Genomic DNA, 227,882 nt, shown 5'->3' with positions numbered 1-227,882 from the left:
TCCGGCTCTTGCGGTGGTTGCGGAGAGGGGCTCAGTGCCCCATGCCCAGGCCGCCGTCGACGGGGATCACGGCCCCGGTGATGTAGGCGGCGTCCTCGCCCGCCAGGAAGGCGACGACCTTGGCGATCTCCTCGGGCCGGGCCTGCCGTCCCAGCGGGATGTTCTTGCGGATCTGCTCCTGGTAGGACTCGTCCAGCGCGGCCGTCATGTCGGTCTCCACGAAACCCGGGGCGACGACGTTCACGGTGATGCCGCGCGAGCCCAGCTCGCGGGCGGCCGACCGGGCGAAGCCGATCATGCCGGCCTTGGAGGCGGCGTAGTTGGTCTGCCCGGCCGAGCCGAGCATCGCCACGACCGAGGAGATGAGCACGATCCGGCCGCGCTTGAGCCGCAGCATCCCGCGGGTGGCCCGCTTGGCCACGCGGTAGGCGCCGGTCAGATTGGCGTCGATGACGTCGGTGAAGGTCTCCTCCTTCATCATCGGCAGGAGCGTGTCCCTGGTGATGCCCGCGTTGGCGACGAGCACCTCGACCGGGCCCTGCTCGGCCTCGACCTTCCCGAACGCCGCTTCGACATCGGCCATGCTGGTCACATCGCACTGCACGCCGAACAGCCCCTCGGGGGGCTCTCCGGAGCGGTAGGTGACGGCGACGGCGTCGCCGGCCCTGGCGAGTTCGCGGGCGATCGCGAGGCCGATGCCGCGATTGCCGCCGGTTACGAGAACAGATCGAGCCATGAAGCCGACGGTATCCGTTACTTGCCAGTAGACCGGTTATCCGTGAGGGACAAGATCACAGGTCTAGGATCGTGGACATGCGCCAGATCGATTCCGACTTCCTCGCCCTGCCCATGAGGCGGATGGCGGACGCGGCCCTGCAACGCGCCCGTGACCTCGGTGCCGAGCATGCCGACTTCCGGCTCGAACGCGTCCGCGCGGAGACCCTGCGCCTGTCGGACGCCCGGCTGGAGGGCTCCATCGACGCCGACGACCTCGGCTACGCCGTACGGGTCGTCAAGAACGGCACCTGGGGCTTCGCCTCCGGCATCGAGCTCACGCCCGAGGCCGCGGCCGCCGTGGCCGAGCAGGCCGTCGAGGTGGCCGTCGTCTCCGCCGCGGTCAACCGCGAGCCCATCGAGCTGGCCCCCGAGCCGGTCCACGCGGACGTCACCTGGGTGTCGGCCTACGACGTCGACCCGTTCGACGTCCCGCTGCGCGACAAGGTGGAGCTGCTGGCCGACTGGTCGGGCGGCCTGCTGAAGGACCCGCGCGTGGACCACGTCCAGGCCTCGCTGATGCAGGTCAAGGAGCAGAAGTTCTACGCCGACACGGCGGGCACCCGCACCACCCAGCAGCGGGTGCGCGTGCACCCGGTGCTGGACGCCATGAAGGTCGGCGAGGGCCGCTTCGAGGAGATGCGCACCCTGGCCCCGCCCGTCGGCCGCGGCTACGAGTACCTCACCGGCACCGGCTGGGACTTCCCCGCCGAGCTCGCCGCCCTCCCCGAGCTGCTGGAGGAGAAGCTCAGGGCCCCCTCCGTCGAGGCCGGCGTCTACGACCTGGTCATCGACCCGTCCAACCTGTGGCTGACCATCCACGAGTCGATCGGGCACGCCACCGAGCTGGACCGCGCACTCGGCTACGAGGCGGCCTACGCCGGGACCAGCTTCGCCACCTTCGACCAGCTCGGCAGCCTGGTGTACGGCTCGCCGGCGATGAACGTGACCGGTGACCGCACGGCCGTGCACGGCCTGTCCACCATCGGCTACGACGACGAGGGCGTGGCCACCAGGGAGTTCGACATCGTCTCCGGCGGCGTCCTGGTGGGCTACCAGCTCGACCGGCGGATGGCGCGGATGAAGGACCTGGGCGTCTCCAACGGCTGCGCCTTCGCCGACTCCCCCGGGCACATGCCGATCCAGCGCATGGCCAACGTCTCGCTGCGGCCCGCGCCCGGCGGCCCCTCCACCGACGAGCTCATCGCGGGCGTCGAGCGGGGCGTCTACGTCGTCGGCGACAAGAGCTGGTCGATCGACATGCAGCGCTACAACTTCCAGTTCACCGGGCAGCGGTTCTACCGCATCGAGAACGGCCGGCTGGCCGGTCAGCTCCGCGACGTCGCCTACCAGGCCACGACGACCGACTTCTGGCGCTCGATGGAGGCCGTCGGCGGCGAGCAGACCTACGTGCTGGGCGGCGCGTTCAACTGCGGCAAGGGCCAGCCCGGCCAGGTCGCGCCGGTCAGCCACGGCTGCCCCTCGGCGCTCTTCCGGGGCGTGCGCGTCCTCAACACCGTGCAGGAAGGCGGCAAGTGATGACCTCTCAGCCGAGCCCCCGGATGAGCCCGCAGGAGATGGTCGAGCGGGCCCTGGAGCTGTCGACGGCCGACGACACCGTCGTCATCGCCGACTCCGGCTCCAGCGCCAACCTGCGGTTCGCGGGCAACACCCTCACCACCAACGGCGTCTCCCGCTCCGCCCAGCTGACCGTGATCTCGATCGCCGGGCAGGGTGTGGGCGTGGTGTCCCGGGCGGCGGTCCGGCCCGAGGAGCTGGCCGACGTCGTCGCCGCGGCCGACCGCGCCGCGGAGGACGCGCGCCCCTCCGAGGACGCCCGGCCGCTGGTCGGGGGCGCCGTCTCCGCCGACTGGGACGCCCCCGCCGAACCCACCGCGATCGGCGTGTTCGGCGCCTTCGCCCCCGCGCTGGGCGAGGCCTTCGCCGCCGCCGAGGCGGGCGGGCGCAGGTTGTACGGCTTCGCCGAGCACAGCGTCACCACGACGTTCGTGGGCACCTCCACCGGCGCCCGCCTCCGGCACGTCCAGCCCACCGGGCGCCTGGAGCTCAACGCCAAGTCCCCGGACATGAAGCGCTCGGCCTGGACCGGCGTGGCCACCCGCGACTTCTCCGACGTGGACGTGGCGGCGCTGGACGCGTCGCTGGCCCGGCGGCTGGAGTGGGCCAAGAACCGGATCGACCTGCCCGCGGGCCGGTACGAGACGCTGCTCCCGCCGGGAGCCGTCGCCGACCTGATGATCTACCTGTACTGGACGGCCGGAGCCCGCGACGCCTTCGAGGGCCGCACGGTCTTCTCCAGGCCCGGCGGCGGCACCCGCGTCGGAGAGACCCTCGCCTCCCTCCCGGTACGGCTGCGCAGCGACCCGGCCGCGGCGGGCCTGGAGTCCGCCCCGTTCGTGGTCGCGCACGCATCCAGCCGGCAGAGCTCGGTGTTCGACAACGGCCTGCCGCTGGCGCCGACCGACTGGATCGCCGACGGCGCGCTGGCGAACCTGATCCAGACGCAGCACTCGGCCGAGCTGACGAACCTGCCCGCCACCCCCGCGATCGACAACCTGATCATGGAGGGACCGGCGGGAGGCAGGTCGCTGGAGGAGATGATCGCCTCGACCGAGCGGGGCCTGCTGCTCACCTGCCTGTGGTACATCCGCGAGGTGGACCCGCAGACCCTGCTGCTCACCGGGCTGACCCGCGACGGCGTCTACCTCGTGGAGAACGGCGAGGTGGTGGGCGAGGTCAACAACTTCCGCTTCAACGAGAGCCCGGTGGACCTCCTCGGCCGCGTCACCGAGATCGGGGCGAGCGAGCAGACGCTGCCGCGCGAGTGGAACGACTACTTCACCCGCACGGTGATGCCCCCGGTCCGGGTGCCGGACTTCAACATGTCGACGGTCAGCCAGGCGAGCTGATCCGGCACGGCGGACCGGCGCCGGGCGAGCGCGCAGGCCCGCCCGGCGCCGGTCCGCCGCGGTGCGGGCCGGGGGCGGGTCTCCTGTCGGTCAGCCGTCCTCCAGGCGGAAGCCCACTTTCATGCCGACCTGGAAGTGGGCGATCTCCCCGTCGACGATGTGCCCGCGGACCTCGGTCACCTCGAACCAGTCGAGGTGCCGCAGGGTCTGTGCGGCGCGGCGGACGCCGTTGCGGACCGCCGCCTCGATGCTCTCCCCCGACGTGCCGACTATCTCGGTCACCCGGTACGTTCGATCCGTCATGCCCCCGTCCTACCCGGAAGTCATGATCACATGACCGTTCGCATCCGATCGATCCGAGGTCTACGTTGGAAGACGTGAGGGGATGGCGCAGGCGCGAGACGGTTCATCAGGTGACCGACGCCCGGCCCTCGCTGAGCGAGGACATCGGGCGGCGTGAGCGAAACTACCTGATCAAGATGGGGATCCGGCTGGTCTGCCTGGTCCTCGCCTTCACCGTGCCCGCGCCCATGGCGATCAAGATCCTGCTCTTCGCCGGAGCGATCTTCCTGCCGTACATCGCCGTGGTGGGGGCCAACGCCCCCCGGGGCGGGGCGCCCGCCGACCCGGGCTTTACCGACCCGGGACAGAACGAGATCCCGAGGCACCGACGCGAGATCGGGTCGTGACGAAGTCTTGACGCATCCTCCGGGTTGGAGGTGTACGCTTTAACCAAGTGCCCTGGTCCCCCGTCGGGGCACTGGTGCCGGCGTTCCGGGCCCCCGTCGGAACGCCGATGAAGCGACGCCGGGTGGTTTGCCCCCGTAACCACCCGGCGTCGCCCTTTTCCCGGATCCCTTGCGTCGCGCCGGGTTCCCTACGCGTCGCCCAGCGTCTCCGTGGTCGCCCGCTCCCAGTTGCGGGCCAGTTCCGTCACCCGCTCCACCGCGTCGGCCGGCGCCGTTCCCGCTCCCTGGGCCAGGCCCAGCACGTAGGCCGTCAGCGGTGCGGCCGGGCGGGCCACGCCGTGGGCCACGTCCTTGGTGAGGTCGAGCAGCGCGTCCCGGTCCACCTGCGCGGGGTCGACGCCGAGTTCCCTGCAGACCAGGGCGGTCCACTCCTCCAGCACGTTCACGTCCTGCTCCTCACATGCGTCAGATCGTCCAGCGTGTCGCAATCGAACCACGGTTCCCCGGGCAGGTGGAGCCTGACCGGGTCCAGCGGGGCCAGCAGCCCCCGGAGGGACCGTCCCCCGTAGGCGGAGAGCGCCCCGGCGAGCACCGCCGTACGCCAGGCCCCCACCAGCCACTGCTCACGGCCGTCGTCGTCGACGAGCAGGGCGCCCGCGCCCGGCGTGCCCTTCTCGTACCCCTCCTCTCCGCCGCCCACTGCGTCGAGGAGCGCCTCGACGTGCCGGGCGCGCAGGAACGGCAGGTCGGCGGCGAGCAGGACCGTGCGGGGGGCGGTCACCTCCGCCAGCCCGGCCCGCAGCGCCGGGACCGGTCCGCCGCCCGGCGGGTCCTCGGTACGGAAGACCGCCCGGCCGAGTCCCGGCCGGGCGGGCCCCACCACGACGAGGCGGCCCGCGCCGGGCACGGCGGCGGCCACGCGCTCGATGAGCGGCACACCGCCCACCTCCAGGCCGGGTTTGTCCCGCCCGCCGAGCCGGGAGGCCCGTCCTCCGGCGAGGATCAGCGCGTCGTAACCGCTCATGGAAATGAGGCTAGCTCACGTCGGCGTGGTGCCCGGATCCGGACGCCGTCTCCAGCGGCCAGCCCGGGGGCGTGACCCACCCGCCTGATCGGCCGACTCCGCAGGGCTGCCCGGTCGAAGCGACCGTCGTGACGCCGCCTGTCCGATCGGGGGCGTCACGACGGTCGCTTCACCAGGGTCGGCTCCTGAGCCGGTGATCACACGGTCCCTCAGTAGCGGAAGCCGGAGACCAGCTGGTGCAGCCGGGTCGACAGCTCGGCCAGGTCGGCCGCGGCGCGCCGGCTCTCGCCCACCCCCTCCGCGGTCACGTGGGCGGCGTCGGCCAGCACCGAGATGTTGGCCGCGATGTCCGCGCTGCCCTGGGCGGCCTCGGCCACGCTGCGGTTCATCTCGTTGGTGGTCGCGCTCTGCTCCTCCACCGCGCCGGCGATGGTCAGCTGGTAGTCGTTGATCTTCCCGATGATCGTGGAGATCTCCGCGATGGCCGCCACCGCGCTCTCCGTGTCGGCCTGGATCGCCTCGACCCGCTTGGAGATGTCCTCGGTCGCCTTGGCCGTCTCCTGCGCCAGGTCCTTGACCTCACCGGCCACCACCGCGAAGCCCTTGCCCGCGTCCCCCGCGCGCGCCGCCTCGATCGTGGCGTTCAGCGCCAGCAGGTTCGTCTGCTCCGCGATGCTCGTGATGGTCTTGATGACCGAGCCGATCTCCGCCGACGAGGCGCCGAGCTTGGCGACGGTCTCGTTGGTGGAGGTGGCCATGGTCACCGCCTGGGAGGCGACGGTGGCGCCCTCGTTGGCGTTGTGCGCGATCTCCCGGATGGAGGCGCCCATCTCCTCCGAGCCCGCGGCCACGGTCTGCACGCTCTGCGAGACCTCGCCCGCGGCCGAGGCGACGTTGTGGGCCTGGGTGGAGGCCTCGTCGGCCGAGGCGGCGATCCGGTCGCTGACGCCCGACAGCTCACCGGAGCTGGCCGCCAGCCTGTCGGCGCTGCTCGCCAGTTCCGCGATGGCCTGCCGGGTGGAGGCGTTGGCCCGGTTGACCGCTGCCGCCATCTCACCGATCTCGTCTCGGGAGGTCACCTCGGCACTCTGCGTCAGGTCACCCCGGGCCGAGGCCTCCAATGCCCGGGAGAGCGCGTCCACCGACCGCGCCATCTGGCGGGAGAAGACCCGCGCCAGCACAACGGCGAACAGCAGGCCCGCGCCGAGCAGCACGAAGATCAGGGTACGGGCGCTGTCGTATCGGCCGGACGCCGCGGCGGTGACCGTCTCGGTGGCCGTCTGCTCGTAGTCGACCAGCCGCTTGAGCGTCTCCTTGAACGCGGTGGTCACCTCGCCGAACTCGGCGAGCATCTTCTCGAGGTCGGCGGGGGCGGCGGCCGCCATCGCCGTGTTCGACTCGGTCATGGAGGCATCCCGCAGAGACCGATACCGCTTCCATGCCTCGTCGAAGTCCGCCACGGCCTTCTCCCAGGCGGGATCCGGTACCGCGGCGGCCCGGTAGGCCTCGAACTCGCGGGTCACCGCCGCGGTGTAGTCCTGGATGTTCTTCTTGGCACCGGCCTTGATCTGCGGATCGGGGATGGTGCTGTAGCCCAGGGTGGCGTCCATCATGTCCGTCATGTGGCCGCGCATGTTGCCGAGATGGACGAGACGCTCGACGTTGCCGTCCTTGACGGTGTTCAGGTCGTCGTTCAGCCCGCTCATGCGGGTGAGCGCCACCGTGCCGACGCCTGCGCCCATCCCGGCCATGAGCAGCACGACGATGAGGATCTTGGTACTGATGCGGCGGTCGGCGAACCAGCCGAGCACCCGGCTGCGGCGCACGGTCACCGCAGGACGCGCGATACCGGCAGATGACTCGGTCACGATCAGATCCTTTCCAGAGCGACCGGTGGCCGCGAGAGCTAGGCAGCCCGTGAGACTGCGTCTGTCCATCGGCACCCGAGGCCGGTACATGAGCCGATGGACGGCTCGCTCCGCCTGGATCGGCTGAGCCGTGGACGGGCGCCCGCGACGATCCCGGGCGGGACGGCACATCGCCGCCATCGGGAATCCGGTCGTCTTCAGCCCGGGACCACCGGTTTTCCCGATCGCGTCTGGAGCACCTCGGCCGGGTGAGGACGTGCGCTCAGTGCCCGTTCACGACCGGGTGCACTCGGCGGCGGCCTGTTCCAACACCGCCAGCCGGGCACGGGACCGGTCCCCGCGGGGCCACAGGACCGCCAGCGTCGTGACGCCGAGTTGCGCGTATCGACCCAGGCAGTCGCGGAACGCCTCGATCGAGTCCAGCGGGCGCTCACCGCCGTATCCCAGCACCGCCAGACGGGGCAGCGTGCCGGGGTCACGTCCCTGCTCCGCGCAGATCTCGTCCAGCAGGGTGATCTGCCGCCGCACCTCGGCATGGGGCGTGCCGGCGTAGACGGCCGGATTCTGGCCGACGTCCTGGGTGATCCACAAATCGGCGAAGCGCACGGCCAGTTCCATGCCGCGTTCGGCGGTGGCGGCGATCGCCAGCGGCGGCGTGCGGGGCTCGCCGCCGCCGAGGGCGACCTGGCGAGCGGTGAAGTAACGGCCGCTGAAGTCGGTGTCGGCCCGGGTCAGCAGCAGGTCGACGAGCTGGACCCATTCGGCGAACCTCGCCGTGCGGTCGGCGCGGCTGAGCGGACCGCCCCCCAGGGCGTCGGAGTCTCCTCCTGGCCCTCCGGCGCCGATGCCCATCACGAACCGGCCCTCGCAGAGGGCGTGGAGGCTCAGCGCGGTCTTGGCGGAGGTGACGGGATGACGGAAGTTCGGGGCGGTCACCATGGTGCCCACGCCGATGCGCGAGGTGGCCGCCGCGACGGCGGCGAGCGTGGTGTAGGCCTCATGCCATACCGGGCGGCCGTTCAGATTCAGGTGGTCGTACAACCAGCCCCGGCCGAGGCCGAACTCCTCCGCTCTGAGCCATTCCTGCCGCATCGCCGGCCATGGCGAGTCCGGCCACATGATCACATCAAGGTTCACGACGATCACCGTTCTCATCTGGCGTCACGGACCCGGCCGCACTCCGGTCCGGCCGCGACACGTGGTCTGGGGAGGCTGCCGGACACGGTACTGCGCGCTGTGCGCGGCCGGCTGGAGGGGCCGGGTGCGAGGTGGGCTCAGCGGCCGCCTGCGGCTCGAGTGCCCCCGCGGCCCAGGCCTGCTCCCGAGTCAGCCGGCGGGCGGCCATGGATGAGGTCGGCGCGAAGCCGGACGCGCCCGCTTCCAGCACCGACCCCTTTTTGAACGCGTTCAACTCTCTGCGCTAGGCTCTTCTCAGACACCTGGGGGAAGCCCGATGAAGATAGTGATACCCGGGGGAACCGGGCAGGTAGGCACGATCCTGAATCACGCACTGACCGCCGCAGGCCATGAAGTCGTGGTCCTGACCAGAGGGCCGGTACGCGGTCGTGAAGTCCGCTGGGACGGCGAGACCCTGGGTCCGTGGGCGGAGGAGATCGACGGCAGCGACATCGTGATCAACCTGGCCGGACGCAGCGTCAGCTGTCGCTACACTCCGGCCAATCTGCAGGCCATGATGGATTCGCGGGTGCGCTCCACCCGGATCGTGGGTGAGGCGATCGCAGCCGCCGCGCGGCCTCCCCGGGTCTGGTTGCAGATGAGCACCGCCACCGTCTACTCTCACCGCTTCGACGCGCCCAACGACGAGGCGACCGGTGTGCTCGGCGGCACCGAACCCGGCGTCCCGGGCTACTGGGCCTACAGCGTCGAGATCGCAAAAGCGTGGGAGCAGGCGCAGGAGCGAGCCGAAACCCCGCACACGCGCAAGGTCGCCATGCGCTCCGCCATGGTGATGAGTCCCGATCGCGGCGGCGTCTTCGACGTCTTGCTGCGGCTGGCGCGGCTCGGCCTCGGCGGCCCGGTCGCGGGCGGTGCGCAATACGTTTCCTGGATCCACGACCGCGATTTCGTCCGCGCCGTTGAGTTCCTGATCGACCGGGACGACCTCGCCGGGCCGGTGAACCTCGCCGCTCCCGTTCCTCTACCGCAGCGCATGTTCATGCACGTGCTGCGCGCCGCGTGGGGTGTCCCGGTGGGCCTGCCGGCGACGAAGTGGATGGCCGAACTCGGCGCGTTCGCGCTGCGCTCCGACACCGAACTCCTGTTGAAAAGCCGCCGAGTCGTCCCCGGCCGCCTGCTCGAAGCGGGTTTCTCCTTCGGCTGTGCCCAGTGGCCGGAGGCCGCCAGGGACCTCGTGCGGCGTGTGCGCGGCGGACCCGGCTTCACCGGGTGAGCCTTCGGCTCCGGCCGGATCGGCGCGGGGAACCGGACGTCACCCTATGCCGGTGGCTATCCCTGGCCGCCCGTAACAGGGCGACGGAGGAGGGCATGCGCCCCGCCGCCGCTCACCGTTTCAGCTTGAGCCTTCTCCTCGACTCGCCTGGGAACACGACGACCAGGTGCTCCTCCCCCGCGTCGCCGACCCGCACGTAGACCCGGATCCGGTAGCGGCCCTTGCCCGCGATCGCCAGGTTCGGCATCGGGGCGCCCGCGCCCACGTCTCCGCCGTCCATCTCCGGCACGGTGAGCAGGCCGCTGCGGCTGACGACCGGCACCTCGGTGACCTGGTCCCACCCGGCCGTCCGCGGCGGCGGCGCGGTGCGGAAGGCCTTCACGGTGAGGCACAGATCGGTGACGTCCTCGACGTGTCCGACGAGCACCGCGCTGCCGGCCGCCCCGATGAGGGCGCTGTCGTCGTAGAGCTCGCCGATCGCCCGCTCCGCCGCCTCCTCGACCGCTTCGTCCCGAGGGTCGTGGACCAGATAGCCGTGGTCGCCGTCGGCGAACAGGAAGTAGTTGGCCGTGGCCTGGGCGACGCCTTTCGTCCGGGGCCACGGGTCGCGGCACCTCGCGTTCGCCTCGGTGATGTAGGCGGTGTTCGCCGCCTCCCGTTCCTCGGCCGACCGCAGCAGCTCGGGATGGGTCGCGCCGACGACCTCCGGACAGACGTAGACGAGGTCCCACGGGTCCACGCTCCAGCCTGACCGCGCGCTCCCCGCCCGTTTCAGGAGCGTCTCCTGCTCGGCGCGGTCCTTCGCCCGGCACAGCATCCGCCCGTACGCGAGGATCTGCTGGTCCGACAGGCTGTCGGGGAACATCGGCGGGACTCCGCCGTCCGTGCCCCGCGCCCGGCACAGGAACGCGGCGTCGCGTTCGGCGGGTTTCAGGTCGCCGAAATCGGGCCGGTCATAGCAGCCCATCGACCAGCCGGTGTAGGTGAGGTGCGGGGTCTGCTCCGGGTGGATCAGTGCGATGACCGGCAGCACGGCCGCGGTCGCCACCGCGACGCGGATCGCGCGCCGCCGCGCGGGCGGAGGGTCCGCCCGGTGCCCCTCGGCAGGCAGTTCGCGGGCGGTCGCCGCGATCCACACGGTGCTGACGAGCCCTACCGCGTCCATCACGACCGATATCGCCAGACCGCCGCTGGGGATCCTTCCGAAGAGAAGGTTGAGCGGGATCGCCAGCGCGTAGACGCCCACCGACGACCACCCGGCGATCTGCGTGCCGCGGCTCCACCGGCCGTCGCGCCGCTGCCCGACGACCGTGAGGACGGTCGCCGCCACTCCGGCCAGCATCAGGACCGGTCCGACGACGCCGCCCGGACCGAGCTCGGGGAGGTCGAGTTCGTCGAGCAGTTCGTTGGACATCCCGGCCAGTTCGACCGCGAACACCGCTCCGGCCGCCGTGCGCAGCACGCGGGACCGCCAGCGGATGACGAGCAGGTACAGGACGTCGATCGCGGTCCACAGCGCGAGCCAGATCGCCGCGTCGACCGCGTCGGGGAGCAGCGCGATCGGGTACCACAGCACGAGGGTGTACGCCGCCGCCAGATACAGCAGCCGGCGCAGCGCCCTGGCCCGGCGGTCCAGCGGTCCCGGCGCGGGGGTGCGCAGGATCAGCCACAGGAACGCGGCCTTCACCAGGGCGGCCACGAGCAGCGCCACGGTCGTCGGGATGTCGAACCCGTCGCGTGCGTAGAACCCCGCGTAGGCCGGCGGCGACCATTCGACGGCCGCCCAGAGCCAGGCGTCGCCGAGCACCAGGCCCGCGACCGCCGCCGCAAGGACCAGGCCTACCGATCCGATCCTGATGACCCGCCAGAAACCATCCGAAAGCACGGGACGCGATCTTAGTGCGATGCCGCCGTACAGGCGGACACAGCGGAATGAGCGGTCCCGTCCGGCCGTCTTCCGCGCTGAGCGCTTGCGGGACGCCCCCAGGGCTCATCTTTCTGGTACGGGCAGGACGAATCAGCGAGCCCCGGTCGCGGCGTCCCTGAAAGCGGCGTGCCTAGGATGGCTTCCGTGGCGATCATTCCCGCGTACACACTGCCCGGTGAGAAAGTCATGCCGGAAGGCATCGCATACAGCTCCGGCCACGGTTTCTACGCCGGGAGCACCACCGACGGCACGATCTTCCGCGGCCGTCTCGACGACGAACTGGCCCAGGTGTGGCAGCCTCCTGGGAAAGACGCCCGCACCTGCGTTCTGGGCCTGGCCGTACACCGGAATCAATGGCTGGTCGCCTGCGGCGGTGCGACAGGTCATCTGTTCGTCTACGACCTGGCCGACTCCGCCCTGCTCGCCCGGCGCACCGTCCCCGCGACGAGCACCCTCCTGAACGACGTGTGGACCGTGGGCGAGGCCGCCTTCGTCACCGACTCGCTCCGCCCCGTGCTCTGGCGACTCCCCTTGGGCACCACGCCGCAGGCCATCGGCGAACCGGAGATCTTCGCTGATCTGTCCGGTGCCGGAGCCGACGCCTTCCTCAACGGGATCACCGCCACAGCCGACGGAACCGCGCTGCTGGTCGCCGCGCAGGGCACAGGAACGTTGTGGCGAGTGGAGACGGCCTCCGGTGCGGTCGAGCAGGTGCGGTTACCGGATGGCTACGGCTTTTGCGCGGATGGGCTTCTACTGCTTGGTGATCGCCTGCTTTTCGGCCTGGTCAACGAGACCCGCGAGAGCAGGATCGTCTTCTCCCTCGCGGTCGTGGCATTGGACGCCGACGCCCGGAAGGCCGTTCCGGTGGGCAGGTGGGACGATCCCCGGTTCGACACCCCGACGACGATCGCGCTCGCGCAACGACGACTGCTCGTGGTCAACTCCCAGCTCACCCGCGCTGAGCCGGCTGCTCCGTTCCACGTGATCTCCATGGACCTTCCGTCGGCGCCGCCAGGAGTGATCACGGACGATGGCGTCACCTTGTAGATTCGTCAGATGCCGGTGCCGGCCGTCGTTCCGGGCGGCACCGCTTCAGGGGGCGCCCGCCGGTCCGTCTCGTGCGCTGCAGGGACGAGACAGCGCTGCTCGGACACCTGCGGGAGCAGGGCCGGGCCGAGGAGCTCGACGACGGCGAGGAGTTCGGGGACGTCTACGTCTTCTTCATCACCGGCGCCGCTGAAGAGACCCTGCCGGCCGTACGGAATCCCGCGGGTCGGTGCGCGAGAGCGCGTACGGCGGTGGCGACCGCCGCGCTGCCCCGGGGGGACAGGGTGATCGTGTAGTGGTTGACGCCCTCCACGGTGGATTCCGCGACGCCGGGCAGCCACTCGGTGGCCCGGCCGGGTGAGTACAGCGGCAGGTCCGGCTCGTCCAGCATGCCGCGGGCCGCCCGAAGGAACACGGCGGGCACCGGCAGCGGCTCGGGGACCGCGCCGGGCAGGGCGTACACCTCGGGCGCGTCGGCGAGCGCGGCCTCCATCCGGCACGCGGCCTCGAACCGGTCGCCCAGGTCCACCAGGTCGTAGTCGGCGTAGGCGGCGCACGCCCCGGTCCACTCGGCGAAGGCCGGATGCGCCCGCCACAGGTCCCGGCCCTCCTCCCGGGTCGCGAACGTCCGCTCCAGCCGCGCCACGATCGGTCCCACCGTACGTTCGATCGCCTCCCGTACGGTGCCCGCGCCCACGGGCAGGGGGAGCGGCGCTCCCCCGTCCACCAGGACGAGCCGGCCCACCAGGTCCCGGTGGCGGCGGGCGGTCTCGGCCACGACGAACCCGCCCATCGAGTGCCCGGCCAGCAGGGCCGGCCCGCCGCCGTAGTGCTCGATCACGGCGGCGAGGTCGTCGGCGTGCGCGGCCATGCCGTACGGCTCCGGCAGGTCCCGGCTGCCGCCCCGGCCGCGCAGGTCCACCGCGACGAAGCGGTGGTCGCGCCCCAGGTCCGGGCCGAGCAGCGTCCACGCCAGGTGGGAGGAGGTGATGCCGTGGGCTGCGACGACCAGCGGCCCCCGCTCGCCCCACACCCCCGCCCGCAACGCGCCGCCCCGGACGGGTATCCGCTCCCGGCGGTAGGCCGGCCCGCTCACCGGCCCGGCGCGTCGGCCGCGGTGCCCGTCGCCCTGCCCGCCGTCACTTTGCCCGGCGTCACTTTGCCCGGCGTCACTTTGCCCGGCGTCACTTTGCCCGCCGCCGTATCCGCCACGACGCGGGTCACGATCGCGGCGAAGTCGGCGGTGCGCTCGATGTGCGGGCTGTGCCCCACCCCTTCGTAGACGATCTCCTCGTAGGATCCCCCGGCCTCGGTGTAGCGGTCGAGGACCGCCCTGGTCTCGGTGACCATCGGCTGGGGCGGGCAGAGCTCCTCACCCGGCCAGCCGGGAACCGCGCCGAGCTTGCCGAGGTAGGCCAGGTCGAACAGGGACGTGTCCGAGACGATCTGGTCGGCGGCACCCCGCACCCAGGTCACGTGCGGCTTGCCGGGAACCGCGACCAGGTCGTCGGCGACGTCGAACCACTGCGGCGCCATGGCGTTGAGCACGCCGCGCCGGCCGGCTCCCATGCCCGGCCAGTCGTCGCAGGCGACCGCGTCGCCCGGGTAGTTGCCCTCGCCGGTCGCGGTGGACAGGACCGTGTCGAGCAGCAGTTCCTCGTCCGCGCCCAGGCTCGCCGGATCGGCCACGTAGTACGTGCGCAGGATCGTCCGGGGGCCGGCGGGCGAATCGTCGCCGCGGTCACCGGCCTCCAGGCGGGCCACGAAGTCGGGGTTGGCCGCGCCCGCCCCGCCCCGGCCGAAGCCGTACGGCGACAGCGGCGCCTCGAGCAGCAGCGCGGCGACCCGCTCGGGAGCGTCGATCAGAAGCTGCATCGCCACGCCGCCGCCCATGGAGTGAGCCACCACGACCGGACGGGTGCCGGCCGGGAAGACCTCCTGCTCGTCCAGGAGCGCGGCCAGGTCGTCGGCGAAGTCACGCAGCCCGCGGGTGGCGTCGACCGGAGCGGCGTCGGTGCTTCCGTAACCGCGCAGGTCGGGCGCGACGATCCGCCAGTGCTCGGGCAGCAGCCGCACCAGCGGCTCCCAGAACGCCGCGGAGGAGCAGTTGCCGTGGATCAGCAGCACGGGCGGGCCGTCGACGGGTCCGCGGACCAGGAGGTTGTGCCGCAGACCACGAACAGTGAGTTCCATGCATGAATCCTGCCAAGGAGGGCTCCGGCCGGCAGTGTGGTCCGGCGACATACCTTTCTCCACCGCATGTCGGCCGGCGACGCCGTCTTCGGCAGCGCCGTCTCCGGGCCTCATGGAACCGCGGGTGGGGCATCTTGCGTCGGTGGGCCCGATCCGGTTCGGCGGACATCCCGCCCGGGACCAGCCCCTGACCTCGGATGCCCGTCAGACCGGACCAAGCCCACTGCTCCACCTGCACCGGTGGCAGGGCTACCGGGTCGACCTCACCGACGGCTCCACCGGGACGGTGCGGATCGAGGGCGGTGAGCCCCCGGGCGAGGGTGAGCCGTACGCCGCCTGGTGACCACCCGGCCGCCGTCCCCGCCTGCATGACCGGATCGTCCACCGCACGGCCTCAGATCACGACCCGTCGTTGCCGCGCTAACCGCCGATGGCCGACATCGGGCGGGACGGCTGCAGGAAGGCGGGGTCGTCGATGCCGTGCCCGGCCTTCTTGATCCGGACCGCCGCCAGCCAGCGCTCGGCCAGTTCGTCGTCGGAGACCCCGGAGCGCATCGCCGCCCGCAGATCGGACTCGTCCGTCGCGAACAGGCAGTTGCGGATCTGGCCGTCGGCGGTGAGCCGTACCCGGTCGCAGGCGCCGCAGAACGGGCGGGTGACCGAACCGATCACGCCCACCCTCGCCGGCCCGCCGCCGACGAGGAACAGCTCGGCGGGGGCGCTGCCCCGCTCCGCCGGGTCGGCGTCGGTCAGGTCGAAGGAGGCCTGCAGCGTAGCGAGGATCTCGTCGGCCGTGATCATGTTCTCCCGGCGCCAGCCGTGCTGGGCGTCCAGCGGCATCTGCTCGATGAAGCGGAGCTCGTAGCCCTTGTCGAGGCAGTAGCGCAGGAGCGGGACCGCCTCGTGGTCGTTGACGCCGCGCATCAGCACCGCGTTGATCTTCACCGGGCGCAGTCCGGCGGCCTCGGCCGCGGCCAGGCCCGCCAGCACGTCGGCCAGCCGGTCGCGGTGGGCGAGCTTGACGAACGTCTCGCGGTCCAGGGTGTCCAGGGAGACGTTGACCCGGTCGAGGCCGGCCGCGGCGAGCGGCCCGGCCAGCCGGGCCAGCCCGATGCCGTTGGTGGTCAGCGAGACCTGCGGCCGGGGGGCGAGCGCGGTGGTGCGGGCCACGATGTCGACCAGCTCGCGGCGGAGCAGCGGCTCGCCGCCGGTGTAGCGGACCTCGGTGATGCCGAGCCGCTCCACCCCGATGGCGACCAGCCGGACGATCTCCTCGGCGGTCAGCAGCTCGGGCTTGGGAAGCCAGTCCAGGCCCTCGGGCGGCATACAGTACGAGCAGCGCAGGTTGCAGCGGTCCGTCAGGGACACCCGAAGATCGGTCGCCACTCGGCCGAACGAGTCGCGCAACACGGGCGTCACCCCTCATCCGTCGTCATTCGAGCAGGGGGCCAGCCTAAGGCCGCCCCCTCCTCCGCCCAAAAACGGGCTCCATCGCCTGACAACAGCCGCGCCGTACGGATGATTCCCCTCTCGGGGACGTCCCGGCGCCGCCCCGCGTGCGGCGGTCGGCGGGCAGTGGAGCGTCTTGGCCTCGCACCCCGGCGCCGCCCCGCGCGGGTGGCGGTCCGCCCCGCCGGGTCCGTCACCGCCCGCGGGCGCGACCGCGACCGGCCGTCACCGCTCCCGCAGTGCCTGCCGTACCTCCATCAGGGCGAACCCGAGCAGGTTCAGCCCCCGCCACGACCCGGGCAGCCCGGCCCGCTCGTCGTCGGCCGCGAGCCCGATCCCCCAGACCCGGTCCAGCGGGCTCGCCTCGACCAGCACCCGCTCCCCCGTCCCCAGCAGGAACTCCGCAAGCTCCGGGTGCTGGTCGAACTTGGCCAGGTTGCCGCGGACGACCAGGTCGAAGCGGGCCGCCTCCCATGCCCGCTCGTCGAAGCCGCGCACCCTGCGCCCCAGGTCCTTGGCCTGCTTCGGGTGCCCGGCCGCCACGATCTCCGCCGCGGTCTCCCCGTCGCCGAACAGCCGCGCCTTGCCCGCCATCATGAAGTGCTCCGCGGTGCGGTAGACCACCCCGTCCACGGTGAAGTCCGCCGGCCACCACTGCGACAGGCACCCGGCCCCGACCCCGCCGGAGCGCGGCGGCCGGTGCCCCCAGAACATCAGGTACCTGACCTGTTCGCCCCGCTCCACCGCCGCCGCCAGCGCCGCCACGTCGCGCGCGTCCCTCGCCTCAGCCATGCCGTGCACCCTTCCAGATCCCCGCGGCGGGCCGCCAGCCGGTTTCCGCGCCCCGGCAGGCCCGTCCGGGTTCTACGAACGGATCCCCGGCAGCGAGGTCGTCATGCTCCTGCCCGGCGGGCGGGTGCGGTCCCGTCGCCCGCCCGCCACAGGTCGTACGCCAGCCAGAGCCCGCCTGCGGCCAGCAGCGCGCCGTGGGCGACGCGCATCGCGGGGGTGCCGTAGAACTGCGGAACGAACAGGACGAACCCGGCCGCCAGCGGGACACCGCTCCACCGCCGTCCGGCACCGGAGCGCCGGACGCGGACCGCGACCGCGACGGCGCCCGCCGCGAGCAGCACGAGACCGGCCAGGAACATCGCCGCGGGCACGGGCGCGAAGCGGAACTGGTCGACCAGCTCCAGCAGGGTGGCGTCCCGATCGTGTACGGCACGCGCACCGATCACCTGGAGGCCGAACGTCTCGGCGCCGTAGTAGGGCAGGACCAGGCCGGTGCCGATCCAGAACGTCACGACTGGAGGGAGGCCGAGGCGCACGCCGGGCGCGAGGTGCAGGCCGAGCAGGCCTGATGCGATGAGGACGAACCCGGCGACGGCGGACAGGTGGGCGGCGACCCAGGCGGGAGAGGCCATCGCCGCCGCCCCCTCCAGGGCGGTCTCGTCGGCGTAGGGCCTGACGGCCTGGTAGAGGAGGAACAGGACGCCGCCGGCGGCGAGGGACAGGGCGGTCAGCCGGGCACGGTTCACGGAGGGCTCCAGAGAGAGGATGAATCTACGCTCCATTTCGAGAGCGATGATCTCACATGAGATCATTGATTCCAAGAGCAGTGCTCTCGGACTTCCCTCTGCACTCCCGGGAACGTCGCCCTTCGCGGGCTTCGCCGTACTGCGCGCTCCCCTGCCGGGCCGCGAGGAGCGGCGGCGCGGACGGAACGAGGCACGGCTCCGTTCAGACGCCCTCCGCCGAGGAGGGCTGGAGCAGGCCCCAGCGGTTGCCGTACAGGTCGTGGAAGACCGCTACCGCACCGTACGGCTCCCGCCTCGGGGTCTCCTCGAAGACGACGCCCGCCGATCTCATCCGCTCGTAGTCGCGGGGGAAGTCGTCGGTGTACAGGAACAGGCCGGGCCCGCCGCCGGTCCGGTCCCCGACACGGGCCTCCTGCTCGGGGGTGGCGGCGCGCTCGAGCAGCAGCGCCGCCTCCTCGGCGCCGGGAGGACGGACGACCACCCGGCGCCTTCCGTCCTCCGGTTCCGTGTCCTCCAGCAACTCGAACCCGAGGACGCCGGTGTAGAACCCGACGGCCTCGTCGTAGTCGCGCACGACGAGGGAGACGAGCCCGAGGTACGACGTCCGGTGCCGGGAGGGCGCGGGACCACCGGCGGCGCGGACGGCCTCCTGGAGCCGGGTGATCACCAGGACGATCCGGATGGCGAGCAGGCCCGCGGCGATCGCGAGCAGGACGCCCGCCACCGCGGCCGCGGCTCCCAGCCCTGACGCCACCTCGGCCGCCCTCTCCTCTTCCTCCGCGTCCATCTCCGTGCCCAAGGCCGTCAGAACCGCGGCGAGCGTGTCGGCGCACCCCGCCCCGATCCAGGTCAGCCACCATGCCCAGACCAGGCCCGGACGGCGCACCTGGAGGAGGTTCGTCCCCGGGCGGAGGCCACCGGGCCGCGAGGTGGCCCAGACGTCGTCGACGATCCCCTTCGGGACGAACAGGTTGACGATGGGGACGAACCATCCGAGCACCAGGAACGGCGCGGCGTACGAGTGCGCCACTCCGGGAGAGATCGCGTACGCGTTGGACCGGGCACGGAACAGCCAGCACACGAAGGCGATCCCCGCCAGGAGGTGAACGGCCGCGTACAGGAGCAGGAGGCGCGCGGCCGAGTTCAGAGCGTCCCGCCCGTCGGTCTCCGGCCACGACCAGCCGCCGAGGTGGAGGATCGAGCCGACGGCGGACGCGACGGTGACCGCGGCGATCAACACGACGGCGACCATCGCGAACGGACGGATCGGGCGCAGGGAGCGGACGGGCGTGGGGGACGTGCTCGAAGTCATAAGGGTCTTTCGCCGGGGGACGACACCTGCCAGTATCGCGGATCACGACGTGACGGTGATCACGGCGCGATGGTGCGGAACGCCGCGTGGTCCGCCGCCGCATACGACACACCGGCTCTCCGGCATGCCCGACTCCGGTGACGGTGCCGCTCCGGTACCGGCCATCACCCACGCGCACTCGAGGTGAGGGGACCCCTCGAGAGCCCGCACCGCAGGCCGGCGAGGGTCCCACCGTCGCGCGGTGCGGGCTCCCGGACCGGGTCAGCCCTTGATGCAGATCAACTGGCGCAGGTGGGCGACGACCTCCACCAGGTCGGACTGGGCGGCCATGACCGACTCGATGTCCTTGTAGGCGGCCGGGATCTCGTCGATCACCCCGGTGTCCTTGCGGCACTCCACGCCCTCGGTCTGGGCCTTGAAGTCCGCCAGCGTGAACGTCCGCTTGGCCTTGTTCCGGCTCATCCGGCGACCGGCACCGTGCGAGGCCGAGTTGAACGCCGAGGCGTTCCCCAGGCCCTTCACGATGTAGGTGCCGGTCGCCATCGAGCCGGGGATGATGCCGAACTCGCCGGATCCCGCGCGGATCGCGCCCTTGCGGGTGACGAGCACATCCACGCCGTCGTACCGCTCCTCCGCCACGTAGTTGTGGTGGCAGGAGATCGGCTGTTCGAAGGTGATGTTCGGAAGGTGGCGCCGGAGCACGTCGCAGGCCAGGGCCATCATGACCGCCCGGTTGCGGCGCGCGTAGTCCTGCGCCCAGAACAGGTCCCGCCGGTAGGCGTCCATCTGCGGCGTGCCCCCGACGAACACCGCGAGGTCCCGGTCCGGCAGGTCCTGGTTGTGCGGCAGGCTCCGCGCCTCGCCGATGTGGTGCTCGGCCAGTTCCTTGCCGATGTTGCGCGACCCGGAGTGCAGCACGATCCAGACCGCGCCCTCGTCGTCGGCGCAGACCTCCAGGAAGTGGTTCCCTCCCCCGAGGGTTCCCATCTGGACCTCGGCGCGCTCCCGCTTGCCCCGCACGGACGGGGCGAGGCGGTCGAAGTCCTTCCAGAAGTCCGCCCAGTCGGCGGTCTTGAAGCCGTGCAGCTTCGTCGGGTCGACCGGACGCTTGTGGTGCCCGAACCCCACGGGCACCGCCTGCTCCAGCTTCGAGCGCAGGTAGGCCAGGTTGTCGGGCAGGCCACTCGCCGTGTAGGAGGTCTTCACCGCGGTCATCCCGCACCCGATGTCGACGCCCACCGCCGCCGGCGAGACCGCGTCCCGCATGGCGATGACCGAACCCACGGTGGCCCCCTTGCCGTGGTGCACGTCCGGCATCACCGCGACCCCCTGCACCCACGGCAGGTTCGCCACGTTGCGCAGCTGCTGCATGACGTTCGTCTCGACCTCGTCGGGGTCGGCCCACATGCGGATCGGCGCACGGCCTCCGGGCACCTCTCTGTACGTCATCCCCACGTCGCCTCCCTCCGGCGAGTCGCTTGCGAACTCCATTGCGAACAAGGTCAATGACGCCAGAACCGGATCATCCGCCGCAACCCAATTAACGGCTCCCACTCGGATGAACGGCCGGAACGACGCGCAATCTTCCCGTACGGCCCGCCGGGCGGACGGCCCGGAGCGGGCCCGGGACGGACCCGGCGACCTCCGTGGTCCATGCAGCGCGGCGCCGCACCGCCGTACGGCGCCCGCGCCGGGACGCTCCGGACGACCTCCGCGGTCCCCGCGCCCCGTGCGAGCTACGTGATCGCGGTGCCCTGGGACAGCAGGAGCAGGACGTCGACCGCCGCGACGGCGACGGCCGCGGCGAACGGCGCGCGCGGCGAACGGCGGCCCAGCAGCAGGCCGGCGCCCGCGAGCACGACGGCCCCGGTGAGGGCGGCCCAGCCTCCGGGGCCGGGCGGCTCCGGCGGGGCCAGGACGAGCAGGCAGGTGGCCGCCAGGAGCGGCACCGGGACCAGCGCGCGGACGCGGTCCGGACCCAGCCGCTGCGGCCAGCCGCGGACCCCGGTGGCCAGATCGCCGGGGATGTCCGGCAGCACGTTGGCCAGGTGCGCCCCGCAGCCGAGCAGCGCCGCCGCGAGCACCGCCCACCAGGCGGGCCACGGCTGCCCGGGCAGGCCGAGCGCGACGAAGGCGGGCAGCGAGCCGAACCCCACGGCGTAGGGGACCCAGGACAGCACCGTGGCCTTCAGCCCGAGGTCGTACCCCCAGGCGGCGGCGACGCCGGCGAGGTGGACGGCGCCGGCCGCCGTACCGGAGGCCAGGGAGAGCGGCACGCACGCCGCCAGCGCGGTGAACGCGGCGGTCCACACCGTCCGGGCGCCCACGGCGCCGTCGGCGACCGGCTTGCCGGTACGCCCGGCGGCGCGGTCTCTCCCGGCGTCCACCGCGTCGTTGCACCAGCCGATCGAGAGCTGTCCGGCCAGCACGGCCGCGGCCACCAGGGCGCAGCCGGCCGCGTCGCGCCCGCTCGCCGCGGCCAGCGCGGTCGTCAGCGCGGTGACCGCGACGGTCGGCCCGGGGTGGCAGGCCCGCACCAGCCCGGTCAGGAGCGCCGCAAGGCGGGGGCGGCTCTCCCTGTGCGGTGTCCCGCTCGTCGTCACGGACGCGATCCTAGACGCCGGTGATCGGCTCGGCGAAGCATGGCGTCCGCCCCCGCGGGCAGAGATCGGGTAGTCCCCCTCCGCGAGCCGGGAGTGTCCAGATTGAGCCGTATCACCGCCGTCCATGGCGTGCTGCCCCCGAACCGCCACTCCCAGGACGAGATCACGGACGCGTTCGCGCGGCTGTGCCTGCCGGAGGGGACCGACCGCCTGCTCCTGAACCGGTTCCACGCGAGCGCGGGGGTCGGCCACCGCCACCTGAGCCTGCCGCTCGACCGGTACGACAAGCTCGACGGTTTCGGGGCGGCCAACGACGTCTTCATCGACACCGCCCTCGAGCTGGGCGCCCAGGCGGTGGGCGGCGCGCTGGAGGAGGCGGGGCTCGCTCCGGAGGACGTCGACATGATCATGTGCACGTCCGTGACGGGTGTCGCCGCGCCCTCGATCGAGGCCCGTCTGGCGGGCCGGCTGGGGTTGCGCCCCGACGTCAAGCGGGTGCCGGTCTTCGGCCTCGGGTGCGTCGCCGGGGCGGCCGGGATCGCTCGCGTCCACGACTACCTGCGCGGCTGGCCCGACCACGTGGCCGTGCTGCTCTCGGTCGAGCTGTGCTCCCTGACCCTGCAGCGCGGGGACGCCTCGGTCGCCAACCTGGTGGCCTCGGCGCTGTTCGGCGACGGCGCGGCGGCGGTGGTGCTCTGCGGCGACGGGCACGAACCTCCGGCGCGGGGGTCCGGACGGGGATCCCCGTCCGGATCGGAGCCCGGATCGGCGCGGGGGCCCGGACGGAGGCCTGCGGAGGGACCGGCGCGGGGACCCGAGGTGGTCGCCACCCGCAGCCGCCTGTACCCCGGCTCCGAGCGGGTGATGGGCTGGGAGGTCGGCGACACCGGCTTCCGGGTGGTGCTCGACGCGAGCGTCCCCGACGTGGTCAGGACCCATCTGGCCGACGACGTGCACGGCTTCCTGGCCGACCACGGCCTGACCGCCGGCGACGTCACGGCGTGGGTGTGCCATCCCGGAGGACCCAAGGTCCTGGAGGCGGTCTCCGAGGCGCTCCGGCTCCCGCCCGGCGCGCTCGACGTCACCCGGCGCTCCCTGGCCGACGTCGGGAACCTCTCCTCCTCCTCGGTGCTGCACGTCCTGCGCGACACGATCGCGCTGCGGCCGCCGCCGGGCACGCCGGGCCTGGTCATCGCGATGGGCCCCGGTTTCTGCTCCGAACTCGTCCTGCTGCGCTGGTAGGGGGTGGCCTTGATGTCGTGGCAGCTGTCGTCGTGGTACCTGCTGCTGGTGCTGCTGGTCGCCGTCGAGCGGCTCGCGGAGCTGGTCGTCGCCCGCCGCAACCTGCGGTGGAGCCTGGCCCGCGGCGGAGTGGTCTCCGGGCGCGGCCACTACCCGTGGATGGTGCTCCTGCACACAGGTCTGCTGGCCGCCTGCCTGGCGGAGGCGGGCCTGTCCGGCCGGCCCTTCGTCCCGGCGCTCGGCTGGCCGATGCTGGCCCTGGTGCTCGCCGCGCAGGCGCTGCGCTGGTGGTGCATCACCACCCTGGGGCCGCAGTGGAACACCCAGGTGGTCGTGGTGCCGGGCCTGACGGCGGTCACCGGCGGCCCCTACCGGTTCCTGCGCCACCCCAACTACGTCGCGGTGGCGGTGGAGGGGGCTGCGCTCCCCCTGGTGCACGGGGCGTGGGTCACCGCCGCGGTCTTCACGGCCTGCAACGCCGTGCTGATGGCGGTCCGGATCCGGTGCGAGGACGCCGCCCTGGCGGCGCTCGCCCCGGCGCCGGGACGGGCGCCGGCATGATCGACGTGCTGGTCGCGGGCGGCGGGCCGGCCGGTCTGGCGACCGCCATCCACGCGGCGCGGGCCGGGATGGAGGCGGTGGTGGTCGAGCCCCGGCCCGGACCGGTGGACAAGGCGTGCGGCGAGGGCCTGATGCCCACCGGCGCCGCCGTCCTGCGGTCCATGGGCGTCGAGCCGGCCGGCCGGCCGCTGCGCGGGATCCGCTACCTGGACGGGCGCCACCAGGCGCAGGCCGCCTTCCGCGGCGGGACCGGGCTGGGGGTGCGGCGCACCGCGCTGCACGCGGCGCTCTCACGGCGCGCGGCCGAGCTGGGCGTGCGGGTCGTCCCCGGGCGGGTGTCGCAGCTGCGCCAGCACGACGACGGCGTCGAGGCGGCCGGGTTCCGGGCCCGCTGGCTGGTGGCCGCCGACGGCCTGCACTCGCCGCTGCGGGCCGCGCTCGGGCTGGAGCTGCCCGGTGCGGGACCGCGCCGGTACGGCCTGCGGCGGCACTACGCGACCGCGCCCTGGTCGGACTTCGTCGAGGTGCACTGGGCGGCGGGCGGCGAGGCGTACGTGACCCCGGTGGGCGACGGGCTGGTGGGCGTGGCGGTGCTGACCTCCCGGCGCGGCGGCTACGCCGAGCGGCTGAGCGAGTTCCCCGCGCTGCTGGAGCGGCTGGACTGCCCGGCCGCGACGCCGGTGCGCGGCGCCGGGCCGCTGCGCCAGCGGGTCCGCGCCCGGGTCGCCGGGCGGGTGCTGCTGGTCGGCGACGCGGCCGGCTACACCGACGCGCTGACCGGCGAGGGCGTGTCGCTCGCGCTGCTGTCGGCGCAGGCGCTGGTGCGCTGCCTGCGCGCGGGAACGCCGCAGGCCTACGAGTCCGCCTGGCTGCGGCTGTCGCGGCGGCACCGGCTGCTCACCGGCGCCCTCCTGGCGGCCCGGCGGCACCGGGCGTCGGCCCGGCTGATCGTTCCGGCGGCGCGGCGCCTGCCCGCCGTGTTCGGCGCGGCGGTGCAGGCGCTGGCCTGAGCGGCGTCCGGCGCGGCGCCTGCCCGCCGTGTCCGGCGCGGCGGTGCAGGCGACGACCTGAGCGGCGTCCGCCGGCCGAGCGCGCCCGGCCGGGAGGGCCGCCCGGGAGGCCGTCCGTCCTCCGGGAGGCCCGGCGGAAGCCGTACGCGGGGTCAGGCGGCCCGGCGGACGGTCTCCGCCTCCGGGGCGTGCCGGTTCGTTCCGGGGAAGCGGACCCGCCACTCCCCGCCGCGGTACCCCCGAACCTTGCGGATGAAGCGCCCGCCGCGGTCCGTCGTGGCCGTGGCCACCCTCGTCCACTCCTCCCCCTGCTCCGGCCGGTGCAGGATCTCCACCCGCTGGCGGGGGAAGGGGGCGTAGTCCAGGTAGCCCTCCGGGTCGATCCGGTTCAGCACGCCTCTGACCTGCACGCCCCTGTCCGCCCGGCGGAGCTGGAGCGCGCTGAAGTCGGTGGCGTGCCGGAGCCGGAACCCGGCGTGCCGGACGACCCGGTGGCCGTCCTCGCCCTTCGCGGTGGCGGTGACGGTCCAGAGCCCGGTGGGGTACCAGCGGTTCAGCCGCCGCTCCGGCAGGAACCGCCAGGTCCGCCACCCCGGCTCCGGCAGCCGCTGCGCACCCTCCTGCCCTGGCCGGCGGTCCTGCGGGGAACCGGCCGACGGCGAGGAGACCGGCGGCGCGCCGGGCTCGACCTTGATCGTCACGCCGTCCCGGCCGGAGACCCCGCGCGCGACCACCTCGATGATCAGGCGCACCGGCCGGTCCGGGTGGACCACCGGGGAGGCGGGGCGCAGGGTGATCGAGCGGATCGCCACGTGGTCGTCCGCGGCGACGGGCGCGGCCGTGGCCACCAGCATCGGCAGGGCGCACGCCCCGGCCGTCAGGGAGATGAGAAAAGCTCTGAAGGTCATGACCAGGAACGCTAGATATCGCCTGGCAATGGACGTGGCGGCGACAGGCCCGCGAACGGGCAAGAGGCGGGAAAGCGCCCGCCCCCCTCCCGAGGACGGACGCCTTCCGGTTCCGGTGCCGTCAGCCGGCGTACATCTCGTCGATGATCGCGGCGTACTTGGCGTGCACGACGCGGCGCTTCAGCTTCAGGCTCGGGGTGAGCTCCTCGGTCTCCGGCGTCCACTCCACCGGCAGCAGGCGCCAGCGCTTGACCTGCTGGACCCGGGCCAGCTTCTCGTTGGCCGCGGCGACGGCGGCCTCGACGGCCTTGAGGACGTCGGGGTGCTCGGCGAGCTCGGCGAGGGTCGCGGGCCCGATCCCGTGCGCCTGCGCCCAGCCGGGGGCGGCCTCCCCGTCGAGGGTGAGGATCGCCACCGGGTACGGCCTGCCGTCGCCGTAGGCGAGGGCCTGCCCGATGAGGGGGTGCTCCTTGAGGTGGTTCTCGATGTTGGCCGGGGAGATGTTCTCCCCGCCGGCGGTGATGATGAGCTCCTTCTTCCGGTCGACGATCCTGACGAAGCCGTCCTCGTCGACGGAGCCCACGTCCCCGGTGTGCAGCCAGCCGTCGGGGTCGAGCAGTTCGGCGGTGGCCTCGGGGCGGTTCAGGTAGCCGCGGGTGTTGAGCGGGCTGCGGGTGAGGATCTCGCCGTCCTCGGCGATGCGGACCTCGACGCCGGGCTCGGCGCGGCCGACGGTGCCGAGCTTGTAGCTCTCGGGGCTGTTGGCGGTGAACGCCCCCGTCGTCTCGGTCATGCCGTACACGTCGAGGATCTTCAGGCCGAGGCCGGCGAAGAACCGCTGGACCTCGATCGGCATCGGGGCCGCGGCGGTGGCCAGCCAGCCGGCGTTGTCGAAGCCGATCATGGAGCGGATGATCGAGAGCAGCGCGGCGTCGGCGGCGTCGTAGGCCTGCCGGACCTCCGGCGTGACCGTCCGCCCGTGCTGGCCCGCCTCGACGAAGGCCAGTCCGGCGGCCATGGCCTTGCGCACGTTCTCCTGCTGCTCCTCCGGCTGGGTCGCCAGCAGCGACTGCAGGCGGGCCATCATCTTCTCCCACACGCGGGGGACGCCGAAGAACATCACCGGCTTGACCTGCCCGAGCGTCGCGCCCAGGTTCGCCAGGTCGGTGCAGAAGTGCACGTGCGAGACCTTGAACAGCGGCAGGTACAGGCTGAGCACCCGCTCGGCGATGTGCGCGTAGGTCAGGTAGGAGATCTGCGTGCCGTGGGTGGGCAGCGAGGTCATCCGGTCGGTGGCGCCGACCTCGTAGAGCACGTTGGCGTGGGTGAGCGGCACGCCCTTGGGGTTGCCGGTGGTCCCGGAGGTGTAGAGGACCGTCAGGACGTCGTCGGGCCGGACCGCCTGCCAGCGGGCGTCGACCGCGGCCGGGTCGGCGGCCAGGCGCTCGCGGCCCAGCTGCAGGAAGGCGTCCCAGCCGAGGAAGCGGTCGTCGCCGGCGGGGACGTCGCCCAGCATCACGATCCGGCCCAGGCGCGGCAGCTCGCCGAGGATCGGCTCCCAGCGGGCCAGCTCGGCCGCGCCGCCCAGCACGGCGACCTTCGCGCCGACGTTGTCCGCGACGAAGGCGACCTGGTCGGGGGCGAAGGTGGAGTAGACCGAGCACGACGCCGCCCCGGCGTGCACGGCGCCCAGGTCGGCCAGCACGTGCTCGCTGCGGTTGATCATCATCAGCGCGACGGTGTCGCCGGGCTCCACTCCGAGGGCGGCGAACCCGGCCGCGATCTCCAGGACCCGCTGCCGGGCCTCGGCGTAGGTGAGGGTGGACCAGCCGCCCTCGACCGGGTCGGAATAGGCGGGCGCGTCGGGGTTCTGCTCCGCCGTCTCCTTCAGCTGTGCGCAAACGGTACGGCCCGCGATCTCCCGCTCGATCGCGGCGCGCACCTCAAGGACCTCACCCATGACGCGCCTCCAGAAAGTGCTCACTTGCACGATTGGGATGCATCGCACCACACCGGGTCGGCGCAGACAAGACCTTGCCGGAATAAGGAACCGGACCGTTCCCCGCAGGCGCGCCGCCCGCCCGCGCGGCCTCCCGCCGCCCCTGCGACGCGGACCCGGGCGGGCCCCGGCCCAGGGGGGCATAGGGCCGGTCATGGGATCATTTCCCGGTGACCCAGGTGCTCGACCTCGTCGGAATCTTCGTCTTCGCGCTCTCCGGAGCGCTCGTCGGCGTGCGCAGACGGCTGGACGTGGTCGGCATGGCCGTCCTCGCCTCGGTGACCGCGCTGGGCGGCGGGATCCTGCGGGACCTGATCCTCAACGTACGGCCCGCCGCCTTCTTCAGCGTCGGTTATGTGGTGGTGCCCCTGGCCGCCACGGTGATCGTGTTCTTCTGGCACCCGCACGTCCAGCGGGTGATGCCGGTGGTGAACGTGTTCGACGCGGCGGGCCTCGGGCTGTTCTGCGCGGTCGGCACGGAGAAGGCGCTGGTGGCCGGTCTCAGCCCGCTGCACTCCGTCCTGCTCGGGGTGACCACGGCGGTCGGCGGCGGCGTGCTGCGCGACATGCTCTCCGGCCAGATCCCCGTGCTGCTCTACGACCGCCAGTTCTACGCGGTGCCGGCCATGCTCGGCTCGGCGGTGATGGCCGTGCTCTACGTCCTCGACCTGCACGGCTGGACCGCCACCCTCGCCGCGGCCGTCCTGGCCTTCGGGCTGCGGATCGCCGCCGTGCGCTTCCGGCTCCGTGCCCCGCTCGCCCGGGGCGTCACGGCGCCGGACTGACCCCCGCCGGCTTCTCCGGAACGGTCCCGGCGACGGACCGCCACCCCGGGCCCGTGCCTCGGAGCCGTGCCTCGGGGCCGTGCTTCCGGACCGGCGGGGCGCCGGTCTCAGACCCGGGTGAGCGGCCCGGCCGGGCGGCGGACGCCGTACGGGCCCCTGACGCGGGCCTCTGCGATGCGCTCCACCGCCTCGGTGACGACCTGGGGCGGCTGGGTGAAGGGCAGGCGGAGGCGGCCCTCCAGGGTGCCGTCCAGGCCGAACCAGGCGCCGGGGGCGAGCCGTACGCCGTGGCAGGCGGCGGCGTCGGCCAGCGCGGTGGCCGACGCGCCCTCCAGCCGGATCCAGAGCGACCCGCCGCCCTTGGGGACGGCGAAGGACCAGTCGGGCATGCGCCGCTCCAGCGCGGCCGCCAGGGCGTCCCGGGAGGCTCCGAAGGTACGGCGGCGCTCGGCCCTCGTCTCCTCGATGTCCTCGAACAACCGGGCCACGACCAGCTGCTCGAAGAGCGGGCTGGCGATGTCCACCGCCGAGCGGAACGCGGCCAGGCGGCGGACCATGGCCGCGGTGGTGCGGATCCAGCCGATGCGCAGGCCGCCCCACCAGAGCTTGGAGGCCGACCCGACGGAGATCACCCGGCTGTCGGTGTCGAACGCGGCCAGGGGCGCGATCGGCGGCACCTCGTCGATCGCCAGTTCGCTCCAGGTCTCGTCCACGACCAGCGTGGTGCCGCAGTCCCGGGCCGCGCCGACCAGCCCGGCCCTGGTGGCGTCGTCCATCAGGTGGCCGGTCGGGTTCTGGAAGTCCGGGATCACGTAGGCCAGGCGGGCGGCCGACTGGCGCATCGCGGAGGTGAGCAGGTCCAGGTGCCAGCCGCCGGAGGGGACGCCGACCGGGACGATCCTGGCGCCGCGCAGCCTGGCCGCGTCGAGGATGTGCGGGTAGGTGGGCGACTCGACCATCATCGGGTCGCCCGGCGACAGCAGCGTCATGACCAGCAGGTGGAGCGCGTGCTGGGCGCCGGTGGTGACGAGGATCTGCTCGGGCCGGGTGGCCAGCCCCCGGGCGGTGTAGCGGGCGGCGACGGCTTCGCGGAGCGGGGTGATCCCGGTCGGGTCGTAGCCCATGCCGAGCGCGTAGCGCGGGTAGTGCTCGCCCGCGTGGGCGATCGCCGCGGGCAACGCCGAGGTGGCGTGCGGCGCGGCGCAGTGCATCGGCAGCAGGCCGTCGTCGCCCGAGGCGATCCACGGGTTCTCCGCGCCGAGCGCGCCGACGTCGGGCAGCGCGGTCCAGCTCCCGGCGCCCTGCCTGCTGTCCAGGTAGCCCTGCTCGCGGAGGCGGTCGTAGGCGGCGGTCACGGTGGTGCGGCTGACGCCCAGGGCCTCGGCGAGGTGCCGCTCGGCCGGGACGCGCACGCGCACCGGGAGGCGCCCGTCGAGGATCAGTGCGCGCATCCGGCCGGCCAGGGCCCGGTAGTAGGGCCTGGTGCCGGGGTCGATCACCACGAGGCGGGCGAGCTGGGGTCCGCTCAGATACCGGTCCATGCGGGCCACTATAAGACCACTTTCAATGATTGGCCCTTTGCCGGGGTGGTTACGGCCAGGATGATTCAGGACATCATGAGCGAACTCTCCCTGACCGCCCTCGGCTCCCTCCCCAACCGCCTGGTCCGCCTCTACGCGGGCCTGGCGCTCTACGGCGTCGGCGTCGCCCTGCAGATCGAGTCCCGCCTCGGCGGCAGCCCGTGGGACGTCTTCCACCAGGGGCTCTCCATCCACCTGGGCCTGTCCGTCGGGACCTGGATCATCCTGGTGGGCGCACTGGTGATGCTGCTGTGGATCCCGCTGCGGCAGCGGCCCGGCGTCGGCACGATCAGCAACGTCGTCTTCCTCGGCCTGTTCGCCGACGCCGCGATGTGGCTGGCGCCCGCGCCCGACCCCCTCGCCGCCCGGTGGGCCTTCCTGCTGTCCGGCGTGGTGGCCACCGCCGCCGCGACGGCCCTGTACATCGGCGCCGGCCTGGGCCCCGGCCCGCGGGACGGGCTGATGACCGGCCTGGTCCGCCTGGGGCTCTCGGTCCGCGCCGCCCGCACGCTCATCGAGCTGACCGTGCTGGCGGCCGGCTGGCTGCTCGGCGGCACCGTGGGCGTCGGCACGGTGGTCTTCGCCCTGGCCGTGGGGTTCCTCACCCAGTTCTTCATGCCGCGGATGAGCTTCACCCGCCCGGCCGCCCGAAGCTGACCGGATTCCCCGGGGCGGACGCCCGGAGACCCGCTCCCGCGCTGCCCGGAGACCCCGCCCCGCACCGTCCGGGACCGCGGAGCGGACCGCCGCGCGGAACCGGACCGGTCCCGGGTGCCGCCCGGACGCGGCCGAGGTATTAGCGTCGGATCCATGCGCATCGAGGACTACGCCCTCATCGGCGACATGCAGTCGGCCGCCCTCGTCGGCCGGGACGGCTCCATCGACTGGCTCTGCCTGCCCCGCTTCGACTCGCCGTCGTGCTTCGGCGCGCTGCTCGGCGACACCGACCACGGCCAGTGGTGGATCGGCCCGGCCGGCGGCGAGCGGCGCTCCGCCACCCGGCGCCGCTACCGGGGCGACACCCTGGTGCTGGAGAGCGAGTGGGACCTGCCGGGCGGCACGGTCCGCGTGATCGACTTCATGCCGCCCCGGCAGGCCAACCCGGACCTGGTCCGGATCGTCGAAGGCGTCTCGGGCTCGGTGGAGATGTCCACCGAGATCCGCATCCGCTTCGACTACGGGCGGATCGTGCCGTGGGTGCGCCGCACCGACGAAGGCCTCCTCCACGCCGTCGGCGGCCCCGACTCGATCTGGCTGCACTCCCCGGTGCCGCTGCGCAGCCGCGGCTACACGCACCACGGGGCCTTCCGCGTCTCGGCGGGCGACCGCCTGCCGTTCGTCTTCACCTGGCATCCCTCCCACGAGCCGCGCCCGACCGAGATCGACCCCTTCGAGCAGCTGACCGAGACCGAGGCGCTGTGGACCGAATGGGCGAACAGGTGCACCCACACCGGCCCGTGGCGGGACGCCGTGGTCCGCTCGCTCATCACGCTCAAGGCCCTGACCTACTCCCCCACCGGGGGCATCGTCGCCGCCCCCACCACCTCGCTCCCCGAGGACCTGGGCGGCGTGCGCAACTGGGACTACCGCTACTGCTGGCTGCGCGACGCCACCATGATCCTGGACGCCCTCATCGGTTCGGGTTACCTGGAGGAGGCCGCCGACTGGCGCGCGTGGCTGCTGCGCGCCATCGCGGGCCGCGCCGAGGACCTGCAGATCATGTACGGCGTCGCGGGAGAGCGCCGCCTGCCGGAGATGGAACTGGACTGGCTGCCCGGCTACGAGGACTCCCGGCCGGTCCGCATCGGCAACGGCGCGGTCAACCAGCTCCAGCTCGACGTCTACGGCGAGGTCTCGAACTCCCTCTACCTGGCCCGCGCCTCCGGTCTGTCGCCGGACAACCGCGCCTGGACCATCCAGCGGCAGCTGATCGACTACCTCGAGGCGCACTGGGACGAGCCCGACGAGGGGCTGTGGGAGGTCCGCGGCCCCCGGCGCCACTTCACCCACTCCAAGGTGATGTGCTGGGTGGCGCTGGACCGGGTGATCAGGGCCGTGGAGGAGTTCGGCCGCACCGGCCCGGTGGAGCGGTGGAGGGCGCTGCGCGACCGCATCCACGCCGAGATCTGCGTCAAGGCCTTCGACAGCACGCGCAACACCTTCACGCAGTCGTACGGCTCGCACGAGCTGGACGCCGCCCTGCTGCTCATCCCGATCGTCGGCTTCCTGCCCGCGACCGACCCGCGCGTGATCGGCACCATCGAGGCCATCGAGCGCGAGCTGCTGGTGGACGGGTTCGTGCTGCGCTACCCGGTGGCAAAGGACAACGACGTGGACGGCCTGCCCGGCGGCGAGGGCGCCTTCCTGGCGTGCAGCTTCTGGCTGGCCGAGGCCCTCGCGATGGTGGGGCGCAGGGACGAGGCGGTCGAGCTGTTCGAGCGGTTGCTGGCCCTCCGCAACGACGTCGGGCTGCTCGCCGAAGAGTACGACCCCCGGTACGGCCGCCTGGTCGGCAACTTCCCGCAGGCGTTCAGCCACGTCCCGCTGATCCACGTGGCCAGCGCGCTCAGCTGACCCACGCGGCCGGACCGGGAGGGGCCGGGGCCGCCCTTTCCGGCCCCTCCCGGAGACCCCGCGGAAAAACTTCCGGTCCCGCTGTAACAAAACGCCTCGGACCCGACTCTCATCTGGCGAACGGCACAACGAGAGGATCGGGAAAATGAGCGACTTCGTCACCACCGAGTTCGTCGACAGCAACGGCGACGGCTACACCGACGCCGAGCTGATCGACACCACCGGCGACGGCTACGCCGACGAGGCGCGTTACGACGTCGACGGCGACGGCGTCACCGACGTCGTCGACTACGACCACAACGGCGACGGCGTCATCGACGAGACCCGCGTCGACCTCGACGGTGACGGCGTGTCCGACTACACCGAGACCTCGGGCCCCTTCTCGGCCTGACCCCAGGGTCCGGCACGCGCCCGGACGACCTCGGGCCCGGGAGCACACCCGTGAGCCCGTGCCCGCCTCCCGGCGGGCCCGGGCCCGCGCGGGCTCCGGACCGCCCGGGCCGCCGACGAAAGGTGATCATGAAAGACGCACGGGCTCTCCCCGCCCTGCTGCTCGCGGCCTTCCTCGCGCTGACCGGCTGCGCCCCGGTGACGGCCGGCTCCGCCGGGGAGTCGCCGGGCCTCGGCAGGGTGGCCGCGGGTTCGGACGGGGCGGTCATTGCCTCCCCGCTGCCGGCCTCCGGAGGCGGCCAGGACGGCGACGCTCCGCTGAAGCCCCCGGGCCGCGAGGGCGAGCCCGGCCGGGAGGGAGGCGGCGGCGACGGCCCCGCGGAGGTGGGGGAGACGGGACCGGTGAGCGGTCTCGGCCTGCCCCTCCCCCTGCCGCTGCTGCTCGTGCTGGCAGCCGGCGCCCTCCTCGCGGTGGCCGCCGCGCTCTACCTGCGGCAGCGCGGCCGGACCGCCCCCTCCGCCTGGCAGGGCGGCCCTGGACCGGCGGAGTTCCCGGCCGCGGCGGGCCCTCCGCCCGCCGCGCCGCCGTCCCCGGCTCCGGGCGGGTCCCCCTCGCCTGCCGTACCGGCCGGAGCACCGCCCATGCCGCCCGTCGCACCGACCGGAGCACCGACCGGAGCACCGACCGGAGCACCGACCATGACCTCCCCCATGCCATCCGCCACACCGCCCGGGTCACCGCCCGCGGCCTCTCCGGCGCCGCCCGCCGTACCCGCCGGAGCGTCACCCGTACCGCCCGCGCCGCCCGGAGGACCGGAAGGTCCGCCGCCGCAGCCGGGCTTCGCCGCGTCCGGCCCCGGTCCCCTCCCCGGGCCTGCGGAGTCCGATCCGCTGGCGGACGCGCTGACCGAGGTCGCGCGGAGCGGGATCAGCCCGGCTCTCGCCCAGCGGGTGGAGCGCCTGTTCGCCGACGGCCATCCGGGGCGGCAGGCGCTGCTCGACGCCTGCATCGACTGCCGGGACCAGATCGACGAACGGCATCCCCGGCTGTCCGGCATGCTGCTGGACGGGCTGAACCGGGCCGGCGTCCGGGAGATCCTCGCGGACGGGCAGCGCTTCGACCCGCGCCTGCACGAGGCGTTCGGCACCGAGCCGACCGATCGGCCGGAGCTGCACGACGTCGTCGCCGAGACCGTCAAGCAGGGCTACGCCGAGGGCGAGCACGTCATCCGCGTGCCGCAGGTCGCCGTCTACCGCCACGAGCGGCCCGGGGACGGGGCGCCGCGGTGAGCATCCGTGCGTTCCCGGCGGTGCCCTCAATCCCCGGCGAGCTCGGTCTGCAGGCGCTTCCTGGCCCGGTGGATCCAGACCCGCACGGTGTTGAGCGGCACCGCGAGCGCGGCCGCCGTCTGCTCGTAGGTGAGCCCGCCCGCCCACAGCAGCAGCGCCTCCCGGTGGGACTCCGGCAGCGCGGTCAGCGCCTGGCGCAGGTCGGCCAGCTCGGCCACGGTGTCCTCGAACGGCCCGGTGACCACCGTCTCCTCCTCCACCTCGGAGAAGAGCGCCCCGCCGGGAGCGCGGCGCCGGACCACCGTGTGGGCGGCGTTGCGCGCGATCGCGAGGACCCAGGCGCGGAAGGGCGCCCGGCCCGCGAAGGAGTCCAGCCCCTTCCACGCGGCCAGCTGCGTCTCCTGCAGCGCGTCCAGCGCGTCGGCGCGGTTGCCGGTCAGGTGGTAGCAGACCCCGAAGGCCTGGCGCTGGGCGGTCGCCCACAGCGCGGCGAAGGCGTGCTCGTCACCCGCCCGCGCCGCGGCCAGGAGAAGACCTTCGTCCTCGACGACCCTGCTCAGGGACCCGCTCGTCATCGGTCACGCTTTCTCCCGAGATGGAAACCACCCCATGACAGCACGCCGCACGATCGTCCGGGTATGAGGTAGCAAGCCATGATATTGGACCGTAACAATACGGAAGCCGGATCATCCGGAAACGAGTCAGAGGACTTGGCTGAGCTGCGTCAACTCCTCTTCGGGACGGTCCCGGGGCCCACGGAGGAGGAGTCCCTGGACATGTTCACGCAGACCTTCTCCTCGGCGGAGGCCGACCTGTCCCTGCTGCCGGAGCCGGACGTCTTCGGGCCGGGCGGCGCAGACGGCGATCCGGCTCCGGACGACGCCGGCTCCGGGCCGTTCGGAGCGACCGGGCCGGAGGACGACCCCTGGGACCTCTCCGGCGCCGACGATCCCGGCGGCCACCACCCGGACGACGGCCACGACCCCCACGACGACTCCCACGACGGCTGGGACCCGCTCTTCGGCGGTGACGTGTGACGGCCTCCTCCGCTCCCCCCGCCTCCCCCGCCGCTCCCGCCTCCCCCGCGGACCTGCTGCGCCGCCTGTGCGACACCACCGCGGCCAGGCTCGCCGGGGCGGAGCTGCGCGAGCGGGTGGCGCAGGTGCGCGCCGGCCTCGACGCGCCGCTGCGGGTCGCGGTGGCGGGCGCGGTGAGCAGCGGGAAGTCCACGCTGGTCAACGCGCTGCTGGGACTTCCGGTCGCCCCGGTGGACGCGGGCGAGTGCACCTTCGTCGTCACCCAGTACGAGTACGGCCCCGACGACGGGCTCATCACCATCGAGCTGACCGACGGCACCACGGCCCGTTCCCGGCTGCTGCCCGGTCACCGGCTCCCCGCCGACCTCGGGGTGGACACGGCCCGGATCCGCCGCCTGCGCGTCTCGCTGGACCTGCCGTCGCTGCGCACGGTCACCATCGTCGACACCCCCGGCATGAACACGGTGACGGCGGTCAACGAGCGGGCCGCCCGCAGCATGCTGTTCGGCTCCGGCGAGGAGGACGACCGCGCGCAGGCGATGATCTACGTGCTGCGCTACGTGCAGAAATTCGACGACACCACCCTCGCCGAGTTCCGCGGCCTGACCGGCGCGTGCGGCCTGAGCTGCGTCAACACCCTCGCCGTGCTCGGTCAGATCGACCGGCGCGGCGACGAGGAGGACCCCTGGCCGACCGCCCGCCGGCTGGCCGCCGGCGGTTACGCCGACCTGCGGACCTCCGTCTTCGACGTGGTCCCGGTGATCGGCCTGCTGGCCGAGACCGCGCGGGCCCGCCCGCTGGACGCCGAGGAGTTCGCGGCCCTGTCGGCCCTGGCCGGTCTGGACCCCGACGACCTGGAGGACTACCTCCTCGACCTGGAGGACTTCCGCACCGCGCCCGACCTGCCCGTCCCCGCCGGGGTACGGCACCGCCTGGTGGAGCGGCTGCACCGGTACGGCATCCGCACGGCGGTGGACGCGCTGCGCCGGGGCGAGGCGGCCGATCCCTCGACGCTCACGGCCTGGCTGCTCCAGCGCTCGGGGTACGCCTCCGCGGGCCGCGCCGCGACGGGTTCGGTGGCCGCCGGCATCGCCCACTTCGCCCGCCGCGCCGACCAGCTGAAGGCGCTCGACGCGCTGACCCGGCTCCGCCGGATCGCCCGGACGCCCGCGCTGGGCTCGGACCGCGCAACCCTGGACGCGCTGGCCGCGCAGCTCGACGAGAACCGGCCGATCGCCGCCGCCCTGGCGGGCCTGCGCATCTTCGCCGCGGCCGAGGCGCTCGGCCGCGGCACCCTGGTGCTGGGCGAGGAGATGGCCGGCGAGCTGCTCCGCCTGGCCCGCCACGACGACCCCGCCGAGCAGCTCGGCCTGCCCGCCGGGGCGCCGCCGGAGGAGATCGCCGCCGCCGCCACCGCCGCGTCGACGCGCTGGCGCGCCCTGGCCATGATGAACGAGGGGCGCACCGCCGGGCACCGGGCCCGGGACGTGCTGACCGTCCTGGAGGACCTGGTCATCGCGGCTCTGGACGCCCAGGCCGGATCCGGTGCCGGAGCCGGGGGCCGGTCCGGGGGCGGGACCCCCCTCCCCCCGGTCCGGGTGGACGCCGCCGCGGTCGAGACCCTGCGCGCCTGCCCGGTGGTGCCGGCCGACGACCGGCGGGCGCTGGAGCTGCTGCTCACCGGGACCGAACTCGCGGTCCAGCTGGGCGCGCCGCCCGGCAGCCCGCACGCCGAGCTCGCCGGTTACGCCGCCGCCCTCGGCGCCCGGTTCCGCGTCCTGACCCACCGGCCGCTCACCCTGCGGCAGCGCCGGGCCGCGGAGCGGATCTGCGACGCCTACGAGGACATCTGGGCGCGCCACCAGGGCGCGTGAGATCCGGCGGCGAACCGGCCGCCCCCGACCTGCTCCGCAGGAGCCTCGTTTCCTCCCCGGCTTGAAGGCCGGGGTATCCGCGAAGGAGAGACCCGATGACGACCCCCGACCCGAACGGCCCCGTGGCGCGGCTGCTGCGCTACGCCAACGAGGTCCACGCGCTGGCGGGCCGGTGCGGCAGGAAGGACCTGGCGGAGGTGCTGGCCGCCTGCGCCGCCCGCTGGAAGGACGAGTGCACCGACATCGTGGTCGCCGGAGCGCAGAAGCGGGGCAAGAGCCGTCTGCTCAACACGCTCGCCGGCCACCCCGACCTGGTCCCGGTCGACGCCGACGTCGCCACCAACTGCTTCCTGTCCCTGCGGCGCGGCCCCAAGCTCACCGCCGTCGTGCACCGCAGCACCGACGCCGGGCCCGTCCAGCTCCCTATCACCGTCGAGTCGATCCCCGACTACGCCTCGATGCGCGGTGACGCCGGCAAGCGGCGCGACGTCGTCAGCGTGGACATCACCCTGGACAACCCGCTCCTGGACGGCCTGCGGCTGCTCGACACGCCCGGCGTGGACAGCCTCACCGTGGGGCACCGGCAGGTGACGGTGGCCATGCTCCAGCGGGCCGACGCGCTGCTGTTCACGCTCAGCGCCCAGGACCAGCCCGTGCTCCGGCACGAACTGGAGTTCCTCGCCGAGGCGGCCGAGCGGGTGCAGGCGATCGCGTTCGTGCTGACCAAGGTGGAGGACTCCGCCAACTGGCGGACCCTGATGGAGGAGAACCAGGCCCGGCTGAGGACCTTCGTCACCGAGGCCGTCGCGGAGAACCCGGCCCGGGCGGTGAACCTCACCCCGCTGCTGTCGGCCCCCTGGATCCCGGTGAGCTCCAAGCTCGCCGAGGCCGCCGAGGCCAAGCGGCGGGAGGGCCGCCTGGAGCGGGCGGACGCGCTGCGGGCGCGCAGCGGCATGGACGCGCTGGAGCGGCACCTGCGCGCCTTCGCCGAGGGCAGGGAGTCCGCGCGGGGCGCCACCGTGGTGGCCGCCGCGCTGTCGGTGCTGAGTTCACTGTCGACCACCGCGCAGGACGACGTGGCCGCGGGCTCGGACGACGAGGGCGACGTGGCCGCCCGGCTCGCCCAGGTCGAGGCCGACCTGGAGGGCCTCACCGAGCTGGCCGCCCGCCGCCGGGCGGGCGCGGTGGCCAACACCTTCCTCGGGCGCGAGGTTGCGGGGATCGTGGCGGCCCGGGTGGCCGAGATCCGCCAGCCGTACGAGAACGCGATCGCCACGCTGAAGAAGCAGGAGCAGGTCGACCGGTACATGGCGGAGCTGCCGATGAGCGTGCAGCGCTCGCTGGAGGCGGCCTGGTCGCAGATCGTCTACGACGTGGAGAGCCTGGCCCGCCGGACGCTCGACGCCTTCGCCCGCGACCTCGGCCTCGACCCCGTCGAGTTCGCCGCCGACCCGGGCGCCATGCCCAACCTCTCGCAGGTCCAGGTAAGGAAGGACGCCTCCGCGGACGTCCCCGGCGAGGTGGACATGGTCCGGGACGTGCTGCCGTCGGCCTCGATCGGGCTCTCCCTGGGCGGCTTCGCCGCGTCCCTGCTCGGGCCGGTCGGCTTCCTGCTGGTCGCTCCGGCCATCGGGGCGGCCATCTTCATGGGACGGCGCTCGATGGAGAAGGTGCAGCGCAACCAGGCGGCGATCCGGGGGGCGCTCCGCGACCAGTTCGCGGCGGTCTCCCGGGAGATGACGCTCGACCTGGAGCGCATGGTGGCGACCTGGCGGGTCGGCGTCGAGCAGGCCGCCGACGAGAGTCTGATGAAGCGGCGCAAGGAACTGGAGGGCAGGCGCGCCGAGCTGAAGGCCGCCTCCGCCCGTTCGGCCGCCGACCGCCGCAAGGCGCGGGAGTCCGGTCAGGACCGGATCGCCGCGATCGAGACCCTCACCAGGCGCGGCCAGGAGCTGCGCCGGGAGCTCGCGACCGCGGTCGCCGCCCTGGGCGCCGGGCAGGAGGCGTCCCCGGCCGCACCGTGAGATGACCCGCCGCTCCGGAAGGCCCGGCTCCCGCGGGAGGCGGCGTCCCGGAGCACCGTCCTCCCGAGAGCCGGTGCCTCAGAAAGCCGTCGTCCCGAGAGCAGGCATCCCGAGAGCAGGCATCCCGAGAGCCGGTGCCCCGGAAAGTCGACGTCCCGGAAAGTCGACGTCCCGCCGCCCCGGGCGTGAACCCGGAGACGGCGGGACGCGGGACGGGCGCGGCGGACGCGGCGGACGCGGCGACGGGCGGTCAGAAGGCGCGGCGGGAGTCGTCCATGTCGCCGTCGGTGCCCCCGTCGATGCCCCCGTCGACGTCGATGCGCTCCTTGCGGACCTGCCCGGAGACGGTCTCCTGCTCGGTGACCCGCTCCTTGCCCAGGCGCACCCGCTCGACCGGTACGGCCTGCTTGTCCACCACCGGCCACTCCTCGTGCAGGACGACCTCGTGCTCGGCCTCGCTGATCTCCGGACCGGCCAGGGCCGCGTCCCGGTTGGCGTCCGTGATGGGCTCGCGTTCGACGCGCACCTCCTCACGGGTCACCGGCACGCTGATCTGCTGCTCCTCGGTGACCACGTACTTGCGCAGCCGGGCCCGGCCCGCCTCGTGCGCCTCGGTGCCGACGGTCAGCTGCTCCTCGGACCGGGTCATCGCCTCGTCGTCGCGGCCCAGCCGCTCGCGCTCGCGCGCACCGCCGCTGTGCGCCCAGCCGCTCTCCCCGGGCTGGTTGGCCTGCCGCCAGGAGTCCGCCCAGTCGATGCCGTAGTAGCGGTACAGCTCGCGCTCCTCGTCGGCCGACAGGTGGCCGCCGGCGTCCACGTCCACGTTGGGGGCCGCCTTGACCCGGTCCTTGTCGTAGGCGACCTCGACGTGGTCGGCGACCACGTCGGCCGCCTGGACGGGGACGAAGGTCTCCCGCATGCCGAACAGGCCGGTCTTGACGCACAGCCACTCGGGCCGGCCGGTGGCGTCGTCCAGGTAGACGTGCTTCACCTCGCCGATCTTCTCGCCGTTGGCGTCGTAGACGTCCTGGTCGAGCACCGTACGGATCTGCTCCTGAGTGATCATCCGGTTTATCCCCCTTTAATCCGTTCGTTCTTCTTGTTCCTTTCGTGACCGATGAATAACCGCCTTGCTGCGATGGAAACCTGCAGACCGAAATCCGTCCCGGCTGCGGAGATCACGGTAGGTCACCCGGGGATCACGCGAACGGCCCCTCTCCCCCAGGTCGGACGCGGAAAAGCCGTCTTCGGGCGGCACGGCCCCACCGTGCCGGGAAATGCCCTTCGACCTGGGGATTCTCGCCTGACCCTAACGTTTGGGTGACAAGGACCTAACCGGGTGACCGTACCGGAGGGGGAGGCCGGAGCGGAGGCGTGGAGGGTCAGAGGGGCAGGTGCACCAGGGTGGCGGGATGGTCGCGGGTGGCCCCGACCGGGTCGGCGGGGCGGTGCAGGCAGAGCAGGCCCGTGGGGACCCGGACGACCGGCTCGAACGTGCCCGCCGCGCGGTGGACCTCCCGCGCCCCCTCGGGGGTGACGTGCACGAGCCTGCTCCGGCCTGCGTCGAGCATGGTCAGCCAGAGCGAGTCGCCGTCGGCCACCAGGCGCGGGCGCTCCCAGCGGTACCGGGAGGTGAGGTGGCCCGCCAGGGCCGCCGACTTCTTGCCCATCAGGAACCGCAGCGCGCCGGACCGCTCGTCGAGGATGCTGACCGACCAGCCCCTGGCGGGGCTCACCTGGTCCGCGCCGACCGCGTAGAGGCTGCCGCCCGCCGGGACCCAGCGCAGCGCCCCGGCCGGGGGGCGCGGCGCGACCAGCGCGGGCCGGCCGGCGGCGGTGTCCGCCTCCAGCCCCGCCGAGCTGGCCGTGAACCACCTGCCGTTGTGCAGGACGACCTGGTGGAGCCAGCTCCGGCCCGGCTCGCGCATCGTCGGCCGGACCACGCCGCCGGGATCGACCAGGCACAGCACCTGCCACGGCCGGAAGTCCTGGTGCCGACTGGCGAACAGCGGCTTGTTGCTGCTGAACTGCCCGAGGACCACCGTGCAGCCGGGCGCCCCGACCGAGAGCGCCGGATCGGTGCCGCTGGGCGAGTCCTGGTCGACCAGCCGGCGCACCCTGTTGTCCTCGTTCACGAACCACTGGGCGTAGGGTCCCAGGTCGCGCGGCTGGGGCTCCTGGAAGAAGAAGCCGCCCCCCAGATCGATCTCGATCATCGCCAGCTGCCCGGTCTCCCCCCACGGCAGACCCACCGCGGCGTCGACCGCGACGGTCTGCCGGGACTGGTAGAACACCCACCCGGTACGGCCGTGCGCCAGCACGGTCGGGTTGCCCCAGGTCTGCAGCGGATGGGTGGAGCGGATGCCCAGCTCGGGGGTGAGCGCGCGCACCAGGAGCTGCGCCGGTCCGACCTGCTCCGTCGTGACGACGCCCTCGCCCGAGGCGGCCCACTCCACCAGCCGGCCGAAGTGGAGCTCGCGGTCGTGGCGGCCCTCCACGCCGTCGAGCCTGCGCAGGAAGTGGCCGCCCTCGAACGCCTGGTGGACGAGGACGCGGCCGCCCGCGGCCCGCGCCTCCAGCACGTGGTCCATCACCTTCTCGACGCCCTTGACCGTGGGGCCGTCCACGGCCGGAGCGCCGCCGGAGGCCGCCCGGTGCCCGGCGGGCACGTGCATCGGCCCGGTGGAGGACCGGTGCCCTGCGGCCGGGTCCCCGGCCGCCCCGGGAGCGGCGGCGGGAGCCGGGGCAGGGGCGGGGGCGGGCGCGGGCGCGACGGGGAGGACGGGGACGGGGTGCCCGCCGGTCGTGCCGGCGGGCCGCAGGGAGGGCCCGCCGGCCGGGTGGGGGCCGGTCGTCCGGCCGGGCTCGCGGTGCTCGACCTTGAGCTTCCAGGCGAGCTGCGCGGCGCCGTACGCGACGACGATCTTCGGGTCGTCGTAGGTGCGCACCTTGTCCCCGAAGCGGTCGCGCACGGCCTGCTGGACCGAGGGCATCCGGCTGCCGCCGCCGGTCATGAACACCGCGGCCAGCTCGTCCGGGCCGATCCCCGCGCCGCGGATCGTCTCCTCCAGGATGTCGGCCGTCCGGATGATCTCCTCACCGATGAGGCCGCCCAGCTCGGCCCGGTCGATCTGCACGTCCTCGTTGACGCCGACCACGTAGTGGGAGGAGGTCTCGAACTTCGACAGGGTCTCCTTCGCCTCCCTGGCGGTCTTCAGCAGGTCGGCGGCGTAGCTGACGTAGCGGCGCTCCGGGTTGGTGGTCACCTGCGTCCACCACTCGGGGTCGATGCGCTCCAGCTGCGTGCCGAAGAAGGCGAAGACCTGCTCGTCGAAGCCCTCGCCGCCGATCTCGTCGCTGCCGCCCGGCTCCCCCACGACCTTGAAGTCGCTCCCGTCGGCGGTGAGCACGGCCGCGTCGAACGTGCCGCCGCCGAGGTCGTAGACGGCCAGGTGGGACCCGCTCGGCACGCGGCCGGAGGAGGCGAAGTAGCGGGCCGAGGCGACCGGCTCGTCGACGAAGGCGATCCGCACGCCGCGCACCACCTTCTTCGCCGCCGCCAGCAGCACCGCCTTGCGCTCGGCGCTCCAGGCCACCGGGTGGGTCAGCGCGATGCAGTCGGGGTCGGCCCCGTCGAACCGGCGCCGCCCCTCGCTGACGAACAGCTCCAGCAGCGCCGCCATGGCGTCGGTGACGTCCACCGGGACCCCGCCGAGCAGCATCCGGCCCCGGCCGACGTAGCGCTTGGGGTTGCGCTCGACGCGCTCGGGGCTGACGCCGATGCCCCGCTGGGCGATCCGGCCGGCCACCAGCGTCCCGCGCTCGTCCAGCATGACGGCGGAGGGGATGCGCCGCTCCCCCTCGACCTCCAGGACGTCGAAGCGGCCTTCGGCGGCTATCACCCCGGCGGAGAAACTCGTCCCGAGATCGACACCGAGGCACCACTGCGCCATTTCTCACTCCTCGTCAGCACAAACCCGATCAGCCCGCCTCCGCCGGCCGCGGCCCGGTCGCGACGGACACGCGGGGAACGGTCCAGGACGCACCTGAGGACCATCGGGCCGAGCGCGGGACAGAAATCATCTTCCTATGGTTTGTCGTGGCCGCATGACGTTTGGTTTGCCGAAGGAGCGTACTGTTCGCACCGGTTTCACCGTCCGCCCCCGGCGCGGCCCTCAATTTCCCGCCACGACCGGCCCCGGGCCGTCCTCAGGCTCCGCCGGTCCCGCCGCCGGACCGCCCGGCCAGGGAGGCCAGGACGCGGGCGAACTCCTGCGGCGGAGCCACCACGAGCCGGGTCTGCCCGTCCTGGTTGACCAGGTCGGCCCTGATCAGGCTGAGACGGCCCCGGTGCCACCAGTGGACCTGCGGGCTCAGCGGATCGGCCGCGCGCTCGAACTCCCGCTGGGCGAACGTGCGCAGCCGCTCGATCGCACGCACCACGTCCAGGCCCTCCACCAGGTGGACGACCAGCGTCGCCGGGTCCGGCAGGACGACCAGCGCCCCGTCCGCGGGCACCGGGAAGTAGTCCTCCAGGTGGCGCAGGTGGGTGGCGGCGCAGGCGGTCGAGCCGGTCAGCCGCCGGACGGCCACGCCGCCGAGGTCCTCCCGGGTCGTCGAGAGGCGCTCGTCCTTGCGGGTGTTGTCGGCGGCCAGCTCCAGCGCCTGGGCGGGGGTGATCGGCCAGCAGCCGACCTCCTCCGGGCGGACCGGCCGGCCTTCGCGCCCGTATCCGATCGTGAGCACCTCGACCAGATCCGCGGTGAGGTGGCGGCCGACCACGCGGGCTGGACCCAGGTCGTCGTCGAGCCGGATCCGGGTGCGCAGCAGGGGCCGGATCTGGGCGAGGTCGCAGGCGTCCAGCGGCTCGTCCAGCGTGGCCAGGGTGTGGGCCAGGTGCTCGGAGACCAGCGTCGGCCAGTCCTCACGCGAGTGGCGCCCCGCCTCGGCGCGCAGCCCCGCCAGCCGGACCGTGACGGTGCCCGGGCCGGGCGGCGCTTCGGGTGGCGCCCCGGACGGCGCCCCGGACAGCGTCAGCGTGCCGCCGTCGGGGGCGAAGGAGCAGGTGTAGCCGAGGGAACCGGCGACCAGGCCGAGCAGGGAGTCGAGGTCGACGTCCTCCACCGGGCGCGGCGGCGGCCCCGCCCGCCGGTCTGCCCGCCGGTCACGATGCCGCCGGAGCCGGAAGAGCCTCAGCCTCACGCGTGCGTCCCCTCTGCCGGGTTTCCTCTCTCTGGTCTCCTTAGAGTGCCCCGTCGGGATAGCGGATCGACCAGGTCAGGGAGCACGATTCAGCATCAATACCACCAAGTGCCCCCATAGGCACACTGAACTGCGGCGTTCCGTGGCCGACCGGGAACCCGGCGACCACCGGCACGCCGAGCGCCCCGAGCCGCTCCTCCAGCACCGGCCAGGGGTCGCCGCAGTCCGTCCACGAACCCAGCGCGAACCCCGCCGCCCCGTCCAGCGCCCCGGCTCCCAGCAACTGCGTGAGCATCCGGTCGATCCGGTAGGGAGCCTCCCCGACGTCCTCCAGCAGGACGATCCGCCCCTCCGCCCGCAGCCGGTACGGCGTGCCGCACAGCGCCGCCAGCAGTGACAGGTTCCCCCCGGTGATCGGACCCGCGGCGCTCCCGGCGGCGATCGCCCGGTCCCCGGCGACGGATCCGATGACGGGCCCGGCGCCACCGAACAGCGCGGCCGAGAGCCGCTCCAGGCTCCGGGGCTCGGGCCCGCCCGGCTCGGCGAGCAGCGGGCAGGCGGGCATGGGGCCGAACCAGGAGACCAGGCCGAGCCGGACCTCCAGCGCCCGGTGCAGGGCGGTGACGTCGCTGGAGCCGACCAGGGTCTTCGGCCCGGCCGCGCGCATGGCCTCCCAGTCGAGCAGGCCTAGGATCCGCGTCGCGCCGTAGCCGCCCCGCGCGCACAGCACCGCGGCGACCGCCGGGTCGCACCAGGCCCGCTGGAGGTCGGCCGCCCGCGCCGCGTCGGACCCGGCCAGGTAGCCGTCGCGGTCGAGCACGTGGGCGCCCGTGACGACCTTCAGCCCCAGCCCGGCGAGCACGGCGGTGCCGCGGGCCAGCCGTACCGGGTCGACCGGCCCGGACGGGGCCACGACGGCCACCGTGTCGCCCGGACGCAGCGGGCGCGGGACGGCGGAACCCGTCCCGGCGTGCCTGGGCGTGGCCGGTTCGTTCACTCCGCAAACGGTGCCACACTGGGGTCAGACATGCGACCTCCGCCCCACATCCTCGTGGTCAACGGCATCAAGGTCCGTCGGCCGGTGTTCGTGCTCGCCGCCCCGCACTCCGGCGCGGACCTGCTGGGCCGCGCCCTCAAACGCTCGCCCGGCTTCCACGTCACGATGGGCCGGGCCGCCGTGACCCACGTGGTGCACGCCTTCGCCCGGCGGCCCTCCATCGCCCGCCGGGGCCTGGGCGCCATCCGCGTGCTCCGGGACGCCATGGCCGAGTCCTGGCAGATCCTCCCGGGGGCGTGCCGCGAGTGCCCGGACGTCTGCCGGGAGGCGGGCGGCGTGACCGGTACGGGCCCGTGCGCGACCGCCGGGGCGGTCGCCCGGTTCGGCGACGCCAGCCCCGACCTGCTCTACAGCGCCCCGGTGCTGCTCCAGGCCTTCCCCGACGCCAGGTTCGTCCAGCTGATCCGCGACGGCCGGGACGTGGCCGCCGACATGATGGCCGACCCGGCGGCGCTGTCGTGGTTCAAGCCGGTCCGGGTGAGCGACGACACCGAGTTCCCCAACCCCTTCCTCGGCGTCAAGTCCGCCGAGCACATCGACCGGTGGAAGGCGATGTCCACGGCGGGCAAGTGCGCGCTGCGCTGGCGCGGGGCCGTGCGCCTGGCCGCGGAGCTGCACCGCGAGCTCCCGCGCGAGCAGCTGCTGACGCTGCGCTACGAGGAGCTCGCGGCCTCGCCCACCGAGACGGTGGAGATCCTCTCCCGTTTCCTGGAGACCCGCGTCTCCAAGGTCGCCCTGTACGGCAGGAACGCCCCGAAGGTCGGCGCCTGGCGCACCCGCCTGCGCCGCGAGGACGCCGAGCTCGTGGAGAAGGTCGCCCGCGAGGAGCTCGCCCGCCTGGGCTACCGGTGACCGCCCGCCCCGCCGGCCGCCACCGCGCGCTGAACCATGCGCATCGCAACCGGGCCCGCCACCGTGACCGCGCGCTGAACCGCGTGCATCGCGACCGGGCCCGTCACCGCGACTGCGCGCTGAACTGCGTGCGGTAGAGCTCGGCGTAGACGCCCCCGGCGGCCAGCAGGTCCTCGTGCCGGCCCCGCTCGGCGACGCGGCCGTCGGCGATCACCAGGATCTGGTCGGCCTCCCGGATCGTGGACAGGCGGTGCGCGATGACCAGGGAGGTCCGCCCGGCCAGCGCGCTCTTCAGCGCCCGCTGCACGGCGGCCTCCGACTCGGAGTCCAGGTGCGCGGTGGCCTCGTCCAGGACGACCACCCGGGGCGCCTTGAGCAGCAGCCTGGCCAGCGCCAGGCGCTGCTTCTCCCCGCCGGACAGCCGGTAGCCCCGGTCGCCCACCACGGTCTCCAGCCCCTCGGGCAGGGACTCGACCAGCTCGGCGATCTGCGCGGCGCGCAGGGCCTCCCAGATCTCCTCGTCGGTCGCGCCGGGCCGGGCGTAGCGCAGGTTGGCCCCGATGGTGTCGTGGAACAGGTGGGCGTCCTGCATGACGACGCCCACGGTGTCGCGCAGGGACTCCAGGGTGGCCTCGCGCACGTCGAGCCCGTTGACGCGGACCGCGCCCTCGGTCACGTCGTACAGCCGGGAGACCAGCGAGGTGATCGTCGTCTTGCCCGCGCCCGAGGGCCCGACCAGCGCGACCAGCTCGCCCGGGCGGGCGGTGAAGCCGATCCCGCGCAGCACCTCGCCGCTCTGCCCGGTGTCGGGGCGGGCCACCGACTCCAGCGACGCCAGCGACACCTCCGAGGCCGCCGGGTAGTGGAAGCGCACGTCGTCGAACTCGACCGTCACCGGCCCGGCCGGGACGGGCCGCGCGCCGGGCCGCTCGGCCACCATCGGCTCCAGGTCGAGCACCTCGAAGACCCGGTCGAAGCTGACCAGCGCGGTCATCACGTCCACATGCACGTTGGACAGGCTGGTCAGCGGGCCGTACAGGCGCATCAGCAGGGCGGTGAGCGCGACCAGGGTGCCGACCTGGAAGGCGCCGTCGACGGCCAGCACGCCGCCCACGCCGTACACCAGCGCGGTGGCCAGCGAGGCGACCAGGCCCAGGGCGACCCGGAAGACCGTCCCGTACATGCCGACGGTGACGCCCACGTCGCGCACCCGCCCGGCGCGGGCGGCGAAGGCGTCCGCCTCCTCGCCCGGCCGGCCGTACAGCTTGGCGACCATGGCGCCCGCCACGTTGAAGCGCTCGGTCATCATGGAGCTCATCTCGGCGTCGAGCTCCATCTGCTCGCGGGTGAGCCCCGACATCTTCCGCCCGACCCACTTGGCCGGGAGGATGAAGACCGGCAGCAGCACCAGTGCCACCAGGGTGATCTGCCAGGACAGCACGACCATGGTGCCGAGCACCAGCACCAGCATGACCACGTTGGAAACGACCGACGACAGCGTGCTGGTCAGCGCCCGCTGCGCGCCGATCACGTCGGTGTTCAGCCGGGAGACCAGGGCACCCGTCTGCGTCCGCATGAAGAACGCGACCGGCATGCGCTGCACGTGGTCGAAGACCTCGGTGCGCAGGTTGTAGATCAGGCCCTCGCCGACGCGGGCGGAGAACCAGCGCTGGGCCAGCCCGAGCCCGGCGTCCAGCACCGCCAGCCCGGCGATGGCCAGCGCGAGCCCGACGACGAGCCCGGCGTCGCGCCCCTCGATGCCGTCGTCGATGATCGCCCGCATCAGCAGCGGGTTGACCACCACGATGACCGAACCGAGGACGACCAGGGCGAGGAAGGCGGCGATCTGCCGGGAGAACGGCCTGGAGTAGCGCACGATCCGCTTGACCGTTCCCGGCGCGAGCCGCTCCTTGGTCACCGAGCTGTCGCGCCGCAGCGAGCGCATCGCCTGGGGGCCGAAGCCCCCGCCCATCATCGCCATCTGGCCTCCTCTCCCGATCCGAGCGCCGGGAGAGGCGGGGTGATTCCCGGATCAGCTCCGGGCGAACACCGCATCCGACCTGCTCTCTCAGCCGAACAGGGCCTTGATGCGCGCCATCTGCTCCTGCCGCTCGGCCGCGCACTGCTCCTCCAGCGTGCGCCCCGAGGCGCCCTGGAGCAGCCGCTTGGTCGCCGTGGCGGCGTCGCGGTTCGTGGCCAGCAGCGCGGCCGCCAGGTCCCGTACGGCCTGCGTCAGGTCACCGGGGGCGACGACCAGCTCGGCCAGGCCGATCCTGGCCGCCTCCTCGGCGCCCACGGTCCGGGCCGTGAGGCAGATCTCCACGGCCCGCGACAGGCCGACGAGGTCGACCAGCGGCTTGGTCCCGGTCAGGTCGGGGACCAGGCCGAGCGCGGGCTCCTTCATGCACAGCTTGGCGTCGTCGGCCAAGATCCGCAGGTCGCAGGCGAGCGCCAGCTGGAAGCCGGCGCCGACGGCGTGGCCCTGGACCGCCGCGATCGAGACGATGTCCGGCCGCCGCAGCCACATGAAGCCCTGCTGGGCCTGCGCGATCCGCTCGTCGAAGGCCTCGCCCCGGAGCGTGGCGGTGCTCGCGAACGATCCCTGCCCCGGAACCCCCTCCGGAGTGAACATCCGCAGGTCGATGCCCGCCGAGAAGGACGGCCCCTCACCTCGGACCACGACGACCCTCACCTGCTGCGGCAGGTCGTCACCGATTCGAGCCAGCGCCGACCAGGTGGCGAACGTCTGAGCGTTCCGCTTTTCCGGCCGCGCCAGCGTGATCGTCGCGATCTCGCCGTCCACCTCGAAGCGCAGTCCGACCTCCGCAAGAGAGATCTCCTCCGCACTCCCCCCGTGCACCACTTCCGCCATCGCTCGCTCTCCCCTGCGTTCGCCGTCTGTCACGCCCGAGCCTACCGACTCTTCTAGAATGAGGTTCGGCAGACCCGGGCGGACGGACGAGCTGAGGACGAGCGGCTGCGGTCGCGCGTTCCGAGGCGGCTCAGCGCTTGGTCTTGCCCCGGGTGGCGCCGCCGCGCCCGCGCAGAGTCACACCGGACTCGCTCAGGATGCGGTGGATGAACCCGTACGACCGGCCGGTCGAAGCGGCGAGCGCACGGATGCTCTCACCCGAGCTGTAGCGCTTCTTGAGATCGGCGGCCAGTTTTTCACGGTCGGCCCCGGTCACCCGGGTGCCCTTCTTGAGAGTCTCGGCCACGAGCTACCTCCTGTAGTGCCAGACTTCCGCAGCGTTACTCCGCCATGATCAGTCATTTCTGCGGGATCGGCTACCTACTCCCAGGGAAAAGATCCGTACCCGCTCAAATTGAGATCAGGCAAGTGCCACAAGATCGGAAAATTCGTCGCTCCACGCGTCTTCAACTCCGTCCGGCAGCAAGATCACCCTATCCGGTTGCAGAGCGTCCACAGCACCCTCATCGTGCGTTACGAGGACAATCGCCCCAGAATAGGACCTCAGGGCCGTGAGCACCTGCTCCCGGCTGGCCGGGTCGAGGTTGTTCGTGGGCTCGTCCAGGAGCAGGACGTTGGCCGCCGACAGCACCAGGGTGGCCAGGGCCAGCCGGGTCTTCTCACCGCCGGAGAGCACCCCGGCGGGCTTGTCCACGTCGTCGCCGGTGAACAGGAACGAGCCCAGGACCTTGCGCAGCTCGACGTCGGCCAGGTCGCCCGCGGCCGAGCGCATGTTCTCCAGTACCGTGCGCTCCGGGTCGATCGTCTCGTGCTCCTGGGCGTAGTAGCCCAGCTTGAGCCCGTGCCCCGGCCGGACCTCGCCGGTGTCGGGCTTCTCGATGCCGCCCAGGATGCGCAGCAGCGTGGTCTTGCCCGCGCCGTTCAGGCCCAGGATGACGACCCGGGAACCCCGGTCCACGGCCGCGTTGACGTCGGTGAAGACCTCCAGCGAGCCGTAGGACTTGGACAGCTCCGTCGCCGTGATCGGGGTGCGCCCGCAGGGGGCCGGCTGGGGGAAGCGCAGCTTGGCGACCTTGTCGCTGCGCCGCTCCACCTCCAGGCCGGACAGCAGCCGCTCGGCGCGGCGCTGCATGTCCTGGGCCGCCTTGGCCTTGGTGGCCTTGGCGCGCATCTTGTCGGCCTGCGACATCAGCGCCGAGGCCTGCTTCTCGGCGTTGGCGCGCTCGCGCCTGCGGCGCTTCTCGTCGGTCTCCCGCTGGGTCAGGTAGGCCTTCCAGCCGACGTTGTAGGTGTCGATCACCGCGCGGTTGGCGTCCAGGTGGAGGACCCGGTTTACCGTCGCTTCAAGGAGCGTCACATCGTGGCTGATAATGATCAAACCACCTTGATGGGATCGCAAAAAGTCACGGAGCCACGCGATCGAATCCGCGTCGAGGTGGTTTGTGGGCTCGTCGAGCAGGAGAGTCTCCGCCCCGCTGAACAGGATCCGCGCCAGTTCCACGCGCCGGCGCTGACCGCCGGAGAGGGTCTCCAGCGGCTGGCCGAGCACCCGGTCGGGCAGTCCCAGGCTGGAGGCGATCGAGGCCGCCTCCGACTCCGCGGCGTACCCGCCCAGGACGTGCAGCCGGTCCTCCAGCCGTCCGTAGGCGCGCACCGCGCGGTCGCGGGTGCGCTCGTCGGCCGAGGACATGCCCAGCTCGGCCTCGCGCAGCTCGCGCAGGACCTCGTCCAGCCCGCGCGCCGACAGGATGCGGTCGCGGGCGATCACCTGCAGGTCGCCGGTGCGGGGGTCCTGCGGCAGGTAGCCCACCGCGCCCGTGGTGGCGACCGTGCCCGACGCCGGCAGCGCCTCGCCCGCGAGCACCTTGGTCAGCGTCGTCTTCCCGGCGCCGTTGCGCCCGACGAGACCGATCTTGTCACCGGGGTTCACCCGGAACGACGCGCCCTCGATGAGCAGCCGGGCTCCGGCGCGGAGTTCGATGTCAGAAGCGATGATCATGTTTGGGGGAACACTCCCAGGCTGGGGGATACACGGGCTCACCATGGCGCTGTGGCCGAGCCCGCCGCGCCCTGTGTCTCCCGGCTCTCGGCTCGGCCGTCCCGCCCCGTCGCGGGCGGCGTCAGTCGGGAGTGCGCATACGGATCAGTGTACGGCTCGCGTGCACCTGCGCCCGCCCTGTTCCCGGCACCGCACCCGGTCCGCACCCGTCGCGGACGCCGTCCGGCTCCCGTCCCGGGGCCGCACCGAGACCATCCTGGCCCGCACTGAGAGCGCCCGAGGCCGGGCGGGGTCACAGGGCCGGCGGGGCCGGGCGGTCTCAGGCCGGCCAGATCGGTCAGGCGGGTCAGGCGGGGTCGACGACCCTGATCCTGACCGCGCGGAACTGGGCCGGGGTCGCGGTGAGCACCGCCAGGCGGGGGTCGGGGACCGTCAGGAAGGGTTCGGTCTCCAGCGCGAAGACCGGAGCGAGCCTGCGGTCGGCCCGCAGCGCGTCCACCGCCCGCCGGTCGCCGCCCAGGACGACCGCCTCCAGCCCGTCCGTGTGCGGGCCCAGGATCCGCAGCGCCACCTCGGCCGCCGCCTCGTGCGCCTGGTCCACCTGCTTCTCCCTGCGCCGGGCGAAGCGCCGCTGCGACCAACCGCCCGCCGCGCTGCGGCCGTGCACCTGCCGCGAGCCGACCTTGGAGGAGACCAGCTCGTCCCCCTGGAAGATCCCGGCCGCGTGGCCGCCGAGCCGTACCAGCAGCACGCCCACCCTGCGCTCCCGGCGCACGTGGGTGGTCAGCCGGGCCAGCGGGCCGCCGCCGCCTGCCGTCAGCGGGGGGAAGGGCACCCGGCACTCGGCCACCGCCCCGTCGGCGGCCTCGATCCGGACGACCTCGTCGGAGGCGACGGCCTCCAGGGGGCCGTGCCGGTCGGCGAAGCCGTCGATCCAGCGGCCGAGCCGCTCCGGCCCCACCGAGACCCAGCGGCCCCCGCCGGCGGCCGGTCGTGACGTCATGCCCGGGACCCTACCCGGACCGGGCCCGCGTCGGCCCGGGAGGGCGTGCGATCCCTTCCCGGCCCGGTCCGGGAGCACCGGCGGCGCCCACCCGGACCGGTGCCCGCCCCGGCGGCAGGACCGCCCGCCCCGGTCGCCGGCTCAGGGCAACCGTGTCCCGTGCGTCACCGGGGCGGTCCGAGGCCCTTGGGCCCCGTGGGTCTCCTGAGCCCCGGGCGTCCCCTGCATGCCCGCGACCTGGCGGATCAGGTCCGAGACCCGCACGATGCCCATGCACCGGCCCACCTCGTCGGTGACCACCAGGTCGTCGTAAACCCGTTCGGCGTCGCGGCCCGCGACCTGCATGGCGGCGATCGCGGGGGTGGTCTTCGGAACCGCGCGGACGGGGTCGGCCAGCCGGGCGGCGGGCTTCCTGCCGTGCAGCGCGTGGCCGTACCGGCTGGCGATGGCGAGCAGGAAGCGGCTGCGGTCCAGGCTGCCCTTGGGGCGCTGGTACTCGTCGACCAGGACCACGCCGGTGATCGAGGGTTCGCCGCTGAAGGTCTCCACGGCCTCCTCCGCGGTCGCCTCGTAGGGGAGCGTCACCGCGGGCAGCAGGAACTCCTGGACCCTCGGGCCGAGCAGGAGCCAGGCCGGCTCCGGTTCGGCGACCGGCAGCGGCACGCGGACCCGGCCGGAGGGACCGGGCACCAGCAGCGGGCCCTGCGCCAGCCGCACCCCCCACCTGCGGACCGCGGCGAGCTGGGCCTCCTCCGCCACGCCCGGGGCCAGCACGTGGGCGCCCGCGTTCCGGGCCAGCTCCGCCAGCGACTCGGCCAGCGCCGCCCGGCGGGGGTCGCGCCCCACCCGCGCCATCAGCCCGGCCGAGAGCACCACCAGGTACGGCGAGGCGTCGGCCAGCAGGTCCGGCGGGACGTGCGCGGTGCCCAGGTCCCCCACCGCGATCAGGTAGCCGATGGCGCGCAGCCCCTCCAGGCCGGCGAGCAGGGCCCGGCGGTCCCCCTCGGCGAAACCGCCCCGGAGCACGAGGATGATCTCCCGGGGCCGCCGCCCGGAGACCCGCAGGGCCTCGTGGAGCGGCGCCAGGGCGGCCGAACCGCTGACCACCGCCCGGGCGGGCAGGGCGAGGACCAGGGGCAGCAGCGCCTCGCTCCGCGACACCTCCAGGACGGTCCTGGCCAGGACGACGACGTCCCCGTGGCCCGAGCCGCCCTCCCCCAGGTCACCGGCGGCGGCCTGGAGCGCGATGACGCCCCCGGTGTCGAGGTCGACGATCGGGGCGACACCCGGGACGGTCCCCGGAGCGGGACCCGACACGGGCCCCGGCATGGGACCCGGCATGGGACCCGGCGCGGCCCCCGGAACCGCCCCTGGGAAGGAGGCGGCGGCCGGTACGGTGAACGGCGCGGCCGGTGCGCCCGCGGGCGCCGCGGCGGCCGGCGGCAGGAGGTGCGTGTTGGTCGGCACGTATCGAGGATGACTCCCCCTGACCGCAACATGAGCGATGCGCAGTGATGTTCACCGACATTTCGCCGTTCGTTGAGCAGCCGGTACGGCACGGCGCCCACCGGGCCGATCTTCCGATCATTCCTCTGCACGAAACATGATTTCACCTCAGGATACGGAGGGGAACGGCCGCATCACCGGAGGACCGGCACGACGAGGGGCGCGGGGACCGGCCGGTCCCCGCGCCCCACCCTCCCGCACGGCCGGCTACACGGCCAGCGCCCAGGACAGCAGGGCCAGCGCGGCCGTGCAGACCAGCGCGCGGATCACGTTCCAGCGCACCCACGCCGTCTCGAAACGCCCGCGCACCGCCGCGAGGTCGGGGATGCGGCCGGACTCCCCGGCCGCGTCGAGCGCGTCGTTGAGCGGGATGTTCATCCGGAACGTCACGACCAGCGCCGCGCCGTACGCCACGAAGGCCGCCGCGATCCACGGCAGCTCGGGGCGCCCCAGGTGGAGCAGGCCCGCCGCGGCGGTCAGCAGCGCGGCCCCGGCGAAGGCGGCGGCGAACCAGCCGTTGAGGATCGCCACGTTGATCCGCTGCATCGCCTCCACGAACGTCCGGTCGCCGGCGCGGCCCAGCCCCGGCATGACCGCCACCGCGAAGGCGTAGAACAGGCCCGCCATCAGCCCCGTCGACACCGTGGCCCCGATCAGGACCGCGACCCGCAACAACTGTGTGCTCTCCGTCATGTCTCCAGTCAACCGGCGTCCGGTGCACCGGGCCATGCGCGACGATCTCCGTTCCATGCGCGGCTGTCTAGAATCGGCGGCGCCGAGGATCCCGGCCGGGAGGCCGGAGTCCCACACCGGAGGTGATCGATGAGCGCGTTCGCGGATCTGCTGGACGGGCCGAGGGCCCGGGGGGCGTTCCTCCTCCGCAGCATCCTGAAGCCGCCCTGGTCGCTGCGGATCGAGGACCGGGCACCGCTCACCCTGATCGCCGCGGTCCGCGGCGAGGCATGGATCATGCCCGGTGACGCCGGGGAGGCACGGCTCCGCACCGGGGACGTCGCGGTGGTGCGCGGCCCCGAGTCCTACACCGTCGCCGACGACCCGGCCACCCCGCCCCAGGCCGTAGTCCGTTCCGGAGGCTGCGCCACGACGCCGGAGGGCGAGGACCTGTGCGACGCGCTGGACCTGGGCGTGCGCACCTGGGGCGGCGCGGCGGACGGCTCCACGACGCTGCTCACCGGGACGTACCGGATGCGCAGCGAGGTCGACCGGCGGCTGCTGGCGACGCTGCCCCGGCTGCTCGTCCTCCCCGCGGACTCCTGGGACTCCCCGCTCGTCCCCCTGCTCCACGAGGAGATCGCCAGGGACGCGCCCGGCCAGGAGGCCGTGCTGGACCGCCTGCTGGACCTGCTGCTGGTCGCCGTCCTGCGCGCCTGGTTCTCCCGTCCCGGGGGCGAGGCCCCCGGCTGGTACCGGGCGCACGGCGACCCCGTCGTGGGCCCGGCGCTGCGCCTGCTCCACGAGCACCCGGCCCATCCCTGGACGGTGGCCGGGCTGGCCGCCAGGACGGGCGCCTCCCGCGCGGCGCTGGCCCGCCGCTTCACCGAGCTGGTGGGCGAGCCGCCCATGACGTACCTCACGAACCGGCGGCTGGCCCTCGCCGCCGACCTGCTGCGCGACCCGGGCGCGACGGTCGAGGCGGTGGCCGGGCAGGTCGGCTACGGCAGCCCCTTCGCACTCAGCGCCGCCTTCAAGCGCGTGTACGGCGTCAGCCCCCGTGACCACCGCTCCGCGCTCTCCGCCCCCAGCCGGGACTGATCCGCGTCCTCGGCCTACCGCTTTACAACGTAGATTCACTGATCGCCCGACTGGCCCCGGAACGGCGGCTCCCGGCCTGCGCGTATGCTATTACTTAGGCATACCTAAGTTGATCACATCGGGAGCGGCTCATGGCAGAAGGCAGGCCCGTGCGCAGGGCACGACGCGGCGAGGTGGTGCGCACCGAGCGGCTCACCCCGCACATGATCCGGGTGGTGCTCGGCGGCGAGGGCCTGCGCGACCTGCCCGTGGGCGAGTTCACCGACCACTACGTGAAGCTGCTGTTCGCTCCCCCCGGGGTGACGTACCCGCAGCCGCTCGATCTGGAGGCGATCCGCCGCGACCTGCCCCGCGAGCAGCAGCCCACCACCCGGACCTACACGGTCCGGGCCTGGGACGCCGAGGCGGGCGAGCTCACCCTCGACTTCGTGCACCACGGCGACAGCGGCCTGGCCGGCCCGTGGGCGGCTCGGGCGCAACCGGGCGAGGAGATCTGGTTCCTCGGTCCCGGCGGGGCCTACGCGCCCTCCGCCGAGGCGGACTGGCATCTGCTGGCGGGCGACGAGAGCGCGCTGCCGGCCATCGCGGCCTCCCTGGAGCGCCTGCCCGCCGGGGCCCCGGCCCACGTCCTCGTCGAGGTGGCCGGTCCCGAGGAGGAGCAGCCGCTCGACTCCCCCGGCGACGTGAAGATCGTCTGGCTGCACCGGGGCGGGGCGCCGATCGGCGAGCGCCTGGTCGCCGCCGTCCGCGAGCTGGACTTCCCCGAGGGCGCCCTGCACGCCTTCGTCCACGGCGAGGCCGGGTTCGTCAGGGAGCTCCGCCGCCACCTGCGCACCGAGCGCGGCGTCCCACTCTCGGCGCTGTCCATCTCCGGCTACTGGCGGATCGGCCGCGACGAGGACGGCTGGCAGTCCTCCAAGCGCGAGTGGAACCGGCAGATCGAGGAGGAGGAGGAGGCCGCCTCCCTCCCCTCGTGACCCGCGGCGCCCCGGCCGCCCGTCGCGACCGGGGCGTCCGGGCGGTGACGCGGCGCTCATCCCGGGAGGGGCGCCGCCGGCGGACGGGAGGCGTCAGAGGCGGCAGGCGTAGATGGCGGTGACCAGGATGGCCTTCGCGCCGAGCTCCCAGAGCTGGTCCATCACCTGCTGGTGCCCCTTGCGCGGCACCATCGCGCGGACCGCGACCCAGCCCTCCCGGTGCAGCGGCGAGACGGTGGGCCCCTCCATGCCGGGGGTGAGCGCGATGGCCTCCTCGATCCGCTCGGCGCGGATGTCGTAGTCCATCATCACGTAGTCGCGGGCCACCAGCACGCCCTGCAGCCGGCGCACCAGCTGGTCGAGCCCCTGGCTCTCCACCGCGTCCGGGCGCTGGATCAGCACGGCCTCGGAGCGGGCGATCGGCTCGCCGAACACCTCCAGCCCGATGTTGCGCAGCGTGGTGCCGGTCTCCACGACGTCGGCGACGGCGTCGGCCACGCCCAGCCGGATCGCGGTCTCCACCGCGCCGTCCAGCTTGATCACCCTCGCCTCGACGCCCTGCTCGGTGAGGTAGCCCTCCAGCAGCCCGGCGTACGCGGTGGCGATCCGCCGGCCCTTCAGGTCGGCGACGGAGGCGAACTCGCCCGGGTTGGCCGCGAAGCGGAAGGTGGAGCGGCCGAAGCCGAGCGGCAGGATCTCCTCCACCCGCGCGCCCGAGTCGTGGAGCATGTCGCGGCCGGTGATCCCGGCGTCCAGGGTGCCCTCGCCGACGTAGACGGCGATGTCCTTGGGCCGCAGGAAGAACAGCTCGCAGGAGTTGTCGGGGTCGATGACCACGAGTTCCTTGCTGTCCTTGCGGACGCGGTATCCGGCCTCTTTGAGGATCGTCTGGGCGCCCTCGGCGAGGGCGCCCTTGTTGGGTACGGCGAGACGGAGCATGGCGGGAGGAATCCTTCTTCTCGGGCGGGGAGGGTCTTCGCACGGGAGCCGGGCACGCCGGCTCAGAGATGCTTGTAGACCTCGTCCAGCCCGATCCCCTTGGCGATCATGAGGACCTGCACGTGGTAGAGGAGCTGGGAGATCTCCTCCGCGGCCCGCTCGTTCGACTCGTGCTCGGCCGCCATCCAGCTCTCGGCGGCCTCCTCCACGACCTTCTTGCCGATGGCATGGACTCCGGCGTCCAGCGCGGCCACGGTCCCCGACCCCTCGGGCCGGGTGCGCGCCTTGTCGGACAGCTCGGCGTACAGCTCTTCGAAGGTCTTCATCGTCTCTCTCGGCGTCGTCCGGATATGCGCACCCAGCCTAACGGCCCGGCCGACGTGGCCGCGCGCCCGTCCACCCACCGGAACCGGCCGAGGTCCCTGCCGGGGCCCCGGCCCTGCCTCATCCGCGTCCCGGCCGGGCCTCGTTCACGCAGCGCAGCACCGGGAAGGCGAGCAGTGCCGCCGGATCGAGCTCCCGTCCGGTCGCGACGTGGAAGACCGCGCTCTCCCCCGGCAGCAGCGTCACCAGCATGTCGTCGACCGAGGCGTCCGGGTCCAGCCGGTCCGGGAACAGCGCCAGCTCGCGCAGGAGCGTGCGCGCGGTCACCGTCACCCGGTAGCCGCCCTCGACGGGCTCGGCGCAGGCGTCGTAGGCCGCCTCGGGCAGGGCCACCGCCGTGTCCTCGGCGAAGAAGGAGACCGTACGGCTCCCGTCCAGGCCGGCGACCAGCACCTCCGAGGCGGGATCGCCGGGCACCGCGACCGCCTCCGGCAGCGGCACCCGGACCACCGAGCGCGGTCCCGCCTCGACCCGGGCGACCTCCTTGGCCAGCGGCTCGCCGTCCAGGCCGCACCGGACCAGCGACAGCTCGCCGCGCCACGGCTCGGGGGCGTCGTTGACCACCGCGACCTCCCCGTCCTGCACGGTCAGCAGCCGGTCGGCGTAGACGCGGCGCAGCGCGTACCAGAGCGGTTTGCGCCGGCCGTCGCCGTCGACGGCGGCCCAGGAGGTGACCGGCCAGCAGTCGTTGAGCTGCCAGACGACCGTGCCCATGCAGTGCGGCGCGAGCGACCGGAACCGCTCGATGCCGAAGGCCATCGCACGGGCCTGGTTGAGCTGGGTCAGGTAGTGCCAGTCGTCGAAGGTCTCCGGCCGCGGCAGGTGGCCGCCCAGACCGGCCAGGAGCTTGGCGTTGCCGTCGATCGCCTTCTGGTGGTGCAGCACCAGGGGTGCGTCGGCGGCCAGCTCGCCGCTGATCGCGCGGCGCATGGTGGCGTACGCCGGCGGGCCCTGGAAGCCGAACTCGGCCACGAACCGGGGGGTGTAGGCGCCGTAGCGGGTGTAGTCCTCGCGGTTCCACACGTCCCAGATGTGGACGGTGCCGCGCGCGGGGTCGTTGGGCGGCAGGTCCGGCGCGCCGGAGTACGGGCTGCCCGGCCAGTAGGGGCGGGTCGGGTCGAGCTCGGCGAGCACCGAGGGCAGCAGGTCGTAGTAGAAGCCCGCACCCCAGCTCCGCCCGGCCAGCTCCTCCTGCCAGCCCCAGTCGGCGTGACCCTCCAGGTTCTCGTTGTTGCCGCACCACAGCACCAGGCTCGCGTGGCCGGCCAGCCGGGTGACGTTCTGGCGCGCCTCGGCCTCCACCTCCGACCGGAACGGCTCCTCCTCCGGGTAGGCCGCGCACGCGAACGGGAAGTCCTGCCAGACCAGCAGGCCCATCTCGTCGGCCAGGCCGTAGAAGTCGTCGCTCTCGTACAGCCCGCCGCCCCAGACCCGCAGCAGGTTGACGCCGGCCTCGGCCGCCTGGGCGAACCGGGCGGTCAGCCGGTCGGGGGTGACCCGGTTGGGGAAGCAGTCGTCGGGGATCCAGTTGACGCCGCGCACGAACACCGGAACGCCGTTGACGACCAGGGTGAAGGCTCCGCCGTCGCGCTCCAGCTCGACCGTGCGGAAGCCGACCCTCCCGTTCCAGCGCCGCCCGCGGGACCCGTCGTCCCCGCCGTGCCGCCCGTCGTCTCCGCCCGCGCCGTGCCGCGCACCGCCGCCCGCGCCGTCTCCCGCACCGTGCCCGGGTCCTCCGTCGTCCAGGGTGACGGTCAGCTCGTGCAGCGGCTGCGCGCCGTACCCGCGCGGCCACCAGCGCTCCGGTTCCGGCACGGTCAGTTCCAGCACGGCCTCGCGCTCGCCCGGCGCCAGCTCCGCCCGCGTGGAGACGCCCGTGACGGCGCCCTCGACGGTGCCCTCGACGGTGGCGCGCACCGACAGCGGCGCCTCGGTGGCGCGCTCGACGCGGACGTGCACCCGCACCCTGCCGTCGGCGCCGTCCATCGTCACCAGCGGGCGCACCTCGGCCAGCCGGGCGCCGCTCCAGGACTCCAGCCCGATCGGCCGCCAGATCCCGGCGGTGACCACGGTCGGCCCCCAGTCCCAGCCGAAGTTGCAGGCCGTCTTCCGGATGAACTGGTACGGCTCGTCGTACGGGCTCGGCCGCTCGCCGAGGGCCGCCCGCTGGGCCTCGGCGTAGGCGTAGGCCGAGTCGAAGCGCACGGTCAGGGTGTTGGCGCCCGGCCGCAGCAGGTGCCGCACGGCGAAGCGGTAGGAGCGGTGCTGGTTGGCCGTGGTCGCGACCTGGACGCCGTTGAGGATCACCGTGGCGACCGTGTCCAGGCCCTCGCAGACCAGGTCGGTCCGCTCGTGGTCGTCGCCGGCCCAGTCGAAGGTGGTCTGGTAGACCCAGTCGGTCCGGCCGATCCAGGCCAGCCGGGTCTCGTTGTCGTCCAGGTAGGGGTCGTCGATGATCCCGGCGGCGAGCAGGTCGGTGTGCACGCAGCCGGGGACGGTCGCGGTCACGCCCGCCACCCCGGTGTCCTGCGAGACGGCCGTCAGGGTCCAGCCGTCGTGCAGCGGGCGGTACGAACTCAAGTAGATCTCTCCTTAGCGGCCGCGCGAGGCGTCAGGGGGACGCCCCGCACGGTGTCTCGTGGAACGCCGGGCGGGGCGTCCCGTAACCGTCGCCCGGACCGTCACATCACCCGGATCGTCCGTCGCCCGGACCGTCGCGGGGACCGTCACGTCACCCGGACCGTCGCGGGGACCGTCATCGGGGGCAGCCGTCGAGCCGGGCGCACGCCACGAAGTGGTCCGCGTCCGCCTCGAACAGCGCGCCGGACGCCCCGCCGGCGTGGTAGCGGCAGGTGTCCGTCGGCTCGGCGTCCTCCCAGGGGGCGTTCAGCCGGGGCACGGCGGCCAGCAGCTTGCGGGTGTAGGGGTGCAGCGGGTCGCCGAAGACCTTGTCGGTCAGCCCCATCTCGACCACCGTGCCGTTGCGCAGCACGACGGTGCGCTCGGCCAGGTAGTTGCCGAGCGACAGGTCGTGGGTCACGTACAGCACGCCGAGGCCGCGCTCCTTGAGTTCGGCCAGCAGGTTGAGCACGTCGATGCGGGTCGAGGCGTCGAGCATGCTGGTGATCTCGTCGGCGACCAGCAGCTTGATGTCCAGCAGCAGCGCCCGCGCGATGAGCAGGCGCTGCAGCTGGCCGCCGCTGAGCTGGTGGGGGTACCGGCCGAGGACCTGGCCGGGGTCGAGCCGGACGTCCTGGATGGCGGAGCGCACGCGCCCGTCCCACTCGGCGGCGGAGACCTGCGGGTAGTAGGACTCCTTGATCAGCTGGAAGACGCGGTCGGCCTTGAACACCGGGTTGTAGCAGCTGAAGGGGTCCTGGAAGACGCCCTGCACGTGCCGGTAGTACTCCTTGGCGGCCTTGACCGGTACGCCGTCGACGGTGATCGAGCCGGCGGTGACCGAGGTGAGGCCGAGGATCATCTTGCCGATCGTGCTCTTGCCGCTGCCGCTCTCCCCGATGAGGGAGACGACCTCGCCGGAGCGCACGTCGAAGCTCACGCCGTCCACGGCCGCGAAGGTCTTCCCGCCGAACGCGCCGACCTTGTAGACCTTCGTGACGTTGTCGAGTTGCAGCATCATGCCTTCCAGCACGCGACGAAGTGATCGGGCTCGACCTCGACCACGGGTGGTTCCTGCCCGCACTCGTCGCCGGCCACCGGGCAGCGGGCCCGGAAGCGGCAGCCGGCCGGCGGGTCGAGCAGCGAGGGCGGACTGCCGGCGATGCCGGACAGCTTCTTGTCGGCGTGGCGCACGCCGACCTCGGGCAGCGAGTTGATCAGGAGCTTGGTGTACGGGTGGCGCGGCGCCGTGACCATGACCTTGGCGGGCGCCTTCTCGGCGAGTTTCCCCGCGTACATGACCATGATCGTGTCCGCGATGTGGGACGTGAGCGCGAGGTCGTGGGTGACGAAGATCATGCTCTTGACGAACCCGGCGTCGCGGAAGCCGATCAGGGCCTTGGCGACCGCCTTCTGCGTGGACACGTCGAGTGCGGAGGTGACCTCGTCGGCGATGAGCAGCGACGGGTTGAGCAGCGTGGAGATGACCATGACCATCCGCTGCTTCATGCCGCCGGACAGCTCGATGGGGTAGTTGTCCAGCACCTTGCGCGGCAGCTCGACCAGGTCGAGACGGGACTCCAGCTCGGCCCGGTCCAGGGCCACGCCCCGGGACCCGAGCAGCTCGCCCACCATCTTCCCGATCTTGCGGGTCGGGTTCATCGCGCTCATCGAGTACTGCGGGATGAGGGAGACCTCGTGGAAGCGGAACTCGTTCATCCGCCGGTCGTCGCCGATGGGCAGCTCGCGGCCGTCGAGCTCCACCGTGCCGCCCATGTGCCGCATCCGGCCGTCCATCCGGATGAGGCTCTTGCCCAGGGTCGTCTTGCCGCAGCCCGACTCCCCCGCCAGGCCGAGGATCTCCCCGTCCCGCATCGTGAAGGAGACGTCGTCGAGCGCCTTCACGTCGCCCTTGAGGGTCCGGTAGTACACCCTCAGCTCGCTGACCCGCAGACTCATGTCTCCCTCAGTTTCGGGTTGAAGACCTCGTCGAGCCCGACGTTGGCCACGTACAGGGCGCCGACGATCGCGGTGATCCCGGCGCCCGGGGGCAGGAACCACCACCACATGCCCAGCTGCATCGCGCTCCACTGGTTGGCGTTCTGCAGCATCAGCCCGAGCGAGATGCCCTCGGTGGGGCCGAGGCCGATGAAGTCGAGCGAGGACGCGATCAGGATCGAACCGCCGAACAGCAGGATGAACATCATGAACAGGTAGGAGCTCATGTTCGGCGCGATCTCGCGCATGATGATCTTCCGCGTGCTCGAGCCGCTGAGCCTGGCCAGCGCCACGAAGTCCCGGGTGCGCAGCGAGAACGTCTGCGCCCGGATCGCCCGCGCCGCCCACGGCCACGAGGTGAGGCCGATGAACAGGGCCTGGGCGGGGACGCTGCGCACGCCCAGGTAGGCGTTGATGATCAGCAGTACGGCCAGCGTCGGGATGACCAGGACGATGTTGGTGAACATGTTGAGGATCTCGTCGACCAGCCCGCCCCGGTAGCCGGCGGTGAAGCCGACCGCCATCGCGATGACCGCCGCGATGCCGCCGCCGAGCGCGCCCACGATGAAGGTGGTCTGCAGGCCGTACACGAACTGCGAGAACACGTCCTGGCCGAATGTCGTCGTGCCGAACCAGTGCTCGCCCGAGGGCGGCGACATGGGCTTGGTGCCGTACGCGTTGGGGTCGACGGCGTCCAGCACCAGCGGGCCGGCGAAGCCGAGCAGGAAGAGCAGGAACGCGATGCCGAAGCCGACCAGCAGCTTGCCGTTGCGCACCGCGAAGTACAGCGCCTCGCGGCGCACCCCGGCGCCGGCGGCGACGTCCTGGGCGGGGGTCTCCTGGATCGCCGTCATGCCTGCGCACCCGCCATTCCGGCCCGCGTCCGCGGATCGACCACGACGTAGACGATGTCGATGATGAAGTTGGCGATCAGCACGCCGAGGACGATGAACATGAAGGTGCCCTGGAGCAGGAAGAAGTCCTGGTTCTGGATGGCCTTGAGGATGAGGCTGCCCAGCCCCGGATAGGAGAAGACGATCTCGGTGACCAGGGCTCCGGCCACCAGCACGCCCAGTTGCAGGGCCAGGCCGGTGATCTGGGGCAGCACCGCGTTGCGGAAGGCGTAGCGGCGGATCAGCCGCTGCGGGGCCCCCAGAGCGGACAGGTAGTTGGAGTAGTCCGACTCCAGCTCATAGATGATCATGTTGCGCATGCCGATCGCCCACCCGCCCAGCGCGACGAGGAAGAGCGAGAGGAACGGCAGCACCCAGTGGTGCAGCAGGTCGGCGACGAACTCCACCGACAGGCTGGGCTGCAGCGAGAAGCTGTAGCCGCCGGCGACCGGGAAGACCCCCGCCACGACCCCCAGGCCCCAGGCCAGCAGCACCGCCAGCCACATGTACGGCATGGCGGTCAGGACGTAGCCGACCGGCAGCACCGTGTTGTCCAGCAGCCTGCGCCGCGCGGCGAAGGCGCCGGCCCAGTTGCCCACCACCCAGCTCAGCAGCACCGAGGGGATCATCAGCCCCAGCGTGTACGGCACCGCGCCCATGATGACCTCGCTCACCGGGGTGGGGAACACCCAGATGCTGATGCCGAAGTCGCCCTGGAACAGGGCCGCCCAGAAGTTCGCGTACTGCTTCCACAGCGGCTGGTCGAAGCCGAAGAGGTTGGTGTAGTAGGTGCGCATGGTCTCCACGGCGCCGGGGTTGCTCACCCCTGCCCGGGCCACCATGCTCGAGACCGGGTCGCCGGGCATGAAGCGCGGGACCATCCAGTTGATCGTGACGGCGACGAAGAACGTCAGGCCGTAGACCAGCAGTTTCCGACCGAAGTATTGACGCAAGGGGAACCCTCCCAGAGGGCCCCCTTCCCCTCGCCGCCCGGCGGGGGAAGGGGGCCGGTGCTCATCCGGTCAGGAGGCCGGCTTGATCTGCGTGAGCGTCTCGAAGCCGCCCAGCTCCAGCCAGTTGCGCCACATCGTCGGCGGGGTCTTGGGCGTGTCGCCGACCGAGGAGGGCCAGTTGGTCCAGGAGGCGTTGCTCACCTGCGACCACAGGCCGTTGTACCAGAGCGGGATGATCGGCATCTCGTCCAGGTGGATCGCCTGGATCTTGGACATGACCTGCTTCATGCCCTCGACATCGTCGGTCTTGACCTGGTCGAGCTCCTGGATGAGCTTCCAGACGTCCTTGTTCTCGTACCGGCCGAAGTTGACGGTGTTCTGCGTCTTCCGCACCGGGAGCTGGAACATGTAGTCGTAGTACGTCCAGGGGGTGTTCGACAGCTGCCGCTCGTTGTTGATCAGCATGTCGAAGTCGCCCTTGCTGCGCTTGTCCACCAGGGCGTTGAAGTCCGGGAAGTCGGGGGTGATGTTGATCCCCGACTCCTTGGCGCTGGCGGCGATGACCCGGATCGACTCCATCCAGTCGGTCCAGCCCGACGGGACGATGATGTCCAGCTCGATCTTCGAGCCGTCCTTGTTCTCCACGAACCCGTCGCCGTCGGAGTCCTTGTAGCCCGCGTCGGCCAGCAGCTTCTTGGCCTTGGCGGTGTCGAAGGAGAAGCCCTTGTCGGCGACGACCTGCTGGTCGATGTACTGCTCCCACTGGGGCAGCAGGCCGGTGGGGCTGGCCGCCTTGACCAGGTTGCCGTAGACGCCCTCGACGATCTTCTTGGTGTCGATCGAGCTGGCGAGCGCCTTGCGGAACGCCGGGTCGTCCATCGGCTTCTTGGTGGTGTTCAGCACCAGGAAGGCGGTGTTGGCCGAGAGCATGTACGGCGGCTCGGGGTAGTAGGTGGTGATGCCGAAGTTGCCCTTGACCAGATTGGCCGCGCCGGGCAGGAAGTTGTTGCTGAGGTCCATGCCCTTCTGCAGCAGCAGGCCCATCGCCACCTCGTTGCTGGAGTTGACGATGTCGACGATGTACTTCGGCTTGGGCTCCATGTTCAGCCCGGTCTTGCCCCACCAGTCGTCGCGACGCTGCCAGACGACGCGGTCCTGGTCGTGGCTCTTGTAGGTGTAGGCGCCGGTGCCGACGGGGTTCTCGTTCTTGCCGTCCAGCACCTCCTGCTCGGAGCGGCCCTGCCAGACGTGCTGCGGGACGATCGCCCGGCTGTACATCTGGAAGTCCCACTCCTGGTAGTTGGCCTTGGAGAAGGTGAACTTCACGGTCTGGTCGTCGACCGCCTCGGCCTTCTCCAGCCACTCCCAGATGTTGTGGTAGGGGACCGTCTCCATCTTGCCGAGCTCGAAGGTGAAGACGACGTCCTTGGCCGTGAACGGCTTGCCGTCCGACCAGGTGACGCCCTGGCGGAGCTTCAGCTCGTAGGTCTTGTCATCGACCCAGGTGCCGCTCTGGGCCAGCCACGGGACCAGCTTCCCGGCGTTGCCGTCGAAGTGGAACAGCGACTCGTAGACGAGGCCCTCGGTTCCGGTCGCGTAGTCCCACTCGCGCAGGGGGTTGAAGTTCGCCGGCGGGCCCCACTGCGTGCCGCTGGTGTACAGCGTCTCGTTGCGGGGCAGCGCGCCGCCGTCGCCCGGGGCGGCCGCGGGGGCGCTCCCCGCCTGGGAGCCCTGCGGGGCCGGCGTGGACCCACCGCTCGAACACGCGGCGGCCAGGCCGACCGCCAGGAGCGGAACAACGATCCGCATCCGGTTTCGCATTGCGTTTCTCCTTCCCCCGCCGGTGCGGCGGAGGTCCGAACGTCGTCACAGACCCCGATAGAGAGGTCCGGAGGGACGTGTCCCTCCGGACCTGGGAGCGCTCCCATTGGTTGCGGGGCAGGCACACCCCGCTCTCGAGCCGGCCGCCGCCGGCGTGCCGCGACGCGCCGTGCCGACCGGCCGCCCGCGCCCCGCTCCGCCAGACTTAACTGAACCGGATAAGTACGGCGAACGTAAATTCCACGTAACCCCGGCGTCAATAGCCGTGACGTGTTCGATACGTACGGCTCTGCGGCTTTCCCACCGACATGGCCTCCTCCTCCGAGGGGCGACCGAAGCCGCAGGTACCGGCAGGGTGACCTGGGGAACCCGCCGCTGTCACGGACCGACGGCGTCCGGGGTTGCGCCCAGGCGGTAAGGTCGGCTCGACACAGTGGCTAACCGGTTCAATCAGGGGGCTCGGTGAAGCGACCGACGATCGCCGACATCGCCCGTCAGGCGGGCGTCTCCAAGGTGGCGGTCTCCTACGCGCTCAACGGCCGCCCGGGGGTCTCCGACGCCAAGCGCGCCCTCATCAAGGCCATCGCCGAGGAGATCGGCTGGCGGCCCAACAGCGCGGCGCGGGCGCTAAACGGCGCGCGGGCCAACAGCGTCGGCCTGACCGTCTGCCGCCCGGCCCGCATCCTGGGCGTGGAACCGTTCTACATGGAGCTGATCAGCGGGATCGAGGGCGAGCTCTCCGCCCGGTCGTACGCGCTGATGCTCCAGGTGGTGGCCGACCCCGGGCAGGAGATGGAGGTCTACCGCCGCTGGTGGGGCGAGCGCCGGGTGGACGGGGCGATCCTGGTCGACCTGCGCTTCTCCGACCCGCGCATCACCGAGCTGGAGGACCTCGGCCTGCCCGCCGTGGTGGTCGGCCACCCATCGGAGGCCGGCTCGCTGGTGCCCGTCTGGTCCGACGACACCGCCGCCGTCCGCGAGGCCGTCGAGTACCTCGTGGCGCTCGGGCACCGCAGGATCGCCCGGGTCGCCGGGCTGCCCGAGCTGGTCCACACCGTCCTGCGCGACCAGGCGTTCATCACCGCCTGCGAGGATCTCGGCTTGACCGCGTACACCATCACGCACACCGACTACACCGGGGAGGAGGGCGCGCGCGCCACCCGGCGCCTGGTCAGCTCCCCCTCCCGGCCGACCGCGATCGTCTACGACAACGACATCATGGCCGTGGCCGGCCTGTCGGTGGCCCAGGAGATGCGGCTCGACGTGCCGGGGGACCTGTCCGTCGTGGCATGGGACGACTCGCCGCTCTCCCAGGTCGTACGGCCCGCCCTGACCGCGCTGACCCGCGACATCCCCTCCTACGGCGCCCAGGCCGCGCGGACCCTGCTGGCGCTGATCGCCGGTGAGGAGGCCGAGGCCTTCGAGGACGAGGCGGCCCGGCTCGTCCCCCGGGGCAGCACCGCCCCGCCCCCGGCCGGCTGAGCCCCGCCCTTGAACGACTTCCCCCGTCCTCGGGTCGAGGCCCGGAAGGATCCCCTGGCGGGAACCCCGGCACCGGGCAGGCCGGCCGCCGCGCGATGACCGTGCGGCGGCCGGGACTCCGGACATGCGGAAGGGCCGGTACGGCGATGCCGTACCGGCCCTTCACGAGGTCATGCGGTGATCACTGGATCATGCGGTGATCAGCGGCCGTAGCGTGAGCCGCCGGAGTGGTCGCCGCGCCCGCCGCGGAAGCCGCCGCCGGAGCGCTCCGAGCGGCGCTCGCCGCCGCGGAACTCGCCCTGGCCTGCGGGGCGGTCCGAACGGAACGGCTCACTGCGGTAACCGCCGCCGGAGGGACGGTCGCCGCGGAACGGCTCGCTGCGGTAGCCGCCCTCGGCCGGGCGGTCGGAGCGGAACGGCTCACGCCGCTCGCCGCCCCGGTAGCCGCCCGAAGGGCGGTCGCCGCGGAAGGAGTCGCGCTCGCCCGCCGGACGCTCGGAACGGTAGCCGCCGCCGGAGGGACGGTCGCCGCCCCGGTAGCCGCCGGAAGGACGGTCGCCGCCTCGGTAGCCGCCGGAAGGACGGTCGCCGCCGCGCTCGCCGCCGCGGTTGTCGTCGCCGAAGGAGCGCTCGCGGGCCGGACGGCCCTCGCCCTCGGACCCGCGGAACCGGCGCGGGCCGCGGCCACCGCCGCCGCCGAAGCCCTCACGGCGCTGACGCTGCTTGGTCACGGGGGCCGCGGGCTCCCAGACCGGGATCGGCTCGCCGCTGGGCCGCCGGGCTCCGGCGATCTCCTCCAGGCGCGGGTGGCCGGGGGTGGCCTTGAGGCGGAACGGCTTGATGCCCGCGCGGCGGGTCATCGCGTCGGTGGAGCGGCGCTCGTTGGGGAGCACCAGCGTCATGACGGTGCCCTTCTCCCCGGCGCGGGCCGTACGGCCGCCGCGGTGCAGGTAGCTCTTGTGGTCCTGCGGCGGGTCGACGTGCAGCACGAGGCTGATGTTGTCGACGTGGATGCCGCGGGCCGCGACGTCGGTGCAGACCAGGACGTTGATCGCACCTTCCTTGAACTCCGCCAGGATGCGGGTGCGCTGGTTCTGGCGCTTGCCGCCGTGCAGGCCGCCGGCCTTGATGCCCACCTGGGCGAACTGCTTGCACAGGCGGTCCACCCCGTGCTGGGTGCGGACGAAGATGATCGTCCTGCCCTCGCGGTTGGCGATCTCGGCGGTCACCGGGAACTTGTCGTCGCGGTGCACCTCCAGGACGTGGTGCTCCATGGTGTCCACCGAGGAGGCCGCCGGGGCCATCGAGTGGGTGACCGGGTCGGTCAGGAAGCGCCGGACGAGCTTGTCCACGTCGCCGTCGAGGGTGGCGGAGAACAGCAGCCGCTGGCTGTCGGCCGGGGTCTGCTGCAGGATCGCGCTGACCACCGGGAAGAAGCCGAGGTCGCACATGTGGTCGGCCTCGTCCAGGATGCTCACCTGGACCTCGTCCAGCGTGCACTCGCCCTGCTGGATCAGGTCGGTCAGCCGGCCGGGCGTCGCCACGACGACCTCGACGCCGCGGCGCAGCGCCTCGATCTGGCGGCCCATGGACATGCCGCCGACGACGGTCTTCATCCGCAGGGACAGGCCGCGGCCGAGGGGCTCGAGCGCGTCGGTGACCTGCATGGCCAGCTCGCGGGTCGGCACCAGGACGACGGCGAGCGGGTGGCCCGGGCGGGCCTTGCGCCCGGCGATGCGGGCCATCATGGGCAGGCCGAAGGCCAGCGTCTTGCCGGACCCGGTCTGGCCGCGTCCGAGCACGTCCTTGCCCGACAGGATGTCGGGGATGGTGGCGCGCTGGATCGGGAAGGGGCTGTCGATGCCCTGCCGGGACAGGCCGGTCACCAGGGGCTTCGGCAGGCCGAGGAGAATGAACTCGGAGACGCCGTCGGGGATCTCGGGGATCTCGATGACATCGATGTTCTCGGGCAGGGCAGCGTCAAGCATGGTCACGAAGACTCGTGCCTTTCGGTAGAAGAACGGGGCACGTCACTTCTGCGAAAGGACGAGCCTGGAGCGCGCGGCCGTGAGGCCGCGCTCGATCGACGCCCACTTCGGAGGGGCGGTGGTGCGGTGCAAGTCGAGGCGCACCGCACGGGGCGGGTGTAGCTTACCCGCACGCAGTCAAACCACGATCAAGCATTCCCGGCGTTCGCAGTGCCGGGGCGGTCGGGGCGCTCGCCATTGAGGGCGAACGCTTGTCCGTCGGTGGAGACAACGCTCCGCACCGGGCGTTTCTTCCCGGCGCATGGCATTCTCTCACACATTTCGGTACGGCCCGCAACCCGGAAGCCGCGAGCCGTACCGGAGACGAGGTCGCTCAGACGTTGAAACCGAGCATCCGGAGCTGGTCACGGCCCTCGTCGGTGATCTTGTCGGGTCCCCACGGCGGGAGCCAGACCCAGTTGATCTTCACGTCGGAGACCATGCCGTCCAGCGCCGAGTGCGCCTGCTCCTCGATGACGTCGGTCAGCGGGCAGGCCGCGCTGGTCAGCGTCATGTCGATGGTCGCGACCGGCGGCGCCCCGGCCTCCGCGGGGTCGAGGTTGACCCCGTAGATCAGGCCGAGGTCCACCACGTTGATCCCGAGCTCGGGGTCCACGACGTCCTTGAGGGCCTCCATGACCTCGTCAAGGGTCGTCTCCCCGTCGTACGACGCCCCGGTGGGCGTCTCCACGGGCCTGCTCATCGGGCCTCCTTCTCCGGTGTCCGAAAGAGACGGACTCCCCTGTTCGTGACTGGCTCGCTCATGGTCACGCGCTCCTCGCGACCGCGTCCTTGTAGGCCATCCAGGCCAGCAGCGCGCACTTCACCCGGGCCGGGAACTTGGCGACCCCGGCGAACGCCACCGCGTCGCCCAGCACGTCCTCGTCGGCCTCCACCTTGCCCCTGCCCTGCATCAGCCGGGTGAACTCGTCCACCACCGCCAGCGTCTCCTCCACGGTCGACCCGGTGGCCAGCTCGTGCAGGACCGAGGCGGCGGCCTGGCTGATCGAGCAGCCCTGGCCGTCGTAGGAGACGTCCTCGACCTTGCCCCCGTCGCCCAGCTTGACCCGCATGGTGATCTCGTCGCCGCAGGTCGGGTTCACGTGGTGGACCTCGGCGTCGAAGGGGTCGCGCAGACCGCGCCCCTGCGGGTGCTTGTAGTGCTCCAGGATCAGCTCCTGGTACATGGACTCGGCGATCATGGAGTCGCGCTCACCTTCTCGTTCGCTGCGCACGACAGGCCGCCGGCCCACCGGTTCGGCTGCACCGGCATGACTAGGCGAACACCTTCTGCACGTGGTGGAGGCCGCGGACCAGGGCGTCGATCTCGGCCGTTGTGTTGTACAGGTAGAAGGACGCCCGCGTGGTGGCGGGGATCCCGAACCTCAGGTGGAGGGGGCGGGCGCAGTGGTGCCCCACCCGCACGGCCACGCCGAACTCGTCGTCCAGGATCTGGCCGACGTCGTGCGGGTGGACGCCCTGCAGGGTGAAGGAGACCGTGCCGCCCCGGTCCTCCAGGTCCTCCGGCCCGATCACCTTCAGGCCGGGCAGCTCGCGCAGCGCCTGGAGGGCGTAGGCGGTCAGCTCGCGCTCGTGGCGGGCCACCGCGTCCAGACCGACCGCGGACAGGTAGTCCACCGCGGCGCCGAGACCGACGGCCTCGACGATCGGCGGGGTGCCCGCCTCGAACTTGTGCGGCGCAGGCGCGTAGGTCGAGCGGTCCATCCAGACCGCCTCGATCATCTCGCCGCCGCCCAGGAACGGGGGCATGGCCTCCAGCAGTTCCGCGCGGGCCCACAGCACGCCGATCCCGGAGGGGCCGACGGCCTTGTGCCCGGTGAACGCCAGGAAGTCGACGCCCAGCGCGGCCACGTCGACCGGCTTGTGCGGGACCGACTGGGAGGCGTCCAGCATGAGCAGGGCGCCGACCTGCCGGACCCGGGCGAGGATCCGGTCGACGGGGTTGACCGTGCCGAGCACGTTCGACTGGTGCGCGACCGAAACGATCTTCGTGCGCTCGGTGACCAGCTCCTCGATGCCCGACAGGTCCAGGCGGCCCTCGTCGGTGACGGGGAACCACTTCAGGGTCGCACCGGTGCGCGCCGCCAGCATCTGCCAGGGCACGATGTTGGAGTGGTGCTCCATCTCCGAGATGACGATCTCGTCACCGGGCCCCAGGGTGAACCTGGGGTCGGAGTTGGTGGGGTTGCCGAAGGCGTGGGCCACCAGGTTGAGCGCCTCGGAGGCGTTCTTGGTGAAGACGATCTCGTCGCGGTCCGGCGCGCCGACGAAGGCGGCGACCTTGTCCCGGGCGTCCTCGTAGGCCTCGGTGGACTCGGCTCCCAGCGCGTGCATGGCACGGCCGACGTTGCCGTAGTGCATCGACAGGTGCTCGCGCATGGCCTCGATCACCTGGACGGGCTTCTGCGAGGAGTTGCCCGAGTCGAGGTAGACCAGCGGCCTGCCGCCGGGCAGCTCGCGGGAGAGGATCGGGAAGTCCTTCCTGATCCTGTCCACGTCGAACGCAGGAGTGCCCACCGGCCGCTCACCGCTCCCTGTCCCCGTCGTCCCCGTCGTCGTCGCCGTCGTCACGTCGGTCACCGCCGCGTCCTCGCCCGTCCTGTCGATCCGCTCACGCAGAGGCCTTGGTGTACGCCTCGTAGCCCTCCGCCTCGAGCTTGTCGGCGAGCTCGGGACCGCCCTCCTCGACGACCCGGCCGGCGGCGAAGACGTGGACGAAGTCCGGCTTCACGTAGCGCAGGATGCGGGTGTAGTGGGTGATCAGCAGCACGCCGGTCTCGCCGGAGGCGCGGAAGCGGTTGATGCCCTCGGAGACGACGCGCAGGGCGTCGACGTCCAGGCCGGAGTCGGTCTCGTCGAGGACGGCGATCTTCGGCTTGAGCAGCTCGAGCTGGAGGATCTCGTGGCGCTTCTTCTCACCGCCGGAGAAGCCCTCGTTCAGGTTGCGCTGGGCGAAGGCGGCGTCGATGGACAGGGCGTCCATGCCGGCCTTCAGGTCCTTGGCGAACTGGCGGAGCTTGGGGGCCTCGCCGTTCACGGCGGTGACCGCCGAGCGCAGGAAGTTGGAGACGGAGACGCCGGGGACCTCGACGGGGTACTGCATGGCGAGGAACAGGCCGGCGCGGGCGCGCTCGTCCACCGAGAGCTCGAGCAGGTCGACGCCGTCCAGCAGGACCTGGCCGCCGGTGATGGTGTACTTCGGGTGGCCGGCGATCGCGTAGGCGAGCGTGGACTTGCCGGAGCCGTTGGGGCCCATGATGGCGTGGGTCTCGCCGGCCTTCACGGTCAGGTTGACGCCGCGCAGGATCTGCTTGTCCTCGACGGCGACCTGGAGGTCACGGATCTCAAGGGTGGACCCCGAGCGGACTCGGCTCGAATCAGACACTATGACTCCTTCGAGAGCGAGACGAGGACGTCGTCGCCGTCGATCTTGACTCGGTAAACGGGAACGGGCTTGTTGGCGGGCGGGCCGGTGGGCTTGCCCGAGCGCAGGTCGAAGCACGAGCCGTGCAGCCAGCACTCCAGGGTGCCGTCGTAGACCTCTCCCTCGCTGAGCTTGACCTCGGCGTGGGAGCACACGTCGTGCAGCGCGTGGACCTCGCCGCCCTGGCGGACCAGGGCGACGGGGGTGTCGCCGACCTCGACGCCGAGCACTCCCCCGTCGGGGATGTCGGCGAGCTTGCAGACGGTCTCGAACGTCACCGCTCGAGCTCCGCCTCGACCCTGGCGAACACGCGCTCGCGGAGCTCGGGGAGCTCGATCTTCTCCAGCAGCTGCGCGAAGAAGCCCCGGATGACCAGGCGCCGGGCCTCGTCGAACGGGATGCCGCGGGCCTGCAGGTAGAAGATGTGCTCGTCGTCCAGCCGGCCGGAGGCGCTGGCGTGGCCCGCTCCGGCGACCTCACCGGTGAGGATCTCCAGGTTCGGCACCGAGTCGGCGCGGGCGCCGTCGGTGAGCAGCAGGTTGCGGTTGAGCTCGTAGGTGTCGGTGCCCTCGGCCTCGACCCGGATGATCACGTCGCCGATCCAGACCGCGTGGGCGCCCTCGCCCTGCAGCGCGCCCTTGTAGACCACGTTGCTCTTGCAGTTGGGCTGAGAGTGGTCCACCAGCAGGCGGTGCTCCAGGTGCTGGCCGGCGTCCGCGAAGTACAGGCCGGTCAGGTCGGCGTCGCCGCCGGGGGCGGTGTAGGCGACCGACGGCGAGAGCCGCACCAGGTCGCCGCCGAGCGTGACCGCGAAGCTGCGGAAGGTCGCGTCCCTGCCCAGCCGGGCGTGGTGGTGGGAGACGTGCACCGCGTCGTCGGCCCAGTCCTGCAGGCTGACGACCTTCAGCGTGGCGCCGTCGCCGACGACGAACTCGACGTTGTCGGCGTAGACCGCGCTGCCGGTGTGCTCCAGCACGACGACGGCCTCGGCCATCGGCTCCAGCACGACGACGGTGTGGCCGAAGGCCGCGCCCTCGCCCGAGCCGGTGAAGGTGATCACGGTCGGCTCGGAGGCCACCGCCTCGCGCGGGAAGGTGACCACGGTCGCCTTCTCGAAGGAGGCGTAGGCCTGCGCGCTGACCCGGTCGGCCGGCACGTAGGCCGCGCCGATGCGGGCGTCGCCGCGGCCCGCGGTCTCCACCACGGCCTCGGGGGCCGCGTCCACGGTCACCAGCACGTTGCCGGAGGCGGCGGCGGTGCCGTCGTGCAGGCCCTTCAGCCGCGAGAGCGGGGTGAAGCGCCACTCCTCCTCGCGGCCGGTCGGAACCTCGAAGTCGGCCGGGTCGTAGGACGACTTCGCGTGCAGGCTCGACAGGGGTTTGGTTTCCAGGCCCATCAGCCGACGGCCCCTTCCATCTGCAGCTCGATCAGGCGGTTCAGTTCCAGCGCGTACTCCATCGGCAGCTCGCGCGCGATCGGCTCGACGAAGCCGCGCACGATCATCGCCATCGCCTCGTCCTCGCCCAGGCCGCGGCTCATCAGGTAGAAGAGCTGGTCGTCGGAGACCTTGGAGACGGTGGCCTCGTGCCCCATCGACACATCGTCCTCGCGGACGTCGACGTAGGGGTAGGTGTCGGAGCGGCTGATCTGGTCGACCAGGAGCGCGTCGCACTTGACCGTGCTGGCGCTGCCGTGCGCGCCCTCCTCGATCTGGACCAGGCCCCGGTAGGAGGTGCGGCCGCCGCCACGGGCGACGGACTTGGAGATGACCGTGGAGGAGGTGTGCGGAGCCAGGTGCACCATCTTGGCTCCGGCGTCCTGGTGCTGGCCCTCACCGGAGAAGGCGACGCTCAGCGTCTCGCCCTTGGCGTGCTCGCCCATCAGGTAGACGGCCGGGTACTTCATGGTGACCTTGGAACCGATGTTGCCGTCGATCCACTCCATGGTCGCGCCCTCGTACGCCACGGCGCGCTTGGTGACCAGGTTGTAGACGTTGTTCGACCAGTTCTGGATGGTCGTGTAGCGGCAGCGGGCGCCCTTCTTCACGATGATCTCCACGACCGCGCTGTGCAGCGAGTCGGAGGAGTAGATCGGCGCGGTGCAGCCCTCGACGTAGTGGACGTAGGAGTTCTCGTCCACGATGATCAGGGTCCGCTCGAACTGGCCCATGTTCTCGGTGTTGATCCGGAAGTAGGCCTGGAGCGGGATCTCGACGTTGACGTTCGGCGGCACGTAGATGAAGGAGCCGCCGGACCAGGTGGCGGTGTTCAGCGCGGCGAACTTGTTGTCGCCGACCGGGATGACCGAGCCGAAGTACTCCTTGAAGAGCTCCTCGTGCTCGCGCAGGCCCGTGTCGGTGTCGACGAAGATGACGCCCTTCTCCTCGAGGTCCTCACGGATCTTGTGGTAGACGACCTCGGATTCGTACTGGGCGGCGACGCCGGCGATGAGGCGCTGCTTCTCCGCCTCCGGGATGCCGAGCTTGTCGTAGGTGTTCTTGATGTCCTCGGGCAGCTCGTCCCAGGAGGTCGCCTGCTTCTCGGTGGAGCGCACGAAGTACTTGATGTTGTCGAAGTCGATGCCGGAGAGGTCGGCACCCCAGTTGGGCATGGGCTTCTTGCCGAAGAGGCGCAGCCCCTTCAGACGGAGGTCCAGCATCCACTCCGGCTCGTTCTTGAGCGCGGAGATGTTGCGGACGACCTCCTCCGACAGGCCTCGCTTCGCGGCGGCGCCGGCCACATCAGAGTCGGCCCAGCCGAACTTGTAATTCCCGAGGCCTTCCAGCTCCGGGCGGTCGGTGACAGTCACCTTCCGGTCTCCTTGCTCGATTCGTCGATCGTTCTATGACGGGGCGGACTCACGTGGGTGGTGCACACTCCGTCGCCGTGGGCGATGGTCGCGAGCCGCTGCACGGGAGTGCCGAGGATCTGCGCGAACGCCTCCGTCTCGGCCTCGCACAGCTGCGGGAACTCCGCCGCCACGTGCGCCACCGGGCAGTGGTGCTGGCACAGCTGCTCGCCGCCGACCTCGGCCTTGCTCGCCGAGGCGGCGTAGCCGTCGGCCGAGAGCGCCTCGGCCAGGACGCGGACCCGCTGGTCGGCGGGGACCTCGTCCATCCCGGGGCGCAGGCGGCCGACCAGGCCGGACACCTGCGACCGGGCGAAGTCGGCCACGGCCTCCTCGCCCAGGCGGTCGGCGAGGAAGCGCAGCGCGCTCCCCGCCAGGCCGTCGTAGGCGTGCTCGAAGGCGCTGCGCCCGGCGTCGGTGATGGCGAACAGTTTCGCCGGCCGTCCCCGGCCACGCTGTCCGCGGGGCCGCGCCGTACGGGGTTCGATCATCCCGTCGGCGAGCAGCGCGTCCAGGTGGCGGCGGACGGCGGCGGGGGTGAGCCCGAGCCGTTCGCCGAGGGCGGCGGCGGTGATGGGTCCGTGTTCCAGGATGAGCCGGGCGACGCGCGCCCGCGTGCCGCTCTCGGCGGGCACGCCGGAATGCCGCGCTTCGGCGGTCTCCCGAGTGTCCGGCATCCGGTTCACGTATTTCACAACATCAGTGTGGCGTAATTACTTCCCCCCTGCCAAACCGGAGGGACATTCCTTGCCAATGGCATGCATCACGCAGGCAAGGCTTACCTAACCTGCGGAAACACTCCGGCCGGGTCTCCGCAGACCGGTGAAGGAGGCCAGCGCAGCGACGGCGAACACCGCCAGCACGAGGGCCATCGGCAGCGCCGATCCGCCGCCGCCGATGCCCACCAGCGGGGCCGCGAGGCCGCCGAGCGCGAACTGCAGGACGCCCAGCAGCGCCGAGGCGCTCCCGGCGACCTGCTGGGGCTGGTCGGCCAGCGCCAGCGCACCGGTGCCCGGCAGCACCAGGCCGGCGCCGCACATCATCGTGAACAGGCCCGCCACCAGCGCGCCGAGCGGCAGTCCGGCGACGGCCACGACGACCAGCACCGCGCCTCCGGCCACGTAGAGGAACAGCCCCGCCAGGATCAGCCGGACGGGGGTCGCCCGGCGTCCGGCGAGCCGCCCGCCGGCCTGCGCCGCGGCGGTCAGGGCCAGCGCGTTGAGCGCGAACACCAGCGAGTAGGTCTGCGGCGAGGCCCCGTACACCTCCTGGATCACGAACGGGGAGCCGGAGATGTAGGCGAACAGTGCGCCGAACCCCAGGCCGCCGGCGAGCGCGCAGGCCATGAAGGAGCGGTCGCGCAGCAGGTGGCCGAAGGTGATCAGGGTCTGCCGCAGCCCGCCGCGCTCTCGGCTGCCGGCCGGGAGCGTCTCGCGCACGCCGAGGAGCGCCGCGGCCAGCAGCGCGAGCCCCGCGACGCTCAGCACGGCGAAGATGCCCCGCCAGGAGGTGTGCGCGATCAGCTGCGCGCCGAGGATCGGGGCCAGGATCGGGGCGAGCCCGCTGACCAGCAGGAGGGTGGCGAAGATGCGCGCGATGGCGGCGCCCTCGTACAGGTCGCGGACGACGGCGCGCACGATCACCAGTGCGGCGCCGCCCGCGATTCCCTGGAGCAGGCGGGAGCCGATCAGCCCCTCGACCGACGGGGCGAAGGCGCACAGCAGCGAGGCCGCGGCGTAGGCGGCGACGCCGATCGCCAGCGGCCTGCGTCGCCCGAACATGTCGCTGAGCGGACCGGCCACGATCTGACCGGCGGAGACGCCGATGAGGCAGGCGGTAAGGGTGAGCTGCACCTGCGCCTGGCCGGTGCCGAGCTCGGCGGTGATGGCGGGCAGCGCGGGCAGGTACATGTCGATGGAGAGCGGCCCGATCGCCGAGAGGGCGCCCAGGACCAGCAACAGGAGCAGCCCGCCGCGCCGCGCCGCCGCCGGGCGCGCGGCCTCCCGTCCCGCCTCCGGGCGTGCGGACTCCTCCGGTGCGACGTCGGCCGCGGTCATCCTGTTCTCCGTTCCCTCACAGGCCACATTGGGCCCATAGGGGCCGGAAGTCCCCAACGAGATCAGGTCATCCGATATTCCACATATCGGATTTTCTTAAGGGAAGTGCGCTGCGTCACCCGGGCGTCGCGCAGGCGTCGTCCGGGCAGGTCAGGCGGCCGGGCAGGTCAGGCGGCCGGGCAGGTCAGGCGGCCGGGAGCGGTCGGGGCGATCAGCGTCGGTCGGGAGCGATCAGCGCGAAGGGGGCGAACTCCGGGTCCGCCACCACCGCGACCGGCCCCCGGGGGGTGCTCACGTGCTCGGTGAGGACCGAACCGCCCAGCTCGCGGACCTTCGCCACGGTGGCGCCGAGGTCGGCGACCATGAAGTAGGTCAGCCAGTGCGGCGGCACGTCCGGCGGCGCCTGCGGGTCCATCGGCGCCATCCCGGCCACGGACCGGCCGCCCGCCCGCCACTCGGTGTACTCCACGGCGCCCGGGCCGCCGTCCCGGACCTCCCAGCCGAAAACCGCCGGGTAGAAGGCCTTGGCCGCCGCGGTGTCGCGGGTGGCCAGCTCGCTCCAGGCGAACGCGCCCGGTTCGCCGGCGAGCTCGGCGCCCTGCATCTCCAGCGCCTGCCAGGCCATGAAGAAGGCGCCCGAGGGATCCCGGAAGGCGGCGGTCCAGCCGTGCTCGAAGACCTGGGCGGGCTCCAGCACGACCCCACCGCCCGCGGCGCGCACCTTCGCGGCCGTGGCGGCGACGTCGTCGACGGCCACGTGGACGTTCCACATCGAGGGCGCGCCCTCGCCGAAGCTCGGTCCCACCCCCGCCACCGCCCTGCCGCCGAGCGTGAACCGCCCGTAGCCGCCGGAGTCCGGGCGCGGGTCGAAGACCACCTCCCAGCCGAAGACCTCCCGGTAGAACCGCGCCGACAGGGCGACGTCGGTGCTCGACAGGTCGACCCAGCACGGGACGCCGGACCGGTAGCCGCTCCGCTCGGACACTCCGACCCCCCGTCGGTCATGACTCGGACGCGCCCAGCCTGACATGCGCGCGAGGACGGCCCGGCGGGCCGCCGGGGGACTTGGCGGGATCCGCCCGAAGCCTTTTACCGGGCGTGGCGGCCCGCCGCCCGCCGGGCGCGCACCGCCCGGGGCGGACAGGGCGCGAACAGGACCGCCCGGGGGAGTCCCTAAACTCGTGGCCATGGACTCCCCAGCCGTCGAGATCATCGATCTGGTCAAACGGTACGGCCGAACGACCGCGATCGACGGCCTGAGCCTGCGCGCCGGCCGCGGCGCGGTCACCGCCGTCCTCGGCCCCAACGGCGCGGGCAAGACCTCCACCGTCGAGATCTGCGAGGGGTTCCGGCGCCCGGACGGCGGCACGGTCAGCGTGCTCGGCCTCGACCCGGCCCGGCCCGAGCTGCGGGCCCGGGTCGGCGTGATGCTCCAGTCCGGGGGCGTGCCCCCGGCCATGCGCTGCGGCGAGTGGCTGCGGCTGACGGCCCGCTTCTACGCGAACCCGCTCGACCCCGCGGCGCTGCTGGACCGGCTCGGGCTGACCGAGCACGCCCGCACACCGTACCGGAGGCTGTCGGGGGGGCAGCAGCAGCGCGTCTCGCTGGCCGCGGCCGTGATCGGCCGCCCCGAGCTGGTCTTCCTCGACGAGCCGACCGCCGGGCTGGACCCCCAGGCCCGCCACGCCTGCTGGGAGCTGGTCGGCGACCTGCGGGCCGCGGGGGTGTCGGTGGTGCTCACCACCCACCACATGGACGAGGCCGAGAAGCTCTCCGACCACGTGGTGATCATCGACCACGGCCGCGTGGTGGCCGAGGGCACGCCCGCCTCGCTCACCGGCGCCGAGCGGCAGCTGCGCTTCCGCGCCCGCCCCGGGCTCGCCCTCGACGAGCTGCTCACCGCGCTGCCCGCGGGCAGCGCGGCCAAGGAGTCCCCGGCGGGGCACTACATCATCGAAGGGCAGGTCGGCCCCGAGCTGCTGGCGACCGTGACGGCCTGGTGCGCCGCCGAGGGCGTCACCGCCGACGACCTCAGCATCGAGCGCCGCACCCTGGAGGACGTCTTCCTCGAACTGACCGGCCGGGAGCTGCGATGACCACGAACACCCCCGTGCCGGGGCTGGACCTGACGCCCGCCGGCGCCGCCGCGCCGCTGCCCGCCATGGTGCTGGCCCAGGCGGGCGCGGAGATCCGGGCCATGCTGCGCAACGGCGAGCAGCTGCTGCTCACGATGATCATTCCGGTGCTGCTGCTCGTCGGCTTCTCCAGCGCGCCGCTGGTGGACGTCGGCGGCGGCTCCCGGGTGGACTTCACCACCCCCGGCGTGCTCGCGCTGGCGGTGATGTCCACCGCCTTCACCGGCCAGGCCATCGCCACCGGTTTCGAGCGCCGGTACGGCGTGCTCAAGCGGCTGGGCGCGACCCCGCTGTCCCGGACCGGTCTGCTGCTGGCCAAGACGCTCGCGGTGGTGGCGGTCGAAGCCGTGCAGGTCGCGGTCATCGCCGGGGTGGCGTTCGCGCTGGGCTGGCGGCCCGGCGGCTCCCCCCTGGCGGCGCTGGCGCTGATCGCGCTGGGCACCGCCGCGTTCAGCGGCCTCGGCCTGCTGATGGCCGGCACGCTGCGTGCGGAGGCGACCCTCGCCGGGGCGAACCTGGTCTACCTGCTCCTGCTCGGCTGCGGCGGGGTGATCTTCCCGCTCTCGGCCTTCCCCGACGCGGTCGAGCCGGCGCTGGAGCTGCTGCCCATCTCCGCGCTGGCCGGCGGGCTCCGCGCGGCGCTGTCCGACGGCTCGGGCCCGCCCGTCGCCGCGGCGGCCGTCCTGGCGGTCTGGGCGGCCCTCACCCTGGGTCTCGCCTCGCGGACGTTCCGCTGGGAATAGCGTGATCACTCCGCGGGGGCAGGAAAGATCTTTTATCATCCCTCAGTGGTAATCACCGGAACGCGGCGCGCGGCCGCTCCGGCGGCACGACACACGGGGCGAGTTCTCCGGCCGTACGCGGCCGTGGGGATCATTGCAACGGTTGTCGCCGTCGTCGGCTCATCGACGGCCTCCCTGTCATCGGACGAACTGGCCACCCACAGTGCCGCCCGCCGGGGCGCGGCCGGTCTGTGGGAGCTGGCCCAGCACATCGACGGGCACTTCCTGCCCTACTACGCGTTCATGCACCTGTGGCTGGAGTTCGGGCAGGCCGGGTGGTGGATGCGCCTGCCGTCGGCCCTCGCCACCGGCGCGGCCGCGGTGCTCGTGGCCGACCTGGGACGCCGGCTGCACTCCCTGCCCGCGGGACTGCTGGCCGCCGCGGTCTACACGGCCCTGCCCTCCGTCTCCTATCAGGGGCAGAACGCCCGCTCCTACGCGTTCGCCGCGGCCGCGGCCGTCCTGGCCGCCTGGGCGCTGCACCGGGCGGCCGAGGAGCCGGGGCGCCGCCGCCGGTGGGCGGGATACGCCGCGGCCGTCGCGCTGCTCGGCTCCACCCAGGTGTTCGCGCTGCTCACGCTCGCGGCCCACCTGATCGTCGCGGTGCCGTACGGCAGGAGCGTCCTGGTCCGGGCACTGCCCGCGATGGGCGCCGGCTGCCTCCCCGGTGCCGTGTGGCTGGCCGTCGGGTACGCCGAGCGGCACGCCATCAGCTGGATCAGGCTGCCGGAGCCCTCCGTCTTCCTGGCCCTGCCGAAGATGGTCGGCGGCACCCCGGTCGCCGGCTGGATCCTGGTGGGGATCGCCGCGCTCGTGCTGCTCCCCCGCGGACGGCGCGTCCCGGGGAACTGGACGGCGGGCCTGGCGGGCTGGGCGCTGCTCCCGCCCGTCCTGCTGTTCGCCGTCTCCCACCTGGTCGCCCCGGTCTACGTCGACCGCTACCTGTTCGCGACCGTGCCCGCGTACGCGCTGCTGGCCGGTCTCGCGCTCGCCTCGCTCCCCCGGGCCGCCGCGCTGCTCGCCCTGGCGGGCCTCGTCGCGGGCGCCGTCCCCGGACACCTGGGACACCTGGACCTCCGCAGGCCGGACGGGCGCCACGAGAACTTCCCCCGGGCGGTGCGGATCGTCGAGCAGGGGGCGCGGCCCGGCGACGCGATCGTCTACGGGCGCTCCCGGCTGCGGGAGGGGTTCCTCTACTACGGCGGGGAGCGCCTCCCCGACGACGTGCTGCTCAGCGGTACCGCGCCCCTGCCGGACTCCTTCGGCTACCCGGAGCGGGACGACGTCGCCGCGGCGGTCGGGGAACGGCGGCGCGTATGGGTCGTCTGGCCCGGAGGCCCCGAGGCCGCCGCGCGGGCCGGGAGGGTCGGCGCGCTGGTCGGGGCCGGATTCACCCGGGTCAAGGCCTGGCGCACCGGCCGGGTGCCCGGGATGACCGTGGCGCTGTACGCCAGGCGGCCGCCCTCCGGCGGCTGAGCGCGGCCGTCCGCCGGCGGGCTCCCGGCCGGGCCGCGGAAACCGGCGGGACGGCGCACCCCCCGGCCCAGTAAGGTGCATACAGCCATATAGCCCCTGAGGAGTGCGATGACCGCCGAAGCCCTGCCAGGAGCCGCCGAGCCGGGCCGACGCGGCCCGGGAGCCCTGCTGCGGGCCGCCTCCGACGCCGTCCCGCCCTCCGGCCTGGTGCTGCTGGCCATCCTGTCGGTCCAGACCGGCGCGGGCTTCGCCAAGGAGCTCTTCGCGCACCTGCCGCCCAGCGCCGTGGTGCTGCTGCGGATCGGGATGGGCGCGCTGGTCCTGTGCGTGGTGGCCCGGCCCCGGCTGCGCGGGCTCACCCGGGCCGACCTGGGGGTCGGGGTCGCGTTCGGCGCGGCGCTGGGCCTGATGAACATGACGTTCTACGAGGCGCTGGCCCGGCTGCCGATGGGGATCGCGGTGGCCGTCGAGTTCCTCGGCCCGCTCGGTGTGGCGGTGGCCGCCTCGCGGCGCCGCCTGGACCTGCTCTGGGTGGCGCTGGCCGCCTCGGGCATCGCGCTGCTGGCCCCGTGGGGCCAGGCGTCCGGGCTGGACTGGGTCGGGATCGGTTTCGCCCTGGCCGCCGGGGCCTGCTGGGCCGCCTACATCCTGCTCTCGGCCGCGGTGGGGCAGCGCTTCCCGGGCACCGGCGGGGTGTCCTTCGCCATGCTCGTCGCCTTCCTGCTGTCCGCCCCCTTCGGCGTCGCCGCCGGCGGCGCCGACCTGCTCCAGCCGGAGCTGCTGCTGATCGGCCTGGGCGTCGGACTGCTGTCGTCGGTCATCCCCTACTCGATCGAGCTGGAGGCGCTGCGCCGGATGCCCAAGCGGGTGTTCGGCATCCTGATGAGCCTGGAGCCGGCCATGGCCGCCCTGGTCGGCCTGCTCGTCCTGGGCGAGATCCTCGACGTGCGCGAGTGGGCCGCCATCGGCTGCGTGGTCATCGCCAGCATGGGCGCCACCCGCGCCGCACGCTGACCCCGGGCCGCCCCCTCCCCGGGCCAGAGGCGGGACCACCGCACCCGCCGCCTACCATGTGACCCGTGAAAGAGCTCCCCGACCGGCCCGCCCGGCGTGCCGTGCACCCCTTCCTGAGCCTGTGGTCGCCCACGGCCGCCACCATGCGTCTGTGGGCCCTGGCCGCGGTGGCCGTCAACGCGGGCATCACGGTGACGGGCGCGGTGGTGCGGGTGACCGGGTCGGGGCTGGGCTGCCCCACCTGGCCCCGCTGCACCCCGGACAGCTTCGTCCCGGCCGCCCACGACGGGATCTCGCCGCTCAACACGGCGATCGAGTTCGGCAACCGGCTGCTGACCTTCCTGGTGCTGGTCGTGGCGGTGGCCTGCGTGATCGCCGCGCGCCGCCTGCCGGAGCACCGGAGCGGCCTGGTCCGGCTGGCCTGGATCCAGCCGTTCGGCGTGGCCGTCCAGGCCTTCTGGGGCGGCGTGGTGGTGCACAGCGCGCTCAACCCGGTCACCGTGAACGTGCACTTCCTGTTCTCCGTCGGGATGATGGCCGCGGCCTGCCTGCTGTACGCCCGCGCCGGGGAGGGCGACGCCCCGCCGGAGCCGCTGGTCCACCCCCGCATCCGCACGCTCGGCTCCGTCCTGGTCGGCGCCGTGCTCACGCTGATCGTCGCGGGCATGGTGGTGACCGGCACCGGCCCCCACTCCGGGGACGAGCTGGCCTCCCGGTTCCCCTTCGACATCGAGACCGTGGCCAGGATCCACGCCGACGCCGCCTACCTCGTGGTGGGCCTGACCTTCGCGCTGACCTTCGCGCTGCACGTGACCGGCGCGTCCGGCCCCGCGCGGCGGGCGGCGCTGACGCTGCTGGCCGTGGAACTGGCCCAGGGGGTCGTCGGCTACGTCCAGTACTTCCTGGCGGTGCCCGCGTTCCTGGTCGGCCTGCACGTGCTCGGCTCGACCCTGGTGTGGATCTGCACCCTGCGGGTGGTCTTCGCGCTCCGCTCCCGGGGCCCGGCGGACGCGCCCGCCGCCGCGCCCGCCGGAGCGTCCGCGCCGGACGCCGTACGTGCGTGACCCCGGAGACGGACCCGTGCCCCGGCCCGCGCCCCCTTCTGCGCCCCCTTCTGCGCCTCGGCTCGGTGGCCCGGTCCGGTGGCTGCGCCGTACGGCCGCGCGCGTCGCATCCCTGCCGGCGTCCGTCCGGGCGTCCCGCACGGCGCTGCGCCGCTGCTACCAGGCGGCGGTGGCGCTGAGCGTGCTGGCGGTCGCCCCGCTCACCTGGGCCTGGCTGACCAGTTCCGGCCACCGGGTGGTGGCCGGCTCCTCCCCCGGCTGGACCGCCGAGGTGCCGCGGGCGCCCGTCGCGCTGGTGCTGGGCGCGGCCGTGCACGGCGGCCACCCCTCCCCCATGCTGGCCAGGCGGCTGGACATCGCCGCCGAGCTGTACCGGGCCGGCCGGGTGCGGGCGCTGCTGCTCTCCGGTGACAACGGCCGCCGCGGCTACGACGAGCCGACCGCGATGCGCGACTACCTGCTCGCCCGCGGGGTGCCCGGCCGGGCCCTGGTGCTCGACTACGCGGGCTTCGACACCTGGGACTCCTGCGTGCGCGCCCGCGACGTGTTCGGCGCCACCCGGCTGACCGTGGTCACACAGCGCTTCCATCTGCCCCGGGCCGTGGCGCTGTGCCGCGCGGCGGGTCTGGAGGCCTCCGGCGCCGGGGACGACTCCGCCCGGCGGTGGGCCTCGACCACCTACGCCTACGCGGTCCGCGAGTTCGGGGCGGCGGCGAAGGGCTTCCTGGACGCGGTGGTCCTGCGCTCCGAGCCGGTCTTCCCCGGTCCCCGGGAGACCACCCTGGAAGCCGCGCTCCGCGCGGGGAGCTGACCTGCGGAGCCCTGCGAAGCCTTACGGGGAGGGAGCCTGCCCGCCGGGCGGGCGGCTCCAGGGGGTCGCCTCGGGCGCCTGCCCCCGGGCCGGGACCGGCGCCGCCGCCACCGGGAAGTTGCGGCGGGCCTCGGCCATGCACTGCAGCAGTGCGTACTGCTCCTCGTTGAAGGTCTGCTCGCCGATCGTCCGGTGCGCGGCCCGCTCGTGCAGCAGGCCGAGCTCGGTGGCGGCGAGCTGGTAGTCGGTCATCGCCCGCAGCCCCGCGCGCCCGCCGTTCGTCCTGGCCCAGTGCCGGGCCTGGCGGCGGCCGGGCAGCGAGGAGAGCATGTAGACGTCCTGCGGGGCGACCAGCCCGGTCGCCTGGTAGGCGGGCAGGTAGTTCTGGATCAGGCCGACGATGCGCCTGCGGTCGCGGACCACCACGCCGATGAGCACCAGCAGCACGACCATCAGCAGCAGGTAGGCGCCGGCCAGCCCGGTGAGCCCGGCATAGAGCGTGAAACCGTTCCAGATGCCGTGCAGCAGCATCGCGCCGACCCAGCCCGCCGCGATGACGCTCACCTGCCCCGGACGGTTGCGCTGGGCGGCGTAGGCCACCGCGATGCCGATCATCGAGGTGAACAGCGGGTGCGCGAACGGCGAGAGCACGCCGCGCAGCACGGCGGTCACCGCCAGGCCGCGCGCGCCGGTTTCGCCGAGGGCGCTCACGTAGTAGCTGACGTTCTCGCTCATCGCGAAGCCGAGGCCGACCATGCTGGCGTAGATGACGCCGTCGGTGGGCCCGTCCAGCTCCGCCCGCCTGAACCTGAGCAGGCCCAGCAGGACCAGGCCCTTCATGGTCTCCTCGACCACCGGGGCGCCGAACGTCGCGGCGAGGTTGCGCGCCTCGGTCTGCTCGAGCATCGCCGACTGCCACAGGTAGAGCAGGTTCAGGGAGTTGACCACGCCCGCCACCAGGACGGCCACGCCCGCGCCCCAGGCGAAGGCGAAGACCAGGTTGCCGCGCGGCTCGGGCTCCATCCGGTCCAGCGCGAGCACCGCCGCCAGCAGCACCGGGACCGGGGCCAGCGCCAGGGCCAGGGCGATGAGGAAGTGCACCGGGTCGCCGTCGCGCAGGTCGAAGGAGAACGAGACCAGCGCGCACAGCCCGGTCGCGACGAGCCCGGCGATCAGCCCGACGGACGGGCGGTCCTTGAACACCCATCGGGGATCGCGGCTCGCCATGGGGCAACGGTAACCGATCAGCCGGAGGCTGTCCCCCCGCCCGCCCGTCCACCTGCGGCCCTGCCGCCGGCGGGGGCCCTCGGCGGGGCGCGGCCGGCTCAGACGAGCATCGAGTCGATCGCGACGGCGAGGAAGAGCAGCGCCAGGTAGGCGTTGGACCAGTGGAAGAAGCGCATCGGGCGCAGGTCCACCCCGGTCTTGCCGGCGTTGACCCGGCCCAGCAGGCTGTGGACCTCCCACAGGCAGGCGGCGCCGAGCACCGCGGCCACCGCGGGGTAGAGCGGGGTGGTGCCCGCGAGCGGCCACAGCAGCAGCGAGCAGAGCACGGTCGCCCAGGTGTAGACGATGCTCTCCAGCACCACGCGGCGCTCGGTGGCGACCACCGGGAGCATCGGGACCTTCGCCGCGGCGTAGTCCTCCTTGTAGCGCATGGCCAGGGTCCAGGTGTGCGGGGGCGTCCAGAAGAACACCACGCCGAACAGCACCACGGGCGCCCAGTCCAGGCGGCCGGTGACCCCGGCCCAGCCGATCAGCACCGGCATGCAGCCGGCGATGCCGCCCCACACCACGTTCTGGGCGGTGCGCCGCTTGAGGATCATCGAGTAGACGAGGACGTAGAAGAGGTTCGCGGCGAGCGAGAGCCCGGCCGCCAGCCAGTTCACCGTCAGGCCGAGGCCGAGGGTCGACACGACGCCGAGGACGACGCCGAAGACCAGCGCGTTGCCGGGCGGCACCTGGTCGCGGGCCAGGGGGCGACGGCGGGTGCGGCGCATCGCGGCGTCGATGTCGCGGTCGATGTAGCAGTTCAGCGCGTTCGCGCTGCCCGCCGAGAGGGTGCCGAACACCAGCGTGTTGACGGCGGTCCACAGCGGCGGCAGGCCCTTGGCCGCCAGGAACATCACCGGCAGCGTCGTGATCAGCAGCAGCTCGATGATCCGCGGCTTGGTCAGCGCGACGTAGGCCTTGACCACGTCGCCGAGCGAGCGCGGCGCGGCGCCCGGTGCCGCGCTCTCCTGGAGCGGGGCCGTCGGTTGCTTGTCGGTCAGCACCATCTAGGGCGCTTCCAGCACGTGCGGGGTCAACTGCTCAACCTCGTGATCGACGACGCGGGTCCGTGAATGCGGGCACCAGCCAGCTTGTGGACTCACTGTAGTTGCAGCAGGGGGCGGTCCCGGCACGGGGGTGCGAAGCCCGCCGGGGCGCCGCGATGGGATCCCTTCCGCTGGGTAGGTCACCGGTGCCGCTCACGACTCCCGCGACCGCGCTCCGGCTGGGCCTACGCCACGGTAGCAAGGTCGAACCGTTAGGGTCCGTTGTGGGCGGGAAATGCCAACCGGCGCCACCAACACGACTAGATCCGGAGATCGAGCACTTGAGCAGCGAACTCGTGCCAGCCCTCGAATGGAGCGACCTGGACCGCCGTGCGGTCGACGTCGTCCGGGCCCTGGCGATGGACGCGGTAGAGAAGGCGGGGTCGGGCCACCCCGGCACCGCGATGAGCCTGGCCCCCGCCGCATACCTGCTTTTCCAGCACGTGATGCGACACGACCCCTCCGACCCGGCGTGGGTCGGCCGGGACCGCTTCGTGCTGTCCTGCGGCCACTCCAGCCTGACCCTGTACATCCAGCTCTACCTGTCGGGTTACGGGCTCACCCTGCACGACCTGGAGATGCTGCGCCAGTGGGAGAGCCTGACCCCGGGCCACCCCGAGCACGGCCACACCGCCGGTGTGGAGACCACCACCGGCCCGCTCGGCCAAGGCATCGGCAACGCGGTCGGCATGGCCATGGCCGCCCGCCGCGAGCGCGGCCTGTTCGACCCGGACACCGCGCCGGGCGCCTCGCCGTTCGACCACATGGTCTGGTGCTTCGCCTCCGAGGGCGACATCGAGGAGGGCATCAGCCACGAGGTCAGCGCGCTGGCCGGCCACCAGAAGCTGGGCAACCTGGTCGTCGTCTTCGACAGCAACCACATCTCCATCGAGGACGACACCCAGATCGCGCTGAGCGAGGACGTCCTGGCGCGCTACGAGGCGTACGGCTGGCACGTGCAGACCGTCGACTGGACCCGGACGGGCGACTACGTCGAGGACGTCCAGGAGCTGTACGACGCGCTGGAGGCGGCCCGCGCCGTCACCGACAAGCCGTCCTTCATCCGGCTGCGGACCATCATCGGCTGGCCCTCGCCCGGCAAGCAGAACACCGGCAAGATCCACGGCGCGGCGCTCGGCGACGAGGAGATCGCCGCGACCAAGAAGATCATGGGCATGGACCCGGAGAAGTCCTTCGACGTCCCGGCCGAGGTGCTGGAGCACGCCCGGCGGGTCGTCCAGCGCGGCCGCGCCGCCCGCGCCGAGTGGGACAAGGCCTACGCCTCCTGGCGGGAGTCCGCCCCCGAGCGCGCCGAGCTGTTCGACCGGATCTCCCGGAAGGAGCTCCCGGACGGCTGGTACAAGGCGCTGCCGACCTTCGAGACCGGCTCCTCGGTGGCCACCCGCAAGGCCTCCGGCGAGGTGCTCAGCGCCCTCGCGCCGGTCCTGCCCGAGCTGTGGGGCGGCTCGGCCGACCTGGCCGAGTCCAACAACACCACGATGAAGGGCGAGCCGTCCTTCATCCCCGAGGAGCACCAGACCAAGGCCTTCCCGGGCGGCCCGTACGGCCGGACGCTGCACTTCGGCATCCGCGAGCACGGCATGGGCGCGATCCTCAACGGCATCGCGCTGCACGGCGGCACCCGCCCCTACGGCGGCACGTTCCTGGTCTTCAGCGACTACATGCGCCCCGCCGTACGGCTCGCGGCGCTGATGAAGCTGCCGGTCACCTACGTGTGGACGCACGACTCCATCGGCCTGGGCGAGGACGGCCCGACCCACCAGCCGGTCGAGCACCTGTGGGCGCTGCGCGCGATCCCGGGCCTGGACGTGGTCCGCCCGGCGGACGCCAACGAGACCGCCGCCGCCTGGCGGGTCGTGCTGGAGCACACCGACCGCCCCGCCGCACTGGCGCTCACCCGGCAGAACCTGCCGGTCTACGAGGGCACCGCGGACTCCTGCAAGGTCGCCAAGGGCGGCTACGTCCTGCAGGACGCCTCCGACGGCCAGCCGCGGGTGATCCTGATCGCCACCGGCTCGGAGGTCGAGCTGGCCGTCGAGGCGCGCAAGGTCCTGGAGGCCGAGGGCGTGCCGACGCGGGTCGTGTCGATGCCGTGCGTCGAGTGGTTCCACGCCCAGGACGCCGCCTACCGGCAGACCGTGCTGCCGCCGGCGGTGCGCGCGCGCGTCGCCGTGGAGGCGGGCATCGCGCTGGGCTGGCGGGAGTTCGTCGGGGACGACGGGGTAGTGGTGAGCCTGGAGCACTTCGGCGCGTCGGCCCCCTACCGCACCCTCTTCCAGCAGTTCGGCCTCACCGCCGAGCGCGTGGTGGCCGCAGCGAAGGGAAGCCTCGCGAAGACCGGGGCCGACAAGGGCGAGACGACGGGAAACTGATCATGAGCGAGATCCTGAAGAGCCTCTCCGGCCACGGCGTTTCCATCTGGCTGGACGACATCAGCCGCGAGCGCCTGCGCACCGGCAACCTGGAGTCCCTCATCCGGGACAAGGGCGTGGTCGGCGTCACCTCCAACCCGACGATCTTCGCCTCGGCGCTGAGCAAGGGCGACGCCTACGACACGCAGCTGCACGACCTGGCCGTGCGCGGCGTGGACGTGGAGGAGGCGGTGCGCGCCATCACCACCTACGACATCCGCTGGGCCGCCGACGTGCTGCGCCCGGTCTACGACGTCACCGGCGGCGTGGACGGCCGGGTCTCCATCGAGGTGGACCCGCGCCTGGCCAGGAGCACCGACAAGACGATCGCCGAGGCGCGCGCGCTGTGGTGGATGGTCGACCGGCCCAACCTGTTCATCAAGATCCCGGCGACGCTCGAGGGCCTGCCCGCGATCACCCAGGCCATCGCGGAGGGCATCAGCGTCAACGTCACGCTGATCTTCTCCCTGGAGCGCTACCGCGCCGTGATGGACGCCTGGCTGACCGGTCTGGAGCAGGCCAAGGCCGCCGGGCTGAACCTGGCCGGCATCGAGTCCGTGGCCTCCTTCTTCGTCAGCCGCGTCGACACCGAGATCGACAAGCGCCTGGAGGCGGCCGGCACCCCCGAGGCGAAGGCGCTCAAGGGCAAGGCGGCGGTCGCCAACGCCCGCCTGGCCTTCGCCGCCTTCGAGGAGGTCGTGAACTCGCCGCGCTGGCAGGCGCTGCAGGCCGCCGGGGCGCGTCCCCAGCGCCCGCTGTGGGCCTCCACCGGCACCAAGGACCCGAGCTACCCCGACACCCTCTACGTCGACGAGCTGGTCACCGCCGGGACGGTCAACACCCTGCCGGAGAAGACCCTCGACGCCGCCGCCGACCACGGCCGGATCACCGGCGACACGATCCGCCCCTTCTACGAGGAGGCCTGGAACACCATGGCCGCGCTCAAGGAGGCCGGCATCGACTACGACGACGTCGTGCGGGTGCTGGAGGAGGAGGGCGTGGAGAAGTTCGAGGCCTCCTGGAACGAGCTCCTGGCCACCGTCACCGCCGAGCTGCGGAAGGCGTGAGCCGCATGGCAGTCTCCGTGACGTTCAACGAGGACCGCCTGGCCGAGCAGGCCGCCGAGACGGTCCGGGCACTCGTCGCCGACGGGGTGCACGAGCGCCTGGCCGCGGGCGACGCCGCGCTGTGGGGCGAGGAGGCCCGGGCCGAGGCGGCCGTCCGGCTGGGCTGGCTCACCCTCCCCCTCACCAGCCGGGAGCTGCTCCCCGAGATCGGCATCCTGGTCGAGCGGGCCCGGGCGCAGGGCCTGGACCACGTGGTCCTGGCCGGCATGGGCGGCTCCTCGCTCGCCCCCGAGGTCATCTGCACCACCGCCGACGTGCCGCTGACGGTGCTCGACACCACCGACCCGGCCCAGGTCCGCCGCGCCCTGGCCGACCGGCTGGAGCGCACCATCGTCGTGGTGGCCAGCAAGAGCGGCGGCACGGTCGAGACCGACAGCCACCGCCGGATCTACGAGCAGGCCTTCCGCGACGCCGGGATCGACCCGGCCGAGCGGATCGTCGTGGTCACCGACCCGGGTTCGCCGCTGGAGCAGGCCGCCATCGAGGCGGGCTACCCAGTCATCCTCGCCGACCCCAACGTGGGCGGGCGCTACAGCGCCCTGTCGGCGTTCGGCCTGGTGCCCAGCGCGCTGGCCGGGGCCGACGTGCTGAAGCTGCTCGACGACGCCGCCGCGGTGCAGCCGCTGCTCGCGCAGGCCGAGGGCAACCCCGGCCTGGAGCTCGGCGCCGCCCTGGGCGCCGCCGCGCTGGCCGGGCGCGACAAGCTGGTCCTCGAGGACAGCATGTCGGAGATCAACGGCCTGCCCGACTGGATCGAGCAGCTGGTCGCCGAGTCCACCGGCAAGTCCGGCAAGGGCATCCTGCCGGTCGTCGGCGCCGACCCGAACGACTCCGACGACGAGCTGGTCGCCGGGATCGACTCCGACGGCTCGGTGACCGTCGCCGGCCCGCTGGGCGCGCAGTTCCTCGTCTGGGAGTACGCCACCGCGGTCGCCGGCCGGGTCCTCGGCATCGACCCGTTCAACCAGCCGAACGTGACCGAGTCCAAGGAGAACACCAACCGGCTGCTGGCGGCCGGCGAGCTGCCGGTCGGCGCGCCGGCGCTGGTCGACGGCCCCGTCGAGGTGTACGGCGAGGGCCTGGAGGACGCCAAGGACCTGTCCGAGGTGTTCACCCGGCTGCTGCAGGACATCCCGGACGACGACGGCTACCTGGCGGTCATGGCCTACCTCGACCGGGAGGCGGCCTTCGACGTCCCCGTGGCCGAGGACGCCTCGTTCGAGGCCATGACCGACGCGTGGAGCGCGGCCGACCCGGCCACGCTGCGCGGCCTGCTCGCCGTGCGGACCGACCGGCCCGTCACCTTCGGGTGGGGCCCCCGGTTCCTGCACTCCACCGGCCAGTACCACAAGGGCGGCCCGCAGAACGGCGTGTTCCTGCAGATCACCGGGGCGGTCGAGGCCGATCTGGAGGTGCCGGGCAAGCCGTACACCCTGGGCCGGCTCCAGATGGCGCAGGCGCTGGGCGACCAGGGCGCGCTGACCGGCCGGGCCCGCCCGACCGTGCGGCTGCACCTGACCGACCGCGCGGCCGGGGTCGCGCGCCTGCTCGCGGCAGCGCGGGAGGTCTGAATGGCCGAGCAGGAGCAGCCGACCCGTCCCGAGGAGACCGTGGCCGCCGCCTCGGCGGCCGCGGTCACCGGCACCACCGAGGAGGTCGTGGCGGCCAACCCGCTGCGCGACCCCCGCGACAAGCGCCTGCCGCGTGTGGCGGGACCGTGCGTGCTGGTCCTGTTCGGCGTGACGGGTGACCTGGCGCGCAAGAAACTGCTCCCGGCGATCTACGACCTGGCGAACCGGGGGCTGCTCCCCCCGGGCTTCTCCCTGGTCGGTTTCGCCCGCCGCGACTGGGCCGACCAGGACTTCGCGAAGCTGACGTACGACGCGGTCAAGCAGCACGCGCGCACGCCGTTCCGCGAGGAGGTCTGGAGGCAGCTGTCGGAGGGCATCTTCTTCTGCCCCGGCGAGTTCACCGACGACGGCGCGTTCGACGCGCTGGCGATGATGCTCAAGGAGATCGACGAGACCCGGGGCACCGGCGGCAACTACGGGTTCTACCTGTCGGTGCCGCCGAGGTTCTTCCCGGTCGTGGTCGAGCAGCTCAAGCGGACCGACCTGGCGCACGGCCCCGCGGGGGCCTGGCGCCGGGTGGTCATCGAGAAGCCGTTCGGGCACGACCTGAAGAGCGCCCACGAGCTCAACGCGATCACCAGCGCGGTCTTCCCGGAGAGCTCGGTGTTCCGCATCGACCACTACCTGGGCAAGGAGACCGTCCAGAACGTCATGGCGCTGCGCTTCGCCAACAACCTGTTCGAGCCGATCTGGAACCGCGGTTACGTCGACCACGTCCAGATCACGATGGCCGAGGACATCGGCATCGGCGGCCGGGCGGGTTACTACGACGGCATCGGCGCGGCCCGCGACGTGATCCAGAACCACCTGCTCCAGCTGCTGGCGCTGGTCGCGATGGAGGATCCGACCTCCTTCGACGCCGACTCGCTGCGCCGGGAGAAGGAGAAGGTGCTCAAGGCGGTGCAGCTCCCGCAGGACCTGTCGCTGTCCACCGCCCGCGGGCGGTACGCCGCGGGCTGGCAGGGCGGTGAGCCGGTCGTCGGCTACACCGAGGAGGAGGGCATCCCCGCCGACTCGATCACCGAGACCTACGCCGCGATCAAGCTGGAGATCGCCAACCGCCGCTGGGCGGGGGTCCCGTTCTACCTGCGCACCGGCAAGCGGCTGGGCCGCCGGACGACCGAGGTCGCCGTGGTGTTCCAGAAGGCGCCGCACCTGCCGTTCAGCAAGGACGACACCGAGATCCTGGGGCACAACGCCCTGGTCATCCGGGTCCAGCCGGACGAGGGCATCACGGTGCGGTTCGGCTCCAAGGTGCCGGGCACCGCGATGGAGGTCCGGGACGTCTCGATGGACTTCGCCTACGGCGAGTCGTTCATGGAGTCCTCCCCCGAGGCCTACGAGCGGCTGCTGCTGGACGTGCTGATCGGTGACCCGCCGCTCTTTCCGCACCAGCGCGAGGTGGAGCTGTCGTGGAAGATCCTCGACCCGATCGAGGAGTTCTGGGCCTCGCAGGGGCCTCCGGAGGACTACCCGGCGGGCAGCTGGGGCCCGGCCTCGGCCGACGAGATGATGGCCCGCGACGGGCGCGTCTGGAGGAGACTCTGAGATGACGAGCTTCATGCTCACCGACACGACCGCGTCGAAGATCTCCTCCCAGCTCACCCACCTCCGCCACCAGCTGGGCAGCCCGGCGGTCGGCATGGTGCTGACCCTGGTGGTGGTCTGCGACGAGGGCAGTCAGTACGACGCGGTGCGCGCCGCGACCGAGGCCGCCCGCGAGCACCCCTCGCGGATCCTGGTCGTCATCACCCGCGACGAGACCGAGCCGAACCGGCTGGACGCGGAGCTGCGGGTCGGGGAGAGCACGCCGGGCGAGGTGATACTGCTCCGGCTGTACGGCGAGCTGACCCGGCACGCCGACTCGGTGGTCAGCCCTCTGCTGCTCACCGACACGCCGGTGGTCGCCTGGTGGCCGAAGGAGTCCCCGGAGGTCCCGGCCGAGGACCCGGTGGGGGCGCTCGCCCAGCGCCGGATCGTCGACGCCCGTGCGGCGACGCCGTCGGTGCGGGCGATCGCGAGCCGGGCCCGGAGCTACGTGCCGGGCGACACCGACCTGGCGTGGACCCGGCTGACGCCCTGGCGGAGCCTGCTGGCCGCCGCGTTCGACCAGCCGGTGGGCAAGGTCAGGAAGGGCGTGGTGGAGGCCTCGCCCGACCACTCCAGCGCCCCGCTGCTGGCCGCCTGGCTCGGTGAGCGGCTGGGCGTCCCGGTGAAGGTGGCGGAGTCCGGCGGCCCCGGCCTGACCACGGTCAAGCTGACCACCGCCGAGGGCGACATCGTCATCACCCGCTCCGACGCGCGGCTGGCCACGCTGTCCCGCCCGGGGCAGCCGGACCGCCAGGTGGCCCTGACCCGGCGTCCGACGGCGGAGCTGCTCGCCGAGGAGCTGCGCCGCCTGGACCCGGACGAGGTCTACGAGGCCGCGGTCCGGCGGGTCGCCCGCACGAGCAAGTCGTGACGGAGGGCGTCCCGCGGCAGGTCCGCGGGGCGCCCTCCCGCCGGGGCGTTCCGGCCCCGGACCCTCCGAGTCCTTCGAGTCCTTCGAGGCTCCCGTGGGTCTTCCGGGCCCTCCGGTCCCGCCGAGACCCCGCGGGTCTTCCGATTCCACGAGTCAGAGAGAGCGCGCTGTGAGTGTTCCCAACGTCGTCGTCCACCGCGACGCCGACATGCTGGCCAAGGCCGTCGCCGCCCGGGTGATCACCCGCCTGGTCGACGCGCAGTCGGCCAAGGGCTCGGCCTCCCTGGTCCTGACCGGCGGCACCGTGGGCATCGCCACCCTGGCCGAGATCGCCGCCAGCCCGGCCCGCGACGCCGTCGACTGGCGCAACCTGGACATCTGGTGGGGCGACGAGCGCTTCCTGCCCTCCGGTGACCCCGACCGCAACGAGACCGGTGCCCGCAAGGCGCTGCTGGACCACGTCGACGTCGACCCGGCGCGCGTGCACGTGATGCGCGGCCCCGACTCCGGCATGACCGCCGAGGAGTCGGCGGACGCCTACGCCGAGGAGCTGAGCCGCGCCGCCCGGCACGAGGACCACGGCCCGGCGCCCTCCTTCGACGTGCTGCTGCTGGGCATGGGCCCGGACTCGCACGTGGCGTCGCTGTTCCCCGGGATGCCCGCGCTGTACGACACCCGGCCGGCGGTCGCCGTGCACGGCTCCCCCAAGCCGCCGCCCACCCGGATCTCGCTGACGATGCCGGTCATCCAGGGCGCGCGCGAGGTGTGGGTGGTCGCGGCGGGCGCGGACAAGGCGGGGGCCGTACGGCTGGCGCTGTCGGACGACTCGGGACCGGTGCAGGTCCCGGCGGCCGGGGCCCGGGGGCGGCGGCGCACCCTGTTCCTGCTGGACCGCGCCTCCGCGTCGAAGATCCCCGCCTCCCTGAGCCGGCTCTCCTCTCCCTGAGGGACCCGGGGGCGGACCTGGGGGAGCCGGCGGGCCTCGCTCCACCGGGGAGGTGCGGGATGATCGCGGTATGCGGTTCGCCATTCTCGGCCCCCTCGAGGTGCGCTCTCCCGACGGTGCGGCGGTCTCCGTGGGCGGGCCCCGGTCGCGGGCGCTGCTCGTGATGCTGCTGCTCGACGCGGGCCGGGCGGTCGGGCTGGACGAGCTGATCGACGGCCAGTACGGCGAGGCCCCTCCGGCCGACGCGGTGGGCGCGGTGCAGGCCCAGGTCTCCCGGCTGCGCCGCGCCCTGCCCGCCGGGCTGCTGGAGTTCCACGGCAGCGGCGGCTACCGGCTCGCGGTCGATCCCGGCGACGTCGACGCCCACCGGTTCCAGGACCTCGCCCGCGCGGGGCGGCGAGCGCTGACGGCCGGCCGGCCCGAGGCCGTGACCGGCCCGCTGCGGGAGGCGCTCCGCCTGTGGCGCGGACCGGCCCTGGCCGACCTGCCCTCCGGGCGGGCGCGGGCGGCCCTGCTGGAGGAGCTCCGGCTGGCGGCGACCGAGGACCTCGTCGAAGCGGAGCTCGCCCTCCCCGGGGGCACGTCCGTGGCGGAGCTGCGCCGGCTGGTGGCCGGGCACCCGCTGCGGGAGCGGTTCGCCGGGCAGCTGGTGCGGGCCCTGCACGCGGAGGGACGGCGGGGCGAGGCGCTGGCGGCGTTCGCCGAGACCCGGCGGGTGCTCGCCGAGGAGCTCGGCGCCGACCCCTCCCCCGAGTTGGCCGCGGCGCATCTGGCCGTGCTGCGCGCCGAGGAACCCGCACCGGCGGCGCGGCGGGGACCTCCCGCCCCGCTCACCGGTCTCGTGGGCCGGGAGCGGGAACTGGAGCGGATCGCCGCGCTCCGCGGCTCCCGGCTGGTCACGATCACCGGTCCCGGTGGCATCGGCAAGACCCGGCTGGCCGTCGAGGCGGCCGGGCGCGAGCGGCGCCGGGTGTGCTTCGCCGACCTGTCCTCGCTCGACGGCGGCGACCAGGTGCCGCAGGCGGTGCTCGGCGCCCTCGGCCTCCGGGAGGTCGGCCTGCGGCCGCTCGACGCGTCCGACCCCGCCGAGCGCCTGGTCACGGCGCTCACCGGGCAGGAGCTCCTGCTCGTCCTGGACAACTGCGAGCACGTGGTCGCCTCCGCCGCCGGGCTGGTCCGCAGACTGCTGGACGCCTGCCCCGGGGTGAGCGTCCTGGCCACCGGCCGCGAGCCTCTCGGCCTCACCGGTGAGGTGCTGGTGCCGCTGGCGCCGCTGGCCGTACCGCCGCCCGGGTCCTCGCCGGCCGTCGCGGCGGCCCATCCCGCGGTGCGGCTCTTCGCCGACCGGGCGGCGGCCGTGCGGCCCGGCTTCGAGATCGGCCCGGACACCGTGGAGGCGGTCGTGCGGATCTGCGCTGCGCTGGACGGGTTGCCCCTGGCCCTGGAGCTGGCGGCGGCGCGGCTGCGGTCGTTCACCGCCGAGCAGGTCGCCGCCCGCCTGGCCGAGCACGGGAGGTTCCGGTTGCTGTCGCGGGGCGACCGTACGGCGGCGGCCCGGCACCGCACGCTGCGCGCGGCGGTGGAGTGGAGCTGGGGCCTGCTCACCCCGGAGGAGCAGGTCGTGGCCAGGCGGTTCGCCGTGTTCGCGGGAGGCGTGTCCCTGGAGGCGGTCGAGGCGGTGTGCGGGGTGGCCGACGCCGCCGGGACGCTGGCCGACCTGGTGGACAGGTCGCTGGTCGAGCGGGACGGCGACCGCTACCGAATGCTGAGCACGATCCGGTTGTTCTGCGCCGAGCGGCTGGACGAGGCCGGGGAACCGGAGCGGCTGCACGCCGCCCACGCCCGGTTCTTCCTCGGTCTGGCGCAGCGCGCCGACCCGCACCTGCGCGGGGCCGGGCAGCTGCGGTGGCTGGCCCGGCTCTCCGCGGACCACGCCGACCTGGCGGCCGCGCTCCGCTGGGCCGTGCGCGGCGAACCGGAGACGGCGCTGCGGCTGATCTCCGCGCTGGCGGCGTACTCCTGGCTGAGCGGACGGCGCGGCCACGTGGTGGAGGCGGCGACCGGGCTCCTCGCCGGGATCGACGGCCCCCCGGCCGGACTGGAGGAGGAGTACGTCATGTGCGTGGCGCACGCCCTGCCCCGGGTGCAGCCGGAGCACCGGGAGCGAGCCGCCGCCGTCATGAGGGCGCGGGACCGGCCGCTGCGCAATCCGTTCACCGCCGCCCTGTGGGGCATGACCGCCGGGCCGACCGGGCCGATGGGGCCCGAGGCCGACCGGGTGCTCGGCGCCGATCCGTGGGGGCTCGCCCTGGGACGGCTGGGCCGGGCCCTGCTGGCGCTGCTGGGCGGTGATCCGGACCGGGGCGAGCGGGAACTGGAGGAGACGGCGGCGGTCTTCCGCTCCCTGGGAGAACGCTGGGGGACGGCCCAGTGCCTGGACTCGCTCGCCCTGTGCGCGGGCCGGCGCGGCGAGTGGGCCCGCGCCGGCGACCTGTGGCGGGAGTCCCTGGAGCTGCTGGAGCAGCTCGGCGCCGGCGAGGAGAGCGCCGACGTGCTGAGGCACCGGGCCGAGGCCCTGGTCCGTTCGGGCGATCCGGCCGGTGCCGTCGGCGACTACCGGCGGGCCGCGGAGCTCGCCCGCGCGGCGGGCCGACCGGACGTGCCCGCCGCGATCCTGCTGGGACTGGGGGAGATCGCACGGTTCGAGGGTGACCTGGCGGAGGCCCGCCGCCTGCTCGAAGCGGCGCTGCGGAGCGCGGAGACCGGGCTGTTCGGCGCCGAGGGGACGCGGGCGCGGGTGCTCACCGCGCTGGGGCGGCTGGCCTCGGCCGAAGGCAAGCCCGCCGAGGCCCGGCTCCGCCACCGGTGGGCGGTGACCTGCGCACTGGACTCGTCGCTGCCGGTGGACCTCGCCGACGCCGCCGAAGGGCTGGCCGGGGCCGCGCTGCTGGAGGATACGGGCGGGCGGGCGGCGCTGCTGGAGGACGCGGGCGGGCGGGCGGCGCTGCTGCTGGGCGTGGCGGTGGCGTTGCGCGGGACGGTCCTCGCCGGTGACCGCGACGCCGCCAGGACCGCCGAGGCCGCGCGCCGCCTCACCGGCGCGGAGGCGTTCGCGGCGGAATTCTCCCGCGGGGCCGCACTGAGCCACGAGGCGGCGCTGAGCGTGCTGAAGGAGGAAGCGCTGACCGCGGCGGAGGAGGCTCTGCCGTACCAGAAGGCCGGCGGCCCGGCCGGCTGACAGCGCCCGGCGGTGCGGGCCGGCGGGTGTCAGCGGGCCGTCGACGGGTTGTCGATGGTCCCGGCGATGCTTCGGGGCATGAAGAACAGCAACGTCCTCATCTCCGGCGCGAGCATCGCCGGCCCCGCGCTCGCCCACTGGCTGAGCCGTCACGGCTGCGCCGTCACCGTCGTCGAGAAGGCGCCCGCGCTCCGGGCGGGCGGCCAGGCCGTCGACTTCAAGGGGTCGGCCCACCTGACCGTGCTGGAGCGCATGGGCATCCTGGCGGAGGTGCGGCGGCGCGAGACCGGCGGCACCGACCAGACCGTCGTCGACGCGGACGGCCGTACGCTGGCGGTCATCCCGGGCGAGTTCACCGGCGGCGACCTCGAGATCCTCCGCGGCGACCTCGCCGCCCTGCTGTACGAGCGGACCGCGGCGGACTGCGAGTACGTCTTCGGTGACTCCATCACGTCGCTGACCGAGGCGGCCGGCGGCGTGCACGTGACCTTCGAGCGGGGCGCGCCGCGCACCTTCGACCTCGTCGTCGGCGCGGACGGCATCCACTCCAACGTGCGGCGGCTGGCCTTCGGCCCCGAATCGGACTACGTGCGCTTCCTCGGTCACTATTACGCGCTGGCCGACCTCGGCGCCGGCCTCGATCCCGGCACCGGTTCCGGCGGCGCGATGTACAACGAGCCGGGCCGGATGGCCGCTCTCGGCGGCTCCAAGTCTCCCGCGTTCTTCGTCTTCGCCTCCGGGCCGCTCGACTACGACCGCTACGACACCGAGGCGCAGAAGCGGATCCTGGCCGAGGTCTACCGGGGCGCGGGCTGGCGGGTCCCGGAACTGCTCGCCGCGCTGCCGGGCGCCCGCGACCTCTACCTCGACTCGATCAGCAAGGTCGAGATCGACCGCTACGCCGAGGGGCGGGTGGTGCTGCTCGGCGACGCCGCCTACGGCAACACCCTGGGCGGCTTCGGCACCGGACTGGCCGTCGTGGGGGCGTACGTGCTGGCCGGCGAGCTGATCGCGGCGGGCGGCGACCACCGCACGGCGTTCCGGCGGTACGAGGAGGTGCTCCACCGCTACGCCAAGGTGGCCCGGAGCGCCAGCGCCGGGTCCTTCCTCGCGCCGGCGACGCGCCGGGGGATCGGCATGCGCAACCGCATGTTCCGGCACCGCTTCCTGCTGCGCATGATGCTGAAGGCGACCGACTGGTTCGCCACGGACGTCGAGCTGCCCGACTACACCGCGGCGCCCGGATCCTCCGTCACGGCCTGAACCCGGCCGGAGCCCGCACGTCCGGGGCGTAGGCGGTCTCGGCGCTGTAGCCGCCGCTGGATCGGCGGCGGGGCGCGGGCCCGACCTCGGGACGGAAATTCGGATGCACAATATCTCGTGATTTAGGCATCATTTCGGTCATGGATGTGAGAATCACGGAGCCGGAGCGGCTGGGACGGAGCAGGCTTCCCGGCGGCCGGTCACTGGGCTGGGCCGAGTGGGGGCCGACGGGCGGGGCACCGGTGCTGCTCTGCCCGGGAGCGGCCACGAGCCGGTGGCTGGGGTTCGGCGCGGACGTGCTGGACGACCTCGGGGTCCGCCTCGTCTCGGTGGACCGCCCCGGCCTCGGCGCCTCCGATCCCGCCCCCGGCCGGACGCTGCAGGACTGGGCGGACGACGTGCGCCACCTCTCCGTGGACCGCAGGCTGGACGGTCTGGCGGTCGTCGGCTACTCGCAGGGCGCGCCCTTCGCCCTGGCGTGCGCGGCGGCGGGGCTCGCCACGTCCGCGGCGATCGTCTCCGGCACCGACGAGCTGGCCGCGCCCGGGTTCGCCGACGCGCTGATCCCCCAGGTCCGGGGCATGGTGGACGCCGTGGCGAGTGATCCCGCCGCCGCGGAGGCGTCCTTCGCCGGTTTCGGCGACCCCGAGACGATGTGGCAGATCGCCATCGCGGGCGCTTCCACCGTCGACCGCGAGGTCTACCTGCAGCCGCCGTTCGAGCGGGCCTACCGCCGGGCCATGGCCGAGGCGTTCTCCCAGGGACCCGCCGGGTACGCCCGCGACACCGTCCTGGCCTCGGGCCGCTGGCCGTTCGACCCCGCGGACGTCGCCGTCCCGGTCGACCTCTGGTACGGCCCGCACGACACCAGCCCGGTCCACTCCCCCGACCTCGGCGCCACCCTGGCCCGCCGCATCCCCACCGCCCGCCGCCACGTCGTCCCCGAGGCGGGCGGCTCGCTGCTGTGGACCCACTCGGCGGAGATCCTCCGCTCACTGCTCCGAGGCGCCGCCGGCGCTTGAGCGAGCCCGGTCACGGTCGCGGCCCTCCCGCCGGGCCCGTCACCGCCCGCACGGACCGGTCGCGACCGTCTCCGGTCCGTCCTCGATCACCTCGGGCCCGTCACCGCCCGCACGGACCGGTCGCGACCGTCTCCGGTCCGTCCTCGATCACCTCGGGCCCGTCACCGCCCGCACGGACCGGTCGCCGTGGTGCGGGAGGCCGCCCTGCCGGGCCGGCGGCTTCTCCTGATCCCGGCGTCCGCCGATCCGCGGAGCGGGACCTATGATGCCGGTCGGCGGCGGACGCGGGGAGGCGCGGGTGGGCGTGGACGACACGGGAGCCGTACGGCGGACGGCCCCGGACGGCGCGGGACCGGCGGAGGAGGGGGCGCTGTTCGTCTACGGGACGCTGATGTTCCCCGAGGTGCTGCGGGCGCTGCTCGGCCGGGTTCCGGAAAGTGCCCCGGCCGTCGTCGCCGGGTGGCGGGCCGCCCGCCTGCCCGGTCACGTCTACCCGGTGCTCGTGCCCGCCGAGACGGGTACGGCGCGCGGGCTGCTGCTCACCGGCCTGACCGCCGGCGAGTGGCGCGTCCTGGACGAGTACGAGGGCCCGCTGTACGACCTGCGGCCGGTCGTGCTGACGGACGGACGCCGGGGCCGGGCCTACATCAGCGCCGACCCGTCGGCGGCGTCCGCCGAGGACTGGGACGCCGGCCGCTTCGCGGCCGAGCACCTGAGCGCCTACCTGGGCGAGTGCGCCGGCTGGGCGACCGAGGACGGACGGACCGGGTAGCGCCGGGTGCTGCCGGGCCGGGTACGGCGCTCGGGCCTGGGCGGCACTCAGACATGGATGGCCCCCCGGACACGGGCGACCTCCAGGCACCGGTGGCGCTCAGGCACGGGTGGCACTCACGCGCGGGCGGGCTCCGGCGGCGGGTCGCCGGTGAGGGCGGCGATCACGGCGCCGGCCAGGTGCTCCTCGACTTCGTCGGCGCTCCTGCCCCGGTCGGTCGTCAGCTGCTCCCAGACGGGGACCGAGGTCATCGCCCACGCCAGGTCGGCGGCGACGTCCGGAACCAGGCCGGGCCTCAGCCGCCCGGTGGTTCCCAGCCGGCGCGCGGCGAGGAGGAACCCCTCGTGGAGCTCGCCCATCCGGTCGTTCCAGGCCGCGGCGGCGTCGGGGTCGTCACGGCGGGAGGCCAGCAGCACCGAGGCCACCGGATGGATCACCGCCGCGTAGCGCAGCCAGACGCGCAGGAAGGCGCGGAACGCCTCGACGGGCTCCTCTCCGGTCAGCGCCTTCTCGCAGTGCGCGCGGATCCCGTCGCGCTCGTCCATGTCCCGCACGACGGCCACGAGCAGGCTCGCCCGGGAAGCGAAGTGGAGGTAGACCGCCTGCCGGGAGATCCCGGCCGCGCGGGCCACGTCGGCCATCGAGGCCCGGGGGCCCTGCTCGGTGATGAGCCGCCGGGCGGTCTCCAGGATGCGCGATCGCGTGCTTGACATGTGTCAAGCATAGCTCTAGCTTGACACGCGTCAAGCAGAAGAGCCCCGAGGAGGCACCCGATGGACACCACCCGCCCGGCGGTCGCCGCCGCGCTCACCGCGATGGGCGCGGTCGGCGCCGGCGACCGGGACGCCTGGCTCGCCTGCTACGCGCCCGAGGCCGTGCTCCACGACCCGGTCGGCGGCTCTCCCCTGGACCCCGACGGCACCGGACTGCGGGGGACGGCCGCCCTCGAACGCTTCTGGGAGCTCACCGTCGCCGCCAACGAGGTGCGCTTCGAGATCGCCGCGGTGCACCCGGCGGGCGACGAGGCGGCGGTCGTCGCCTCGGTCTCCGTCCGCTTCCCCACCGGCGGCTCCGCCGCCTACGACGGCGTCTTCGTCTACCGGACCGGAGGCGACGGGCGGATCGTCTCGCTGCGCGCCTACTGGGACCTGCAGGCCGTCCTGTCCGCGCTCGGCGCTTGAGGGGCTCGGCGACCCCGCGGAGCCGGCCGGGTCCGCAGCGCCCCGGCAGGCCCCGGGTCCGCCGGCGAGGCCGGAGACCGGTCCGGACGCGCGGCGGAGACCGTCCCGCCGGGCGCCCTCAGAGCAGGGCGTCGATCTCGGCGGTCAGGGAGCGCTTGGCCGCGGGGTCGAGGCAGGAGGCGGTGACGGCGTTGCGGGCCAGGGCCGCCAGGGCCGGGCGGTCGAGGCCGAAGACGTCGGCGGCGACGCGGTACTCGTTCGTCAGTGTGGTGGCGAACATCGGCGGGTCGTCGCTGCCCAGCGTGACGGACAGGCCCTCGGCCAGCAGACGCGGGAGCGGGTGGTCCTCGATCCGGGCGACCTGGCCGGTGCGGACGTTGGAGGTGGGGCAGACGTCCAGCCAGATCCGCTCATCGCGCAGCCGGTCGACGAGGCGGGGGTCGTCCAGGCAGGAGATGCCATGCCCGATCCGCTCGGCGCCGAGGTGGTCGACGACCTCCCAGATCGTCTCGGGGCCGGTCATCTCCCCCGCGTGCGGCACGCTGCGCAGACCGGCGGCCGTGGCCGCGCGGAAGGCGTCCCGGAAGGCGTCGCGGTGGTGGATCCTCTCCTGCTCGATCCCGGCCAGGCCGAAAGCTACCAATGCCTGGGGAGGTTCCTGCAGAGCGTGGTCCAGGGTGACCCGGGCGGCCTCGGCGCCGTACTCGCCGGGGATGTCGAAGATGTAGCCGACCCGGACGCCGTGCTCGTCCAGGGACCGCCGGGCGGCGAGGTCCAGCGCCTCGGTGACCTCCCCGGGCGGCATCCCGACGACGTGGTGGGCGTACGGCGTTACGGTCACCTCCACGTAGCGCCCGTTCTGCGCGGCCAGGTCCCGCGCCAGGCCCGTGACCAGGGTGGCCACGTCCTCGGGCTCGCGGACCAGGGCGTTGACCGCGCCGTAGGCGACGGCGAACTCGGCGAAGTCCCGGAACCGGTAGAACGCCCGCAGCTCCTCCTCGGTGGTCGGCACCCCGCCGCCGGGGTGGCGGCGGGACAGTTCGAGGACCGTGGACACCGAGGCCGAGCCGACGAGGTGGACGTGGAGCTCGGCCTTGGGCAGCGCGTCGATGAAGTCGTGGATCGTCATGCGGCCGACCTTAGGCAGCCGGGACGACGCCGGGTAGAGATCGGACCTCAATCTCACATGAGAATGTCAAATTTCATTGCTCGTCAGTGGCGGCCGTCTGCTGCACACAGGTCGCCGGGACGGCGTCGAGCGCTCGTCACTGGAGGGCCTGCGCCGGGACCTCCAGCGACGGCGTCGGACCAGCCCTCGGTTCGGAGCGTCACCCCTACCGGCCCACTCGGTCCGTCCTCCGTTCACCCATCCGAAGAGTGGAATAAAGCATTCCATTCCGATATGCTGGAGGAGACGAAAGGACATGAGATGAACTCCGGTTGGATTCTGCTCGACGCCTCGCACGACGCCCTCCGCACGGTCGTGGCCGGCCTTCCCGCCGACGCCATGGAGCTGCCCACCCCCTGCACCGACTGGAACGTCACCCAGGTGATCCAGCACGCCGCGGGCGACCAGGTCGCCTACGCCGCCTTCCTTACCGGAGAGCCCGGCCCGGAGGAGAACCCCTTCGCGCCGTCCGGCTCACTGAGCGGCGAGCCGCTGGCCCACGTGGAGGCCGCCATGGAGCGCTCGGCCAAGGCGTGGGCGGCGGTCGACAGGGACGCCGCCGAGGTGCCCGTGCCGATGCCGCCGAACAAGATGGCGCCCTGGCTGGGCGCGGGCGCGTGCGCGCTCGACGCGGCCGTGCACGCCTGGGACATCGCGGTCGCCACCGGTCGGCCGTCCCCGCTCACCCCGCAGCTGGCGCTGGAGCTGCTGGTGGTGGCACGGGAGACCGCCGAGCCGGTGCGCGGTTTCGCCTACGCCGCCGCGCTGGCCCCCGAGCCCGGCGACGACGAGGTCGCCGCCCTGCTGCGCCACCTGGGCCGCGACCCGCACTGGACCCCCTGAGGACGGCCGGCGCGGCTTCGTGGGCCCTGGGCCGGTGCGCGGAGTCCGCCGGAGATCTGTGGAGATATGTCCTCCCGCTGACCGGAGGGCCTGGCGCATAGTGGGGTCAAGAGCAACTCGACGCCCCATCGGAGGCCCTTCGTGTTCGAGCGCTTCACCGACCGTGCCCGCCGCGTCGTGGTCCTGGCCCAGGAGGAGGCCCGGCGGCTCAGCCACGACCACATCGGCACCGAGCACGTCCTGCTCGGCCTGCTCGGGGAGGAGGACGGCGTCGCGGCCCGCGCGCTGCAGTCCTTCGGCATCGGCCTGGAGCAGGTCCGCAGCGACATCGAGAAGATCATCGGCCAGGGTTCGGCCCCGCCGCCCGGGCACGTCCCGTTCACTCCTCGCGCCAAGAAGGTGCTGGAGCTGTCGCTGCGGGAGGCGCTCGACCTGCGCCACGCCTACATCGGCACCGAGCACATCCTGCTGGGCCTGATCCGCGAGGGCGAGGGGCTCGCGGCGCAGGTGCTGACCAAGCGGGGGGCGCGGCTGGAGGCCGTGCGCGCCCATGTGGTCGCGGTGCTCGACGGCCGGGGCGGGGACCGGGGCCGGCTGGTCACCGCAGAGGAGATGCTCACCGGGCTGGGGCCGTCACTGGGCGGGAAGCTGGACCGGATCCAGGAGAGCCTGGACCGGATCGAACGCCGGCTGGACGCCCTGGGCGCCCCGCAGGCACCCGATGTCCCGGGCGCCCCGCAGGCGCCGGACGGCCCGGCGGCGGCACGGCCCGCGGCGGAGCCGACGCAGGCCGGAGCGGAGGAGCCGGAGGCCGGGGCCGCCGGGCGGGAGGGGTGATCCCCCCGGTTCGAAAGGCCCTGAGCTCCCTTCGAACCAGGGGGACCGGGTGATGGGTTCAGCTCGGGGACGCCGTCGCCATCACGCCTAGGGCCAGCCTGGCCTCCACCACGCCGGGGTCGTCGGTGTAGCCGAGCGTCGCGCCGAGCGAGACCAGGAGCCTGCGCATCCGCACGTTGTCGGAGAGCAGCGTCGCCTTCACCTCGGCGAAGCCCAGGTCGCGGGCCTCCGCGACGAGCATCCGGGCCAGGGCGGCGCCCAGTCCCCTGCCCTGCCAGCGGTCCTCGACCAGGAAGGCCAGCTCGGCGATCCCCGGGTCGGGGGTGAACACCAGGCTGGCCAGCGCGACCACCTGCCCGTCGCGCCCGGCGACGATCGAGTGGCCGCGCTCCCGGTCGCAGAGCCGGTCGAAGACGCGCTCGGGCAGCGTGGGCATCGCGGTGAAGTAGCGGAAGCGGCGGCTCTCCGGCGAGCAGCGGTCGTGCAGGTCGCGCACGGCCTCGCGGTAGACGCGGGTGAGCGGCCGCACCTCGGTCTCGGTGCCGTCGGCCAGCTTGACGGACCGCTCGGCCGGGTCGATCTCCTCGGCCGGGGGCTGGGCCAGCCGGACGAACGAGGCGGCGCGGGCGGCCTCGGTCAGCGTGAACGGCAGGTCGCCGCGGCGCACCCGGATCGCCCGGCGGTCGGCCACGGGCAGGGTGAGGAGGGTCGGATCGGGCAGGTCACTCATATCGGAACCGTAGACCCAGCGGGCGTCGTCCGCGCGCAGCAGCTCCTTGAGCAGCTCCGGCAGGCGCCAGGGCGTGGTCCGCAGCCGGGAGGCGAGCAGCAGGGCCCGGGTGGGCTCGTCGGTCAGCTCGTGGGCGCCGGCGGGCACGACCTGGACCCGCCGCCCGCCGGCCGCCTCCAGCGCCTCCCGCACCGCCTCGGGAGCCGCCGGGATCTCGGCGACGAACTCGTCCACCGTGCCGTCGGCATCGGGGTGGACGCTCAGGCCGAGGATGTTGCCGCCCTTCTCCGCGAGCGCGGCGGCCAGCGACGCCAGCCGTCCCGGCCGCTCGTCCACCGTCGTACGAATCCGCAAGAACCCCATCGGAACGCTCCCTCCGTCTGGCACAGAGCCTGACGGAGTCCCGTTACAGCGCTGCTACGCGCGGGTGAGGTGCCCGTTACATCGACAAAGATCACTCATGACGCGGTTGCGCAACGGTTTCCGTCGGAACGCACGGCTCGACTGACGGATATAGCAGGATATTGGGCCATGAGTACGCGTGTCCCTCTTTCGGATGACTTCGTCAACGGTGACGTCTCTTTCTGGTTCCGCTCCCTCGGCGCCCCGGAGGCGGGAAAGCCCCTCGACGGCGACCGCGACGCCGACGTGGTGATCGTCGGCGCCGGCTACACCGGGCTGTGGACCGCGTACTACCTGAAGAAGGCCGACCCGGCCCTGCGCGTCGTCGTGCTGGAGAAGGAGTTCGCCGGGTACGGCGCGTCCGGGCGCAACGGCGGCTGGCTGGTCGGCGAGCTGGCCGGGACCCCCGAGCGCTACGCGCGCACGCACGGGGACGACGCGGCCCGGCGCTTCCAGCGGGTGATGTTCGAGACGGTCGACGAGGTCGTCGCCGTGGCCCGGGACGAGCGGATCGACGCCGACGTCGTCAAGGGCGGCGTCACCACCGTCGCCACCAACGCCGCCCAGGAGCGGCGCCTGCACGAGCTGGTCGCCCACGCGCGCCACTGGGGCTGGACCGAGGACGACCTGCGGCTGCTGGAGCCGGAGGAGCGGGAGCGCCGCCTGCGGGTCGGCGGGGCGGTCGGCGCGGTCTGGAGCCCGCACTGCGCCAGGGTCCAGCCGGCCAGGCTGGTCCGCGGCCTGGCGGAGACCGTCCGGGGGCTCGGGGTGGAGGTCTTCGAACGCACCCCGGTGAGCGGGATCGCGCCGCGCACGGCGCGCACGCCGTACGGGACGGTCCGCGCCGACTACGTCATCCGGGCCACCGAGGGGTTCACCGCGGAGATGCGGCAGTACCACCGGGCCTGGCTGCCGATGAACAGCTCGATGATCGTCACCGAGCCGCTGGGCGAGCTGTGGGACGAGATCGGCTGGGAGGGCTGCGAGCTCCTCGGCGACCTGGCCCACTACTACATGTACGCGCAGCGGACCGCCGACGGGCGGATCGCGTTCGGCGGTCGCGGCAAGCCGTACCTGTACGGCTCGCGGGTGGACGACCGGGGGCGCACGCACGCCTGGACGGTCGAGGCCCTGTGGGAGCTGCTGACGCAGATGTTCCCCGCGGTGCGGGCCTCGCGCGTGGCCCACGCCTGGTCGGGGGTGCTGGGGGTGCCGCGCGACTGGTGCGCGACCGTGCACGTGGACCACGCCACCGGGATCGGCTGGGCGGGCGGTTACACCGGCCACGGGGTGTCCGCGGCCAACCTCGCCGGCCGTACCCTGCGGGATCTGGTCCTGCGCGAGGAGACCGAACTGGTCTCCCTGCCCTGGGTGGACCGCAGGGTGCGAAGCTGGGAGATCGAACCGCTGCGCTGGATCGGGGTGCACGCCATGTACGACCTGTACCGCCGGGCCGACGCCCGGGAGCGGGCCGGGCTCGGCCGCACCTCCGTGCTGGCCCGGCTGGCCGACTCCATCACCGGCCGCTGACACGACGGCCCCAGACACGACGACCGCAGACACGACGACCGCAGATCCAGAGAGGATCAACGCATGACGGACCTGCTCTTCCGGGGCGGGCGCGCCTTCCTGGCCGCCGGCTCCTTCGCCGAGGCCGTGCTGGTCCGCGACGGGCGGATCGCCGCCGTCGGCGCCGAGGCCGAGCTGGCGCGGCTGGCCGCCCCCCGCTGCGAGACCGTCGACCTGGGCGGCGGCCTGCTGGTCCCGGGGATCACCGACGCCCACATGCACCCGGTCCAGGCCGGGCTGGAGCGGGCCAGGTGCGACCTGTCGGCGGTCTACGGACTGCCGGAGTACCTGGAGAAGGTCGCCGGCTACGCCGCCGCCCATCCCGACCGGGAGTGGATCGACGGCGGCGGCTGGGACATGTCGGCCTTCCCCGGCGGCCTGCCGCACCGCTCGCAGCTCGACTTCCTCGACCGGCCCGTCTACCTGATCCAGCGCGACCACCACGCCGCCTGGGTGAACGGCCGGGCCCTGGAGATCGCCGGGATCACCCGCGACACCCCCGACCCGGCCGACGGCCGGATCGAGCGCGACGCCGACGGCGCGCCGAGCGGCGTGCTGCACGAGGGCGCGATGGACCTGGTGGGCCTGCTCGCCCCGCGGCCGACCGAGCAGGACCTGCTGGAGGCGCTGCTGGACGCCCAGTCCCACCTGTTCTCCCTGGGGATCACCGGCTGGCAGGACGCCATCGTCGGCTCCTACGCCGGTTCGGACGACCAGCTGCCCACCTACGTCTCCGCCGCTTCCTCCGGGAGGCTCAAGGCCCGCGTGACCGGCGCGCTCTGGTGGGACCGGGCGCGCGGTGCCGAGCAGATCGGGGAGCTGCTGGAGCGCCGCAAGGCCGCCGAGGGCCTGGAGACGTTCCGGGCCGGCTCGGTGAAGATCATGCAGGACGGCATCACCGAGAACTTCACCGCCGCGGTGATCGAGCCCTACTGCCGCTGCGGCGGGACGGGCCTGTCCTACGTCGACCCCGAGGCGCTGAAGGGGTACGTCGCCGAGCTGGACCGGCACGGCTTCCAGGTGCACTTCCACGCGATCGGCGAGCGGGCCGTGCGCGAGGCGCTGGACGCGCTGGAGGGCACCGACCCGGTCAACCGCCACCACATCGCGCACCTGCAGATCGTCACCCCGGCCGACGTGCCGCGCTTCGCCCGGCTCGGCGTCACGGCCAACCTGCAGCCGCTGTGGGCCACCCACCACGCGCAGATGGACGAGCTGACCATCCCGTTCCTGGGCGAGGAGCGCTCGTCCTGGCAGTACCCCTTCGCCGACCTGCTGCGCGCGGGCACCCGCTTCTGCGCGGGCAGCGACTGGCCGGTCTCCAACGCCGACCCGCTCCAGGGCATGCACGTGGCGGTCAACCGCACCGAGCCGGGCGGCTCGGTGCACGCGGACTACCCGACGGCGCAGACGCCGTTCCTGCCGGGGCAGGCGATCGACCTGGCCACCGTGCTGACCGCCTACACGGCCGGGTCGGCGTGGATCAACCACGACGACGACGCGGGCGCGATCGCGGCCGGCAACCGCGCCGACCTCGTGGTGCTGGACCGCGACCCGTTCGCCGGGCCGCAGGAGGACATCTGGCGCACGAGGGCCGCCATGACCTTCGTGGGCGGCGAGCAGGTCCACTGACCCGACCGCCCCGGGCCTCCCGTGCGGAGGCCCGGGGCGGCAGGCTCAGGCCGCGGCCGTGCCGGAACCCGGCTTCCGCTCCTCCCGCCGGACCGGAGCCCGCAGCACCCGGTTGCGGCCCTGCCGCTTGGCCGCGTACAGGGCCTCGTCGGCCGCGTGCAGCAGTTCCTGCGGCTCCTGCCGCCCGGTGAACGCCGCCACCCCGGCGCTGAAGGTCACCGCGGGCCTGTGCCCGCCGGTCGGCGGGCGCCCGGCCGCCACCTGCTCCCGGATCCCTTCCATGCGCTCCACCGCCTGCTCACCGGTGGCGCCCGCCAGCAGCACCACGAACTCCTCACCGCCGTAGCGGGCCACCACGTCGTCGACGCCGATGCGCGAGCCCACCAGGTCGGCGAACCAGGTCAGCACCTGGTCGCCGACGCCGTGGCCGCACCGGTCGTTGATCTGCTTGAAGTGGTCGATGTCCAGCAGGGCCACGCTCAGCGGGGTGCCGCCGGCCGCGGCCAGGCGCATCCGGTGGGACAGGGTCTCCATCAGGTGGCGCCGGTTGTACAGCCCGGTGAGGGGGTCGCGTACGGCCTGCTCGGCCAGATCGGCCCGCAGCGCCTCGATGGTGGTGACCTGCTCGCGCAACCGGTCGTTGGCCTCGTACAGGGCCCGGCGCTGCGCCTCGATGGTGGTGACCTGCTCGCGCAGCCGGTCGTTGGCCTCGTACAGGGCCCGGCGCTGCGCCTCGATGGTGGTGACCTGCTCGCGCAGCCGGTCGTTGGCCTCGTACAGGGCCCGGCGCTGGGTGTTGAGGGCGGTCACGTCACGGCCCACGAGCACCCAGCCCACCGGTTCGTCCCGGCCGCCGCGCAGGGCGCTGACGCGGACGTCCAAGTCCACCGTACGACCCTGCGCGTCGGTCATCGTGTAGTTCGCCTCCGTCCGGCCGGCCGGGAAGAGGGCGGCTGCGGTCTGCCCTCTGCGGGGCGTCCCCGTCGCCGCGGGCGGGCGGTCCGCTCCCGCCGTCCCCCGCCGGTCGGCCGTACCGGAGGCGTCCCGTGCCCGGTCGACGAGCGGCACGTCGTGGAGGAGGTCGAGGACCGGCAGCCCGGCCAGCTGAGCGGGCAGGTCCGGGGCGAGACGGCGGACCAGCCGCTCGGCCGCCGGGTTGAGGTCCAGGGCGCGGCCGGAGGAGTCCAGCGTCATGACCACGTCACTGATCATCTCGTAGACGTAGGTGCGCTCCACCGTCACCAGCTCGTGCAGCGAGCGGCGAGCCAGGGCCCAGTAGACCAGGACGGTGGTGAGGCAGAACCCGACCGGGGTCACGTCCATCGGATCCGTGAGCCCCAGCAGGCTGATGATGTTGGCGACCGCCGGGGGGACCGTGCTGAGCAGGGTGACGCCGTACAGCGGGCGCTGGGCACGCGGCCCCCGCCGCCACGCCCGCGCCAGGCGCGCCGCCGCGGCGTTGCACAGGACGTAGCTGTAGGCGGTGTGCGCCCAGAACAGCGGCCCCAGCCAGAGCTCGTCGTACGGCCGGGCCGGATCCGGGACCACCAGGAACAGCCGGTGCCAGGGGTCGCTGAGGACGGCGGCCAGGACGAGGGCGGGCTCGATCGCCAGCCACAGGGCCAGGCGGCGGGGCAACCGCCAGGTGCGGTCCACCGCGGCCAGCGACAGGCAGTAGAAGCCCGCCGTGACGACGCACACCGCGAGGAAGCCGACGGCCGCCCGCAGCACGGGAGCAGCGGAGCCGCCGGTCACGTACCCGAAGCAGCTCATCACCGACCAGACCGCGATGCCCGCCGCCACGACCGCCAGCGTGCCGACCGCGGGGGTCACGTGCCGCCGCCGCCACCCGACCACCGCGATCGCACAGGCCACCACCGCCGACAGCGCGAAGAGCAACGTCAGCAACGACTCCCCCTCACCCTCACCGCTTTCCCGTGCGCCGCGTCCGGCCGCGGCCCCGCGGAGGCGACCGCGCGGGCTCCCGCCTGCGGTCTCCGCACCTCGCGACGGAGTTCCTCACCCAGGTTCGGCACGCGAGCCGGGATGCTGACCTTTTAGGCGGAGATCATCGGCAGGCGCCGGCGATCTCCGCGGCCGTCGAAACGAGTTCCCCGATCGCGTCGCCGACTCGCTCGTCACGAACGTGCGGCCGGTGGCGGTGCGCGACTGCTGGGACTCCTCGCCCGTCAGGAGCTTCGTCGCGCGGCGTGTGCTCGACGTCGTCTTCGCCGAACGGCAGGGGCGGGAACGGCCGGAGTGCTCACCGTGGCGACGGCGGTGGGAGCGATCCTGGCGCGTCGCGCCGGCCCGGACGATCCGACGGTGCTGAACCTCAACCATTCGCCCCCTGGCAGGCCGCGCCGATCAGGGGACGCCGGGGGCTCAGCGGGCGGGTACGGTCGCCCGGACCAGCCGGCACAGGTCGGCCGGACGCAGGGCGTCGGAGCGGCGCCAGAGCGCGGGGTCGACGCTGTCGGCCTGCCGTACGTGCCCGGCCGTCGCGAGACCGTGCCGGTCCAGTGCGGCCGACAGGTCGCCGGGGGCGAAGAAGGACAGCCAGGGCTCGCCGCGCTCGGCGGCGGCGGGGAGGGCGAAGTCCGCGTAGGCGCCGCCCCGCTCGTCGCGCAGGGCCGGGGGCAGGGCGTACTCCATGACCAGCTCCGTGCCGGGGGCGAAGCGGCCGACGGCGGCCAGGGTGGCCTCGATCGCGTCCCGGGTGAGGTACATGGACACCCCCAGCCAGCTCACCAGAGCCGGCCTGGACGGATCGAAGCCCGCGGAGACCAGACCGGTCACCGGATCACCGGTCTCGAAGTCCACCGGCACGAACGTTCCCTCCGCGCGGTCGATCCCCGCGGCCGAGAACAGCCCCCGCTTCCACTGCTGCGTGGCGGGGTGGTCCACCTCGAAGACCGCCACCCGGCCCGCCGGTCCGGAGCGCTGGGCGAAGGTGTCGAGGCCGGCGCCGAGCACCACGTACTGCTCCAGGCCGCCGCGGGCCAGCTCGGCCAGGCGGCGTTCGGTGTAGTGGCTGCGCGCCGTCACCTGGGCGCGGGTGCCCGCCAGGATGAGGTGGTCGCCGTACGCCCGGTGGTAGCCGATGATCTCCTCGGCGAGCGGGCCGAGCAGGGACGCGGCCTCGGTGTCGCGGAAGATGAAGGGCTCCTGGTCCACCACGAGGTGGGCCGCGCGGGCCGCCGCCGCCATCATCGCGGTCTGGCTCGGCTGTGCTTCGTACATGAACCGTCGTTCCTCTCTCGGTGCTGGGAACGACGATGCTAGACAAAAAGAACATATAAATTCAAAATCTTACCATATATGAATAAATTTTCCATATCTTAGCTATAAAGAATTAAATACATTATTTTCCTGGGTTCCATCCGGATTCGGAACGCACCCGCTGCCGACGCCGACGGCCGTCACGACCTCGCCCGCCTCGTACCGCCGACCGTGCCACCGGAGCCCATCGATTGGGATGAAAGTTATAAATAGGATGAATCGCCATCTACGCATAACATGCATCGATAACCACCGATCCCTGAACAGAAGTGCATGCGCGAACACCGCTCCCCGCATCCCGCCGCCTGCCGCGAGCAGGCCCCGGAAGCCTCCCGCGTGCCCCGGCACCGCCGCCGAGCGGGCGCAGGCGCGCGGCGGTCCCGGCCGCGCCCGCTCCTGCTCGCCCTGCTCGCCCTGCTCCTTCTCGCGGGGGTGGTCGTGTTCACCCGCGCCGGTGACGAAGCCGTCGTCCTGAAGTTCTACGACGCGGCAGGCAAGGGCACCGAGCTGACCGGCGAGGCCGTCAAGAAGGTGATGCACGGCAGCGGCGGCTCCGACAGCGACGCACTGCTCGACCCGGCGACCCTCGAGGTCGTGCGGGAGTGGCCGCTGTACGCCGAGGGCTCGCCCGGCCGCTGGCGGTTCGACGTCCCGGACCGGGCGGTGGCCTTCGCCGTCAACTGGCCGACCTCGCGCGGTTACTCCACCGTGGTCGTGGACAATGGCGGGACCGGTTTCACCGGCCGCAGGACCGTCGTCTTCAACCTCCAGGCGGCGCTCGACGCCCGGCGCAGGCTCGACGCGGCGCTGGCCGTACGGGGCGGCTACCGGCGCTCGGCGGAGTTCGAGCGCGCCTACGCCGCGGCCGCCGCCGAGCTGGACCGGGCCCGCGCCGCCGCCTCCGACGCCGAGCGGGGCCGGTACGGCCAGCGCGCACTGGACGCCCTGCACACCGCGAACGACCTGATGCTCAGCGAGTACGGCCCCGCCTCCGCGGCGGCGCGCGGCGCCGAGACCTGGACGGGCCTGACCGTGACCGAGGTCGCCGGGCACCGCGGGCGGCCGGAGCTGGCGCGCTGGCTGACCGGGCCGGACGGCTGGGTGCGGATCGTCTTCGAGCCGGACGAGGACCGGGGCGACCCCGAGCACTACCGGGCCGCGGTGCGGGCCGCCCGCGCCGCCGGGCTGAGGGTGCTCGGCCAGCCGCTGGACTCGGCCTTCGCCCGGGAGAACACCCGCGCCGCCTACCTGGCCCGGATGAAGGCCTACGTCGACGCCTACCCGGAGATCGAGGCGTGGGAGGTGGGGAACGAGGTCAACGGCTGCTGGGTGGACGGCGGCTGCCGGGGCCAGCGGCCGGTGGCGGACGACGACCGGATCACGAACAAGGTCGCCGACGCGGCCGCCTACGTGCGCGCGGCCCGGCCGCAGGCGAAGGTCGTCGTGACGCTCTACTGGCAGCTGGGCACCGACGCCGCCCGGTGGTCCGTCTTCACCTGGGCCCGCGAGAACCTGCCCGCCTCGGTGCGGAAGGACGTCGACGTGGTGGCGCTCTCGGTCTACGCCGAGGACGCGCCGCTGGGGCTGGCCTTCGACCAGGTGATGAACGCCCTGCACGCCGAGTTCCCGGAGCAGCGGATCGCGCTCGGGGAGCTCGGCTACTGGAGCGCGGACACCACCAAGGCGTACTGGGCGTTCGACGCCGCCGACACCGCGGCGGCCCGGCGGGCGCTGGCCGGGCACTACTATGCGGCCGCGCTCGGCTACGAGTGGAGCCTGGGCGGCGGCTTCTGGTGGTACTTCGTCCAGGAGGTGCCGGGCGACGCCGGGCTGCAGAACGCGATCCGCGGCGTGTCCGGGCGGCTGACCGGTCGGTAGCCCGCGGTCCGCGGCATGCCCGCGCGACCGACCGGTCCGCCCCACGATCCGCGGCATGCCCGGACGGCCGACCGGCCCGTAACCCGCGATCCGCGATCCGCGATCCGCGATCCGCGATCCGCGACATGGCCGTATCACCGGCCGGCCGGCCCGTGGCCCGCGCGCCCGCCTGGGATCATGGCCAGGCGACCGTCGTGCATCCGGCCGGGGAGGCGCCGTGAACGATCTGCCCATCTGCGTGACCTGCGGGGTCCAGTACGGCGCCCCGCGCGAGAACTGCCCGATCTGCGAGGACGAGCGGCAGTACGTCGGCTGGGAGGGCCAGCGCTGGACCTCCCTGAACGGACTGCGCGCCGCCGGGCACCGGCTGAAGGCCGCCGAGGAGGGCCCCGGGGTGGTCGGCATCGGCACCGACCCCGCCACCGCCATCGGCCAGCGGGCCCTGCTGGTCCGCACGCCCGCCGGGAACGTGCTGTGGGACATGGTCAGCCACCTCGACGACGACGTGATCCGGGAGGTCCGCGAGCTCGGCGGGATCGACGCGATCGCGATCAGCCACCCGCACTTCTACGGCTCGATGGTCGAGTGGGCGCACGCCTTCGACGCGCCGGTCCACATCCATGCCGCCGACCGGGAGTGGGTGGCCCGGCCGGACGACTCGGTGGTGTTCTGGGAGGGCGACACCTGCGAGATCCTCGACGGGCTGACGCTGGTCAACGCGGGCGTGCACTTCGCCGGCGGCCAGGTGCTGCACTGGCGCGACGGCGGGGACGGCGGGGGCGCGCTGCTGTCCGGCGACATCCTCCAGGTGGTCGCCGACCGCCGCTGGGTGAGCTTCATGTACAGCTATCCGAACCTCATCCCCGAGCGCCCCCGGACGGTCCGCCGCGCCCTGTCGCTGCTGGAGCCGTACCCGTTCGAGCGCGTCTACGGGGGCTGGTGGAAGCGGGTCGTGCGCACCGACGGCACCGAGGCCGTCCGCCGCTCCGCCGACCGCTACCTCTCCTTCGCCCTGGACGACTCCTCCCCCGGCGACTCCTCCCCGGACGACGGCGGGACCGGGGGGCCGCAGGTCAGGGCTCAGGGGTCGCCGCGGCCAGCAGCCGGGCGAGCCCGGCCGGCTGAGTGATCATGGGCCAGTGGCCCGAGTCGATGTCCGCGAAGTCGACGTGCCCGGCCTTGGCCAGCTCGGGCACGTCACCGGCGGCGATCCACTCCCGAGCCTGGGCGGGGGTGAACTCGGGGCACACGACGAGGACGGGGACGTCGAACCGCCGCTCGTCCGTCAGGCGCACCACGCCCTCGGCCACCCCCGCGGGGACGGGGATCGCCGCGGCCGCGAAGTCCCGGCGGGCCTCCTCGCCGAGGTCGGCGGAGTCCGGCCCTTCGAACGGAGCCCAGCCGGGGAAGGGCATGGCGCCGTCCTCCAGTTCGAAGAAGTCGGCGTAGGGCCGGCCGTCGGCGGCCGGGAAGCCGCCGACGAGCGCGACCTTGGCGACCCGCTCCGGACGCGCGTCGGCAGCCAGCCAGGCCAGGGTGCAGGCGGCGGAATGCCCCACCACCATGGGCCTTCCGGACGCCGCGTCCACGGCGGAGAGAACGGCCGCCACCTGGTCGTCCAGCGTGGCCGAGGCGGACCCGTCGCCCTGCCCGGGCAGGGTGACGGGTACGGGGCGGTGGCCGAGCGCCTCGAGTTCGGGCACGACGCCGTTCCACGCGGACCCGTCGAGCCACAGTCCGGCGATGAGCAGGATGTCCATGATCGGTTCTCTTTCCTCAGCGTGTCACGGCGGCGTCCTGCCCGCGAGACTCGGGCAGGACGCCAGGCTAGGACCGATTCCGGACGTTCTACTTCCTGTTCGTCCCGCAACCTCCTAATGTGCTCGTGTGCCGGCCGAACCCAGCCCCACCGCGCGGGCCCTGCGCGCGATGGAGATCCTGCGGGCCCGCCCCGGCGTGACGGCCGGCGAGCTCGCCGCCTGCCTGGGTGTCACGGAGCGGGCCGCGCGCCGGTACGTCGGGATCCTCCGCGAGGCGGGCATCCCCGTCGAGTCGGCCCGCGGCCCCTACGGGGGATACCGCCTCGGGCGCGGGACTCGGCTGCCTCCGGTCGCCTTCACCGAGCCTGAGGCTCTCGGCCTGGTCATGGCGGTGCTCAACGGCCACCCTGCGTCCGCCGACGTCGGCGACCTCGTCGGAACCGCCCTGGAGAAGGTCATCCGGGCCCTGCCCGAGAACGTCGGCCGGCAGGCCGCCGCGCTGCGCGAGCATGCGTCGGCGGCGCCCGACCGGTTCTCGGCCCGTCCGGATCCCGCCACCACCGGCGCGCTCGTGGCGGCCATCGCGGACCGGCGGCGCGTGGTGGTCGCCTACCGCAGCGAGTCCGGCAACGAGTGGGAGGCCGAGGTGGACCCCTGGGCGGTCGTCGTCCGCCACGGGCGCTGGTACCTGCTGTGCCACTCCCACCGCGCGGATGCCGTCCGCACCTACCGGGTCGACCGCGTCCGCCGGGTCCGGCGGAGCACGCACGCGTTCGAACCGCCCGCCGGCCTCGACCCGGTGGCCGCGCTGGAGGAGAACCTGGGCACCGGGTGGGAGTTCGCCACGCGCGTCGTGTTCGGTGCCCCCTTCTCCGAGGTGGCGCCCTGGATCCGGCCGCCCATGGGACGGCTCGAACCGTCGGAGGACGGGTGCGTGCTCATCGGCAGCACGAGCAACCCGGCGATGTACGCGCAGGAGTGGCTGCCGAACGTGCCGTTCCCCTTCCGCGTCGAGGGCGGGCCGGAACTGCGCGCCGCGGTCGCGGCACTCGCTTCACGTCTCGCCGCCGCCCTGGCGGTCCGGCCCGTGGACGACGTCACCCGGTGTCCGCAGAGCGATACAGATGGATCATCCGACGTCTTCTGAGCCCGGCGCGGCGGCGACCCCTCCCGATCCGGTGACGGCCTCGCCCGACTCAGTGGCGACCCAGCGCTGCCGGGCGGCCCACTCCCGCACGCCGGTGGGGGCGGGCCGCAGGATCCCGGCGGGCGGAGGAGGCGGGGGCGCCGCGGCGGCGGCCTGCTCGTAGACGGCGGCGACGCCCGCCGCGGCGGCGTCTCCGATCACCGGTGCGATCAACCGCCCGTACTCCGCGGGATCCAGGTGGATCCAGCGCACGTCGCGGCCCGCGGCGGCGGCGACCTCCGCGGCGACCTGGTCACCGGTGAGCGGCGGGCCGGACAGCAGGCCCACGGCCGCGGGGGCGTCCTCGCGCAGCAGGGCGGCGACGGCGTCGCCGAGGTCGTCGAGGGCCGTCCACGACGCGGGGGCCGCCGCGGGCAGCGGGTAGGCCAGTTCGCCCTCCTGCGCGACCCTCCGTACCGACCAGGGCATCAGGAGGTTCTCCAGGTACATCCCGGCCGGGCCGATCACCGACGCCGTCTCGACCGCTCCGGGCAGCCGGCGGGCCAGCAGGACGCGCGCGTCGACGTACGGCACGCCGACCGGCTCCGGCGGCAGCGCCATGCCGGGATTGAACACCACCCGGGACGGGCCCGCCTTGGCCAGCGCGGTCAGCAGGGTCTCGGCGTGGGTGAGGGCTGCCGGGCCGAACACCAGCGGCAGCTGCACCACCGCCGCGTCCGCCGAGCCGTACGCCCGGACGATCGAGTCGGCGTCGGCCAGGTCGAGGGAGCGGGAGTCCAGCGGCCGGACGTCGTGCCCGGCCGCGCGGAGGCGGCGGGCGATGTGCGAGCCCTGGGTGCCCGTGGCGCCGTGGACCGCGACGGAGAGCGGCGTGGAGGGTGATCCAGAGGACGGCGCGGGAGCCGATCCGGTGGCTGATGCGGGCACTGATGCGGGCACTGATGCGGGCACTGATGCGGAGAGTGATGTCATGCCGATGACGTTAGGGAAGCTACTTCATATTGTGAAGTACGCACTTTTCCTGTAGGAACTTCAAGTATGGGAAGCACACAGGTCGACTCCCCCGTGACGCCGGAGACGTGCTCGGTGACCCGGACGCTCTCGTTCGTCGGCAGCAAGTGGACACCGCTGGTGATCTTCCATCTGCTGCCCGGCGCGAAGCGGTACGGCGAGCTGCAGCACCTGCTACCCGGCATCAGCCCCAAGACGCTCGCCGACCGGCTCCAGACCCTCGAAGGCGAAGGACTGCTCACCCGGACCGTCCATCCCGACAAACCGCCGCGAGTGGAGTACGCGCTGACCCGGCGCGGCCGCGAGCTGGGCGAGATCCTCAACTCGATCGCCGCCTGGGCCGAGTCCTGACGTCCCGCCGCGCGCCCGGCACAGGTCCTCCGCGTCACGCCCCCTCGGTCCGCACCTCGAAGGCGGCGGCGTCCGGCTCCAGGAAGCGCAGGAGTGCCTCGCCCTCCGCGGTCAGCTCGGCGAACGCCTCCCCCGGCAGCGGCTCGAAGGGGGTCAGCCGCAGGACGGCCGCCTTCCGTTTGACCTCCGCCTGCCAGGTGCCGCGGACAGTGCCGTCCCACAGGAACACGGCCCGCACCCGGAGATTCTTGGTGGTGACGCGCCCGCGGTACTCCTCGGCCATCAGCCGGGTGCGGTCGGCGTGGGCGAGCACCAGGCTGTCGAAGTCGGGCAGGAACCGCGCCGGGGCGGGCGTGTCCTCGTCCGGCCGCAGGGCGCCGGGCAGGTCGAACAGCTCCTTGCCCTTCTCGTCGCGGAACACGGCCAGCCGGGGACGGAGCCCGTCCAGTACGGCGCGCAGCCCCTTCAGCCCGGTCCAGGCCTGCGCGTCTGCGGCGGTGGCCGGGCCGAAGGCCGCCAGGTAGCGCAGCACCAGCTCTCCCTCCGGGTCCTCCGGCCCTCCCGATTCCCCCGACTCCTCCGCCTGCCCGGCCCCCGCGCCGGACAGGGCGCCCGCCGAGGTCTCGGACGGGGCGCCCGCCGAGGCCTCGGGCAGGGCGCCCGGCGAGGCCTCGGGCAGGGCGAACTTCGCTGCGGGCGGGAAGGCCCAGCGGTCCTCGGTGGGGACCATGACCAGCGGGAGGCTCATCCGTACGGCGTAGCCCAGCGCGCGCTCGTTGACGTCGGGGAAGTGCGGCTGGAGCAGGGCGCGCAACTCGGTGAAGTCCCGCGGCCCCTCGGCGAGGACGGCACGGGCGACGGAGAGCAGCGCGTCGAGGTCCAGCCCGGCCGTGAGCTCGCCGCGCCCGCGCAGGGCGGCGGCGAGCGACGGTGCGAGGACCGGCCGGAACCTCGCGTGGTCGGCCGCGCTCACCAGGTGGAGCGTGGCCCGCATCATCGTCGCGCGGACCACGGAGCGCTCGTGCAGCGCCCGGTGCAGATCCTCGCGGCGGAAGTCCTCCAGCCGCGTCCACAGCCCGGTGAAGGGGTGCCGGGGCTCCTGCGCCTGCATGCCGCAGAGCCGCTCCACCGCCGCGACGACGTCGCTCTTCTCCCGGGCGAGCAGCATCTGCCGGGCCAGCGTCGCGCGGCCGAGCCGCCGCGTCGTCAGGGTTTCCATGCCCCCATCGTGCCGCCCGTACCTGACAGCCCGCGGCAGGTACGGGCGGATACCCCGATACGGCCGACCCGCGCGCCGGCCGGGGCGTAAAGTCTCCGCATGCCCGCGAAGAACGACCTCGTATCACTCGGTGACATCGAGTTCGCCCTGCCCGACGCCCTCAAGGCAGGCTCCCCGGACCCGGTGGTCGCCCGCCTGCTCGCGGCCGTGGACGATCCCTCCCTCCGCGACGACGACTTCGAACCCGCCTTCGCCATGGTCGCGGTGAGCGGGGTCCTGGAGGATTTCGGCCGCCTGGAGGAGGCGCTGGCCATCCTGAGACGGGCCGACGCCGAGGGCGTTCGCGACGACACGACCGAGCCGAAGGTCTGGATCGCGGCGCTGCTGGTCAAGCTCGGCCGGACCGAAGAGGCCGCCGAGGTCTTCCATGAGGTGCGGCAGGCCGGCCGGGACGACTGGAGCGCCTACGAGATCTACGGCGAGGCCGTCGAGGAGACCGGCGACCTCGCGGGCGCGCTGAAGCTCTTCGCCTCCGGCGAGGCCCGGTCCCGCGACGCCGGGGACGGCTTCGGCACCGAGCAGCTGGGCACGGCGATCAACCGGGTACGGCGGGCAATGGGCTTCCCCGACACCACTCTCCCGCCGGGACCGCCGGCGAGCTGATCCCCTGGCCGCCCGAGCGCAACGACCCCTGCTGGTGCGGCTCCGGCCGCAAGTACAAGCAGTGCTGCCGCCCCCGCGGCTTCGCCCCCCCTCCTGAGCTCCAGGCAGGAGGGGACGCATTCCCTCGCGGATCTCACAGACCGCGGTAGACCTCACGACGGTTGCCGACGGCCAGGACCCATACGAGCAGCCGACCGTCCTCGATCGTGTACACGACGCGATACTCCCCGACCCGGAGCCGCCGGCGGGAGCTGTGCCCCCGCAGGGTCTTGATGTCGAAGGCGGTGGTGTCCACCGCCTTCTGGAGTTCGGTGAGGCGATGGAGGATGCGCAGCGCATCGGGGCGAGGAATCTTGAGCATGTCCCGCTGAGCGTGCGGGGTGAACCGCGTGGCGTACCCCACCGGGTCAGCCGTGCTGATCGCGGAGCAGGGCGGCCATCTCTTCGAGGGAGACGGACCCTTCGGCGCCCTCGGACTCCGCCTCGTCGGCCAGACGGTTGAGCCACGCCTCCTCGACCTGCTCCGCGAGATCACGCAGGCGCTGGTACTCCTGGATGTCGATCACCACGGCCTCCTGCCTGCCGCGCCGAGTGATGATCGTCGGAGTCTCGTCCCGGCGGGCCCGGTCGATGACGTCCGCAAGGTGGCTGCGGACCTCCGCCATGGATTCGATCACCGGTTCACTCATGTCATGAATGTAGCAGATGTACATAACGATGTTGCGGTGAAACCAATCCGTTCCGCAAGCTCCCCCGCCTCCCGGTCGAGCCGGTCGGGCGGCAGCCCGAGGTCGAGGACGTGCGCGGTGACGGTGATACCTGAGCCGGTGATGCGGTAGGGCGTGGCTGGCGCCCTCCCCGCGGCGTAGACCAGGTGCCCGTGGTCCAGGCCGAGGGCGGTGCAGTAGGAGATCAGCTGGAACAGGTGCCCGGCGGGCGGGTCCCCTTCCAGCACCTGGTACTTGGCGTCGACCACGGTCACCGGCCGGCCGCGGCGGTGGACGGTGACGTCGGGCCGGAACCGCACCCGGCCGCCCCGGTCCAGGCGGTGGCTCCCCCGCTGTGCCTCGCAGCGCACGCCGTACGGCGTCAGCAGGTCGCGCAGCCGGGCGGTGAGGAAGCGTTCGAAGACCTGCGCCAGGTCGAGGACGAACCCGTCGATCCGTACGGCGGGCGTCCCGGCCTGCTGGAGCGACGATCCGGCGAGGACCAGCTCGGCGAGGCGCAGGGCGGGCACGTACCGCTCGTTGAGCCGGGTGGCCCGCCAGCTCGGCAGCGGGGCGCCGGGCCGGACCGGGACCACGCCGACCAGACGCGCCGACAGGTGGCGCAGCAGCCCGGCCGTGGCGGCGGTGACACCGGGGACGCTCCGCAGCCGCTCCAGGGCGCCGAGCAGGATGCGGTTCTCCGCGATGTCGGCGGTGTGGTCGTCGAAGGCCACCTCGAGCGGCACGGGCATGCCGAGCCTGCGGCCGAGCTGGGCGCCGGTGCGGACGCGGCCGCGCACCACGGTGAGCGCCTCCTCCCGGTGGACGTAGCCGTGCAGCACCCCGCCGTTCAGGGCCTGCTCCGCCAGGCGCGCGAAGGCGTCCGCGACGGCGGCCACCAGCGTCTCGGTCTCGGCGACCTCGACCAGACCCCGCCGCCAGACCGGGGCGCCGCCCGCGTGGCCGACCAGCCCCAGCAGGTGGCCGACCGGGATCTTGGGGTGGAGGCGCAGTTCCAGCGCGCCGTCGCCGACGCCGAGCCGTACCGTCCCGACTCGCTGCCGCCCGGCCACCCGCCACCGTCCGGAGCGGTCCGGGGTGACGGCGACGAGCTCGGGGACCGCGGCCAGCGTCGCCACCTGAGCCGGGGTCAGCGGGAGCACCGCCGACGACGTCTCGGTCAGCTCGACCACGGGGACGGTCTCGACGGGTGTCCCGGCGGCGTTCACGGCAGGTCGATCCCCAGCGCCTCCAGGAGCGCGGCCAGGCCGTAGTCCTGCTCGACGTCGGTGCCGCTCCCGTAGAGCTGGTCCTCCAGGAGCGGGAGGATCTCGGTCGCCCAGATCCGCTCCAGCCCGCGCCGGTGCGCCGCCTGTCGGGTCATCAGGTAGGACGGGCCGACCGCCCGGTCGGGGTCGGCGAGGCGGCGGTTGACCTCGTCGAGCAGGCGGGCGGGGGTGTCGGGGAGGTTCTTCTCGGTCAGCCAGCGGCGGAGCAGGCCGTCGACGGGTGGCCGGTCGGGGGCGAGCGCGCGGAACGCGAAGCGGCGGCGCATGGCCGCGTCGACGAGCGCCACCGAGCGGTCGACGGTGTTCATCGTGCCGATGACGAACACGTTCTCTGGCAGCTTGAACTTCTCGTGCGGGGAGTACTGCAGGCTGATCTCCCGGTTGCGGTACTCCAGCAGGAAGTACAGCTCGCCGAAGACCTTCGCCAGGTCGGCCCGGTTGATCTCGTCGATGACCAGCACGAACGGCCTGCCCGGCTCGGCCTCGGCCGCCTCGACGGCCCGCTTGAACGGGCCCGGGACCAGCTCGAAGCCGATCGTGCCGTTCTCCGCCGGACGGGGCCGGAAGCCCTCGACGAAGTCCTCGTAGCCGTAGGAGGGGTGGAACTGGATCAGGTCGGCGCGTTCGGGACCGGCCAGCTCCTCGGCGAGGCGGGTGGCGAGGAAGGTCTTGCCGGTGCCGGGCGGGCCGTACAGGATGAGCTGGCGTTTGGCCACCAGCAGATCGGCGGTCTCCCTCAGCCAGTCGTGCGGCATCAACAGCTTGGCCGCGAACGCGGTCGTGATCTCCGGGACCACCAGCGGCTGCGTCTCGTCGACGATCTTGACGTCGTCGGTGACCTCGTCGTCCAGGCCGGCCTCGGACGCCAGCTCGGCCATCACCCGGGTGAGGTCGCCGACGGTGCGGCGGTCGCGGAGGCGTTCCTGCGCCGCATCGGATAGCAGACGACGGTTCAGCGGGGTGCGGGCGTTCCACTCGACCGGCCTTCGCCGTGCCAGGTCGCGTCCATCGACGTCGTCGTAGAGAGCGGTACCTACGATCTTCCCGACGTAGACGGTGTCCCCGTCCACGGTGGCGACGAGGTCACCGGGCTGCATCTCGGTGAGGACCCGTGAGAGCTGGAGCACGTGGGCGTACCTGCTCTCGTTCACGGCGTCCGGGTACGCCGTGGCGACCACGGCTCCGATCTCCTCCCGGGAGGCCCGGCGGGGATCCGGAGCGAAGGCCGACCGGCCGGTGAGAATGTCGACCTTGAATACCTTCTGCGCGGCGGCGCAGACGATCGCCTGCCGTTCGGCGCCCATCAGGTCTTCATCTCGTCGGTCACTCAGCGTTCGATCATGAGTACCCTACGAGAGTGCAAGCGACACGCCAAGGCGCGGTTCGAACCGGGCGTCGGTCAGCGGGGGCGGCTGCGCCGATCGGGTGCCCGGTCAGCAAAGGCTGCCGTGCCGCGGAGGAGATCCCCTGCCGGGCCGCGTCCGCTCACTCCGGTTCCTGTGCCGACGGCACCCGGCCGTGGCGGTGGAAGGCGAGAGCGGCCAAGCCGAGGAGTGCGGCCCACACGACGCAGTAGGCACCGAAGAGCGCACCTCCGCGGTCCGAGAGCAGGGCGCCGCCCGTCATACCGGCCGCCCCCGCGGCGGCCATCGCCGTGCACACCCACAGCAGCACCAGCAGCGTCCGCCGCCACGGACGCCGCCGGATCGGTGCCAGGGAGACGACCAGCAGGGAGATGATGATCAGGCCTGACGCGGCGTTGCCCCACTGGGCCAGTGCGACCTGTCCGGGCCCATAGCCGAGATACTCCTCCGGGGCCACCCGGGGACCACCGGTGACGCCGAGGCGCCCTTCGAGAGCGAAGTGGACCTTGGACACGACGTAGAGCGACGTCCAGCCGATCGCCGCCCAGGCGATCCAACGCCCGGTCCGAAGAGTCATGCGGTGATCTTCTCATTCGCGTGATCTCCCGGAAGGTCCGGGGTGCAGGAGCCGGCCACCCCGCGAACGGCAGCGGGAGCAGATCCGGGAACGTCACGGCAGGCCCTTCAGCGCCCCCCGATCGTCATCCGTCGCGCCGTGTACTCCTTGAAACCAAGAACCACACCTCAGCGGAGTTCGGCCGTCCCCTGACCGGCTCGGGCATCCGCCGTTCGGTCGGCCGCACCAGGTCCTCCTCGGCAACGCGACGGCCGAGTCCTTCTTCACCGCGATCAAGGACGAATGGCTCGACCGGTTCGTCCCCACCACCAGGGGCGAGGCGAAACGAGAGGTCATCCGCTGTATCGAAGGTTCTGCAACCGGCGGCGCCCGCACTCGGCGCTCGGCTACCGGTCGCCTCTCGAAGCGCTCAACGAGCTCCGTTCATCCCGAGAAACCGCACAGGCTCCGCCACAAGCGACCGTCCGGGGTCACCGTGGCCCCTCACGGAGCACGGTCGTTCCGCCGCTGCCGCGAAAGGCCATGGTTCGGCCGGGTGCTGGACTCCGGGATACTCCACGTATGTCGATCATCGACTTCTCTTGAGAGGAATCCCCAGCACCATGGCCTCCATCCGCCACGAAATCGTGATCGACGCGTCCCCCGAGCACATCTGGGACGCGCTGCGCGACGTCGGCGCCGTACACCAACGCCTGCTGCCCGGCCGCGTCACCGGCACCCGACTCGAGGGCGACCAGCGCTTCCTGACCTTTCCCGACGGGCACGTGATCCGTGAGCTGATCGTCGCGATCGACGACGACGTCCGCCGCCTGGCCTACTCCGTCGTCGAAGGCGCGCGGCCGGCGATCGAGCACCACCACGCCTCCTTCGAAGTCCGCCCTGAAGGCGACCGGGCGGGCCGGCTGATCTGGACCACCGACGTCCTGCCGCACGCGCTCGCTGCCGAGATCCGGATTCGCGTCGAGCGCGGCGCGATGGAGATGAAGCAGGCGATCGAGGCTGCGGCATGCGGGTGAACCCGGGTCGGCTTACTGATCCATCCGCACGTTCGTCTGCATCCGGCTCTGCCTGGGAGGCCGTGCACCGGCGATGAGCGTCTTTCGACGACACGTGAAACCTAGATCAGGTCAGATCTCCGTGCCGTCACAGGCGCCCTTTCGAACCATAGGTCATCAAAGCACGCGGCGCTCGTTGAACCACTTCGCCAGCTGTCCTGCTTGATCTCATCCATCAACCGGTTGAGTTCCACCTCCCAGCCTGGGGGACGGGACGGGTCTGGACCACGGTGGGCGGCGTGGTCTGGGCGCACGGACGGGGATCGTGTACGGGAAGGGCCGAAGGAGCCGTCTTCGCAGCTCGTGCGGTCCTCGGCGTCATAGCGGGCTGCGTACCTTTCACCGCCCTCGCCGCTTTCGCAGGCTGTGCGCCCTTTGCAGACGAAACGGCTTTCGTGACCTCCGCAGCTTGCGGAGGTCGTGCGCCCTTCGCGGCCTTCGCGGGCTTGACCTGTTGGCCAGCCGATGGTGACTTCACCTTGCGGGAGGCGCGCGAGCGGGTCTCCCGCGGACGGTTTCCCGTAGAGCCGCTCCTTGAGCTTCTTACGGAAGCCTCGATAGTCATCGCGGGTGCCCGGATCGCCTCCGAACCCGGAGTGTCCGAAGATCGCCACATCCTCGAGCGCGGCTTCCTCCAGCCGTCGATCGGCAGCGGATGCCGCCATCATCACCTGACGGTTGAACCGGTCCCAGTTCAAACCCGCCATGGATGTCTCCCCAGCATTGCGCGTACGGTGCAGGGGCGCATCGGCCATGGGTGAGCCCAGCCGCACCGGCCCACCAGCCTCGAAGCCACCCTCTCGACCACCAAAAACGATAATTGGCAGCTCATATTCAGTGATCTCTATTCACAAGAATCTACTTGCAACCGGTCACGCGTCATGGAGCCGCTCGACAGGTCTCAGAGACTTATCCCAAGCTGGAAATCACTGTCGAGTACATGTGAACGGGGTCAGTGGACAGGTCCTGGGCGACCCAGCCGGGGAGCGGGGGGAGATCGCGAATCCATGGCAGGAGGCTCCGGTAGACCTCAGCTGCGTCGCCGGGGCGGCGCGCCGGATCCTTGGCGAGCAGCCGACGCGTCAGCTCCTCCAGCTCGCCGGGCACACCCGCCATCGACGGCGGCTCTTCCTCCCTGCTGCGGGCGATCTCCCGCAGCAGGTCGCGGGACTCGAACGGCCGTGCACCGGTGAGCAGCTCGTACAGCACACAGCCGACCGTGTAGAGGTCGCTGGCCCGGCTGGCCTCTTCCCCATCGACGAGCTCGGGTGCCATGTAGCATGCCGAGCCCGGGACCTGCCCCATCTGGGTGATCCGGGAGAACTCACTCGCGCCGAGCGAGGTCGCCACGCCGAAGTCGATGACCTTCACCGCTCCGTCCCTGCAGAGCACCAGGTTCTCCGGCTTGACGTCGCGATGGAGGAGCCCGGCCTCGTGTGCGGCAGCGAGTACGGCGCACACCTGGGCACAGACGAAGGCCGCCCACGGCACAGGTAGCGTGCCCTCCTCGTCCTTGAGCTTGCCGACCGAGTCACCGAGCAGCGCCTCCATGACCATGAACAGGTCACCGTCCTCGCCGAAGTCGTAGACGACGGGGACCCCCGGGTGACGGAGCCGGGCGGTGATCCGGGCCTCGCGGTTGAAGCGCCGCCGCGCGTCCTTCTCGGAGGCCAGGTCGGCGGAGTGGATCAGTTTGATCGCGACCGGCCGGTTGAGCCGCGTGTCGACGCCCTCCCAGACCTCGCCCATCCCGCCCCGGCCGATGGGCGAGGTGATCCGGTAGCGGCCGGCGACAGTCCTCATCGACTGCCTCCGGTGTGACGGTTACGTCCCTGTCTGCAAGGGGACGGGTGCCGACCGGTCACGGCAGGAACCTGCTCTTGGTCCCGTGCCAGCTGATCACGATGCCGTCCCGCGCGCGGGTGGCGGCCACGAAGAGCAGCGACCGGGCGTGCTGGAGCTCCCGGCGGAAGCGCATCGGATCGTCCTTGGCGAAGGTGAGGACCCGCTGGGCGGGCAGCAGGCCCTCCGCGACACCCGCGAGGATCATCCGCTGGTACTCCAGTCCCTTGAACCGGTGCATCGTCCCGACGTGGACCGGCGCCTCGACGAGTTTCGGCCCGTCGGGGCCAATGGCCGTCGACAGGATGCCGGCCTTGCCCAGCCGGTTCTCGACCTCGGCCACCATCCGCCGCTCGGGCACGCAGACCGCGATCGAGCTCCCGCCCCACTCCTTGACCCGCTCGACGATCCCGTCGAGCTCGGCGGCCCAGGTCGGGTACGGCACCAGCACCGGCTCGGGCCCGCGCAGCACCGACCGATAACCGTCCAGGTCGTCGTGACCGTCGTCGAGGTCGTCCCACTCCTCCTCGCCGAGCAGGCGGCAGGCCGCGGTCAGGATCTCGTGGGTGGTGCGGTAGCTGAGGGTCAGCTTCGATGACCGGCCGCGGATATTGATGCCGAGGCTGCCCAGGGAGACGCGGTTGGCGTAGATCCGCTGGTGGGTGTCGCCGGCGACGAACAGGTCGTCGGGACCCTCGGGGACCATCGCGCGGAGCATCCGCCAGTGCGCCGCGCTGAGGTCCTGCGCCTCGTCGACGACGATGTGCCGGTAGCGGGGCCGGTACCAGATGCCGGACTCGTGCTGCACCTTCACCGAGCTGACCTGGGCGGCCTGGTAGGAGGCCACCGCCTTGGCCCGTTCGATCTCCAGGCGGGCCGCCCGCTCGGCGACCTGCCGGAAGGTCCACAGGCCCTTCTCGTCCAGGCGCATCACGTAGCGCTCGACGAGCTTCCAGATCTCCGCGCGGTCCTGCCTGCTGATGGCGCGGCCCCGCCCGGCCCGGCGGGCGCGGAAGTAGTCGGCGCGGGTCGCGACGCCCTGCCCGAGAATTACGTGCGACCACTCGGCGTGCAGGAAGTCGGCGTCCCACCGGGTCTCACCCAGCTCGTCGAGGAGCTGCTGCCATTCGATGACGGCCTTGGTGTCGTCGATCCACTGCCGTCCGGGACCAGAGTGCGCGGCCGAGACGATGTCGCTGGCGAGCTTGTCGATGTTGACGATGTCGACGCGCCTGGCGACCTCCGGCTCGGCGAGGTCGAGCAGCCGCCGCCGCAGGTCGGCGGCGAGGTTCTTGTTGAACGTGGTCAGCAGCACGTCCTTGTCCTGGCCCGGGCCGAGCTTCTCCACCAGGTGTTTGACCCGGTGCAGCGCCACGATCGTCTTGCCGGTCCCGGGACCACCGCTGACGCGCGCCGGACCGCTGTAGGCACGCTCCACGATCTTCTTCTGGGCGGGATGCAGGAACACCCGCCAGCGCCCGAAGTCGCCTTCCTCCAGTACCTCCTGCAGGGCGGTGTCCTCGGTGGTGACGACCGTGGCGGGGCGGGCGAGCGCCGCCTGGTAGTCGTCGGTGTCGACCTTCTCCTCGACCGCGACCGGCGCGGTGACCTGGTCCATGACCTCGTCGACCGTCTTGCCGTCGTGCAGCGCGAGCAGCACCTCGCCGGTGAGCTGCGGCGCGTACTCGGCCAGGCCGAGCAGCTCCTCCTCCGTGGTGATCTTCATGATCAGGCCGAGCAGCGGCTCCGCGACGCCCAGGTCGAGCAGCGTCTCGGCGGGGAACTCCGCGAACAACGGCTCCGGCTGCGCCGGGACCTCCTCGGCGGGGACCGGGGACACCGGAGGAGCCGGGGGCTCCAGGGCGACCTTCTCCCCGATCGTCAGCAGGTCGAGGAACTCGATGCCGCCCGTCACCGGGTTGACCTGGTAGGCGAACTTGTCGAGGTTGTCGTAGACCTCCTGACGCGGTTTGACCGCGACCAGGATGTAGTCACCGCCACCGGCGTGCAGCAGCAGCGCCCGGTAGTCCAGGTTCACCCGCGCCGAATACAGCCGCGGATGCCCCTTGAGCTGCTTGAACCGCAGCCCGGGGTTCTCCGGGTCCTGGCGGAACCTGTGCTGGAAGTCGTAGATGGCGCCCTTGACCGCCCGGGGCAGCTTGAGGATCTCCTTGTCGGCCTTGTCGAGCAGCCGCAACGTCACCTTGCTCACGCGTCCTCCTCCGGCGTGTCCCTACCGCTGCTGTATCGACCGGGTCGCTCACTCACCGGGCCCTCCGACCCGCTCCACCAGTTCCCCGGGCATCCAGCCCTTCGCGATCCGCACGTCCCAGCCCGCCTGGGCGTAGGCGGCGTCGCGCTTGCGCGCCTCATCGTCGTCCCCGGCGAGCATGACCGCCACCTTCACCTTCGGCCAGGCCATCTCGGCCTGCCAGGCCTGCTCGCCGAGCTCGTAGCCCGCCTCGGGGGCGGGCACACCCGACTCCGCGAGAAGGTGCGCGAGATGGGCCAGCGCGGTGTCCTCCGGATCCAGCAGGTCGAGCACCTCCCCCCAGTCCGCCGGCACGGCCTTCTCCACCGCCTCGCCGGACGCCTTCTCTTCAGGCACGGGCCGTACGGCCTCGCCGTCCACGGCAGGCGGGCGCGGCACGAACACGGTGACGTCGGCGAGGTCCTCGTCGAGTGGGAGCCTGCTGAGCACGGTCAGGAATCCGTCGCCGTCGGCCGCGGCGAGCTGCACCGGGTCGAACAGGTCCAGGTCGGTACGGGCGAACTGCCCGCCGTCACCGGAGCCGGCGTCGAGGAACTGCAGCAGGTTGCCCCAGTACAGCCAGGCCGCCCAGCGGCGCCGGTGCGTCTCCTCATCCGCGGTGATCGTCTCGTTCCGGTCGTCGACCACGGTGAACGCGCTCCACGCGGGCTTCTCGTGGCGCTGGTCCAGGACGACCGTGACCGGGCAGCCGGCCAGGTCGGCGGTGGAGCAGACCGTGATGCGGCCCGTCGTGTCGGACGGGAGGTCCTCGCCGCGCAGCGACGCCGCCACCCGTTCCGCGACGCCGTCGGCGTCGCAGGTGCTCCGGGACCGGAGCACCTGGACCAGACCCCCGGTGACCGCCCCGGCCCGGTGCAGCCAGAGCCGCCGGTCGGGCTCGCGGAGATAGGCGAGCAGCGTCTCGACGGGGTTGGTCCACATCGTGCGCACCAGCTCGGCGACGTCGCGCTCCGGCTCCGAGCTCCGGTAGAACCTCCGCGCCCGATCCTGGGCGTTCCCCATGTACGGCGGGCGCAGCGGTTCGACGGACGTGTCCGGGGCGAAGCCCCGCTTCTCCCACTCCTTGAGGTTCTCCCAGGTCAGCTGGAACACGAGCCTGCCGTGGGCGCGGAGCCGGGCCCGTTTGGCCGCGTCGTCGGCCAGCCGGTTGATCTGTGCGCTGGCGTGGTAGGTGTAGCCGTCGAGATAGACGGCGACCTCCTGCGGTTCGTCGTCCACCAGCCGGAACAGCACGTCGGGCCGGGTGCCCTTGATGGTGTTCTGCAGGATCATCCGCCAGTGCCGGATCGTCCCGTCCGGCCCTTCGAGCCGCAGATCGGCGGTCTTACGGCCGTCGACGACCTCGCCGCGGGCGAGCGCGGCGCGGGTGTCGGCTCGGCGGGCCCACACCTCCAGGGCGCCCAGGAACTGCGCCTCCAGCTCGCTCTCGACCTGGTCCCAGAGTGAGATGTCGGCCGTGGTCGTGACCGGTGTGTGCTCCCACTTCTCGAGCAGTTCGTCGAGCATGTCCAGCGCGTCGGCCCGGCTGACCTTGTCGTACAGGTTGCCGGGGACGTGGGAGAGCAGGCAACGGTGGCAGGTCCGCTTGTCGCGCTCCTCCTTGCACCTGCACCCCGCCACGATCCAGCGCGCCTCTTCGAGCACCCTGCGGAACTCCTCCGGAGTGGAGAGCCGGTGCAGGTAGCCGGTGCCGCCGGGCAGCGTGTCGTGGAGCACGAGGAAGCGCCGCTCCCGGCCGGTGGCGGGGTCGGGCATGGTGGCGGTGACGATGTCGAGGTGGTCGGGGTCGCCGCCGTACCGGGCCGCGACCCCGGCCATCAGCGCCGCCCGGAACGAGGCGGTGCGCTGCTCGACCATGAGCGTGGCGACCGGGAGCAGGATGCGCAGCGCCTCGGTGTGCAGCTCGTGGGCGAGGATCAACTTCAGGTAGTCGGTGTCACGGGCGGCGCGCCGGAAGGGGCACCACGGCCGGTGATGGCTGCGCGACCGGTCGGACGACGAGGTGGCGACCAGCCCGTCGGACTCGCCGGAGGCGGGCGGGCCGTCCACGGTCGTGCCGCCGCAGGACGGGCAGGTGTGGAAGGGGTTGAGCCGGACGGTCTCGCCCGCGAACCGGTCGCCCGCCGGCCGGTCGAAGCGGGTGGTGCCGAGGTTGAACCGGCGGATGACGGCCCGACGGGTGAAGTCGACGCCGAAGACGGCGGTGGCGTGCCGCCACGACCCGGCCGCGATGTCGGCCGGGTCGACGTCGACCGCGACGGCGGTCTCGTAGTAGCGCCGCCGCCGGTCGTCGCTGTCGTCGCGGATCTGCACCTCGTCGCGGCGGTCGTGCGCCGTGACCCTGGTGGGCTTGAGCACCTTGTGCAGCGAGCCGAGCTCGCCGATGTCCCGGCCGTCGCAGCGCGGGCACGGCGAGGTGTCGGTGGCGGCCCGCTCTGTCCGCACGTGGCCGCAGCCGGGGCAGACCCGCCACTCCTCCCAGGCCGGGCGGGACGGGGTGCCGATGTCCAGGCCGGTGATCTCGTGCTGGTAGCCGCGCATGTAGAAGAAGTTGCCGGGCGCCAGCTCGATGAGGGCCAGCCTGGCGGGGCGCTTGTACTCGCGCACCTCGCTGTGGTACTGCCTGCCGCCCTGGAGCTCCTCGTCCCAGGTGATCGTCGCCTCCAGGGCGGTGGCGGCGTCGATGAGGGAGTAGTTCGGCAGCAGGCCGAGCTCGACCAGCGCGCCCTGGGCGTTCTGCCTGCCGGTCTCGCCGATGAGCCGGGCCACGGCCCGCCGCTCCGCCGCCAGCGACCGCTTGATCGCGTGCTGGCTCGGGTCGGACTCCACCAGTGTCCCGGTCGCCGCGTCGATCACCTTCAGCCGCTCGCGCAGGTCGTCCAGGCGCCGGTTCCACACCTTCTCCGCGGCCTTCACGGCCTGCTCCAGTCCGCCGGTGGCGAAGGCGCGCAGGTCGTCGGCCGCCGCCTCGCTCACCGCGTCCCCGAACAGGTCGAGGAAGCCGTCGGCGAGCGCCGTCCCGGAGGCGAGCGCGGCGGCGGTGAGGGCGGCGAGCCAGCCGGTCTCCCCGAACAGTACCGAGGCCCGCCGGGGCAGTGCCGGCACGCCGCCGAGCCGGTCACGGGCGCAGAGGTCCACCAGGTGGGCGGCGTACTGCCGGTGCAGGATCTCCACCGCCGACAGGTAGCTGCCCGGCGGGACGATCTCACCGGCGATCATGTCGCGCGGCTCGTCGAGGAAGTACAGGTCGCGGGGGGACCGGCCCACCATGGTGACCAGGAACGCGTTCCCTGTGCGGCGGCCGGCCCGGCCGACCCGCTGCACGTAGTTGGCCGGTCCCGGCGGCAGCGAGGCGAGGATGACCGCGGAGAGCTCGCCGATGTCGATGCCCAGCTCCAGCGTGGGCGTGCAGGACAGCACGTTCGGGTCGCTGTAGCGGTTGCCCTCGCGGAAGCGCTGCTCGGTCTGCTCGCGCTGGCTCCGGGTGAGCGCGCCGGTGTGCTCGGCGGTGACCACCCGGAAGACGCCCTCGCCCCGGTAGAGGCGGCGGTAGTAGTCGGCCCGGTGGTCGCGGGTGCCGCGGTCGGTCAGGGAGCCGCCGCAGCGGTAGCGGGGGCACGGCTGGCCGTACCAGTCGGCGACGAGGTGCGGCGGGAGGGTCTGCTGCCAAGCGCACCGGTCGCAGCCGAGCCCGGCGTCGTCGACCTGGTCGTCGCCGAGGAGGTGGACCTGGATGTGGCCGGGGCGCAGGCCGTACACGCCGGTGGAGCCGTCGGCGGCGGTGCGCTTGGCGATGACGCCCTCGGCGGTCAGCAGGGGAAGCAGCCGTGACAGGTACTCGCCGGCCTGGCCCCGGGTCAGGCCGAGGCAGCGCGCGGCCCAGTCCTGCGGCCAGCCCTGCTCGGCGTCGACGCGGTCGAACTCCGACTTCCGCTTGAGCCGGTCGAGCAGGAACGTCGGCGCGCCGACCCCGCGTGGGAAGGCGGGCATGCCGTCCGGGCGGCGCCCCCAGATCGCGTTGTAGCGGCTGGTCCCGGCGTTGCCGAGCCACGCCTCCAGCCAGGCGTGCTTGACCGCGCCCCGGTAGCGGAGCCGCTCCAGCAGGCCGCGGACGAAGACGAGGTAGCGCTCGTCGCCGCGCAGCTCGACCATGCCGGAGGTGGCGGTGTGCGCGTCCCTGGCCAGCGCGGCGACCCGCGCCGGGTCGGCGAGCACGACCTCGGCGGCGGCCGTCCGGGTGAGCTCCAACGTACGGCCCTGCCGGGAGCGCAGGCCGAGCTCCATGACGGCGGCGAACGCCAGGCGCTCCCCGATGAGGTCCCACGCCTCGACGCCGCCGGTGGTCTCCCCGGCGAGGATCGCGTCGATCTCCGGGCGGTCGTGCAGGTCGGGCGGGACGACCGCGGGCAGCACCCCGGCCTCGCTGGCCGCCGCCGCCAGGTCGCCGATGAGGTCGTTGAGCAGGATCGGCGCCTCCTCGTCCAGCCGCGAGGTGAGCAGCCGACGCAGCGAGAAGGTGTAGGACCGGTTGGCGACGAACCCGGCCCGGTGCGCGGCGTCCTGCACCGAGTCGTTGAAGAGCAGGGTCTTGCGCTGCTCCGGCTCCAGCTGGCCGCCGGCGAACAGCTGCGTGACCACCACCGAGGCGAGCGAGGCCAGGCCCGAACCGAGGAAGCGGATGCCCTCGTCCATGTCGCAGGCCGGGCAGCGGTCCTGCTCGGCGGCGTTGAGCGCCTCCGGCGTGGTGCGCAGGTCGGTCAGTACGAAGACGATGTCGCCCTCGCCGTAGGCGTCGCGTCCCGGGTCGTACGGCCGGACCCGCTCCTCGTCGAGGACGGCCAGGCCCTGCACCTGCGCCTCCACCTCGCTCCGGGTGGCCTGGACCAGCGGGCGGACCCGCTTCTTCTCCGCGCCGACGCCCGCCCGGTAGATCTTCTCCGGCGCGGTGACCAGTTCGGCCGGGTCGCGCTCGGGTGAGAGCGCGGCCCAGCCGGAGCGGCCGCAGTGGCGGCAGTAGACGGCCGGGAGCAGGGTCTTGCCGAGCGGGTTGAACGCCGAGTCGGCGTCCACCACGGGCTGCTCGCCGATCCAGGCGAAGGCCGGGATGTGGTTGGCCAGACGGAGCAGCCGCGAGACTGCCCGCACCCACATGTGCGTCTCGACCAGCAGGAACGGCCGCCGCGGCCGCTTGCCGAGGTCCTTGTCGTCCTCGGGGTCGCGGGCGTGCGAGAGCAGCGCGACGAACCGGGCGAGCGCGGTGGCGGCCCGGGCCGGGTTGTCGCGGATCGCGGCGCCCCAGTTGTAGGCGCCGCGCCGGGGCAGCAGGTCCAGCATCTCGTCGAAGGTACGCGGCTGCCCGCCGAGCACGTCGAGCACGGCCTGGGTGAGGATGTGCCGCCGGAGCACCGCGCCCAGCTTCTGCGGGTCGAGTCCGGCCTGCCCGGTGACGGCGGTGGCGAGCTGCTCCATCGCGCCGGGGTCGCGGAGCGGGTCGCCGCAGGCGATGAGGTCGTCGGGGCCGGGCAGCGGGAGCGTGACGTCGATGTCGCCGACGAACTCCTCGACGGTGAGCCGATCCTCGCCGACCACGGCGTCGGCGGGGAACGGCGTGCCGAAGACCATCTCGGCGACCGCGCGGATGTCCCGGCCGGGGCCGCCCCCGTTCCCGTTTCCCGTCCCGTCCGCCGTCCCTGTCCCGGTGGCCCCATATCCGGGCGCGGCCGGGGCTCCGGTCGCGGGGCCGTTCTCGCCGAGGGTGGCGGAGGTGGCGACCGGGCAGATGTCGCCGAGCGGCCGGCCCGGCCGGGAGTGGCCGGTGGCGGCGGCCAACCGGCGCAGCAGCACGGCCACGTCGGTGCCCTGCGCGCCGTCGTAGGTGTGGAACTCGTCGACCACCACGTAGGCGATCTCGGCGTCCTGCCAGAGCGGCAGGTCGTCGGGGCGCTGGAGCAGCAGGTCGAGCATCTTGTAGTTGGTGATGAGCACGTCCGGCGGGTTGCGCCGGATCTCCGAGCGCTCCGTCATCACCTTGGGGTAGCCGACCTCGGGGGTGTCGCCGATGTAGAGGGCGGCGGTCACGTCGTGCAGGTCACTCTGCTGCAGGTAGTCGTTGATGCGGTGCGCCTGGTCGGTGGCCAGGGCATTCATCGGGTAGAGCAGGACGGCCTTGACGCCGCCCTTCCCCCCGGCCCGCTCGCGGCGGCAGTGGTCCAGCACGGGGACGAGGAACGACTCGGTCTTGCCGGAGCCGGTGCCCGTGGTGATCAGCGTCGGCTCGGCCCGCTTGCCGAGTGTGCTGAGCCGCTCGAACGCCTTCGCCTGGTGCCGGTAGGGGGTGAAGCCCGCCGGCGCCCACTCCAGGACCTTGGCCCAGCCGTCGTCGGCCGTCCGGAACGGCGTGCGGATCCGCAGGTACGGCCCGCGGAAGATGCCCTGCTCGGGGTGGTTGAGGAAGCGTTTCAGCGCCTCCCGGACGGGCCGGTCGGCCAGCGCGAAGGTGGTGGTGAGGTACTGCGTCAGACTCCCCCGCAGCTCCTCGGCCGCCAGTGTCGGTCTCACGCCGCCTCCCTGTGATTACGTACGGCCCGCATCCGTCCGGACATGACGTCTGCTCGCACTCCCGTTCGACCGATCCCGGGCGAACTGACGTTACGTGACGATATCTTTACGCGGTGCTTACCGCCTACATCGACGAGAGCCTCCGCCGCCGGCCTCACGACGACAGCGTCTACGCGATGGCCGCCGCGATCATCGACTCCGCCGATCACGAGGCCGTCCGCGCGGACCTGGAGTCCCCCCGCCTCGGCAAGAGCCCTCGCCTGCACTGGCGCGAGGAATCCCGCGCACGACAACTTGTCATCTCCAGGGCGATCACACTCATGCCGCTGAAGAGTCTCGTGACCATCCACATGTTCGACAGAGGAGTCTCTTACGAGGGGGCCCGGCGGCTCTGCCTCGAAAGACTCCTGTACGAACTTGATCAAGAGGGAGTCGGCCTGGCAACCATCGAAAGCCGTTCGGCCAAGATGGACCACCTTGATCTTCTGCTGGTCATGGGAATCCGCAAGGCGAAGTTTCTCTCTGACGAAATCAGAGTCGTCTGGCAATATCCCGACAGGGAACCGCTGCTCTGGGCCGCCGATGCGGTGGCAGGTGCCGTGACCTGGTGGCTGGACGGCCAACCGGACGGCTTCAACGTGCTGGTGGAGCACACACGCCTGGTGTGCACCAATTGAGACGAGACAGCGCGAAGGCCGGGCGCCCGATTCCATCGGTAGTCCCGGCCTCACTTCCAACACCCACCGGGGGTGCGGCACTGTCCAGTGTGCCTCACCCGGGGTGGTCAGGCAAGTGCATTCAGCCACACACACCGGCACGAAGGGCGAACGTCTGGCCTCATCGAAGCGCGAAGCGACAGCGCGAAGGCCGGGCACCCGATCTTCCTCGGTGGTCCCGGCCTCACTTCCGCACCCCAGAGGATGCGGCGTCCCCGAGCATGCCTCACCGGAGGTGATCAGGCAAGCGCACAGAGCATGAGCGATGACGGACCCGTCGACACAGCGCGAGGGCCGGGCGCCCGATTCCATCGGGAGGCCCGGCCTCGCTTCCGGCACCCGCCGGGGGTGCGGCACCGCTGAGAGTGCCGCACCGCAGGTGACCGGGCAAGCGGTTCTCGTCACGACGCGCTCCCGCCGCCCTCCCCGGCCGGCGCCTTCCAGCCGGAGCAGCGCAGGCGCTCGGCGAAGACGGCGTGCGCCTGGCGGTACTCGGCCTCACGGTCGGCCTTGTAGAAGGGGGCGGTGTAGCCATCGGGGACGGGACCGCCTGTCTCGGGGTCGAGGTGGGCCATGAACTGCTCGAAGTGCTGCTTGGTCTGGCCGTGGCCGTAGGTGTTGTGGTTGCCCGCGATCTTCCGGCCGCCTGCGTCGAACCAGATCTGCGCCTCGTAGTCGGACAGGACTGGGTAGCGGGACCGGTAGATCGCGACGAGCTGCTCGGCGGTCATGCCGAGCCAGAGCGCGACCAGCGCGTCCAGCTCGACCAGCGCGGCCCGCCGCTCCCGCTCGGTGCGGAGCGGGGTGGCGTAGGCCCACTCGGGGGTGACGGCGGCCGGATCGCCGAGCGGCCTGAGCCCCGGCCAGTCGGCGGCCCACCGCTCGTCGGTCCAGGCAGGGTCGTACAGCTCGGCCCAGAGCGGGGCGTAGGCGTCGGTCAGGCAGTTGAGGCGGAGCGTGCGGAGCAGGAGCGCCGGGGCCAGTGGGTGGTCCGGATCGGCGGCGGGCATGGCATTGGCTTCGGCGTACTGGAGGTGTGACCGCCCGGTGATCCGGAGCATGTAGTCGAGCGGGAGCGCCGCCCAGAACCCGGCGGCCAGCGCAGTGCCCCGGTTGTCGGGCAGCGCCAGCGTGTGCACGGTGTGCACGTGCGCCGGACCCGGCGGGATCAGAGCGGCGAACAGCGACCGCTCACCGTTGAACGGGATCATGACTCGCCAGGCGAGACGGTAGAACCCGGTGTACCGGCGGACGGCCCCCTGACCGTCCACCCACCGGTCCTGCGCAGCCAGGTATGCCTCCTCATCGCAGGCTCGCTCGTAGTTCGTGGCCGGAACCGCATCGGCAGCCAGAGCAGTAAGGTCCTGGGGCTGATCGGAACTCTTGAAGCGGGGTGGCTGCTTCGCGAACGGAGTAGCCACGCTGAAGTGCGGCCCCTGAAGGATGACCTCATCCAGGGACGCCGGCTGCCCTGTCTGCCAGCGAATCAGACCATCATCCTTAGCTGTCTTCTCGTTGTAGCCGGAGCTGATCCGCAGAACGGAAGCCCCCAGCCGCCAAGCGTGATTCGCTAGCGCCTCGATCGCACCTGCTTCCGCAGTGCTTACTGGATAGAGCAAAGGTGTCTGAACCACGGGCACATCCTCGACATTGATGAGGCGTCGCCACTCCGCTAGTACGGACTCATCGACCTGAATGACCCGCGAACGATGCGGTCGAAGATCCCACTTTCCCTCGTACTTAATCCCCGGCAACGGTCCCTGCCCATCGTGTTCCAGCGAACGCGGCACAACATCGGCACCATAAAGGTCGCTGAAGTGAGCGAACTTGATGCTCTGAGGCGTTCCGTAAATATGGAGCCCAAACTCCTGCGTCCGACTGAGATCTTCAAAAGCCCAGTTAGCGGCGTTGATGAACTTCGCATGGGTGCGGAGATGCCGATAGGTGACGGCGCGGAGCCTACCTTCTTTGACTCCGCCAAAGTGCGTGTCAGGGTGGATAAGGCCTGCGGTGCCCTGGGTGCCAAGGCTATCCCAGACCCGGCACATGAAGGCGCGGTAGAGATCTGGGCGGGTACCAGCTAGCAGCGGATAGGCGATCCCGGACCCGAGGAACTCGACCGTGCCAGTGTTAGACGCCAGTTCATCGATGTAGGAGCCTCGCACTGTCACGTTCGCCAGTACAGCGGTCTTTCGCTCCCGCCACTCGGGCACACTTGGCTTCTCCGCCAATTTGAACCACGGCTCCATCTCGGCAAGAATCGCGTCTTCCTGCCAGTCCGGCCGAACCCACGGTGGGTTGCCGACCTGGAGGTCGAAGCCGCCGCGGGCGAAGACCTGGGCGAACTGGAGCTCCCAGTGGAAGAAGCCGTGTCGCTCGGTCAACTCGTCTACGATTTCGAGCCAGGGAAAACGTCCGGGCAGCTTGAAAACGTCGTCCATGCCCATCCATTTCCAAAGCTCCCTCTCGTACTTACCCAGTTCGGAAAGTGACTCGAAGTGCTTCACCAAGCTGTTCTCGGGCACGTCGGCACGGCCGAGCAACGCTTCGGCGAAGTCCAACCAGTCATCGAGATTCGCAAGGGGCACAGCTGAGCGAGGCGGCTCGAAGACCGGTCGCCTTGCGGCCTGCTTGGGCCGAGCCACCGGCGTCTTCTCCGCGTCCTGTCCAAAACCGTCGAATCCGAGCTGTTCATGGCTGATTTCGGAGAGGGCCTCCTGGCTGTAGGCGGTGGAGCCGGCGTCCTGCGCTGACGAAGGGATGAGCGGCGCTGATGACGCCTCCGTGGCGGTTGCCGCACCCTTGAGGCCTTCCGACACGTACTCGATCGCTTTCGCGAGTCGTGGGTAGGTCTCATCTGAGCCGTTGAGCAACTCGACTCGGTCGAGCGGCCAGAACCACAGGGCGCACCAGGCGTCCATGACCTTTTTCAACCGCCAGTACGGCGTGCCCGCTATGGTCAGGTCCTCGTAGACCTTCTCCTTGGGCATGGCATTCTCAGGCTGTCGGATCCAGCCCTCTTCGGTGCCCCAGACAGCGATCCTGCGCCTGATGTCATCCTCAGAGAGCTTCAGCCGCTGCTGGACCAGGTCCCACAGGTACTCGGCGCGGCCGGAGAGGGCCTGGAGGCGCTGGAGCTGGGTGGACTTCTGACCCTGCTTCTTCTTGTCGGAGACGCTCTTCTGGATCTGCTTGCGCCAGGCCTTGAGCTTCGCGACCTGCTCGGGGGCCAGCTCCCTGGCCTCCTTGGCCCCGGCGACCGCGCCCCAGCCCTCGGCGGGGAGCAGGAAGTGGTGGACCTTCCCCGTCGGCAGCGCACCGGCGGAGAACGGCAGGCCCTCGGGCGCCTCCTTCAGCCACGTGCCCTTGGTGAGCTGCGCCGCGCCGTACGCCCTCCGGCCCGCGCCGATGAGCGAGTTGCCGCGGCGCAGGTGGAGCCCGAACCAGGGGGCCTGGAGGCCGGGGTGCATGACGTTGAGCCAGAGCGAGACCTCGGCCAGCTCGATCGCGGTCTCGTTGAGGTCGACGCCGTAGGAGTTGTGCAGTGCGACGTAGGCCTTGACCCGCTGCAGCTCGTCCTCGTACCGCTCCGGGTCGATCTGGACGCCCAGTTCCTCCTGGCGGCGCCGGAGGTACTCGGCGGCGACCTGGTTGACCGCCTCGTTGAGGAACGCGCCGGAGCCCAGGGCGGGCTCGCAGATCTTCCACTCCAGGATCTCCCGGGCCGGGGTGACCGTCCCATCCTGGTCGAGGCGGTGCTGAAGCGCGAGCTGGACGGTGACCTTCGTCAGCGACTCGGGCGTGTAGTAGGAGGCGCTGGTCTCCCTGTCGCGGCCGGCCAGCCGGTAGACGAACGAGCCCTGGTTGTAGCAGACGTACTCGTCGAGCTTGGTGCCGTCCTCGTCCACCCTGCGGACGAAGACCTCCGACGGGTAGTCGCCGACCTTGGAGGCCGGGATCATCCAGGAGCCGTCCTTCGGGTCGCCTCCCTTGGCGACCTCGTACAGCTCCTCTGTCGCGATGAACCCGGTGTAGGACATCAGGCCCTCGTAGACCGCCCCGAGCTGGTTGATGCCGAGCTGGGCGTAGGAGATGAAGCCGCCGCGCTCCTTCCTGCGCCCCTTGGTGAGCATGAGCTTGCGCAGCACCGTGTGGAGCGTCCCGTTGCGGAGCCGGGTGTCGACGCGCGGCGCGTCCGGGTCGTCGTCGTCCAGCGAGATGGCGTCCCGGCCGATGAGCTTGATCGCCTCCGGCTCGAACAGGTCGGAGCGGAGCGGCTCGAAGCGCAGGCCCTCGCCCTCCGAGCCCTCGGTCTCGCTCCCCATGCGGGCCCGGTGGCCCCCGTTGACCATGCGGAAGAGCAGGTCGAGCGACTCGTACAGGTGGAAGGAGTTCCGTGCCTCCTCCCCCACCAGGTCGCGCACCACCAGGTCGCCGAGGCGGGCCAGGCTGTAGCCCCTGACGTAGTCCTCGTCGTCGGTCGGCAGGATGCCCAGCTCCGGGCGGGCCTCGGCGTACAGCAGGAACAGGATCCGGTACAGGTAGCGCAGCGACTCGCGGCCCAGCTCCCTGGCCAGGGCGGCGGGCTCCATGACGTCCTCGGGCCGCACGCCGTGGGCGCGGATGCGGCCGAGCACCTCGTTGGCGATCAGCTCGACCGAGTCCTTCAGCCCGTCGCGCAGCTCCTTGGAGACGCCGACGGCGTGGCTGCGCGACTTGGCGAGCAGGTCGGCGAGCGGCTCGGAGCCGCCCTCTGAGGGCGGGAGGAGCGAGTCGGCGCCGAACAGGGCGGCGACCGTGCCCAACTCGGCCTCGTCGTTCCGGCTCAGCGCGGCGTCGAGACTGACCGCGAGGTAGCGGCCCTCGCCCCAGACGGCCCGGTCGGCGAGCACGAGCACGCCGCCGGCGAGGATGAGCACGTAGCGCGGCGGCTCGTCGGAGGTCAGCAGCCAGGTGGCGAGCTTGGTGCCGGAGGTGATCTGCTCGCCGCCCTCCAGCAGGACCGGGGCGAGCAGCCGCCCGGCCGGGGCGGCGTCCGTGTCGGCGGCGCCGAGGGCGGTGTCCACATCAGCGGCCCAGCCGCACTCGATCGCGACCAGGTACCGGTCGGCGTAGGCGACCTCGACGGTGTACTCCTTGCCCGGCCGCCTCACGGTCAGCTCGCGCGGGCCCGCCTCGTAGCCGAGGGCGCGCAGCACGTCGCCGTGGAGCTCGCCCAGTGCCTTGCGCCACTCGGCGCGCTCGTCCGCGGTCGGTTCGTCGTCACGCCGCGCGTCGTAGTCCGCGAAGTACGGCCGGTCGGCGAAGTACCGCCTGCCCAGCGCGCGCAGCCCCTTGCGCGGGGTGGTGCGCTCGGCCTTCTCCTGCTCGCTCCAGCGGGCGAACAGCCCGTCCTTCTTCTTGAGGTCCTTGGGCAGCACCTCGGCCAGGTAGTGGGCCGAGAAGTAGTCGCCGCGGTTGACCAGCGAGTCGAAGCTCATCAGCACACATCCTGAGGAACGAGGACGGCGAGGACCCGCAGGAGCGGCTCCCCTGTGATCTTGAGGGATCTGAGCAGGTCCTGCTGCCGCTCGACGGTCTCGTCGACGGACTTCTCCCTGCGTCCGCGCTGGGAGACGTGCACGCCGTCGAGGGTCAGTTGCTTCCACTCATCGAGCCGCCCCCGGTAGGAGTCGAGCGGCTCGACGACCCGCCGCTCGTAGGCCGCGCGGCGCTCCTCCAGGTGGGCGCGGGCGGTCGCGACCGCCTGGGGCACCCGCTCCTGGAGCGGCCGCAGGTCGATCGGCCGCCCCGTGTTGATCATCTTGGGGCCGACGCCGGCCTCGGCGAGGACCTCGGTCATCTTCCGGTCCAGCACGCCGGTGGAGGTGACCGCCATCCACTCGACCACGGTCGGCTGCCCGAGCCGGTTGGAGTAGATGCCCTGGACGAGGAAGACCGGCTCGTCGACCCGAGCGGTGACGACCGGCGCCTTCTGGCGGCCGAGCCGTACCAGGACCTTGTCGGTCACCCACTCGACCATGGGGTGCAGGTCGGACAGGTAGGCGATCTGAGGCCACATGGTCTTGGTCGTGCGCGCCTCGTCGAGCTTGCGCCGGGCCAGCCCGCGGTCGAAGGTGACCCGCATCCGCCTGCGCACGTCGTGGGTGCGCAGATAGTCGATGGGCAGCGCGGACAGGCGGTGGACGAGGTCCGGCGGCGGCGTGAAGGCGAGCATCCCGCCGTCGTCCTCCAGGTCCTTGAGCAGCTGGAGGCTCTCGACGGCCTCCTTGACGAACGCCTCCGAGTCCTCGAAGAGCCGGGGCACGTCCGCGCGGGGCGGGTCGGTGCTCGTGACGCCGCCGTCGACGGAGCCGAACAGGTCGGCGAAGGGGTCGTCGGCCGCCTGCTCGGCGAGGGACTCCTCGACGGTCTTGCCTGCGAGGAGGTCCTGAATGAGGCGGCGCTCCTCGCGCTCGGCGCGGTACTCGCCGGTGACGGCCTCGGCGGTGCCGAGGCTGCGGTGCGCGGTCTCCTCCTTGTCCAAGAGTTTCTCGGCGACGGTCCGGTCGTCCTTGGCGCCCTCGACGCCCGAGGTGAGGATGAGCGCCCGGAACTGCGGCTCCCGGGTCTGGCCGTAGCGGTCGATGCGGCCGTTGCGCTGCTCGATCCGGATGAGGCTCCACGGCACGTCGTAGTGGACCAGGTGGTGGCACTGCCGGTGGAGGTTGACGCCCTCGGAGGTCACGTCGGTGGTCACCAGCAGGCGCACGGGGCTGTCGGAGAGCCCGAAGCCCTCGATGATCTCCTGCTGCTTCTGGTCGGACATGCCGTTGCCGAGCATCATGTCGACCGCGTTGTCGGGCAGCTTGAGCCGCTCGGGCAGGACCTTCGCCAGCCACCTGACGGTCTCGACGCTCTCGGAGAAGACCACGGCCCGGGTCTCGCCGCCCTTCCGCACGCCGATCTCATCGCGGAGCACGCGGACGAGGGCGTCGAGCTTGGCCGAGTCGTCGTCGGTCATCTGCGCGGTCAGGTCCGCGAGGGTCTTCAGCGCCTCGATCTCGCGGGGCTCGGTGGCGTTCTTCAACCGGTTGCCGACGGTCTTGGCCAGCGCCCGGTGCGAGGAGAGGAACGCCTTGAGCAGCGTGTAGGGGAAGAGGCGGTGCTTGGCGTCGACGACCGGGCCGCCGGCGCGCTGGTCTCCGGCGAGCCATACCTGGGTGAGCTCGGCGAAGACCTTCTCCTCGGCGGGGGTGGCGGCGCACCGGACCGGGACCGAAGGGCCCCGGTCGGGCCACTTGGCGCCCATCTGGTCGCGCACCTCAGGGTTGATCTTGGTGCGGCGGATGTAGAGGTGCTCGATGTCCTTGGCCGAGTAGCGGCTGTCGTCGGCGATCGCGGCGGGGTCGAGCATGCGGATCAGCTCGGCGAACGAGGCGCTGTCGCCGTTGTGCGGGGTGGCGCTGGCCAGCAGCAGCGCGTCGGTGCGGCGGGCGAGCAGCCTGGCGAGCTTGTTGCGGAGGCTGCTCTCGCCGATCAGGTTGTGCGACTCGTCGATGACGACCGCGTCCCAGTCCATCTTCTCCAGGTGCTGGCCGTACTTGCCCGCGTTCTTGAGGGTGTCGATGGAGACGATGATCCGCTTGTAGTGGGTGAACGGGTTGCGGCCGGCGGGGATCTCCCGCTGGATGCGCTCGATGCCGACGGAGTCGAGGCGGATCAGCGGGATGGCGAAGCGGGTCCACAGCTCGTGTTGGAACTGCTCCAGCACCTGCTGCGGGGTGACGACGAGGATGCGCTCGCCCCGGCCGCGCCGGATCAGCTCGGCCAGGGTGAGGCCGATCTCCAGGGTCTTGCCGAGACCGACGACGTCGGCGATGAGGATGCGCGGGCGCAGGCCCTTGAGCGCGAGCTCGGCCGGGCGCCGCTGGTAGGCCAGCGGGTCGAGGAGGAAGCCGTCGGCGAGCGCGAGGCCCTTCTCCGTCTGCGGGAGCGGGGTCCGGCGCAGGACGGCCTCGATGAACAGGCGGCTCTGCGCGAAGCGCGGGGTCGCGTCCTGCTCCAGGACCGTCTCCTCCGGCTTGAGCAGGCTCACATCGTCCAGATCGGAGAAGAAGACCGCGTCCTCGTCGCGGACGAACTCCGACGCGCCCACCGCGGTGATCTTGTATCTGGGCGTGTCCCCGTCGGAGGCGAGCTGCGCGCAGGTCCGGACGATCCACTCGGCGTCCCGGACTTCGATCCGGGCGCCGGGCGGGTAGGAGGTCTCGGTCACGGTTCTCCTCGGAGACGAAGCTCGCGGCTTTCAGAGACGGGGGCTCGCGGCGTAGTCGCCGCGGAGGCGGTCGGCGAGCCGCGCGACCACCGAGCCGGGCACGACGACCTCGGACAGGTCGCGGCGGCGCGGCCGGGGCGGCGGGACGGGGGTCGGCGGATCGGTCTCCCGCTCGACGTAGGTGGCCACGGCCAGGCGCCGCACGGCCACCGGGAGCGCGGTCCCACCCGCGGCCGCCAGCTCCTTGAGCCGGTCGTACACCTCGGGCACGGCAGGCCGGTCGGTCGGCTCGTGGGCGAGCATCGCGGCGACGAGCGGCGCGAGCTCGGCGGGCACGCCCGTGAGGTCCGGCGGCACGTCGCGGCTGACGATGTTCATGCACAGCGCCGCCATGGTCTTGCCCGTATAGGGATAGTGCCCGGCCAGCGCGAACACCAGCGTCGCGCCGAGCGCGTAGACGTCGGCCGCAGCGGTGATCTCCTTGGGGGTGTTGAACTGCTCGGGCGGCATGCAGGGGGGCGTGCCGAGCGTCGAGGAGGTCGTGGTCAGGTCGGTCGGGCCGTCGGCGAAGGCGACCAGGCCCAGGTCGATGACCTTCGCCCCGTCCCGGCCGAGCAGGATGTTGCCGGGCTTGAGGTCGCGGTGGAGCAGGTCGGCCGCGTGGATGTCGCCAAGGGCGGAGGCCAGCAGGAGGCCGAGCGTGGCGGTGTGCTCCGTGCCGAGCGGGCCGCGGGTCTCGACGAACTCCTTCAGGGTCAGGCCTTGGACGTACTCCACGGCGAGCCAGGGCCACTCCTCGTCCTCACCGGAGGCGTCGACCAGCGCGGCGACGTGCGGACCCTGCACGGTCCGCAGCGCGTCGGTCTCCCGGGAGAAGCGGGCCCGCACCTCGGCGTGACCGAGGAAGTCCTCGCGAATGATCTTCACGGCGACCTGCTCGTAGTCGTCGGTGACGCCGTAGAAGACGCGGCCCATCCCTCCGGATCCGAGCCGTCCGCGCAGGGTGATGCCACCGATCCGCTTGGGGTCGGAACGGTCCAGGGGGTCCATGCTCACCTGCCTCCACGGCCGCGTTCGGGGTAACGCACCAGGTCACACCCAGGATATGCGGCCTCACACTCCGAGAGGTCCCTTCAGGTCTCAGAGAGATCACACCCACAGCCTTACCGAGCGCCTCGTCACAGTAACCGTCCCCCATCTGCCTGTCTACAGACCTGGACCTGTGTACCGCAGCAACAGTTGCGCTTCAGATTTCCGAGCCACAGGCCCGCTCGAAGGCGCCTTCTAGCAAAATTACCCCTGACTGCGGCTCAAGCAACAGGATCTCAGTAAGTATATATCGTGAACTTGATTCACCGTTGCATGACTCTAGCCTGTCCGTATATGGTCAGGCCTGTAAGGCAAGGGCGGCATTCACCCCTCCCAAACCCATCTCGCCCGCCCCCGCCCCGGTCCACCCCATCACCTCGGCATGGTCCACCGGATCGACCGATCACCCCACTCCCCAGCGAGACCCCAGGGGAGCATGCAGCAATCGGACATATCCCTCTTAATTAACAACTCGTTACATAACACTCTTACAGTCGGCGCCACGACGAGGAAGTGGGGACATCATGCGGCAACGTTGCAGCGAGAAGGGCCCGCACGGGCCGCACCCCGCTCCGTTGGGTCGGGTCAGCGTTCTACCGGCTTTCGAACGCGCCGGCCTGATCATCGACGACGCCGTTGCCAGGCTGACCTCCGACGACTTCGAGGCGGTTCGCTGCTACCCGCCGCCGCTCCGCAAGAAGATCCTGGGCCATGTCGGTCTGCGCGACATGCGATCTATCACCAGGTCCGCGGCCACCAGTCTCGTCCGCGTCCTGCGAGGGAACGACAGAAAAAAGCGGGCCTCACTCATCCACACCCTGACCATCCCCTTCGGCGGCGCCTTCGAGAATCACGACGTTCTCTCGGCGGATGAGTGCATCAGGCTGCTGGGATCCGTCGACGTCGCCGACCTCCTCACCGAGGCGCCCTCCCTCGTCGAGATGCTCGTGAACACGAGGGCTCTTTCCGAGGGCCTTATCGACCTCGTTCTCGCAGAGGTCTACCGGCACGACCTCGCGCTGTCCGCGGTGGCGCTCGCCCTGCTGACCGGCTCCACCGAGCGCATGGGGCCTGACGCCGCGGCAGCGGTCCGCTCTGCGTGGCAGGAGCTTCTCCCGCTTCAGCCCGGCCTCCCCGAGGCTCCCACCCTCCTGCCCGAACTCCGGGACGTCGCATCTGCCGTTCTTCCCGGTAGAGCGTCCCAGAACGTCCCCGCAGGCAAGGGCGGAGTGCAGACGGATAGCGAGCCTGAGCCGGCGGTGACCGAGAGCACCGAGGAGAACGGAACGCCTGTGGTGATCGATCGGCCTGCAGAAGGGGGCGACAGCGCCCCCGATCACACGTCCCCCATCCCCGTCGAGGCACTGCGCACAGAGCTGGAACTCCTGCACCGGACCTTTCAGGACGCGGCAGACGCCGCTGAGCGGCTACGTCGAGCGTTCACCGACGCCGGTCGCCCCCTCGACGAGGACATCGCCGTGATCCTGCGGGGTGTCCGGGAGTTCGACGGGCTCCGGAGCAGACTCGAGTCCGCACACGGTCCCGCACTCGGCACGACCACCGAGGCGCTCCTGCACGCGATCGACCAGTTGGAGTCCGCGGACTCCCGGCGCAGGCGGATCCTCGCACTGGCGCAGGTCAGCGGTCCGTCCAGTCTCGAGGGACTCCTCCAGGAGGTTCGTGAGGCCGCCGTCGCGGAGAGTCCGGTCCTGGAGATCCTGGCGGAACTCATCCGCCTGGCCGACGACCTCGACGCCATCGACAGGACCGAGGAACTGCAGGAACGCTTCCGTCAGGAGGCTCCTGCCGAATGGTGGAAGCTGGGTGTGGCCGCCCTCCGGGGCTGGCTGAGCGTTCCTGATGAGACCGACATCGCCCCGTCCGCGCCGCGGAACGATGCTCCCCCTCCGGAGATCTCGCAGGATGACGGGAGCGCAGGCGCGGCCGCCCCCGCGGACGCCGGGTCTTCCGAGGACTCCGCACACGGCGGCTCCACGGACGAAGACCCCGCAGACGAAGGCGGCGGAGGTGCCGCTCCGCCAGAGGACGAGCCGCCGGCACCGACCTCGCCGTCCGCCGCGGAGGCACACGCCGGTCCTGCGGACATGGACGAGCTCGCCGAGCTGGACGCCTTCATCGCCGACGCCGTGGTGCAACCGGTGAAATCCGCATCTACGCAGCCGTCGAAGACCTCTGCGGCCGACAAGCAGGAGACGATCCCTCCGCCGGATACGGAGACGATCCGGGAGTCCGGTCGGCTCTGCGTGGAACCGGTTCCGGCCCTCTCCTCCGCATCGGTGAGCGGTGCGGCGGAATCGGCCGACACGGAAGAGGCCGGGAGCCCCATGGCACTCACCGGCGGCATGGGCCTCACCGGCGGTGCCGCCGAGGCCGAGGCCGCCGCGCTCCGTGCCGGACGGTTCGGGCTGGCGGCGTGGTTGCGGGAGGCTGCCGACAGGCCGCGGGCGGAGGTGAACGCGCGCCGGTGTGCCGCGATCTCCGCCGAGACCAGCGAGTTCGCCGGTCGGCTGTCAGCCGCCTTCACCGAGTCGGCCGGGAACGTGACGGCGAAGGCCCTCGGCGACGACGCTCCCGGACAGTTGCTCGCCTGGGCGGCCGCGCTGCGCACCAGCCTGATCCACCCGACTCCGGAGACGGTCCGTCTGCTGGACGAGCTGTCTCCGGTGCTCTCGCCCTATCCCGGCCTGACGGCCTACGGCGAGGCGTTCGGCGGAAAAGCAAGGGCCGGCGCCTACCTGGTGCCCGGCCTCTCGGGGCGGATGCACGACGCCTCGCGGGCGGAGGGAAGCCGGGAACAGGCCTCCGCCGCCGCGGTCAGGTTCCTGGAGGAAGGCCCCTCTCAGAAGATCAAGTTCGCCTTGGCAACGGACGTGTGGAAGACCCTGATCCAGGATGACTCGTCGGGCCCGGGGAAGCTGCTGGCCGTAACCGCTCGCGACGACACGTCCCGAGCCCACGAGGTCGAGCAGGAACTGGACGAGCTGCGGACCGGAGACGCGATCGACCGGCTGATCGACGCGACGGCCAAGGCCCGGGCTTCCCGCGGAGGAGCCGGCCGTATCCACTCCGGCGCCAGGACCAAGCTGATCGAGAAGATCGAGAAGGCTCTCGACCTCGTGGCGGACTGGGTGGCGGCGATCCACGAGGCGAAGTCGCTGCAGACGGACGACTCCGGCGTCTCCTGGGCCGTTCGTCACCTGGACGAGCTCCGCACGACCGTGAGCCGGTACCGGCCGCAGGTCGAAGACGAGCTCGCCGCCCTGGAGACCTCCTCCGATCCGCTCGTCGCCGCGGCCGCGGCCGGTGTCTCACGACTGGTCCGCGACACCCTGCGTCTGCTGGACGGCGGCCCGCTCTCCCAACCGGAACCCCTCATCACCCACCTGCTCAACGGTGACCTGCTCCTGTCTCCCACGATCGGTTTCGACGCGGAGGCCTTCGCTCCGCTGGCCGGGCCTACGCTGGAGGACCTGCTTCCCCTCTGCAGAGACGGCGACCGCGGCTGGCGGGCGGCCTTCGAGGAACGCTCCCGGCTGGGTGACCACCGCGGCACACGGGCCCTGCTGTCGGCCCTGGCCCAGCACGACCCTGGACTCCACACCGAGTTTCGCCAGCGCAGGGACAAGCTGGTCGACGCGGCCCGGCACGAACGTGACAACCGCATCGAGGACGTCCAGGACCGGATCGCGGAGTGGCGCCGGGCCGGCGTGCTGCCCGAGGTGACCGCCACCCGTTTCTCCGCCATGCTCCAAACCCTCGGCAGCGACGAACGGGACGACTTCGACGTCATCACCCGCGAGCTCGACGAACTGGAGCGGGAGGCGGCACGGACCCGCGACGAGCAGATCACCGGCGGGCTGGCAGCACTGGCCGCCCTGAGCGCCGAGGACTCCGCCGTCGCCGCCGTCCGGGAGCGGATCCGGATCTATATCGAGGACGGCGACCTGACCACGGCCCGCGAGTTCATGGTGCAGGCGAAGAACGGCAACCAACTACCCGAGATATCGGCCGCCGTCGACCATCTGGAAAGGTTCTTCCCGCACTTTCCGCAGGCCTTCGAGAACATGTCCGCCCGGCTGCCGGGCAGGCAGAAGAACCGGGAGGGCGCGGAGTGGCTGCAGCGGCTCAAGGACGCGCTCCGGATCGGTCAGGAGGTCGACGAACCCGAGCTGGGCGGTCTCCTCCGCCAGGCCGAACTGTCGATCTCCGGCATCCCTCGGAGCCGGCGGGGCGTGGCGGGAGAAGGGCTGCGGCTCTGGCACGCGTTGTCCCAGGGGCCGAAAGCAGCGGGCAACCTCAGGTCCGTCATCACCGCCGTACTTCAGGTGATCGGTCTCGAGGGCGAGCAGGGTGCTTCCCGGGAGGAACGGGACCGGCTCTGGATCACGCTGGACCAGGTGCGGACGATCGGTGATCCGCTGCTACCGGCCTTCGGATCCCGGATGAGCCCGTCGGGTGATCGGCTCCGGCTCCTGCTGGTGTGGCGGTCACCAGGACCACAGCAGGTCGTCGAGTGGCTGAAGGACCAGCCTGCGGATCAGACCGTCCTCGTTCTCTACTTCGGCGTGCTCACAGTGGAGCAGCGCCGCCAGCTGGCAGCGGTGAGCCGCAGGCGCCCCACACCGGTCGCGGCCTTCCTGGACGACGCCGCGATCAGCTACCTCGCCTGTCTGCCCGGCGCGGACTGGAGCACGACGGTGAGCCTGCTGGCCCCGTTCACCGCCACGAACCCGTACGCGCCCACCGGCGACGTACCTGAGGAGATGTTCTACGGGCGCCTGGACCAGCTGCAGGAGGTCGTCAGACGGGCCGGATCCTCGTTCGTGTACGGCGGGCGGCAGCTCGGCAAGTCCGCGCTGCTACGCAAGGCCGAGCGGAACATCCGCAAGACCGACCGGAACCGGGTGGTCATCTCCGAGGTCATCCAGAACATCGGCAAGATCGAGTCGGTCGCTGCGCTCTGGCGGACGCTCGCCGACCGGCTCACCCAGGCCGAGGTCCTGCCGCACCTCCCGATGCCCTCGACCGACCCTGAGGAGATCTGCCGGGGCGTGAAGGAGTGGATCGGAAGCGATCCGGCACGGCAGCTGCTGATCCTGCTGGACGAGGCGGACGAGTTCCTCAACGCGGACGCGAGGGACGCCTCCTTCGGCAACGTCATCACGCTGCGCAACCTCATGAACGAGACGGACCGGCGGGTGAAGGTCGTCTTCGCGGGTCTGCACCAGACGGCACGGTTCGAGAGTCTGTCCAACCAGCCTCTCGCCCACCTGGGCACGCCCATCGCGGTCGGTCCGCTCGACCCGCAGGACGCCTACAGCCTGCTGACCAAGCCGCTGGAGGCTCTGGGCTTCCGGTTCTCCCCTCGCCTGGGGGCCCGTGTCATCGCGGAGGCGAACAACGCCCCGGCTCTCATCCAGCTGTTCGCCGACGCCCTGCTGACCCGCCTGCGCCGGATCTCGGCGGCGCACACGGCGCTGCCGTACGAGATCACGCGGGAGGACGTGGACGCGGTCTGGCGGGACAACAAGCTGGCACGCGGCTTCCGCGATCGCTTCGAATGGACCCTGAACCTAGACAAGCGGTACAAGGTCATCGCCTACACCGTGGCGTTCCACGCGCTCGACGAGGGGAACGACGGCGAGCTGACGGCCAGCCAACTGCGAACCGAGTGCCTGGAATGGTGGCCGCACGGGTTCAGGGACTCCACCAGTGACGGATTCCGCGGGCTGCTGGAGGAGTGCGTCAATCTGGGCGTGCTCGCGGCCGACGGCGAACGCTACCGGCTGCGAACCCCGCACATCCTCAACCTGCTCGGCGGGGCCGACGAGGTCGAGGCCGTGCTCGGGCAGGCCGAGACGTTCGAGCGGCCCGAGGAGTTCGACGCGCAGTCCTACCGCGACGCCTACAAGGAGCACGGCGAGCGCTCTCCTCTGACCGGCAGCCAGGTGACACGGCTGCTCGGTCACCGCAACGTGCTGCACCTGGTCGCCGGATCCCCGGCTTTGCAGGTCGACCGGGTGGCCGCCGCCCTGGAGGAGGCCGCATCGCGGCACAAGCAGGCCCGGACGCTCCGGGTCGGGGTGGACGGCCTCACCTTCGACGGTGCGCTACAGCGCGCCGCGCAGAGCTCCGACCATGACATCGTGATCGTCGACCTGGCCGGGCAGCAGCCCAGGAGGGCGACCACCATCGCACGGGCGGCGGCGAAAGCGATCTCCGCACCGACCAAGGGGACGCGCGCTCTCGTCCTGGTCGCGCCTCCTGAGCACGCTTCGGAGTGGCTCTCGGTCAGTCGCGAGGTCGATGCGGGAGGTGACGGCCCCGGTGCGTTGACCGGTGCCGCGGAGCTGATCGAGCTGCAGCGCTTCAATCAGGCCGCCGTCCGGCAGTGGATGCACGAGGTCGGTCTCGGCTTCCAGGACAGGGCGAGCCAGGACGGGCTGCTGCGCACCACCGGAGGTTGGCCTCTGCTCATCAGCAAGGTGGTCCACGTGCTCACCCGTGGTGACGCCGACCCCGAACATGCTCTGGAGCTCTGCCGGACGTACCTGGAGGAGGCTCCTGGGGAGTTCGTCCGATCGACCGGGGTGCTCTCCGGCCCGGCGCTCGGGGCCGCATGGCGCACACTGGTGGAGTTCCCCGACACCGCCGAGAGCGCCGAAACGCTCGCCGGCCTCCTCACCTCGATCGGAGGCGACGATGCCGACCATCCGCTGTCGGAGACGAACCTCCAGGAGGAGGGCTTCGCCTCCGCCGCGGATCTCGTGGAGGTACTCCGTGTCCTCGGTGCGCTGGTCCCCCAGGACGACGGGACGCTGAGGCTGGAACCCGTCCTCCTGAAGGCAACCCAGCGGATGGGACCCTCCCGATGACGGATCTTCTTCTACCGGTACTTCACGCGGCGGCGGAGGTGCTCCTCTCCCGGCCCGGGTTGGCCGGACAAGGGCACGACGCGGAGCGGTTCACCGCCGAACACCGCCAGGTGGTCATCGACGCGCTGGTCCGGGTCCCGGCTCTCCGCGACAGGCTCCGGCGCGACTTTCAGATCCGCCGGGACCAACCGGATCTGAAGGCTCTCGCCACGCTGGTCCTGTCCCCGGACGACGACGTCGTCCGAGCCGGCCTGCGCCTCGCGGAGCAGGTGAGCAGAAAGGAGACCGCCTGCCGTACTCTGCGCAAGCGTCACCAGGAGAAAACCGACCAGCTGCGGAGCAAACTGGAGACGGCCAGGGGAAGGCTCGAGCACACCGACAGAGCGCTCCAGAGCACCAAGGGCGCGCTCGCCGACGAGGAGAAACGCACCGAGGAGCTCGACACGCAGGTCGCCGCCCTGCAGCGGCGCCTGCACGACCCCCGCATTCTGGCGTCCAGCCTGCTCGGAGTTCTGCAGCGGATTCCCGACCCTGCCGACGGCGGTCCCGAGACCCGGGACCCTCGCAACCCCCGGACCGGTCCTCAGGAGGGGTGCGTTCCACCGCTCGTCCCGGCGGCTCAGGCCGCCGGTATCGCACCGGAGGCCCTCGTCGCGGCGCTCCAGGCGGTCATCACGCCCCCGCAGCCGGTATCGGCACCTCCTCGCGTGGCCGTCACCGGGGAGCGTCACCTCCGCGTCCATCCTGTGGGGGGCGCCGACGAGATCGGCGGTTCCTGTGTGCTCGTCGAGGCGGGCGGGACCCGCCTGCTGGTAGACGCAGGGCTGCGGCCCGGTGACCCGGCGCTCCCACCGCGCGATATCGACCGGGCCCTTGCGGGGCCGGTCCACGCGGTCGTGGTCACGCACGCGCACACCGACCACTGCGGTTACGTCCCCGCGCTGGTCGAACGTCTCCCGGATCTGCGGATCATCGCCACCCCGGAGACGACCCAGCTGATGCCGCGGATGTGGGCCGACTCCGCGAAACTCATGGGCGAGCGGGAACGGCTCCACCGCCGGTGGGGCGGGGACAGTGAGGCCCTGTACCAGCGGGACGCGGTCGAGGCCGCCGTGCAGCGCTGTGAGGAGGTCCCGTGCGGTCTCGTGCGCAGGATCGGCGACCTCACGGTGGAACTGTTCCCGGCCGGGCACATCCTAGGCGCCGCTGGAGTCGTCGTCCGGGCCGGTGACCAGCGGGTGGTCATCACCGGTGACATCTCGGGCTTCCGCCAGGAGACCGTGGACGGCTACTCCATCCCGGACTCGGCTCGAGAGGCGGACCTCCTCGTCATGGAGTCCACCTGCTGCGCCGAGGACCACGACTCCCGGGAAACGCGGGTCAAGGACCTGGTCCGCGCCGTCGAGGAGGTCTACACGGCCGGCGGACGCGTGCTCATTCCGGCCTTCGCGCTGGGACGGGCGCAGGAGCTCGCCATGATCATGCGTAGGCACCTTCCGCACGTGCCTGTCCGGCTCGACGGGATGGCTGCCGACGTGACCTCATCCTTCGAGCAGATGACGCAGGACCGCACCTCTCCCCTGCGCATACTCGGAGACAGCGTGACCCGCGCTCAGCGCCCCGGTGATCTGGACCTGTTCGCCTCCGGCGTCGTGATCACGACGTCGGGCATGCTCACTGGAGGCCCCGCCGTCCAGTGGGCCGCCCGGATCCTGCCGGAGCCCCGCAGCGCGCTGTTCCTCTCCGGCTATCAGGATGAGGAGTCCGCCGGCGCCAGGCTCCTCAGGCTGGTCGATGAGCAGGCCCCGCACCTGTCCGTCAACGACCACGGCGTGGAGAGGAACATCCCGCTGAGGGCGCGGGTGGAGATGATGCGACTCTCTGCCCACGCCGACAAGCGAGGACTTCTCGACATCGCCGACGAGGTCGGGGCTCACGAGATCATGCTCGTCCACGGACTACGCCACCGCCAGCGGGACTTCGCCAAGGTTCTGGGAGTCCGAGGGCACACTACGGTCGCAACCGGCGAGTGGGGAGGTGCTTGACGTGGTGTACTCCCTCCTCCCCGGCGTCAGGCTCCGGGGAGGAGGTGTTTGTTCACCTCACAACGACCATCTGCGCGGCGAACCAGTCGAGGACGGCGACCACGACGTCGAAGACCTCGGTGTTGACGAGCTGGGTGGTCTTGATGGAGGGATAGAGCTCCAGTTTGGAGACGGGGATGTCCACGCCCGGCGCGTCGTTGAGCCGTTGTCTCAGCTCCTCGCGGAGAACCTGATCGTCGAACGGCGGCCGCTTCTTCAGCGTGCCGAAGGGGACCTCGATCGTCTTGGCGTAGAAGCGGATGACCGCGATCGCTCTGCCGCCGACCCTGATGACGGGGGCACACGAGGCTCCCGCCGCGGTGCCGTACTGCACCTCTCCACCCCGTACGCGCCAGTGGTCCAGCACGCGCTGGACCGCACCGGCGGCCTGCGGACCGCTCTGCTCGTTGAGCTGCCGCAGGAAACGCTGCTCCCGCTCCCCCACGGACTCGGCGTCCGGTTCCGGCTCTCCGGTCAGCTCGGACTCCGCCAGGTCGGCCGCACCCGGCAGACTCAGCAGTTCGGCGAGTTCGCGGGCGCTGACCCACTGATCCGGGGCTGCACGACCGGCCTCGTCCAGCCTGATCCCTTCGCCACGCAGGACGTCGTGGACGTCCCGCTCGTCCTCTGAGTCCTGCCACCGGAAACCTTCCGACACCTGACCGGACTTGGTGAGCACCCGGTGGGCGTTGGGCACCGGGTTGCCGGCTAGGTGCACACCCACGGGAACCGCGTGCGAGCCGATCAGCTCGGCAAGCTCGGAGTAGGAGGTCCAGGTGGCAGGCGGCAGGGCGGCCAGCGCGTTGTGCAGCAGCGTCCAGTCTCGGGAGGCGGCGCTGCCCCGGTTCGTCTCCTCAGGACCCGGCCAGATGGAGAGAGCGCGGTCGGTCAGCCGGTCCGCTCGAACCAGGATCTCGGCTTTGCCCCACCGCTCGGCGGCGGCGATCTCCTGGTTCATCACCAGTCCGCTCTGCTTCAACTGATCGCGCTTACGAGCGAAGGAGACGTTGCCCAGCTCCGAGTTGTAACCGCTGAGCGTGAGGTTGCCGAGCGTGTGCACGAGCTGCCGGTGCAGCAGGTCGGGGTCCTCTCCGTTGAGGGAGATCTCGTTCAGCCACTCCGCGGTCGGCGTCTGCGGCAGGACGTGCTCAATAGTGATCTTCTTGTCGGAGAGGTCCACCCGCTCCTTGCTGCCGAGCGCCTCCTCCAGTCGGCGCAGGACCAGCTTCTGCTGCGCCGTACGGCCCTGCCAGTAGAAGGCGCGGTTGCGGATCTCCTCGCGCAGCTGCTCGTCGGACGGCCAGTACAACCGTGCCGGGGACAGTGCGGTCCGTACGGCCTGCGGCACCGACGGTTCGTCGGGAGACAGCTGGACAGCGATCCGTTGGAAGATGCGGTTCAGGTTGCCGGTGGTCACTCCCGCGATCAGGCGGCGGACCAGGAAGCTCTCGACATACAGCAGTGCCTCGGCAGTCTCGTCCTCAGTGACGTGGCCGTCTTCGATGAACTCCAACAGTTTCATGACCAGGGGATACGTGGTGGCCGCCTGCCACTCGCCGAGGAAACTCAGCCGCCTGCCGACCGGTGTGTCCTCATCCGGGCTCAGGATCCGCTTCAGATGCCGGGCACGGCGTGCCAGTTCCCTGACGTACGCCTCGACCCGCGCCTCGTCGTGGGCCATCGCCGTGAGCAGCCGTTGGTGGCCCCGGTAGACCGCGTTGTACTGTGCCTCCTCACCGTGACGCAGTACCAGCACCAGGTACATCAACTGGTCCATGGCCTTGGGGTCCAGGAGTTTCTGGATCGGTTCCCAGTAGGTGTCGTAGACGTGCTGACCGAGGGTGGGCAGGCACATGAACACGTAGTTGCGGATCAGATCGACCTGGCTCAACCGCATGCCCGTGTTGTTGATCGACTCGAAGATGCGGAACGCGTTGTCGTCCTTCTCCACCAGGATCTGCACCAGGTTGAGCCGGTCCAGCAGCACCGTCTCCACCCGATCGATGTCGTGCGGGTCCGCCGGATCGTCGAACTTCCTCAGCATGGTCGCGAAGAACTGGTAAGCGTTGCCGATCAGGCTGTCCGCGCGGCCCTCCGGAGTCCCGTCCACGCAGGCCTTGAACGCGGCGCGGTCCCGCTGGGTCGGCAGCAGCCGGTACCGCATCTCCCCGTGCTGGAACCTGTTGGTCAGGTGAAGTTCGTTGATCCTCTCCACCGCGCCCGGGTCCTCCGCCACCAGGTGGTCCCTGACCGCGCACAGCGCCAGCATGAGCGTGGTCAGCCGCTGCTGACCGTCCACCACGATCCACTGCGAGCGGTTCGGCGCCAGGTCCGGACCCGGCGCCAGCACGACCGATCCCAGGAAGTGGCTCGGCGCGTCCCGCCTGCCCTCGGCCAGCACGTCCACCTGGGTCAGGACGTCCGCCCATAGTTGCATGAGCTGCTCACGCTCCCAGGTGTACGTGCGCTGGTACAGCGGGACCAGCAGCTGTTGCTCACCCTGGATGAGCCGACGGAGCGTGGTCTCGTTCGCCTTCATGCCGCCTCTTCTCCTGACCGATCGCGTGGGCCACCCGATCGAGTGCCCATTGGTCATCAGAGGGTAAAACGTCGACCACGATCGGTCAGCAAGACGGCGAAGTCGACTCGGCGCGGCCGACTCCTCAGGAGGCGAGGAAGACTTCGTCGAGGTGCCATTCCAGGACCTCGGCAGCAGGCCGGTCGCGGCGCTGGTGCGGGAGGGCGATCTGCGTTCCCGCCCGCCGGTAGAACTCCTCGCCGTTGCCGAACTCCTCCCGCAGCCGAGGGCTGACCCGCAGCCGGTACTTCGGGTCCACCGCCAGGTAGCCCCGGTCGAACAGGGTGTGCACGTCCGAGCGGAGCAGCAGCCCGTTGTCCAGGCGGTGCTGGCCCCCGGCGGCGACGGGACGGATGTGGGCCGCCTGCAGGACCGGCCGGATCCTGTCCCCGGTGACGGCGCAGCGCCGCTCGTAGGCCTGCAGGACGACGGCCTGGAACGCCCGCTGGCCCAGCCGCCGGGGAGCCAGCCGCGGATCGCCGTAGACCGGGCCGTCGAGGTGCCACGGCTCGGACAGGTCGACTTCCACACCGATGCCCATGCGGTCGAGCAATCCGTGGAAGTAGGCCGCTTCGGGATGGACCGCCAGGTCGTAGCCCTTGCCCTGGACGATGTTGGAGGCGAAGTCCGGCGGCGCTCCTGCGTCCGTCCCCTCGGGGAAGAAGCAGACGTCGCGGACGATGACGCAGCCGATCACCGGGTCGTCGCCGGGTCCCATCGGCTCCTTGCGGTAGCGGCCGACACGGCCGCGCAGCTCCGCCAGGCTGGCCGCGCCGTTGCCCTCGCCGAAGAACTCCCACGCCTCCGATACCCGCAGCTGGGCGAAGCCGCTGTAGAAGCCGCCGCCCACCACGCGGTTGTGCGGATAGTGGCTCTTGAAGAAGAACGGCTCACCGTGGCTGAGGACCTTGAACTCCCGTGCGCTCGACGGGCGCCAGAAGTTGACCTCGCTCACTCCGGGACGGGCGGCCAGGAAGCGGTACCACGCGGCGTCGGTCACCCCGACATATGCCTTCACACTGGTGATTGTGCACCGCCGAAGATCGTCTACGCCAGGTGATCCTGAAGTTCACCGCCGATGAGCGGTCCCTTTCCCCGGCAGGTCTCCTGGAAAGCGACCGGTGCGGTCCCTGGAGCACCCGTCGGCACTTCCGGGGACGCGCCTCCTGGATCAGGGGACGAACTCGCTGTTCGAGCGGTCGCGGAACCTCCTGCCGATCGAGGGCCTGCCGACGGGCGGCGGCTACCGGCCGAGGAGGAGGATCGCCGGTCCTCCGAACGGGTCCCAGCGGAGGGCGACCAGGTCGGAGCCGTACTCCCGGGCCAGCCGACGGCGCAGTCCCTGGTCGAAGGCGTTCACGTCCAGGACGACCAGGTTCCGTTCGGGGTCGATCCCGGCGCCGAAGACCCTCTCGTCGGCGAGCGGCCCCGGGTCGAGTTCCATCACGGCCATGAGCTCCGCAGTGCTGTTCCGGGCCTGCCGTACCTCGGGGGTGATCGTGAACGGCGTGCGCACGCCGTCGGGCCAGGACACACCGCGAAGCGGCGCGGCGGCCAGCTCGCGCCCACGCGCGCTGGCGTGAGGGGCGACGAGCCGCCACGGATGGCGCAGCAGGTACGGCGGGGCGAGGTCCTCCGGATACGCCTCGGCCCGGTCCTGGGCGAGGCCCAGGGCGTGGTTGTACGGCTCGATCCGCGAGTCGTAGGGCTCGTCGAGGACGTCCGGCGGCTCCCAGTGGACCTCGACGGACTCGGCGGTCGCGTGCTGCAGGATCACCTTCCCCGGCAGGAGGAACGCGGGCGCCGCCGTGATCCCGTAGAGGAGGAGCAGCGCAACGAACGCCCGGAGGGCGCGCATGGGACGCATGGCGCGGAGTCTAGGTCGCCCTGCCCGGTGGACTGGCCGCTCCCGCACCGGGGAGCATCACGGCGAGGTCTTCACCGGTCCTTTCTCGGCGTCCGGGCCGACGTTCTGTGCGATCCACTCCGTCCACCGGGCGACCATGAACCGCCCGGTCAGTGATCACGGCCGACCACGACCGGCCACGATGTCACCGGGCGGTCGCTCCCCCGCCGCCCGGTACGTGCCGGCCGCACTACCGGTACGACCGGAATCCGGCGGCATCCGGCCGATGACCATCGAATCAGCGCAGCTAATCATCAACCTTTTGGTTGTATATCAGAGGGGTGGCCTCTATCCTCAACCATATGGTTGAGGATAACGGGGCGTTGGACGCGGTGTTCCACGCCCTGGCTCACGACGCGCGGCGCGGCATGCTGCGCCGCCTCGCCGCCGGGGAGCTCTCGGTCGGCGAGCTGGCCGCGCCGCTGCGCATGTCCCTGGCTGCGGCGTCCAAGCACGTGAAGGTGCTCGAGCAGGCGGGGCTGGTGGAGCGCACCGTCACCGGGCGGCGGCACGTCTGCCGGCTCCGACCCCGTCCGCTGTCCGACGCGACGGCCTGGCTGCGCTTCTACGAGGGGTTCTGGGACGCCCGGCTCGACGCGCTGCAGCACGTCCTCGACCCGCCGCACCCGTCCGTCCATGAGGAGGCACCATGACGACCGACCTCGCAGCCTTTCCCGCCGTACGGCGCGAGCGCGTCCTGTCCGCGCCCGTGCACGCCGTCTACCGGGCCTGGCTGGACCCCGCGATCCTGCAGCGGTGGCTGGCGCCCGGATCCCTGGAAGGCGTGCGCGCGGAGGTCGACGAGCGCGCGGGCGGCCGGTACCTCATCCGGCAGACCGATTCCGACCAGCCCGTCGGCGGTTTCGACGCGCAGCTGCTCGAGCTCGTGCCGGACCGGCGCATCGTCTGGCGCTGGGGGTTCATCGGCCCCGACCGCGACGCCGGCCCGGTGTTCGACTCGCTGCTCACCGTCACCCTCGACGAGGCGCCGGGGGGCGGCACCCGCCTGACCCTGGTGCACGAGCGGCTCGGCGCGCTGGCCGCCGCCCTGCCCCAGGTCGCCGACCAGGTCGGCGCCGGCTGGGACGGCGTCCTCGACCGGCTCGCGGAGGCGGTCCGATGACGGCGGCCGACCTGCGCCCCGCGACCGACGTGCTGGCCGCCCTCATCGGGCAGGTCCGCGACGATCAGCTCACCGCGCCCACGCCCTGTGGCGGCATCACCGTCGGCGAGCTGCTCGACCACGTCGACAGCCTCTGCGTGGCGTTCACCGCGGCCGCCGCCAAGACGCCCCTCGACGGCGGCGACCGCGCCCCGGTGCCCGACGCGTCCCGGCTGGGCGGCGACTGGCGCCACCGCATCCCGGCCCGCCTCGACGAGCTCGCCCGGGCATGGCGGAAGGAGTCGGCGTGGACCGGCACCACCGAGGCCGGCGGCATCCGGTTGCCGGCCGAGGCCGCCGGGGCGGCCGCGCTCGACGAGGTCATCGTGCACGGCTGGGACCTCGCCGTCGCGACAGGCCGGCCCTATCCCGGCTCCGACCCCGCCCTGGCCGAGCCCGTCGCCACCGCGTACCGGTGGGTCGGCTCCGTCGTCGCGCAGAGCCCGGAGGGCAGCCCCGGGCTGTTCGGACCGCCGGTGCCCGTGCCCGGTGACGCGCCGCCGCTGGACCGGCTGCTCGGGCTCACCGGCCGTGATCCCCACTGGCGACCAGGCGGCAGCGGCTCCTGACCGGCCTGCCCCGAAGGCCGGCGGCACCGGCTCCTGACCGGCCTGCCCCGAAGGCCGGCGGCACCGGCCCCCAACGGACCCGCCCCGGCCGGCGGCACCGGCCCCCAACGGACCCGCCCCGGTCATCGGCACCGGCTCTCGACCGGCCTGCCCCGAAGGCCGGCGGCACCGGCTCCCGACGGGCCTGTCCTACCTGACAGGCCCGTCCTGGAGGTCAGCGACCGGGCCAGAGCCCGGTGCGCGCCAGCGCCTCCTCCGGCGTCGAAACGTGCTCGACGCCGGTGAGCGGACGCCCGTCCCGGTCCAGGATCCGCCAGCCGCCGAGCTGGACCACGGCCGTGCGGCCGCGGCGCATCGCGAGCGCCAGCTCCGACAGCGTGCCCCACGATCCGCCGATGACGATCACGGCGTCAGCCGAGTTGACGATGATGCCGTTGCGCGCCTCCCCGACACCGGTCGGGATCACGATGGAGAGGTCCGGGTTCGCGTCCTGTCTGTCCGCTCGGGACAGGATGCCCACCACCGTCCCGCCCGCCGACCGGGCCCCGGCCGCCACGGCGGCCATGACCCCGGTGTAACCGCCGCAGATCACCACCGCGCCGCGCTCCGCCAGCAACCGGCCGACCTCACGGGCGTTGGACTCGTCCTCGCTCGTGCAGTCGCGCGGACCGCACACCGACACCTGGATCGCCACATCGAGATCCTGCCAGCGAACGGCGATCACCGCTCCTGCCCCCGACTTCCGGCCCTCTGCCCCGGCTCCTGGCTCTGGTCCTGGCCCTTGGCCCTGGCCGGGCGGTGCACGAGGACAGCCGGTGACCCGTACGGTCGGGCGTATGGAGATCGGAGATCGGAAGGTTCACGCTGCGGGGAAGCGCCCTCGTCGCGTCGGCCGGTGGCACCGAGGCGAGGTGGGCGCGCCCGGCCGGACGTCCTGGTCCTGGACGCGTGGACGCGTCCTCGCGGCGGTCGCGGTGCTGGTGGCCGCGCTACTGGCGTTCCCCGGCGTCGTACCCGACGCCGCGGGCAACCCCGGTAGCCTGCTGGAGACCTTCCTGCCCTGGGGCGGCCTGGCCGTTCCCGTGCTGGCGGTCCTGGCTCTGCTGCGTCGCTCGGTCACCGCGGTGGTGTCCCTGGTGCTGCCCGCGGCGGTCTGGGCCGCCCTCTTCGGTGAGCGGTTGCTACCCGGTGATCGGGGAACGGCTCACGACCTGACCGTGCTCCAGCACAACGTCAACGACGAGAACCCCGATCCCGAAGGCACCGCGCGAGCCCTGGCCCAGGCCGGAGCCGACCTCATCGCCCTGGAGGAGCTGACCCCCGGCGCCCTGCCCGTCTACGAGTCCGCCCTCGCCCCCGGCCATCCCCACCACGCGGTCGTGGGCACCGTCGGACTCTGGTCCAGGTATCCCCTCGCGGACACCCGGCCGGTGGACATCAAGCCCGTGGAGGTCACCGGAGACTGGAGCCGGGGGATGCGGTCCACCGTGCGGACGCCGTACGGCGAGGCGGCCGTGTACGTCGCCCACCTGCCCTCGGTCCGCATTCGGCTGCCGGACGGCTTCGGCACCGGACGGCGGGACGAGAGCGCCGCCGCACTGGGCGCGGCCATCGCTGCGGAGAAGCAGGACAGGATCATTCTGCTGGGCGACCTCAACGGCACCCTCGACGACCGGGGACTGGCGCCGGTTACCTCCCGGCTGACCCCGGCGGAGGAGGGCTTCGGCTTCAGCTGGCCCGCCGCCTTCCCCGTGGCCCGGATCGACCACGTCATGACCCGGGCGGCGAATCCCGTCACCACCTGGACCCTGCCCGCCACCGGCAGCGACCATCTGGCGGTCGCCGCCCGCATCAAGTTCTGACACCCACCGGTGATCGCGGACCGCGACCGTCTCACGCTTGCCCGGAGGCGACCGGAGTGCGCCGGGAACGTACCGCTGCGCCTGGTGACACCGTCATCGGCAGGCCGCCTCCGGGGAGTCATGGGAAAGCCGGCTCGGCCCCGGGCCGACGGCGGCGTCGTGCCCTCAGCTCCCCCCGGTGAGGCGTTCGGCCTGGGCGCGGCCCACTTCGGCGGCTCGGTGCAGGTAGTCGGCGATGACGGCCAGTTCCGCGTCCCCGTACCTCTCCAGCACCTCGATGAACGCCCTGCCCGGCAGATCCCAGACCTCGCTGATCCTCTCCCTCGCCGAGGGCGCCAGAGCGACCAGGGCCCGCCTGCGATCGGCGGGGTCCGAGTGCCGTTCCACCAGACCCGCCTTCTCGAGCCGGTCCACCAGGCGGGTGGCGGAGCCGGGCGTCAGGCCGGTGAGCCGCGCGATGTCACCGGTGCTGACCGGCCCTGGCTCCTGATCCAGTAGCGCCACACACTGCAGGTCGGTGGAGTGTATCTGCAGATGGTCGGCCAGCGCCTGGTTGAACAGCACGTATGCCGCATAGTGCCGCCGGCTCTCGTCCATGATCCGCTTCAGCGTTTCGGCTCGATTTGACACCGGACGGTCCTACCCTTCACATTTTATTGCGTCGCACAAATTTTGCGTGACACTGATTTCGCGTCGCGCCTGAATCTTACCCTTCGCAGCCTCCTGGAAGAGGGCCGCATACCGGCGCCCGTCCGCCTCACGCCGTCCGCGCCGCGCAACGCCAAGCCGCAGCGCGCCAAGCCACTCCGTCCGCACCACCCTGTCCGCACCACTCCGTCCGCGGCCCTTCCCGGCCCGGGTTCCATCAGCAGAAAGGCATGTCCTGACATGACCATCCTCGTCACCGGCGCTCGTGGCGCCGTGGCCACCGAGCTCATCTCCCTCCTGCGCCGGCGCGACCTGCTCGTCCGCCCGGCCTCGAGCAGTCCGGGCGAACCGGCGACCGTCAGGTGCGACCTCACCGACCCGTCCACCTTCCCCGCCGCCCTGGAGGGTGTCGATTCGGTCTTCCTGTACGCCGAGCCGTCGCACATCGACGCCTTCGTGAACGAGGCCGTCACCGCCGGAGTCGAGCACATCGTGCTGCTCTCGTCCTCCGCCGTGCTCGCCCCCGAAGCCGAGGCCAACCCCCTGGCCAAGACCCACGCAGACGTCGAGCACGCCCTGGCCTCCGCCCCCGTCCGCAGCACGCTGCTCCGTCCCGGCGCCTTCGCCGGCAACGCCCTGGCGTGGTCCTGGCCCGTCAAGAGCGGCGCTCCGGTGAGCCTGCCCTACCCGGGGTCGTACAGCGATCCCATCCACGAGGCCGACCTCGCCGAGACGGCCGCCGCCGTCCTGGCCGACCCCGCCCTGGGCGGCCGGGCGTACACCCTGACCGGCCCCGAATCGCTCACCTGTGCCGAGCAGATCGACATCCTCGGTCGCGCGACCGGCCGGCACATCGCCTTCCGCACCGTCACCCGCGAGGAGTGGAAAGCGGAGACGGCCGGATACCTGTCCGAGCCCATCGCCGACGCGCTGCTGGACTGGCAGCGGTCGAACGACGGCGTTCCGACCGAGACCACCGCAGACGTCGAGTGGTTGATCGGACGGCCCGGCCGTACGTTCGCCACCTGGGCGCAGGAGCACGCGGCCGCCTTCACTCCCTGAGCGGACAGGCCGCGGTCGTGTGCGCCCGGGCCACCGCCGTCACCGTCACCGCCGCCGTGGTGCGCGCCCCGGCCACCGCCGTCGCCGTCGTGGAAGGCGCGTCCGGCGGGAACGGCCCGGCACGGCCCACGGCTGCGCCCTCGTTTCCCGTACGTCATCCCCAGGGGAGCCCCAACACGAGTACAAGAGGTGCTATAGATCTTACGGAACGTCATCCACAGGAGACCCGATGCCCCTCCGCACCGAGCTCACCGGAAATCCGGACGTCGTCCGGCTCTCGGCGAGCGCCCTCGACCGCCGCGAGCGGGACTGCCCCGCGTCCGCCGCCGCCAAAGCCTATCCCGCGATGCGGCCGGTGGTCCGCGACCGGCGGCGCTACCCGCCGTGGGCGTCCTTCCCCCTCGGTCTGGTCATCTCGGCGCTGGACTTCGTCGAGCACGACGGCTACGACCCGGACGTCGCGGCCGAGATGGCGGTCGAGGAGAGCCGCGATCCGGTGCACCGGGGCGTGGCCCGCTGGATCCGGCACGCCTGCCGCACCTACGTGGAGACGTCGGAGAGCCTGGCCGCGGAGCTGGCCGCCGAGGGGGTCGAGCTCCACCTGGACGGGCGGCCCCGCGTCGTGCAGCACGGCACGCGGGGCGCCTCGGCGGTCGAGATGCGCGCGCTGACCGCGTGGGGCCGCTGGTACGCCTCGCCGGACGGCTCGGTCGTCGAGTTCCGCCGACTGCGGCTGCGCCGTCCGACGGGGCGCAAGAGCGACCACTCCACGCTCGCCATGGCGTACGTCGCGGCGGCCGGGGACCGGGTCGTCGACCCCCGCGACGTCTACCAGGCCGTTCCCATCCCGGTCGAGCACGGCGGGGTGCGGCCGCGGCGGATCCGGGTGGTCGAGATGGGCCTGACCGACGCCGACGCCCGGGTGCTCGTCGACGCGGCCCCCGAGGAGGTACGGCAGGCATACCTGGACTCCGTCAGGCCGGTGGCCGCGGGGCTGCTGACCGACGACCGCCGGGCTCCGGGCTCCGACTGCGCCGGGTGCAGGCTGTTCGGCTCCTGCGAGGCCCTCGCCCGGACGCCGGGGCTGCTCGGGCTGCCCGGTCCCGGGACGCACCGCCGTACCTGGTCGGTCACCACGGCCCGGCAGTACCAGGTCTGCCCCGCGCAGTCGCACCTGCGCGACCTGCACCTGCCGGCGGAGGAGGCCGCGGGCTCGGCGGTCCGGCGCGGGCTGCTGGTGCACCGGTGGCTGGAGACCGCCCACGGCAGGCCGCGGAAGCGGCCGTGCACGCTCGAAGACCTGCCCGACCCCACCGGGAGTTTCCACGGCCTGGCCGAGCGGATGATGAACTGGGACGAATATCGGCAGATCTGGCCCTACCTGGTCCAGCACGTGGACGTGTGCCCGCTGCGCGGTCCCGGCGAGGTCACCGCCGTCATACCGGAGCCGGGGGTGGCCGCCTATGACTCCACCGCCGACGTCGTGGTCGTCGCCAACCCGGACCTGCTGCGCCGGGTGGACGGCCGCCTGGTCTACCGGGAGCAGAAGACCTCGCTGACGGACCGCGGCATCACCGCGGAGAACGCCCTGGAGCTGGTCCCGCAGCTCGCCCTGGCAGTCTGCCTGATCGCGGGCGGCGTCTTCGGGGACACCGCCGGGACCGTCGAGCTGGAGCAGCTCACCCCGGTCTCGGGCACGGTGGTCGAACTCGACGCAGCCGACCCCGGGGTGGTCGCCGCCGCGCGGGCCGTGCTGGCGGAGCTGGCCGGTCCCTGGCACCGGGACACCGCCTTCCGGGCGACCCCGGGGCCCTGGTGCCGGTTCTGCCCCGTCTCCCGCTGGTGCGGCGACGCCTCCCGGGCGGACGAGGGGCCCTTCATGACGGTCGACGGCCTGGTGATCGACCCGGTCACCGGCGAGATCCTGGAGTCGCCGGGCTGCACGACCAGCCGGGTCGAGGCGGTCACCGGCGCGCTCACCGGGGCGGAGGACGACGAGCCGCCCTTCTGAGACCCGTCGCCAGCCGGTCGCAGGTGGCTTTCAGAGGTGGGTGAGGTCTTCCCGGCGGTCCTGACCCCCGAGGGTGACCGGGTGCTGCCCACTCGGGCACGGGGCGTGTGGCGGGCGCTGTTCCAGCTCGCCGCGCTCCCGTTCGGGCTGGTCCTCATCGCGTTCCTCTCCGCCGTCATGATGCGCGCCAGGAAGGCGACCGTCTGGACGGGGGCGCTGGGACTCCCCCTCCTCGTCGTGATGGTCGTCGGTTTCCTCGTCGGGACGTGAGCGCCGAGGCTTCGGGGATCTCCCGCCGGAGCGCGGGCGTCACCCGCCGGCGGGCCGCTCCTGCAGGACCCAGCCGTTGCCGTCGGGGTCTGAGAAGAAGACGAACGAGTTCCACCTGCCGCCCGGCCCGTCGGCCAGAGTGCCGTCCTCACCGTAGTGCCGGATCCCGCTGACCTCCACGCCGCGCCCGGCCAGTTCGGCGCGGGCGGCCTCGATGTCGGGCACGACGATCTGCAGGCCCTGCAGCGAGCCCGGCGGCGGTCCGGTGATCCCGGTGTTCAGATGGATCGAGCAGCCCGATCCGGGGGGTGTCAGCTGCACCATGCGTGCTCCGTCGCCCACCTGGATGTCGAGGTCGACGGCGAAGCCGAGTCCCTCGGCGTAGAAGTCCTTCGCCCGGTCGACGTCCGTCACCGGGACGGGCACCACTTCGAGTTTCCAGTCCATGGCGCGTCATCCTGCCACTCGGGACCGACAGGACCGACAGACCGGCAGGACCGGCAGGACCGGCAGGACCGGCAGAACGATGAGATCACCGGGACCGCCGCGGAGCCGTGGAGAGCAGGGTGAAGCGTCTCAGCGCCCATTCGACCGGGCCCTGCCGGTGGCTGCGCAGCCACCAGGCGCTCAGTGCCAGCAGGAGCGCGTAGATCACCGCGGCCACTCCCATCACCGCGATCGGGGGCAGCTCCCCCGCCAGCGCCAGGCCGTACCCGGTGAAGACCAGGCAGGCCAGCACCGACTGGCCGATGTAGTTGGAGGCCGCCGTCCGCCCGGCCGGGGCCAGCGCGCCGGCGACCGCCGGGAACCGCTTCACCAGCGCCAGCAGGGTGACCACGTAGGCGGCCGACAGCAGCGGGGAGGCCAGGTTGTTGACCGCCAGGCCGACCAGTTCCGCGGCGCCGCCCGTCTGGGACGACCAGGTGAAGAAGACCGCGGCGGGCAGGCCGACGCCGTAGCCCAGCCACAGGATCCTGGGGACCAGGTGGGCCCAGCGCTCCCTCTCCTCCAGCAGTCGCGACTTCCCGGCCGCCAGCCCGAACAGGAACAGCGCCATCGCCATCGGGCCCTGGCCGAGCCACACGAACGCCGCGAGCATCGGGTAGGTCTCGACCTGGAACCGCAGGAAGTCCAGCGGCCCGCCGGTGACCAGCGCCTCGGCCCGCGCCGCGGCGGCCGTGTCGGCGACCGGGGCCGCCGCGCCGCTCGGGTCGAGCAGGACGAGCCCGGCCAGCACGAGCCAGATCACCGACATCACGCCAATGATCCAGCAGCCGGCCTTGACGGCGGTCCTGGGCCTGATGTCGCGCATCGTCAGCAGCAGGAGGCCGAGTGCGGCGTAGAGGGTGAGGATGTCGCCGATCCAGAGCAGGAACCCGTGCGCCACGCCCAGGGCGAACAGGCCCAGGCAGCGGCGGACCATGCGGGACTTGACCTTCTCGCCCCACGAGCGCATCTGCAGGGTGAAGGAGTAGCCGAACAGGAACGAGAAGATCACGTAGAACTTGGTCAGCACCAGGGTGCTGACCACGAGGGCGACGGGGCCTTCGCTCATGGGCAGGGTGCCGATGCCGACGGCGTATCCGGGATCGGCGAAGAAGCCGATGTTGGCGACCAGGATGCCGCCCAGCGCGAAGCCCCGTACGGCGTCGATCTCGTGGATGCGCCTGGACGCCGGCGCTGCGGTCTGGGTCATGCCCTCGATGCTAGGAATCCGATGTACGGCGCACATCGGACTTCGGACGGGGGTTCCGCGACCAAAGTCGACGGCGGTGGGCCACCGGCACGGCGACCGCGGGCCCGGTGCGGGCCGGTCCCCCGGCAGCGGCGGCGCGATGCCGATCACCGACCATCCGCCCGTCAGCCCCGGAACCTTCCCCTGATTCCGCTATAGTGCATAATGCAATATAGAAGGAGGCATCATTATGGCGCGGCGTCCTGATCTGGTCGGCTTGACCGTGCTGGCCATGCTCGCGGTGCGCGCCAGCCACCCCTACGAGCTCCACCGCTTCATCATCGACACCCACAAGGACTACGTCACCGGGCTTCCTCGGAGCCTCTACCACGCGGTCGAAAGACTCGCGGGCGAGGACTTGATCGCCCCGGTCGAAACCAGCAGAGAGGGTCGCCGGCCGGAGCGCACCGTCTACGAGATCACCGACGAGGGCCGCAGTGAGCTGTCGACCAGGCTCCGCGCGCTCCTCGAGAGCCCTCACCCGGATCGCCGGACGTTCACCGCGGCCGTCTCCCTCATCGGCACCCTGCCGGTGCCCGACGCGCTGCGCGCCCTGCGCACCAGAGCCGCGGCGCTCGAAGGACTGCTGGCCGGGACGGACGCCCACCTGCGCGCCATGAAGGACAACGGCCTGCCCGACATCCTGATGATCGAGGTCGACTACGAGCGCACGCTGAACGAGGCCGAACTGGCCTGGGTGCAGCGCATCGTCGCCCGTCTGGAATCGGGCGAGCTCGGCTGGTCGGGCACCGTCCGGCAGGACCTGCTGTCGCAGCTGCTCGACGAACCATGAGCAAGCGGCTGCCAGAGTGCGCCAACACCCTGGCAGCCGGACATCCGAACAAGGCGCCTGCCCTGCCTGGACTCGCAACCTCCAGGATAGGCGCCACGACCAGAAGGAATCGCGCCATGTCCGTGAACACGGAGATCACCGGTCTGCTCACCCGCCTCGCCGACGCATGGAACGCGGGCGACGCCACCGCCTACGGCGGCCTCTTCACCGAGGACGCCGACTACATCGCCTTCAACGGCATGCACAGCGAGGGGCGAGCGGCCATCGAGGCCTCGCACCGCTGGTTGTTCGACGGACCGCTCCGGGGATCGACCATGGCCGCCCCGAACGGCCGGATCAAGGTCAAACCGCTCGCCGACGGAGCGGTCCTGGTGATCTCGAAAGGCGGCACCGCGGTGGCGGGCGAGTTCCGCGAGTCGATCGTCTCCTTCACCGCGGTCAGCACGCCCGAAGGGTGGCGGTTCGCCTCCTTCCAGAACACGCGGGTGGCACGGTGAGGGAGGAGAAGCCGATCGCCGAGGTCACCGGGATCGTCGAAGCGCCGCCCACCGTGGTCTTCGACGACCTGGCCGGTGCGCTACTGCCCGGCGGCACGCGCACCGGCCGCTTCACCGTCGAGGATCTGCCCGGTCACACCTCCACCGTGGAGGTCACCGGCCACACCATCTCCTTCCAGGGCGGCTGGTGGTACCGGGGCGAGTGGAGCGTCGAACCACACCCCCGGGGCGCGCTGCTCGTGCACCGGGTCTTCAATGTCGCCCAGAGGATGCGGTGGGGCGTGCCACTGGCCAATCGTTTCTTCGTCGGCTTCGCCGCCGACACGCGGCGGGGGTTCGCCGACAACCTCGTCCAGATGGGGCATCGCCTGGGTTGTCCGGTCCATCTGGTGGCACCCCGTTGAGACCGCGCCCTCCACTCGGCCGGGAGTACGAGAACCGCAGGCCCCCATCCGCCACCGCCACCGACGCAGACGCAGACGCAGACGCAGACGCAGACGAGGAAATCGATCATGAACGACTCCGCGACCACCGTCCCGTACCCCTCCCGCGTCCGGGGTTGCCTGCTCGGCGGCGCCGTCGGCGACGCGCTCGGCAACCCCGTCGAGTTCATGTCCCTGGCGGAGATCCGTGCGCGGTTCGGCCCGGCCGGGCTCACCGGCATGGTCGAGACCGAGATCACCGACGACACCCAGATGACCCTGTTCACCGCCGAGGGCCTGATTCGCGCCCGGCTGCACGGCGGCGATCCGCTGGCGGGCGTGCACGGCGCCTACCTGCGCTGGCTCGACACCCAGGACCACACCGCGCCGCGCCCTGAGGATGACGGCTTCCGCACCGGATGGCTGCGCACCGAGCGGTGGCTGTACGCCCGGCGCGCCCCCGGCAACGCCTGCCTGTCCGGCCTGCGCTCCGGGATCGCCCCTCCCCCGCCCGAGACGCCCCTCGGCCACGGGCCCGTCAACCCCGGTTCCAAGGGGTGCGGCACCGTGATGCGCTCGGCCCCCTTCGGTCTCGTCCGCAGCACGAAGGCGGTCCCGGTCATCACGGGCACCCCTGCCGCAGCCGCCGACCCCGCCTCCGCCACCACGGCCGGCCCGGCCCCGGGCGCCGGTCCCGTCCGCGCCTCCTCCACCTCCTCCGCCTCTCCCGTCTCCACCGCCGTGGCCGATCCGGTCGCCCTGGCCACCGCCGCCGCCCGCATCACCCACGGCCACCCCACCGCCGCGATCGCCTCCGGCGCGCTGGCCCACCTCATCGGCCGGCTCGTCGACGGGGAACCGCTGGCCGAGGCCGTCGACTCGACCGACCGGATGCTGTCCGCCCTGGACGGGCACGGGCCAGAGCACCGGGAGACCCGCGAAGCGCTGAGCGCGGCCCGGCGGCTGGCGGAGGCGGGCGGTCCCGCGCCGGAGAAGGTGGAGACCCTGGGCGGCGCCTGGATCGCCGAGGAGGCGCTGGCCATCGCCGTCTACTGCGCCCTGGCCGAGCCGGACCCGCGCCGGGCCCTGCTGCTGTCGGTCAACCACTCGGGCGACGCCGACTCCACCGGCGCCGTCTGCGGCAACATCGTCGGCGCGGCGTACGGCGAGGCCGCGCTGCCCGCCGACTGGGCCGCGATCGTCGAGGGCCGCGACACCGTCCTGCGGATCGCCGACGACCTCGTCACCGCCTTCGAGGGTCCGGCGCGGGACCTCGCCGCCCGCTACCCCGCGGACCGATGGACCGGCCAGCCCGGCAGAGGCGATCGACACAGAGGGTGAGGTAACCCTACGCTTATGTGAACGCTGCAGATCCTCGTCGGATACGCTTCACCCCTGATTTGCGGAGTGCCGGCCGTACGTTCCCCCGTTCGAAGGCGGTTTCTGCCCATGGCATCTCAGGTGACGCGGTTGTACCAGGCGGTGCTGCGTGACCGGGAACCGCCGATCTCGATCCGGCTGCGCCGTACCTTCTCCGAGTGGACCGAGGCGAAGGGCTTCCCTCCCGCGAGCGCGGCCCGGGCCCGGACCGAGCACGAGGCCGGCGGGGCCCGCCTGGTCATGGAGCGCCGGGGCGGCGGCTGCGGCCGCTACACGCTCGGCGAGCCGGTCGCGGGCGGGCTCCTGCGCACGCAGGTGACCTACGCCGAGTCTGTGCCGGGCATGACCGGGTGGGTCGTCGTGACCGTGGAGCAGCACGGCGGCCGGGAACCGGAGGCGGTCACCGCCCCCGGCTTCCTCCCGGCGTACCTGCGCACCGCCCGGATCACCGACGGCGCCGTGCACGTCGAGGACGGGCCGGTGGTGCTCGACGAGACCGAGGTGGACCGGTTCGTCCGGACGCTGGCCGATCCCCGCCGCCGGGTTCCGGCCGTGGTCGTCTCCGTGGACGCGCAGCGGCCCGAGGCGGGCCGTGCCCGCGCCGACCACCTGGCCGCCGCCCTCACCGGGGCGGCCCTGGTGGTGCGCCTGGCGGATCTGCGCGCCCAGGACCGGTTCAACGAGACGCTGGGTGAGCGGCTCGGCGTGTACGGCGGCGGCGTCCGCACCTACGTCACGCCGTTCGCCCCCGCCGGGGAGCGCTACCCCGAGCGGCACCTGACCATGGGCGGTCCCCGGCTCCGCGCCCAGGGCGCCGCCGCCCTCGGCGTGGTCGTCGAGGGGGCGCTCGGCAGGACCGCCCGCGCCGAGCTCCCGGACGACGTCCGGCGGACGATGGGGGCCGTGCGCCGGGTTCTGTCCGGCACGGCCGAGCTGAGCGCGATCGCCGCCGCGGCGGCCCCGGTGCCCGCCCCGGCCGACCTCAGCCGCGAGGAGCTGCGGCGCGGGATGATGGCCCTGACCCGGCAGCCGGTGCCGCCCGCCGCCTCGGAGACGGCCTCGGAGACGGCCTCGGAGACGGCCTCGACGCGGTCCGCCGCCGCCGCACCGCCTTCCACCGCGCAGTCCGCCGCCGCACGGCCGGGGGCCGCGGGTCCGGGCGCCTCCGGAACCGCCGCCCCGGGAACCCGGTCGGCCGCCGGGCAGGGCTCCTCCCCCGGCCCTTCTCCGGCGGCCGGGCCGGTCGGCGGCGCTCCGGCGCTCGACGTGGCCGGTCTCGTCCGGGCGGTGGCGGACGCGGTGGTCAAGGAGCTGCGCGGTGAGCTGGAGAGTGCGCTGAACCTGGCCGCGTCGTCCGCCTCCCCCGACGACGAGCCGGGCCTGCTGCTCCGCGAGATCCGCGTTCTCGGCGCGCACGTGGCCGGGCTCCGCGACATCGTCGCCGAGCGGTGGCGGGACGGTCCTCCCCCGGTGGCCGGGGAGGCGGGGGCACCGGCGGAGACACGGGCGGAGGACGAGCCCGGGGCACGGACGAGGACGCGGGCGGAAGGCGAGCCCGGGGCAGCGGAGACACGGGAGGCACCGGCGGAGACACGTGTGGAGGGCGGGGCCGGGCGTCTCCGCCGCGAGCACCTGTTCCTCCAGAAGGAGTACGCCGACTCCGCCGCAGAGGCCCGCAGGCTGGCCTGGCAGGTGCGCCGGCTGGAGCGGATGCTGATCGAGGCGGGTCACCCGGCCTACGGCGCGGCCCCAGAGGAGGACGTCTTCGAGCCGACCGGTCTGGTGGACGTGCTGGTCAGGGCCCGGGCGGCGCTGCGGCACGTCTCGGTCGGCGACACCGACGGCCCGGCCGCCCGGCTGGACCTGGACCATCCGGCGCTCTGCCGTACCTGGGCGGCCAAGGCGTGGGACGCCCTGTGCGCGCTGGACGACTTCGCCGGGGCGCGCTCCTCGGGTGCGTTCTCCGGCGGGTTCTACGACTGGTGCGCCAACGGTGCGGACGGCCGCCGCACCATCCCCACCGGGATGCTGGCCATGCGCGAGTCCAGGAGCGTGACGGGCAGCGCCAAGTTCAGCGAGCCCCGGGTCTTCGCCGTCCCGCAGGAGGTGCATCCGGCGGGACGGCTCCTGATGGAGGCGCACGTGAAGCTGCGGCCCGTCGGCTACCCGGCGCCGCGGATGTACTTCCACGACGACTCCGGCGGCGCCAGCGGCAAGGTCTGGATCGGCTACCTCGGGGACCACCTCCCCAACACCCGAACCAACTGAGGCGCCCGGGACCCCGCCCGCGCACCCGTCCGCACCGCCGCGGCACCCCGCCCGACCGCAGCCCGCGGGTCCGCGGGCCTGCGGGCGCGTACCGTCAGCCGGTCGCCCGCAGGCCCGCGAGCACCAGTGAGCAGACCGCGCCGAAGGCCGTGTCGATCTCCGGGGCGGACCATTCGGCGGCGTAGAGCGGGTTGTGGAAGCGGCCGGTCGCGTCCAGCACCGCGCGCGCGGTGACCTGCGGATCGCACGGGGCGAACGCGCCCTGCGCGACGCCGTCGGCGATGATCAGGGCGATCTCGCCGAGCAGGGCGTCGATGTGCTCGCCGACCACGGTGTCGCTCTCACCGGCGAGCACGGTGTAGGTGGCGAAGAGCTCCGGGTCGTCGAGGGCCTTGCGCCGCTTGGCCTCGAACAGGGCCGCCAGCCAGCGGCGCAGCCGCTCGGGGGCCGGGGAGTCCTCGGCGGCGAGCTCGGCCAGTCCCGCGTGGTTGCGATCGAGCCAGCGCCGGGTGACCGCGGCGCGCAGCGCCGCCTTGGTGGGGAAGTGCCGGTACACGCTGCCGTGGCTGACCCCCAGGGCCCTGGCCACGTCGACCACGGTGGCCTTGGCCGGGCCGTAGCGGCGCAGGACGCCCTCGGTGGCGGCCAGGATCTCCTCGGCGGTCAGTGCACCCGCGGCCATCGTGTCCTCTCAGCGCCGTCAGCTGTCCAGGTGGGCCATCAGCGCCTCCGGGTAGCGGGTCCCGGCGACCTCGTCCGCCGGGACCGCGTCCTCGATCGCGGCCAGGTCGGCGGCGTCGAGGGCGACGTCGACGGCTCCCAGGGCCTCGGCGAGGCGGTCGCGGCGGCGGGCGCCGACCAGGGGGACGATGTCCTCGCCGCGCGAGAGCACCCAGGCGATGGCGGCCTGCGCCACCGTAACACCCTTCTGCTCGGCGGTCGCGCGCAGGGCTTCGACCAGGGCGAGGTTGCGGTCGAGGTTCTCGCCGGAGAAGCGCGGGCTCAGACCGCGGAAATCGCCGGGGGCAAGGGCGCGGTCCCGGGTCCAGTGGCCGCCGAGCAGGCCGCGGGAGAGCACGCCGTACGCGGTGACGCCGATGCCGAGCTCCCGGCAGACGGGCAGGGTCTCCACCTCGATGTCGCGGGAGAAGAGCGAGTATTCGATCTGCAGATCGGAGATGGGGGCCACGGCGGCGGCCCGCCGGATGGTCTCCGCGCCGACCTCGGACAGGCCGATGTGGCGCACGCGGCCGGCCTCGACCTCCTCCGCGATGGCGCCGACGGTCTCCTCGACGGGCACGGCCGGGTCGAGGCGGGAGAGGCGGTAGACGTCGACGTGGTCGGTGCCCAGCCGCTGCAGCGTGTAGGCCAGGAAGTTCTTCACCGCGGCGGGACGGCCGTCGTAGCCGTTCCAGCCGCCGCCGGCGTCGCGCAGGGCGCCGAACTTGACGCTGAGGACCACCCGGTCGCGGGCGCCGGCCCCGGCGGTGCGCAGGGCCTCGCCGATGAGCAGCTCGTTGTGGCCCATCCCGTAGAAGTCGCCGGTGTCCAGCAGGGTGACGCCGGCGTCGAGGGCGGCGTGGACGGTGGCGAGGGACTCGGTCCGGTCCGCCTCGCCGTAGAGGGCGGACATGCCCATGCAGCCGAGGCCGAGGGCGGAGACAACGGGACCGGAGGCGCCGAGGGTGCGGTCGTGCACGGTGTGCTCCTTGGAGGTGGTCGGTGCGGGATCCGCTTGCACGATCACTATGCACTATGGACTGACAGGTTTCAATATCTGTCAGTCCATAGTGCATAGTGATTCAGAATCCCCCGCGATCAAGTGGAGTAAATAATCTTTGACATAATGTCCATGGTGTTTTACCTTTCTGAATGTCAGCTTTGTTTTACACGGAGGCGCTGTGACGACGATGACGACGACCATGAGGGCGATGTTCCGGGACGCCTACTGCCCGCCCGACCGGCTCGAGCTCCGCGACGTCGGCAGGCCGGTCGCCGGACCCGGCGACGTGCTCGTGCGGGTCCGCGCGGCGGGCGTCGACCAGGGCACCTGGCAGCTCGTCACGGGCCTGCCGTATCTCATCCGCCTCGCGGGCTTCGGGCTGCTCCGGCCGAAGGTCCCCGTCCCGGGCCTGGACGTCGCGGGGACCGTCGAGGCGGTCGGCGAGCGCGTCACCCGGTTCCGGCCCGGCGACGAGGTGTTCGGCACCTGCGACGGCGCCCTCGCCGAGTACGCGTGCGCTCCGCAGGCCAGGCTCGCGCCCAAGCCCGCGAACCTCACGTTCGAGCAGGCCGCTGCGGTCCCGACCTCCGCCTTCGCCGCCCTCCAGGGGCTCCGCGACGCCGGGGGGATCCGGGCCGGGCAGCGGGTGCTGGTCATCGGGGCGGGCGGCGGCGTGGGGACGTTCGCGGTGCAGCTGGCCAGGGCGTTCGGCGCGCACGTCACCGGCGTGTGCAGCACGGCCAAGACGGGCCTGGTCCGGTCCATCGGCGCGGACGAGGTCGTCGACCACACCCGCGAGGACGTCGCGGACGGGTCGCGCCGCTACGACCTCGTCCTCGACACCGGCGGGCACCGCTCGCTGTCGCGCCTCCGGCGGCTCCTCACCCCCCGGGGGACCCTCGTCATCGTCGGCTCCGGCGGGAGCGGCCGGGGAGGCGGCCGGTGGACGCAGGGCGCGGGCCGCCAGCTCCGGGCGGTGATGCTCTCGCCGTTCGTGGGCCAGAACCTGCGCGGGCTGATGTCGACGGGGCGGGAGGAGGATCTCCGGCTGCTGGGAGAGCTCCTCGAGAGCGGGCAGATCACACCGGTCGTCGACCGGACGTACCCTCTGGGCGAACTCCCGGAGGCGCTCCTGCACCTGAGGAGCGGCCGCGCGGCCGGCAAGGTCGTCGTCACCGTGTGAGGCGCGGACGAAGACCGGCCGGCGGGCAGGAACGGCGGCAGGACCGGCCGGCACGGAGGGACGCACGGAGGGACGGGCGCCTTCCCCGGTGCGGCGTCGGAAAGACCGGACCCGGCGCCGTGAAGTGACCTGCACCACACGACCGAACCCTCACCCGGACCCGCAGGCCGCCGATCGGCAGGAGGAAGCCGACGCCGCAGGCGTCCGTCCACCCGGGACGGCGTACGGCGTCCCATGAGGGACAGGACGAATGGAACGCCTCCCCCGACTCCTCCTCGGCGGCGGCCTGGCCGTCGCCCTCGCCTCCTGCACCACCGCGCTCCCGGCGGCCGCCGCCGCGCCGGTGCCGTCCGGCGTCCGGGGACTGGACGTCAGCTCGCACCAGCCCAGCGTGTCCTGGCCCGCGGTGTACCGGGACGGAGCACGGTTCGCCTACGTCAAGGCCACCGAGTCGACCACCTATCGCAACCCCCGCTACGCCGAGCAGTACCAGGGGGCCCGGCAGGCCGGCCTGATCAGGGGCGCCTACCACTTCGCCCTGCCGCACAAGTCCGGCGGCGCCGCCCAGGCCGACTACTTCTTCCGCAACGGCGGCGGCTGGACCTCCGACGGCTGGACCCTGCCGGGCGTGCTCGACATCGAGTTCAACCCGTACCAGTCCTCCAACGGCCTGGACATCTGCTACGGCCTGTCCCCCGCCCGGATGGTGAGCTGGATCCGCGACTTCAGCGATCGCTACCTCGCCCTGGCCGGCCGGCGGCCCGCCGTCTACACCAACACCTACTGGTGGCAGACCTGCACCGGCGGCAGCGCCGCCTTCGGCGACCACCCGCTCTGGCTCGCCCGCTACGCCTCGGCCGTCGGGGCCCTCCCGGCGGGCTGGACGGCCCACGCCATCTGGCAGCACGCGGACTCCGGCGTCTTCCCCGGCGACCAGAACGTCTTCAACGGCACCTACGAGCAGCTGAAGCTGCTGGCCGCCGGCCGGAGCGCCGCGGCCCCGGTGAAGGCGCCCGTGAAGGCGCCCGTGAAGGCGCCCGTGAACGCGTCCCCGAAGGTTTCCGTGAAAGCGCCCGCGCGCAAGCCGGTCAGGGCCGCCACCCGCGTCTCCTCGCTGAACGCCGGTCCCGAGCCGGTCGGAAAGGGCCGGAAGCTGACGGTCTCCGGCACCCTGCGGCTGGCCACCGGCACCCGGCGCGCCGTCGCCGGACAGCGGGTCCTGATCAGGTTCCGGCCGCGCGGCTCCACCGTCTGGCGGACGGCGGGCACCGCCGTGACCGCCTCCGGCGGGACGTTCCGCCGGACGTTCCGGGCCGCCGGGGACGGCACCTGGCAGGCGGTCTACAACGGGGACGCGCTGCGTCTGGCCGCCCGGAGCGGCAGCGACTACGTCGACGTGCGCACCGGCCGGTGGTGGTGATCGGGAGGAGGACCCGTCAGGGCGTGCGGCGGCGGTAGGGGATCCACAGGCCCAGGCCGTAGACGCCGAGGCCGAGCAGGACCATGAAGACGATCACCGGCCACTGGAGCCCCTCAGGCATGTGGAGTGCGAGGAACCAGCTCCGGTCCTCGGTCCCGTTGGCCTTGAGGAAGCCCGCCACGATGCCCTGCGGGAACAGCGGGATCGCGCCGACCGACCAGCAGAGGGCCGTGATGATCTGCTCGCGCTTCGGCAGGTCGTCGAACTTCGCCCAGCTCCCCGGCTTGGCCGGGGGCCGCTTGCCCGTCCGCATCGTGTGCAGCAGCTCAGGCCCCTGGGCGTGCAGCCGCCGCTGGGCGAGCAGCCCGAAGCCCCACAGGCACAGGCCGCCGGTCACCACGCCGACGGCGACGCCCGCCCAGCCGTACAGCGCGGCCGCCACCGCCGCCGGGGCCCCGGTGAGCGCCACCAGGACCAGTACGGCGTAGGCCAGGCCGGTCATCGCGCCGTCGTCCTCGCTGGAGCGCAGCGGGTTGTTGCCCCGCCGGTGCGGGTCGATGCCGGGCACGAGCGCGTAGACCGAGATCAGCGGCACGATCCCGGCGGCGCCCCCGAGCAGGGCGGCGGTGAGCGCGAGCACCATGGGCCAGGGTCCGCCGGTCACGGAGGTGAGGCCCAGGGCCAGCGCGGCGGCCACCGGCCCGACGACCAGCAGCCAGGCCAGCTGCCTGCCCCGCACGTCGGCCGCGCCCGGGGAGAGCAGGGTCAGCCAGAGCGCGGTGCCGTCGACGCCGTAGAGGTTGGCCGACATGGCGGCCGCCATGATGATGAAGATCGGCCCGGCCCAGGGCAGCATGGCGGTCCAGCCCAGGACCAGCGGGGCGGCGGCGAAGAACACGCCGTAGGCGACGGCGAAGGTCAGCTGGTGGGTGCGGACCAGGTCACGCGACCAGGTCCGCAGTTCCTTGGCCACCACGGCGCCCGTCGCGGTGGCGGCGGTCATCGGACGCCGACCCCGGGCGGACGCCTTGACCGAGCCCGCGCGCCGGGCCAGCAGCGCGGCCCAGGCGGCCAGCAGCAGCGCGACGAGCACCGCGAGCGCGCCCAGCGTGAGGCCCGCGCGACCCCAGGCCCCGGTTCCGGCGGCCTCGACCGCGGCCAGACCCCAGCCGGACGGCAGATAGCGCACCGCCGCCGACGCCCCGGCCGGGATCCCGCCGGTCTGCCCCAGCGCGACCGCGAAGACCCAGCCCTGGCCGAGCGCCGCCAGGATCGCGCCGTTGACCAGGCCGGCGCCGACCGCGCCCGCGCGCGACCGCAGGGCCAGGCCCATCACGGCGACCGCGACCCGCGAGAGCAGGACGAAGACCGCCAGTTGCAGGAGCATCGCGGGCAGCGCGACGAGCACGGCCGCCGGGCCCTGCCGTACCCCGAAGACCACCAGCCCGGACAGGGCGAGCAGGCTGATCACGGGGGCGACCCCGACGAAGGCGGAGACCAGCAGGCCCGCCGCCAGGCGGCGCGGCGGGAGGCCTAGCGAGGTGAAGTACTCGGGGCGGAGCGTCTCGTCACCGCCCCCGGCGAAGACCGGGCCGAAGATCCAGCCGAGCATCCAGACCGCGTAGGCCGCGGCGAGCAGGTCCCCGGTCTGGAACGCGGCGTACAGCGTGCCGCCCGCCAGGACGAGCCCGAGCGCCCCGCCCATCACGATGGAACCGGCCTTCTGCCCGCTCATCGAGTTGCGCAGCACGGCCAGCTTCATCGCGGCCATGGTCCGGGGAACGGTCAGCGCGACAGCCACGACAGCCCTCTCGACCCGGTGTCGGACGCGCCGACGAGCCCGACGAAGGTGTCCTCCAGGGAGCGGTCGCCCCGGACCTGCTCCAGCGGCCCGGCGGCGGCGACCCTGCCCTGGTCGATCACCGCGACGTGGTCGCAGAGCTGCTCGACCAGGGCCATGACGTGGCTGGACAGCACGATGGACCCGCCCCCCGCGACGAACCCCCGCAGGATGGTCTTGATCGTGGCCGCCGAGACGGGGTCGACGGCCTCGAAGGGCTCGTCCAGCACGAGCAGCCGCGGGGCGTGCAGCAGCGCCGCCGCCAGCCCGATCTTCTTGCGCATGCCCGTGGAGTACTCGATCACCAGGGTCTTCTCGGCCCGGTCGAGTTCCAGCACCGACAGCAGCTCCTGCGCGCGGGCGGCGACGACGTCCTTGGCCAGCCCTCGCAGCAGGCCGAGATAGGTGAGCACCTCCCGGCCGGTCAGCCGTTCCGGCATCGCCAGGCCGTCGGGCAGCACGCCGACCATCGCCAGGGCGTGGGAGGGGTCGGACCAGACGTCCGCGCCGAAGATCCGGGCGCTGCCGCCGTCGGGGCGGAGCAGGCCGGTGGCCATGGACAGCGTGGTGGTCTTGCCGGCGCCGTTCTGGCCGACCAGCCCGTAGAAGGAACCCGGTGGGACGGTCAGGTCGACGTGGTCGGCGGCGACCTTCTCACCGAAGGTCTTGGTCAGGCCGACGATCTCTAGCGCTGGAGTCATGGGGGTCTTTCGTATCACTGGCGGGGAGGGGCCGGGAAAAGGTTTTCATCCGGCGGCCGGGAAATTCGATCATGCAGGCCGACTCTCTGTCCAGTGCTCCCGCCCGGCACCGGCGGGTACGGGAACGATGGCCTCCGCGCTTCCGCCGCGGACCGATGACCACCGCCCTGCCCGGGCCTCCGCCCTCCGCCCCCCCGTTCCTCCGCCTCCCGTCCCTCCACCCCTCCGCAGTCCCCCGTTCCTCCACCCCGCCACCCCGCCGCCCCACCGCCCCTCCATCCCTCCGCCGCCCCGGCGACCGGCGACCGGCGACCGGCGACCGGCGACCGGGACATTTTTCCAGCTCCTCCCCGAACGGAGCGGGAAACCCCACTTCAGGCGGGCTCCGCGCCCCGGAAGAACGTCGCCCCACCCTTGCCGGGACCTTCAAGGCGAAGACGTTTCCCCAGGTCAGAGCAAACATGAACACACCTTTCACGTTTGCCAGGCCCGGGTGCCCTGGCTGAAGATGAACGCATCACCGCCGAACCCCCGTCCGGGGTCTCTTCGGCGTGCCCGCATCCCGCCCGAACCATCCGCGCTCCGCCCCGAGGAGGGGATCATGATCCATGCCCGAGGACTCACCCGGAAATTCGCAGTCAAGCGGGAGACCGTCGACGCCGTGCGCGGCATCGACCTCGACGTGGAGGCCGGTCGGCTCGTCGCCGTCCTCGGCCCGAACGGGGCCGGGAAGTCCACCACCCTGCGCATGCTGACCACCCTGCTGCCACCTACGTCGGGGACCGCCACGGTGGCGGGCCGCGACATCGTGGCGGACCCCGCCGGGGTGCGCGCCCGCATCGGCTACGTCGGGCAGAAGAACGGCGCCGGCGAGAACTTCCGCGTCCGCGACGAGTTGGTGACCCAGGGCCGCTGCTACGGCCTGACCCGTGCCGAGGCCGACCGGCGGGCCGACGAGGTGCTCGACCGTCTGGAGCTCCGGCCGCTGGCCGCGCGCAGGCCCGGCACGCTCTCCGGCGGGCAGCGCCGCCGCCTCGACATCGCCCTGGGACTGGTCCACCGGCCCGGCCTGCTCTTCCTGGACGAACCGACGACCGGGCTGGACCCGCAGAGCCGCGCCGACGTCTGGGAGCACATCCTGCGGCTGCGCGCGGAGTACGGCACGACGATCCTGCTGACCACCCACTACCTGGAGGAGGCCGACACCATGGCCGAGCGGGTGGTGGTCATCGACCACGGCCGGATCATCGCCGACGGGACCGCCGCCCGGCTCAAGAACGACCTGGCCGGCGACCAGGTCACGATCACCGTCCACGACGCCGCCGACACCGCGCGGGCGGTCGCCGTCGCCGGGCGGATCGCCGCGCCGGACGGGGTGAGCGCCGAAGGGGTGACCGTGCGGCTCCGGGTGCCCCGCGCGGACGCCGCCCTGCCGGAGTACCTGCGGGCCCTGGAGGCGGCCGGGGTGAAGGCCGTCACCGCGGAGATCTCCCGCCCCACGCTGGACGACGTGTTCCTCGCCCTCACCGGTCGCACGCTGCGGGAAGGTGAAGGCGCCGCCGCGTGAGCCTTCCGGCTCCACGGTCCGCCGCCCATTCCCCGCCCCGGGGAGAACCGACGCCCGCCCCCACCGCTCAGGAAAGGCCTGACATGGACCTGCGATTCGCCCGCGACACCGCGACCGTCTTCTCCCGGGAGTTCGCGCCCGTGCCGCGCGAGCCCCTCGGCCTGCTGTTCACCATGGGCCAGCCCCTCCTCTTCCTCTTCCTGTTCGGCCCGCTGCTGGCGGGCACGCCGAGTTTCGGCGGGGCGGGCGGGGACTCCCCGTGGCAGTGGTTCGTGCCCGGCATCCTGGTCATGATGTGCCTGTCCGGACCGATGATGGCCGGATACAACCTCCTGGTCGAGCTGATCGGCGGCTCGCTGGAGCGGATGATGGTCACCCCGCTGAACCGGACGGCGATGCTGGTCGGCCGGACCCTGAAGGAGTTCGCGATCCTGCTGGCGCAGGCCGTACTGATCATCGCCCTGGCGGTGCCGCTGGGCTTCCGGCTCCACTTCGCCGGAGTGCTGGCCGGACTGGTGCTGCTGGCCGTGTTCGGGATCGGGCTGGGCGCGCTCTCGTTCGCGCTGGCGATCGCCTCCCAGCCGGGCGGCGAGCTGTTCTACGGGGTCACCCAGCTGGTGATGTTCCCGCTGCTGCTGCTGTCGGGCATGCTGCTGCCGATGGACTTCGGCCCGGCGTGGCTGCAGGCCGCCGCCGCGTTCAACCCCGTCACCTACATCGTGGAGGCCGAGCGGGCGCTGTTCTCCGGCCGGTTCACCGACGCGCCGGTGCTGTACGGCGCGCTCTCGGCCTGCGCCGTCGCCGCCGCGGGCCTGGCGCTGGGCACCCGGTCGATGCGGCGCGGCGTCTGACCCCACGGCGCCCGACCCCACCCGCCGTCCCGGGTCCCGGCGCGATGCCGGGACCCGCCAGGATCTCGGTCCCTCCGCCGGAGCGCGTCGACCGCGGACTCCGGGCACGGCGGGCGCCAGGACCGCGGCCGACACCGGGCGGCACGGCGAGCGTCAGGACCGCGGCCTGCTCCGGGGCGGCTGCCTGAGCTCGAGATCCTCCAGGAGCATCTGGGTGGCGGCGGCGACGGCGGCCACCGCGCGCTCGAACGCCTCGGCGTTGCGCGCGGACGGGGCACGGAACCCGGAGATCTTGCGGACGTACTGGAGGGCGGCGGCGTGCACGTCCTCACCGGTCACGTCGCTGGCGTAGGGCTCCCGGAGGGTCTTGATGCTCCGGCACATGACAGGACCTCACTTCATCCATGCCCGGCGCCCATGCCTCCCGGTGGTCAGTACCGCTCCCGTGGAACGGCCACCGGGAAGGATCGGCGCCGGGAACCGGTCAGGCTCCGACGAGGGTGGCCGGGTCGACCCGGTCGACCGCGTGCAGCGCCCAGCGCATCCGCTCGCGGTAGGTCTCCGGGTGGTCTCCGGCCTCCTGCGCCACGCAGGCCACGCAGTCGCCGATGTCGTGCCGGCAGACGCGCAACCGGTCCTCGATCGCGGCGCGCACCTGCTCCGGCGAGGGGTCCTCCGAAGCCTGCAGCGTGGAGGCGAACAGGACGTCGGCCAGGTCGGACATGCTCATCACGGTGGTGGGCATCGTGTGCCTCTCTCCCCGGAGGCCGCGGGACCCGGTGGGATCGCGCGGACTCCTCGAATCGTCCAGCTTGGGCTCACACCACCAGCATGCCTCCCGCCACCGACATTTTCCGGCGGCCGCGACCCGGTCACCTGAACCCGAGTCACCTGAACCCGAAGACGCCCGCCTCCTCCAGGACCATCCCGGCCAGCGCCCCGGCCGCGTCCACCCTGCCGAGCGACTTGGCCGCCTTCGACATGTCGGCGCGCAGCCGCGGGTCCGCCAGGAGGGCGTCGAGCTCGGCGAGCAGCAGCTCCGGCTCGGGACCGTTCTCCAGGAGCGCCCGGGCCGCTCCGGACTCCGCCAGGTAGCGGGCGTTCTGGCGCTGCTCGTCCCCGGCGGAGGGCACCAGGGGGACGAGCACGGACGGCTTGCCCACCGCGGTCAGCTCCGCGACGGCGCCGGCCCCGCTGCGGGAGACCACGACGTCGGCCGCGGCCAGCACGTCGGCCAGCTCCTCGCCGACGTAGGGGACGGGACGGTAACGCTCCCGCAGGTGCTCCGGGAGGCCCTCGGCGGTCCGGGTGAGCTGGTCGATCCAGCCGGGGCCGCACTGGTGGAGCACCTGCGCCCGCTCCAGCAGCGAGGGCAGGATCCCCTCGATCAGCGTGTTGATCTGGCGGCTGCCCTGCGCCCCTCCGGTGACGTACACCAGGGGCACCTCCGGCGAGAAGCCGAAGTGCCAGCGGCCGGACGGGGCGTTCCCGCGCAGCAGGTGGGGCCGGACCGGGTTGCCGGTGACGGCCGCCCGCTCCCGGGCCGGAGCGGGCAGGTGCTCCACCGACGAGGGGTGGGTGAGCGCGATCCGGGTGGCGAAGCGCGCCAGGATGCGGTTGGCCAGGCCGAGCGCGGTGATCTGCTCGTGCATCACGAGCGGGCGGCGGAGCATACGGGAGACCAGCCCCAGCGGCACGCAGACGTACCCTCCCGTGGACAGCACCACGTCCGGCCGGTAGCGGGCGGCGATGCCGAAGGCCTGGAGGATCCCCACCGGGATGCGGAACATGTCGGCGAGGTTGGCCAGCAGTTCCCTGGGGTTCGGCGAACGCCGCAGCTTCCCCGTCTTGATCGCGCGGAAGGGGATGCCGTTCTCGGCGGCGACGCGGGCCTCCAGGCCGCTCGCCGTACCCACCCAGAGCACGTCCAGGTCGTACCCGTGCGCGGCGGCCTGCTCGCGGACGGTGGCGACGGTGGTCAGCGCGGGATAGGTGTGACCGCCGGTCCCGCCTCCGGTGACGAGCATGCGCAGGGGCTGGCGGCTTCCGGCATTCATGCGTGCGTTTCCTCCACAGATCGCGATCGTCGGGCTCCCGGCCGCGGCCGAGGTGCCGGGCGACCTCGGGCACGCTACCGGGAGTCCCGATAAAGATCCAATTGCTCCGAATCCGTCCACCACCCGCCGAACCGGGAAGCCAAGGTAGAAGTATGCCGCAATCGGGTACAAACCCGCACGAAAGCCATATTTCTCGTGAATGGCTACGCGCGGGGATTCACCGTCCCAGCGGGACCTCGGAAGAAGCACCGCCCACGAGGAGGGATGCACCATGCAGACCAAGCAGTGGAACGTAGAGATCACCATCGTCGAGGACGACAACGACCGGGTCACCTCGGCCCAGGCCGTGCTGGACATCCCCGATGGCCGCAGGTACGAGAGCGTCGAGTACGCACGGCGCAATCCGACCGACCGCCCGGTGCCGGACATCGGCGACGAACTGGCCGCCGGCCGCGTGCTGGCCGACCTGTCCGGCAGGCTGATGGGCGACGCGGCGGCCGATGTGATGGAGGAGGCCGAGCTCAGGAGAAGGTGAGGACGGCTTCGGATCCCGGTCTCCTGGACGGCTCCGACGCCGGGCCTCCGGGGCTCCCGATATCCCGGACTCCGGGGCCTCTCGAGGGCGCGGCCCGGACGGTCGTCGTCCGGGCCGCGCTCTCCGTTCGGGCCCGCACCCTCCGCTCGGGTCCGGGGCCTGCGATCCGATCGGGGGCCGGCCGGCCTGTCGGCGACCCCGACCGGCCGGCCCGCGTCCGCGGCCGGTCGTCAGTCCTGGGACATCAGCCTGACGAACTCCTCGAAGGAGAACCGCCCGTCGCCGTCGGAGTCGGCGTCGCGGTTCAGCGAGCCGATCGCCTCCGCGGGGAGGTCCGGGAAGCGCCCCGCGAGCTCCCCTTCCGTGATGAAACCGTCGCCATCGGTGTCGATGGCGGAGAACTCGCTCCTGAGCTCGGTCAACCGCTCCGCCGACATGGTGTCCCGCCTTTTCCTCGTGTCCGTTCCGGCTGACAACCTACGGGAGTCCCGGCCGGGCGAGAAGACGGGCTCCCGTCCGGAAGCCGTGCTCCTCCCCGCGGCTCCGGGACGCGGCCCTCCCGCCGCCCCCTCCCCTTCACCCCGGCCCCGGAGCTCGGTCCTCCCCACACCTTCTTCTCCCGGCCTGCCCCGCAGGCCGCCGGACATCGACCGGACGTCGACCAGGCAGCGATGAGCGGAAGGCTTCTCTCAGCATGTTGTGCAGTGCACAACGCCGTGCCGCGAATGTGGTACCGCGCGCACGGGCCCTCTACCGTGTCCACCGTGTTCGACGTGCTCATCGAGGGCGGCCGGGTGGTGGACGGCACCGGCGCCCCGCCCTACCCCGCCGATGTCGGCGTCCGCGACGGCCGGATCGAGGCGGTCGGCGACCTGTCCTCCGGGGGTTCCCGTACCGCCGCGGCCACGGTCGCCGCCGCCGGGCGGCTGGTGGTCCCCGGTTTCATCGACGCCCACGTCCACGGCGACGCGACCGTGCTCGACCCCGGTGTGCAGCTGGCGGTGCTCCGGCAGGGCGTCACGACGTTCGTGCTCGGGCAGGACGGCCTCTCCTTCGCCCCCTCCGGTCCCGAGACGCTGCGCTTCGTCACCCGCTACTTCGCCGCGATCAACGGCGCGCATCCGGCCCTGGACGGCGGGCCGGTGAGCGTGGCGGACCTGCTGGCCTCCTACGACCGCGCGACCGCCCTCAACACCGTCTACCTCGTCCCGCACGGGACGGTCCGCCACGCGGCCTCCGGCGATCCGTCGGCGATGCTCCGCCTGGTGGAGCAGGGGCTGGAGGACGGGGCCGCGGGCCTGTCCAGCGGCCTGGAGTACGTCCCCGGGCGGTACGGCGACGCCGCCGAACTCGCCGCGCTGTGCGCGCCCGTCGCCCGGGCCGGTCTGCCCTACGTGACCCACATGCGGGGGTACGAGGAGGCCGCCGCCACGGGCATGGCCGAGGCACGGGCGATCGCCGAGCGGGCCGGGGTCGCGCTGCACGTCTCCCACTACCACGGTCCCGGTGAACGGCTCGCGGGGATGGTCGACCGCGCCCTCGCGGCGGGCCTGGACGTGACCTTCGACAGCTATCCCTATCTCAGCGGGTTCAGCATCCTGGCGATGGTCGCCCTTCCCCGCGACCTCGACGGCCCCGGCGTCCCCGGCCCCGGGCCGGACGGCCGGACCGGCGACGGCCTCGGTGGGACACCCGGCGGGGCCGGGGACGGGACCGCGCGCCCCGACCTGGACCGCACGGTGGCGCTGCTGCACGATCCCGCGGTACGGCGCCGCCTGGCCCGTGAGACCGACCCCACGCTCTGGCGGCGCGCCGTGCTCGCGCACGTCCCCGCCGCCGAGTTCGCCTGGACCGAGGGCAGGACGCTGGCCGAGGCCGCGGCCGAAGCCGGGCGCGGACCGGCCGACTTCTGCGCGGACCTGCTGATCGCGACCGGGCTGGCCGCCAGCTGCGTGTTCGCCCAGCCGCCCGGCAACGACGACGCCTCCATGCGCCTGCTGCTGCGGCACCCCGCCCACCTCGGCGGATCCGACGCCATCCACATCGGCGGCCACCCTCACCCCCGGGCCTTCGGCGCCTTCGCCCGCTTCCTCGGCCGCCACGTCCGCGAGCTCGGCGACTGGACCTGGCAGGAGGCCGTCGCGCACCTGTCCTCCGGTCCGGCCCGCCGCTTCCGGTTGCCGGACCGGGGGCAGATCCGTCCCGGCATGGCCGCGGACCTGGTGGTGGTCGACCCCGGGAAGGTGGCCGACACCGCCGACTACTCCCGGCCGCGCGTTCTCGCCGAGGGCATCGACGACGTACTGGTCGGGGGCGTGCCGGTGCTGGCGGGCGGTGCCCTCACCGGGGCCCGCCCCGGCCGGCCGCTGAGGCCGCGGTGAACGCCCCCGGTCCCGGCCGGAGCCGCGACCACGACCACGACCACGACCACGACCGAGAACAGGAACGGAAACAGGTGCAGGCGCAGAGTCCCGGCAGAGAGCGCGAACACGACCTGAGCCCCGGCACGGGACCGGGTCAGGGCAGGACGGGCGGCGGGGAGCGCAACCAGTCGGCCTCGCTCCGGCGGGCGCTGGCCGTACTGGAGTACGTGCGCGACCACGCGGGCGCGGGCCAGGGGCTCTCGCTGTCGCGGCTGGCGGAGGCGCTCGGCCTGTCCAAGAGCACCGTGTTGCGCCTGACCGCCCCGCTGCTGGAGGCCGGGCTCCTGGAACGCGACCGCAGGAGCGGGGCCTACCGGCTGGGCCACGGCACGCTCCGCCTCGGCCAGGCCTACCTGTCCACGCTCGACCTGAGGACCGTGGCCGCGGAGGAGACGCGCCGGCTGATGCTCCAGGTCCGCGAGACCGTCCACCTGGTCGTCCACGACCCGCCGTACGTCGTCTACATCGACAAGGTGGAGAACGAGGCGACGGTCCGGATGGCCTCCCGGATCGGCAGCCGGAGCCCGCTCTACTGCACCGCGGTCGGCAAGGCGATCCTCGCCTGGCAGCCCGAGGAGGCCGTCGAGCGGGTCGTGGCCGCCGGGCTGCCCGCCCTGACCCGCCACACGATCACCGACCCCGACCGGCTCCGCGGTGAGCTGGCCCGGATCCGGCAGCGCGGCTACGCGGTCGACGACCGGGAGAACGAGCCCGAGGTCCGCTGCGTGGCCGCGCCGATCTTCAACCACGACGACAGCGCGGTCTCCGCCGTCTCCGTCTCCGGTCTGACCTCGCGGATCACCGCCGCGCGGGTGCGCGGCCTGGGGCCGATGGTGGCGCGGGCCGCCCTGGTGATCTCCAGAAAGCTGGGAGCCCCCCGATGACCGACCTGGTGACCCTCGGCGAGACCATGGCCCTGTTCACCGCCCGCCGTATCGGCCTGCTCCGGCACGCCCGCGACTTCGACCTCGGTGTGGGCGGCGCCGAGTCGAACGCGGCGATCGGCGTCACCCGGCTGGGCCTGCGGGCGGCCTGGATCGGCCGGGTGGGCGCCGACGAGTTCGGCGAGATGGTCCGCTCCACCCTGGCCGGGGAGCACGTCGACGTCTCCCGGGCGGTGGTCGACCCGGACGCGCCCACCGGTCTGATGGTCAAGGGACGGCGCACCTCAGAGGCGGTGGACGTACGTTACTACCGGGCGGCGAGCGCGGGTTCCCGGCTCTGCCCGGACGACCTCGACCCGGAGCTGATCCGCTCGGCCCGCGTCCTGCACGTCACGGGGATCACCCCCGCGCTCTCGGCGTCGGCCCTCGAGGCGGTCCGGGCCGCGGTGGCGGAGGCGCGCGCGGCGGGGGTGCCCGTCTCGATGGACGTCAACTACCGCCGCGCCCTCTGGCCGCCGGAGCGGGCCGCCGCCGTGCTGCGCGAGACCGTCGAGGCCGCCGACGTGCTGTTCGCCACCGAGGCCGAGGCCCGCCTGTTCACCGGCGGGCAGGACGCTCCGGGCGGGGATCCCGCCGAAGCGGCCCGGGCCCTCGCCGCGCTGGGACCGCGCCACGTGCTCGTCAAGCTCGGGGCCCGCGGCGCGCTGGAGTTCTCCGACGGACAGGTACGGCGCGCCGGGCCGTACCGGGTCACCGAGCTCGACCCCGTCGGGGCCGGTGACGCCTTCGCCGCGGGCTGGCTGGCCGACTGGCTGGACGGGGCCTCGCCCGAACGACGCCTGGCCACCGCCTGCGCCGCCGGGGCGTGTGCGGTGACCGCGCAGGGCGACTGGGAGAGCCTGCCCCGCCGTGCGGACCTGGAACTGCTCCGCCTGACCGGCACGGCCGACGCGGTCGACCGGTAGCCCTGCGACGCGGAAGGCCCCCGGGGTGTCACCCCCGGGGGCCTTCCGCGCGCGTGCGTCCCGGCCGGAGCCGGGACGCGACCGCCTCGACGGCTAGTAGATCGGACGCGAGGAGGAGCGCAGGCGCTCCAGGGCCTCGGCCAGGATCTGCGCGCCGTCCTTGTCGCTGCGACGCTCCTTCACGTAGGCGAGGTGCGTCTTGTACGGCTCGTTACGAGGAGGAGCCGGCGGGTTGGCCTCGTCCTGACCCGCCGGGAGGCCGCAGCGGGGGCAGTCCCAGAACTCCGGGATGGCCGCGTCGCTGGCGAAGCTGGGACGCGTCTCGTGCATGTTCGCGCACCAGAACGGGACCCTTACACGGGGAGCCGCCTCGCCACGCTCCGCCTCTCCCATCGGGCCGGCGCCGACACGGCTGCCACGGATCGCGTTGCCACTACCCACGGATGTACTCCTCGCTCGATGGCCCTCCCGCTCGGGATACGGGGAAGGGCTGTACCACTGTCATGCTTCCGGCAAGCCGAATCAGGGCTTCAGGAGCAGGCCCAGCGCGATGATGCACACGAACCAGACCACCCCGGTGATGATGGTGAGCCGGTCGAGGTTGCGCTCCACCACGGAGGAGCCGCCGAACGACGACGAGAACCCGCCGCCGAACAGATCCGACAGACCGCCGCCCTTGCCCTTGTGGAGCAGCACGAGCAAGATCATCAGCATGCTCGACAGGATGAGGGCGATGGAGATTCCGATTGTCACCGTTGACCTGTTTCCTAATGTGCGCGACCCGCGTCCGGGCGCGATCCCTGTATGACGCCAGAGGCGTGACGATTCAAACCTGCTCTAAGAGGGTACGACCTGCTGTCAAGTCGTACCCTCCGAACGGCTCACTCAGCCGGATGTTTCCCCGAACCGGCAGATCCTGGCGAACTCGGCCGCGTCCAGACTCGCCCCGCCAACCAGGGCCCCGTCCACGTCGGGCTGGGCCATGATGCCGGCGATGTTGTCGGACTTGACCGATCCTCCGTAGAGGATGCGGACGGCCGCGGCCACCTCGCCGTCGTACAGCTCGGCGAGCCTGGAGCGCAGCGCCCCGCAGACCTCCTGCGCGTCGGCCGGGGTCGCCACCTCACCGGTGCCGATGGCCCAGACCGGCTCGTAGGCCAGCACGATCGAGGCCGCCTGCTCGGCTGTGACCTTGCGCAGCGCCCCCTCGAGCTGGGCGACGCTGTGCGCCACGTGGCCTCCGGACCGGCGGACCTCCAGGCCCTCCCCCACGCACAGGATCGGCGTGAGCGAGTGCCGGTAGGCGGCCAGCACCTTGCCGTTGACCAGCTCGTCGTCCTCGCGGTGGTACTGCCGCCGCTCGGAGTGCCCGATCGTGACGAAGGTGCACCCCAGCTTGGCCAGCATCGCCCCGGAGATCTCCCCGGTGTAGGCGCCGCCGTCGTACGACGACAGGTCCTGCGCGCCGTACAGGATCCGCAGCTTGTCGCCGTCCACCAGCGTCTGCACACTGCGCAGATCGGTGTACGGCGGCAGCACGGCGACGTCGGCCCGGTCGAAGTCCTTGTCGTTCAGCGCGAACGCCAGCTTCTGGACGGTGGCGATGGCCTCGAGGTGGTTGAGGTTCATCTTCCAGTTGCCGGCGATGAGAGGCTTGCGTCCTGCAGTCATCTGTCTCCCACCGCTCCTCGCCCGCTCCGCGGAGCGCTCGTCCCGTGCGGGGTGCCCCGCCGGCTGCCTCGGCCCACCCTCACGCCTCCAGCGCGGCGAGTCCGGGCAGGGTCTTGCCCTCCAGGTATTCGAGGCTGGCCCCGCCACCGGTGGAGATGTGCGAGAAGCTGTCCTCGGGCAGGCCCAGTCGGCGCACGGCCGCGGCGGAGTCGCCGCCGCCGACGACGGTGAAGGCCTCCGAGCCGATCAACGCCTCGGCGACCGCGCGGGTTCCCCCGGAGAACTCCTCGAACTCGAAGACGCCCATCGGGCCGTTCCAGAAGACGGTCTTGGCGTCGGCCAGCTTGGCGGCGAACAGCTCGCGGCTGCGCGGGCCGATGTCCAGACCCTCCCGGTCGGCCGGGATCGCGGTGGCGTCGACCACCTCGTACTCGGCGTCCTCGGCGAAGTGGGTGGCGGCCAGCACGTCGACCGGGAGCACGAGCTCCACCCCGCGCTCGGCCGCCTCCTGGAGGAAGCCGCGCACCTTGTCGAGCTGGTCCTCCTGCAGCAGGGACCTGCCGACCTCGAAGCCCTGGGCCTTGAGGAAGGTGTAGGCCATGCCGCCGCCGACGATCAGGCGGTCGACCTTGGTCAGCAGGTTGGCGATGACGCCGAGCTTGTCGGAGACCTTCGCGCCGCCCAGCACCACGGCGTACGGCCGGGCCGGGTCCTCGGTCAGGCGCCTGAGCACGTCGACCTCGGTCGTGATCAGTCCGCCCGCCGCGTGCGGCAGGAGCCCGGGCACGTCGTAGACGCTGGCGTGCCTGCGGTGCACCGCGCCGAAGCCGTCGCCGACGTAGAGCTCGGCCAGATCGGCCAGCTTCCGGGCGAACTCCGCGCGCTGCGCGTCGTCCTTGGACTCCTCGCCCGGCTCGAAGCGCAGGTTCTCCAGCAGGGCCACCTGGCCGTCCTGCAGCCCCTCCACCACGCCCCGGGCCGACTCTCCGACCACGTCGGAGGCGAAGGCCACGTCGGCGCCGAGCAGCTCGCCCAGCCGCCGCGCGACGGGGGCCAGGGAGTACTTCGGGTTCGGCGAGCCCTTGGGGCGGCCCAAGTGGGCGCAGGCCACGACCTTGGCGCCCCGGCCGGCGAGGTCCCGGATCGTGGGCAGCGAGGCGCGGATGCGTCCGTCGTCGGTGATGACGTCCCCGTCCAGGGGGACGTTGAGGTCGACGCGCACGAGCACGCGCCGACCCTTCACGTCGAGCTGAGACAGGTCCTTCATCGCAGGTCGGCGCCCACGAACTCGATGAGGTCGACGAGGCGGTTGGAGTAGCCCCACTCGTTGTCGTACCAGCCGACGACCTTGACCTGGTTGCCGGTCACCTTGGTGAGGCCGGCGTCGAAGATGCAGGAGGCCGGGTCGGTGACGATGTCCGAGGAGACGATCGGGTCCTCGGTGTAGGTCAGGAAGCCCTTGAGCGCGCCCTCGGCGGCGGCCTTGAGCGCGGCGTTGACCTCGTCGACGCTGGTGTCGCGGCCGACCTCGACGGTCAGGTCGGTGGCCGAGCCCGTGGGGATCGGCACGCGCAGCGCGTAGCCGTCGAGCTTGCCCTTGAGCTCCGGCAGCACCAGGCCGATGGCCTTGGCGGCGCCGGTGGAGGTCGGCACGATGTTCAGCGCGGCGGCGCGGGCGCGGCGCAGGTCCTTGTGCGGGGCGTCCTGCAGGTTCTGGTCCTGCGTGTAGGCGTGGATGGTGGTCATCAGCCCCTTCTTGATCTCGAAGGTGTCGTGGATGACCTTGGCCATCGGGGCCAGGCAGTTGGTGGTGCAGGAGGCGTTGGAGATCACCGTGTGCTTGGCCGGGTCGTAGGTGTCGTGGTTGACGCCCATGACGACGGTGACGTCCTCGTTCTTGGCCGGGGCCGAGATGATGACCTTCTTGGCGCCGTTCTCGGCGTGCACGCGCGCCTTGTCGGCGTCGGTGAAGAAGCCCGTGGACTCCACGACCACGTCCACGCCCAGGTCGCCCCAGGGCAGCTTGGCCGGGTCGCGCTCGGCGAAGGCCTTGATCGCCTTGCCGTCCACGGTGATCTCGTCGGCGCTGCTCTTCACCTCGTACGGCAGGCGGCCGAGGATGCTGTCGTACTTGAGCAGGTGGGCGAGCGTGGCGTTGTCGGTCAGGTCGTTGACCGCAACGATCTCGATGTCCTTGCCGCTGGCAGCGACCGCACGCCAGAAGTTGCGGCCGATGCGGCCGAATCCGTTGACGCCTACGCGGATGCTCACTGTGCCGATCTCCTCGTACGTCGTTGCGCCGGCCGCGTGGACCGGCGACTTGGGGCGGGCTTGTACCTCAAGAGCGAACCCTATCGGACCCCAATTGGTTTAGACCACTTGCGGTCCCCCGTTCGCTTTCTTCGGACTCTCCCGTAAATCGCGAGTCCTTCACGCACGTTTGCAGTAAAGTGCCCGACTCGTCACGGTAAACACATCCCATCCCTGCAAGGACCTGCAATGACCTCCACCTCCAGATCCGGGAGCGGTCTCGTCCTCGGCTCCGTCGCCGGCCTGGTCGCCGCGCTCGTGGGCGCCGCCGCCTACGGCGCCGTCATCGGCGTCACCGACTACCAGATCGGCATCGCCGCGATCGGCGTCGGCGTCCTGGTCGGCCTGGCGATGATGGCCGTCCGCCCGACCAGCCCGGTGCTGCCCGCCCTGGCCGCGGTGTTCTCCTTCGCCGGAGCCGGTCTCGGCGTCTTCATCGGCGACGCCTGGGAGCCCTTCGTCAACCCCGGAGGATCGCCCCTCAGCGAGCTCCTGCCCAAGGCCCAGGAGTTCCCCGACCTCGTCGCCCAGGATCCGGTGACCCTGCTCTTCTGGGCGATCGCCGGCGCCGCGGGCTTCAGCTTCGTGAACAGCCGCGTCAAGGCCGCCCGGGAGTCCCTGGCCGACCCGTCCTCCCCGCAGCAGGACGAGGCCCCGACGGACTACTTCAAGCCGCACAACCCGGCGTAGCCCTTCCGCGCCTTCCGGACCCCGGTCCCGGACATGACGAGAGCCGGCGCCCCGACCCAGGCCCGGCTCTCGTCATGTCCGGGACCGTCACGCGACGGCGCCCGCCGTCGCCCCTCGCCCCGGCCGCCCGTCGTCCCGCAGTGGCGGCGCACCCGCCGTCGCGGGGCGGTCAGGTGGTCAGCATGTCCACCGTGAGGTTCGCCTCGGTACTGGGCACGCCCATGTCCTGGGCGCGCTTGTCCGCCATGGCGAGCAGGCGCCGGATCCGGCCGGCGATGGCGTCCTTGGTCAGCGGCGGATCCGCGAGCTGGCCGAGCTCCTCCAGGGACGCCTGCTTGTGCTCCACCCGCAGCCGGCCGGCGATCACCAGGTGCTCGGGCGCGTCGTCTCCCAGGATCTCCAGGGCCCGCTGGACCCGCGCGCCCGCGGCGACCGCGGCCCGGGCCGAACGGCGCAGGTTGGCGTCGTCGAAGTTGGCCAGGCGGTTGGCCGTCGCGCGCACCTCCCGGCGCATGCGCCGCTCCTCCCAGGCCAGCACGCTGTCGTGGGCGCCCAGCCGGGTCAGCAGCGCGCTGATCGCGTCGCCGTCGCGGACCACCACCCGGTCGACGCCGCGCACCTCGCGGGCCTTGGCGTGGATCTTCAGCCGCCGGGCGGACCCGACCAGCGCGAGGGCCGCCTCCGGTCCCGGGCAGGTGATCTCCAGCGACATCGAGCGGCCCGGCTCGGTGAGGGAACCGTGGGCCAGGAACGCGCCCCGCCAGGCGGCCTCGGCGTCGCAGGTGGCCCCGGCGACCACCTGGCGCGGCAGGCCGCGGACCGGGCGGCCGTGGTTGTCGATCAGCCCGGTCTGACGGGCCAGGGCCTCGCCGTCGCGGTAGACCCGGACGACGTAGCGGGAGCCCTTGCGCAGCCCGGCGGGGGCCAGGACCAGCACCTCGGCCTTGTGGCCGAACACCTCGCCGATGTCCTTGATGAGCCGCCGCGCCGTGACGTTGGTGTCCAGCTCCGCCTCGATCACGATCCGCCCGCCCACCAGGTGCAGCCCGCTCGCGAACCGCAGGAGCGTCGACACCTCGGCCTTCCGGCAGCAGGGTTTCAGGACCGGCAGCCTGCTCAGCTCGTCCTTCACCACACCTGTCATCGCCATGCGCGTTCGTCCTCCCCCATGTGAACCCCCTGCGGCCCGAGATACATCAGGCTCACAGAAGTTTCTCGCACTCCTGGGCCGGGCTTACCAGGATCAACGCTTCTCATGGAAAATCTCGTCCAGGACCGAGGCAAGACGTCGTGCATCGTGCCTCGGCGAGCCGTCGGCGGCCGCCACGTCGGCCAGCACGAGGCGTCCGCCCAGCGCGGCGGCAGCCTTCTCCAGCTCGTCCCGGTCGTCGACCACGCCGGTGTCGGCCAGCACCACGTCGACCTCCAGGGCGGGTGCGTGCCGTCGCAGCACCTCCAGGTGCTGCTGGGGGGAGAAGTCGTCGGTCTCCCCCGGCTGCGGCGCGAGGTTCAGCGTCACCAGGCGCCGGGCCCGGGTGGAGTGCAGGGCGTCGGCCAGCTCGGGCACCTTCAGGTGCGGCAGGACGCTGGTGAACCACGAGCCGGGGCCGAGGACGACCCAGTCGGCGTCCAGGACCGCCCGGACCGCCTCCGGGCAGGCCGGGGGGTCCTCCGGGACCAGCGAGATGGCCCGGACCCGGCCGGGGGTCAGGGCGCAGGCCACCTGGCCGTGCACCGTGCTGATCTCGCCGTCCAGCTCGACCTCGGCGGCGATGTCCAGCGGGACCGAGCACATCGGCAGCACCCGGCCGTGCGCGCCCAGCAGCCGCCCGAGCCAGTCCAGCCCGGCGACCGTGTCACCGAGCTTCTCCCACAGCGCCACGATGAGCAGGTTGCCGACCGCGTGGCCGTGCAGCTCGCCCTCGCTGCGGAACCGGTGCTGGACGACCTCGCTCCAGGTGTGCCCCCACTCGTCGTCTCCGCACAGGGCCGCCAGGGCCATCCGCAGGTCTCCCGGGGGCAGCACGCCCAGCTCCCGGCGGAGCCGCCCGCTGGACCCGCCGTCGTCGGCCACGGTGACGACGGCCGTCAGCTGCGAGGTGACCCTGCGCAGCGCGGAGAGCGAGGCGTAGAGCCCGTGCCCCCCGCCCAGCGCCACGGCCCCGGGACCGCCCCCCGGCCCGCCGTTGAGACCTCCGGTCACTCGCGGCCCACATCCCGGTGGCTCACCTGCACGTCCATGCCGCCCCGGTCGCGCAGGCGCGCACCGATCTGCTCCGCCATGGCCACGCTGCGGTGCTTGCCGCCGGTGCAGCCGACGGCCAGCGTCGCGTAGCTCTTGCCCTCGCGGGCGTATCCGGCGGAGATGATGCCGACCACCTCCTCGTAGGCGTCGAGCAGTTCCTTGGCGCCCGCCTGCTCCAGGACGTAATCCCGTACGGCGGCGTCGGTCCCGTTCATCGGGCGCAGCTCGGGCACCCAGTGCGGGTTGGGCAGGAAGCGGCAGTCCACCACCAGGTCGGCGTCCACGGGCAGGCCGTACTTGAACCCGAACGAGACCACGTTGACCCGCAGGCCCGGCCGGTCCTCGCCGCCGAAGAAGGCGACGATCTTGCCGCGGAGCTCGTGGACGTTGAGGTTGGAGGTGTCGATGACCAGGTCGGCGTTGGCCCGGACGTCGCGCAGGATGCCGCGTTCGCGGGCGATCCCGTCGACCAGGCGGCCGTCCCCCTGGAGCGGGTGGGGACGCCGGACGTTCTCGAACCTGCGGACCAGCCCCTCGTCGCTGGCCTCCAGGAACACCACCCGTACGGCGACGCCGCGCCCGTCCAGCTCCTCGATCGCGGCGTTGAGGTCGGTGGTGAAGGCGAGGCTGCGCACGTCGACCACCGCGGCCACCTTGTCGGCGGCCAGCTTGACCCGCCCGGCCTCCTCGGCCATGGCGAACAGCAGCCCCGGGGGCAGGTTGTCGATGACGAACCAGCCCAGGTCCTCCAGTGCCTTGGCCGCCGTGCTCCGTCCCGCCCCCGACATGCCGGTGACGATGACGAACGCGGGCTCCCGCTCTCTCACGCGTCCTCCTCCGCCGGCCGCGGGCGCGACACCGCCGCGCCCATGGCTCGCTCGTTCACGTGCCCTCCTCCGCCGGCCGCGTGAACGACACCGCCGCGCCCGTGGTCCGCTCTCACGCTGGGTTCTCCCCCTTCAACGCCGACACGATCGCCTCAGCCGTCGCAGGGCCGATCCCGGGAACCTCGCGGATCTCGGCGGCGGTCGCCTCCCGCAGCCGTTTCACCGATCCGAAATGCTTGATCAGAGCCTGCCTGCGCGCCGGACCGAGCCCGGGGACCTCGTCCAGGGCGCTTTCCCGCACGCTCTTCGACCTCTTCGACCGATGGTAGGCGATGGCGAACCGGTGGGCCTCGTCCCTGACCCGCTGCAGCAGGTAGAGGGCCTCGCTCGACCGGGGCAGGATGACCGGCAGGTCCTCGCCGGGGAGCCACACCTCCTCCAGCCGCTTGGCCAGGCCGCAGACCGCGACGTCGTCCACGCCGAGCTCGTCGAGCGCCCGCTGGGCGGCCGCCGCCTGGGCCGGGCCGCCGTCCACCACGACCAGGTTGGGCGGGTAGGCGAACCTCCGCGGCCGGCCCGTCTCGGGGTCGATGCCCGGCGCCGGCTCCGGTCCGGCGTCCGGAGCGGCGGGCGCCCCGGTGCCGGCGCCGTCCGCGGCTGCGGGGAGGGCGGGTCCTCCGCCCGTTCCGGCGTCCGGCCCGTCACCGGGCCCGGCCTCCGGTCCGGGGTCGAGCTCGCCGGTGGCCGAGCGCTCCTCCAGGTAGCGCTTGAACCTGCGCGAGATCACCTCGTGGATGGACGCGACGTCGCCCTCGGTGGAGCGGACGGAGAACCTGCGGTATTCGCTCTTTCTGGCCAGGCCGTCCTCGAACACCACCATCGAGGCCACCACGTTGGTGCCCTGCAGGTGGGAGACGTCGTAGCACTCGATGCGCAGCGGCGCCTGGTCCAGGTCGAGCGCGTCGGCGACCTCCTGCAGCGCCCTGCTCCGCGTCGTCAGATCGCTGGCGCGCCTGATCCGGTGCTGGTTCAGGGACTCCTTGGCGTTGCGCTCGACGGTCTCCATCAGCGACTTCTTGTCGCCCCGCTGCGGGACGCGGATCTCCACCCGGGCCCCGCGCCGCTCGCTCAGCAGCTCGGCGAGCGCCCCGGCGTCCGGCGGCAGGGCGGGCACCAGCACCTCCCGGGGCAGCGCCTCGGGAGCGGCCTCGCCGTACATCTGCAGCAGGAAGTTCTCGACCAGCTCGCCGGGGCCGGTCTCCTCGACCTTGTCGACCACCCAGCCCCGCTGGCCCCGCACACGCCCCGCCCGGACGTAGAACACCTGGACGGCCGCCTCCAGCGGATCGTCCGCCAGCGCGACCACGTCGCAGTCGATGTTCTCGCCCAGCACGACGGCCTGCTTCTCCATCGCCCGCTGCAGCGCCTGGACGTCGTCCCGGAGCCTGGCGGCCCGCTCGAACTCCTCCTCGGCGGCGGCCTGGCGCATCTCGCCCTCCAGCCGCCTGATGAACCGGCCGGTGTTGCCCGCCATGAAGTCGCAGAAGTCCTCGGCGAGCGCGCGGTGCTCCGCGGCCGTGACCCTGGAGACGCACGGCGCCGAGCACTTGTCGATGTAGCCCAGCAGGCAGGGCCGGCCGATCTGGGCCGCGCGCCGGAACACCCCCGACGAGCAGCTCCGGATCGGGAAGACCCGCAGCAGCAGGTCGACCGTCTCCCTGATCGCCCAGGCGTGGGAGTAGGGGCCGAAGTAGCGGGTGCCCTTGCGCTTGGCGCCGCGCAGCACCTGGACGCGGGGGAACTCCTCGCCCATCGTGACCGCGAGGTAGGGGTAGGACTTGTCGTCGCGGTACTTGACGTTGAACCGCGGGTCGTACTCCTTGATCCAGGAGTATTCGAGCTGGAGCGCCTCGACCTCGGTGCCCACGACCGTCCAGTCGACGCCGGCCGCTGTCGTGAGCATGGTCTGGGTGCGCGGGTGCAGTCCCGCGAAGTCGGCGAAGTAGGAGTTGAGCCGCTGGCGCAGGCTCTTGGCCTTGCCCACGTAGATGACCCGGCCTCCGGCGTCCCTGAACCGGTAGACGCCCGGGGACTCGGGGATCGACCCCGGCTTCGGCCGGAAACTCGCCGGACCGTGCACAGATCTCGCCACGTCCCGAAGCCTATCGGGCCCCACCGACAGGGAGTCCTGCCCCGCCGGGCCCGCGACCCGTCGCACCGGCACCCCGGCCGCCCCTCGCCGGGGACACCGGTACGGCGGACCGCACCGGTCAGGCCAGCGTGATCGAGTCTCCGTCGACCTTGATGGCCTTCTCCTCCAGGGGCTTGTTGGCGGGGCCGTTGGTGACGGATCCGTCGGTGATGCTGAACCTGCTGTTGTGGCAGGGGCAGACGATGTCGGTCCCCTCGACTCCGCCCACGTCGCACCCCTGGTGGGTGCAGACGGAGCTGAAGCACTTGAACTCCCCCGCCTTCGGCTGGGTCACGACGACCTTCGCGTCCTTGAACACCTCGCCACCGCCCACGGGGATGTCGGAGGTCTTGGCCAGCGCGTTCGCCGCGGAGTCACCGGAGCCGGCCGCCGTCTCCGAGCCGGTCTCCGCCACTGACGGGGCCGCCGACGGGGCCGCGCTGGAGGAGCCCGCATCCTCCGCCGTCGGCTCGCCGTAGCCGGAGCACGCGGTCAGCACCGCCGCGAGCCCCGCCCCTCCCGCACCCAGCATCACCGCACGCCGTGTCGTGTCCGTCATGGTCACCCTCCCAGGGGTCCGCATCCGTATCCGCGCCCATGGCCGGCCGGGGGCGCCCATGGCCGTCCCCGGCCGTCCCCGGCCGTCACTCCGATGCGGGCCAGCATGCCGTACCGGGCATCAGGAGACTGTGAAGATTTACACCTTGGCCACGGCCCTGCGGAGACTCCGTCTCAGACCATGACGATGCCGTCGCCCTCGACCCTCAGCGCGAACTCGGCCAGGGGCGCCTCGGCCGGGCCCTTGAGGCACTTTCCGGAGACGGCGTCGAACTCGCTGCCGTGACAGGGGCAGCGGATGACGCCCTCGGCGGGGCGGCTGACCGCGCAGCCCCGGTGCGGGCAGCTCGCGCTGAACGCCTTGAACACCCCCGCGGTCGGCTGGGCGATCACGATCTTCCACTTGGTGAGCACCATGCCCCCGCCCACCGGGACGTCGGCGACCTTCGCGACGACCTGGCCCTTGACGCCCGGCGGCACCACGGCCGGGCCGGGCGGCCCGGCGGCGCAGCCGGCGAGCGCCGCACCGCACGCCACGGCCCCCGCGGCGCCGATCACGTGCCTGCGCGTGGGCATGGCGGAACCATCACTGCTGCTCATTGCGGCCCTTCTCGCAACGTCCCCCGTCCAAACCGGGCTCCGCCTCAAGGGTATTGAGGCAGGAGCCCGGTCCCGAATCCGGGTTTACGGTGTCCGGCGAAGGGGAACCGCGTCCCGCACCCGCACCCGCACCCGCACCCGCACCCGCACCCGCACCCGCACCCGCACCCGCACCCGCACCCGGACACCGCACCCGGAGCCGCGGCTCCAGTGGGGCCCGGGGTCCTCGGCGGTCCGCAGGCGCTCTCAGCCGCCGAGGATCTTGCGCAGGAAGCGGCCGGTGTGGCTGGCCTCGACCAGTGCGACGTCCTCCGGCGTCCCGGTGGCGACCACGGTCCCGCCCCGGGAACCGCCCTCGGGGCCCATGTCGATGATCCAGTCCGCGGTCTTGATCACGTCCAGGTTGTGCTCGATGACGATGACCGTGTTCCCACCATCCACCAGCTTGCCGAGCACGCCGAGCAGTCGGCGGATGTCCTCGAAGTGCAGGCCGGTGGTGGGCTCGTCCAGCACGTAGATCGTCCGGCCGGTGGAGCGGCGCTGCAGCTCCGCGGCGAGCTTGACGCGCTGCGCCTCGCCGCCGGACAGGGTCGTGGCGGGCTGGCCGAGCCGGACGTAGCCGAGGCCGACGTCGTTGAGCGTCTGCAGGTAGCGCCGGATCGACGGGATCGCGTCGAAGAAGCCGAGGGCCTCCTCGATCGGCATGTCGAGCACCTCGGAGATCGTCTTGCCCTTGTAGTGGACCTCCAGGGTCTCCCGGTTGTAGCGCGCCCCGTGGCAGACCTCGCACGGGACGTACACGTCCGGCAGGAAGTTCATCTCGATCTTGATGGTGCCGTCGCCCGAGCAGGCCTCGCAGCGGCCGCCCTTGACGTTGAAGCTGAACCGGCCCTTGGCGTAACCGCGGACCTTGGCCTCGGTGGTCTGGGCGAACAGGTCGCGCACCTTGTCGAAGACGCCGGTGTAGGTCGCCGGGTTCGAGCGCGGGGTGCGGCCGATCGGCGACTGGTCGACGTGCACGACCTTGTCGACCTGGTCCATGCCGTTGATCCGCGAGTGCCGGCCGGGGACCGTGCGCGCGCCGTTCAGCTCCTTGGCCAGGGCGCTGTAGAGGATGTCGTTGACCAGGGTGGACTTGCCGGACCCGGAGACGCCGGTGACCGCGGTGAACACGCCGAGCGGGAACTCCACGTCCACGCCCTGGAGGTTGTGCTCCCGGGCGCCCTTGACGGTGATCTGCCGCTTGCGGTCGCGCTTGCGGCGCGCGGACGGGATCGCGATGCTCCTGCGGCCCGACAGGTAGGCGCCGGTCAGCGACTCCTCGGAGGCCAGCAGTTCGGAGACCGTCCCGGAGACGACGACCTGCCCGCCGTGCTCGCCCGCGCCGGGGCCGATGTCCACCACCCAGTCGGCGGCGGCGATGGTGTCCTCGTCGTGCTCGACCACGATCAGCGTGTTGCCCATGTCGCGCAGCCGGATCAGCGTCTCCAGCAGCCGCTGGTTGTCCCGCTGGTGCAGGCCGATGGAGGGCTCGTCGAGCACGTAGAGCACGCCGACCAGCCCGGAGCCGATCTGGGTGGCCAGCCGGATGCGCTGGGCCTCGCCGCCGGCGAGGGTGCCGGCCGCGCGGTCCATGGTCAGGTAGTCGAGGCCGACGTCCAGCAGGAAGCCCATCCGGGCGTTGATCTCCTTGACCACCCGCTCGGCGATCTGCATGTCCCGGTCGGAGAGCTTCAGGCCGGCCAGGAACTCCGCGCAGTCGGCGATCGACAGGGAGGCCACGTCGGCGATGGAGCGGCCGTCGACCGTGACCGCCAGGGAGACCGGCTTGAGCCGGGCGCCGTTGCAGGCGGGACACGGGATCTCCCGCATGTAGCCTTCGTACTTCTCCCGCATGCCGTCGCTCTCGGACTCGGCATGCCGGCGCTGCACCCAGGGGATGACGCCCTCGAAGGTGGTGTAGTAGGAGCGCTCGCGGCCGTAGCGGTTGCTGTAGCGGACGTGCACCTGCTCGTCGTGGCCGTGCAGCAGCGCCTTCTGCGCCTTCTTCGACAGGCGCTCCCAGGGGGTGTCGAGGTTGAAGCCCGTCGTCTTGCCCAGCGCCTCGACCAGCCGCTCGAAGTAGTCGCTGGTGTGACCGCCCGCCCAGGGGGCCAGCGCGCCCTCACCCAGGGTCTTCTCCGGGTCGGGCACGACCAGGTCCGGGTCGACCTCCATCCGGACGCCCAGGCCGGTGCAGTCCGGGCAGGCGCCGAACGGCGAGTTGAAGGAGAACGAGCGCGGCTCCATCTCCTCGAACGACAGGTCGTCGTAGGGGCAGTAGAGATGCTCGGAGTAGAAGCGCTCGCGGTTCGGGTCGTCCTCGGGCAGGTCGACGAACTCCAGCGTGATGGTGCCGCCCGACAGCTGCAGGGCGGTCTCCACCGAACCGGTGAGGCGGCTGCGCGAGCCCTCCTTCACCGAGAGCCGGTCGACGATGACCTCGATGTCGTGCTTCTCGTACTTCTTCAGCTTCGGCGGCTCGTCGAGCCTGATCACCGCGCCGTCGACCCGGGCCCGGGCGTATCCCTTGGCCTGGAGCTGGCCGAACAGCTCGGTGTACTCCCCCTTGCGACCGCGGATCACCGGGGCGAGCACCTGGAAGCGGGTGCCCTCCGCCAGCTCCATCACCCGGTCGACGATCTGCTCGGGGCTCTGCCTGGCGATCGCCCGGCCGCACTTCGGGCAGTGCGGCTTGCCGACCCGCGCCCACAGCAGCCGCAGGTAGTCGTAGACCTCGGTGATCGTGCCGACGGTCGAGCGCGGGTTGCGACTCGTCGACTTCTGGTCGATCGACACCGCGGGCGAGAGGCCCTCGATGAAGTCGACGTCGGGCTTGTCCATCTGCCCGAGGAACTGGCGGGCGTACGCCGAGAGCGACTCGACGTAGCGCCGCTGGCCCTCGGCGAAGATGGTGTCGAAGGCCAGGCTGGACTTGCCCGAGCCGGAGAGCCCGGTGAAGACGATCAGCGAGTCCCGCGGCAGCTCCAGCGAGACGTCCTTGAGGTTGTGTTCACGTGCGCCACGCACGATGAGGCGGTCAGCCACAGCAGTCCCGACATCGGTGTAGAGGGTTGAGAAGCGGTCGCGGGAAGACTAGCGACGGGGTCCGACAGTTTCCCGCCGGCGATCTCGCCCGGCGGTCTCCCGGCGCGGGCGCCCGGAACCCGGGGCTCCCCGCTCGCCCCAGAGTACGGCCTCCGCCCGCGCCCGACGGGCCGCTTCCCGTTTCAACCGCGTGAACCGGTTCTTTTATGCCCGGGCATGGCGCCGCCGGGGATGTTGGCGCGGCCGCCGCCGCAATGATGGAGTAGGGGAATGGATCTGCTAGAGAAACTTCAGGCCGAGCTCTCGGCCTCGACGGAGCGCCTCCTCGGCACCGCGGCCTCCTTCTCCGACGCCGACGTCGCGCAGCCCTCCCGCCTTCCCGGCTGGACCCGGGGCCATCTGCTCACCCATCTCGCCCGCAACGCCGACAGCCTGGTCAACCTGACCGAGTGGGCCAGGACGGGCGTCGAGACCCCGCAGTACCCCGACCCGCAGAGCCGGGAGGCCGAGATCGAGGCGGGCGCCGCCCGCTCCGCCAAGGAGCAGCTCGCCGACCTGGAGGAGAGCTCGGCGAGGCTGGCCGCCGCCTTCCGGGGCCTGCCCGCCGAAGCCTGGTCCGCCATGGTGAGCGGGACCCGGCCGCCCGAGCACCCGGCGTGGTACGTCCTGGTCCGCCGGCTGCGCGAGACGGAGGTCCACCACGTGGACCTCGGCGCGGGTTACACCGCGGCCGACTGGCCCGAGGCGTTCGTGCGCCGGGAGCTGCACGACGCGATGGTGTGTTGGCCCAGGGAGCAGAGCCCGGTCAGCGAGATCGTGGTGGAGGAGACGATAGACGACTACCTGCACCACCAGGTCTGGCGCGACCTGGGCTCCGGCCCGGTGGTCCAGGGCGACCCGTGGGCGTTGCTGTGCTGGGTCACCGGCCGCACGCAGGGGGGCGGGCTCAGGGTGATGCCGGAGGGGAGCACGGGCAACCAGCCCTCGGCCGGGCCGGTGCCCGCGCCGCCGCCGTGGATGGCCCTGACCGCGCCTCCCGGCCTTCCCGGGACGCCTCCCGAGGAGTACCCGTGACCTACACCGGCGACGTGCACGTGGGCGGTCCCGCCGACGTGCGGGAGCTGCCCGCCCTGACGATCTCGAAGCTCGCCGTGGGCCCGTTCGACAACAACGCCTACCTGGTGCGCTGCAACGACACCGGCGACGGCCTGCTGATCGACGCCGCGGCCGAGGCCGACCGGCTGCTGGAGCTCATCGGCGGCATGCCCATCAGCAAGATCGTCACCACGCACCAGCACGGTGACCACTGGCAGGCCCTGGAGGAGGTGGCCGCGGCCACGCGCGCCATGGTGATCGCCCACCCGCTGGACGCCCCGGCGCTGCCGGTCCCGGCGACCCTGACGGTCGAGCACGGCGACGGGGTCACCGTCGGCGTGGTCAGCATGGAGGTCATCCACCTGCGCGGTCACACGCCCGGCTCGATCGCCCTGCACTACAACGGGCACCTGTTCACCGGCGACTCGCTCTTCCCCGGCGGGGTCGGCAACACCAACAAGGACCCGGAGCGCTTCGAGCAGCTCTTCACGGACGTGTCCGAGCGGATCTTCGACCGCTTCCCGGACGAGACCTGGGTCTACCCGGGCCACGGCAGGGACACCACGCTCGGCGCCGAGCGTCCCTCCCTGCCGGAGTGGCGCGAGCGCGGCTGGTAGGGCACCCACCCCGCCCCCGGCCTGCGGGGCCGGACGGAGGACGAGCGGTCCGGTCCCGCGGCGCGCGCCGCGGGACCGGCCGGCGCGTCAGCCGACGCGCTCGGACTCCTTGCGCTCCTTGCGCTGCTCCCGCTTGAACATCAGGATGCGCAGCGGGATGGCCGCCACGATCGTTATCTGCATGACGGCGCCGACCTTGATGAGGGTGTCGCCTCCGGCCAGCCCCGCGGCCCAGATGGTCAGGCAGGCGACGTTGATCATCATCCAGGCGAGCACCACGGCCGCCACGTTCCCCTTGGGCTTGGGGTACTCGATCCGGCTCACCATGAGGTAGGCGATGCCGAAGATCGGCAGCACGGCCCCGACCGACGGCTCGAAGAGCAGCACGATCGCGATCACGGTCATCGCGCCCATCGGGATGGGCAGGCCCATGAAGTCGCCGCTCTTGGTCTTCACGCAGGCGAAGCGCGCGAGCCGGATGACACCGGCCAGCAGCACCGACGCCGCGGCGGCCATCACCATCAGGAACGGCACCCGCGGGTTGAACCCGCCCCAGATGACCACCATGAACGCGGGGGCGAAGCCGAAACTGATCACATCCGCGAGGTTGTCGAGCTCGGCGCCCATCGCCGAGGCGCGGAACCGCCGGGCCACCAGGCCGTCGAACAGGTCGCAGGTGGCGCCGAGCAGCAGCAGCACCACCGCGGTGCCGAAGAACTGCGGGTTGGCCTCGAACTTGCTGGTCTGCTGCAGGGAGGTGATCGCCGACCAGGCGAGCACACAGACGGCGAGGAAGCCGCAGAGCGCGTTGCCCAGCGAGAGCGAGTCCGCCGCCGAGAGCCGGAACGCCTTGCCGACGGGGCCCTGGGGCTCGTCGTCCGCCCCGCCCATCGACCAGCCCGCGTCAGCCGCGGTCAAGGCCGGTCACCCCTGCGACGGTCTTCTGCCCGACGGAGACCGCGGGAGCGATCCCCTCGGGGAGATAGACGTCCACTCGCGAGCCGAACCGGATCAGCCCGATGCGCTCGGCCCTGGCCACCTTGGCTCCCGCCGCCAGGTAGGGCACGATGCGGCGCGCGACCGCGCCCGCGATCTGGACGAGCTCCAGGTCGCCGAGCGCGGTGTCCAGGTGCCACACGACCCGCTCGTTCTTGTCGCTGTCCTTGTCGAAGGCGGGCAGGAACCCGCCGGACACGTGCTCCACCGAGGTGACGGTGCCGGCCAGCGGCGCGCGGTTGACGTGCACGTTGAGCGGGCTCATGAAGATGGCCACCCGGGTGCGGCCGTCCGGCCACGGGTCGATGCTCTGCACCACGCCGTCCGCGGGCGACAGGATCCGCCCGGGACCGGGCGTGCGCTCCGGGTCTCGGAAGAACCAGAGCATGCCGCCGGTGAGCGCGGTCAGCGGGACCGCCGCCAGCGCCCAGCGCCTGTCACGGCGGCTGAGCAGCGAGGTCACGGCAGAGGCCGCCACCGTCGGGAGCAGCCACGGAGAGACGCCACGCGCCAGCCGCATGCGGCCTGACGGTTGGCTTGCTGAATCGTGGGACACAGGGAACCTTTTGTGATGTCTTGCGGCGTTAGACCGGTATGTCTACCCGCTCTGGGGGAGGATGCTACCGATCTCTCAGCCCTTTTACGGCGCGACGAGACAAGCAAAGCGCCTTCCGCACCAATCCGCTAGACCTGCTTGCTCTCCGCAGAGGTGGCGATTTGGTTGCCCTTGCGCACATCACGCCGCGACTTGGCCAGGCTGGCCACGGTGGTGATCACCATGGTGACGCCGATGACCGACAGCGACATCCAGATCGGCACCTCGGGTGCCCACGAGACGCCGCTGGAGTGCAGCGCCTCAAGAATCAGCTTAACCCCGATGAACCCGAGGATGAACGCCAGGCCGTAGCTGAGGTAGACCAGCCGCTGCAGCAGGCCGCCCAGCAGGAAGTAGAGCTGGCGCAGCCCCATCAGCGCGAACGCGTTGGCAGTGAAGACGATGAACGCGTCGGTGGTGAGACCGAAGATCGCCGGGATGGAGTCGAGCGCGAACAGCAGGTCGGTCGTGCCGATAGCGATCATGACGATCAGCATCGGGGTGACCAGGCGCTTGCCGTCGATCCTGACGAAGACCTTCGAGCCCACGTAGTCGTCGGTGTGCGGCAGCGCCCGGCGGGCCCAGCGCAGGACCGCGTTCTCGGTGAACTCCTCGTCATCGTGGCCGTGCTGGCGGACCAGCTGGACTGCGGTGTAGAGGAGGAAGAGGCCGAAGATGTAGAACAGCCAGCCGAAGTTCTGCAGGGCGGCGGCGCCGACTGCGATGAAGATGCCGCGCATGACCAGCGCCAGCAGGATGCCGACCAGCAGCACCTTGTGCTGGTGGATCTTGGGCACCGCGAAGCGGGTCATGATGATGTAGAAGACGAAGAGGTTGTCGATGCTCAGGCTGTACTCGGTGAGGTAGCCGGCGAAGAACTCCCCTGCGGGCGTGGGCCCCGCGAAGATCCACAGGACGACGCCGAAGACGGCGGCGAGGGTGACGTAGAAGCCGACCCAGAAACTCGCCTGCCGCATGGAGAACTCCCGGGGCTCGCCCCGGTCGACGATCCACAGGTCGAAGGCGAGGACCAGGAGAAGACCGCCGATCACGGCGATCCAGGCCCACGTGGGTACAGTCATGTTCTTGTTAACCCTCCGGCGCGCATGGCTGAATGCCGGAGGTCTCTCCCGCCCGGCACGGATCGCATCTGCAGATCACGCGTGGACCGACAGCCCCGGGGGCCTCGTGGATCGAGGCGGCACCGTGATGACGAGACTGTCACGAAGGGATACTCCCCCCCTAACCAAGCCAGTATAAGGATCCGGCTGGGTGGCACCTAATCCAACCCATGAGCAGGGAGGATTGTTCCCGGTTTCTTGAAATTCGCCCGTTTCGAGCGCCACTCTTGAGAGCCTCCGCCCCGGCTCCCCGGCCGCTCCTCCGCCCGGGCTCCGATCGACACCACAGCCCGCGGCGGACCTCCGGCGCCGCGTCCAGCGCTCCTGTCGACGCCACGACCCGCGGCAGACTTCCAGCGCCTCCTGTCAACGCCACGACCCCCGGTAGACCTCCAGCGCCGCGTCCAGCGCCTCCTGCTCCCCCGGCAGTTCGCGGCCCCGCCGGACGGCCTTCCCTGCCAGCCTGCGGGCGAGCCCGTCGTCGCCGAGCACCCGGGCGACCGCGTCGGCGAGCGCGGCGGCGTCGCCGTACGGCACCAGCAGCCCGCCCTCACCGACCATCCCGGGGATCCCCCCGACGGCGGTGGCGACCACCGGCGTGCCCGACCGCAACGCCTCCTGCACGCTCAGCGGCTGCCCCTCCCACCTGCTGGGCACGACGAGCGCCCGCGCCACGCCGAGCAGGTCGGCCACGTCGTCCCGGTTGCCCAGCAGCCGCACCGGCAGCCCCTCCCGGTCGATCCGCCGCTGCAGCCCCTCCCGGAGCGGCCCGTCGCCCGCGACGAGGAACAGCGCCTGCGGCGACGGGCCGGAGGCGAGGCGGGCCACCGCGTCGAGGAGCGTCTCCAGCCCTTTCTGCTGGGCCAGCCTGGCGACGGTCAGGAAGACCGGCAGGTCCCCCGCGCCGAGTCCCGCCCGGACCTCCTCCGGTGACCGTCCCGAGGCGGCCAGGACCGGTGCGGGGACCACGGCCGCCGTGACCCGCCGGGCCCCCAGCGCGGTCATCCGCTCCCCCAGGTCGGGCGAGACCGCCAGGACCCGGTCGGCGCGGCGGGCGACGATCGTCTCCAGCACCCGGTAGACCGCGCCGATCGCGCCTCCGGCCGTGGCGGCGTTGTGCAGGGTCACCGCCAGGGGCGTGCCGGTCCCGCTCAGGGCCAGCGCCGCCAGTGCGCCCGCCCGCAACCCGTGCGCGTGCACGGCGTCCGCCCCCCGCAGTCCCCGCAGTGCCCGTACGGCCCGCAGGTCCCCGCCCGGGCGCGGCCGGTCGGAGATCGGCACCGGCACGAACCTGGCACCGAGCCGCGCGAACCCGAAGACCGCGTCCGTATCGGGCGGCCCGGCCACCACCACCCGGCAGCCCCGGCCGAGCAGCCCGCCGGCCAGCATCGCCACATGCCGCCCGACCCCGCCCGCGCTGGTCCCCAGCACGAGCGCCACCCGCGTCCCCGTCTCAGCCATCGGCCCGTTCCCTCCCGTCTCCGCAGGGCGCCCCGCCCGCGGACCGTCCACCCGCCGCACCCGGCTCGCCGCCGCGTGACTTCCCGACTCCGGGCAGCCGGGCGAGCAGTGCCCTGGCGTCCGGCCCGTCGACCGCCGCGGCCACGGCGGCGAACGCCGCCACGGCAGCCAGCGCGGCCCCGGTCCCGGTGAGCAGGCACATCCACTTCGGCACGTCATCGAAGGCCGTCGCCACGGCCAGCCCGGCGCCGTACCCTGCGCCCCCGCCCGCCAGCGCGGCGAGCAGCGCGCGCCACGTCCCGGCGAGCGCCGCGGCTCCTCGGGCTCGCAGCACCGCGCCGGCCAGCAGCACGCCGCCCGCGGTCATCCCGACCGTGCTGCCCAGCGCCAGCCGCCCCACCACGTCGGCCGGGTCCTCCGCCGTGCTCGCGAGCACGATCTGCGCGACCAGCGCCACGGCCCATCCCGCCACCGAGGCGAGGGCCGCCGACCGGCCCCGGCCGCAGGCGTACAGCACCCGGGCCAGGTGGAACACCAGCGCGTAGCCGATCAGCCCCGGCGCGAACAGCGCCACGGCCTCCGCCATCTCCCCCGGTCTCCCGCCCTCACCGCCCGGGGTGTCCTCCAGGAAGAGCCGGGAGACGGGCAGCGCGACCGCGGCCATCACGCCCGCCGACAGCCCCATCGCCAGCACGATGGTCCGCGTGGTGGAGGCGGCCAGCGCGTCGAAGCCCGCACGGTCCCCGTCGGCCGCGCGCACGGACAGCGTGGGGAAGGAACTGGTCGCCACCGGTACGGCGAGCACCGCGAACGGCAGCTGGTACAGCGCCCAGGCGTAGGTGTAGAAGGTGATCCTGCCCTCTCCGCCGAACTCGTTGGTGAGCACGACCACGACGGTCAGCGCGACCTGCTGGGCGACGAGCACCGCGAGACCGGCCGTGGCCAGCCGCCTGGCCTGGGCGGCCACGCCCGGCGGGAAGGAGAGCGCCGGGCGCAGCCGGAGCCGGAGCCGGGCCACCGGGCCGATCACGGTCAGCACCATCACGGCGGCCGCCGCCGTCGCCCCGAGCGAGAGGGTCAGCTCCCCGGCCGGGTCCAGCGCGCCCAGGTTCCCGGCCGCGTCCCCGTCGAACCGGGCGAACAGCAGGTGCGAGGCGACGATGACCAGGCTGGAGACCAGCGGCGCGAGAGCGGGTCCCATGAAGCGCCGGTGCGCCTGGAGCACGCCGTACAGGACGACGGCGAGCCCGAAGAAGATCACCCGGGGGGCGAAGACGACCAGCATGCGCGTGCCGACCTCGACGACCTGCGCGGCGTCGCAGCCCTCCGGCAGCCTGACCAGCAGGGCGACGACCGGCCCGGCGAGCACCGCGACCAGCAGGGTCAGCGGCACCAGGGCCAGCATCGTCCAGGTGAGCAGCACCGAGGTGATCCGTCCGACCTCCGCCCTGGCCCGGGGATCGTCACCGGACCGGGCGGCCGCCGAGGCCAGCACCGGCACCACCATGCCCGCCAGGGCGCCCCCCGCCACCAGTTCGAAGACGATGTTGGGCACGTAGTTGGCGGTGGTGTAGGCGGTGCCCAGGCACGCGTTGCCGACGGTGTGCGACTGGACGTAGTACCTGCCGAAGCCGGCGATCCGGGCCGCGACGGTCACCGCTCCGATGAGGAGCGCCGCTCCCGCGACCCCCTGACCGATCCTCGTGGTCATCGGTGGCCGGGCGCCTGCTCCACGGGGCGGCGGCCGAGCATGTCGATCCTGTGGAGCACGGGGTTGCCCGCGATCACCCTGGTGAAGCTGATCTTCTCCGAGGCGGCGGTCAGCGCCACGACCGTGCCGAGCACGGCCAGGCGGCCCGGGCGGCCGAGGGTGACGGAGGCGGCCAGGCCGAGCAGCGCGCCCAGCGCGTTGGCCCCGGCGTCGCCCAGCATCGCCCGCTCACCCAGGTCCTCAGGCAGGAGCGCGGCGGCCGCGCCGAGCGAGAGCGCGGCCAGTCCGGCCCGGACGGGGTCGTCGCGCCGGACCGCGGCCGCGAGCAGCGGCGCGCCGCAGAGCAGCCCGACCTTGATCGCCCGGCCGGGGCGCAGGTCGAAGAGGTTGGCCAGGTTCGCGCTCCCGGCGACCAGCGCGCCGTTGACCGCCGTGTCGGCGCCGCCCCGGGAGGTCAGCGCGGCGGCGGCCAGGCCGGTCGCGCCGATCCCGATGATCTTCACAGCGCCGCTGGTGACCTCGCCCTTGGACAGGGCGGTCAGGTGGCCCTTGAAGCCCTTGGAGGACGTCACCCCGTACAGGTCGTCGTAGCCGCCGAACCCGCCGCCGCCCGCGACGGCCAGCAGCGCGGCCGCGCGCAGCCGTACCGGGAACCCCGGGAGCACCGCGGCCGCCGCGCCCGCGCCCGCGACGAACGCGGGCCCTTCGAGCAGCGTGATCGGCTCGCCCCGGTGGTTGGTCCGGTTCCAGGTCTCCGCGTCGCCGACCGGCGGCCTGCGGGTGAACGCCGCATAGGCGGCCCGGGCCGCCGCGGCGCCGAGCACGGCACCGGCGAGGGCTCCGAGAAGAGCGCGACGAGCCATCGGATCATCCTCCGGAATCGGCGGTGGGGGGCGGGGAGGCCGACGGCACCGGGGTCGGCGCGGTCGGCTCGAAGGCCGAGGCGCCGGTGCCGATGCCGTACTGGCCGACGCCGCCGGCCAACTGCTCCCGCAGAGCGTAGACCACCACGACCCGGCCCGCGGGCATATCGGCGGTGTCCACGCTGGAGACCTTCTCCGCGGCCACGGCGTTCTCACGCAGTGCGGCCAGGGCCCCGCCGGCCGTGGTGGCGGCCGCGGTGCCGGTCAGCACGCTCCCCCGGGAACCCTCGTCCAGGCCGAGCGCCGTCGCCGCGATCGCGTCCGCCTGCGCGGCCGCGCTCTCCCCGGCGTACGGCTCCGCGGGCGCGATCAGCACCGCCGCGCCCGCCAGGAAGAGCCGCCCCTCCGGCGCCGCGGAGGCCTCCCGGCCGTCGGCCGCGGGCGTGGCGGCCGTCCCGGTGACGCTGAGCAGCCCCGCGCGCTCGAAGGCGTCGAGGATCCCTCCCGCCTCCGGGTTCTCCTTGCCCGTCTGGGTGGGATCGGCGGTCACGATCGCGCTGGCCAGCACCGCCGCGGCCTTGTCGTACGGCGTGTCCTCGGCGGGGAAGACCACGCTCGCCGGCTTGACCGCGAGGGCGAGCCGGTCGACGAAGCCCGACTGCTCGGCGTCGACGTACTTCTCGGTGAGGGTGACCCGGCCGGTCACCGTCGCCCCGGCGTCGGAGATCGTCTGCTGCACCGCGTCGCGGACGGCCGCGGTGGCGCCGGGGGCCTCGACGATCACGACGCTCTGCCCGGCCAGCCCGCCCCGGACCAGCTCGGGGGTCCGGGCGGCGGCGAAGGCGTCGTTTCCGGCCTCGCGCTTGCGCAGGACGTCCAGCTGGTCGCGGAGCTCGGTGTTGCCCTTGCTGAGCTGGTCGGCGAGGGTCTCGGCCGTCTTGATGGCCGGCTCCTCCAGCAGGGTGGTGCCCAGCACGATGCCGACCGAGAGCGCGAGGAAGATCGCGACGATGGAGACGAGGTGATAGCGGAAATCGATCACGAGAAGAGTCCGACCAGCCAGAAGGTGAAGCTGCTCCAGACGTCGCGGAGGCTGTCGATCCAGATCTTGCCCACCGGGGAGACGAAGATCGCTACCCCCATGGTGATCAGCGTGGTGGCGACGAGCAGGAGCAGGGACGGAGTAGAGATCCGGCTGCGGTAGAGCCGGCTGACGCCCTTCGCGTCGATGAGCTTGCTGCCCACCCGCAACCGGGTGAGGAAGGTGCTGGCCATGCCGGACCGTCCCTTGTCCAGGAACTCCTCCAGCGTCCAGTGGGTGCCGACGGCGACGAGCAGCTCGGCGCCCTTGTCGTCGGCGATCAGCATCGCGATGTCCTCGCTGGTCCCGATCGCCGGGAAGACCACGGCCTCGCGCCCGAGCTGCTCGACCCGCTCCAGGCCCGGCGCCCGGCCGTCCCGGTAGGCGTGCACGACCAGCTCCGCGCCGCACGACAGCGCCTTGGCGGAGACCGAGTCGAAGTCACCGACGATGACGTCCGGCATGTAGCCGGCCTCCAGCAGCGCGTCGGCGCCGCCGTCGACGCCGATCATCACGGGGCGGTACTCCCGGATGTAGGGGCGCAGGGCCGCGATGTCCTCCTTGTAGTGGTAGCCGCGGACCACGATGAGGACGTGGCGCCCCTCCATGTCGGTCCGGATGTCGGGCACGCCGACCCCGTCGATGAGCAGGTCCCGCTCACGGCGGACGTACTCCATGGTGTTCGCGGCGAACGCCTCGATCTGGACGGTCAGGCCGGCCCGCGCCTCGGCCATCGCGGCCTCGACGGACTCGGCCGTCTGCACCTCGCCCTTGCCCACGAGCTCGTCGTCGAGGTAGACCGCGCCCTCGTGCAGGCGGACCAGATCGCCGTCCTTGATCCGCTCGAACAGCTCGGAGGTGGCGTTGTCGACGAACGGCACGCCCGCCTCGATGATGATCTGCGGCCCCATGTTGGGGTAGCGGCCGCTGATGCCCGCGGCGACGTTGACCACGCCCGCCGCGCCGCACGCGACAAGCGCCTCCGCGCTCACCCGGTCGACGTCCACGTGATCGATGATTGCGATCTCCCCGGCCTGGAGGCGTTTTGTCAGCCTCTTGGTCCGCCGGTCGATCCTCGCCACTGCCGTCACCCCGGGAAGGTCCGTGACCTTCCTGCGGCGGAGGTATCCGTTGAGCCTGCGTTGCAGCCCGTCAGTCGGAACCTTCATCGTGTCCATCCTGCCAGAGGGAGAGAGCGGGAGAGTCCCGTACCGGGCGGCGTGTCAACCCCGGCGCCGCGCGCCGCCGTCCGGGCGCGCCCGCCCGGACGTGCGGACGGACCGCTCATTCCTTGGCCGCGGCCGCCGCGGCCAGCAGTTCCTCGGCGTGCGCCCGGCCGAGCTCGGAGTCCTCCAGACCCGCCAGCATGCGGGAGAGCTCGCGGATCCGGCCGTCCCGGTCCAGGGCCACCACGCCGCTGCGCACCACGCTGCCGTCGTCGGCCTTCTCCACGACCAGGTGCTGGTCGGCGAAGGCCGCGACCTGCGGCAGGTGTGTGACCACTATCACCTGCGCGGTGCGGGCGAGGTGGGCCAGCCGCCGCCCGATCTCGACCGCGGCCTTGCCGCCGACCCCCGCGTCGACCTCGTCGAACACGAACGTCGGCACCGGGTCGGCACCGGCGAACACCACCTCGATGGCCAGCATGACACGGCTCAGCTCACCGCCCGAGGCCCCCTTGTTGAGCGGCAGCGGCGGCGACGCCGGATGCGGGGACATGCGCAGCTCGACCTCGTCCACGCCCTGCGGGCCGAAGTCGGCCGCCTGGCCGATCTCGACCACGACGCGCGCGTGCGGCATGGCCAGGGCGGTGAGCTCCTCGGTGACGGCTCGTCCGAACCGCTCGGCGGCGGCCCTGCGGATCCGGGTCAGCTCGGCGGCCAGCTCGGTCAGGCGGCCGGTGAGCTCCTCCTGCTCGCGGGTGAGGTCGCCGATCCGGTCGTCGTCGCCCTCCAGCTCGGCCAGGCGGCGCGCGGCCTGCTCGGCCCAGCCGAGCACTGCGGCGGTGTCCTCGCCGTACTTGCGCACCAGGTGGGTGAGGACGGCCCGGCGCTCCTGGACGGCCGCCAGCCGCGCCGGATCGGCCTCGATCGACTCGGCGTAGCCGGCCAGTTCCGTGGCGATGTCGGAGATGAGGTAGCCGGCCTCGGCGAGCCGGTCGGCGAGCCCGGCCAGCGCCGGGTCGAAGTCGCGGACCGCGTCGACCGCGGCGCGCGCCTGCCCGACCAGCGAGGCGGCGTCCTGCACGGCCTGCTCGGCGGACATGGGGTCGCCGAGCAGCGCGGTGTGCGCCGTCTCCGCGGCGGTCCTGAGCGCGTCGGCGTGGGAGAGCCGCTCCTCCTCCTCCAGCAGGCCGGCGTCCTCCCCCGGCTTGGGATCGGCCTTCTCGACCTCCTCCAGCCCGAACCTGAGCAGGTCGGCCTCCTGGCTGCGCTCCCTGGCCCTGGTGGTGAGCTCGGCCAGCTGCTCGGCGACCTCCCGGTGCCGCTTGTAGGCCTGCTCGTAGGCGCGCAACGGCTTGACCAGCTCGTCACCGGCGTAGCGGTCGAGCGCGGCGCGCTGGCGGCCCGGCTGCAGCAACCGCTGCTGGTCCATCTGCCCGTGCACGGCCACCAGGTCTTCGGCCAGGTAGGTGAGCGTGCCCACCGGAACGCCGCGCCCGCCCAGCCAGGCCCGGCTGCGGCCCTCGGCGGAGACCGTGCGCGAGACGATCAGCTCGCCGTCCTCGACCACGCCGCCGAGGTCCTCGACCTGCTGGGCCACCCGGCCCCGCGGGTCGACCACGAGGGTGCCCTCGACGGTGGCCTTGTCGGCCCCGGGACGGACGCGGGCGGGGTCGGCCCGGCCGCCGAACAGCAGCCCGAGACCGGTCACCACCATGGTCTTGCCCGCACCGGTCTCACCGGTGACCACGGTGAATCCCGGCGACAACGCCAGGACGGCCTCGTCGATCACGCCGAGCCCCTGGATGCGGACCTCCTCGACCCTGGGTCGCACTGGTCCCTCCCGTCACATCGAATCGACCGAACATCAGTGCGGTGCGCGGGCACGATCCTACGCGCTCGCACCTGCCACCGCCCGGACGCGCGACCCCGGGGCCGCGCGGCAGAACATGGGTCCGCGGACGGACTCTAGGGCCTCGTACGGCCGCGCCACCCCTGGACGGGGAGGTCGAACTTGGCCACCAGCCGATCGGTGAACGGCGCCCCGGTGTCCTCCACACCGTGCAGCCGGGCGAGCCGTACCGGCACCTCGCCCCGGCGGACCTCGACCCTGGCCCCGGCGGGCAGGTCGAACCGGCGGCGGCCGTCGCACCACAGCACCGCGCCCGCGGTCTGCGGCTGGATCTCCAGCGCCAGGGCGGAGCGGGGCGAGACCACCAGCGGCCGGGCGAACAGCGCGTGCGCGCTGATCGGCACCAGCAGCAACGCCTCCACCTCGGGCCAGACGACCGGCCCTCCGGCGGAGAACGCGTACGCGGTCGAACCGGTCGGCGTGGCGCAGATGACCCCGTCGCACCCCCACCGCGACAGCGGCCGCCCGTCTATCTCGGCGACCACCTCGAGCATGCGCTCGCGCTTCTCCACGGTGGCCTCGTTCAGCGCCCACGTGTCGGCCAGCACCTGCCCGTTGAGGCGGGCGGTGACCTCGATCGTCATCCGCTCCTCGACGTCGTAGCGCCCCTGCACCACGCAGTCCACCGCCGCCGCCAGGTCCTCCACCTCGGCCTCGGCGAGGAAGCCCACGTGCCCGAGATTGACCCCGAGCAGCGGGACCCCGGCCGGGCGGGCCAGCTCGGCGGCCCGCAGGAGACTGCCGTCTCCGCCGAGGACGATCATCATCTCGGCGTCCTGGATCGCGGACAGGCCCGCGGGCACCACGTCGACCCCCGGGCAGGCGACGGCCTCCGCCTCGGCGCCGAGCACGCGCACGGTCAGGCCCGCCTCGACGAGCCGGCCGATCACCATCCGGGCGCTGTCGACGGCGGCCTCCCGCCCCGTGTGGGCGGTGACGAGCACGGTGCGCTTCGACGCCGCGACCCGTCCTGCGGAGGACCCGGACGAGGACCCGGATGAGGACCCGGCCGCCTGCGCCGCCCGAGAGCCGGCCGACTGCCCCGTCCCGGGAGTCGCCGGGGGCCCGGCCTGGGGCCGCGCGGTCACTGCGGACCCTCCGCCACCGCGCGCGCGATCTCCGCGTCGATGTCCTCCACCGGCGGAGCGCCCTCCCCCTTGCCCAGCCAGATCACGTACTCGACGTTGCCCGAGGGGCCCGGGAGGGGGCTGGCGGTGACGCCCCGCACGACCAGGCCGAGCGCCCGCGCGGCCCCGGCGACGTCCCGTACGGCCTGCGCGCGCAGCACCGGGTCGCGGACGACGCCGCCCGCGCCGACCCGCTCCCTGCCGACCTCGAACTGCGGCTTGACCAGCATCGCGAAGTCCGCCTCCGGGGCGGCGCAGGCGGCCAGGGCGGGCAGCACCAGCCGCAGGGAGATGAACGACAGGTCGCCGACGACCAGCGTGGGGGCCTCGCCGACCATCTCGGGCGTCAGGTCCCTGACGTTGACCCGCTCCATGACCGTGACCCGCTCGTCGGTCCTGAGCGACCAGGCGAGCTGGCCGTACCCGACGTCGACGGCGAGCACGTGCGCCGCGCCTTCGCGCAGCAGCACGTCGGTGAACCCGCCGGTCGACGCGCCGGCGTCCAGGCAGCGCCGCCCCCGGACGCGCAGCCCCTCCGGGCCGAACGCCGCCAGCGCCCCGACGAGCTTGTGCGCGCCCCGCGAGACGTAGTCGGGTCCCTCCTCCGCCTCGGTGACCACGATCGCCGAGGCGGTGTCGACCTGCGTGGCGGGCTTGGCCGCCGTCCGGCCTCCGACGGTGACCCGGCCCGCCTCGATGAGCTGGGCCGCCTGCTCACGGGAGCGGGCCAGCTTCCGGCGGACGAGCTCGCTGTCGAGACGTGCCCGCCGGCTCATCGGGAACCGCCCTGGGCGTCGTCCGCCGAGGCGAGCGCGTCCTCCAGCCCGGCGAGGACCTCCTCGAACACGCCCACGTGCGCCGCCACCGGCACGTCGCCGAGCACGGCGAGGCCCCGCAGCGCGGTGTCCACCCGTTCGTCCCCGGTCTGCTCCGAGAGATCCCGCAGGTCCGTCATGCGCCCCCTCCGGAGGTGCTCTTCGCCGTCGCGGCGCCCTTCCGGGCACACCGGGACGGGGAGATCCGGCCGGCGAGCCGGTAATCGATCACATGTTCGATCGACACAACCATACCTCCTCGATCACCGCGGCACGGGCGGTTCCCGGGAGGCCGGATCCCGCCCCCGGGTCCCGGCCGGAGCCCGCCCGTCCGCGCTCCGCCGCGCGGGCGGAGCGGATCGGGCCTACCCGAACCGAGCCGCCCGCGAACTATCGCGCATGCCCCGCTCGTTGTCATCCCGACGGAGCCGCCGGCCGCTCCCGCGTCCCGCGACGGCCCGGGCGGGGACGGGCCGGTCCCCGGCGCGCCCGCCGCCCCGGATCGCGCACCGCGTCCATGTGGAACGCTACCGTCCATAGGGAATGGGATCCGGGCCGGTCCTCAAGGAGAAAGGAGCGCCACTCGATGGCGACCATCGACGAGTGCCGGGCGGCACTTCGGAAGCTCGGCGAGCAGTTCGACGAGATCGCCCCGGAGGACCGCGCGAAGCATGTGGTCGAGCGCACCATCAGCTGCCACGTCAGCGACCTGGGAGTCACCTTCCACGGCCGCATCCACCACGGCGGCCTCGGCCCCTTCGATGACGGCCCTCCGGCCGACGGCGCCTCCCCCGCGGTGAAGCTGACCATCGGCAGCGACGACCTGGTCGCGCTCGTCAACGGCGAGCTCGACATGGGACGCGCCGTCTTCGGCGGACGGGTCAAGATCGACGCCAGCTTCGGCGACCTCATGCGCCTCCGCAAACTCCTCTGAGCACCCGTATGGCCCGGCGGCCCGGGGAGCGTCCGGGCACCCGGGGAGCGTCCGGGCACCCGGGAATCGTCCGGACACCCGGGGGCCGGACGGTCTGATCCCCGGCCGTCCGGTCGGCAGGGGTTCGGACGGTCCGGTCCCGGTGGGCCGGTCGGCCGGTCCCCTGCGCGCCCCGGGTGATCCGGCTGACCCGGGTGGTCCGAGCGGCCCGGCGTGCACAGGAGACCCGAGCCGCCCGGAACCGCGGGGTCGATCTCCCGGAATCCCGGCTCACCCGCGCAGACCGGGCCCCCCGGAGAGCGCGTCGCCCCGGAGCAGGGAGGCGAGCACGTCCTTCACCGCGTCCTCATCCGCCCGCTCGTCCCCGGCGGCCTCCCACGCGGCGGCACAGGCCGCCCGCAGCCCGTCGGAGGGCTCGCCCCCGCCCTCCAGCCGGAGCCTCCCCCCGGCCCACCGGGCGGCCCAGCCCGCACAGGTCCATCCTCCGCCGTCCCGTCCCGGGGCGGTGTACGGCCGGTGCAGCGCGGACAGGTCGGCGGCGAGGTAGGTGGGCCGCTGCCCGGGCCCGGCGGTCAGCAGGTCGAGGGGGCCCGCGACGCCGGTCAGCACCAGCAGGCTGTCCACCCCGGCGTTGCGGGCCCCCTCGATGTCGGTGTCGAGCCGGTCTCCGACCACGAGCGGCCGGGCCGCACCGGTCCGGATCATCGATTCACGGTGCAGCGGCGGCTCCGGCTTCCCGGCGACGATCGGCTCCACCCCCGTCGCGGCGGCGATCACCCGCGTCATCGCGCCGTTGCCCGGCAGCTCTCCCCGGCCGGTCGGCATGGTCGAGTCCGCGTTCGCGGCGACGAACAGGGCCCCCCGCCGTACGGCCAGCGCGCCCTCCGACAGCAGGCCGTAGGAGAGGTCGGGCGCGATGCCCTGCACCACCGCCGTCGGCTCCTCCAGGGCGGTGCTGACCGGGCGCAGGCCGTGGGCGCGCAGTGCGGCACGCAGCCCCATGCCCCCCACCACCAGGACCGCCGACCCCGGGGCGACCCGCTCGGCGACCAGCCGCGCCGCCGCCTGCGCCGAGGTGACGACGTCGGCGGGCGTCGCGGGGGCGCCGAGCTCGCTCAGGTGACCGGCGATCGCGGCGGGGGTGCGGGAGGCGTTGTTGGTGACGTAGGCGAGCCGTACGCCGCGTCCCTCCGCCCGCCGCAGAGCCTCCGGGGCCCCGGGCACTGCGCTCCGGCCGAGGTACACGACCCCGTCCAGGTCCAGCAGGAGGGTGTCATAGGCGTCGATCAGCGTCTGTGAGTCCACCGGATCATTCCACCATCCGCCCCGGCCGCGCCCCTCAGGGGTTCGTTCCCGGTCACGTCCGGCGGGCGCGCAGCGTCGCGCGGACGCTCTTCAGCGCCGAGACGTAATGGCGCTGGTCGGGCCGCATCGCGACGGCGATGGCCAGCGGCTCCTGGGCGGCCTCCATGTCCCCGGTCCGCCACAGGGCCAGGCCCAGTCCGAAGTAGGCGTAGTCCTCGGTCGGGTTGGCATCGACGATCCAGCGGAAACTGTCGACGGCCTCGGCGTAGCGCCTGGAGTTGAACTGGGCGCGGGCGAGCGCCTCGCGGATGCTCCGCGACTCGGGCTCGGCGTCGGCGGCGCGCTCCAGCAGCGCGGCGGCGGCCGCGGGGCTCCCCTCGGCCAGGAGTCTCATCCCGCGCTGGAACCACTCGTAGACGTTCCCCACCGGCGCACCCGCCTCGGATCCGAGGCCGGAATCGGGGGAATCAGACGGACCGCGTCCTTCGACCATTGCCAAGGCCTCCTTCATCGACAGGCGGCAGATCCGACCGATTTCCCTGGTGGGAGCGGCACCACCACACCCGCAGGGCGATATCCGGACGTTCCAGGCCTTATGGCAGCATGCCCCGTATGGCCAATCCTGAACTGCCGGTACCCGACGGACTGGTGCTGCGTCCGTTCCGCGGCGTGCGGTTCGCGGTCGACGATCTGGCCGAGGTGACCTCGCCGCCTTACGATCTCATCGCGGAGAACGACGTGCGCGAGCTTCTCGACTCCCACCCCAACAACGTCGTGCGGTTGATCCTTCCCGGAGCCGACCGCCACCGCTACGCCGAGGCCCGTGAGGTCCTCGGATCCTGGCTCTCCTCCGGGGTGCTGGTCGTCGACGCGGCACCCGCGGTGTACGTCTACGAGCAGACCGGGCAGGGGGTGCTCCAGCGAGGGCTCATCGGAGACGTGGGCCTGGCCGCCCCCGAGCAGCGGGTGATCCTGCCTCACGAGGACGTCATGCCCGGCCCGGTGGCCGACCGCCTCGCCCTCATGCGCACGACCGAGGCCAACCTGGAACCCATCTTCCTCCTTTACGAGGGCCGGGGCGGCGCTGCCACCCGTCTCGTCGACCGGGTCGCCGCCACCCGCCCGCCGCTGACCGAAGCCGAGACACGGGACGGGGTGCGCCACCGGCTCTGGGCCGTGACCGACCCCGCCGAGCTCTCCGAACTCGACGACGACCTGCGCGGCCGCAGCGCCCTCATCGCCGACGGTCACCACCGCTACGCCACCTACCGCGCACTGCAGGCGGAGCACCACGCGGCCGGCTCCCACACCGGGAGGGACGAGCCCGGGCCCTGGGACTTCGGCCTGGCCCTCCTGGTGGACGTCGAGGCCTACCCACCGGATCTGAAGGCCATCCATCGGGTCATCCCGGATCTGCCGCTCGGCGAGGCCGTGGCCCGCGCGAGAGGCGCCTGGCAGGTCCACGAGCACGCCGACCTGGCCAAGGGCCTCGCCGCGCTGGAGGAGGCCACCGGCCCCGCCTTCCTGCTGTCCGACGGAGGCCCCACGCACCTGCTCACCGATCCCGACCCCTGCCAGCTCGAGCACGCCATGCCCGCGGACCGCTCCGCCCGGTGGAGTGCGCTGAACACCTCGGTCCTCGCGGAGTTCCTGTTGCCGAAGGTCTGGGGGATGCAGGACGACGAGCACTCGGTGCGCATCGTGCACCACGACCCCGAGGCCGCGGTACGGCTCGCCCGTGACAGCGGGGGGACCGCCGTGCTGCTGAACCCCCTCGCGGTCGACGACGTGCTCGCCGTCGCCGCGCAGAACGAGCGGGTCCCGCGCAAGTCCACCTCCTTCGGCCCCAAGCCCCGCACCGGCCTGATCCTGCGCCTGCTCACCGCGCAGCCGGACCGGAGGCCCGAGCCTTCCGGAGAGGACGGGTCTCCCCCGCCGGGCGGCCCGCCCCGGTAGAGGGGCACGGGATCGGAGGAACCGGCCGACCGGTGTCGGAGCCCCGGCGATCAGATCTCCGCCGGTCGGCGCGCCGGTCGGCGGAGTGTCACCGTCACGGGACCGGAGGGTTCAGCTGCGAGCGGGGGCAGCCCCGGCGGAGACGCTCTCGTGCTGGTCGCAGGCCTCCGGGGGCCGATGTTCGAGCCGTCTCGCCGAACGGACCTCGACCTCGTAGCCGGATGCCTTCGCCCCGTCCTTCCCCCACCACCGGCGCCGCAGGGAGCCGACGACCTCGACCATGTCGTCGGGACTCCACCCGGTCACCGTCTCGACCACACCGGGCTCGAACGCCACGCACGGGATGGTGTCCACGCGGATGCCGCGCCCCTGCTGCTGCCGTCTCCGGACGACCAGCCGCCAGGTGCCGAACCTGGTGCCGCTCTGCAACGACCTGACCTGAACGGTCTCGGGCAGACGGCCCGCCAGGACGACCTCATTGCGACCATCGGATCCTCCTTCGATCTCTGCTGACCGAGGACGACTCTCTACGATGAGAATTGCGCCGGGATGGCCAGAAGGTCATTCTGGGGACGCCGGTTCCAGTTCTGAGGTGGCCTGTGGACAACATCACCGATCTTGGCGGGGACGTCTACGAGATCGATACGAGAATGGCCGGATACTCCGGTATAACGGCGGGTTACCTGATCCTCGGGGATCGTCCCTGCCTGGTGGAGACGGGGACCTCCACCTCGGCCCCGGTGGTCAGGGACGCCCTGACCTCGCTGGGGGTCGGTCCCCGCGATCTCGCGACGGTCGTCGTCACGCACATCCATCTGGACCACGCCGGCGGTGTCGGGGACATCGCGGGGTTCTACCCCGAGGCGGAGATCGTGGTGCACGAGAAAGGTGCGCGGCACCTCGCCGACCCGTCACGGCTCATGGCGAGCGCCCGGATGGTCTGGGGGGACAAGCTGGACGTCCTGTTCGGTGAGCTGTCCGCCACCGACGCCTCCCGGATCCGCGCGCTCGGCGACAGCGGATCCGTCGACCTCGGCAACGGCCGGGCCTTGCACAGCCACTACTCCCCCGGTCACGCCAAGCATCACGTGGGGCTCATCGACTCCGGCACCGGAGACCTCTACGTCGGAGACGCCGCGGGCGTCTACCTCCCGCAGACCGGCGACCTGCGTCCCGCCACCCCTCCACCGGACTTCGACCTGGACACCGCCCTGGACTCCATCGCGCTGTTCGAGGGCCTCCGCCCGCAGCGCCTGCTGTTCAGCCACTACGGCCCGGTCACGGACGTGGCGGAGACCCTGGGGCGTTCTGCGGAGGAACTCCGGATCTGGGTCGATCTGACCCGGCAGGCCCGCTCGGAGGGCATGGACCTGGACCATGCGGTGGCCATGGTCAGGGAACGCACGCAGGAGCGTTACGCGGCGCTCAGGAGCGACGACGCGACCGCCGAGCAGTTCGAACTGCTGAGTGGAGCCCCGTCCAACGTCGCCGGCATCATGCACTGGCTGGACCGGGTCCAGCCCTGAGACGCCGAATCGGTCGGGGGACGAACCGGGATGGTTCGCCCCCGACCGATCAAGGACTACTTCTTCCCGTCCTCGGCGTCCTTCTCGGCGCCCTCCTCGGCCTCGTGCTCGCCGCCCCGGTCGTCGTCGGCCTCGGCGGAGTCATCGAGGATGTCACCGAAATCAGGCTCGATGAAGGCCGGACCGACACCGGTCTCGGGCTTCTGCACGGCTTTCCGCTCCGTGGCGTCCTCCTCACGGGTCGGTTCCTCGACCGCGGGAGACTCCTCCTCCGCGATCTCGTCGATGACCCGCTCGTCGTCCCCGTCGAGATCGTCGTCATCTTCGATCTGCTCGTCCAGCACGCTGAAGCTCTCGAGCCCGATGTCCGTACCGTCCTCGGGGACCTCGTCGGCGTCCGCATCACGGGTCACACTGTCACGGGTCACGTCGGTCTCCGCGTCCTCTGAATCTGCAGAGCCCTCTTCACCGTCCTCTTCGAGGTCCTCGATGACGGCACCGGTGAGCTCGGCGTAACGCTCGGCTGCGTCGGTCTCGCCGTCCTCGTCGAAGGCCATCGCACGACCGAACCACTCCGTGGCCGCACCCTCGTGTCCCGCGTCCGCCAGGGCATCGGCGTAGGCGAAGGCCAGCCGCGCCGACCAGGGCTGAGGACGCTCGTCACGCAGCTCGGGCAGCCGCTGAAGGGTGATGACCGCAGCGTCCTTCTGGCCGAGATCCCGGCGCGCACCGGACTCCACGATGGCCATCTCGATCTTCCCCACCCGGTCGAGGCGCTCGGCCTCCTTGGAGCGGGCCAGATCGAGAGCCCGCTCCGGGCGTCCGAGACCGCGCTCGCAGTCCGCCATGATCGGCAGGAACGACTCCGACCCCGTCATCCGGCGAGCGGCACGCAGATCACTGAGCGCCTCCGCGAAATGCCCTGCCCGATAGGCGGCGATGCCGACGGCCTCGCGGATCACACCGATCCTGGCGGCGAAGCGGCGGGCGACCTTGGTGTGCTCGTACGCCTGCTCGGCGTCCTCCTCCCCGAGAGCCCGCTCCGCCGCCACCAGGTGACGGGAGATCAGATCGGCGAGGTCGAGGGGGAGAGAGCGCAGTTCCTCGCGAATCTCCTTGTCGAGCTCCTCGGCGGTGATGTCCGGAGCGAGCGGAGGCAGCTCCTCACGCTCTCGAGCCGGCGCCTCGTCGTTGCGGCGACCGCTCGGTTCATCACGGCTGTAACGGCTGCGGGAGCCGCCTTCACCGCGGAAGCCGCCGTCCCGGTCACCGTAAGGCCGACCGCCGGGACGGTCGTCCCGGTTGAACGGACGACGCTCCCCACCACGATCGTCCCGATCCCGATACCCGCCACCACGCGGCCGGTCATCCCGACCGAACGACGGACGATCCCCCCGGTCCCGCGAACCGTACTGCCCCCGCGCCTGATCCCGAT

The 227,882-nt window shown here is 72.6% G+C and carries 191 protein-coding genes and 2 pseudogenes; 79 read left to right on the top strand and 114 right to left on the bottom strand.

Features of this window, described 5'->3' with window-relative positions; all coding sequences use genetic code 11:
• Window positions 1-31: 31 nt before the first annotated feature.
• The gene (locus tag IEZ07_RS13640) at window positions 32-736 is read right to left on the bottom strand and encodes a beta-ketoacyl-ACP reductase (RefSeq protein ID WP_191895083.1); all 705 of its coding nucleotides are present in this window, start codon (window positions 734-736) and stop codon (window positions 32-34) included.
• A gap of 77 nt (window positions 737-813) precedes the next feature.
• Between IEZ07_RS13640 and IEZ07_RS13635 the strand changes: the two genes are divergently transcribed.
• On the top strand, window positions 814-2,313 hold the full coding sequence (locus tag IEZ07_RS13635; protein ID WP_191895082.1) for a TldD/PmbA family protein: 1,500 nt from the start codon (window positions 814-816) through the stop codon (window positions 2,311-2,313).
• Window positions 2,313-3,704, top strand: coding sequence for a metallopeptidase TldD-related protein (locus IEZ07_RS13630; protein ID WP_239319889.1), 1,392 nt, complete (start codon window positions 2,313-2,315; stop codon window positions 3,702-3,704). Before IEZ07_RS13635 ends, IEZ07_RS13630 begins: the two co-directional genes overlap by 1 nt.
• A gap of 90 nt (window positions 3,705-3,794) precedes the next feature.
• Here the strand turns inward: IEZ07_RS13630 and IEZ07_RS13625 are convergent, their stop codons facing one another.
• On the bottom strand, window positions 3,795-4,007 hold the full coding sequence (locus IEZ07_RS13625) for a dodecin (RefSeq protein ID WP_068899322.1): 213 nt from the start codon (window positions 4,005-4,007) through the stop codon (window positions 3,795-3,797).
• 110 nt (window positions 4,008-4,117) lie between these two features.
• Here IEZ07_RS13625 and IEZ07_RS13620 point away from each other — a divergent pair, with 110 nt between their 5' ends.
• Window positions 4,118-4,393 carry a DUF3099 domain-containing protein gene (locus tag IEZ07_RS13620; RefSeq protein ID WP_231647464.1) on the top strand — a complete coding sequence of 92 codons (276 nt, stop codon included), beginning with the start codon at window positions 4,118-4,120 and terminating at the stop codon, window positions 4,391-4,393.
• Between the two features lie 188 nt (window positions 4,394-4,581).
• Here IEZ07_RS13620 and IEZ07_RS13615 read toward each other — a convergent pair whose 3' ends face one another.
• The 4 genes from IEZ07_RS13615 to IEZ07_RS13600 all read right to left on the bottom strand — a co-directional run bounded on the left by IEZ07_RS13615 (window position 4,582) and on the right by IEZ07_RS13600 (window position 8,422).
• Window positions 4,582-4,839 (bottom strand): DUF6457 domain-containing protein, encoded by a 258-nt coding sequence (locus IEZ07_RS13615; RefSeq protein ID WP_068899318.1) that lies wholly within the window; start codon window positions 4,837-4,839, stop codon window positions 4,582-4,584.
• The gene (gene mobA, locus IEZ07_RS13610) at window positions 4,836-5,417 is read right to left on the bottom strand and encodes a molybdenum cofactor guanylyltransferase (protein WP_191895081.1); all 582 of its coding nucleotides are present in this window, start codon (window positions 5,415-5,417) and stop codon (window positions 4,836-4,838) included. The genes IEZ07_RS13615 and mobA overlap by 4 nt, the downstream gene beginning before the upstream one ends.
• Before the next feature lie 209 nt (window positions 5,418-5,626).
• The gene (locus tag IEZ07_RS13605; protein WP_191895080.1) at window positions 5,627-7,285 is read right to left on the bottom strand and encodes a methyl-accepting chemotaxis protein; all 1,659 of its coding nucleotides are present in this window, start codon (window positions 7,283-7,285) and stop codon (window positions 5,627-5,629) included.
• Window positions 7,286-7,558: 273 nt separating this feature from the next.
• Complete coding sequence (locus tag IEZ07_RS13600; RefSeq protein WP_191895079.1) at window positions 7,559-8,422, bottom strand: LLM class flavin-dependent oxidoreductase; 864 nt, start codon at window positions 8,420-8,422, stop codon at window positions 7,559-7,561.
• 316 nt (window positions 8,423-8,738) lie between these two features.
• Between IEZ07_RS13600 and IEZ07_RS13595 the strand changes: the two genes are divergently transcribed.
• Complete coding sequence (locus IEZ07_RS13595) at window positions 8,739-9,695, top strand: TIGR01777 family oxidoreductase (protein ID WP_191895078.1); 957 nt, start codon at window positions 8,739-8,741, stop codon at window positions 9,693-9,695.
• 112 nt (window positions 9,696-9,807) lie between these two features.
• On the opposite strand, the gene IEZ07_RS13590 is transcribed toward IEZ07_RS13595, so the two are convergent.
• The gene (locus IEZ07_RS13590; protein ID WP_191895077.1) at window positions 9,808-11,580 is read right to left on the bottom strand and encodes a hypothetical protein; all 1,773 of its coding nucleotides are present in this window, start codon (window positions 11,578-11,580) and stop codon (window positions 9,808-9,810) included.
• 186 nt (window positions 11,581-11,766) lie between these two features.
• Here IEZ07_RS13590 and IEZ07_RS13585 point away from each other — a divergent pair, with 186 nt between their 5' ends.
• The gene (locus IEZ07_RS13585) at window positions 11,767-12,672 is read left to right on the top strand and encodes an SMP-30/gluconolactonase/LRE family protein (RefSeq protein ID WP_191895076.1); all 906 of its coding nucleotides are present in this window, start codon (window positions 11,767-11,769) and stop codon (window positions 12,670-12,672) included.
• Window positions 12,673-12,835: 163 nt separating this feature from the next.
• Here the strand turns inward: IEZ07_RS13585 and IEZ07_RS13580 are convergent, their stop codons facing one another.
• Both IEZ07_RS13580 and IEZ07_RS13575 read right to left on the bottom strand, forming a co-directional pair.
• Window positions 12,836-13,768 (bottom strand): alpha/beta hydrolase, encoded by a 933-nt coding sequence (locus IEZ07_RS13580; RefSeq protein ID WP_204054353.1) that lies wholly within the window; start codon window positions 13,766-13,768, stop codon window positions 12,836-12,838.
• Window positions 13,765-14,865 (bottom strand): alpha/beta hydrolase, encoded by a 1,101-nt coding sequence (locus IEZ07_RS13575; protein ID WP_191895075.1) that lies wholly within the window; start codon window positions 14,863-14,865, stop codon window positions 13,765-13,767. The genes IEZ07_RS13580 and IEZ07_RS13575 overlap by 4 nt, the downstream gene beginning before the upstream one ends.
• 124 nt (window positions 14,866-14,989) lie before the next feature.
• On the opposite strand from IEZ07_RS13575, the gene IEZ07_RS13570 reads away from it, so the two are divergent.
• Window positions 14,990-15,208: a hypothetical protein gene (locus IEZ07_RS13570; RefSeq protein WP_191895074.1), complete on the top strand. Its 219-nt coding sequence runs from the start codon at window positions 14,990-14,992 to the stop codon at window positions 15,206-15,208.
• Between the two features lie 77 nt (window positions 15,209-15,285).
• On the opposite strand, the gene moaA is transcribed toward IEZ07_RS13570, so the two are convergent.
• From moaA to IEZ07_RS13540, 6 genes are all read right to left on the bottom strand, one after another.
• On the bottom strand, window positions 15,286-16,275 hold the full coding sequence (gene moaA / locus IEZ07_RS13565; RefSeq protein WP_191895174.1) for a GTP 3',8-cyclase MoaA: 990 nt from the start codon (window positions 16,273-16,275) through the stop codon (window positions 15,286-15,288).
• A 264-nt stretch (window positions 16,276-16,539) separates the two neighbouring features.
• Window positions 16,540-17,106 (bottom strand): riboflavin biosynthesis intermediates N-glycosidase, encoded by a 567-nt coding sequence (ybiA, locus tag IEZ07_RS13560; RefSeq protein ID WP_191895073.1) that lies wholly within the window; start codon window positions 17,104-17,106, stop codon window positions 16,540-16,542.
• A gap of 101 nt (window positions 17,107-17,207) precedes the next feature.
• Entirely contained in the window at window positions 17,208-17,852 is a 645-nt protein-coding gene (locus IEZ07_RS13555) for a hypothetical protein (protein WP_191895072.1), read from the bottom strand.
• A 202-nt stretch (window positions 17,853-18,054) separates the two neighbouring features.
• Window positions 18,055-19,164 carry a DUF4328 domain-containing protein gene (locus IEZ07_RS13550; RefSeq protein WP_191895071.1) on the bottom strand — a complete coding sequence of 370 codons (1,110 nt, stop codon included), beginning with the start codon at window positions 19,162-19,164 and terminating at the stop codon, window positions 18,055-18,057.
• A 261-nt stretch (window positions 19,165-19,425) separates the two neighbouring features.
• On the bottom strand, window positions 19,426-20,613 hold the full coding sequence (locus IEZ07_RS13545) for an RtcB family protein (RefSeq protein ID WP_191895070.1): 1,188 nt from the start codon (window positions 20,611-20,613) through the stop codon (window positions 19,426-19,428).
• Between the two features lie 287 nt (window positions 20,614-20,900).
• Window positions 20,901-21,767: a UbiA family prenyltransferase gene (locus IEZ07_RS13540; protein WP_239319877.1), complete on the bottom strand. Its 867-nt coding sequence runs from the start codon at window positions 21,765-21,767 to the stop codon at window positions 20,901-20,903.
• A gap of 102 nt (window positions 21,768-21,869) precedes the next feature.
• Here IEZ07_RS13540 and IEZ07_RS13535 point away from each other — a divergent pair, with 102 nt between their 5' ends.
• Genes IEZ07_RS13535 through IEZ07_RS13525 form a run of 3 tightly spaced genes read left to right on the top strand, consistent with a single transcriptional unit; the run spans window position 21,870 to window position 24,580 of the window.
• Window positions 21,870-23,009 (top strand): type III polyketide synthase, encoded by a 1,140-nt coding sequence (locus IEZ07_RS13535; protein WP_191895068.1) that lies wholly within the window; start codon window positions 21,870-21,872, stop codon window positions 23,007-23,009.
• A 12-nt stretch (window positions 23,010-23,021) separates the two neighbouring features.
• Entirely contained in the window at window positions 23,022-23,570 is a 549-nt protein-coding gene (locus IEZ07_RS13530; RefSeq protein WP_068899501.1) for an isoprenylcysteine carboxyl methyltransferase family protein, read from the top strand.
• The gene (locus IEZ07_RS13525) at window positions 23,567-24,580 is read left to right on the top strand and encodes an NAD(P)/FAD-dependent oxidoreductase (protein ID WP_068899279.1); all 1,014 of its coding nucleotides are present in this window, start codon (window positions 23,567-23,569) and stop codon (window positions 24,578-24,580) included. Before IEZ07_RS13530 ends, IEZ07_RS13525 begins: the two co-directional genes overlap by 4 nt.
• A gap of 152 nt (window positions 24,581-24,732) precedes the next feature.
• Here IEZ07_RS13525 and IEZ07_RS13520 read toward each other — a convergent pair whose 3' ends face one another.
• Window positions 24,733-25,488: a hypothetical protein gene (locus IEZ07_RS13520; protein ID WP_191895067.1), complete on the bottom strand. Its 756-nt coding sequence runs from the start codon at window positions 25,486-25,488 to the stop codon at window positions 24,733-24,735.
• A 121-nt stretch (window positions 25,489-25,609) separates the two neighbouring features.
• Complete coding sequence (locus tag IEZ07_RS13515) at window positions 25,610-27,448, bottom strand: AMP-dependent synthetase/ligase (RefSeq protein WP_191895066.1); 1,839 nt, start codon at window positions 27,446-27,448, stop codon at window positions 25,610-25,612.
• A gap of 209 nt (window positions 27,449-27,657) precedes the next feature.
• Here IEZ07_RS13515 and IEZ07_RS13510 point away from each other — a divergent pair, with 209 nt between their 5' ends.
• Window positions 27,658-28,272 carry a trimeric intracellular cation channel family protein gene (locus tag IEZ07_RS13510; protein ID WP_068899273.1) on the top strand — a complete coding sequence of 205 codons (615 nt, stop codon included), beginning with the start codon at window positions 27,658-27,660 and terminating at the stop codon, window positions 28,270-28,272.
• 107 nt (window positions 28,273-28,379) lie between these two features.
• Here IEZ07_RS13510 and yczR read toward each other — a convergent pair whose 3' ends face one another.
• A complete protein-coding gene (gene yczR, locus IEZ07_RS13505; protein WP_191895065.1) occupies window positions 28,380-29,813 on the bottom strand; it encodes a MocR-like transcription factor YczR in 1,434 nt (477 codons plus the stop codon).
• Window positions 29,814-29,888: 75 nt separating this feature from the next.
• Between yczR and yczE the strand changes: the two genes are divergently transcribed.
• The 4 genes from yczE (at window position 29,889) to IEZ07_RS13485 (ending at window position 34,106) form a co-directional block, all read left to right on the top strand.
• Window positions 29,889-30,509: a membrane protein YczE gene (gene yczE / locus IEZ07_RS13500; RefSeq protein ID WP_068899269.1), complete on the top strand. Its 621-nt coding sequence runs from the start codon at window positions 29,889-29,891 to the stop codon at window positions 30,507-30,509.
• A 153-nt stretch (window positions 30,510-30,662) separates the two neighbouring features.
• Complete coding sequence (locus IEZ07_RS13495; protein ID WP_191895064.1) at window positions 30,663-32,426, top strand: glycoside hydrolase family 15 protein; 1,764 nt, start codon at window positions 30,663-30,665, stop codon at window positions 32,424-32,426.
• A gap of 145 nt (window positions 32,427-32,571) precedes the next feature.
• The gene (locus IEZ07_RS13490; protein WP_068899266.1) at window positions 32,572-32,817 is read left to right on the top strand and encodes a hypothetical protein; all 246 of its coding nucleotides are present in this window, start codon (window positions 32,572-32,574) and stop codon (window positions 32,815-32,817) included.
• A 128-nt stretch (window positions 32,818-32,945) separates the two neighbouring features.
• Window positions 32,946-34,106, top strand: a complete 1,161-nt coding sequence (locus tag IEZ07_RS13485) for a nucleotide exchange factor GrpE (protein ID WP_191895063.1) — start codon at window positions 32,946-32,948, stop codon at window positions 34,104-34,106.
• 26 nt (window positions 34,107-34,132) lie between these two features.
• Here the strand turns inward: IEZ07_RS13485 and IEZ07_RS13480 are convergent, their stop codons facing one another.
• Window positions 34,133-34,681 carry an RNA polymerase sigma factor gene (locus tag IEZ07_RS13480; RefSeq protein ID WP_191895062.1) on the bottom strand — a complete coding sequence of 183 codons (549 nt, stop codon included), beginning with the start codon at window positions 34,679-34,681 and terminating at the stop codon, window positions 34,133-34,135.
• 135 nt (window positions 34,682-34,816) lie between these two features.
• On the opposite strand from IEZ07_RS13480, the gene IEZ07_RS13475 reads away from it, so the two are divergent.
• From IEZ07_RS13475 to IEZ07_RS13465, 3 genes are all read left to right on the top strand, one after another.
• Window positions 34,817-35,143, top strand: a complete 327-nt coding sequence (locus IEZ07_RS13475; protein ID WP_191895061.1) for a hypothetical protein — start codon at window positions 34,817-34,819, stop codon at window positions 35,141-35,143.
• Complete coding sequence (locus IEZ07_RS13470; RefSeq protein WP_191895060.1) at window positions 35,140-37,017, top strand: dynamin family protein; 1,878 nt, start codon at window positions 35,140-35,142, stop codon at window positions 37,015-37,017. Before IEZ07_RS13475 ends, IEZ07_RS13470 begins: the two co-directional genes overlap by 4 nt.
• Window positions 37,018-37,112: 95 nt before the next feature.
• Window positions 37,113-39,041 (top strand): dynamin family protein, encoded by a 1,929-nt coding sequence (locus IEZ07_RS13465; protein ID WP_191895059.1) that lies wholly within the window; start codon window positions 37,113-37,115, stop codon window positions 39,039-39,041.
• Window positions 39,042-39,291: 250 nt separating this feature from the next.
• Here IEZ07_RS13465 and IEZ07_RS13460 read toward each other — a convergent pair whose 3' ends face one another.
• The 4 genes from IEZ07_RS13460 to IEZ07_RS13445 form a co-directional block, all read right to left on the bottom strand.
• Window positions 39,292-40,107 carry a DUF2382 domain-containing protein gene (locus IEZ07_RS13460; protein ID WP_191895058.1) on the bottom strand — a complete coding sequence of 272 codons (816 nt, stop codon included), beginning with the start codon at window positions 40,105-40,107 and terminating at the stop codon, window positions 39,292-39,294.
• Window positions 40,108-40,423: 316 nt separating this feature from the next.
• Complete coding sequence (locus IEZ07_RS13455) at window positions 40,424-42,994, bottom strand: Hsp70 family protein (RefSeq protein WP_191895057.1); 2,571 nt, start codon at window positions 42,992-42,994, stop codon at window positions 40,424-40,426.
• Between the two features lie 256 nt (window positions 42,995-43,250).
• Window positions 43,251-44,243: a hypothetical protein gene (locus IEZ07_RS13450; RefSeq protein ID WP_239319875.1), complete on the bottom strand. Its 993-nt coding sequence runs from the start codon at window positions 44,241-44,243 to the stop codon at window positions 43,251-43,253.
• Between the two features lie 40 nt (window positions 44,244-44,283).
• Window positions 44,284-45,240: a S66 peptidase family protein gene (locus tag IEZ07_RS13445; RefSeq protein WP_191895056.1), complete on the bottom strand. Its 957-nt coding sequence runs from the start codon at window positions 45,238-45,240 to the stop codon at window positions 44,284-44,286.
• A 30-nt stretch (window positions 45,241-45,270) separates the two neighbouring features.
• Here IEZ07_RS13445 and IEZ07_RS13440 point away from each other — a divergent pair, with 30 nt between their 5' ends.
• Window positions 45,271-46,152 (top strand): sulfotransferase family protein, encoded by an 882-nt coding sequence (locus IEZ07_RS13440; protein ID WP_068899254.1) that lies wholly within the window; start codon window positions 45,271-45,273, stop codon window positions 46,150-46,152.
• Between the two features lie 103 nt (window positions 46,153-46,255).
• Here IEZ07_RS13440 and IEZ07_RS13435 read toward each other — a convergent pair whose 3' ends face one another.
• The 7 genes from IEZ07_RS13435 to IEZ07_RS13405 all read right to left on the bottom strand — a co-directional run bounded on the left by IEZ07_RS13435 (window position 46,256) and on the right by IEZ07_RS13405 (window position 54,285).
• Window positions 46,256-48,133: an ABC transporter ATP-binding protein gene (locus tag IEZ07_RS13435; protein ID WP_191895055.1), complete on the bottom strand. Its 1,878-nt coding sequence runs from the start codon at window positions 48,131-48,133 to the stop codon at window positions 46,256-46,258.
• An 87-nt stretch (window positions 48,134-48,220) separates the two neighbouring features.
• A complete protein-coding gene (locus IEZ07_RS13430; protein ID WP_068899250.1) occupies window positions 48,221-49,024 on the bottom strand; it encodes an enoyl-CoA hydratase/isomerase family protein in 804 nt (267 codons plus the stop codon).
• A gap of 130 nt (window positions 49,025-49,154) precedes the next feature.
• Window positions 49,155-49,370, bottom strand: a complete 216-nt coding sequence (locus tag IEZ07_RS13425; RefSeq protein ID WP_068899248.1) for a helix-turn-helix domain-containing protein — start codon at window positions 49,368-49,370, stop codon at window positions 49,155-49,157.
• Between the two features lie 114 nt (window positions 49,371-49,484).
• Window positions 49,485-51,083, bottom strand: a complete 1,599-nt coding sequence (locus tag IEZ07_RS13420) for an ABC-F family ATP-binding cassette domain-containing protein (RefSeq protein ID WP_191895054.1) — start codon at window positions 51,081-51,083, stop codon at window positions 49,485-49,487.
• A 346-nt stretch (window positions 51,084-51,429) separates the two neighbouring features.
• On the bottom strand, window positions 51,430-52,086 hold the full coding sequence (locus tag IEZ07_RS13415; protein WP_191895053.1) for an acVLRF1 family peptidyl-tRNA hydrolase: 657 nt from the start codon (window positions 52,084-52,086) through the stop codon (window positions 51,430-51,432).
• Between the two features lie 141 nt (window positions 52,087-52,227).
• On the bottom strand, window positions 52,228-53,553 hold the full coding sequence (locus IEZ07_RS13410) for an EAL domain-containing protein (RefSeq protein WP_239319873.1): 1,326 nt from the start codon (window positions 53,551-53,553) through the stop codon (window positions 52,228-52,230).
• Window positions 53,554-53,799: 246 nt separating this feature from the next.
• A complete protein-coding gene (locus IEZ07_RS13405) occupies window positions 53,800-54,285 on the bottom strand; it encodes an anthrone oxygenase family protein (RefSeq protein WP_204054350.1) in 486 nt (161 codons plus the stop codon).
• 129 nt (window positions 54,286-54,414) lie between these two features.
• Between IEZ07_RS13405 and IEZ07_RS13400 the strand changes: the two genes are divergently transcribed.
• Together IEZ07_RS13400 and IEZ07_RS13395 are read left to right on the top strand one after the other, a co-directional pair.
• Entirely contained in the window at window positions 54,415-55,365 is a 951-nt protein-coding gene (locus IEZ07_RS13400) for an AraC family transcriptional regulator (RefSeq protein ID WP_191895052.1), read from the top strand.
• Window positions 55,366-55,496: 131 nt separating this feature from the next.
• Window positions 55,497-56,342 (top strand): siderophore-interacting protein, encoded by an 846-nt coding sequence (locus IEZ07_RS13395; protein ID WP_191895051.1) that lies wholly within the window; start codon window positions 55,497-55,499, stop codon window positions 56,340-56,342.
• A gap of 93 nt (window positions 56,343-56,435) precedes the next feature.
• Here the strand turns inward: IEZ07_RS13395 and hisG are convergent, their stop codons facing one another.
• From hisG to IEZ07_RS13355, 8 genes are all read right to left on the bottom strand, one after another.
• Window positions 56,436-57,281, bottom strand: a complete 846-nt coding sequence (hisG, locus tag IEZ07_RS13390) for an ATP phosphoribosyltransferase (protein ID WP_068899238.1) — start codon at window positions 57,279-57,281, stop codon at window positions 56,436-56,438.
• 62 nt (window positions 57,282-57,343) lie between these two features.
• Window positions 57,344-57,607 carry a phosphoribosyl-ATP diphosphatase gene (locus tag IEZ07_RS13385; protein ID WP_012892448.1) on the bottom strand — a complete coding sequence of 88 codons (264 nt, stop codon included), beginning with the start codon at window positions 57,605-57,607 and terminating at the stop codon, window positions 57,344-57,346.
• 118 nt (window positions 57,608-57,725) lie between these two features.
• A complete protein-coding gene (locus tag IEZ07_RS13380; protein WP_191895050.1) occupies window positions 57,726-60,245 on the bottom strand; it encodes a glycosyl hydrolase 2 galactose-binding domain-containing protein in 2,520 nt (839 codons plus the stop codon).
• A gap of 175 nt (window positions 60,246-60,420) precedes the next feature.
• On the bottom strand, window positions 60,421-61,302 hold the full coding sequence (locus IEZ07_RS13375) for an ATP-binding cassette domain-containing protein (RefSeq protein WP_191895170.1): 882 nt from the start codon (window positions 61,300-61,302) through the stop codon (window positions 60,421-60,423).
• Window positions 61,302-62,243: an ABC transporter ATP-binding protein gene (locus IEZ07_RS13370; RefSeq protein WP_191895049.1), complete on the bottom strand. Its 942-nt coding sequence runs from the start codon at window positions 62,241-62,243 to the stop codon at window positions 61,302-61,304. Before IEZ07_RS13370 ends, IEZ07_RS13375 begins: the two co-directional genes overlap by 1 nt.
• Window positions 62,240-63,136 (bottom strand): ABC transporter permease, encoded by an 897-nt coding sequence (locus IEZ07_RS13365; RefSeq protein ID WP_191895048.1) that lies wholly within the window; start codon window positions 63,134-63,136, stop codon window positions 62,240-62,242. The genes IEZ07_RS13370 and IEZ07_RS13365 overlap by 4 nt, the downstream gene beginning before the upstream one ends.
• Window positions 63,133-64,128 carry an ABC transporter permease gene (locus IEZ07_RS13360; protein ID WP_191895047.1) on the bottom strand — a complete coding sequence of 332 codons (996 nt, stop codon included), beginning with the start codon at window positions 64,126-64,128 and terminating at the stop codon, window positions 63,133-63,135. The genes IEZ07_RS13365 and IEZ07_RS13360 overlap by 4 nt, the downstream gene beginning before the upstream one ends.
• Window positions 64,129-64,197: 69 nt before the next feature.
• Entirely contained in the window at window positions 64,198-65,949 is a 1,752-nt protein-coding gene (locus IEZ07_RS13355; RefSeq protein ID WP_191895046.1) for an ABC transporter substrate-binding protein, read from the bottom strand.
• Window positions 65,950-66,411: 462 nt separating this feature from the next.
• Between IEZ07_RS13355 and IEZ07_RS13350 the strand changes: the two genes are divergently transcribed.
• Complete coding sequence (locus IEZ07_RS13350) at window positions 66,412-67,431, top strand: LacI family DNA-binding transcriptional regulator (RefSeq protein WP_191895045.1); 1,020 nt, start codon at window positions 66,412-66,414, stop codon at window positions 67,429-67,431.
• 200 nt (window positions 67,432-67,631) lie between these two features.
• Here IEZ07_RS13350 and IEZ07_RS13345 read toward each other — a convergent pair whose 3' ends face one another.
• The 11 genes from IEZ07_RS13345 to IEZ07_RS13295 all read right to left on the bottom strand — a co-directional run bounded on the left by IEZ07_RS13345 (window position 67,632) and on the right by IEZ07_RS13295 (window position 78,792).
• A complete protein-coding gene (locus IEZ07_RS13345) occupies window positions 67,632-69,419 on the bottom strand; it encodes a DEAD/DEAH box helicase (protein WP_191895044.1) in 1,788 nt (595 codons plus the stop codon).
• Between the two features lie 373 nt (window positions 69,420-69,792).
• Window positions 69,793-70,161: a metal-sulfur cluster assembly factor gene (locus tag IEZ07_RS13340; RefSeq protein WP_068899216.1), complete on the bottom strand. Its 369-nt coding sequence runs from the start codon at window positions 70,159-70,161 to the stop codon at window positions 69,793-69,795.
• A 64-nt stretch (window positions 70,162-70,225) separates the two neighbouring features.
• Window positions 70,226-70,660, bottom strand: a complete 435-nt coding sequence (sufU, locus tag IEZ07_RS13335; RefSeq protein ID WP_068899213.1) for a Fe-S cluster assembly sulfur transfer protein SufU — start codon at window positions 70,658-70,660, stop codon at window positions 70,226-70,228.
• A gap of 73 nt (window positions 70,661-70,733) precedes the next feature.
• Window positions 70,734-71,996, bottom strand: coding sequence for a cysteine desulfurase (locus IEZ07_RS13330; RefSeq protein ID WP_191895169.1), 1,263 nt, complete (start codon window positions 71,994-71,996; stop codon window positions 70,734-70,736).
• A gap of 94 nt (window positions 71,997-72,090) precedes the next feature.
• On the bottom strand, window positions 72,091-72,822 hold the full coding sequence (sufC, locus tag IEZ07_RS13325; protein WP_204054355.1) for a Fe-S cluster assembly ATPase SufC: 732 nt from the start codon (window positions 72,820-72,822) through the stop codon (window positions 72,091-72,093).
• Between the two features lie 41 nt (window positions 72,823-72,863).
• Entirely contained in the window at window positions 72,864-73,181 is a 318-nt protein-coding gene (locus tag IEZ07_RS13320; protein ID WP_068899209.1) for a Rieske (2Fe-2S) protein, read from the bottom strand.
• A complete protein-coding gene (gene sufD / locus IEZ07_RS13315; RefSeq protein ID WP_191895042.1) occupies window positions 73,178-74,299 on the bottom strand; it encodes a Fe-S cluster assembly protein SufD in 1,122 nt (373 codons plus the stop codon). The genes IEZ07_RS13320 and sufD overlap by 4 nt, the downstream gene beginning before the upstream one ends.
• Window positions 74,299-75,711: a Fe-S cluster assembly protein SufB gene (sufB, locus tag IEZ07_RS13310; RefSeq protein ID WP_191895041.1), complete on the bottom strand. Its 1,413-nt coding sequence runs from the start codon at window positions 75,709-75,711 to the stop codon at window positions 74,299-74,301. Before sufB ends, sufD begins: the two co-directional genes overlap by 1 nt.
• A complete protein-coding gene (locus IEZ07_RS13305) occupies window positions 75,708-76,427 on the bottom strand; it encodes a helix-turn-helix transcriptional regulator (protein ID WP_191895040.1) in 720 nt (239 codons plus the stop codon). The genes sufB and IEZ07_RS13305 overlap by 4 nt, the downstream gene beginning before the upstream one ends.
• Window positions 76,428-76,532: 105 nt before the next feature.
• A complete protein-coding gene (locus IEZ07_RS13300; RefSeq protein ID WP_191895039.1) occupies window positions 76,533-77,807 on the bottom strand; it encodes a multidrug effflux MFS transporter in 1,275 nt (424 codons plus the stop codon).
• Window positions 77,808-78,018: 211 nt separating this feature from the next.
• Entirely contained in the window at window positions 78,019-78,792 is a 774-nt protein-coding gene (locus IEZ07_RS13295; RefSeq protein ID WP_191895038.1) for a VOC family protein, read from the bottom strand.
• A gap of 202 nt (window positions 78,793-78,994) precedes the next feature.
• On the opposite strand from IEZ07_RS13295, the gene IEZ07_RS13290 reads away from it, so the two are divergent.
• The 6 genes from IEZ07_RS13290 to IEZ07_RS13265 all read left to right on the top strand — a co-directional run bounded on the left by IEZ07_RS13290 (window position 78,995) and on the right by IEZ07_RS13265 (window position 85,089).
• Window positions 78,995-79,903 carry an ABC transporter ATP-binding protein gene (locus IEZ07_RS13290; RefSeq protein WP_189236192.1) on the top strand — a complete coding sequence of 303 codons (909 nt, stop codon included), beginning with the start codon at window positions 78,995-78,997 and terminating at the stop codon, window positions 79,901-79,903.
• The gene (locus IEZ07_RS13285) at window positions 79,900-80,685 is read left to right on the top strand and encodes an ABC transporter permease (RefSeq protein WP_191895037.1); all 786 of its coding nucleotides are present in this window, start codon (window positions 79,900-79,902) and stop codon (window positions 80,683-80,685) included. The genes IEZ07_RS13290 and IEZ07_RS13285 overlap by 4 nt, the downstream gene beginning before the upstream one ends.
• A gap of 123 nt (window positions 80,686-80,808) precedes the next feature.
• Entirely contained in the window at window positions 80,809-82,200 is a 1,392-nt protein-coding gene (locus IEZ07_RS13280) for a glycosyltransferase family 39 protein (protein ID WP_191895036.1), read from the top strand.
• A gap of 108 nt (window positions 82,201-82,308) precedes the next feature.
• A complete protein-coding gene (locus tag IEZ07_RS13275; RefSeq protein WP_191895035.1) occupies window positions 82,309-83,214 on the top strand; it encodes an EamA family transporter in 906 nt (301 codons plus the stop codon).
• 65 nt (window positions 83,215-83,279) lie between these two features.
• The gene (locus tag IEZ07_RS13270) at window positions 83,280-84,278 is read left to right on the top strand and encodes a COX15/CtaA family protein (RefSeq protein ID WP_204054349.1); all 999 of its coding nucleotides are present in this window, start codon (window positions 83,280-83,282) and stop codon (window positions 84,276-84,278) included.
• Window positions 84,279-84,447: 169 nt separating this feature from the next.
• Entirely contained in the window at window positions 84,448-85,089 is a 642-nt protein-coding gene (locus IEZ07_RS13265; RefSeq protein ID WP_239319870.1) for a SanA/YdcF family protein, read from the top strand.
• Window positions 85,090-85,110: 21 nt separating this feature from the next.
• Here the strand turns inward: IEZ07_RS13265 and IEZ07_RS13260 are convergent, their stop codons facing one another.
• Both IEZ07_RS13260 and IEZ07_RS13255 read right to left on the bottom strand, forming a co-directional pair.
• Window positions 85,111-86,316 (bottom strand): PrsW family intramembrane metalloprotease, encoded by a 1,206-nt coding sequence (locus IEZ07_RS13260; RefSeq protein ID WP_191895034.1) that lies wholly within the window; start codon window positions 86,314-86,316, stop codon window positions 85,111-85,113.
• A 98-nt stretch (window positions 86,317-86,414) separates the two neighbouring features.
• Complete coding sequence (locus IEZ07_RS13255) at window positions 86,415-87,368, bottom strand: heme o synthase (protein ID WP_068899179.1); 954 nt, start codon at window positions 87,366-87,368, stop codon at window positions 86,415-86,417.
• Window positions 87,369-87,766: 398 nt separating this feature from the next.
• Between IEZ07_RS13255 and tkt the strand changes: the two genes are divergently transcribed.
• From tkt to IEZ07_RS13205, 10 genes are all read left to right on the top strand, one after another.
• Window positions 87,767-89,800: a transketolase gene (tkt, locus tag IEZ07_RS13250; protein WP_230882118.1), complete on the top strand. Its 2,034-nt coding sequence runs from the start codon at window positions 87,767-87,769 to the stop codon at window positions 89,798-89,800.
• A gap of 2 nt (window positions 89,801-89,802) precedes the next feature.
• Entirely contained in the window at window positions 89,803-90,906 is a 1,104-nt protein-coding gene (tal, locus tag IEZ07_RS13245) for a transaldolase (protein ID WP_191895032.1), read from the top strand.
• Window positions 90,907-90,911: 5 nt separating this feature from the next.
• A complete protein-coding gene (locus tag IEZ07_RS13240) occupies window positions 90,912-92,537 on the top strand; it encodes a phosphoglucose isomerase-related protein (RefSeq protein ID WP_068899174.1) in 1,626 nt (541 codons plus the stop codon).
• Complete coding sequence (zwf, locus tag IEZ07_RS13235) at window positions 92,538-94,145, top strand: glucose-6-phosphate dehydrogenase (protein ID WP_239319867.1); 1,608 nt, start codon at window positions 92,538-92,540, stop codon at window positions 94,143-94,145. It begins immediately after the preceding gene.
• Window position 94,146: 1 nt separating this feature from the next.
• A complete protein-coding gene (locus IEZ07_RS13230) occupies window positions 94,147-95,058 on the top strand; it encodes a glucose-6-phosphate dehydrogenase assembly protein OpcA (RefSeq protein ID WP_191895031.1) in 912 nt (303 codons plus the stop codon).
• Window positions 95,059-95,227: 169 nt separating this feature from the next.
• Complete coding sequence (pgl, locus tag IEZ07_RS13225) at window positions 95,228-96,004, top strand: 6-phosphogluconolactonase (protein ID WP_191895030.1); 777 nt, start codon at window positions 95,228-95,230, stop codon at window positions 96,002-96,004.
• Between the two features lie 70 nt (window positions 96,005-96,074).
• Window positions 96,075-99,242 (top strand): AfsR/SARP family transcriptional regulator, encoded by a 3,168-nt coding sequence (locus IEZ07_RS13220; RefSeq protein ID WP_191895029.1) that lies wholly within the window; start codon window positions 96,075-96,077, stop codon window positions 99,240-99,242.
• A gap of 78 nt (window positions 99,243-99,320) precedes the next feature.
• Entirely contained in the window at window positions 99,321-100,505 is a 1,185-nt protein-coding gene (locus IEZ07_RS13215) for an FAD-dependent monooxygenase (RefSeq protein ID WP_191895028.1), read from the top strand.
• A gap of 140 nt (window positions 100,506-100,645) precedes the next feature.
• Window positions 100,646-101,527: an alpha/beta fold hydrolase gene (locus IEZ07_RS13210; protein ID WP_191895027.1), complete on the top strand. Its 882-nt coding sequence runs from the start codon at window positions 100,646-100,648 to the stop codon at window positions 101,525-101,527.
• 298 nt (window positions 101,528-101,825) lie between these two features.
• The gene (locus IEZ07_RS13205) at window positions 101,826-102,299 is read left to right on the top strand and encodes a gamma-glutamylcyclotransferase family protein (RefSeq protein ID WP_301549322.1); all 474 of its coding nucleotides are present in this window, start codon (window positions 101,826-101,828) and stop codon (window positions 102,297-102,299) included.
• Between the two features lie 116 nt (window positions 102,300-102,415).
• Here the strand turns inward: IEZ07_RS13205 and IEZ07_RS13200 are convergent, their stop codons facing one another.
• Complete coding sequence (locus IEZ07_RS13200; protein WP_191895026.1) at window positions 102,416-103,012, bottom strand: TetR/AcrR family transcriptional regulator; 597 nt, start codon at window positions 103,010-103,012, stop codon at window positions 102,416-102,418.
• 60 nt (window positions 103,013-103,072) lie between these two features.
• Here IEZ07_RS13200 and IEZ07_RS13195 point away from each other — a divergent pair, with 60 nt between their 5' ends.
• Window positions 103,073-103,480, top strand: coding sequence for a nuclear transport factor 2 family protein (locus IEZ07_RS13195; protein WP_204054348.1), 408 nt, complete (start codon window positions 103,073-103,075; stop codon window positions 103,478-103,480).
• A gap of 118 nt (window positions 103,481-103,598) precedes the next feature.
• On the opposite strand, the gene add is transcribed toward IEZ07_RS13195, so the two are convergent.
• Window positions 103,599-104,609: an adenosine deaminase gene (add, locus tag IEZ07_RS13190; protein ID WP_191895025.1), complete on the bottom strand. Its 1,011-nt coding sequence runs from the start codon at window positions 104,607-104,609 to the stop codon at window positions 103,599-103,601.
• A 300-nt stretch (window positions 104,610-104,909) separates the two neighbouring features.
• On the opposite strand from add, the gene IEZ07_RS13185 reads away from it, so the two are divergent.
• Together IEZ07_RS13185 and IEZ07_RS35640 are read left to right on the top strand one after the other, a co-directional pair.
• Complete coding sequence (locus tag IEZ07_RS13185) at window positions 104,910-105,491, top strand: TIGR03086 family metal-binding protein (protein WP_191895024.1); 582 nt, start codon at window positions 104,910-104,912, stop codon at window positions 105,489-105,491.
• 141 nt (window positions 105,492-105,632) lie between these two features.
• A pseudogene (locus IEZ07_RS35640) lies at window positions 105,633-106,047 on the top strand (Clp protease N-terminal domain-containing protein); the annotation flags it as partial.
• A gap of 339 nt (window positions 106,048-106,386) precedes the next feature.
• On the opposite strand, the gene IEZ07_RS13175 reads toward IEZ07_RS35640, so the two are convergent.
• Window positions 106,387-107,421 carry a GNAT family N-acetyltransferase gene (locus IEZ07_RS13175; RefSeq protein WP_191895022.1) on the bottom strand — a complete coding sequence of 345 codons (1,035 nt, stop codon included), beginning with the start codon at window positions 107,419-107,421 and terminating at the stop codon, window positions 106,387-106,389.
• Between the two features lie 168 nt (window positions 107,422-107,589).
• On the opposite strand from IEZ07_RS13175, the gene IEZ07_RS13170 reads away from it, so the two are divergent.
• Together IEZ07_RS13170 and IEZ07_RS13165 are read left to right on the top strand one after the other, a co-directional pair.
• Entirely contained in the window at window positions 107,590-108,990 is a 1,401-nt protein-coding gene (locus IEZ07_RS13170) for an NAD(P)/FAD-dependent oxidoreductase (protein ID WP_191895021.1), read from the top strand.
• A gap of 63 nt (window positions 108,991-109,053) precedes the next feature.
• A complete protein-coding gene (locus tag IEZ07_RS13165; protein WP_191895020.1) occupies window positions 109,054-110,661 on the top strand; it encodes an amidohydrolase in 1,608 nt (535 codons plus the stop codon).
• Window positions 110,662-110,706: 45 nt separating this feature from the next.
• On the opposite strand, the gene IEZ07_RS13160 is transcribed toward IEZ07_RS13165, so the two are convergent.
• Both IEZ07_RS13160 and IEZ07_RS13155 read right to left on the bottom strand, forming a co-directional pair.
• The gene (locus tag IEZ07_RS13160) at window positions 110,707-112,569 is read right to left on the bottom strand and encodes a histidine kinase N-terminal 7TM domain-containing diguanylate cyclase (RefSeq protein WP_191895019.1); all 1,863 of its coding nucleotides are present in this window, start codon (window positions 112,567-112,569) and stop codon (window positions 110,707-110,709) included.
• Between the two features lie 477 nt (window positions 112,570-113,046).
• The gene (locus IEZ07_RS13155; RefSeq protein ID WP_204054346.1) at window positions 113,047-113,904 is read right to left on the bottom strand and encodes a class I SAM-dependent methyltransferase; all 858 of its coding nucleotides are present in this window, start codon (window positions 113,902-113,904) and stop codon (window positions 113,047-113,049) included.
• Between the two features lie 312 nt (window positions 113,905-114,216).
• Between IEZ07_RS13155 and IEZ07_RS13150 the strand changes: the two genes are divergently transcribed.
• Window positions 114,217-115,821, top strand: a complete 1,605-nt coding sequence (locus tag IEZ07_RS13150; RefSeq protein WP_191895018.1) for a hypothetical protein — start codon at window positions 114,217-114,219, stop codon at window positions 115,819-115,821.
• Window positions 115,822-116,038: 217 nt separating this feature from the next.
• On the top strand, window positions 116,039-116,950 hold the full coding sequence (locus tag IEZ07_RS13145; RefSeq protein WP_204054345.1) for an MBL fold metallo-hydrolase: 912 nt from the start codon (window positions 116,039-116,041) through the stop codon (window positions 116,948-116,950).
• Here IEZ07_RS13145 and IEZ07_RS13140 read toward each other — a convergent pair.
• The gene (locus IEZ07_RS13140) at window positions 116,895-117,581 is read right to left on the bottom strand and encodes an alpha/beta fold hydrolase (protein WP_191895017.1); all 687 of its coding nucleotides are present in this window, start codon (window positions 117,579-117,581) and stop codon (window positions 116,895-116,897) included. The genes IEZ07_RS13145 and IEZ07_RS13140 overlap by 56 nt on opposite strands.
• A gap of 127 nt (window positions 117,582-117,708) precedes the next feature.
• Here IEZ07_RS13140 and IEZ07_RS13135 point away from each other — a divergent pair, with 127 nt between their 5' ends.
• The gene (locus tag IEZ07_RS13135; protein WP_191895016.1) at window positions 117,709-118,728 is read left to right on the top strand and encodes a helix-turn-helix transcriptional regulator; all 1,020 of its coding nucleotides are present in this window, start codon (window positions 117,709-117,711) and stop codon (window positions 118,726-118,728) included.
• Here IEZ07_RS13135 and IEZ07_RS13130 read toward each other — a convergent pair.
• Window positions 118,711-119,655, bottom strand: coding sequence for an SDR family oxidoreductase (locus IEZ07_RS13130; protein WP_191895015.1), 945 nt, complete (start codon window positions 119,653-119,655; stop codon window positions 118,711-118,713). The two genes, IEZ07_RS13135 and IEZ07_RS13130, sit on opposite strands and share 18 nt — an antisense overlap.
• 111 nt (window positions 119,656-119,766) lie before the next feature.
• Here IEZ07_RS13130 and IEZ07_RS13125 point away from each other — a divergent pair, with 111 nt between their 5' ends.
• Window positions 119,767-120,090 (top strand): winged helix-turn-helix transcriptional regulator, encoded by a 324-nt coding sequence (locus IEZ07_RS13125; protein WP_191895014.1) that lies wholly within the window; start codon window positions 119,767-119,769, stop codon window positions 120,088-120,090.
• Between the two features lie 34 nt (window positions 120,091-120,124).
• Here the strand turns inward: IEZ07_RS13125 and IEZ07_RS13120 are convergent, their stop codons facing one another.
• Window positions 120,125-121,309 (bottom strand): winged helix DNA-binding domain-containing protein, encoded by a 1,185-nt coding sequence (locus IEZ07_RS13120; protein ID WP_191895013.1) that lies wholly within the window; start codon window positions 121,307-121,309, stop codon window positions 120,125-120,127.
• 99 nt (window positions 121,310-121,408) lie between these two features.
• Here IEZ07_RS13120 and IEZ07_RS13115 point away from each other — a divergent pair, with 99 nt between their 5' ends.
• Window positions 121,409-121,972: a tetratricopeptide repeat protein gene (locus tag IEZ07_RS13115; protein WP_191895012.1), complete on the top strand. Its 564-nt coding sequence runs from the start codon at window positions 121,409-121,411 to the stop codon at window positions 121,970-121,972.
• Window positions 121,969-122,121: an SEC-C metal-binding domain-containing protein gene (locus tag IEZ07_RS36285; RefSeq protein ID WP_373868854.1), complete on the top strand. Its 153-nt coding sequence runs from the start codon at window positions 121,969-121,971 to the stop codon at window positions 122,119-122,121. The genes IEZ07_RS13115 and IEZ07_RS36285 overlap by 4 nt, the downstream gene beginning before the upstream one ends.
• Here IEZ07_RS36285 and IEZ07_RS13105 read toward each other — a convergent pair.
• The 5 genes from IEZ07_RS13105 to IEZ07_RS13085 all read right to left on the bottom strand — a co-directional run bounded on the left by IEZ07_RS13105 (window position 122,106) and on the right by IEZ07_RS13085 (window position 125,909).
• Entirely contained in the window at window positions 122,106-122,375 is a 270-nt protein-coding gene (locus IEZ07_RS13105) for a type II toxin-antitoxin system RelE family toxin (RefSeq protein ID WP_191895011.1), read from the bottom strand. The genes IEZ07_RS36285 and IEZ07_RS13105 overlap by 16 nt on opposite strands.
• 4 nt (window positions 122,376-122,379) lie before the next feature.
• The gene (locus tag IEZ07_RS13100; protein ID WP_239319861.1) at window positions 122,380-122,661 is read right to left on the bottom strand and encodes a type II toxin-antitoxin system Phd/YefM family antitoxin; all 282 of its coding nucleotides are present in this window, start codon (window positions 122,659-122,661) and stop codon (window positions 122,380-122,382) included.
• Window positions 122,658-123,908 (bottom strand): McrC family protein, encoded by a 1,251-nt coding sequence (locus IEZ07_RS13095; protein WP_204054344.1) that lies wholly within the window; start codon window positions 123,906-123,908, stop codon window positions 122,658-122,660. The genes IEZ07_RS13100 and IEZ07_RS13095 overlap by 4 nt, the downstream gene beginning before the upstream one ends.
• The gene (locus tag IEZ07_RS13090) at window positions 123,905-125,272 is read right to left on the bottom strand and encodes an McrB family protein (RefSeq protein ID WP_191895010.1); all 1,368 of its coding nucleotides are present in this window, start codon (window positions 125,270-125,272) and stop codon (window positions 123,905-123,907) included. The genes IEZ07_RS13095 and IEZ07_RS13090 overlap by 4 nt, the downstream gene beginning before the upstream one ends.
• A gap of 181 nt (window positions 125,273-125,453) precedes the next feature.
• Complete coding sequence (locus IEZ07_RS13085) at window positions 125,454-125,909, bottom strand: hypothetical protein (RefSeq protein WP_191895009.1); 456 nt, start codon at window positions 125,907-125,909, stop codon at window positions 125,454-125,456.
• A 602-nt stretch (window positions 125,910-126,511) separates the two neighbouring features.
• Between IEZ07_RS13085 and IEZ07_RS13080 the strand changes: the two genes are divergently transcribed.
• The gene (locus IEZ07_RS13080; RefSeq protein ID WP_191895008.1) at window positions 126,512-126,925 is read left to right on the top strand and encodes an SRPBCC family protein; all 414 of its coding nucleotides are present in this window, start codon (window positions 126,512-126,514) and stop codon (window positions 126,923-126,925) included.
• 101 nt (window positions 126,926-127,026) lie between these two features.
• Here the strand turns inward: IEZ07_RS13080 and IEZ07_RS13075 are convergent, their stop codons facing one another.
• From IEZ07_RS13075 to IEZ07_RS13060, 4 genes are all read right to left on the bottom strand, one after another.
• On the bottom strand, window positions 127,027-127,671 hold the full coding sequence (locus IEZ07_RS13075; RefSeq protein ID WP_191895007.1) for a hypothetical protein: 645 nt from the start codon (window positions 127,669-127,671) through the stop codon (window positions 127,027-127,029).
• A 202-nt stretch (window positions 127,672-127,873) separates the two neighbouring features.
• Window positions 127,874-128,767: a serine/threonine-protein kinase gene (locus tag IEZ07_RS13070; RefSeq protein WP_191895006.1), complete on the bottom strand. Its 894-nt coding sequence runs from the start codon at window positions 128,765-128,767 to the stop codon at window positions 127,874-127,876.
• Window positions 128,768-128,825: 58 nt separating this feature from the next.
• On the bottom strand, window positions 128,826-131,018 hold the full coding sequence (locus IEZ07_RS13065; protein WP_191895005.1) for a UvrD-helicase domain-containing protein: 2,193 nt from the start codon (window positions 131,016-131,018) through the stop codon (window positions 128,826-128,828).
• Between the two features lie 48 nt (window positions 131,019-131,066).
• Complete coding sequence (locus IEZ07_RS13060; protein ID WP_191895004.1) at window positions 131,067-137,636, bottom strand: DEAD/DEAH box helicase; 6,570 nt, start codon at window positions 137,634-137,636, stop codon at window positions 131,067-131,069.
• A 113-nt stretch (window positions 137,637-137,749) separates the two neighbouring features.
• Between IEZ07_RS13060 and IEZ07_RS13055 the strand changes: the two genes are divergently transcribed.
• Entirely contained in the window at window positions 137,750-138,313 is a 564-nt protein-coding gene (locus IEZ07_RS13055) for a DUF3800 domain-containing protein (RefSeq protein WP_191895003.1), read from the top strand.
• Between the two features lie 440 nt (window positions 138,314-138,753).
• Here the strand turns inward: IEZ07_RS13055 and IEZ07_RS13050 are convergent, their stop codons facing one another.
• The 3 genes from IEZ07_RS13050 to IEZ07_RS13040 are packed head-to-tail and all read right to left on the bottom strand — an operon-like array spanning window position 138,754 to window position 147,659.
• Window positions 138,754-143,832, bottom strand: coding sequence for a class I SAM-dependent DNA methyltransferase (locus IEZ07_RS13050; RefSeq protein WP_191895002.1), 5,079 nt, complete (start codon window positions 143,830-143,832; stop codon window positions 138,754-138,756).
• Window positions 143,832-146,609: a DEAD/DEAH box helicase gene (locus IEZ07_RS13045; protein WP_191895001.1), complete on the bottom strand. Its 2,778-nt coding sequence runs from the start codon at window positions 146,607-146,609 to the stop codon at window positions 143,832-143,834. Before IEZ07_RS13045 ends, IEZ07_RS13050 begins: the two co-directional genes overlap by 1 nt.
• Window positions 146,610-146,639: 30 nt before the next feature.
• Window positions 146,640-147,659, bottom strand: a complete 1,020-nt coding sequence (locus IEZ07_RS13040) for a serine/threonine-protein kinase (protein WP_239319884.1) — start codon at window positions 147,657-147,659, stop codon at window positions 146,640-146,642.
• A gap of 563 nt (window positions 147,660-148,222) precedes the next feature.
• On the opposite strand from IEZ07_RS13040, the gene IEZ07_RS13035 reads away from it, so the two are divergent.
• Together IEZ07_RS13035 and IEZ07_RS13030 are read left to right on the top strand one after the other, a co-directional pair.
• Complete coding sequence (locus IEZ07_RS13035; protein ID WP_191894999.1) at window positions 148,223-154,594, top strand: nSTAND1 domain-containing NTPase; 6,372 nt, start codon at window positions 148,223-148,225, stop codon at window positions 154,592-154,594.
• On the top strand, window positions 154,591-156,639 hold the full coding sequence (locus tag IEZ07_RS13030; protein ID WP_191894998.1) for an MBL fold metallo-hydrolase: 2,049 nt from the start codon (window positions 154,591-154,593) through the stop codon (window positions 156,637-156,639). The genes IEZ07_RS13035 and IEZ07_RS13030 overlap by 4 nt, the downstream gene beginning before the upstream one ends.
• A 52-nt stretch (window positions 156,640-156,691) precedes the next feature.
• Here IEZ07_RS13030 and IEZ07_RS13025 read toward each other — a convergent pair whose 3' ends face one another.
• The 3 genes from IEZ07_RS13025 to IEZ07_RS13015 form a co-directional block, all read right to left on the bottom strand.
• Window positions 156,692-159,217 (bottom strand): GmrSD restriction endonuclease domain-containing protein, encoded by a 2,526-nt coding sequence (locus IEZ07_RS13025; protein WP_191894997.1) that lies wholly within the window; start codon window positions 159,215-159,217, stop codon window positions 156,692-156,694.
• Between the two features lie 124 nt (window positions 159,218-159,341).
• Entirely contained in the window at window positions 159,342-160,274 is a 933-nt protein-coding gene (locus IEZ07_RS13020) for an HNH endonuclease (protein WP_191894996.1), read from the bottom strand.
• 225 nt (window positions 160,275-160,499) lie between these two features.
• Complete coding sequence (locus IEZ07_RS13015; RefSeq protein ID WP_191894995.1) at window positions 160,500-161,123, bottom strand: hypothetical protein; 624 nt, start codon at window positions 161,121-161,123, stop codon at window positions 160,500-160,502.
• A gap of 341 nt (window positions 161,124-161,464) precedes the next feature.
• On the opposite strand from IEZ07_RS13015, the gene IEZ07_RS13010 reads away from it, so the two are divergent.
• The 3 genes from IEZ07_RS13010 to IEZ07_RS13000 are packed head-to-tail and all read left to right on the top strand — an operon-like array spanning window position 161,465 to window position 162,893.
• Window positions 161,465-161,815 (top strand): ArsR/SmtB family transcription factor, encoded by a 351-nt coding sequence (locus IEZ07_RS13010; RefSeq protein WP_191894994.1) that lies wholly within the window; start codon window positions 161,465-161,467, stop codon window positions 161,813-161,815.
• Window positions 161,812-162,285, top strand: coding sequence for an SRPBCC family protein (locus IEZ07_RS13005; protein ID WP_191894993.1), 474 nt, complete (start codon window positions 161,812-161,814; stop codon window positions 162,283-162,285). Before IEZ07_RS13010 ends, IEZ07_RS13005 begins: the two co-directional genes overlap by 4 nt.
• On the top strand, window positions 162,282-162,893 hold the full coding sequence (locus IEZ07_RS13000) for a TIGR03086 family metal-binding protein (protein ID WP_191894992.1): 612 nt from the start codon (window positions 162,282-162,284) through the stop codon (window positions 162,891-162,893). The genes IEZ07_RS13005 and IEZ07_RS13000 overlap by 4 nt, the downstream gene beginning before the upstream one ends.
• 214 nt (window positions 162,894-163,107) lie before the next feature.
• Here IEZ07_RS13000 and IEZ07_RS12995 read toward each other — a convergent pair whose 3' ends face one another.
• Complete coding sequence (locus IEZ07_RS12995; protein WP_239319859.1) at window positions 163,108-163,617, bottom strand: TIGR00725 family protein; 510 nt, start codon at window positions 163,615-163,617, stop codon at window positions 163,108-163,110.
• A 187-nt stretch (window positions 163,618-163,804) separates the two neighbouring features.
• Between IEZ07_RS12995 and IEZ07_RS12990 the strand changes: the two genes are divergently transcribed.
• Window positions 163,805-164,755, top strand: a complete 951-nt coding sequence (locus tag IEZ07_RS12990) for an endonuclease/exonuclease/phosphatase family protein (RefSeq protein ID WP_239319857.1) — start codon at window positions 163,805-163,807, stop codon at window positions 164,753-164,755.
• A 165-nt stretch (window positions 164,756-164,920) separates the two neighbouring features.
• Here the strand turns inward: IEZ07_RS12990 and IEZ07_RS12985 are convergent, their stop codons facing one another.
• A complete protein-coding gene (locus tag IEZ07_RS12985; protein WP_239319855.1) occupies window positions 164,921-165,385 on the bottom strand; it encodes a MarR family winged helix-turn-helix transcriptional regulator in 465 nt (154 codons plus the stop codon).
• Between the two features lie 258 nt (window positions 165,386-165,643).
• Between IEZ07_RS12985 and IEZ07_RS12980 the strand changes: the two genes are divergently transcribed.
• The 3 genes from IEZ07_RS12980 (at window position 165,644) to IEZ07_RS12970 (ending at window position 168,746) form a co-directional block, all read left to right on the top strand.
• Window positions 165,644-166,465: an NAD(P)H-binding protein gene (locus IEZ07_RS12980; protein WP_191894990.1), complete on the top strand. Its 822-nt coding sequence runs from the start codon at window positions 165,644-165,646 to the stop codon at window positions 166,463-166,465.
• 229 nt (window positions 166,466-166,694) lie between these two features.
• Window positions 166,695-168,476 (top strand): PD-(D/E)XK nuclease family protein, encoded by a 1,782-nt coding sequence (locus IEZ07_RS12975; protein WP_191894989.1) that lies wholly within the window; start codon window positions 166,695-166,697, stop codon window positions 168,474-168,476.
• Between the two features lie 36 nt (window positions 168,477-168,512).
• Window positions 168,513-168,746 (top strand): hypothetical protein, encoded by a 234-nt coding sequence (locus IEZ07_RS12970; RefSeq protein WP_191894988.1) that lies wholly within the window; start codon window positions 168,513-168,515, stop codon window positions 168,744-168,746.
• Window positions 168,747-168,785: 39 nt separating this feature from the next.
• On the opposite strand, the gene IEZ07_RS12965 is transcribed toward IEZ07_RS12970, so the two are convergent.
• Together IEZ07_RS12965 and IEZ07_RS12960 are read right to left on the bottom strand one after the other, a co-directional pair.
• Window positions 168,786-169,193 carry a VOC family protein gene (locus IEZ07_RS12965; RefSeq protein ID WP_191894987.1) on the bottom strand — a complete coding sequence of 136 codons (408 nt, stop codon included), beginning with the start codon at window positions 169,191-169,193 and terminating at the stop codon, window positions 168,786-168,788.
• Window positions 169,194-169,278: 85 nt separating this feature from the next.
• A complete protein-coding gene (locus tag IEZ07_RS12960; RefSeq protein ID WP_191894986.1) occupies window positions 169,279-170,442 on the bottom strand; it encodes a DUF418 domain-containing protein in 1,164 nt (387 codons plus the stop codon).
• Window positions 170,443-170,671: 229 nt separating this feature from the next.
• Here IEZ07_RS12960 and IEZ07_RS12955 point away from each other — a divergent pair, with 229 nt between their 5' ends.
• The 5 genes from IEZ07_RS12955 to IEZ07_RS12935 all read left to right on the top strand — a co-directional run bounded on the left by IEZ07_RS12955 (window position 170,672) and on the right by IEZ07_RS12935 (window position 175,841).
• On the top strand, window positions 170,672-171,274 hold the full coding sequence (locus IEZ07_RS12955; RefSeq protein ID WP_191894985.1) for a PadR family transcriptional regulator: 603 nt from the start codon (window positions 170,672-170,674) through the stop codon (window positions 171,272-171,274).
• A 116-nt stretch (window positions 171,275-171,390) separates the two neighbouring features.
• Window positions 171,391-171,771: an SgcJ/EcaC family oxidoreductase gene (locus IEZ07_RS12950; protein ID WP_191894984.1), complete on the top strand. Its 381-nt coding sequence runs from the start codon at window positions 171,391-171,393 to the stop codon at window positions 171,769-171,771.
• Window positions 171,768-172,175, top strand: a complete 408-nt coding sequence (locus IEZ07_RS12945) for a hypothetical protein (RefSeq protein WP_191894983.1) — start codon at window positions 171,768-171,770, stop codon at window positions 172,173-172,175. Before IEZ07_RS12950 ends, IEZ07_RS12945 begins: the two co-directional genes overlap by 4 nt.
• 108 nt (window positions 172,176-172,283) lie before the next feature.
• Window positions 172,284-173,534 (top strand): ADP-ribosylglycohydrolase family protein, encoded by a 1,251-nt coding sequence (locus tag IEZ07_RS12940; protein WP_191894982.1) that lies wholly within the window; start codon window positions 172,284-172,286, stop codon window positions 173,532-173,534.
• Between the two features lie 108 nt (window positions 173,535-173,642).
• Window positions 173,643-175,841, top strand: a complete 2,199-nt coding sequence (locus IEZ07_RS12935) for an amino acid adenylation domain-containing protein (protein ID WP_191894981.1) — start codon at window positions 173,643-173,645, stop codon at window positions 175,839-175,841.
• 94 nt (window positions 175,842-175,935) lie between these two features.
• Here IEZ07_RS12935 and IEZ07_RS12930 read toward each other — a convergent pair whose 3' ends face one another.
• Window positions 175,936-176,523 (bottom strand): TetR/AcrR family transcriptional regulator, encoded by a 588-nt coding sequence (locus IEZ07_RS12930; protein ID WP_189239178.1) that lies wholly within the window; start codon window positions 176,521-176,523, stop codon window positions 175,936-175,938.
• Between the two features lie 18 nt (window positions 176,524-176,541).
• Complete coding sequence (locus IEZ07_RS12925; RefSeq protein ID WP_191894980.1) at window positions 176,542-177,540, bottom strand: aldo/keto reductase; 999 nt, start codon at window positions 177,538-177,540, stop codon at window positions 176,542-176,544.
• Between the two features lie 211 nt (window positions 177,541-177,751).
• On the opposite strand from IEZ07_RS12925, the gene IEZ07_RS12920 reads away from it, so the two are divergent.
• Together IEZ07_RS12920 and IEZ07_RS12915 are read left to right on the top strand one after the other, a co-directional pair.
• Complete coding sequence (locus IEZ07_RS12920) at window positions 177,752-178,747, top strand: NAD(P)-dependent alcohol dehydrogenase (protein ID WP_239319882.1); 996 nt, start codon at window positions 177,752-177,754, stop codon at window positions 178,745-178,747.
• A gap of 250 nt (window positions 178,748-178,997) precedes the next feature.
• Window positions 178,998-180,167, top strand: coding sequence for a lysozyme (locus IEZ07_RS12915; protein ID WP_191894979.1), 1,170 nt, complete (start codon window positions 178,998-179,000; stop codon window positions 180,165-180,167).
• Between the two features lie 16 nt (window positions 180,168-180,183).
• Here IEZ07_RS12915 and IEZ07_RS12910 read toward each other — a convergent pair whose 3' ends face one another.
• Both IEZ07_RS12910 and IEZ07_RS12905 read right to left on the bottom strand, forming a co-directional pair.
• A complete protein-coding gene (locus IEZ07_RS12910) occupies window positions 180,184-181,968 on the bottom strand; it encodes a hypothetical protein (RefSeq protein WP_191894978.1) in 1,785 nt (594 codons plus the stop codon).
• Complete coding sequence (locus IEZ07_RS12905; protein ID WP_068899057.1) at window positions 181,953-182,708, bottom strand: ABC transporter ATP-binding protein; 756 nt, start codon at window positions 182,706-182,708, stop codon at window positions 181,953-181,955. The genes IEZ07_RS12910 and IEZ07_RS12905 overlap by 16 nt, the downstream gene beginning before the upstream one ends.
• 601 nt (window positions 182,709-183,309) lie before the next feature.
• Here IEZ07_RS12905 and IEZ07_RS12900 point away from each other — a divergent pair.
• Together IEZ07_RS12900 and IEZ07_RS12895 are read left to right on the top strand one after the other, a co-directional pair.
• Window positions 183,310-184,275 carry an ATP-binding cassette domain-containing protein gene (locus IEZ07_RS12900; RefSeq protein WP_191894977.1) on the top strand — a complete coding sequence of 322 codons (966 nt, stop codon included), beginning with the start codon at window positions 183,310-183,312 and terminating at the stop codon, window positions 184,273-184,275.
• An 83-nt stretch (window positions 184,276-184,358) separates the two neighbouring features.
• Complete coding sequence (locus tag IEZ07_RS12895) at window positions 184,359-185,126, top strand: ABC transporter permease (RefSeq protein ID WP_191894976.1); 768 nt, start codon at window positions 184,359-184,361, stop codon at window positions 185,124-185,126.
• 153 nt (window positions 185,127-185,279) lie between these two features.
• Here the strand turns inward: IEZ07_RS12895 and IEZ07_RS12890 are convergent, their stop codons facing one another.
• The 3 genes from IEZ07_RS12890 to IEZ07_RS12880 form a co-directional block, all read right to left on the bottom strand.
• On the bottom strand, window positions 185,280-185,510 hold the full coding sequence (locus IEZ07_RS12890; RefSeq protein WP_191894975.1) for a DUF2277 domain-containing protein: 231 nt from the start codon (window positions 185,508-185,510) through the stop codon (window positions 185,280-185,282).
• A gap of 100 nt (window positions 185,511-185,610) precedes the next feature.
• A complete protein-coding gene (locus IEZ07_RS12885) occupies window positions 185,611-185,871 on the bottom strand; it encodes a hypothetical protein (protein ID WP_191894974.1) in 261 nt (86 codons plus the stop codon).
• A 142-nt stretch (window positions 185,872-186,013) separates the two neighbouring features.
• Complete coding sequence (locus IEZ07_RS12880) at window positions 186,014-187,183, bottom strand: UDP-N-acetylglucosamine--N-acetylmuramyl-(pentapeptide) pyrophosphoryl-undecaprenol N-acetylglucosamine transferase (protein ID WP_191894973.1); 1,170 nt, start codon at window positions 187,181-187,183, stop codon at window positions 186,014-186,016.
• A 271-nt stretch (window positions 187,184-187,454) separates the two neighbouring features.
• On the opposite strand from IEZ07_RS12880, the gene IEZ07_RS12875 reads away from it, so the two are divergent.
• Window positions 187,455-187,718, top strand: coding sequence for a dsRBD fold-containing protein (locus tag IEZ07_RS12875; protein WP_068899040.1), 264 nt, complete (start codon window positions 187,455-187,457; stop codon window positions 187,716-187,718).
• 230 nt (window positions 187,719-187,948) lie between these two features.
• Here IEZ07_RS12875 and IEZ07_RS12870 read toward each other — a convergent pair whose 3' ends face one another.
• On the bottom strand, window positions 187,949-188,140 hold the full coding sequence (locus IEZ07_RS12870) for an EF-hand domain-containing protein (RefSeq protein WP_301549321.1): 192 nt from the start codon (window positions 188,138-188,140) through the stop codon (window positions 187,949-187,951).
• Between the two features lie 342 nt (window positions 188,141-188,482).
• On the opposite strand from IEZ07_RS12870, the gene IEZ07_RS12865 reads away from it, so the two are divergent.
• The 3 genes from IEZ07_RS12865 to IEZ07_RS12855 all read left to right on the top strand — a co-directional run bounded on the left by IEZ07_RS12865 (window position 188,483) and on the right by IEZ07_RS12855 (window position 191,990).
• The gene (locus IEZ07_RS12865; RefSeq protein ID WP_239319854.1) at window positions 188,483-190,099 is read left to right on the top strand and encodes an N-acyl-D-amino-acid deacylase family protein; all 1,617 of its coding nucleotides are present in this window, start codon (window positions 188,483-188,485) and stop codon (window positions 190,097-190,099) included.
• Between the two features lie 113 nt (window positions 190,100-190,212).
• Complete coding sequence (locus tag IEZ07_RS12860; protein WP_191895157.1) at window positions 190,213-191,025, top strand: IclR family transcriptional regulator; 813 nt, start codon at window positions 190,213-190,215, stop codon at window positions 191,023-191,025.
• Complete coding sequence (locus IEZ07_RS12855) at window positions 191,022-191,990, top strand: sugar kinase (protein ID WP_191894971.1); 969 nt, start codon at window positions 191,022-191,024, stop codon at window positions 191,988-191,990. Before IEZ07_RS12860 ends, IEZ07_RS12855 begins: the two co-directional genes overlap by 4 nt.
• A 93-nt stretch (window positions 191,991-192,083) precedes the next feature.
• Here IEZ07_RS12855 and IEZ07_RS12850 read toward each other — a convergent pair whose 3' ends face one another.
• From IEZ07_RS12850 to gap, 5 genes are all read right to left on the bottom strand, one after another.
• On the bottom strand, window positions 192,084-192,431 hold the full coding sequence (locus IEZ07_RS12850) for an RNA polymerase-binding protein RbpA (RefSeq protein WP_084008585.1): 348 nt from the start codon (window positions 192,429-192,431) through the stop codon (window positions 192,084-192,086).
• An 81-nt stretch (window positions 192,432-192,512) separates the two neighbouring features.
• The gene (secG, locus tag IEZ07_RS12845) at window positions 192,513-192,743 is read right to left on the bottom strand and encodes a preprotein translocase subunit SecG (protein ID WP_068899030.1); all 231 of its coding nucleotides are present in this window, start codon (window positions 192,741-192,743) and stop codon (window positions 192,513-192,515) included.
• Window positions 192,744-192,875: 132 nt separating this feature from the next.
• Window positions 192,876-193,661 carry a triose-phosphate isomerase gene (gene tpiA, locus IEZ07_RS12840; RefSeq protein WP_191894970.1) on the bottom strand — a complete coding sequence of 262 codons (786 nt, stop codon included), beginning with the start codon at window positions 193,659-193,661 and terminating at the stop codon, window positions 192,876-192,878.
• 79 nt (window positions 193,662-193,740) lie between these two features.
• Complete coding sequence (locus IEZ07_RS12835; RefSeq protein WP_191894969.1) at window positions 193,741-194,928, bottom strand: phosphoglycerate kinase; 1,188 nt, start codon at window positions 194,926-194,928, stop codon at window positions 193,741-193,743.
• Window positions 194,925-195,932, bottom strand: coding sequence for a type I glyceraldehyde-3-phosphate dehydrogenase (gap, locus tag IEZ07_RS12830; protein WP_191894968.1), 1,008 nt, complete (start codon window positions 195,930-195,932; stop codon window positions 194,925-194,927). The genes IEZ07_RS12835 and gap overlap by 4 nt, the downstream gene beginning before the upstream one ends.
• 228 nt (window positions 195,933-196,160) lie before the next feature.
• On the opposite strand from gap, the gene IEZ07_RS12825 reads away from it, so the two are divergent.
• The gene (locus IEZ07_RS12825) at window positions 196,161-196,661 is read left to right on the top strand and encodes a hypothetical protein (protein WP_191894967.1); all 501 of its coding nucleotides are present in this window, start codon (window positions 196,161-196,163) and stop codon (window positions 196,659-196,661) included.
• 169 nt (window positions 196,662-196,830) lie between these two features.
• On the opposite strand, the gene whiA is transcribed toward IEZ07_RS12825, so the two are convergent.
• The 7 genes from whiA to uvrA all read right to left on the bottom strand — a co-directional run bounded on the left by whiA (window position 196,831) and on the right by uvrA (window position 206,169).
• Window positions 196,831-197,811 carry a DNA-binding protein WhiA gene (gene whiA, locus IEZ07_RS12820; RefSeq protein ID WP_068899020.1) on the bottom strand — a complete coding sequence of 327 codons (981 nt, stop codon included), beginning with the start codon at window positions 197,809-197,811 and terminating at the stop codon, window positions 196,831-196,833.
• Window positions 197,812-197,904: 93 nt separating this feature from the next.
• Window positions 197,905-198,864 (bottom strand): gluconeogenesis factor YvcK family protein, encoded by a 960-nt coding sequence (locus tag IEZ07_RS12815; RefSeq protein WP_191894966.1) that lies wholly within the window; start codon window positions 198,862-198,864, stop codon window positions 197,905-197,907.
• The gene (rapZ, locus tag IEZ07_RS12810; protein WP_084008583.1) at window positions 198,861-199,733 is read right to left on the bottom strand and encodes an RNase adapter RapZ; all 873 of its coding nucleotides are present in this window, start codon (window positions 199,731-199,733) and stop codon (window positions 198,861-198,863) included. Before rapZ ends, IEZ07_RS12815 begins: the two co-directional genes overlap by 4 nt.
• A 112-nt stretch (window positions 199,734-199,845) precedes the next feature.
• Window positions 199,846-201,873 carry an excinuclease ABC subunit UvrC gene (gene uvrC, locus IEZ07_RS12805; RefSeq protein ID WP_191895156.1) on the bottom strand — a complete coding sequence of 676 codons (2,028 nt, stop codon included), beginning with the start codon at window positions 201,871-201,873 and terminating at the stop codon, window positions 199,846-199,848.
• A gap of 130 nt (window positions 201,874-202,003) precedes the next feature.
• Window positions 202,004-202,483, bottom strand: a complete 480-nt coding sequence (locus tag IEZ07_RS12800; RefSeq protein ID WP_191894965.1) for a Rieske (2Fe-2S) protein — start codon at window positions 202,481-202,483, stop codon at window positions 202,004-202,006.
• Window positions 202,484-202,656: 173 nt separating this feature from the next.
• Window positions 202,657-203,082 (bottom strand): Rieske (2Fe-2S) protein, encoded by a 426-nt coding sequence (locus tag IEZ07_RS12795; protein WP_084008582.1) that lies wholly within the window; start codon window positions 203,080-203,082, stop codon window positions 202,657-202,659.
• Window positions 203,083-203,328: 246 nt separating this feature from the next.
• A complete protein-coding gene (gene uvrA, locus IEZ07_RS12790) occupies window positions 203,329-206,169 on the bottom strand; it encodes an excinuclease ABC subunit UvrA (RefSeq protein WP_191894964.1) in 2,841 nt (946 codons plus the stop codon).
• 270 nt (window positions 206,170-206,439) lie between these two features.
• On the opposite strand from uvrA, the gene IEZ07_RS12785 reads away from it, so the two are divergent.
• The gene (locus tag IEZ07_RS12785; RefSeq protein ID WP_191894963.1) at window positions 206,440-207,243 is read left to right on the top strand and encodes a maleylpyruvate isomerase family mycothiol-dependent enzyme; all 804 of its coding nucleotides are present in this window, start codon (window positions 206,440-206,442) and stop codon (window positions 207,241-207,243) included.
• Window positions 207,240-207,881, top strand: a complete 642-nt coding sequence (locus IEZ07_RS12780) for an MBL fold metallo-hydrolase (protein WP_191894962.1) — start codon at window positions 207,240-207,242, stop codon at window positions 207,879-207,881. The genes IEZ07_RS12785 and IEZ07_RS12780 overlap by 4 nt, the downstream gene beginning before the upstream one ends.
• A gap of 87 nt (window positions 207,882-207,968) precedes the next feature.
• On the opposite strand, the gene pssA is transcribed toward IEZ07_RS12780, so the two are convergent.
• From pssA to IEZ07_RS12720, 12 genes and pseudogenes are all read right to left on the bottom strand, one after another.
• Complete coding sequence (gene pssA / locus IEZ07_RS12775) at window positions 207,969-208,799, bottom strand: CDP-diacylglycerol--serine O-phosphatidyltransferase (RefSeq protein WP_084008581.1); 831 nt, start codon at window positions 208,797-208,799, stop codon at window positions 207,969-207,971.
• Complete coding sequence (locus tag IEZ07_RS12770; RefSeq protein ID WP_068899004.1) at window positions 208,786-209,397, bottom strand: phosphatidylserine decarboxylase; 612 nt, start codon at window positions 209,395-209,397, stop codon at window positions 208,786-208,788. Before IEZ07_RS12770 ends, pssA begins: the two co-directional genes overlap by 14 nt.
• 164 nt (window positions 209,398-209,561) lie before the next feature.
• Window positions 209,562-210,554 (bottom strand): TerC family protein, encoded by a 993-nt coding sequence (locus tag IEZ07_RS12765; protein WP_191894961.1) that lies wholly within the window; start codon window positions 210,552-210,554, stop codon window positions 209,562-209,564.
• Between the two features lie 405 nt (window positions 210,555-210,959).
• Window positions 210,960-212,054, bottom strand: coding sequence for a glycosyltransferase family 4 protein (locus IEZ07_RS12760; protein ID WP_191894960.1), 1,095 nt, complete (start codon window positions 212,052-212,054; stop codon window positions 210,960-210,962).
• Window positions 212,047-213,765, bottom strand: coding sequence for a murein biosynthesis integral membrane protein MurJ (gene murJ / locus IEZ07_RS12755; protein WP_191894959.1), 1,719 nt, complete (start codon window positions 213,763-213,765; stop codon window positions 212,047-212,049). Before murJ ends, IEZ07_RS12760 begins: the two co-directional genes overlap by 8 nt.
• Window positions 213,762-214,628: a hypothetical protein gene (locus IEZ07_RS12750; RefSeq protein ID WP_191894958.1), complete on the bottom strand. Its 867-nt coding sequence runs from the start codon at window positions 214,626-214,628 to the stop codon at window positions 213,762-213,764. The genes murJ and IEZ07_RS12750 overlap by 4 nt, the downstream gene beginning before the upstream one ends.
• Window positions 214,629-214,632: 4 nt before the next feature.
• The gene (locus tag IEZ07_RS12745) at window positions 214,633-215,670 is read right to left on the bottom strand and encodes a copper transporter (protein ID WP_191894957.1); all 1,038 of its coding nucleotides are present in this window, start codon (window positions 215,668-215,670) and stop codon (window positions 214,633-214,635) included.
• Complete coding sequence (gene steA / locus IEZ07_RS12740) at window positions 215,667-216,878, bottom strand: putative cytokinetic ring protein SteA (RefSeq protein WP_068898997.1); 1,212 nt, start codon at window positions 216,876-216,878, stop codon at window positions 215,667-215,669. The genes IEZ07_RS12745 and steA overlap by 4 nt, the downstream gene beginning before the upstream one ends.
• 115 nt (window positions 216,879-216,993) lie before the next feature.
• Window positions 216,994-218,706: a DNA repair protein RecN gene (recN, locus tag IEZ07_RS12735; RefSeq protein WP_191894956.1), complete on the bottom strand. Its 1,713-nt coding sequence runs from the start codon at window positions 218,704-218,706 to the stop codon at window positions 216,994-216,996.
• Window positions 218,707-218,840: 134 nt separating this feature from the next.
• Window positions 218,841-219,740, bottom strand: a pseudogene (locus IEZ07_RS12730) (NAD kinase); the annotation flags it as partial.
• 128 nt (window positions 219,741-219,868) lie between these two features.
• Window positions 219,869-220,687: a TlyA family RNA methyltransferase gene (locus IEZ07_RS12725; protein ID WP_191894954.1), complete on the bottom strand. Its 819-nt coding sequence runs from the start codon at window positions 220,685-220,687 to the stop codon at window positions 219,869-219,871.
• Window positions 220,684-220,866: a hypothetical protein gene (locus IEZ07_RS12720; protein ID WP_191894953.1), complete on the bottom strand. Its 183-nt coding sequence runs from the start codon at window positions 220,864-220,866 to the stop codon at window positions 220,684-220,686. Before IEZ07_RS12720 ends, IEZ07_RS12725 begins: the two co-directional genes overlap by 4 nt.
• 446 nt (window positions 220,867-221,312) lie before the next feature.
• On the opposite strand from IEZ07_RS12720, the gene IEZ07_RS12715 reads away from it, so the two are divergent.
• Window positions 221,313-221,660: an SCP2 sterol-binding domain-containing protein gene (locus tag IEZ07_RS12715; RefSeq protein ID WP_191894952.1), complete on the top strand. Its 348-nt coding sequence runs from the start codon at window positions 221,313-221,315 to the stop codon at window positions 221,658-221,660.
• Between the two features lie 270 nt (window positions 221,661-221,930).
• Here the strand turns inward: IEZ07_RS12715 and IEZ07_RS12710 are convergent, their stop codons facing one another.
• Together IEZ07_RS12710 and IEZ07_RS12705 are read right to left on the bottom strand one after the other, a co-directional pair.
• Window positions 221,931-222,965: an HAD-IIA family hydrolase gene (locus tag IEZ07_RS12710; RefSeq protein WP_191894951.1), complete on the bottom strand. Its 1,035-nt coding sequence runs from the start codon at window positions 222,963-222,965 to the stop codon at window positions 221,931-221,933.
• Between the two features lie 52 nt (window positions 222,966-223,017).
• The gene (locus IEZ07_RS12705; protein ID WP_191894950.1) at window positions 223,018-223,458 is read right to left on the bottom strand and encodes a tetratricopeptide repeat protein; all 441 of its coding nucleotides are present in this window, start codon (window positions 223,456-223,458) and stop codon (window positions 223,018-223,020) included.
• Window positions 223,459-223,568: 110 nt separating this feature from the next.
• On the opposite strand from IEZ07_RS12705, the gene IEZ07_RS12700 reads away from it, so the two are divergent.
• Window positions 223,569-224,921 carry a DUF1015 family protein gene (locus tag IEZ07_RS12700; protein ID WP_191894949.1) on the top strand — a complete coding sequence of 451 codons (1,353 nt, stop codon included), beginning with the start codon at window positions 223,569-223,571 and terminating at the stop codon, window positions 224,919-224,921.
• 111 nt (window positions 224,922-225,032) lie between these two features.
• Here the strand turns inward: IEZ07_RS12700 and IEZ07_RS12695 are convergent, their stop codons facing one another.
• A complete protein-coding gene (locus IEZ07_RS12695) occupies window positions 225,033-225,389 on the bottom strand; it encodes a single-stranded DNA-binding protein (protein WP_275413808.1) in 357 nt (118 codons plus the stop codon).
• Between the two features lie 131 nt (window positions 225,390-225,520).
• On the opposite strand from IEZ07_RS12695, the gene IEZ07_RS12690 reads away from it, so the two are divergent.
• Window positions 225,521-226,447, top strand: a complete 927-nt coding sequence (locus tag IEZ07_RS12690; RefSeq protein WP_191894948.1) for an MBL fold metallo-hydrolase — start codon at window positions 225,521-225,523, stop codon at window positions 226,445-226,447.
• Between the two features lie 56 nt (window positions 226,448-226,503).
• On the opposite strand, the gene IEZ07_RS12685 is transcribed toward IEZ07_RS12690, so the two are convergent.
• Complete coding sequence (locus IEZ07_RS12685; protein WP_191894947.1) at window positions 226,504-227,499, bottom strand: hypothetical protein; 996 nt, start codon at window positions 227,497-227,499, stop codon at window positions 226,504-226,506.
• A gap of 3 nt (window positions 227,500-227,502) precedes the next feature.
• On the opposite strand from IEZ07_RS12685, the gene IEZ07_RS12680 reads away from it, so the two are divergent.
• Window positions 227,503-227,882 (top strand): hypothetical protein (locus tag IEZ07_RS12680; protein ID WP_301549320.1); only part of this gene is annotated, 380 nt, incomplete at its 3' end.

It is taken from the genome of Planomonospora parontospora (genome assembly GCA_014647935.1).
GTDB classification, from domain to species: Bacteria; Actinomycetota; Actinomycetes; order Streptosporangiales; family Streptosporangiaceae; genus Planomonospora; species Planomonospora parontospora.
This window is presented reverse-complemented; position numbering and strand designations above follow the sequence as displayed.

What these genes read in the sequence shown, in the direction of transcription:
- IEZ07_RS12720 (WP_191894953.1), bottom strand. Translation starts at nt 220,866, where the DNA reads ATGACGGACCTGCGGGATCTCTCGGAGCAGACCGGGGACGAACGGGTG.
- IEZ07_RS13050 (WP_191895002.1), bottom strand. Translation starts at nt 143,832, where the DNA reads ATGAGCTTCGACTCGCTGGTCAACCGCGGCGACTACTTCTCGGCCCAC.
- IEZ07_RS13170 (WP_191895021.1), top strand. Translation starts at nt 107,590, where the DNA reads ATGAGTACGCGTGTCCCTCTTTCGGATGACTTCGTCAACGGTGACGTC.
- IEZ07_RS13515 (WP_191895066.1), bottom strand. Translation starts at nt 27,448, where the DNA reads ATGGGTGAGGTCCTTGAGGTGCGCGCCGCGATCGAGCGGGAGATCGCG.
- IEZ07_RS13385 (WP_012892448.1), bottom strand. Translation starts at nt 57,607, where the DNA reads ATGAAGACCTTCGAAGAGCTGTACGCCGAGCTGTCCGACAAGGCGCGC.
- IEZ07_RS12765 (WP_191894961.1), bottom strand. Translation starts at nt 210,554, where the DNA reads ATGACTGTACCCACGTGGGCCTGGATCGCCGTGATCGGCGGTCTTCTC.
- sufD (WP_191895042.1), bottom strand. Translation starts at nt 74,299, where the DNA reads ATGGGCCTGGAAACCAAACCCCTGTCGAGCCTGCACGCGAAGTCGTCC.
- IEZ07_RS12905 (WP_068899057.1), bottom strand. Translation starts at nt 182,708, where the DNA reads ATGACTCCAGCGCTAGAGATCGTCGGCCTGACCAAGACCTTCGGTGAG.
- IEZ07_RS13485 (WP_191895063.1), top strand. Translation starts at nt 32,946, where the DNA reads ATGAAAGACGCACGGGCTCTCCCCGCCCTGCTGCTCGCGGCCTTCCTC.
- IEZ07_RS13070 (WP_191895006.1), bottom strand. Translation starts at nt 128,767, where the DNA reads ATGAGGACTGTCGCCGGCCGCTACCGGATCACCTCGCCCATCGGCCGG.
- IEZ07_RS13040 (WP_239319884.1), bottom strand. Translation starts at nt 147,659, where the DNA reads ATGGACCCCCTGGACCGTTCCGACCCCAAGCGGATCGGTGGCATCACC.
- IEZ07_RS13300 (WP_191895039.1), bottom strand. Translation starts at nt 77,807, where the DNA reads ATGACCGCGGCCGACGTCGCACCGGAGGAGTCCGCACGCCCGGAGGCG.
- IEZ07_RS12940 (WP_191894982.1), top strand. Translation starts at nt 172,284, where the DNA reads ATGAACGACTCCGCGACCACCGTCCCGTACCCCTCCCGCGTCCGGGGT.
- add (WP_191895025.1), bottom strand. Translation starts at nt 104,609, where the DNA reads ATGACGATCCACGACTTCATCGACGCGCTGCCCAAGGCCGAGCTCCAC.
- IEZ07_RS13200 (WP_191895026.1), bottom strand. Translation starts at nt 103,012, where the DNA reads ATGTCAAGCACGCGATCGCGCATCCTGGAGACCGCCCGGCGGCTCATC.
- IEZ07_RS13150 (WP_191895018.1), top strand. Translation starts at nt 114,217, where the DNA reads ATGCGCGAACACCGCTCCCCGCATCCCGCCGCCTGCCGCGAGCAGGCC.
- IEZ07_RS13455 (WP_191895057.1), bottom strand. Translation starts at nt 42,994, where the DNA reads ATGGCGCAGTGGTGCCTCGGTGTCGATCTCGGGACGAGTTTCTCCGCC.
- IEZ07_RS13080 (WP_191895008.1), top strand. Translation starts at nt 126,512, where the DNA reads ATGGCCTCCATCCGCCACGAAATCGTGATCGACGCGTCCCCCGAGCAC.
- IEZ07_RS12795 (WP_084008582.1), bottom strand. Translation starts at nt 203,082, where the DNA reads ATGAGCAGCAGTGATGGTTCCGCCATGCCCACGCGCAGGCACGTGATC.
- IEZ07_RS13405 (WP_204054350.1), bottom strand. Translation starts at nt 54,285, where the DNA reads ATGACGGAGAGCACACAGTTGTTGCGGGTCGCGGTCCTGATCGGGGCC.
- IEZ07_RS13085 (WP_191895009.1), bottom strand. Translation starts at nt 125,909, where the DNA reads ATGACTCTTCGGACCGGGCGTTGGATCGCCTGGGCGGCGATCGGCTGG.
- sufU (WP_068899213.1), bottom strand. Translation starts at nt 70,660, where the DNA reads ATGATCGCCGAGTCCATGTACCAGGAGCTGATCCTGGAGCACTACAAG.
- IEZ07_RS13465 (WP_191895059.1), top strand. Translation starts at nt 37,113, where the DNA reads ATGACGACCCCCGACCCGAACGGCCCCGTGGCGCGGCTGCTGCGCTAC.
- IEZ07_RS13090 (WP_191895010.1), bottom strand. Translation starts at nt 125,272, where the DNA reads ATGGGCGCCGAACGGCAGGCGATCGTCTGCGCCGCCGCGCAGAAGGTA.
- IEZ07_RS12880 (WP_191894973.1), bottom strand. Translation starts at nt 187,183, where the DNA reads ATGAATGCCGGAAGCCGCCAGCCCCTGCGCATGCTCGTCACCGGAGGC.
- tkt (WP_230882118.1), top strand. Translation starts at nt 87,767, where the DNA reads ATGGACGCGGTAGAGAAGGCGGGGTCGGGCCACCCCGGCACCGCGATG.
- IEZ07_RS13520 (WP_191895067.1), bottom strand. Translation starts at nt 25,488, where the DNA reads ATGACCTTCAGAGCTTTTCTCATCTCCCTGACGGCCGGGGCGTGCGCC.
- IEZ07_RS12895 (WP_191894976.1), top strand. Translation starts at nt 184,359, where the DNA reads ATGGACCTGCGATTCGCCCGCGACACCGCGACCGTCTTCTCCCGGGAG.
- IEZ07_RS12930 (WP_189239178.1), bottom strand. Translation starts at nt 176,523, where the DNA reads ATGGCCGCGGGTGCACTGACCGCCGAGGAGATCCTGGCCGCCACCGAG.
- IEZ07_RS12900 (WP_191894977.1), top strand. Translation starts at nt 183,310, where the DNA reads ATGATCCATGCCCGAGGACTCACCCGGAAATTCGCAGTCAAGCGGGAG.
- IEZ07_RS13375 (WP_191895170.1), bottom strand. Translation starts at nt 61,302, where the DNA reads ATGCTGCAACTCGACAACGTCACGAAGGTCTACAAGGTCGGCGCGTTC.
- IEZ07_RS13495 (WP_191895064.1), top strand. Translation starts at nt 30,663, where the DNA reads ATGCGCATCGAGGACTACGCCCTCATCGGCGACATGCAGTCGGCCGCC.
- IEZ07_RS12965 (WP_191894987.1), bottom strand. Translation starts at nt 169,193, where the DNA reads ATGGACTGGAAACTCGAAGTGGTGCCCGTCCCGGTGACGGACGTCGAC.
- IEZ07_RS13005 (WP_191894993.1), top strand. Translation starts at nt 161,812, where the DNA reads ATGACGACCGACCTCGCAGCCTTTCCCGCCGTACGGCGCGAGCGCGTC.
- IEZ07_RS12955 (WP_191894985.1), top strand. Translation starts at nt 170,672, where the DNA reads ATGGCGCGGCGTCCTGATCTGGTCGGCTTGACCGTGCTGGCCATGCTC.
- yczR (WP_191895065.1), bottom strand. Translation starts at nt 29,813, where the DNA reads ATGGACCGGTATCTGAGCGGACCCCAGCTCGCCCGCCTCGTGGTGATC.
- IEZ07_RS13400 (WP_191895052.1), top strand. Translation starts at nt 54,415, where the DNA reads ATGAGCGCGTTCGCGGATCTGCTGGACGGGCCGAGGGCCCGGGGGGCG.
- IEZ07_RS12785 (WP_191894963.1), top strand. Translation starts at nt 206,440, where the DNA reads ATGGATCTGCTAGAGAAACTTCAGGCCGAGCTCTCGGCCTCGACGGAG.
- IEZ07_RS12920 (WP_239319882.1), top strand. Translation starts at nt 177,752, where the DNA reads ATGACGACGACCATGAGGGCGATGTTCCGGGACGCCTACTGCCCGCCC.
- IEZ07_RS13285 (WP_191895037.1), top strand. Translation starts at nt 79,900, where the DNA reads ATGACCACGAACACCCCCGTGCCGGGGCTGGACCTGACGCCCGCCGGC.
- IEZ07_RS13025 (WP_191894997.1), bottom strand. Translation starts at nt 159,217, where the DNA reads ATGAAGGCGAACGAGACCACGCTCCGTCGGCTCATCCAGGGTGAGCAA.
- IEZ07_RS13420 (WP_191895054.1), bottom strand. Translation starts at nt 51,083, where the DNA reads ATGATCATCGCTTCTGACATCGAACTCCGCGCCGGAGCCCGGCTGCTC.
- IEZ07_RS12770 (WP_068899004.1), bottom strand. Translation starts at nt 209,397, where the DNA reads ATGCGGCTGGCGCGTGGCGTCTCTCCGTGGCTGCTCCCGACGGTGGCG.
- IEZ07_RS12800 (WP_191894965.1), bottom strand. Translation starts at nt 202,483, where the DNA reads ATGACGGACACGACACGGCGTGCGGTGATGCTGGGTGCGGGAGGGGCG.
- yczE (WP_068899269.1), top strand. Translation starts at nt 29,889, where the DNA reads ATGAGCGAACTCTCCCTGACCGCCCTCGGCTCCCTCCCCAACCGCCTG.
- IEZ07_RS12980 (WP_191894990.1), top strand. Translation starts at nt 165,644, where the DNA reads ATGACCATCCTCGTCACCGGCGCTCGTGGCGCCGTGGCCACCGAGCTC.
- IEZ07_RS13010 (WP_191894994.1), top strand. Translation starts at nt 161,465, where the DNA reads ATGGTTGAGGATAACGGGGCGTTGGACGCGGTGTTCCACGCCCTGGCT.
- IEZ07_RS12855 (WP_191894971.1), top strand. Translation starts at nt 191,022, where the DNA reads ATGACCGACCTGGTGACCCTCGGCGAGACCATGGCCCTGTTCACCGCC.
- IEZ07_RS13525 (WP_068899279.1), top strand. Translation starts at nt 23,567, where the DNA reads ATGATCGACGTGCTGGTCGCGGGCGGCGGGCCGGCCGGTCTGGCGACC.
- IEZ07_RS13345 (WP_191895044.1), bottom strand. Translation starts at nt 69,419, where the DNA reads ATGCTTGACGCTGCCCTGCCCGAGAACATCGATGTCATCGAGATCCCC.
- ybiA (WP_191895073.1), bottom strand. Translation starts at nt 17,106, where the DNA reads ATGGCTGAGGCGAGGGACGCGCGCGACGTGGCGGCGCTGGCGGCGGCG.
- IEZ07_RS13635 (WP_191895082.1), top strand. Translation starts at nt 814, where the DNA reads ATGCGCCAGATCGATTCCGACTTCCTCGCCCTGCCCATGAGGCGGATG.
- IEZ07_RS13340 (WP_068899216.1), bottom strand. Translation starts at nt 70,161, where the DNA reads ATGAGCAGGCCCGTGGAGACGCCCACCGGGGCGTCGTACGACGGGGAG.
- IEZ07_RS13530 (WP_068899501.1), top strand. Translation starts at nt 23,022, where the DNA reads ATGTCGTGGCAGCTGTCGTCGTGGTACCTGCTGCTGGTGCTGCTGGTC.
- IEZ07_RS12750 (WP_191894958.1), bottom strand. Translation starts at nt 214,628, where the DNA reads ATGGCTCGTCGCGCTCTTCTCGGAGCCCTCGCCGGTGCCGTGCTCGGC.
- tpiA (WP_191894970.1), bottom strand. Translation starts at nt 193,661, where the DNA reads ATGACTGCAGGACGCAAGCCTCTCATCGCCGGCAACTGGAAGATGAAC.
- IEZ07_RS13125 (WP_191895014.1), top strand. Translation starts at nt 119,767, where the DNA reads ATGGGAAGCACACAGGTCGACTCCCCCGTGACGCCGGAGACGTGCTCG.
- IEZ07_RS13100 (WP_239319861.1), bottom strand. Translation starts at nt 122,661, where the DNA reads ATGAGTGAACCGGTGATCGAATCCATGGCGGAGGTCCGCAGCCACCTT.
- murJ (WP_191894959.1), bottom strand. Translation starts at nt 213,765, where the DNA reads ATGACCACGAGGATCGGTCAGGGGGTCGCGGGAGCGGCGCTCCTCATC.
- IEZ07_RS13175 (WP_191895022.1), bottom strand. Translation starts at nt 107,421, where the DNA reads ATGGGGTTCTTGCGGATTCGTACGACGGTGGACGAGCGGCCGGGACGG.
- IEZ07_RS12835 (WP_191894969.1), bottom strand. Translation starts at nt 194,928, where the DNA reads ATGAAGGACCTGTCTCAGCTCGACGTGAAGGGTCGGCGCGTGCTCGTG.
- IEZ07_RS12885 (WP_191894974.1), bottom strand. Translation starts at nt 185,871, where the DNA reads ATGCCCACCACCGTGATGAGCATGTCCGACCTGGCCGACGTCCTGTTC.
- IEZ07_RS13440 (WP_068899254.1), top strand. Translation starts at nt 45,271, where the DNA reads ATGCGACCTCCGCCCCACATCCTCGTGGTCAACGGCATCAAGGTCCGT.
- IEZ07_RS13000 (WP_191894992.1), top strand. Translation starts at nt 162,282, where the DNA reads ATGACGGCGGCCGACCTGCGCCCCGCGACCGACGTGCTGGCCGCCCTC.
- IEZ07_RS13545 (WP_191895070.1), bottom strand. Translation starts at nt 20,613, where the DNA reads ATGACGTACAGAGAGGTGCCCGGAGGCCGTGCGCCGATCCGCATGTGG.
- IEZ07_RS12950 (WP_191894984.1), top strand. Translation starts at nt 171,391, where the DNA reads ATGTCCGTGAACACGGAGATCACCGGTCTGCTCACCCGCCTCGCCGAC.
- IEZ07_RS13210 (WP_191895027.1), top strand. Translation starts at nt 100,646, where the DNA reads ATGGATGTGAGAATCACGGAGCCGGAGCGGCTGGGACGGAGCAGGCTT.
- IEZ07_RS13290 (WP_189236192.1), top strand. Translation starts at nt 78,995, where the DNA reads ATGGACTCCCCAGCCGTCGAGATCATCGATCTGGTCAAACGGTACGGC.
- IEZ07_RS13185 (WP_191895024.1), top strand. Translation starts at nt 104,910, where the DNA reads ATGAACTCCGGTTGGATTCTGCTCGACGCCTCGCACGACGCCCTCCGC.
- tal (WP_191895032.1), top strand. Translation starts at nt 89,803, where the DNA reads ATGAGCGAGATCCTGAAGAGCCTCTCCGGCCACGGCGTTTCCATCTGG.
- IEZ07_RS13640 (WP_191895083.1), bottom strand. Translation starts at nt 736, where the DNA reads ATGGCTCGATCTGTTCTCGTAACCGGCGGCAATCGCGGCATCGGCCTC.
- IEZ07_RS13165 (WP_191895020.1), top strand. Translation starts at nt 109,054, where the DNA reads ATGACGGACCTGCTCTTCCGGGGCGGGCGCGCCTTCCTGGCCGCCGGC.
- IEZ07_RS13430 (WP_068899250.1), bottom strand. Translation starts at nt 49,024, where the DNA reads ATGGCGGAAGTGGTGCACGGGGGGAGTGCGGAGGAGATCTCTCTTGCG.
- IEZ07_RS13370 (WP_191895049.1), bottom strand. Translation starts at nt 62,243, where the DNA reads ATGAGTCTGCGGGTCAGCGAGCTGAGGGTGTACTACCGGACCCTCAAG.
- IEZ07_RS13120 (WP_191895013.1), bottom strand. Translation starts at nt 121,309, where the DNA reads ATGGAAACCCTGACGACGCGGCGGCTCGGCCGCGCGACGCTGGCCCGG.
- IEZ07_RS13460 (WP_191895058.1), bottom strand. Translation starts at nt 40,107, where the DNA reads ATGATCACTCAGGAGCAGATCCGTACGGTGCTCGACCAGGACGTCTAC.
- whiA (WP_068899020.1), bottom strand. Translation starts at nt 197,811, where the DNA reads ATGGCGATGACAGGTGTGGTGAAGGACGAGCTGAGCAGGCTGCCGGTC.
- IEZ07_RS13140 (WP_191895017.1), bottom strand. Translation starts at nt 117,581, where the DNA reads ATGGACATCCTGCTCATCGCCGGACTGTGGCTCGACGGGTCCGCGTGG.
- IEZ07_RS12700 (WP_191894949.1), top strand. Translation starts at nt 223,569, where the DNA reads ATGCCCCGTATGGCCAATCCTGAACTGCCGGTACCCGACGGACTGGTG.
- IEZ07_RS13230 (WP_191895031.1), top strand. Translation starts at nt 94,147, where the DNA reads ATGACGAGCTTCATGCTCACCGACACGACCGCGTCGAAGATCTCCTCC.
- IEZ07_RS13260 (WP_191895034.1), bottom strand. Translation starts at nt 86,316, where the DNA reads ATGGCGAGCCGCGATCCCCGATGGGTGTTCAAGGACCGCCCGTCCGTC.
- IEZ07_RS13550 (WP_191895071.1), bottom strand. Translation starts at nt 19,164, where the DNA reads ATGACTTCGAGCACGTCCCCCACGCCCGTCCGCTCCCTGCGCCCGATC.
- IEZ07_RS13035 (WP_191894999.1), top strand. Translation starts at nt 148,223, where the DNA reads ATGCGGCAACGTTGCAGCGAGAAGGGCCCGCACGGGCCGCACCCCGCT.
- IEZ07_RS13115 (WP_191895012.1), top strand. Translation starts at nt 121,409, where the DNA reads ATGCCCGCGAAGAACGACCTCGTATCACTCGGTGACATCGAGTTCGCC.
- IEZ07_RS13155 (WP_204054346.1), bottom strand. Translation starts at nt 113,904, where the DNA reads ATGTACGAAGCACAGCCGAGCCAGACCGCGATGATGGCGGCGGCGGCC.
- IEZ07_RS13435 (WP_191895055.1), bottom strand. Translation starts at nt 48,133, where the DNA reads ATGGCGATGATGGGCGGGGGCTTCGGCCCCCAGGCGATGCGCTCGCTG.
- IEZ07_RS12760 (WP_191894960.1), bottom strand. Translation starts at nt 212,054, where the DNA reads ATGGCTGAGACGGGGACGCGGGTGGCGCTCGTGCTGGGGACCAGCGCG.
- IEZ07_RS12825 (WP_191894967.1), top strand. Translation starts at nt 196,161, where the DNA reads ATGACCTCCACCTCCAGATCCGGGAGCGGTCTCGTCCTCGGCTCCGTC.
- zwf (WP_239319867.1), top strand. Translation starts at nt 92,538, where the DNA reads ATGGCCGAGCAGGAGCAGCCGACCCGTCCCGAGGAGACCGTGGCCGCC.
- IEZ07_RS12975 (WP_191894989.1), top strand. Translation starts at nt 166,695, where the DNA reads ATGCCCCTCCGCACCGAGCTCACCGGAAATCCGGACGTCGTCCGGCTC.
- IEZ07_RS13595 (WP_191895078.1), top strand. Translation starts at nt 8,739, where the DNA reads ATGAAGATAGTGATACCCGGGGGAACCGGGCAGGTAGGCACGATCCTG.
- IEZ07_RS13215 (WP_191895028.1), top strand. Translation starts at nt 99,321, where the DNA reads ATGAAGAACAGCAACGTCCTCATCTCCGGCGCGAGCATCGCCGGCCCC.
- IEZ07_RS13030 (WP_191894998.1), top strand. Translation starts at nt 154,591, where the DNA reads ATGACGGATCTTCTTCTACCGGTACTTCACGCGGCGGCGGAGGTGCTC.
- IEZ07_RS13240 (WP_068899174.1), top strand. Translation starts at nt 90,912, where the DNA reads ATGGCAGTCTCCGTGACGTTCAACGAGGACCGCCTGGCCGAGCAGGCC.
- mobA (WP_191895081.1), bottom strand. Translation starts at nt 5,417, where the DNA reads ATGAGCGGTTACGACGCGCTGATCCTCGCCGGAGGACGGGCCTCCCGG.
- IEZ07_RS13275 (WP_191895035.1), top strand. Translation starts at nt 82,309, where the DNA reads ATGACCGCCGAAGCCCTGCCAGGAGCCGCCGAGCCGGGCCGACGCGGC.
- IEZ07_RS13490 (WP_068899266.1), top strand. Translation starts at nt 32,572, where the DNA reads ATGAGCGACTTCGTCACCACCGAGTTCGTCGACAGCAACGGCGACGGC.
- hisG (WP_068899238.1), bottom strand. Translation starts at nt 57,281, where the DNA reads ATGCTCCGTCTCGCCGTACCCAACAAGGGCGCCCTCGCCGAGGGCGCC.
- IEZ07_RS13575 (WP_191895075.1), bottom strand. Translation starts at nt 14,865, where the DNA reads ATGGAACTCACTGTTCGTGGTCTGCGGCACAACCTCCTGGTCCGCGGA.
- IEZ07_RS12705 (WP_191894950.1), bottom strand. Translation starts at nt 223,458, where the DNA reads ATGGTCGAAGGACGCGGTCCGTCTGATTCCCCCGATTCCGGCCTCGGA.
- IEZ07_RS12715 (WP_191894952.1), top strand. Translation starts at nt 221,313, where the DNA reads ATGGCGACCATCGACGAGTGCCGGGCGGCACTTCGGAAGCTCGGCGAG.
- IEZ07_RS12960 (WP_191894986.1), bottom strand. Translation starts at nt 170,442, where the DNA reads ATGACCCAGACCGCAGCGCCGGCGTCCAGGCGCATCCACGAGATCGAC.
- IEZ07_RS13255 (WP_068899179.1), bottom strand. Translation starts at nt 87,368, where the DNA reads ATGGTGCTGACCGACAAGCAACCGACGGCCCCGCTCCAGGAGAGCGCG.
- IEZ07_RS12725 (WP_191894954.1), bottom strand. Translation starts at nt 220,687, where the DNA reads ATGAGCCGGCGGGCACGTCTCGACAGCGAGCTCGTCCGCCGGAAGCTG.
- IEZ07_RS13415 (WP_191895053.1), bottom strand. Translation starts at nt 52,086, where the DNA reads ATGACGTCACGACCGGCCGCCGGCGGGGGCCGCTGGGTCTCGGTGGGG.
- steA (WP_068898997.1), bottom strand. Translation starts at nt 216,878, where the DNA reads ATGAAGGTTCCGACTGACGGGCTGCAACGCAGGCTCAACGGATACCTC.
- IEZ07_RS13480 (WP_191895062.1), bottom strand. Translation starts at nt 34,681, where the DNA reads ATGACGAGCGGGTCCCTGAGCAGGGTCGTCGAGGACGAAGGTCTTCTC.
- IEZ07_RS13220 (WP_191895029.1), top strand. Translation starts at nt 96,075, where the DNA reads ATGCGGTTCGCCATTCTCGGCCCCCTCGAGGTGCGCTCTCCCGACGGT.
- IEZ07_RS13355 (WP_191895046.1), bottom strand. Translation starts at nt 65,949, where the DNA reads ATGCGAAACCGGATGCGGATCGTTGTTCCGCTCCTGGCGGTCGGCCTG.
- IEZ07_RS13075 (WP_191895007.1), bottom strand. Translation starts at nt 127,671, where the DNA reads ATGGCGGGTTTGAACTGGGACCGGTTCAACCGTCAGGTGATGATGGCG.
- IEZ07_RS12915 (WP_191894979.1), top strand. Translation starts at nt 178,998, where the DNA reads ATGGAACGCCTCCCCCGACTCCTCCTCGGCGGCGGCCTGGCCGTCGCC.
- IEZ07_RS13365 (WP_191895048.1), bottom strand. Translation starts at nt 63,136, where the DNA reads ATGACGGCGATCCAGGAGACCCCCGCCCAGGACGTCGCCGCCGGCGCC.
- IEZ07_RS13630 (WP_239319889.1), top strand. Translation starts at nt 2,313, where the DNA reads ATGACCTCTCAGCCGAGCCCCCGGATGAGCCCGCAGGAGATGGTCGAG.
- IEZ07_RS13195 (WP_204054348.1), top strand. Translation starts at nt 103,073, where the DNA reads ATGGACACCACCCGCCCGGCGGTCGCCGCCGCGCTCACCGCGATGGGC.
- IEZ07_RS13015 (WP_191894995.1), bottom strand. Translation starts at nt 161,123, where the DNA reads ATGCGTCCCATGCGCGCCCTCCGGGCGTTCGTTGCGCTGCTCCTCCTC.
- IEZ07_RS13305 (WP_191895040.1), bottom strand. Translation starts at nt 76,427, where the DNA reads ATGCCGGACACTCGGGAGACCGCCGAAGCGCGGCATTCCGGCGTGCCC.
- IEZ07_RS13625 (WP_068899322.1), bottom strand. Translation starts at nt 4,007, where the DNA reads ATGACGGATCGAACGTACCGGGTGACCGAGATAGTCGGCACGTCGGGG.
- IEZ07_RS12935 (WP_191894981.1), top strand. Translation starts at nt 173,643, where the DNA reads ATGGCATCTCAGGTGACGCGGTTGTACCAGGCGGTGCTGCGTGACCGG.
- IEZ07_RS12890 (WP_191894975.1), bottom strand. Translation starts at nt 185,510, where the DNA reads ATGTGCCGGAGCATCAAGACCCTCCGGGAGCCCTACGCCAGCGACGTG.
- IEZ07_RS12875 (WP_068899040.1), top strand. Translation starts at nt 187,455, where the DNA reads ATGCAGACCAAGCAGTGGAACGTAGAGATCACCATCGTCGAGGACGAC.
- IEZ07_RS13395 (WP_191895051.1), top strand. Translation starts at nt 55,497, where the DNA reads ATGGCAGAAGGCAGGCCCGTGCGCAGGGCACGACGCGGCGAGGTGGTG.